Annotated in this window: 162 protein-coding genes, 2 tRNA genes and 2 pseudogenes; 71 read left to right on the top strand and 95 right to left on the bottom strand. The window is 62.8% G+C overall.

Translation table 11 applies throughout. The annotated features are described in order from the left end of the window. Positions 1-342: 342 nt before the first annotated feature. Positions 343-1,230, top strand: a complete 888-nt coding sequence (gene rhtA / locus HWV67_RS00830; protein ID WP_175649526.1) for a threonine/homoserine exporter RhtA — start codon at positions 343-345, stop codon at positions 1,228-1,230. A gap of 179 nt (positions 1,231-1,409) precedes the next feature. Next, the gene (locus HWV67_RS00825) at positions 1,410-1,691 is read left to right on the top strand and encodes a hypothetical protein (RefSeq protein ID WP_110972607.1); all 282 of its coding nucleotides are present in this window, start codon (positions 1,410-1,412) and stop codon (positions 1,689-1,691) included. A gap of 52 nt (positions 1,692-1,743) precedes the next feature. Here HWV67_RS00825 and HWV67_RS00820 read toward each other — a convergent pair whose 3' ends face one another. Further along, complete coding sequence (locus tag HWV67_RS00820) at positions 1,744-3,558, bottom strand: aminopeptidase P family protein (protein ID WP_175649525.1); 1,815 nt, start codon at positions 3,556-3,558, stop codon at positions 1,744-1,746. 57 nt (positions 3,559-3,615) lie between these two features. Then, on the bottom strand, positions 3,616-4,776 hold the full coding sequence (locus HWV67_RS00815) for a cysteine desulfurase family protein (RefSeq protein WP_175649524.1): 1,161 nt from the start codon (positions 4,774-4,776) through the stop codon (positions 3,616-3,618). A gap of 204 nt (positions 4,777-4,980) precedes the next feature. Here HWV67_RS00815 and HWV67_RS00810 point away from each other — a divergent pair, with 204 nt between their 5' ends. Both HWV67_RS00810 and HWV67_RS00805 read left to right on the top strand, forming a co-directional pair. Continuing rightward, the gene (locus tag HWV67_RS00810) at positions 4,981-6,084 is read left to right on the top strand and encodes a DUF3182 family protein (RefSeq protein WP_175649523.1); all 1,104 of its coding nucleotides are present in this window, start codon (positions 4,981-4,983) and stop codon (positions 6,082-6,084) included. Further along, on the top strand, positions 6,071-6,841 hold the full coding sequence (locus HWV67_RS00805; RefSeq protein WP_110972611.1) for an alpha/beta hydrolase family protein: 771 nt from the start codon (positions 6,071-6,073) through the stop codon (positions 6,839-6,841). Before HWV67_RS00810 ends, HWV67_RS00805 begins: the two co-directional genes overlap by 14 nt. On the opposite strand, the gene HWV67_RS00800 is transcribed toward HWV67_RS00805, so the two are convergent. Further along, positions 6,836-7,207 (bottom strand): antibiotic biosynthesis monooxygenase, encoded by a 372-nt coding sequence (locus HWV67_RS00800; protein WP_110972612.1) that lies wholly within the window; start codon positions 7,205-7,207, stop codon positions 6,836-6,838. The two genes, HWV67_RS00805 and HWV67_RS00800, sit on opposite strands and share 6 nt — an antisense overlap. 148 nt (positions 7,208-7,355) lie before the next feature. On the opposite strand from HWV67_RS00800, the gene soxR reads away from it, so the two are divergent. Then, positions 7,356-7,805 (top strand): redox-sensitive transcriptional activator SoxR, encoded by a 450-nt coding sequence (gene soxR / locus HWV67_RS00795; protein ID WP_175649522.1) that lies wholly within the window; start codon positions 7,356-7,358, stop codon positions 7,803-7,805. A 2-nt stretch (positions 7,806-7,807) separates the two neighbouring features. On the opposite strand, the gene HWV67_RS00790 is transcribed toward soxR, so the two are convergent. After that, positions 7,808-8,779 (bottom strand): GlxA family transcriptional regulator, encoded by a 972-nt coding sequence (locus HWV67_RS00790; RefSeq protein ID WP_175649521.1) that lies wholly within the window; start codon positions 8,777-8,779, stop codon positions 7,808-7,810. Between the two features lie 103 nt (positions 8,780-8,882). Here HWV67_RS00790 and HWV67_RS00785 point away from each other — a divergent pair, with 103 nt between their 5' ends. Then, positions 8,883-9,431, top strand: a complete 549-nt coding sequence (locus HWV67_RS00785) for a cysteine hydrolase family protein (protein ID WP_175649520.1) — start codon at positions 8,883-8,885, stop codon at positions 9,429-9,431. Between the two features lies 1 nt (position 9,432). Here the strand turns inward: HWV67_RS00785 and HWV67_RS00780 are convergent, their stop codons facing one another. Then, positions 9,433-9,996: a helix-turn-helix domain-containing protein gene (locus HWV67_RS00780; RefSeq protein WP_175649519.1), complete on the bottom strand. Its 564-nt coding sequence runs from the start codon at positions 9,994-9,996 to the stop codon at positions 9,433-9,435. Positions 9,997-10,083: 87 nt separating this feature from the next. On the opposite strand from HWV67_RS00780, the gene HWV67_RS00775 reads away from it, so the two are divergent. From HWV67_RS00775 to HWV67_RS00745, 7 genes are all read left to right on the top strand, one after another. Next, positions 10,084-11,028, top strand: a complete 945-nt coding sequence (locus HWV67_RS00775; RefSeq protein ID WP_175649518.1) for a DMT family transporter — start codon at positions 10,084-10,086, stop codon at positions 11,026-11,028. 145 nt (positions 11,029-11,173) lie between these two features. After that, a complete protein-coding gene (locus HWV67_RS00770; protein WP_175649517.1) occupies positions 11,174-14,089 on the top strand; it encodes a monovalent cation/H+ antiporter subunit A in 2,916 nt (971 codons plus the stop codon). Continuing rightward, the gene (locus HWV67_RS00765) at positions 14,089-14,433 is read left to right on the top strand and encodes a Na+/H+ antiporter subunit C (protein WP_009394682.1); all 345 of its coding nucleotides are present in this window, start codon (positions 14,089-14,091) and stop codon (positions 14,431-14,433) included. The genes HWV67_RS00770 and HWV67_RS00765 overlap by 1 nt, the downstream gene beginning before the upstream one ends. Then, a complete protein-coding gene (locus HWV67_RS00760) occupies positions 14,430-16,115 on the top strand; it encodes a monovalent cation/H+ antiporter subunit D (protein WP_175649516.1) in 1,686 nt (561 codons plus the stop codon). The genes HWV67_RS00765 and HWV67_RS00760 overlap by 4 nt, the downstream gene beginning before the upstream one ends. Then, the gene (locus HWV67_RS00755) at positions 16,112-16,600 is read left to right on the top strand and encodes a Na+/H+ antiporter subunit E (protein WP_175649515.1); all 489 of its coding nucleotides are present in this window, start codon (positions 16,112-16,114) and stop codon (positions 16,598-16,600) included. The genes HWV67_RS00760 and HWV67_RS00755 overlap by 4 nt, the downstream gene beginning before the upstream one ends. Beyond that, entirely contained in the window at positions 16,597-16,875 is a 279-nt protein-coding gene (locus HWV67_RS00750; RefSeq protein WP_095157587.1) for a K+/H+ antiporter subunit F, read from the top strand. The genes HWV67_RS00755 and HWV67_RS00750 overlap by 4 nt, the downstream gene beginning before the upstream one ends. Next, positions 16,872-17,234: a Na+/H+ antiporter subunit G gene (locus tag HWV67_RS00745; RefSeq protein ID WP_095157589.1), complete on the top strand. Its 363-nt coding sequence runs from the start codon at positions 16,872-16,874 to the stop codon at positions 17,232-17,234. Before HWV67_RS00750 ends, HWV67_RS00745 begins: the two co-directional genes overlap by 4 nt. Here the strand turns inward: HWV67_RS00745 and HWV67_RS00740 are convergent. The 19 genes from HWV67_RS00740 to HWV67_RS00650 form a co-directional block, all read right to left on the bottom strand. Next, complete coding sequence (locus HWV67_RS00740) at positions 17,228-17,428, bottom strand: hypothetical protein (protein WP_175649514.1); 201 nt, start codon at positions 17,426-17,428, stop codon at positions 17,228-17,230. The two genes, HWV67_RS00745 and HWV67_RS00740, sit on opposite strands and share 7 nt — an antisense overlap. Then, positions 17,425-17,892, bottom strand: coding sequence for a hypothetical protein (locus HWV67_RS00735; RefSeq protein WP_095157593.1), 468 nt, complete (start codon positions 17,890-17,892; stop codon positions 17,425-17,427). Before HWV67_RS00735 ends, HWV67_RS00740 begins: the two co-directional genes overlap by 4 nt. Positions 17,893-18,286: 394 nt before the next feature. Then, positions 18,287-19,510, bottom strand: coding sequence for a methyl-accepting chemotaxis protein (locus tag HWV67_RS00730; RefSeq protein ID WP_444851801.1), 1,224 nt, complete (start codon positions 19,508-19,510; stop codon positions 18,287-18,289). Positions 19,511-20,728: 1,218 nt separating this feature from the next. Continuing rightward, positions 20,729-21,133: a TraR/DksA family transcriptional regulator gene (locus HWV67_RS00725; protein WP_110972625.1), complete on the bottom strand. Its 405-nt coding sequence runs from the start codon at positions 21,131-21,133 to the stop codon at positions 20,729-20,731. Positions 21,134-21,387: 254 nt separating this feature from the next. Continuing rightward, positions 21,388-23,055 carry a PAS domain-containing hybrid sensor histidine kinase/response regulator gene (locus tag HWV67_RS00720; protein ID WP_175649512.1) on the bottom strand — a complete coding sequence of 556 codons (1,668 nt, stop codon included), beginning with the start codon at positions 23,053-23,055 and terminating at the stop codon, positions 21,388-21,390. Then, positions 23,039-24,202 carry an alcohol dehydrogenase-like regulatory protein ErcA gene (ercA, locus tag HWV67_RS00715; RefSeq protein WP_175649511.1) on the bottom strand — a complete coding sequence of 388 codons (1,164 nt, stop codon included), beginning with the start codon at positions 24,200-24,202 and terminating at the stop codon, positions 23,039-23,041. The genes HWV67_RS00720 and ercA overlap by 17 nt, the downstream gene beginning before the upstream one ends. A gap of 117 nt (positions 24,203-24,319) precedes the next feature. Next, positions 24,320-24,391 carry a pyrroloquinoline quinone precursor peptide PqqA gene (gene pqqA / locus HWV67_RS00710; RefSeq protein ID WP_009394664.1) on the bottom strand — a complete coding sequence of 24 codons (72 nt, stop codon included), beginning with the start codon at positions 24,389-24,391 and terminating at the stop codon, positions 24,320-24,322. 111 nt (positions 24,392-24,502) lie between these two features. Continuing rightward, positions 24,503-26,023, bottom strand: coding sequence for an acetaldehyde dehydrogenase ExaC (exaC, locus tag HWV67_RS00705; RefSeq protein WP_175649510.1), 1,521 nt, complete (start codon positions 26,021-26,023; stop codon positions 24,503-24,505). A 168-nt stretch (positions 26,024-26,191) separates the two neighbouring features. Then, positions 26,192-29,074, bottom strand: a complete 2,883-nt coding sequence (locus HWV67_RS00700) for a hypothetical protein (protein ID WP_175649509.1) — start codon at positions 29,072-29,074, stop codon at positions 26,192-26,194. Continuing rightward, positions 28,995-30,701, bottom strand: coding sequence for a hypothetical protein (locus HWV67_RS00695; protein WP_175649508.1), 1,707 nt, complete (start codon positions 30,699-30,701; stop codon positions 28,995-28,997). Before HWV67_RS00695 ends, HWV67_RS00700 begins: the two co-directional genes overlap by 80 nt. A gap of 105 nt (positions 30,702-30,806) precedes the next feature. Continuing rightward, positions 30,807-35,384 (bottom strand): dermonecrotic toxin domain-containing protein, encoded by a 4,578-nt coding sequence (locus HWV67_RS00690; protein ID WP_175649507.1) that lies wholly within the window; start codon positions 35,382-35,384, stop codon positions 30,807-30,809. A gap of 78 nt (positions 35,385-35,462) precedes the next feature. Then, positions 35,463-36,236, bottom strand: a complete 774-nt coding sequence (locus HWV67_RS00685; RefSeq protein ID WP_110972630.1) for an enoyl-CoA hydratase — start codon at positions 36,234-36,236, stop codon at positions 35,463-35,465. A gap of 14 nt (positions 36,237-36,250) precedes the next feature. Further along, complete coding sequence (locus HWV67_RS00680) at positions 36,251-37,378, bottom strand: acyl-CoA dehydrogenase (protein ID WP_175649506.1); 1,128 nt, start codon at positions 37,376-37,378, stop codon at positions 36,251-36,253. Between the two features lie 8 nt (positions 37,379-37,386). Further along, positions 37,387-38,580 (bottom strand): acetyl-CoA C-acyltransferase, encoded by a 1,194-nt coding sequence (locus HWV67_RS00675; RefSeq protein WP_175649505.1) that lies wholly within the window; start codon positions 38,578-38,580, stop codon positions 37,387-37,389. 15 nt (positions 38,581-38,595) lie between these two features. After that, on the bottom strand, positions 38,596-39,363 hold the full coding sequence (locus tag HWV67_RS00670; protein ID WP_175649504.1) for an SDR family NAD(P)-dependent oxidoreductase: 768 nt from the start codon (positions 39,361-39,363) through the stop codon (positions 38,596-38,598). 10 nt (positions 39,364-39,373) lie between these two features. Then, positions 39,374-41,026, bottom strand: coding sequence for an AMP-binding protein (locus HWV67_RS00665; protein ID WP_175649503.1), 1,653 nt, complete (start codon positions 41,024-41,026; stop codon positions 39,374-39,376). 597 nt (positions 41,027-41,623) lie between these two features. Then, positions 41,624-46,168: an NEL-type E3 ubiquitin ligase domain-containing protein gene (locus HWV67_RS00660; RefSeq protein WP_175649502.1), complete on the bottom strand. Its 4,545-nt coding sequence runs from the start codon at positions 46,166-46,168 to the stop codon at positions 41,624-41,626. Between the two features lie 105 nt (positions 46,169-46,273). Next, entirely contained in the window at positions 46,274-47,263 is a 990-nt protein-coding gene (locus HWV67_RS00655) for an AraC family transcriptional regulator (protein WP_175650940.1), read from the bottom strand. A 91-nt stretch (positions 47,264-47,354) separates the two neighbouring features. Then, positions 47,355-48,218: a LysR substrate-binding domain-containing protein gene (locus HWV67_RS00650; RefSeq protein WP_175649501.1), complete on the bottom strand. Its 864-nt coding sequence runs from the start codon at positions 48,216-48,218 to the stop codon at positions 47,355-47,357. 109 nt (positions 48,219-48,327) lie between these two features. Between HWV67_RS00650 and HWV67_RS00645 the strand changes: the two genes are divergently transcribed. Then, the gene (locus tag HWV67_RS00645) at positions 48,328-49,434 is read left to right on the top strand and encodes a 2-aminoethylphosphonate--pyruvate transaminase (RefSeq protein WP_175649500.1); all 1,107 of its coding nucleotides are present in this window, start codon (positions 48,328-48,330) and stop codon (positions 49,432-49,434) included. Between the two features lie 49 nt (positions 49,435-49,483). After that, a complete protein-coding gene (gene phnX, locus HWV67_RS00640) occupies positions 49,484-50,311 on the top strand; it encodes a phosphonoacetaldehyde hydrolase (protein WP_175649499.1) in 828 nt (275 codons plus the stop codon). Positions 50,312-50,348: 37 nt separating this feature from the next. Here phnX and HWV67_RS00635 read toward each other — a convergent pair whose 3' ends face one another. Next, complete coding sequence (locus HWV67_RS00635) at positions 50,349-50,903, bottom strand: NADPH-dependent FMN reductase (protein ID WP_110972640.1); 555 nt, start codon at positions 50,901-50,903, stop codon at positions 50,349-50,351. Positions 50,904-51,053: 150 nt separating this feature from the next. On the opposite strand from HWV67_RS00635, the gene HWV67_RS00630 reads away from it, so the two are divergent. Beyond that, positions 51,054-51,272, top strand: coding sequence for a hypothetical protein (locus tag HWV67_RS00630; protein ID WP_110972641.1), 219 nt, complete (start codon positions 51,054-51,056; stop codon positions 51,270-51,272). Between the two features lie 134 nt (positions 51,273-51,406). Here HWV67_RS00630 and HWV67_RS00625 read toward each other — a convergent pair. Continuing rightward, positions 51,407-51,483 (bottom strand) — tRNA-Val (locus tag HWV67_RS00625). A 386-nt stretch (positions 51,484-51,869) separates the two neighbouring features. Here HWV67_RS00625 and HWV67_RS00620 point away from each other — a divergent pair. The 4 genes and pseudogenes from HWV67_RS00620 to HWV67_RS00605 all read left to right on the top strand — a co-directional run bounded on the left by HWV67_RS00620 (position 51,870) and on the right by HWV67_RS00605 (position 54,122). Beyond that, complete coding sequence (locus HWV67_RS00620) at positions 51,870-52,187, top strand: DUF4258 domain-containing protein (RefSeq protein WP_175649498.1); 318 nt, start codon at positions 51,870-51,872, stop codon at positions 52,185-52,187. Position 52,188: 1 nt separating this feature from the next. Beyond that, positions 52,189-52,617: a helix-turn-helix domain-containing protein gene (locus HWV67_RS00615; protein WP_175649497.1), complete on the top strand. Its 429-nt coding sequence runs from the start codon at positions 52,189-52,191 to the stop codon at positions 52,615-52,617. Between the two features lie 504 nt (positions 52,618-53,121). Next, positions 53,122-53,439: a hypothetical protein gene (locus HWV67_RS00610; protein WP_175649496.1), complete on the top strand. Its 318-nt coding sequence runs from the start codon at positions 53,122-53,124 to the stop codon at positions 53,437-53,439. Between the two features lie 17 nt (positions 53,440-53,456). Further along, positions 53,457-54,122, top strand: a pseudogene (locus HWV67_RS00605) (SOS response-associated peptidase). Here HWV67_RS00605 and HWV67_RS00600 read toward each other — a convergent pair. The 31 genes from HWV67_RS00600 to HWV67_RS00450 all read right to left on the bottom strand — a co-directional run bounded on the left by HWV67_RS00600 (position 54,116) and on the right by HWV67_RS00450 (position 78,040). Beyond that, the gene (locus HWV67_RS00600; RefSeq protein WP_175649495.1) at positions 54,116-54,322 is read right to left on the bottom strand and encodes a hypothetical protein; all 207 of its coding nucleotides are present in this window, start codon (positions 54,320-54,322) and stop codon (positions 54,116-54,118) included. The pseudogene HWV67_RS00605 and the gene HWV67_RS00600 overlap by 7 nt on opposite strands. A 17-nt stretch (positions 54,323-54,339) precedes the next feature. After that, on the bottom strand, positions 54,340-54,810 hold the full coding sequence (locus tag HWV67_RS00595; protein ID WP_175650939.1) for a DUF2514 domain-containing protein: 471 nt from the start codon (positions 54,808-54,810) through the stop codon (positions 54,340-54,342). Positions 54,811-54,839: 29 nt separating this feature from the next. Beyond that, on the bottom strand, positions 54,840-55,334 hold the full coding sequence (locus tag HWV67_RS00590; protein ID WP_175649494.1) for a glycoside hydrolase family 24 protein: 495 nt from the start codon (positions 55,332-55,334) through the stop codon (positions 54,840-54,842). Positions 55,335-55,391: 57 nt separating this feature from the next. Further along, on the bottom strand, positions 55,392-55,943 hold the full coding sequence (locus HWV67_RS00585; RefSeq protein WP_175649493.1) for a tail fiber assembly protein: 552 nt from the start codon (positions 55,941-55,943) through the stop codon (positions 55,392-55,394). A gap of 2 nt (positions 55,944-55,945) precedes the next feature. Further along, complete coding sequence (locus tag HWV67_RS00580) at positions 55,946-56,707, bottom strand: hypothetical protein (RefSeq protein ID WP_175649492.1); 762 nt, start codon at positions 56,705-56,707, stop codon at positions 55,946-55,948. Between the two features lie 72 nt (positions 56,708-56,779). After that, positions 56,780-57,826 carry a hypothetical protein gene (locus HWV67_RS00575; protein WP_175649491.1) on the bottom strand — a complete coding sequence of 349 codons (1,047 nt, stop codon included), beginning with the start codon at positions 57,824-57,826 and terminating at the stop codon, positions 56,780-56,782. Then, positions 57,826-61,827 carry a TipJ family phage tail tip protein gene (gene gpJ, locus HWV67_RS00570; RefSeq protein WP_175649490.1) on the bottom strand — a complete coding sequence of 1,334 codons (4,002 nt, stop codon included), beginning with the start codon at positions 61,825-61,827 and terminating at the stop codon, positions 57,826-57,828. Before gpJ ends, HWV67_RS00575 begins: the two co-directional genes overlap by 1 nt. 54 nt (positions 61,828-61,881) lie before the next feature. After that, positions 61,882-62,472 carry a tail assembly protein gene (locus HWV67_RS00565; protein WP_175649489.1) on the bottom strand — a complete coding sequence of 197 codons (591 nt, stop codon included), beginning with the start codon at positions 62,470-62,472 and terminating at the stop codon, positions 61,882-61,884. Next, positions 62,469-63,251: a C40 family peptidase gene (locus HWV67_RS00560; protein ID WP_175649488.1), complete on the bottom strand. Its 783-nt coding sequence runs from the start codon at positions 63,249-63,251 to the stop codon at positions 62,469-62,471. The genes HWV67_RS00565 and HWV67_RS00560 overlap by 4 nt, the downstream gene beginning before the upstream one ends. A gap of 3 nt (positions 63,252-63,254) precedes the next feature. Further along, positions 63,255-63,956 (bottom strand): phage minor tail protein L, encoded by a 702-nt coding sequence (locus HWV67_RS00555; RefSeq protein WP_175649487.1) that lies wholly within the window; start codon positions 63,954-63,956, stop codon positions 63,255-63,257. Between the two features lie 36 nt (positions 63,957-63,992). Then, entirely contained in the window at positions 63,993-64,340 is a 348-nt protein-coding gene (locus HWV67_RS00550) for a phage tail protein (protein WP_175649486.1), read from the bottom strand. Further along, on the bottom strand, positions 64,340-67,753 hold the full coding sequence (locus tag HWV67_RS00545) for a phage tail tape measure protein (RefSeq protein ID WP_175649485.1): 3,414 nt from the start codon (positions 67,751-67,753) through the stop codon (positions 64,340-64,342). Before HWV67_RS00545 ends, HWV67_RS00550 begins: the two co-directional genes overlap by 1 nt. Before the next feature lie 53 nt (positions 67,754-67,806). After that, on the bottom strand, positions 67,807-68,133 hold the full coding sequence (locus HWV67_RS00540; RefSeq protein ID WP_175649484.1) for a zinc ribbon domain-containing protein: 327 nt from the start codon (positions 68,131-68,133) through the stop codon (positions 67,807-67,809). 35 nt (positions 68,134-68,168) lie between these two features. Next, positions 68,169-68,423, bottom strand: coding sequence for a phage tail assembly protein T (locus HWV67_RS00535; protein WP_175649483.1), 255 nt, complete (start codon positions 68,421-68,423; stop codon positions 68,169-68,171). A gap of 29 nt (positions 68,424-68,452) precedes the next feature. Then, positions 68,453-68,791 carry a phage tail assembly chaperone family protein, TAC gene (locus HWV67_RS00530; RefSeq protein WP_175649482.1) on the bottom strand — a complete coding sequence of 113 codons (339 nt, stop codon included), beginning with the start codon at positions 68,789-68,791 and terminating at the stop codon, positions 68,453-68,455. Next, complete coding sequence (locus tag HWV67_RS00525; protein ID WP_175649481.1) at positions 68,788-69,288, bottom strand: phage tail tube protein; 501 nt, start codon at positions 69,286-69,288, stop codon at positions 68,788-68,790. Before HWV67_RS00525 ends, HWV67_RS00530 begins: the two co-directional genes overlap by 4 nt. A 58-nt stretch (positions 69,289-69,346) precedes the next feature. Continuing rightward, positions 69,347-69,715 (bottom strand): DUF3168 domain-containing protein, encoded by a 369-nt coding sequence (locus tag HWV67_RS00520; protein ID WP_175649480.1) that lies wholly within the window; start codon positions 69,713-69,715, stop codon positions 69,347-69,349. Continuing rightward, a complete protein-coding gene (locus tag HWV67_RS00515) occupies positions 69,715-70,188 on the bottom strand; it encodes an HK97-gp10 family putative phage morphogenesis protein (protein ID WP_175649479.1) in 474 nt (157 codons plus the stop codon). Before HWV67_RS00515 ends, HWV67_RS00520 begins: the two co-directional genes overlap by 1 nt. Then, positions 70,181-70,519, bottom strand: coding sequence for a phage head closure protein (locus HWV67_RS00510; RefSeq protein ID WP_175649478.1), 339 nt, complete (start codon positions 70,517-70,519; stop codon positions 70,181-70,183). Before HWV67_RS00510 ends, HWV67_RS00515 begins: the two co-directional genes overlap by 8 nt. After that, the gene (locus tag HWV67_RS00505; RefSeq protein ID WP_175649477.1) at positions 70,516-70,845 is read right to left on the bottom strand and encodes a head-tail connector protein; all 330 of its coding nucleotides are present in this window, start codon (positions 70,843-70,845) and stop codon (positions 70,516-70,518) included. The genes HWV67_RS00510 and HWV67_RS00505 overlap by 4 nt, the downstream gene beginning before the upstream one ends. Further along, positions 70,842-71,132, bottom strand: coding sequence for a hypothetical protein (locus HWV67_RS00500; protein ID WP_175649476.1), 291 nt, complete (start codon positions 71,130-71,132; stop codon positions 70,842-70,844). The genes HWV67_RS00505 and HWV67_RS00500 overlap by 4 nt, the downstream gene beginning before the upstream one ends. 41 nt (positions 71,133-71,173) lie before the next feature. Next, positions 71,174-72,337, bottom strand: coding sequence for a phage major capsid protein (locus HWV67_RS00495; RefSeq protein ID WP_256679984.1), 1,164 nt, complete (start codon positions 72,335-72,337; stop codon positions 71,174-71,176). Then, a complete protein-coding gene (locus HWV67_RS00490; RefSeq protein WP_175649475.1) occupies positions 72,337-73,011 on the bottom strand; it encodes an HK97 family phage prohead protease in 675 nt (224 codons plus the stop codon). The genes HWV67_RS00495 and HWV67_RS00490 overlap by 1 nt, the downstream gene beginning before the upstream one ends. An 18-nt stretch (positions 73,012-73,029) precedes the next feature. Beyond that, positions 73,030-74,301 carry a phage portal protein gene (locus tag HWV67_RS00485; RefSeq protein ID WP_175649474.1) on the bottom strand — a complete coding sequence of 424 codons (1,272 nt, stop codon included), beginning with the start codon at positions 74,299-74,301 and terminating at the stop codon, positions 73,030-73,032. Continuing rightward, entirely contained in the window at positions 74,301-76,022 is a 1,722-nt protein-coding gene (locus HWV67_RS00480; RefSeq protein ID WP_175649473.1) for a terminase large subunit, read from the bottom strand. Before HWV67_RS00480 ends, HWV67_RS00485 begins: the two co-directional genes overlap by 1 nt. Continuing rightward, positions 76,022-76,501 (bottom strand): phage terminase small subunit P27 family, encoded by a 480-nt coding sequence (locus tag HWV67_RS00475; protein WP_175649472.1) that lies wholly within the window; start codon positions 76,499-76,501, stop codon positions 76,022-76,024. The genes HWV67_RS00480 and HWV67_RS00475 overlap by 1 nt, the downstream gene beginning before the upstream one ends. Positions 76,502-76,648: 147 nt before the next feature. Beyond that, positions 76,649-77,029, bottom strand: coding sequence for an HNH endonuclease signature motif containing protein (locus tag HWV67_RS00470; RefSeq protein ID WP_175649471.1), 381 nt, complete (start codon positions 77,027-77,029; stop codon positions 76,649-76,651). Next, positions 77,020-77,199, bottom strand: coding sequence for a hypothetical protein (locus HWV67_RS00465; RefSeq protein ID WP_175649470.1), 180 nt, complete (start codon positions 77,197-77,199; stop codon positions 77,020-77,022). Before HWV67_RS00465 ends, HWV67_RS00470 begins: the two co-directional genes overlap by 10 nt. A 60-nt stretch (positions 77,200-77,259) precedes the next feature. After that, positions 77,260-77,454 (bottom strand): hypothetical protein, encoded by a 195-nt coding sequence (locus HWV67_RS00460; protein WP_175649469.1) that lies wholly within the window; start codon positions 77,452-77,454, stop codon positions 77,260-77,262. Between the two features lie 4 nt (positions 77,455-77,458). After that, positions 77,459-77,782, bottom strand: coding sequence for a phage holin, lambda family (locus HWV67_RS00455; RefSeq protein ID WP_175649468.1), 324 nt, complete (start codon positions 77,780-77,782; stop codon positions 77,459-77,461). 69 nt (positions 77,783-77,851) lie between these two features. Beyond that, the gene (locus HWV67_RS00450) at positions 77,852-78,040 is read right to left on the bottom strand and encodes a hypothetical protein (RefSeq protein ID WP_175649467.1); all 189 of its coding nucleotides are present in this window, start codon (positions 78,038-78,040) and stop codon (positions 77,852-77,854) included. On the opposite strand from HWV67_RS00450, the gene HWV67_RS00445 reads away from it, so the two are divergent. After that, entirely contained in the window at positions 78,039-78,299 is a 261-nt protein-coding gene (locus HWV67_RS00445) for a hypothetical protein (RefSeq protein ID WP_175649466.1), read from the top strand. The genes HWV67_RS00450 and HWV67_RS00445 overlap by 2 nt on opposite strands. A gap of 30 nt (positions 78,300-78,329) precedes the next feature. On the opposite strand, the gene HWV67_RS00440 is transcribed toward HWV67_RS00445, so the two are convergent. From HWV67_RS00440 to HWV67_RS00405, 8 genes are all read right to left on the bottom strand, one after another. Beyond that, positions 78,330-78,671 carry an antiterminator Q family protein gene (locus HWV67_RS00440; protein ID WP_175649465.1) on the bottom strand — a complete coding sequence of 114 codons (342 nt, stop codon included), beginning with the start codon at positions 78,669-78,671 and terminating at the stop codon, positions 78,330-78,332. Positions 78,672-78,681: 10 nt separating this feature from the next. Continuing rightward, positions 78,682-78,999, bottom strand: a complete 318-nt coding sequence (locus HWV67_RS00435) for a hypothetical protein (protein WP_175650937.1) — start codon at positions 78,997-78,999, stop codon at positions 78,682-78,684. A gap of 244 nt (positions 79,000-79,243) precedes the next feature. Next, positions 79,244-80,545 carry a tyrosine-type recombinase/integrase gene (locus HWV67_RS00430; RefSeq protein WP_175649464.1) on the bottom strand — a complete coding sequence of 434 codons (1,302 nt, stop codon included), beginning with the start codon at positions 80,543-80,545 and terminating at the stop codon, positions 79,244-79,246. Beyond that, a complete protein-coding gene (locus tag HWV67_RS00425; RefSeq protein WP_175649463.1) occupies positions 80,542-80,967 on the bottom strand; it encodes a VRR-NUC domain-containing protein in 426 nt (141 codons plus the stop codon). The genes HWV67_RS00430 and HWV67_RS00425 overlap by 4 nt, the downstream gene beginning before the upstream one ends. Next, positions 80,964-81,260, bottom strand: a complete 297-nt coding sequence (locus HWV67_RS00420) for a DUF1364 domain-containing protein (RefSeq protein ID WP_175649462.1) — start codon at positions 81,258-81,260, stop codon at positions 80,964-80,966. Before HWV67_RS00420 ends, HWV67_RS00425 begins: the two co-directional genes overlap by 4 nt. Further along, positions 81,242-81,442: a hypothetical protein gene (locus HWV67_RS00415; protein ID WP_175649461.1), complete on the bottom strand. Its 201-nt coding sequence runs from the start codon at positions 81,440-81,442 to the stop codon at positions 81,242-81,244. Before HWV67_RS00415 ends, HWV67_RS00420 begins: the two co-directional genes overlap by 19 nt. Further along, on the bottom strand, positions 81,429-82,121 hold the full coding sequence (locus tag HWV67_RS00410) for a replication protein P (RefSeq protein WP_175649460.1): 693 nt from the start codon (positions 82,119-82,121) through the stop codon (positions 81,429-81,431). The genes HWV67_RS00415 and HWV67_RS00410 overlap by 14 nt, the downstream gene beginning before the upstream one ends. Further along, on the bottom strand, positions 82,118-82,879 hold the full coding sequence (locus tag HWV67_RS00405) for a DnaT-like ssDNA-binding domain-containing protein (protein ID WP_175649459.1): 762 nt from the start codon (positions 82,877-82,879) through the stop codon (positions 82,118-82,120). Before HWV67_RS00405 ends, HWV67_RS00410 begins: the two co-directional genes overlap by 4 nt. Positions 82,880-83,129: 250 nt before the next feature. Here HWV67_RS00405 and HWV67_RS00400 point away from each other — a divergent pair, with 250 nt between their 5' ends. After that, positions 83,130-83,549: a hypothetical protein gene (locus HWV67_RS00400; protein WP_175649458.1), complete on the top strand. Its 420-nt coding sequence runs from the start codon at positions 83,130-83,132 to the stop codon at positions 83,547-83,549. 330 nt (positions 83,550-83,879) lie between these two features. Here the strand turns inward: HWV67_RS00400 and HWV67_RS00395 are convergent, their stop codons facing one another. Continuing rightward, a complete protein-coding gene (locus tag HWV67_RS00395) occupies positions 83,880-84,113 on the bottom strand; it encodes a transcriptional regulator (RefSeq protein ID WP_175649457.1) in 234 nt (77 codons plus the stop codon). 28 nt (positions 84,114-84,141) lie between these two features. Between HWV67_RS00395 and HWV67_RS00390 the strand changes: the two genes are divergently transcribed. Continuing rightward, complete coding sequence (locus HWV67_RS00390) at positions 84,142-84,873, top strand: LexA family protein (RefSeq protein ID WP_175649456.1); 732 nt, start codon at positions 84,142-84,144, stop codon at positions 84,871-84,873. Positions 84,874-84,999: 126 nt separating this feature from the next. Next, positions 85,000-85,251, top strand: coding sequence for a DUF1654 domain-containing protein (locus HWV67_RS00385; protein ID WP_175649455.1), 252 nt, complete (start codon positions 85,000-85,002; stop codon positions 85,249-85,251). A 300-nt stretch (positions 85,252-85,551) separates the two neighbouring features. Here HWV67_RS00385 and HWV67_RS00380 read toward each other — a convergent pair whose 3' ends face one another. Next, on the bottom strand, positions 85,552-85,812 hold the full coding sequence (locus tag HWV67_RS00380; RefSeq protein WP_175649454.1) for a hypothetical protein: 261 nt from the start codon (positions 85,810-85,812) through the stop codon (positions 85,552-85,554). A gap of 292 nt (positions 85,813-86,104) precedes the next feature. Between HWV67_RS00380 and HWV67_RS00375 the strand changes: the two genes are divergently transcribed. From HWV67_RS00375 to HWV67_RS00290, 18 genes and pseudogenes are all read left to right on the top strand, one after another. After that, complete coding sequence (locus HWV67_RS00375) at positions 86,105-86,491, top strand: response regulator transcription factor (RefSeq protein ID WP_175649453.1); 387 nt, start codon at positions 86,105-86,107, stop codon at positions 86,489-86,491. Positions 86,492-86,510: 19 nt separating this feature from the next. Next, positions 86,511-86,822 (top strand): hypothetical protein, encoded by a 312-nt coding sequence (locus HWV67_RS00370; protein WP_175649452.1) that lies wholly within the window; start codon positions 86,511-86,513, stop codon positions 86,820-86,822. An 81-nt stretch (positions 86,823-86,903) separates the two neighbouring features. Beyond that, entirely contained in the window at positions 86,904-87,152 is a 249-nt protein-coding gene (locus HWV67_RS00365; protein WP_175649451.1) for a hypothetical protein, read from the top strand. A 74-nt stretch (positions 87,153-87,226) separates the two neighbouring features. Then, the gene (locus HWV67_RS00360) at positions 87,227-87,706 is read left to right on the top strand and encodes a hypothetical protein (protein ID WP_175649450.1); all 480 of its coding nucleotides are present in this window, start codon (positions 87,227-87,229) and stop codon (positions 87,704-87,706) included. A 120-nt stretch (positions 87,707-87,826) separates the two neighbouring features. After that, positions 87,827-88,414: a DUF1566 domain-containing protein gene (locus HWV67_RS00355; protein ID WP_175649449.1), complete on the top strand. Its 588-nt coding sequence runs from the start codon at positions 87,827-87,829 to the stop codon at positions 88,412-88,414. 57 nt (positions 88,415-88,471) lie between these two features. After that, positions 88,472-88,825 carry a four helix bundle protein gene (locus HWV67_RS00350; RefSeq protein WP_175649448.1) on the top strand — a complete coding sequence of 118 codons (354 nt, stop codon included), beginning with the start codon at positions 88,472-88,474 and terminating at the stop codon, positions 88,823-88,825. A gap of 198 nt (positions 88,826-89,023) precedes the next feature. Then, entirely contained in the window at positions 89,024-90,181 is a 1,158-nt protein-coding gene (locus tag HWV67_RS00345) for an RNA-directed DNA polymerase (protein WP_175649447.1), read from the top strand. Between the two features lie 13 nt (positions 90,182-90,194). Then, on the top strand, positions 90,195-91,118 hold the full coding sequence (locus HWV67_RS00340) for a DNA cytosine methyltransferase (RefSeq protein WP_175649446.1): 924 nt from the start codon (positions 90,195-90,197) through the stop codon (positions 91,116-91,118). An 87-nt stretch (positions 91,119-91,205) separates the two neighbouring features. Next, positions 91,206-91,535, top strand: coding sequence for a hypothetical protein (locus HWV67_RS00335; RefSeq protein WP_175649445.1), 330 nt, complete (start codon positions 91,206-91,208; stop codon positions 91,533-91,535). Next, entirely contained in the window at positions 91,532-92,149 is a 618-nt protein-coding gene (locus HWV67_RS00330) for a hypothetical protein (protein WP_175649444.1), read from the top strand. The genes HWV67_RS00335 and HWV67_RS00330 overlap by 4 nt, the downstream gene beginning before the upstream one ends. Then, positions 92,146-92,400 (top strand): hypothetical protein, encoded by a 255-nt coding sequence (locus HWV67_RS00325; protein WP_175649443.1) that lies wholly within the window; start codon positions 92,146-92,148, stop codon positions 92,398-92,400. The genes HWV67_RS00330 and HWV67_RS00325 overlap by 4 nt, the downstream gene beginning before the upstream one ends. Further along, a complete protein-coding gene (locus tag HWV67_RS00320; protein WP_175649442.1) occupies positions 92,397-92,720 on the top strand; it encodes a hypothetical protein in 324 nt (107 codons plus the stop codon). The genes HWV67_RS00325 and HWV67_RS00320 overlap by 4 nt, the downstream gene beginning before the upstream one ends. After that, entirely contained in the window at positions 92,717-93,094 is a 378-nt protein-coding gene (locus HWV67_RS00315; protein ID WP_175649441.1) for a phage protein NinX family protein, read from the top strand. The genes HWV67_RS00320 and HWV67_RS00315 overlap by 4 nt, the downstream gene beginning before the upstream one ends. 43 nt (positions 93,095-93,137) lie before the next feature. Then, positions 93,138-93,467, top strand: coding sequence for a hypothetical protein (locus HWV67_RS00310; protein WP_175649440.1), 330 nt, complete (start codon positions 93,138-93,140; stop codon positions 93,465-93,467). A 54-nt stretch (positions 93,468-93,521) separates the two neighbouring features. Further along, positions 93,522-93,704, top strand: a pseudogene (csrA, locus tag HWV67_RS31570) (carbon storage regulator CsrA); the annotation flags it as partial. Positions 93,705-93,792: 88 nt separating this feature from the next. Further along, positions 93,793-93,984 (top strand): hypothetical protein, encoded by a 192-nt coding sequence (locus HWV67_RS00300; RefSeq protein ID WP_175649438.1) that lies wholly within the window; start codon positions 93,793-93,795, stop codon positions 93,982-93,984. Positions 93,985-94,011: 27 nt separating this feature from the next. Continuing rightward, positions 94,012-94,242, top strand: coding sequence for a hypothetical protein (locus HWV67_RS00295; protein WP_175649437.1), 231 nt, complete (start codon positions 94,012-94,014; stop codon positions 94,240-94,242). Position 94,243: 1 nt separating this feature from the next. Next, the gene (locus HWV67_RS00290) at positions 94,244-95,380 is read left to right on the top strand and encodes a tyrosine-type recombinase/integrase (RefSeq protein ID WP_175649436.1); all 1,137 of its coding nucleotides are present in this window, start codon (positions 94,244-94,246) and stop codon (positions 95,378-95,380) included. Positions 95,381-95,512: 132 nt separating this feature from the next. On the opposite strand, the gene HWV67_RS00285 is transcribed toward HWV67_RS00290, so the two are convergent. Further along, positions 95,513-95,589 (bottom strand) — tRNA-Val (locus HWV67_RS00285). A 214-nt stretch (positions 95,590-95,803) separates the two neighbouring features. Between HWV67_RS00285 and HWV67_RS00280 the strand changes: the two genes are divergently transcribed. Continuing rightward, a complete protein-coding gene (locus HWV67_RS00280; RefSeq protein WP_095157642.1) occupies positions 95,804-97,087 on the top strand; it encodes an NAD(P)/FAD-dependent oxidoreductase in 1,284 nt (427 codons plus the stop codon). Positions 97,088-97,099: 12 nt separating this feature from the next. Here HWV67_RS00280 and HWV67_RS00275 read toward each other — a convergent pair whose 3' ends face one another. Next, positions 97,100-97,828 carry a peptidase C39 family protein gene (locus HWV67_RS00275; RefSeq protein WP_175649435.1) on the bottom strand — a complete coding sequence of 243 codons (729 nt, stop codon included), beginning with the start codon at positions 97,826-97,828 and terminating at the stop codon, positions 97,100-97,102. Positions 97,829-97,983: 155 nt separating this feature from the next. Here HWV67_RS00275 and HWV67_RS00270 point away from each other — a divergent pair, with 155 nt between their 5' ends. Continuing rightward, complete coding sequence (locus HWV67_RS00270; RefSeq protein WP_175649434.1) at positions 97,984-98,163, top strand: hypothetical protein; 180 nt, start codon at positions 97,984-97,986, stop codon at positions 98,161-98,163. 807 nt (positions 98,164-98,970) lie between these two features. Here HWV67_RS00270 and HWV67_RS00265 read toward each other — a convergent pair. Beyond that, positions 98,971-99,720, bottom strand: a complete 750-nt coding sequence (locus HWV67_RS00265) for a TerC family protein (RefSeq protein WP_095157652.1) — start codon at positions 99,718-99,720, stop codon at positions 98,971-98,973. Positions 99,721-99,756: 36 nt separating this feature from the next. Next, positions 99,757-99,993: a hypothetical protein gene (locus HWV67_RS00260; RefSeq protein WP_175649433.1), complete on the bottom strand. Its 237-nt coding sequence runs from the start codon at positions 99,991-99,993 to the stop codon at positions 99,757-99,759. Positions 99,994-100,127: 134 nt separating this feature from the next. Here HWV67_RS00260 and nhaR point away from each other — a divergent pair, with 134 nt between their 5' ends. Then, the gene (nhaR, locus tag HWV67_RS00255; RefSeq protein WP_110973161.1) at positions 100,128-101,033 is read left to right on the top strand and encodes a transcriptional activator NhaR; all 906 of its coding nucleotides are present in this window, start codon (positions 100,128-100,130) and stop codon (positions 101,031-101,033) included. Here nhaR and HWV67_RS00250 read toward each other — a convergent pair. Continuing rightward, the gene (locus tag HWV67_RS00250) at positions 101,014-102,162 is read right to left on the bottom strand and encodes an MFS transporter (protein ID WP_175649432.1); all 1,149 of its coding nucleotides are present in this window, start codon (positions 102,160-102,162) and stop codon (positions 101,014-101,016) included. The two genes, nhaR and HWV67_RS00250, sit on opposite strands and share 20 nt — an antisense overlap. A gap of 212 nt (positions 102,163-102,374) precedes the next feature. On the opposite strand from HWV67_RS00250, the gene sstT reads away from it, so the two are divergent. Next, positions 102,375-103,583 (top strand): serine/threonine transporter SstT, encoded by a 1,209-nt coding sequence (sstT, locus tag HWV67_RS00245; RefSeq protein ID WP_175649431.1) that lies wholly within the window; start codon positions 102,375-102,377, stop codon positions 103,581-103,583. Positions 103,584-103,677: 94 nt separating this feature from the next. Further along, a complete protein-coding gene (locus HWV67_RS00240) occupies positions 103,678-104,322 on the top strand; it encodes a YceH family protein (RefSeq protein WP_175649430.1) in 645 nt (214 codons plus the stop codon). Positions 104,323-104,397: 75 nt separating this feature from the next. Here HWV67_RS00240 and HWV67_RS00235 read toward each other — a convergent pair whose 3' ends face one another. Further along, positions 104,398-105,210 carry a shikimate 5-dehydrogenase gene (locus HWV67_RS00235; protein WP_175649429.1) on the bottom strand — a complete coding sequence of 271 codons (813 nt, stop codon included), beginning with the start codon at positions 105,208-105,210 and terminating at the stop codon, positions 104,398-104,400. A gap of 174 nt (positions 105,211-105,384) precedes the next feature. Here HWV67_RS00235 and HWV67_RS00230 point away from each other — a divergent pair, with 174 nt between their 5' ends. The 3 genes from HWV67_RS00230 to HWV67_RS00220 all read left to right on the top strand — a co-directional run bounded on the left by HWV67_RS00230 (position 105,385) and on the right by HWV67_RS00220 (position 106,465). After that, positions 105,385-105,738, top strand: coding sequence for a hypothetical protein (locus tag HWV67_RS00230; RefSeq protein WP_095157665.1), 354 nt, complete (start codon positions 105,385-105,387; stop codon positions 105,736-105,738). A 95-nt stretch (positions 105,739-105,833) separates the two neighbouring features. After that, entirely contained in the window at positions 105,834-106,016 is a 183-nt protein-coding gene (locus HWV67_RS00225) for a hypothetical protein (protein WP_175649428.1), read from the top strand. A gap of 119 nt (positions 106,017-106,135) precedes the next feature. Continuing rightward, positions 106,136-106,465 carry a hypothetical protein gene (locus HWV67_RS00220; protein ID WP_175649427.1) on the top strand — a complete coding sequence of 110 codons (330 nt, stop codon included), beginning with the start codon at positions 106,136-106,138 and terminating at the stop codon, positions 106,463-106,465. 144 nt (positions 106,466-106,609) lie between these two features. On the opposite strand, the gene HWV67_RS00215 is transcribed toward HWV67_RS00220, so the two are convergent. Beyond that, positions 106,610-107,563, bottom strand: coding sequence for a methyltransferase (locus HWV67_RS00215; protein WP_175649426.1), 954 nt, complete (start codon positions 107,561-107,563; stop codon positions 106,610-106,612). After that, the gene (locus HWV67_RS00210) at positions 107,547-108,878 is read right to left on the bottom strand and encodes an iron-containing redox enzyme family protein (RefSeq protein WP_175649425.1); all 1,332 of its coding nucleotides are present in this window, start codon (positions 108,876-108,878) and stop codon (positions 107,547-107,549) included. Before HWV67_RS00210 ends, HWV67_RS00215 begins: the two co-directional genes overlap by 17 nt. Positions 108,879-109,145: 267 nt before the next feature. On the opposite strand from HWV67_RS00210, the gene pbpG reads away from it, so the two are divergent. Then, entirely contained in the window at positions 109,146-110,072 is a 927-nt protein-coding gene (gene pbpG, locus HWV67_RS00205) for a D-alanyl-D-alanine endopeptidase (protein WP_175649424.1), read from the top strand. Positions 110,073-110,155: 83 nt separating this feature from the next. On the opposite strand, the gene HWV67_RS00200 is transcribed toward pbpG, so the two are convergent. Beyond that, positions 110,156-110,596, bottom strand: a complete 441-nt coding sequence (locus HWV67_RS00200; RefSeq protein ID WP_175649423.1) for a hypothetical protein — start codon at positions 110,594-110,596, stop codon at positions 110,156-110,158. Positions 110,597-110,766: 170 nt separating this feature from the next. Between HWV67_RS00200 and pvdM the strand changes: the two genes are divergently transcribed. The 11 genes from pvdM (at position 110,767) to HWV67_RS00145 (ending at position 120,690) form a co-directional block, all read left to right on the top strand. Next, positions 110,767-112,119, top strand: coding sequence for a pyoverdine-tailoring dipeptidase-like protein PvdM (gene pvdM, locus HWV67_RS00195; protein WP_175649422.1), 1,353 nt, complete (start codon positions 110,767-110,769; stop codon positions 112,117-112,119). 17 nt (positions 112,120-112,136) lie between these two features. Beyond that, a complete protein-coding gene (pvdN, locus tag HWV67_RS00190) occupies positions 112,137-113,435 on the top strand; it encodes a pyoverdine-tailoring periplasmic protein PvdN (RefSeq protein WP_175649421.1) in 1,299 nt (432 codons plus the stop codon). Positions 113,436-113,449: 14 nt separating this feature from the next. After that, on the top strand, positions 113,450-114,310 hold the full coding sequence (gene pvdO, locus HWV67_RS00185; RefSeq protein WP_175649420.1) for a dihydropyoverdine dehydrogenase: 861 nt from the start codon (positions 113,450-113,452) through the stop codon (positions 114,308-114,310). A gap of 259 nt (positions 114,311-114,569) precedes the next feature. Next, on the top strand, positions 114,570-115,769 hold the full coding sequence (locus tag HWV67_RS00180; protein ID WP_175649419.1) for a PepSY-associated TM helix domain-containing protein: 1,200 nt from the start codon (positions 114,570-114,572) through the stop codon (positions 115,767-115,769). Then, on the top strand, positions 115,766-116,308 hold the full coding sequence (locus HWV67_RS00175) for a thiamine pyrophosphate-binding protein (RefSeq protein ID WP_175649418.1): 543 nt from the start codon (positions 115,766-115,768) through the stop codon (positions 116,306-116,308). Before HWV67_RS00180 ends, HWV67_RS00175 begins: the two co-directional genes overlap by 4 nt. Then, positions 116,308-116,631, top strand: coding sequence for a hypothetical protein (locus HWV67_RS00170; protein ID WP_175650936.1), 324 nt, complete (start codon positions 116,308-116,310; stop codon positions 116,629-116,631). The genes HWV67_RS00175 and HWV67_RS00170 overlap by 1 nt, the downstream gene beginning before the upstream one ends. Then, positions 116,628-117,197 carry a DUF6162 family protein gene (locus tag HWV67_RS00165; RefSeq protein ID WP_175649417.1) on the top strand — a complete coding sequence of 190 codons (570 nt, stop codon included), beginning with the start codon at positions 116,628-116,630 and terminating at the stop codon, positions 117,195-117,197. The genes HWV67_RS00170 and HWV67_RS00165 overlap by 4 nt, the downstream gene beginning before the upstream one ends. 16 nt (positions 117,198-117,213) lie before the next feature. After that, complete coding sequence (locus tag HWV67_RS00160) at positions 117,214-118,128, top strand: metal ABC transporter solute-binding protein, Zn/Mn family (RefSeq protein WP_110973142.1); 915 nt, start codon at positions 117,214-117,216, stop codon at positions 118,126-118,128. After that, positions 118,125-118,874 (top strand): metal ABC transporter ATP-binding protein, encoded by a 750-nt coding sequence (locus tag HWV67_RS00155; RefSeq protein WP_175649416.1) that lies wholly within the window; start codon positions 118,125-118,127, stop codon positions 118,872-118,874. The genes HWV67_RS00160 and HWV67_RS00155 overlap by 4 nt, the downstream gene beginning before the upstream one ends. After that, a complete protein-coding gene (locus HWV67_RS00150; RefSeq protein ID WP_110973140.1) occupies positions 118,874-119,773 on the top strand; it encodes a metal ABC transporter permease in 900 nt (299 codons plus the stop codon). Before HWV67_RS00155 ends, HWV67_RS00150 begins: the two co-directional genes overlap by 1 nt. Continuing rightward, entirely contained in the window at positions 119,770-120,690 is a 921-nt protein-coding gene (locus HWV67_RS00145; RefSeq protein ID WP_175649415.1) for a metal ABC transporter solute-binding protein, Zn/Mn family, read from the top strand. Before HWV67_RS00150 ends, HWV67_RS00145 begins: the two co-directional genes overlap by 4 nt. A 67-nt stretch (positions 120,691-120,757) precedes the next feature. Here HWV67_RS00145 and HWV67_RS00140 read toward each other — a convergent pair whose 3' ends face one another. The 7 genes from HWV67_RS00140 to HWV67_RS00110 all read right to left on the bottom strand — a co-directional run bounded on the left by HWV67_RS00140 (position 120,758) and on the right by HWV67_RS00110 (position 126,595). Continuing rightward, positions 120,758-121,810 carry a DUF1615 domain-containing protein gene (locus tag HWV67_RS00140; RefSeq protein ID WP_175650935.1) on the bottom strand — a complete coding sequence of 351 codons (1,053 nt, stop codon included), beginning with the start codon at positions 121,808-121,810 and terminating at the stop codon, positions 120,758-120,760. A gap of 100 nt (positions 121,811-121,910) precedes the next feature. After that, positions 121,911-122,579: a hypothetical protein gene (locus HWV67_RS00135; RefSeq protein WP_175649414.1), complete on the bottom strand. Its 669-nt coding sequence runs from the start codon at positions 122,577-122,579 to the stop codon at positions 121,911-121,913. 69 nt (positions 122,580-122,648) lie between these two features. Further along, positions 122,649-123,200 (bottom strand): hydrolase, encoded by a 552-nt coding sequence (locus HWV67_RS00130; RefSeq protein WP_175649413.1) that lies wholly within the window; start codon positions 123,198-123,200, stop codon positions 122,649-122,651. Between the two features lie 85 nt (positions 123,201-123,285). Next, positions 123,286-124,005, bottom strand: a complete 720-nt coding sequence (locus tag HWV67_RS00125) for a thioesterase II family protein (protein ID WP_175649412.1) — start codon at positions 124,003-124,005, stop codon at positions 123,286-123,288. A 10-nt stretch (positions 124,006-124,015) separates the two neighbouring features. Then, a complete protein-coding gene (locus HWV67_RS00120; protein WP_175649411.1) occupies positions 124,016-124,240 on the bottom strand; it encodes an MbtH family protein in 225 nt (74 codons plus the stop codon). Between the two features lie 135 nt (positions 124,241-124,375). Next, a complete protein-coding gene (locus HWV67_RS00115; RefSeq protein ID WP_175649410.1) occupies positions 124,376-125,707 on the bottom strand; it encodes an endonuclease/exonuclease/phosphatase family protein in 1,332 nt (443 codons plus the stop codon). A gap of 9 nt (positions 125,708-125,716) precedes the next feature. Next, positions 125,717-126,595 carry a hypothetical protein gene (locus HWV67_RS00110; RefSeq protein ID WP_175649409.1) on the bottom strand — a complete coding sequence of 293 codons (879 nt, stop codon included), beginning with the start codon at positions 126,593-126,595 and terminating at the stop codon, positions 125,717-125,719. 237 nt (positions 126,596-126,832) lie between these two features. Here HWV67_RS00110 and HWV67_RS00105 point away from each other — a divergent pair, with 237 nt between their 5' ends. After that, positions 126,833-127,843: an ABC transporter substrate-binding protein gene (locus tag HWV67_RS00105; protein WP_175650934.1), complete on the top strand. Its 1,011-nt coding sequence runs from the start codon at positions 126,833-126,835 to the stop codon at positions 127,841-127,843. Between the two features lie 73 nt (positions 127,844-127,916). Here the strand turns inward: HWV67_RS00105 and HWV67_RS00100 are convergent, their stop codons facing one another. The 4 genes from HWV67_RS00100 to HWV67_RS00085 form a co-directional block, all read right to left on the bottom strand. Then, positions 127,917-133,559 (bottom strand): NEL-type E3 ubiquitin ligase domain-containing protein, encoded by a 5,643-nt coding sequence (locus HWV67_RS00100; protein ID WP_175649408.1) that lies wholly within the window; start codon positions 133,557-133,559, stop codon positions 127,917-127,919. 123 nt (positions 133,560-133,682) lie between these two features. Further along, complete coding sequence (locus tag HWV67_RS00095; RefSeq protein ID WP_175649407.1) at positions 133,683-139,277, bottom strand: NEL-type E3 ubiquitin ligase domain-containing protein; 5,595 nt, start codon at positions 139,275-139,277, stop codon at positions 133,683-133,685. A gap of 160 nt (positions 139,278-139,437) precedes the next feature. Continuing rightward, entirely contained in the window at positions 139,438-144,999 is a 5,562-nt protein-coding gene (locus HWV67_RS00090) for an NEL-type E3 ubiquitin ligase domain-containing protein (protein WP_175649406.1), read from the bottom strand. Between the two features lie 265 nt (positions 145,000-145,264). After that, on the bottom strand, positions 145,265-150,823 hold the full coding sequence (locus HWV67_RS00085; RefSeq protein WP_175649405.1) for an NEL-type E3 ubiquitin ligase domain-containing protein: 5,559 nt from the start codon (positions 150,821-150,823) through the stop codon (positions 145,265-145,267). Positions 150,824-150,986: 163 nt separating this feature from the next. On the opposite strand from HWV67_RS00085, the gene HWV67_RS00080 reads away from it, so the two are divergent. The 3 genes from HWV67_RS00080 to HWV67_RS00070 all read left to right on the top strand — a co-directional run bounded on the left by HWV67_RS00080 (position 150,987) and on the right by HWV67_RS00070 (position 154,209). After that, on the top strand, positions 150,987-152,006 hold the full coding sequence (locus HWV67_RS00080) for a branched-chain amino acid aminotransferase (protein ID WP_175649404.1): 1,020 nt from the start codon (positions 150,987-150,989) through the stop codon (positions 152,004-152,006). A gap of 162 nt (positions 152,007-152,168) precedes the next feature. Next, a complete protein-coding gene (locus tag HWV67_RS00075) occupies positions 152,169-152,849 on the top strand; it encodes a response regulator transcription factor (RefSeq protein WP_110972108.1) in 681 nt (226 codons plus the stop codon). Next, positions 152,827-154,209, top strand: a complete 1,383-nt coding sequence (locus tag HWV67_RS00070; RefSeq protein WP_175649403.1) for a sensor histidine kinase — start codon at positions 152,827-152,829, stop codon at positions 154,207-154,209. The genes HWV67_RS00075 and HWV67_RS00070 overlap by 23 nt, the downstream gene beginning before the upstream one ends. 417 nt (positions 154,210-154,626) lie before the next feature. Here the strand turns inward: HWV67_RS00070 and cysS are convergent, their stop codons facing one another. Together cysS and HWV67_RS00060 are read right to left on the bottom strand one after the other, a co-directional pair. Then, complete coding sequence (gene cysS, locus HWV67_RS00065; protein WP_175649402.1) at positions 154,627-156,009, bottom strand: cysteine--tRNA ligase; 1,383 nt, start codon at positions 156,007-156,009, stop codon at positions 154,627-154,629. A 9-nt stretch (positions 156,010-156,018) separates the two neighbouring features. After that, positions 156,019-157,719: a glutamine--tRNA ligase/YqeY domain fusion protein gene (locus HWV67_RS00060; RefSeq protein WP_175649401.1), complete on the bottom strand. Its 1,701-nt coding sequence runs from the start codon at positions 157,717-157,719 to the stop codon at positions 156,019-156,021. 237 nt (positions 157,720-157,956) lie between these two features. On the opposite strand from HWV67_RS00060, the gene HWV67_RS00055 reads away from it, so the two are divergent. The 3 genes from HWV67_RS00055 (at position 157,957) to HWV67_RS00045 (ending at position 159,750) form a co-directional block, all read left to right on the top strand. Beyond that, positions 157,957-158,457 carry a peptidylprolyl isomerase gene (locus HWV67_RS00055; RefSeq protein ID WP_175649400.1) on the top strand — a complete coding sequence of 167 codons (501 nt, stop codon included), beginning with the start codon at positions 157,957-157,959 and terminating at the stop codon, positions 158,455-158,457. Then, the gene (locus tag HWV67_RS00050; RefSeq protein ID WP_175649399.1) at positions 158,454-159,179 is read left to right on the top strand and encodes a UDP-2,3-diacylglucosamine diphosphatase; all 726 of its coding nucleotides are present in this window, start codon (positions 158,454-158,456) and stop codon (positions 159,177-159,179) included. The genes HWV67_RS00055 and HWV67_RS00050 overlap by 4 nt, the downstream gene beginning before the upstream one ends. A gap of 292 nt (positions 159,180-159,471) precedes the next feature. Beyond that, a complete protein-coding gene (locus HWV67_RS00045) occupies positions 159,472-159,750 on the top strand; it encodes a hypothetical protein (RefSeq protein WP_110972102.1) in 279 nt (92 codons plus the stop codon). Between the two features lie 52 nt (positions 159,751-159,802). Here HWV67_RS00045 and HWV67_RS00040 read toward each other — a convergent pair whose 3' ends face one another. The 5 genes from HWV67_RS00040 to HWV67_RS00020 all read right to left on the bottom strand — a co-directional run bounded on the left by HWV67_RS00040 (position 159,803) and on the right by HWV67_RS00020 (position 165,272). Then, a complete protein-coding gene (locus tag HWV67_RS00040) occupies positions 159,803-161,332 on the bottom strand; it encodes a DHA2 family efflux MFS transporter permease subunit (protein WP_175649398.1) in 1,530 nt (509 codons plus the stop codon). After that, entirely contained in the window at positions 161,329-162,525 is a 1,197-nt protein-coding gene (locus HWV67_RS00035) for an HlyD family secretion protein (RefSeq protein ID WP_175649397.1), read from the bottom strand. The genes HWV67_RS00040 and HWV67_RS00035 overlap by 4 nt, the downstream gene beginning before the upstream one ends. A gap of 18 nt (positions 162,526-162,543) precedes the next feature. Continuing rightward, on the bottom strand, positions 162,544-164,025 hold the full coding sequence (locus HWV67_RS00030) for an efflux transporter outer membrane subunit (protein ID WP_175649396.1): 1,482 nt from the start codon (positions 164,023-164,025) through the stop codon (positions 162,544-162,546). Continuing rightward, positions 164,022-164,495 (bottom strand): MarR family winged helix-turn-helix transcriptional regulator, encoded by a 474-nt coding sequence (locus HWV67_RS00025; RefSeq protein ID WP_110972098.1) that lies wholly within the window; start codon positions 164,493-164,495, stop codon positions 164,022-164,024. Before HWV67_RS00025 ends, HWV67_RS00030 begins: the two co-directional genes overlap by 4 nt. A 171-nt stretch (positions 164,496-164,666) precedes the next feature. Next, on the bottom strand, positions 164,667-165,272 hold the full coding sequence (locus tag HWV67_RS00020) for a tRNA-(ms[2]io[6]A)-hydroxylase (protein ID WP_110972097.1): 606 nt from the start codon (positions 165,270-165,272) through the stop codon (positions 164,667-164,669). A gap of 154 nt (positions 165,273-165,426) precedes the next feature. Here HWV67_RS00020 and HWV67_RS00015 point away from each other — a divergent pair, with 154 nt between their 5' ends. After that, positions 165,427-166,290, top strand: coding sequence for a universal stress protein (locus HWV67_RS00015; RefSeq protein ID WP_175649395.1), 864 nt, complete (start codon positions 165,427-165,429; stop codon positions 166,288-166,290). Between the two features lie 55 nt (positions 166,291-166,345). On the opposite strand, the gene HWV67_RS00010 is transcribed toward HWV67_RS00015, so the two are convergent. Beyond that, positions 166,346-166,813, bottom strand: a complete 468-nt coding sequence (locus HWV67_RS00010; RefSeq protein ID WP_175649394.1) for a DUF1289 domain-containing protein — start codon at positions 166,811-166,813, stop codon at positions 166,346-166,348. Positions 166,814-167,218: 405 nt separating this feature from the next. On the opposite strand from HWV67_RS00010, the gene acnB reads away from it, so the two are divergent. Further along, entirely contained in the window at positions 167,219-169,819 is a 2,601-nt protein-coding gene (gene acnB / locus HWV67_RS00005) for a bifunctional aconitate hydratase 2/2-methylisocitrate dehydratase (RefSeq protein ID WP_175650933.1), read from the top strand. Positions 169,820-170,000 lie beyond the last annotated feature (181 nt).

Below are 170,000 nucleotides of genomic sequence, written 5' to 3'. Positions count from 1 at the left end.
ACACTTGACTCGCTGCGATCTCTCGTCAGCGGGAGGCGAATTCTACAGCGTTACAACCTGCTGTCAACTGCCTTTTTTCACCGCTTTCGGTGGAGACCGAAACACTTCCTACGCTACCTGAAACTTCTAACTCGTTGAATCTCAAGGAGTTTTCCGTTTCGACTGCGCCGGAAGTGGGGCGAATTATAGACAGATTGAACGGGGCGTCAAGGGTTTATTTGAAATACGGGTCAACAAAGAAATATGCGCACTATATTGCTCATTTACCCCGCAGTTGAGCATCATAGGCCCATCGGCGTAACTACCGCCCTGCCCTCCTATATAAAGGAACACCCAACCGCGATGAACACCCAAACCCGCAGCCTGGCCGCCACGCTGTTTCCTGTCGGCGTGCTGCTGATTGCAATGGCGTCGATTCAGTCTGGAGCGTCGCTCGCCAAAAGCCTGTTCCCGCTGGTTGGCCCGGAGGGCACCACGACGCTGCGCTTGCTGATCGCGAGCGTGATCATGTTGCTTCTGCTGCGCCCCTGGCGTGCACGGCTTACCGCCAGCACGCTGAAGACTGTGGTGGTTTACGGCGCCGCTTTGGGTGGCATGAATCTTCTCTTCTATATGTCGCTGCAAACTGTTCCGCTGGGCATCGCGGTGGCGCTGGAGTTCACCGGCCCGTTGGCAGTCGCGCTGTATGCGTCGCGCCGTCCGGTAGACTTTCTCTGGATCGGCATGGCCATCGCCGGCCTGCTGTTGCTGGTCCCTATCGGTGCGACCAGCTCGGGAATCGATCCGAAGGGTGCCTGCTACGCTCTGGCCGCCGGCGTTTGCTGGGCGCTTTATATCCTTTATGGGCAAAAAGCCGGCGCCGAGAACGGCATCCAGACCGCTGCCCTCGGGGTGGTCATTGCTGCAGTAGTCGTTGCCCCGATCGGCATCGTTCACGCCGGCACTGCATTGTTGAACCCTGCACTGATCCCGGTAGCCCTCAGCGTCGCGATTCTTTCCACCGCCCTGCCCTATAGCCTGGAAATGGTGGCCCTCACGCGCCTGCCGGCACGCACGTTCGGCACGCTGATGAGTATCGAACCCGCGTTTGGCGCTCTTTCCGGGTTACTGTTCCTTAATGAAGTGCTGAGCCTCACTCAATGGCTGGCGATCGCCGCCATCATTACAGCCTCGGTCGGCGCTACGCTGTCCATGCGCAAGGACACTCCACCGCTGGTGGCTGCCGACTGATTGAGAAATATTTTCATTTAAAAGTGATATGAATGATTGTGTCGGCCCGGCAACCCTGTTTAAGCTGTGAACGGCGTCTTAGTTTGAACCTTTCAAATCGGAGCAGGGACGAATAAGCATCAGGACGATGCCAAGCACACAAACACGGGCACAGACCCGCGAATGCGTTAAGGACAGGAATGAAACGAATTTTGCTCATCCTCGCCATTCTGGCCGTTGCCGGTTGTGCCGCAACCGCCAAGGACGAAGTCAAGCGTGGCAAGAAAGGGCTGCACATCAACTGCTCTGGCCTGTCCTCCTCCTGGAACAAGTGCTACAGCAAAGCTGAAAGCTCTTGCGGCACCAAAGGCTACAAGGTCATCGCAAAATCCGGCGACGGCGATGAAGAGCCCGGCGACTATCCGTTCGGCATCAATCCAGCGGGCTACACCAGCCGCAGCATGATCGTCATCTGCAAGTAAGAAAGGGCAACCCGTGGGTTGCCCTTCTTTATTAATGCAGCATTTTGCCGACCTAAGCGCTGATTGCCGCCGTTCTCTCCTGCAGCCACGCAAGCGCTGCACCGCTCAGCAATGGTTCGAGCCGACGCCGTACCTGCGCGTGATAGCCGTTCAGCCACTCGACATCCTCGCTTCCGAGCCTTTCGATCAGCAAGCAACGCGTATCAATCGGGCACAGGGTCAAGGTTTCGAACTCAAGGAAGTCGCCGAACGCACTCTTTGCCGACTCGCGATTGAACACCAGATTTTCGATCCGAACGCCCCACTGCCCCGGACGATAAGTGCCCGGCTCGATGGAGGTGATCATCCCCGCCTGCATGGCCGTCTGTGGCGCGGCGGCGGCCTGATAGGCAATCACCTGCGGCCCTTCATGAACATTCATGAAGTAGCCCACGCCGTGACCGGTGCCGTGGCCGTAATCGACATGCTCTGCCCACAGTGGCGCCCGGGCGATGGCATCGAGTAGCGGCGACAGAATGCCCCGTGGAAACTTCACTCGCGACAACGCGATCATGCCCTTGAGCACCCGCGTGCAATCTTCTTTCTGTGCCTGACTAGGCGTCCCAATCGGCACCATACGGGTGATATCGGTGGTCCCGCCCAGATATTGCCCGCCAGAATCGATCAGCAGCAGGCCATCGCCTTCGATCCGCGCGTGAGAGGCTTCCGTGGCCCGATAGTGCGGCATCGCACCGTTGGCATTGAAGGCGGCGATGGTCGCGAAGCTGAGTGAAACGAAACCGGGGCGCCGCGCCCTCTCGGCGCTCAGGCGCTCATCGACGGTTACTTCGGTAACCGTCTCGCGGGTCTGGGCGACCTCGAACCAAGAGAAGAACTCACACAGCGCCGCACCATCCTGCTCCATGACCTGGCGGATGTGCGCAAGGTCCGCCTCGCTCTTGCGCGACTTGGCCAGGGTGGTCGGGTTGATCCCCTCCACCAGTCGCACGCCTTCATTAAGGTTCGCCAACAGGCCACTGGTGACCTTGGCCGGATCGACCAACAGGCTGCTGCCCGCCAGAATCGCGGCGAGACTGGCGGAAATCGCCGGGTAATCCCGCACCTCTACGCCATCGGCAGCCAGAACCTTGCGCAGTTGAGCATCGACCTTGCCTTCACCGACAAACAGCAGCGCCGTATCGCGGCTGACCAGCGCAAAGGAGACAAAGACCGGGTTGTAGGAAACATCACTGCCACGCAGGTTGAACAACCAGGCGATGTCATCGACGGTGGCAATGAAATGCCAGTCCGCACCACGCTCCGCGAGGCTCTGACGCAGGGTGTTCAACTTGTCGACGCGGCTGACCGTTGCCTGCGGTGGCAAATGCTCATAGACCGGGTTGGTGGGCAGCGCCGGGCGATCGTCCCAGACGCCCGTGAGCAGGTCCTTGTGCATCATCAGTCGGACATTGCGCGCCTTCAGTCGATCGCCCAATTGCCGGGCCGAGGCCAGGGCCATGACTGCGCCGTCCACCGCCACAGTGCCATCGGCGGGCGCATTATCGGCCAGCCAGTCCAACGGACCCGGGCGACCCGGCTGCAGCTTGACCAGCTCGATCCCGCTACCGGCCAATTCCCGCTCGGCCTGCTCCCAATAACGACTGTCGGCCCAGAGGCCGGCAAAGTCCACGGTCAGCACCAAGGTGCCGACCGAGCCGTGGAAGCCCGAGAGCCACCGGCGCGCCTGCCAGTAGCCCGGCAGGTATTCGGAAAGATGGGGGTCGGCGGAAGGCACGAACAACGCATCGACCCCTTCGTTGCGCATCACCTGACGCAGGCGCGCCACTCGTGTACTGATCGCATCCTGCGCTGTCGGCTGACTGTTCATGCTTACTCCTGTCACTACCACGGCCATTCATTCTGGCCGCTGATAATGGAGCAGGCATCAGCCTCGGGCAACTCCCCAGAACGGCGCCGGACGCAGCGCAGCCCTTATCGCGCGGGCCGCCTGGTCGATATCCGCCTCGTGGGTGAAACGTCCGAGGCTCAGGCGGATGGTCTGACTCGCCAGGTATTCGTCATGCCCCAGCGCCAGCAACACGTGGGAAGGCGCGCTGCTACCGGAGTTACAGGCCGAGGTGGAGGAAAATGCCAGTGTTGCGCCGAGTGCGGAGAGGTCCAGCGAATCGCCGCTGAAAGTCAGGCTGAGGGTGTGGGGGATGGCGTGTTGAGCGTTACCGTTGAGCTGCAATCCGGAAATATCACGCAACTGTTCCAGCAGGCGATCACGCAAACATCGGATGCGTGCCACCTCCTCGTCCTGCACCTCGCCGGCCAGGGCGAACGCCGCACCCATCGCAGCGATCTGGTGCGTTGCGAGGGTGCCGGAGCGCAAGCCGCCTTCGTGACCGCCGCCGTGGATCTGCGCCTGCAATAGGGGTCGGGCGCGTTCGCCAACATACAGTGCACCGATACCCTTGGGTCCGTAGACCTTGTGCGCAGAGAACGACACCACATCCAGCGGCCACTCGCTCAGGTCGATTGCCACTTTGCCGGCCGCCTGCGCGGCATCTACATGCAACAGCGCGCCATGGCGCCGAACGATTTCACCGATGGCGCGAACATCATTCAGCGTGCCCAGCTCATTGTTCACCAGCATCAGCGAGACCAGGAACGTGTCCGGCCGCAAGGCCGCCAATACGGCGCGCGGGGTAATCTGCCCGTTCGTATCCGGGGTGAGGTAAGTCACCTCGAAGCCGGCGTCCTGCAACTGCCGGGCGGTGTCGAGCACGGCTTTGTGTTCGACCCGGCTGGTGATGATGTGCCCGCCGCTGCGGCCCTGGGCCAGGCCCTTCAGCGCGAGGTTGTTCGACTCGGTGGCGCCGGAGGTCCAGACCAGTTGATCGGCACGCGCGCCCACCAATGACGCGACCTGTTGCCGGGCCAGTTCAACGGCTTGCCGCGCCTGCTGGCCATAGCGGTGCGAACTGGACGCCGGGTTGCCGAAATTGCCGGCTGCGCCCAGGCACTTGACCATCACGTCAATGACTCGCTCGTCGACGGGCGTCGTGGCGGCATAGTCGAAATACAGCGGTAGATTTTCCATGGTTCAAGGCTCTCTGGCAGTTGTCGCCCAGGAACGCAGCGCGCTTCCCGAATCCTGATGCCATAGTGCCTCAAGCCAACATAGAACTAATAATTATCAATTTTCATATTTATATAACTTTTAGTAGAAAAGCCCGATTAGCGCTGAACTTCCGCTTGGTCGCGCGCTTCAGAACAGATATCCCTTGCTGCTGGAGCGCCTACCATGCCCCGCCGGACCGACCGCAAGCACGGCGTGTTGTTGCTCGATACCCGCGAGAGCACGCCCGACCACGAACGCGCCGTCCACCGCAAGCTGGCCGAACACCTCGCGGCGCTGCTGCATACCGAGGTGGTGGACACCGAGGCCGATGACAGCGGAGACCTCTACTACCTCCCCACCTCGACGCTGATCGAACCTGCGCGCTATCGGGAACTGGGCATCACCTCGATCGCCGATTTCTTCGGCGGCATGGTCACTCATCCCTACATGGCGACCAAAGCCATCTCTCACCCCTTGCCCGCCAGCGCCACCTTTCCGCTCGGCTGGACCGACGACTTCGCCCGCCGCGCCAGTGATGCCCTGCTCAAGGGCTACACGGTGTTCAGCATCGATGATGCCCGGCGCGCCGCAGCGCTTTTGCTCCAGGACGGGCCGCTGCGGCTGAAGCCGGTGCGGGCCACCGCCGGTCGCGGCCAAACGGTGATCGAGAACCTGAACGCCCTGGAAGCCGAGCTGCGGCAAATGGACGAAGACGAATTGGCCCTCTGGGGCCTGGTGCTGGAGGAGAACCTTGAGCAGGTTGAAACATTCAGTGTCGGCCAGGCGCTGGTAGCCGGTATCACCTGCAGCTACTACGGCGTGCAGAGCCTGACCACCGATCATCAGGGCGTGTCGGTGTACGGCGGTTCGGACCTGGTGCTGGTGCGCGGCGGCTACGACGAGCTGCTGCAACTGGAGCTGGAAGATCCGTTGCGTCTGGCAATCACCCAGGCCCGAACCTACGAGCAGGCGGCGATGCAGGCTTTTCCCGGCTTTCTCGCGTCCCGGCGCAATTACGACGTAGCCCGCGGCTTGACGCCCCACGGCAGCGTGCGCAGCGGCGTATTGGAGCAATCCTGGCGCATCGGCGGCGCCAGCAGCGCGGAGTTGCTGGCGCTGCGGGCATTTTCCGAGGACCCGGCCCTGCAACGCATCCGCGCCTCGACCCACGAGGTGTTCGACGAGGTGCAATTGCCCGCGGACGCGACGCTTTTCTACCAAGGGGACGACTGTGAAGTCGGACGCATCTGTAAATACGCGAGGATCCGCGCCTATGACCATCCATAGCGAAACCCTCGACATCCTTGTCGACGGCGAAAACATCGCCGGAACGCTGCTCAGCCCCAGTGCGAAAGTTCCGGGGATTCTGTTCGTCCACGGTTGGGGCGGCAGCCAGCAACGCGACCTGGCCCGGGCCAAGCACATCACCGGGCTAGGTTGCGTGTGCATGACCTTCGACCTGCGCGGCCATGAGAAAACCGAAAGCCAGCGCCGCAGCGTCACCCGCGAGCAGAATTTCGCCGACGTGCTGGCGGCCTACGACAAGCTGGTCGGCCACCCGGCGGTGGATACCAGTTCCATCGCCGTGATCGGTAGCAGTTACGGCGGCTACCTGGCCACATTGCTGACGCGCCAGCGCCCGGTGAAATGGCTGGCGCTGCGGGTGCCGGCGTTGTACTGGGATGACGAATGGAGCGCGCCCAAGCAGGGCCTCGACCGCCAACGCCTGTCGCAATACCGACTGATGACCCTTGGCCCCGGCGACAACCGCGCACTGGCGGCGTGCGCCGAATTTTCCGGTGACGTCCTGCTGGTGGAGTCGGAGCAGGACGACTATGTGCCCCACAGCACCTTGATGAGCTACCGCTCGGCCTTTGGTTGCGCCCATTCGCTGACCCACCGGATCGTCGACGGCGCCGACCACGCGCTGTCCAGCGACCGCAGCCAGAAAGCCTACAGCGCCCTGCTCACCGCCTGGATCAGCGAGATGGTGATCGGCGCCCGGCTTGATCGTTATCCGCACCATTCACCCTGGTACTCATAGCGCCTGGTGCGGCGCAACCTGGCAATGCAGCCCGCCCTCGGCGGTGCGCGCGAGGCTGCTGAGGGTCTGGAAGGCGGAGAAATTCACGCCCCGGGCCAGGTGCTCGCGCAGCAGATCGAGAAACGGTTCCTGGTCGAAGCTGGCGATGGCGGCCTCCCAGGCGGAGCGCGACTGCCATTGCAAGTATTGCAGCACCCGACTGCCGTCGTCACTGGCCTGCACGCTGATCCCCAGCAGCCCGGCGTGCTCGAACGCCAGCCGCTCGCTGCGTGCCGCCAGAGCATGGGCCAGTGCCTGCTGGCGTAACGGGGCCACTTCGAATTCGATCAGTTGGGTGAAACAGAGACTGTTTGCTACCGCCATCATGAAAAATCTCTCCGTTGTCGGGTAGGCAAGGTCAGCGAGTAAACGCGTTGGGCTTCGGCGCGAAAGGCTGCGCGGCAAGCCTGCACTTGTGGTGCATGGCCCGGCACGGTAAAACCTCCAGTTAACTCAAGGTCAAGAGATTCTTTGCATGGACGACAAAAGCCTGAGCGTCGGCCAACTGGCCACGCGCAGCGGCGTCGCGGTCACCGCGCTGCACTTCTACGAGAGTAAGGGGCTGATCTTCAGCACCCGCAATGCTGGCAACCAGCGGCGTTTTCCTCGGGAAACCCTGCGCCGGGTGGCGGTGATCAAGATGGCGCAGCGCCTCGGCCTGCCGCTGTCGAGCATTCACGCCGCGTTACAGAGCCTGCCCAGCCATCGCGCGCCCAACGCCGCGGACTGGCGCCGCCTGTCAGCTCAATGGCGTGCTGACCTGACCGAGCGAATCGACAAGTTGATGTTGCTGCGCGACCAGCTCGACGGCTGTATCGGCTGTGGCTGCATGTCGATGCAGAGCTGCCCCCTGCGCAACCACCATGACCAGTTGGCCGAGCAGGGCCCCGGGCCGCACTTGCCCGCGCTCGCCGAGGAACACTGAAATCAGGCCTGACCAGTCACCTGTTTGCGGTACTCGCCGGGGGCCAGACCGGTGACTTTGTGGAAGACCTTGCGGAACGCGCCGGGGTCCTGATAGCCGACACCCCAGGCGATCTGATCGATGCTGCGGCGGGTGAATTCGAGCATCCGGCAGGCCCGTCCGACCCGCACTTGCTGGCAGTACTCGGTGGGTTTGAGCCCGGTGGCGCCCCGAAAACGCCGGAGAAAGGTGCGCTCTTCAAGGCCCGCGCATTCGGCCATGACCGCGACGCTGACGTCCCGCGCGCCAGTGCTCTGCAACCAGTGCTGAACCTTCAACACCGCTTCGTCGCCGTGATCCAGACGCGGACTGAAGGTGCTGCCCGCAGGCTTGAGCTGGACCGGCTGCACCGCGAGAAAACGCGCGGTTTCGCTCGCCAGGGTGTGACCCAGGAAGCGCTCCACCAGGTTCAGGCCGACTTCGGTCCAGGCCATCAGTCCGGCGCTGGTGATCACATCACCGTCGTCCAGCAGCGGCAGGTTGGCCTCGACTTTGACCTGGGGAAAACGCTCGGCCAGCGACTGGGCGAAGGTCCAGTGGGTAGACGCCGAACGGCCATCGAGCACACCGCTGGCGGCGATGAAAAATACCCCGACGCAGACCGACGCCAGCAATGCGCCGTCGGCGTGCCATTCGCGCAACTGCCCGCGATAGCGCTCCAGCACTTCGCTGGACAACTCCGAGCCCAGGCTCGGCGGCACGATCATCACCCGCGGCTGGTGGCGTGGCTGTGGCTGGCTGTCGAAGGTCACTCTCAGCGCGCCGTCCACGTCCTGCCAGTGGCAAACCCGCAGCGGTGCCTGCTGGCGCACACCGAGGTCGGCGGCCAGGCGATTGGCCACGCTGAACAGGTCGGTCATGCCATACACCGCGGCCATCTGCGCCCCCGGGTACATCAGGATGCCGATCTCGGTTGCGTCGCCCACACAGGTCATTGTCAGTTTTTCCCGTCAAATTGTCGGTCGCGCCAATCTTCAACAGCGCCGCGCAAGCCTATAACTATCCGCCACACCATCACCATCCTCCTGAGGAAGCAGCATGAGCAAGCACGCCCTGATCATCATCGACATCCAGAACGATTATTTCCCCGGCGGTAAATGGACCCTGGCCGGCGCCGACGCGGCCGCCGACAACGCCGCCAAGGCGCTGGCCGCGGCCCGTGAGCGCGGCGACTTCGTGGTTCATGTCCGGCATGAATTCGAATCCGCCGATGCGCCATTCTTCACGCCCGGTTCGGAAGGTGCGCGGATCCATTCGAAAGTGGCCGCCCGCGACGGCGAGGCCGTGGTGCTCAAACACAAGGTCAACGCCTTCCTCGACACGCCGCTGCTGCGTCTGCTGGAAGAACAGCGGATCACCGACCTGACGGTGGTCGGCAGCATGAGCCATGTCTGTATCGATGCCGCGACCCGTGCCGCCGCGGACCTTGGCTACAGCGTCAGCGTGCTGCACGACGCCTGCGCCACCCTCGATGTCGAATTCAACGGAGTGAAGGTCCCGGCCGCCCAGGTGCATGCGGCGTACATGGCTGCGCTGGCGTTCGGCTACGCCAAGGTGATTTCTACCGAAGAATGGCTCGCGGCCTGAGTCAGATCACCACGTTGCGCACGAAGCGAGTCGCCACCTCGCCATCGTTGCGGTAGCAGTGGTTACGGTTGCTGGCGTAGCTGAGAAACTCGCCGGCAACCAGTTGGTGCTGCTGGTTGTCGATCAGCAGCGTCAGACAGCCTTCGAAGACGAAGACCTGCTCGCTGAAGCCTTCGGGGTCGGCGCTGGTGGTGTAGAGCTCGCCCGGTTCCAGGCGCCATTCCCACAGTTCCACCTCGCGGCGGGCGGGGGTGCTGGCCAGTAGCACCGCCTTGCTGGCGGGGTGCTCGCCGGCCCAGGCCAGTTCGTTGATGCGGCTGGAGTCGCGGTTGTCCGCAGCCTTGATCAGGTCACTGAAGGCCACGCCCAGCGCTTCGGCGATCAGGTCGAGGGTCGACAGGCTGACGTTTTTCTCTCCCGCCTCGATGGCCACCAGCATGCGTCGGCTGACACCGGAGTTCTGCGCCAGGGCGCTCTGGCTCAGGCCCGCGTCGTGACGCAGGCGGCGCACGTTCTGACTGACGTGCTGCAAGACCGAAGCGCGTGAATTGGAATCTTTGTCCACGTGGGTGCTCACTCGAAAGGGTTTGCGCAGTATACTGCCCAACTTTGCCGCGCATTGTGCGTCGCCCCCTCTTCTGTGTGCAAGGTCATGACTACCAATACCCCCTCGCGTGCGTCCTTCACTTTCCGCCTGAGCAAGGCGGAACTGGTGCTGGTGTTCATCACCATGCTCTGGGGCGGCACCTTCCTCATCGTGCACAACGTCATGACTGTCAGCGGTCCGATGTTCTTCGTCGGCCTGCGCTTCGCCGCCGCCGCATTGTTCGTCGGCGCCTTCTGCGCCCGCTCGCTGCCTGGCCTCACCCTGCTGGAACTGAAAGCCGGGGTGCTGATCGGCGTGTCGATCATGCTCGGCTATGGCCTGCAGACCGTCGGCCTGCAAACCATCAGCAGCAGCCAGTCGGCCTTCATCACCGCGCTCTACGTGCCCTTCGTACCGCTGTTGCAGTGGCTGGTGCTGGGGCGCCGTCCCGGTTTGATGCCGAGCCTGGGCATCGGCCTGGCGTTTGCCGGCCTGATGCTGCTGGCCGGCCCCAGCGGCGGCGCGGTGCAGTTCAGCCCCGGTGAAATCGCCACCCTGGTCAGCGCCGTGGCCATCGCCGCAGAGATCATTCTGATCAGCAACTATGCCGGCAAGGTGGATGTGCGCCGGGTCACCGTGGTGCAACTGGCCACTGCCTCGGCGCTGGCATTCATGATGGTGGTGCCGACCCAGGAACGCCTGCCGGACTTCTCCTGGCTGCTGCTGACCAGCGCCATCGGCCTCGGCGCCATGAGCGCGGTGATCCAGGTGGCAATGAACTGGGCGCAGAAGTCGGTTTCGCCAACCCGCGCTACGCTGATCTACGCAGGTGAACCGGTCTGGGCCGGGATTGTCGGACGTATTGCCGGTGATCGCCTGCCAGGCCTGGCCCTGGTCGGCGGATTGCTGATCGTGATCGCCGTGGTGGTGAGCGAACTGAAGATCAAACGCCGGGAAGAAAAGCCGGCTGTATGCGCCGCGGATGAGAAGGAAGCCGACCCGGGTCTCTAGCCAACCGGGTGCTTGTCCTGCGGAAACTGTTATAAGAAAAAAGATTTTTCTTACAATTCTTGTAAGGTTCTGCGACAGCTTCATGGTTGGTGATCCCATGGCTGTTCCGTATGATCCCTTACAAATTTCCGCAGATTAGATATCTATGTCCTTGATAGTTCTGCTGCTTCTGCCATTTGTTGGGAGCTGTCTGGCAGGTGTCCTGCCGCACAACGCGCGTAACGCCGAATCCGTGCTCGCCGGCATCGTTGCCCTGGTGGGCACGGTGCAAGTGGCCATGCTCTATCCGCAGATCGCCGATGGCGGGGTGATCCGCGAAGAAATGCTCTGGCTGCCGAGCATGGGCCTGAACGTGGTCCTGCGCATGGACGGCTTCGCCTGGCTGTTCTCCCTGCTGGTGCTGGGCATCGGCACCCTGGTGTCGCTGTACGCGCGTTACTACATGTCACCGCAAGACCCGGTGCCACGCTTCTTCGCCTTCTTCCTGGCCTTCATGGGCGCCATGCTCGGCCTGGTGATGTCGGGCAACCTGATCCAGATCGTGTTCTTCTGGGAACTGACCAGCCTGTTTTCCTTCCTGCTGATCGGCTACTGGCACCACCGTGCCGACGCCCGCCGCGGCGCCTATATGGCGCTGATGGTCACCGGGGCCGGAGGTTTATGCCTGCTGGCGGGGGTGATCCTGCTCGGCCATGTCGTCGGCAGCTATGACCTGGACAGGGTGCTGGCGTCCGGTGACGCCATCCGCAACCACGCCCTGTACCCGGTCCTGCTGCCCCTGATCCTGCTCGGCGCACTGACCAAGAGTGCGCAATTCCCCTTCCATTTCTGGCTGCCCCACGCAATGGCGGCGCCCACCCCGGTTTCGGCTTATCTGCACTCCGCGACCATGGTCAAGGCCGGGGTCTTCCTGCTCGCGCGGCTGTGGCCGGTGCTGTCCGGTACCGATGAATGGTTCTGGATCGTCGGCGGCGCCGGCGCCTGCACCCTGTTGCTGGGCGCCTATGCGGCGATGTTCCAGAACGACCTCAAGGGCCTGCTGGCCTATTCCACCATCAGCCACCTCGGCCTGATCACTTTGCTGCTGGGCCTCAACAGCCCGCTGGCGGCAGTGGCGGCGGTGTTCCATATCCTCAACCACGCCACCTTCAAGGCGTCGCTGTTCATGGCGGCAGGCATCATCGACCACGAAAGTGGCACCCGCGACATCCGCAAGCTCAGCGGGCTGTTCCGGTTGATCCCGTTCACCGCCACCCTGGCCATGGTGGCCAGCGCGTCCATGGCCGGCGTGCCGTTGATGAACGGCTTCCTCTCCAAGGAAATGTTCTTCGCCGAAACCGTGTTCATCACGTCCACCGCCTGGGTCGAGATGGCCCTGCCGGTGATCGCCACCCTGGCCGGGACGTTCAGCGTCGCCTATGCCCTGCGCTTCACCGTTGACGTGTTCTTCGGCCCGACCGCCACCGACCTGCCGCACACCCCGCACGAACCGCCACGCTGGATGCGTGCGCCGGTAGAGCTGCTGGTGCTGACCTGCCTGGTGGTGGGCATCTTCCCTGCGCAGTCGGTCGGCCCGCTGCTGGCCGCCGCCGCCTTGCCGGTGGTCGGCGGCACCCTGCCCGAGTACAGCCTGGCGGTCTGGCACGGCTGGAACGCGCCGCTGATCATGAGCCTGGTCGCCATGTGCGGCGGCATCCTGCTGTACCTGGCGCTGCGGACCCAGTTCCAGCACGGGCGCTTCCGCCATCCACCGTTTATCGAGCGTTTCAACGGCAAGCGCCTGTTCGAAAAAAGCCAGGTGTTGCTGATGCGCGTCGCCCGTTGGGGCGAGCGCGTGCTCACCACCCGGCGCCTGCAGAAACAACTGTTCATGCTGGTAACCGCCGCGCTGCTGGCCGGCATGCTGCCGCTGCTGCACCACGGCCTGAGCTGGGGCCACCGGCCGAAGATCCCGGGTTCCGGGGTGTTCGTGATGCTCTGGCTGATCGCAATCGCCTGCGCCATCGGCGCCGCCTGGCAAGCCAAGTACCACCGTCTGGCGGCATTGATCATGGTCAGCGTCTGCGGCCTGATGACCTGCATCACCTTCGTCTGGTTCTCCGCGCCGGACCTGGCGCTGACCCAACTGGTGGTGGAAGTGGTCACCACCGTGCTGATCCTGCTGGGCCTGCGCTGGCTGCCGCGACGGATCGAAGGCGTATCGCCTGCAGCCGGCTCGCAGGAACGGGCGCGCTGGCGCCGTCTGCGCGACCTGGTGCTGGCGGTGCTGGTGGGCGGCGGCATGGCGCTGCTGTCCTACGCCATGCTGACCCGTCCGACGCCGAACTTCATCTCGTCCTTCTACCTCAGCCGCGCCCTGCCGGAAGGCGGCGGGACCAACGTGGTCAACGTCATGCTGGTGGACTTCCGTGGTTTCGATACCCTCGGCGAGATCACCGTGCTGGTGGCCGTGGCGCTGGCGGTGTTCGCCCTGCTGCGGCGCTTCCGTCCGCCGCGCGAAAGCATCCAGTTGCCCGCCCAGCAGCGCTCGCTGGCGCCGGACGTGGTCACCGATCTGGTCAACCCGCGTAACGCTACCGATACCGCGCTGGGCTTCATGATGGTTCCGGCGGTGCTGGTGCGCCTGCTGCTGCCGATGGCGTTGCTGGTGTCGATGTACCTGTTCATGCGCGGCCACAACCAGCCGGGCGGCGGATTTGTCGCCGGCCTGGTGATGTCGGTGGCGTTCATTCTCCAGTACATGGTGGCCGGCACCCAGTGGGTCGAGGCGCAGATGAGCCTGCGGCCGCTGCGCTGGATGGGCACCGGGTTGCTCTGCGCGACCCTCACCGGAGTCGGCGCGCTGCTGTTCGGCTACCCGTTCCTGACCACGCACACCGCGCACCTGCACCTGCCGGTGCTGGGTGACCTGCACGTGGCCAGCGCGCTGTTCTTCGATATCGGGGTGTTCACCGTGGTGGTCGGCTCGACGCTGCTGATCCTCACGGCCCTCGCCCACCAGTCGGTTCGTGCCCACCGCCCGACCCAGCCCAAACCCACCACTCAAGGAGCCGCCGCCTGATGGAAGAAGTCATCGCTATAGCCATCGGTGTGCTCGCCGCCTCGGGCGTCTGGCTGATCCTGCGGCCACGGACCTATCAGGTCATCATGGGCCTGTGCCTGCTGTCCTACGGCGTCAACCTGTTCATCTTCAGCATGGGCAGCCTGTTTATCGGCAAAGAGCCGATCATCAAGGACGGCGTCCCGCAAGACCTGCTCAACTACACCGACCCCCTACCCCAGGCGCTGGTGCTGACGGCGATCGTCATCAGCTTCGCCATGACTGCACTGTTCCTCGTGGTGTTGCTGGCGTCCCGCGGCTTTACCGGCACTGACCATGTCGATGGACGGGAGCCCAAGGAATGAGTGGGATGCAACAACTGATCGTCACCCCGATCCTGCTACCGCTGCTGACTGCGGCGCTGATGCTGCTGCTCGGCGAAAAACGCCGGCCGCTCAAGGCCCGGATCAACCTGCTGTCCACCCTCACCGGGCTGTGCATCGCCATCGCCCTTCTGTTGTGGGTGCGTGACCAGGGCCAGGCGACGTCCATCGGCGTCTACCTGCCGGGCAACTGGGCCGCGCCCTTCGGCATCGTGCTGGTGCTCGACCGCCTCTCCGCGCTGATGCTGGTGCTGACCGGCATAGTCGGCATCAGCGCCCTGCTCTTCGCCCTGGCCCGCTGGGACCGGGCCGGCGCCAGCTTCCACGCACTGTTCCAGATCCAGTTGATGGGCCTGTACGGCGCCTTCCTGACCGGCGATCTGTTCAACCTGTTCGTGTTCTTCGAGGTGCTGCTGGCCGCGTCCTACGGTTTGCTGCTGCATGGCTCGGGGCGCTCGCGGGTCAAGGCCGGTCTGCATTACATCGCCATCAACCTGTTCGCTTCATCGCTGTTCCTGATCGGCGCGGCGATGCTCTACGGCGTGACCGGCACCCTGAACATGGCCGACCTGGCGCTGAAAATCCCGCTGGTGCCGGAGGCCGATCGCGGCCTGCTGCACGCTGGCGCAGCGATCCTGGCAATCGCCTTCCTGGCCAAGGCCGGAATCTGGCCGCTGAATTTCTGGCTGGTGCCGGCCTACTCCTCAGCCAGCGCCCCGGTGGCCGCGCTGTTCGCGATCATGACCAAGGTCGGCATCTACACCCTGCTGCGCCTGTGGACCCTGCTGTTCTCCGGGCAAGCCGGGGCCTCGGCCTACTTCGGTGGCGAATGGCTGGTGTACGGCGGCCTGGCGACCCTGGCCTGCGCCGCGCTGTCGATCCTCGCCGCGCAGCGCCTGGAGCGCCTCGCCAGCCTGAGCATTCTGGTGTCGGCCGGCACCCTGGTGGCGGCCATCGGCTTCGGCCAGACCGCGGTGACCTCCGCCGCGCTGTTCTACCTGGTCAGCTCGACCCTGGCGCTGTGCGCGCTGTTCCTCCTGGCGGAGCTGATCGAGCGCTCGCGCTCGGCCAACGAAATCCCCGAGGACGAGGAAGAAGACGCCATGCCCTCGCCGCTGGAATCGCTGCAACCGCCCAAGGGCATCAACCTGGACGACGAGCAGAAAGCCGTGGTCGGCCAGGTGATCCCGTGGACCATGGCGTTCCTCGGTTTCAGCTTTATCGCCTGCGCCCTGCTGGTGATCGGCATGCCGCCGCTGTCGGGGTTCGTTGGCAAGTTCAGCCTGATCACCGCACTGTTCAACCCACTGGGCCTGGGTGTCGAACCGGACCAGCCGGTGCCGATCACCGGTTGGGTGCTGGTGGCGTTGCTGGTGCTGTCCGGGATGGCTTCGCTGATTGCCCTGGTGCGGGTCGGCATCCAGCGCTTCTGGACGCCGCAGGAGCGCCCTTCGCCGCTGCTGCGCCTGTATGAATGCGTGCCCATCGTCGCCTTGCTGAGCCTGTGCGTGGTGCTCAGCCTGTGGGCCGAGCCGCTGATGCGCTACGCCCAGGACACCGCCGCCAGCCTGAGGGACCCCGGCGTCTACATCGAAGCCGTGCTGGGCACTCAGCCGATCCCCGGCCCGACCACCCTGAACAGCGTCGGGCAGGTGCAACCATGAAAAAACTCTTCCCCGCGCCGCTGCTGTCGCTGTCGCTGGCCGTGCTCTGGCTGGTGCTCAACCTCTCGGTAAGCCCCGGCAACCTGCTGCTGGCGATCCTGCTCGGCATCGTCGCGCCGCAACTGATGGCGCCGCTGCGCCCGCTACAAGCACGCATCCGCCATCCGGGCACCATCCTGCGCCTGATCCTGCGGGTCGGCGCGGATGTGCTGGTGTCCAACCTGCTGGTGTTTCGCAGTGTCTGGCAGGCCGGACGCCGGCCGCCGCGTTCGCAGTTCGTGCATATTCCGCTGGACCTGCGCGACGCCCACGGCCTGGCCGCGCTGGCAATGATCACCACAGTGGTTCCCGGCACGGTATGGTCGGAGCTGGCGCTGAACCGCAGCATCCTGCTGCTGCACGTTTTCGATCTGGACGATGAAGCGAGCTTCATCGAACACTTCAAGACCACGTATGAACGTCCGCTGATGGAGATTTTCGAATGACTGGCCTGCTTGCCAACGCCATCATCGCCAGCCTGTTCATCTTCGCCATTGCCATGGCGCTGACTTTGGTCCGCGTGTTCCGCGGCCCTTCGGCCCAGGACCGGGTATTGGCGCTGGACTACCTGTACATGCTGGGGATGCTGACGATGCTGGTGCTGGGTATCCGCTACGGCAGTGATACCTACTTCGAGGGCGCGCTGCTGATTGCCCTGTTCGGCTTTGTCGGCTCGTTCGCCCTGGCCAAATTCCTGTTGCGTGGCGAGGTGATCGAATGACCGCTCCGGTATTGCCGTTCTGGCTGGAAGTAGTGACCGCCGCGCTGATCCTGACCAGCGCCCTGTTCGCCCTGACCGGTGCCATCGGGCTGTTGCGCCTGAAGGACTTTTTCCAGCGCATGCATCCGCCGGCGCTGGCCTCGACCCTGGGCGCCTGGTGCGTGTCGCTGGCGTCGATCCTGTATTTCTCGGGGCTCAAGGAAACGCCAGTGCTGCATGCCTGGCTGATCCCGATCCTGCTGTCGATCACCGTGCCGGTGACCACCTTGCTGCTGGCCCGTACTGCGCTGTTTCGCAAGCGCATGGCCGGCGAGGACGTGCCCGATGAAGTCAGCGGCAGTCCCGAAAAGGATTATTGAAGCGACTGCTCGCTCAGGCGTTGCAGCTCGCGCCTGACCATGGCCGCGTACTCCGCAGGCTCAAGCTGGTAAAGCTGGCCGGCGACCCAGCTCAGCCACTGCCCTTTCAACTCGTCGCGGCGCGCCAGCAACTGGCGTGCCTGCGCTTCGGCGCGTGGTTGATGGCTGGCGTGGAATTCGCGCCGTCCGCTCACTCGCTGGCCTTGAAGGTCAGCTCGCCCTTGCGCCACTTGGCGGCCTTGGCGGTGGCGGCCTTGAGCACCTTCGACAGACCTTCTTCAATGCGCTCGTTAGCGGCGAACACCATCACCACGCCCTTGCCCTCGCGAAAGACGATGCCGTTGCCTTCCGGCACGCTGACAAAGGCGTACTCGCCCAGGCCATAGATGGTCAGCTTGATTTCACGGAAACGGATTTCGAACTTGCCGCCCTCACGGCTCGGCAGCACGGCAGCGCGGAAGTGGTCGCCGACTTTCAGCTCCAGGCGCTGCTTGTCGTCCACCACCAGCGACTCTTCGGTGTCGATCTCGGCCATGTAAAGGCCTTCGGGGCTCTGCTCGGTGACATAGACGTAACGCGACTGGAACAGCTTGACCAGTTTGCCGCGAAGGTCGCCCAGCACGAACAGGGCATGCATATCGAGATTGCTGACTGCCAATGAAAACTCCTCAAAAACCGCTATCACACAGGCGCACGGGCAAAAAACTCCCACGGGCACGCCGTTCTTCAATTCGAAGTCCAAAAGACTAGTGATTTGGAACTAAAAAGTAGCGGCTCTTTGGCGTTTCGCACTGCGGGAAAACGCACTATTCCATGCCAGCTATTGCCCGACGACGAACTAACCAGGGTTTTTTCCACTGGGCCGGGGCACACTTTCTGACAGCCCCACAGGAAAAAAATGCAGTGACTGCAAGATCAGGGAAGGGAATATGCCCGAAAACACGGAAATCCGTCGAGACTTTTTGAGCAACAAGCACCAAGCGGCAAGCCGCAAGAAAAGCATCCAACCGCGATGCTTTCGCTTCCAGCTTGCCGCTTGAGGTTTGCCGCTGCTAGGGCATCTTCTCCGGCCGGTATCCCAGCCGCAATCCGCCCCAATGCCGGCCATCGACCTTGATCGGCACCGACAGGTCATGCATCAGCTCGCCGGTATCGCGGGTGTAGGTCTGCAACAACACCCGCTGTTGATGGCTGCCGCAGCGAATGCCCGTGCGGTCATCAAACTTGCGCTTGCTGCGGTTGTGCGCGGTGTCGGTGGCTTCATCGCCGGTCAGCGGCTGATTGAAAGCGTTGTTGTGGGTCGGCACATAGCCCTGCTGGGTGCAGGCGATGGCATAGACCAAACCTTCGTGCTCACGTAGCAACGGTTCCTGGATGCCTGGCAGCATCTGGTCAGTGTAATGGTCGAAGCGGGTGCGGAAACGCGCCGGACGGGTGCCGGGCAGCATCTGGTACTGGCGGTCGAACAGGTCGTCGTGGGTGATGCGGCCTTCGCGGATATCTGCCTCGAAGCGCTCGCCAATCTGCTGCGCGCCGCGCAGTGCGAGGTCGAACACCCGCTGGTGGTACTCGTCCAGACCCACCTCGGCCAGGCGCTCGCTGATGCTTTCGGCCTGCCCTTCCATCTGCACTGCGGCCTGGGCCAGGCGCTGGGTTTGCTGATCGCTGGCGGCCAGGTCGCTGCGCATCTGCTCGACGGCCTGGAACAGGCTGTCCAGCTGAGTGCGGGTCGATTCGGTGCCGCCGGCGATCTCGGTGATCTGATCTTCGACGCCCGCCGCCAGCCCGGCGATGGTGTCCAACTGCTCGCCGGTGTGCTCGACCTGACCGACGCCGTTGTGCAGGTCGTCGGAGAGCTGGCGAATCTGCTCCACCACCTGGGCGGTGCGTTGCTGGATCTCGGCGACCATCTGGCCGACTTCCTCGGTGGCCGTGGCAGTGCGGCCGGCGAGGCCGCGGACTTCGTCGGCGACCACGGCGAAACCGCGGCCATGCTCACCGGCACGGGCAGCTTCGATCGCGGCATTGAGCGCCAGCAGGTTGGTCTGGCTGGCGATGGCCTGGATCACCAAGGTGACGCGGGCGATGTCTTCGCTGCGCTGGTGCAGCGCCTCGATCAACTCACGGCTCTGGTTGGCCCGGGCGCTGAGTTGGTGCATCAACTGGATCGACTCGGCCAGCACGGTACGGCCGGCGGCGCTGCTCTCGTGAGCCTGTTGCGCGGCGACCAGCGCCTCGCGGCTGAGCTTGGAGGTGACTTTCTCGGTCCCGATCATGACTTCGGCACTGCTGACGATGCGCGCCGCCGAGGCCAATTGCGATTGCAGTTTCTCGGCCAGCTGCTTGACCGAATAGGCCACGCCAGCGGCGGACAGGGCGTTGTGGCTGGTGCTCTGGGCGAGGTCGCGGGTCAGGTCGGCAAGCGGATCGCTCACCGCGAACGGCGCCGGGCGCGGACGGCTGCGCAGGTGTGGCAGCCACAGGGCCAACAAGGCCAACGGCAGGCAGAACCAGAATGAAATACCGGCAAAGGCCATGGCCGCCAGCACCACCACCAATACCAGGCTTTGCAGCAACGTGCCGGACCAGCCGCGCGCAACCTTCGTTGACGGGTCTGGTTGTGCCAGGCTGGCTGGCAGAGATCCTTCTCGCATCATGACTCTGGCTCCGCTTGTTATTGTGGGGTCATTAAACGCCACTACAACGCCATTAGCCATGCTTCCTTGGGCGTAAGCCCACCCGGACTTGATGCAGGACAATTTACGGTCTTGGGCTTCTGAGTGTTGGCTTTGTGGGCTTATCCATTCGATGTGGGGAGGCTGCCGGCCCCTTCCGCCTTTACGGCGGCCGACTTTTGTCTTGGCAAAAGTAGGCAAAACCGCTCGCTCCCGCATCCGGCCCTACGCTGCGCTCCGGGTCCCCTCCCTCCGGTGCCTTCCGGGGCCACGCGGCCTACGACTCGCTTCGCGAGTCTACATCTCGCGTCTTCGGCTACGCCGAAGGTGCTGCGCACTGCCCCTACAGACACCTCCGCTCGGCCTCCTGAAGTCGCGAAGTTACGGGCGGCGTCTGTGATGACGGATCTTCGAAATCAGAATCTAACTAACAGGCGTACCCCAAGGCGCTCTTGATCTTCGTGCGCGAAAGTTCAGACGACACAAATTGCGACGTCAGGAGGCCGAGTGGAGGTGTCTGAAGGGGCAGGTGCGCAGCACCCTTCGGCGCAGCCGAAGACGCGAGATGTAGACTTGCGCAGCAAGTCGTAGGCCGCGTGGCCCCGCAAGACACCGGAGGGAGGGGACCCGAAGCGCAGCGTAGGGCCGGATGCAGGAGCGAGCGGTTTTCGTCTATTTTGCCAAGACAAAAGGACCCGCCGTAAAGGCGGAAGGGGCCGGCAGCCTCACCACATCCAATGGATAAGCTCGCAACACAGCCCCAAAAAAACAAAACCCCGGACACATGGCCCGGGGTTTCAACTAACAAAAACGCAGGAATCAGACCTGACGCTGATGCTTGTCCAGTTGCTCGTGACGCTCCTGCGCCTCGATGCAGTACTTGGTCGTAGGGCTGATCAACAGGCGCTTGAGGCCAATCGCCTCACCGCTGTCATCGCACCAGCCGAAGCTGTCGTCAGCGATACGGCCCAGGGCCATTTCCAGTTGTGGCAGCAGACGCTGATCACGCTCGATGGCGTTGACCAGCCAGTGGCGCTCTTCTTCGACCGAGGCGGCGTCGGCAGGATCGGCAGGCGAGTCCAGGCTTTCGATGGTTACACGGCTTTGCTCGATGCGCTCGTGGGTCTCGACCTTCATCGTCTGCAGCAGCTCGGTGAAGAACGCCTGTTGCTCGGCGTTCATGTAGTCATCGGCCGGCATGGCCAGCAACTTTTCCTTTGTCATTGATTTCTCTAATAAAAAATTACGTGCATTTAGACGAATCGGGTGCCGTGGTGGCCGTGCCACCGCAGCGGAATTCTTCAAGCACCAATTGGTACTCAATTTACAGGGGGCGGCAGTCTAAGGCCGAGCCTCGTGACGGGCAACAGAAATGACTGTGGTTTTGTCCGAAAAGCCCCTGCCCCGGACAACTCTGGCGCCGGGGGCAGCGTTTATAGCAAATAACCCGTCGCCGCGTGAAGCACGGCAGTGCCCGCTTATCCGAGCAATTGGCTTAAAACCGCACGCAACTTGCCGGGTTTCACCGGTTTATTGAGCAAAGGCGCGCCCAGCCGCTGCATCGCCCGACGGCTCTGATCACTGCGATCAGCGGTAATCATCACCGCCGGAATCGCCGTGCCGAAGTGTTTGCGCAGGTCACGAACGACTTCACATCCGGTTACACCATGATCGAGGTGGAAGTCTGCCAACACCAGCTCTGGCGCCCTGCCCTCCAGCACCTGCAAGGCCGCTTCGCGGTCGGTGGCGGTCAGCACTTCGCAGCCCCATTGGCCGAGCAACGCGGCCATGCTTTGCAGGATGCTGGTCTCGTTGTCCAGCACCAGCAGGCGCCGACCCGGCAGCGGATCGCCGAGGGCCGGCAGCGGCGCGCTGGGTGCGACCACCGGACGCGGGGCTTCGCTGGACAGCGGCACGTCGATGCTGAACACCGAACCGCGCCCCGGCCAGGAACGGACCCGCACCTGGCATTCGAGGATCCGCGCAATGCGGTCGACGATCGCCAGCCCCAGGCCGACGCCTTTGCGGTCGGCGGCGCGGCCGACATCCAGTTGATTGAATTCGAGGAAGATCGAGTCCAGGCGATCGGCGGCGATGCCGCGCCCGGTGTCCCAGACTTCAAGGCGCAGCACCTGCCCGCGCCGCCGCGCGCCAAGGAGGATGCGACCCTGCCCGGTGTAGCGGCAGGCATTGCTGACGAAGTTGCGCAGGATCCGCGTCAGCAGACGGATGTCGGTGCGGATCAACCAGCCGCCGCTACGCACCCGCAGGCTCAGCCCGGCAGCTTCCGCCGCTGGCTGGAACTCCGAAGCCAATGGCACCAGCAGTTCGTCCAGGTGGTAGAGGTCGAGGTCCGGTTTGATCGCCGCCTGGTCGAGGCGGGAAATGTCCAGCAGGTCGGTGAGCAGGTCTTCGGCGCCTTCCAGGGCCTGATGCGCGCGCTCCACCAGCAGTTGCTCGGCATCCGGCAAGCGGCGCTCGCGCAAGGTCGAGATCAGCAGCCGCGCGGCATTCAGCGGTTGCAGTAGGTCGTGGCTGGCGGCGGCGAGGTACTTGTCCTTGCTGCGGTTGGCGGCCTGGGCGGCGTCGCGGGCTTCCATCAACTGGTTGGTGCGCTCGGCGACGCGCTGTTCCAGTTCGTCGTTGAGCTGCTGCAAACGGGCATGGTGCTGCTTGCGCTCGGTGATGTCGGCGACGAAGCCTTCGACCACGCCCTCCTCGTCCGGCCGCAACAACAGGTTCATCAGCACGTCGATACTGCTGCCGTCCTTGCGCTGCAACTGGGTTTCGTAACCCAGCAGCGCCCGCTCGCGTTGCAACTCCTGGGCGATGGCCATCAGTTCTTCCTGGCCGCCGACGAACAGGTGCCCGGCGAGGTCGGTGCGCGCCAGCAGCAATTGCTGCGGGTCGGTGTAGCCGAGCATCCGCGCCATCGCCGGGTTGGCGGCGCGCAGGCCATCTTCGAGGCTGGCCTGGAAGATCCCGTGCACGGCGTGTTCGAACAGCCAGGTGTAGCGGTTGCGCTCGGTCTCCAGCTCGTCGAGGCGAGCGGCCAGTTCCGGGTAGTGACTCTTGCGAACGGTGTGGTTGCTCAGCCCCAGCAGCCCGGCGAGGGCCTCGTCGCGAGGGTCAGAGGGCCTCGCCATAGACCACCTCGACATCACGCTGGCTTGAGGTTCGGGGGTTGGTGAGGATGCACGGGTCGTCCATCGCATGCTGGGACAGGAACGGAATATCGCTGCCGTTGACCCCGTGCAAACCGAGGGTTTCATGGAAGCCCACGGCGTGCTTGAAGGCGATCAGGTGCTCGACCAGGCGCGTGCGCACCTGGTTGTGGTTGAGCCCACGGCAGTCGATGCCCAGGGTCTCGGCGATCAGCTTGAAACGGTCCGGCGCGGCGCTGTAGTTGAACGCCACCACGTGCTCCACCAGCACCGCGTTGCACAGCCCGTGCGGCAGGTCGAGGAAGCCGCCGAGGCTGTGGGACATGGCGTGCACCGCGCCGAGGATCGCGTTGGAGAACGCCAGCCCGGCCTGCATGCTGCCGAGCATGATCGACTCGCGCAGTTTGATGTCGCTGGGGGTAGCGATCATCTGCACCAGGTTGCCGTTGATCAGGCGCATGGCTTCCAGCGCATGGGTGTCGGTCAGCGGTCCGTGGCCGGTGGAAACGAAAGCTTCGATGGCGTGCACCAGCGCGTCGATGCCGGTACAGGCCGAGAGGAACGGGTCCATACTCAGGGTGGTTTCCGGGTCGATCAGCGACACGTCCGGCACCACCGCCTTGCTGACGATGGAGAACTTCATGCGTTCCTGCTGGTTGGAAATGATCACGAACTGCGAGACATCCGCAGAGGTGCCAGCGGTGGTCGGGATCAGGATCAGTGGCGGGCTCGGCACGCGGATGGTGTCGACCCCTTCGAATTCGAGAATGTGCCGGCCGTGGGCGACCACGATGCCGATGCCTTTGGCGCAGTCCATCGGGCTGCCGCCGCCGACGGCGACGATCACGTCGCACTGTTCGCTGCGGTAGCGCTCGGCGCCGTTCATCACTTCTTCGATACGCGGGTTGGGCGAGACGTCGCTGTAGAGGGTGTAGTCGATGCCCTGGCCCTGGAGGCTGGCTTCGATGTCGGCGACCCAGCCGGCTTTGATCACGCCAGGGTCGCTGACCAGCAGGACCTTGCGTGCACCGAAGGTGCGGGCGTAGTTGGCGACGTGGTGGCGGCAGCCGGCGCCAAAGATGATTTCGGGGGAGACGAACTTACGCAACTGGCTCAGGTTCGGGCTCATGCAACGCCTTCTTGTTCTTTTTGGGATTGCGCCAGCCTAAAGCAAAGATGGGGGAATGCAATGCGATCATCGGAGCAGCTGCGTCGGCCGCTGGAGTACCGGCCGACGCAAGAGGGATCAACGGTTGGCGAAGTACATGGTCACTTCGAAACCGATACGCAGATCAGTGAACGCTGGCTTTTTCCACATAGGTCCATCCTCTTCTGGCACCACGGGCTCGTGGTGCACTTAGTGATACACCGTTTCCGGTGCGTGTCGAATGCTACTTTGGAAGCGTTTTTGCCACAGCTATCCGGGCGATCAGAAGAAGCCCAGCGGGTTGATGTCGTAGCTGATCAGCAGGTTCTTGGTCTGCTGGTAGTGGTCGAGCATCATTTTGTGGGTCTCGCGACCGACACCGGATTTCTTGTAGCCACCGAACGCGGCGTGGGCCGGGTACAGGTGGTAGCAGTTGGTCCACACACGACCGGCCTTGATCCCGCGGCCCATGCGGTAGGCACGGTTGATGTCGCGGGTCCAGACGCCGGCACCGAGACCGAATTCGGTGTCGTTGGCGATCGCCAGGGCTTCAGCTTCGTCCTTGAAGGTGGTGACACCGACTACAGGGCCGAAGATCTCTTCCTGGAACACGCGCATGCCGTTGTGGCCCTTGAGCAGGGTCGGCTGGATGTAGTAACCGGTCGACAGATCACCGGCCAGTTGCTCGCTGGCACCGCCGGCGAGGATCTCGGCGCCTTCGTCGCGGGCGATCTGCAGGTAGGACAGGATCTTGTCATATTGCTGCTCGGACGCCTGGGCGCCGACCATGGTTTCGGTGTCCAGCGGGTCGCCGCGCTTGATCAGCTTGATCTTCTTCAGCACCTCTTCCATGAACTGCGGGTAGATGGACTCCTGGACCAGCGCACGGGACGGGCAGGTGCACACTTCGCCCTGGTTGAAGAACGCCAGCACCAGGCCTTCAGCGGCCTTCTCGATGAAGGACGGCTCGGCCTGCATGATGTCTTCGAAGAAGATGTTCGGCGACTTGCCGCCCAGCTCGACGGTGGACGGAATGATGTTCTCGGCGGCGCACTTCATGATGTGCGAACCGACCGGGGTGGAGCCGGTGAAGGCGATCTTGGCGATGCGCTTGCTGGTGGCCAGGGCTTCACCGGCTTCGCGGCCAAAGCCCTGGACGATGTTCAGCACGCCTGGCGGCAGCAGGTCGCCGACCAGTTCGATGAATACGGTGATGGACAGCGGGGTTTGCTCGGCGGGCTTGAGCACGATGCAGTTACCGGCGGCCAGGGCCGGGGCGAGTTTCCAGGCGGCCATCAGCAGCGGGAAGTTCCACGGGATGATCTGCCCGACCACGCCCAGCGGCTCGTGGAAGTGATAGGCGGCGGTGGTGTCGTTGATTTCCGCGGCGCTGCCTTCCTGGGCACGGATGCAGCCAGCGAAGTAGCGGAAGTGGTCGGCGGCCAGCGGCACGTCGGCGTTCAGGGTTTCGCGGATGGCCTTGCCGTTGTCCCAGGTCTCGGCCAGGGCCAGTACTTCCAGGTTCTGTTCGATGCGGTCGGCGATTTTCAGCAGGATGTTCGAGCGATCCTGCACCGAGGTGCGGCCCCAGGCATCGGCGGCGGCGTGGGCGGCGTCCAGGGCTTTTTCGATGTCCTGGGCGTTGGAGCGGGGGAATTCGGCGATCTGCTGGCCGTTGACCGGCGAGGTGTTGCTGAAGTACTGGCCACTCAGCGGCTGGACGAATTCACCGCCGATGTAGTTGCCGTAGCGCGGTTTGAACGTGACGATGGCATCGGGTGTGCCAGGAGCTGCGTAGATCATGGTGTAGGGCCTCTGCTGAGCGGCGCCTGTCGCTGATGACAGGCAGTGACTCGATCTTAGTCAGCCAGGCGGACATGACGAATCGGCCCTTGGCAGGGATCGGCTACTCATTTGGTACTACTGCACGGGCCGGAGCAGGCCGGTCGCCCGCCTGCTCCGGCTCGCCCGCTAAACCCCCAAAAACAGCTTTGCAGCCGCCGGCCTGTCGATCTGGCTGCGATAGATCTGGATCACCTTCTGGCTGCTTTGCTCCATCTTCAACCGGCACTGCCCGCTGTCGAAGCGCTGCTCGCGGGTTTTCAGATGGCCCACAAGAAAATCAGCCGGCAACGCTTCCAGGCTCGCGTAGTGGAAGTGCGCGTACCACAACGGCTCCCCGGCCTTGTTGCTGATCACGTATTCCTGCAGGTAATCCCGGTCCTGGCCTTTGCGCCGGGCCGTCGGTTCGCGGCCCTTGGGCCGGGTGATGGCGATCTCGTTCTGCGCCTTCAGGTACGCCACGCGGCTGATGGTCGGCGGCTGCGTCTTGATGATCGAGATGCGCAGTTGCCGGCCCTCCTCGCGCATCGCCGCAGCCTTGTCGTTCAAGGCCTTGGCCTGCAACGCCGGGTTGCGCCCGCCAGACGGGTTGTCCGCGCCGTTGTCGGCCGTCAGCAGGCTTTCGATCTGCTGCGCCAGTTGTTCCAGCGGATGCGCCTGGTTCACCAGGATTTCCTCCATCTCGATGGCGATGGTGGCGGTACGCGCCTGCACCCTGGCCTTCTGTATCTGTCGGTCAGACTCTGACAACAGGCGGTTACTGCGCTTGAGCAAGCTGGCGAGGCTCACCGTGGGTTGCGGGCGCTCCGGCGAGGTGGGCGGCGTCGGCGAGGGCTCGACCCTTTGCCAGATGCCCGGCTCGGCAGTTTCTTCAAAGCGCGCCAGTTCATTGTTTTCCAGTGGCTCGACCACCACCGTTTCCGTCTTTCCGGCCTTGGTCTTGCGCTGCCGCGCCACCACCAGACCGCGACTCCGGGTGTTGATCACGACCTGCTTGCGGTCGGCCGGCGCCGCATGCTCCTCACTGTCACCGGCCTGCGCCCGGATCAGCCCCGCCAGTTCTTCTTCGGCCTCCTGCCGAAGCAATTGCAGCGACTGGCCAAGCCCCGCGAGCCAGCGCTTTGACTGTTGTTCAACGAGGAGCCCGGCCACCGTGCGCATTTGTTCCTGTGCCATCGCGTAACTGCGCACGCTGCCGTCAAGCACCGCAATGTGCTCGCCTTCGGTAAACACACCTGCGTTGCTCAGCTCCAACTGCATCTGCAAGGCAAACCGTATCAGGTCGACCATCTCGTAGACCTCGCTGCCACTCTGTCGCTCCGCCCCGAGAATCAGCACGGCGGTAATGCTGAACTCGGCGGAGCGCCAGGACAGCAGCGAGGATTCAGCCCCCGGGACTCGACGATAATCGGCGACCAGCCCCGGCCCCATCGGCAGGACCTTGCCCAGTTGCAGGCAAAGCTCGCGGGTCTCGTCGAAGGTAGCAATCGCCTCGTCGATAATCGCCTTGGCCTTCTCGCACTCGGCCATCAGCGCCTCATAGCTCTGGTTCCGCGCTTCCATACTGCCTTGCGGGTCGGCAATCCGCCCCTGCAACACATGGGCAGCGGCCTTGCTCTCGATCAGTTGCGACTGCAGGACCTGAACCAGTTGCGCACGGTTGGTCACCCGCTCGAACAAGTAACGGGAATGCTCCTGATTGAAATTGTTCTGGCTCTCCAACTGGTTCAAGGCGACGTAGTTTTCATCGACCTGCTTCATCAATTGACTATGGACCCGCAGATGATCGCCATAGCGGCTGAGCAAGGGTGCGGGCGGCGGTTTCCTGCCGCCGATGTCATCCAGGTCCCGTTCAATCACCAGGCTCAATGCGAGGCGCTCGCTGAGGAATTCGACCTGCCGGTTCTGCAGTTCGGTAATCCGCTGGCGCTTGGCCGCGCGCATCTGTTCGATACGCCCCTTCAGCGGCATGCCGCCGCGCAGGCGCACGCCCGCGTCGATTTGCCAGTCCCCGGCAGCATCCCGGTCCAACCAGGGCCCCGGCTTGCCCGACGTATCAACCACCCGGACCTCATCACCGACCTGCACCTGGTACACCTGGTCTTCGAGACGTGCCCACCAGCGCTGGTCGTGGAAAAACAATCCTGCCCACGGCCCCTCGGTCACTGCCGCCCCAAGTTGCTCGGGCGTCAGGTGTGCCTGATAGTGCACCAGCGCGTCACGCTGGGCCTTGCTCAGGCGCTGGTCTGCAGTTGCCCAACTGAAGTCGAGTTGGGACAAGGCGACACCCGACGGTGAGCTGACCGGTTCTCGCACCAGTTGCGGAAACACCGGCGCCCCCGTATTGCCCTCCGGCATGCCCGACGGGAGCTCCAGGGCGCGGTGCGCATTGGGCAGAGTGATCAACAACAGGGAGAAGTTGAACAGGTGAATGGCAAGTTGGCTCTCTGGCGGCTGCTTCTGTCGCAGGTCGTTCTGCAGGTCGGCGAAGACTTGCAGCATCCAGGTCGACAGGGCCACAGAACCGTTGAGCAGCGGCAGCAAGGCGTTGAACATCAACCAGCCCAGTTCCTGATAACCGATCCAGCGGTTCTCGCTGTTGGACACCGACTGGGCTTCGGCGCGGCTGAGCAATTCTTGTGCGCACGAGCGGTAAAGCTGCTCCAGCACCTTGCCACTCAGCGCCTGCTCCCCGATGCGTGCCGGTTCCGGGGTTTCGAACACCGCAAACTCGGCGCCGGCGGTGTAACGCACGGTATGCGGCTGGGCGAACCCGCCTTTGGCGTAGATCGGCATGGCGCCGTCCTCCAGTTGCGCCAGCACGTCTTCCTGCAACGCCGGCTCCTCGGTCAACGCGCGGAAGAACGCTGCGCGGGTGGCGAACTCGCGAAGCGGCTGACGGTGCAACGGGCGGTACAGCACGCTGGGTCCGCTATGGATATCGAAGCGTTCGATCAGGTAGGTGTTGAGCGCGATATCCGGCGTGGCGCCCTGCTGGCGGATAAAAGACAACGGCCGCAGACGTGAGGCCGTCCTGCCCGCGCAGCTTTTTCTCCAGCGCCAGCAACGGCAGTTGCAGGCGAACCTGCTCGATGAATAACGCCTGACGCCGCGCCAACGCCTCCGGCTCATCAAACAGCGCACGTCGCAGCAGTTCGGGATAGGCCTTGCCCAGATCCAGCCGGGTCACCAGCGCTTTCGCGTAGTCCAGGGTCAGCCAATCCGGCGCTGCGCGGCCATCGCGCAGGTGCACGGTTACCGTTCCGGCACGCAGGGCCGTCAGGTTCTCCAGAGCAAATTGCGCCAGGCTGAAGCGCACGGTCTCGCGCCCGCCGGTGGCGACAAAATCCCCCCCGATGGCGACACCGCTGGCGATCACCCGCTGATTGACCACCTCGACGGCTTCGACGTCGAGATCGGTCGCCTGCGGATGATCGACCAGGATCGCCGCCCGCACCTGATCCCGGGCGTACTCGAGGATCGACGGGACAGCGTCGAGAAACGACTGGCCGCCATTGCTGCGTTGCAGGAAAGCCAGTTCAAGCAGGGCCTCACCATAGGCTCTGCGCTCCTCGACACTCGCCGCCTTCAACCAGGCCGGCAGCAGGCTGAAATACAGTTGCCAGCTCTGTTGCTGGCTGTGTTCGCAGATTTGCAGCAGCGAGGTGGCTTCATCCAGGCGACGGGTCAGGTCAGCGACCGGGTCTTCGTCCGCTGCCGTAATCGACGCGGCGATCGTATCGATCAGCATCAGTTGCTGTTCGAGCAGCAACCGCGCCTGGCTGCGAAAGACCGATTCGCTGGAGGTGAACAGGTGCAGGTTGAACGGCGCCACGCCCCAGCGCCCGCCGCCATAGGCCAGCATGCGCGCCAGTGCCTGACGCGACGCGAAGCGATACCAGCGGCCGGACAAGGTATAGAGCAGCACCAGCGTGCGTTTTTTCTCGGGTATGAAACGCTCTACCAACAGCGCGCTGGCAAGGTCGGCATCCAGCCATTGCTGGGGATTGACGTCCAGGCTCAATAGCCAGGCATGGGTGTTGTCGAGGTTCTCGAACTCGGCCCGCTGACTGGCCTCCGGGCGCAGCGCCAGCATCAATGCGGTAGCTGCTTCCAGCGAGTCGAGCGCACCGCTGCTGCGTTCGAGTTCGACAACTCTCCTGCACTGCTCCTGCTGGTAACCCGCCAGCCAGTTCCACGGGCTGGGCTGCCCTCCGCGACCCCGCACCCAGTAGGCGACGATCTGGCGCTTGTATTCCTCCAGCAAGAACGGCCCGCACTCGTTGAGCAGGGTCGCCACGCTCTGCACATCCGTCGCAATCGCCTGAGGAAACTCCGCGCCGTGCTGGAGGCTGAGGAAATCCTGGCCACTGACCAGCCTGAGGGCGTCTGGCCGGCAACAGCGCTCGATCAGCACATCGGCCAGTGGATCAGCGCGGTAACCATCGTTGTCGAGCCAGCGGTAGAGCCTCAGTTGCGCAGGGTCCGGGCCAGCAATCCGGCGCTGCTGCCACTGTTGTTCGATGATCTGGAGTGCCACCTCGCGAAAGGAGGGGCGCCAGGCGAAGTAGCGGGCAATCGGGCCGCAAAGCGTTGCGTTCAGGGCCAGTTGCCCGTAGGGCGAAAGGGTCGAGGTCATGCTCAGGCGTCCTTGTTCCGGATGAAAGCCGCATTTCAACCCCGACCCCGCCCTCCCTGGCGGTACATCTTGCTTAAGCCCTCTGCGGTGCAGTTCTGCCGGGCACTAGAGATTCAGGAACAACTCGGCGGCGGCGGTCTTGTCGATCATGCCGCGGTAGATCTGTATGACCTTGCGGCTGTTTTTCTCCAGCTTCACCCGGTACTGCCCTCTGTCGAAGCGCTGCTCGCGGGTTTTCAGATGGCCGACGATGAAGTCGGCGGGCGCCGCGTCCAGGCTGGCGTAGTGGAAGTGGGCGTACCACAACGGCTGCCCCGCCAGGTCGCTGATTACATATTCCTGCAAATAGTCCCGATCCTGACCTTTGCGCCCTGCGGTGGGTTCACGGCCCTTGGGCCGGGTGATTCTGATCTCGTTCTGCGACTTCATGTACGCAACGCGAGCGACCGTCGGCGGCTGTGTCTTGATGATCGAAATACGCAGTAGCCGACCTTCTTCGCGCATCGCCGCCGCCTTCTTGTACAAGGCGTTGGACTGCAGTACCGCGTCATGCCTGCCCGCCTGATCGTCCACCGCGTTGGAAACGGTCAGGGCGCTTTCGATCTGCCGGGCCAGTTGCTCCAGCGGGTGCGCCTGGTTGATCAGGATTTCCTCCATTTCTACGGCAATAGTGGCGGTACGTGCCTGCATCCGGGCCTTCTGCATTTTTCGGTCAGCCTCTGACAGCACCTTGGCGCTGCGTTTGAGCAAGCTGGCGAGGACGCCTTTCTGCTGCGGGCTTTCTGGTGAGTTGCGCGGCGGCGTGCCGGAGTCGATGATTTTCCATACCCCCGGCTCAGCGGTTTCTTCAAAGCGGGCCAGTTCAGCGTTTACCAGCGGCTCGTGCACCACCGCTTCCGCTTTGCCGGCCTTGGTCTTGCGCTTGCGCGCCACCACCACACCCCGGCTGCGGGTCTTGATCACCACCAACTGACGATCAGCCGGTGGCACAGCCTCCTCGCTGTTCCCCGCCTGCGCACGAATCAGCGCCGCCAGCTCTTCTTCAACCCCCTGCTCAAGCGAACGCAAGGAATCGACAATACCCACGAGCCAGCGTCTGGCCTGCTCGCTGGCAAAATCACCGCCCAGAGGCTCCATGCTCTCCCGCGCCATCACGTAGTTGCGCGTGCAGCTATCAAGGACCGCGATCCGTTCCTTGGCAGTAAACACAGTTTCGCTTTCCAGTTCGTGCTGCATCTGCAGGGCGAGCCGTACCCGTTTGATCGACTCGAAGAGCTCAAGGTCATTGCGCCTTTCCGTGCCGATAATCAACGCGGCGGTGATGCTGAACTCGCTGGCCTTCCAGGCCCAGAGCGAGGACTCGGTACCCCTGAGCCGTTGATAGCCGGCGACCCACTCCGGTCCCATTGGCAGGATCTTGCCCAGTTGCAGGCAAATCTGACGAGTCTCGCCGAACGTGAAAATCGCCTCGCCGACGATCGCCTTGGCTTTCTCGCACTCCGCCATCAGCGCGTCATAGTGCTGGTCGCGCAGCGCCACACTGGCATGGGCGTCGGCACTGCGCACCTGCAAGACACGGGAAACGTCCATGCTGTCGACCAGTTGCCGGCGCAACACCTGGACCAGTTGCGCAAGGCTGGTCACCCGCTCAAACAAGTAACGGCCATGCTCCTGGTTGAAATCGACCTGGGCCTCCAATGCGTTCAATTCGACGTAGCTTTCATCGAGCCGCCTCATCAATTCACCGTGGGTGCGCAGATGATCGCCATAGGCCCTGAGTGACTGCGCAGAGGGCGGATTACTGTCTCCGACAAGCTTCGCGTCATGTTCGATGGTCAGGTTCAATGCCAGACGCTCGCTCAGCAGCTCGACATGCCGGTCCTCAAGCCCGGGAATGCGCTGCCGATTGGCGGCGCGCATCTGCTCGATGCGTTGATTGAGCGGCATGCCGCCGCGCAGCCGCACACGCGCATCAATGCGCCAGTCCCCGACGGCATCCCGGTACAACCACGGGCCCGGCCGGCCCAACGCGTCAATCACCTGGACCTCATCGCTGTTGACCTGCACCTCATACACCTGGCCCTCAAGACGTATCCACCAGCGTGCGTCGTAGTAAAACAACCCCGTCCAGGGGCCTTCAGATACTGCCGTTCCCAGTTGGCCGGGCGTCAGACCGACCTGGAAATGCACCAGAGACTCTTGCTGGGCATTGCTCAGCCGCTGGGTTGCGTTCGCCCAACTGAAGTCGAGCTGGGACAACGCGACACCCGACGGGGGACTGGTTGGCTCATGCTCCAGTTGCGCGATGACCGGCAACACCACATCGGCCACCGGAATACCGGAAGCCGGCGCCAGAACGCTGTGCCCTTGCGGAAGGCTGATCAACAGCGAAGCGAAATTGAACAGATGCAGAACCCGTTGCGCCTCCTGCGACTGGGGTTGTCGCAGGTCATTCTGCAGGTCGGCAAACACTTGCAGCATCCAGGTGGAGACGGCAACAGGGCCGTTGAGCAGCGGCAGCAAGGTGTTCAACATCAGCCAGCCCAGTTCCTCGTAGCCAATCCAGCGGTTCTCGCTATTGGACACCGACTGCGCTTCGGCGCGGCTGAGCAACTCTTGTGCGCAAGCACCGTAAAGGGACTCCAGCACCTCGCCGCTTAACGCCTCCCGCCCAATCTCGGCAGGTGGCGGCTGCTCGAATACGCCAAACTCGGCGCCAGCGGTGTAGCGCACGATGTGCGGCTGCTGGAACCCGCCGTTGGCGTAGATCACGCTGGCGTGCTCGTTCAGACGCGCCAGCAGGTCTTCCTGCAACTCGGGCTCCTCGCACACCGCGTGGAAAAACGCTTCACGGGTGGCGAACTCGCGCAGCGGCTGACGGTGCAGCGGACGGTACAGCACAGTGGGCCCGCTACGGATATCGAAGCGCTCGATCAAATAGGCGTTGAGCGCGATATCCGCGAGAGCGCCCTTGCGCCGGATAAACGACAAGGGCCGCAAACGCGCCACATCAGGCTCGCCGCGAACCGGGCGGAATACCCCGTTGATCAGGCGCACGCCCGCAGCCGTGAGCCCGTCCTGCCCGCGCAATTTCTTCTCCAGCGCCAACAGCGGCAATTGCAGACGAACCTGATCGATGAACAACGCCTGACGCCGCGACAGCGCTTGCGGGTCATCCATCAGTTCACGACGCAGCAGGTCGGGATAAGCCTTGCCCAGGTCCAGCCGGGTCACCAGCGCTTTCGCGTAGTCCAGGGTCAGCCAGCCCGGCACCGCGCTGCCATCGCGCATGCTCAGGGTCACCGTTCCGGCGCGCAGTGCCGACAGGTTCTCCAGCGCGAACTGCGGCAAGGTCAATCGCACGGTTTCCAGTTCGCCGCTGGCGACAAAATCTCCACCGACGGCGATGCCGCTGGCGATCACCCGCCGATTGACCACCTCGACCGCCTCGACGTCGAGTGCGGTCGCCTGCGGATGATCGAGCAGAAGCGCCGCCCGCACCTGATCCCTGGCGTACTCCAGGATCGGCGGGATGGCGTAAAGAAACGATTGGCCGCCACTGCTTTGTTGCAAGAGGGTCAGCTCTAGCAGGCCATCGCCATAGGTTTTCTGATCCTCGACACTGCCACCCTTCAACCAGGCCGGGAGCACGCTGAAATACAGGAGCCAGCTCTGGTACTGGCTGTGCTCGCAGATCTGCAGCAGCGAGGTGGCTTCATCCAGGCGACGGACCAGCACCCTGACCGGATCTTCCTCGGCGTCGGCAATCGAATTGGCGATGGTATCGATCAGCGTCAGTTGCTGTTCGAGCAGCAGCCGCACCTGGCTCAGGAACACCGATTCGCGGGTGGTGTACAAGTGCAGGCTGAACGGCACAAAACCGCCGCGCTCGCCGCCATACGCCAGCATGCGCGCCAATGCCTGGCGCGACTCGAAGCGATACCAGCGGCCTGACAAGGTGTAGAGCATCAACAGCGTGCGTTTCTGCTCGGGTATCACACGCTCGACCAACAGCGCACTGGCGAGGTCGGCATCCAGCCAGCGCCGGGGATTGACGTCCAGACTCAACAGCCAGACCTGGGTGTTATTGAGGTTATCGAAGCCAACACGTTGGCTGGGCTCCGGATACAGGGCCAGCAGCATCGCGGTAGCCGCTTCCTGCGGGTCGAGCACACCGTTGTTGCGCTCGAAGCCGACTGCGGTTTTGCACTGTTCCTGCAGGTAGCTCGCCAGCCAGTTCCACGGGCTCGGCTCCCCTTCTACGCCCCGCACCCAGTAGGCCACCAACTGACGTTTGTATTCCTCCAGCAGGAACGGCCCGCACTCGTTGAGCAGCACCTGCACCGCCTGCAAGTCTGTTCGGGTCGCTTGGGGAAACTCGGCGCCGGGGTAGCGGCTGAGAAAATCCTGGCCCTCGACAAGCCAGATGGGCTCGGCCTTGTAGAAGCGCTCGATCAGCGCATCGGCCAGGGTATCGACGTAGTAACCGTAGCCTTCCACCCAGCGATAGAGCCTGAGCAGCGCAGGGCCCGGCCCGGCAATCCGGCGCTGGCGCCATTGTTGCTCGACGATCTGGTTGGCCACCGCGCGAAAGGAAGGACGCGAGGCGAAGCGTCGGGCAATCGGGCCGCAGAGCGTTGCGTTAAGGGCCAGTTGCCCGTAGGGCGACAGGGTCGGGGTCATGCTCGAGCTTCCTTGTGCTGATTGGAAGCGGCATTTCAACCCCGGCCCTGAGGGCCCTGGCGGTATATCTTGCTGGGATCAGCGATCCTTGAACTGCGCCTCGCGCTTGGCGATGAACGCCGCCATGCCTTCCTTTTGGTCTTCGGTGGCGAAGGCCGCGTGGAACACCCGACGCTCGAAGCGCACGCCTTCGGACAGGGTCACTTCGAAGGCGCGGTTGACCGATTCCTTGACCATCATCGAAATCGGGATCGACTTGCTGGCGATCACCGCCGCCACTTTCAGCGCTTCATCGAGCAGTTCGGCCTGCGGCACGATGCGCGCCACCACGCCGGCGCGCTCGGCTTCCTCGGCGCCCATCAGGCGGCCGGTCAGGCACAGTTCCATGGCCTTGGCCTTGCCCACCGCGCGGGTCAGGCGCTGGGTGCCGCCCATGCCCGGCAGCACGCCGAGGTTGATTTCCGGCTGGCCGAACTTGGCGTTGTCGGCGGCGAGGATGAAGTCGCACATCAGCGCCAGTTCACAGCCGCCACCAAGGGCGAAGCCGGACACCGCGGCGATGATCGGCTTGCGCCGGTTGGCGACGCGGTCGCAGTCGCTGAACAGGTCATCGACGTAGATCTGCGGGTACGTCAGCTCGGCCATTTCCTTGATGTCGGCGCCGGCGGCGAACGCCTTGGCCGAGCCGGTGAGAACGATGCAACCGATGTTGGCGTCGGCTTCGAGGCTGTCCAGCGCCTGGTTCAGCTCGCCGATGATCTGGCGGTTCAGGGCGTTGAGCGCCTGGGGCCGGTTGAGCGTGATCAGACCGACCTTGCCACGGATTTCCAACAGAATGGTTTCGAACGTCATGCAAGCTGCTCCCTTCAAAGATTGCGCGCAATGACCATGCGCTGAATGTCGCTGGTGCCTTCGTAGATCTGGCAGACCCGTACGTCGCGGTAGATCCGCTCCAGCGGGAAGTCGCTCAGATAGCCATAACCGCCCAGGGTCTGCAAGGCATCCGAACAGACCTTTTCGGCCATTTCCGAGGCGAAAAGCTTGGCCATCGAGGCTTCCACCAGCGCCGCCCGCCCGGCGTCACGCAGGGCCGCGGCATGATGCACCATCTGCCGGGCCACGGCGATGCGCGTGGCCATGTCGGCAAGGCGGAACGCCACGGCCTGATGCTCGATCAGCGGCTTGCCGAAGCTCTCGCGCTCGCGGGCGTAGTCACGGGCCACTTCGAACGCGGCGCGGGCCATGCCCACCGATTGCGCGGCGATACCGATGCGGCCGCCTTCGAGGTTGGCCAAGGCGATCTTGTAGCCCTCGCCCTCCTCGCCCAGGCGGTTGGCCACCGGCACGCGCACGTCGTCGAAGACGATCTGGCAGGTATCGGAGGCGTGCTGGCCGAGTTTGTCCTCGACCCGTGCCACCTGATAACCGGGGCTGTCGGTGGGCACGATAAAGGCGCTGATACCGCGCTTGCCCGCCGCAGGATCAGTCACGGCAAACACGATCACCAGCCCGGCATTGCGGCCGGAGGTGATGAACTGCTTGCAGCCGTTGATCACGTAGTGATCGCCGTCGCGGCGGGCGCGGGTCTTCAGGCTGCTGGCGTCGGAGCCGGCTTGCGGCTCGGTCAGGGCGAAGGCGCCGAGCATGGCGCCGCTGGCCAGCGGAACCAGGAACTGCTGCTTCTGCGCCTCGTTGCCGAACTTGAGGATCGGCACGCAACCCACCGAGTTATGCACGCTCATGATGGTGGAGCAGGCGCCGTCGCCGGCGGCGACTTCTTCCAGGGCCATGGCGTACGCCAGATAGCCAGTGTCGCAACCGCCCCACTGCTCCGGCACCAGCATGCCGAAGAAGCCCATGTCGGCCATTTCCGCCATCGCCTCTTTCGGGAAGCGGTGCTCGCGGCTCCACGCCTCGGCGAACGGCCGCAGGCGTTCCTGGGCGAACTGCCGCGCTGCGTCGGCGATCTGTTGTTGCTCGTCGTTAACCAGCATGGTGCACCTCAGTTCAGGATCTCGACGGCCATGGCCGTGGCTTCGCCGCCGCCAATGCAGATTGCCGCAACGCCACGGCGCAGGCCTTTCTGGCGCAGGGCCGACAGCAGCGTGACCAGAATGCGCGCGCCGGACGCACCAATCGGATGGCCCAAGGCGCAAGCGCCGCCGTGGATGTTGACCTTGTCGTGGGACAGGTCCAGCGACTGCATCGCCGCCAGGGTGACCACGGCAAAGGCTTCGTTGATCTCGAACAGATCGACTTCGGCCAGGCTCCAGCCGGTACGCTGCATGAGTTTTTCGATGGCGCCGATCGGTGCGGTGGGGAACAGCGCCGGCGCGTCGGCGAACGCCGAGTGGCCATGGATCACCGCCAGTGACTTGAGCCCCAGGCGGTCGGCGCGAGAGCGGCGCATCAGCACCAGCGCCGCGGCGCCGTCGGAAATCGAACTGGAGTTGGCCGCAGTCACCGTGCCGCCGTCGCGGAAGGCCGGCTTGAGTTGCGGGATCTTGTCCAGGCGAGCCTTCGGCGGTTGCTCGTCATCGCTGATCAGCACCTTCTCCTTGCCCACGGTGACTTCCACCGGAACGATCTCGGCGGCGAAGCTGCCGTCCTTGATCGCCTGCTGCGCGCGGGTCAGCGAGGCAATGGCGAAATCGTCCTGGGCCTGGCGGCTGAAGCCATTGGCCTCGGCGCAGTCTTCGGCGAAGGTGCCCATCAGGCGGCCTTTGTCGTAGGCGTCTTCAAGGCCGTCGAAGAACATGTGGTCGATGATCTTGCCGTGGCCCATGCGGTAACCGCTGCGGGCCTTGTCCAGCAGGTACGGGGCGTTGGACATGCTTTCCATGCCACCGGCCACCACCACCTCGGCGCTGCCGGCCAGCAGCAGGTCATGGGCCATGATCGCGGCTTGCATGCCGGAACCGCACATCTTGTTCAGGGTGGTGCAGGTGGTGCCTTTGTCCAGGCCGGCACCCAGTGCCGCCTGGCGGGCCGGCGCCTGGCCGAGGCCGGCGGGCAGCACACAACCGAACAGCACTTGCTCGACGCTGTCGGCGGCAATGCCGGCGCGCTCCACCGCACCGCGAATGGCGGCGGCGCCCAGTTGCGGCGCGGTCAGGCTCTTGAGGTCGCCCTGCAGGCCACCCATGGGGGTGCGCACGGCGCTGACGATTACGATCGGGTCATTGGCGAGGGTCATGGTCTTCTCCTGCGATTACTTGGCAGCCATGCGCAAGGCGCCGTCGAGACGGATCACCTCGCCATTGAGCATGCTGTTTTCAATGATGTGGCGAGCCAGCGCGGCATATTCCACCGGGCGGCCCAGGCGTGGCGGGAACGGCACCCCGGCGGCCAGCGAATCACGTACTTCCTGGGTCATGCCGGCCATCATCGGGGTTTCGAAAATACCGGGGGCGATGGTCATCACGCGGATGCCGAAGCGCGCCAGTTCGCGGGCGGTGGGCAGGGTCAGGCTGGCGATGGCGCCCTTGGAGGCGGCATAGGCGGCCTGGCCGATCTGGCCGTCATAGGCGGCGATGGAGGCGGTATTGATGATCACCCCGCGTTCGCCATCGGCATCGGCCTCGCCTTCGGCCATGGCCGCGGCCACCAGGCGCAGCATGTTGAAGCTGCCGATCAGGTTGACGTTGATCACCCGGCTGAAGCTGTCCAGGCCGTGCGGGCCATGTCTGCCGAGGACTTTCTCGGCGCCGACGATACCGGCGCAGTTGACCAGCCCGTGCAGGCTGCCAAACGCTTCTACTGCGGCATCCACCGCAGCCTGGGCGGCGGCTTCCTGGCTGATGTCGGCGACGGCATGGCGGGCGTTCTCGCCCAGCGCTTGCGCCTTGGCGGCGACAGCCTCGGCATTGAGGTCCACCAGCATCACCCGGGCGCCGGCCTGGATTAGCATTTCTGCAGTGGCGGCGCCGAGGCCCGAGGCCGCGCCGCTGACGATGAAGTTCTTGTTGGCTATTTGCATGGTGCTGTCCTCAGGCGCTGGCCTTGTGGGCTTGCGCTGCTTGTTGAAGGGCGATTTCCTGATTGCGCAGGATGAAACGCTGCAGCTTGCCGCTCGGGGTCTTGGGCAGCTCGCTGACGAATTCGATTTCACGGGGATAGGCGTGGGCGTACAGGCGCTGGCGCACGTGCTGGCGCAGGGTCTCGGCCAGCTCGTCGTTGGCCGCGTGGCCATTGCCAAGCACGACGAAGGCCTTGATCAGCTCGGTGCGTTCCGGGTCGGGCTTGCCGATCACCGCCGCCTCGATCACCGCCGGGTGCTCGATCAGCGCGCTCTCCACATCGAACGGGCCGACGCGGTAGCCGGAGGTGGTGATCACGTCGTCGCTGCGTCCGACAAAGCTGATGCTGCCGTCCGGGTTCAGCTCGACGGTGTCGCCGCTGAGGTAGTACTTGCCGACGAAGGCTTTGGTCGGCAGACCGTGGTAACCGCCGAACCAGCACAACGGCGACTGCTCGCGGTCGACGGCGAGGATGCCCGGCTGTCCGGCCGGCAGTTCCTGGTGTTGCTCATCGAGCACGACGATGCGGTGACCGGGAATCGCGTAGCCGGCGGAGCCCAGGTGGACCGGGTGCTCCAGGCCGTGATGGTTGCACAGCACCATGCCCAGTTCGGTCTGGCCGTAGTGGTCGTGGATGGTCACGTCCAGTTGGTCGCGGAACCAGCGGATCACTTCCGGGTTGAGCGGCTCGCCGGCGCTGCTCACCACCCGCAGGCGGCCTTTGATCGGCGCGGAAAACCCGTCGCCGGCAGCGATCAGCATGCGGTAGGCGGTTGGCGAGCCGGCCAGATTGGTGATGGCGTATTTGTCGATGACCCGGCAGGTGCTTTCGACGCTGAACGGACCGTCGAAAAAGGTCGTCGCGTGGCCCAGGGACAACGGCCCGGTGACCGCGTAGTAAAGACCGTAGGCCCAGCCCGGATCGGCCAGGTTCCAGAAATTGTCGTCGGGACGCAGGTCGATGGCGTCACGCATATAGCCCTGGAAGGCGACGATGGCGCGCAACGGGACTTCCAGCGGTTTGGCCGGGCCGGTGGTGCCGGAGGTGAACATCAGCAGGAACGGCGCCTCGCCCGACAGCAGCACCGGCTCGCAGTGCGGGTCGGCGGCATCGATTTCAGTCTGGAAATCCAGATCGCCACGGCTGGCGTCCGCCTTGACGCAGATGATCGTCGGGCAGTCTTCGACATCGTCGAGCTTGCCGCGGTTGTTCGGGTCAGTGACCACTACCTTGGCACCCGAGGTGTGCAGCCGGTGCTCGATGGCTTTCGGCCCGAACGCGGTGAACAGTGGTTGATAGACCGCGCCAAGACGCCAGGTGGCCAGGACCGTCACCAGCAACTCGACGGTGCGCGGCAGCAGGCCGGCGACCCGGTCACCGGGGGCGACGCCCTGGGCCTTGAGCACATTGGCAAAGCGCGCGGCGCGGGCCTGCAGGTCGCTGAAACGGTAGCTGGCGCCTTGCCCGTCGCGGCCTTCCCAGTGCAGGGCTATACCGTCGCCTGCGGCATGTCGGTCACAGCATTCGACACAGGCGTTGAGCGCCTCGAGACTGCCGGCCAGCGCCGCACGGGACGCTTGCGGGTAATTGAAGGTACGTGCCGCCGCGCTGTAATCACGCATCGCCGAACTCCTCGTTTTTTATTGTTGGAATAACGAAAGGTCCGCAGATAGTCGCGCCGGGGGCGCGCTGGGGCAATGGTCAAAGCTGTCAATCTGGATGACTGGTTTGGCCATGGGTGGCATGGGTATCTACACATCTTTCGGGGATGTGGTGGCTGGAGGGCGTTTGTCGAAAGACCGAGTAATGGCCAACAGGCGCATGCCGGGAGTTTTCTAGCGCTCTCAAGATCGAGCGCCGCCCGCGCGGCGCATCGCGAGCAAGCTCGCTCCTACACTTGTTGCAACGTGCCATGGCCTGACGGAGAGGTGTTGCCCGCCCTTGGCGTTTGGCGATGAATCGCGGGGAGGCTGTTGAGGCCGACTCGATACCGCGTCATACCATCAAGGCGGTCACCGATGGCCTGACTGGCACAGGTACGTTGCAACCACTGTAGGAGCGAGCTCGCTCGCGATGCGCCGCGCGGGCGGCGCTCGATCGTGAGAGCGCCGAAAAACCATTGGCTAGCGCCTGATCGCCGCTACCCGGTCTCATGACTGGCGCCTCTCGGCCTTCCAGCCGTGAGAGGTGTCGATGCCCATGCCCCCCCGCAGGGAACCTCAAACCAGCGTGTCCTGCCTCATCGCCTCCGTCGTCAAGCGCAACGCCAGATCCTCGAACGCCTCACGACGCTCGGTGGCGAGGCTATTCATCCGCGTAAGGTATTCACCCTCGGGAAGACTACTCTGCAGCGCACCGAGCTCATCCAGACGATGCCAGAACCGGTCCTCAAGCTCAGCGAACGCAGCCTGATGCTGCTCACGCAGGTGTTCCACCCAGTAATCGCGGCTGGCAATAAACCGCGCCAGCTCATCGCTCTGCTCGTCGGCACGCACGACGCGCACCGCCTCACGCAGGTCTTGCTGCGTCACCCCGGCAATCTGGCTGAAATCCATATGGCTCGGCTGCCCCGGCAACTCCAGCTCCCGCGCCAGCCCGGTGCGATAGGCCAGACTCACCTCCACCTCATCCACACCAAGCCCCTGGCCGTAACGTTCCTCGATCACCTGACGAGCGTGCAGTTCGAGCCGCTCCAGGCGAAACAACCGCCGGCAAAACCGCAGCAACACGCTGTGCGGCAGCCCCCAGTTGGTCTGGATGCGAGCCTGGTGAAGCAGGAATCGAACCTCCAGCACACTGAAGTTCGACTCGACACTGTCGGCGCACGTCGTCGGCCCCGCCGCCAGACTGAACAAGGTTTCCCGCAGCTCGGTACTCTCCACGCAGCCATTCAACATGCGCCACACCCGCACCCGCAGATCGACCCCCGCCAGGCGAAACTCGGCCGTTGTCAGCAAACGCCCCAGTAGCGTAAAGAAGTCGCCGGACCGGGGCTCGGCCTGCAGGCGATCCCAACGCTCACTGCGCTCAACCAGTACCTCGCCGTGAGCATCGTCGAGCCAGCGTTCGCGCAGTAACTCGCCCGACAGCGGTATCTCCTCGGTCATATCCCAGAGCCGCGCGCGTATCGCCGGCGACAGCGGATTGCCCTGCAACAGCAAGGCACTGCGCACATGCTGTGGCGACTCGAAATAGCCAATCGGCAACGACTCCAGCTCGTTGCCCCGCAGGTCGACGAACTCCACGAACGGCAGACTCAGCACCCCCGGCGGCAGGCTGCGCAAACGCGTCTGACGCAGACCCAGACGCTGCAGGCGAGGCAAGCGGCGCACGTCCGGTGCCACGTCCAGCGGGTTATGGTCGAGCGTGAGCGCCTCCAGATGGCTCAACGACGAGAGGATGTTCTGACCCAGGCTGCTGATGCGGATCAGGTTGCTCTCCAGGATCAGGTGACGCAGCTCCAGCATGTTGCCCACAGCCTGGGGAATATCGGTGAGGGCGTTACCGCTCAAATCGAGCCAGCGCAGGCGGGTGAAGCTTTGCAAGAACCCGCTGATGCGCTGCGACTGCTGCGCGTCAGGCAGGGTCAACTCGACCACATGGGAAAAATCGATGTCCGCCGACAACTCCGGGAAATCACCTGTCGCCACATAACCGAGGTTCAGGCGATAACCCAGCAGCGTGCCGTCATTGCCGTGTATCGGCGCAGTCTGGCGACTCCAGCAACGGCGTATTTCCTCGACCACCCGGCGACGGCCGTTGGCCTGCGCGGTGGTGGCCTGTAGTTGCCAGCGGTACAGGGTTTCCTCGAGGTGCTGGAAGGATCGCTGGTAACGCAACAATTCGCTCATCGGGTCATCGTGCTCCGCGCCGATGCCCTCGAGAAAGCTGGCCACCTCGTCCTCATCGAAACCTGGAAACAATGAGCGGACCATGCTGGTCAAGGTGGTCCGGCCCAACGCCCCGCGGCCACTCAGCGGATAGCCCAGTCGACCATCGGCCGTGCGGCGCAGGGGATTGAACGTGCCTGGACGGCTGGCCATACCGATCAGCACGGGCAAACGCTGACGGTCGGCGATCGCGCGATCGAGCAGCAATTGCCGCAGCCGCTCATCGGCCTGCTCCCCTTCCAGATCGAGAGTTTTACGGTTGGCCGGGCCAAGCCCCTCCAGGATGGCGTGAAACAGATTGCCCGGTTCCGCCTGGTAGCCAACCGGGTCCAGTTCGCCGACCACGTCGAACTGCGCCCCGGCACGCAGCAGGATTCGCACCTGCCGGGTGCCGGACAGTGGCAACAGTCGTTCAATCACCCGGCCGTGCGCCGAGCCGTCGCGCAACTCGAAACTGAAGCCCTCAGGCCAGCCGGGCAGATTACGCAACAAGCCGAAGGCCAGGCGCACACTGAGGTCGGGGCAGACGTTGCGCAGACACAAGCCCTGCAGCGCATGGCTGATGCGTACCTCGCTCAACGCCAGACGCGCCTGCTCGGCCATGGCCAGGGGAATTCGCCCGTGCTCGTCGATGGACCGTAGTGCACTTGCCGGCGCCTCGCCGATCAAGGCGCGGATATGCGCGATGGGCAGTCCGGGGAAATCGCGCTGCAGCAACGCGCCTCGGCTATCGAGCCGCGACGACTGCCGGGCACTGGTGTTATCGAACAGCAGCGCCCGCAACGACGACGAACCCGATTGCAAGGCAGCGCGCTCCTCCGCCGGCAACGCCAGCGGACGGTTCAGCAGTGCCCGCGCAAAACCATACAGCTCAGGGTCCAGGGACGCCGTCGACTGCCCCTGTTGCAGTTGCGCAAAGAAACGATCGACCCGCGCATCCAGGGCAAACTGCTCAAGCGTGTGCCGCAAGGTCGCTGGCACCGGGCGCCGCTCCACCAGCAGGCCACGCAGCATCGCCTCATCGCCCCCGGCCACGGCGACCGCCCGCTCACACGCGGTATCGCTCAAGCCTTCGCTGTCCGGAACCAGACGCCGCAGCAGGTTGGCCGTGCCCTGCCATTGCAGAGGATGTTCGCCAGGCAACCACCAGGCACCGTGGCCGTTGCCGCTCAATGTGGGTGTGTAACCTTCCGCCCGGGTCGGATGCAGGATCAGCCAGCGACCGCTGCGCGGGTCCTGGCTGACTTCGAATACCCGGTCGCCCTGCCGCCACCACTGACGGCCTTGCTTGCGGATCAGGCCATCGGCTTGGGGCAGGTGCGGGAGCGGCAGCGACAGCAGCGGCAGGGCGTATGCGGACAGGTCCGCGAGCCACAGGCGCAGCGAGCCGTCGGCGCGCAGCACAGGTAACAGCCGCTCAATGAATTCACTGCGCTGCAAGGTCCGCACTACCGTGATCGCGGCCACCGAGCCGACCGTCGTCAGCACCAGATTACGGACCACCCCCAGCAAGTGATCGAGCGCTTCTTCGTGCTGTCCCCGATGCCACTCCTGCACCCCCTCATACACGGTGTCGAGCATGTCCCAGACCAGGCTCACCATCATCAGCTCGCCAACCACCGGCAGGAACGACGCCGCCAGCATGAGCACCGACAGGCCCGCCGACTCCAGCGCTTTCAGGCGTTGATGGTAGACCTCCAGGTCAGCCGCAGCGGTCGGTACCACCAAGGCGGCGGCATCGGCTTTGAGCAGGCTGATCCGGCGCTGCACCAGGCTGGAGAACACCACGTCCTGAGCCGCCAACCCGACCACCTCCAGTTGTGGCTGAGGGGTTTTCAACCGCGACGACAGCTTGATGATGAAACCCAGCCGATCATCCTGCGGCAGCAGGTGGGTGAAACGGTCGCGGTAGCTGCTGTTCTTGAGGTCGTTGCCCAGGTCAGCAGCCAGTGCACTCCACGACGGGTATTGGCGCAGCGGCTGGCGCGGATCATTGGGCCAATAAAACACCACCTGACCTTTCGACGCGCCGGCCTGTTCACCCACGGCGCCCGGCAGGCACTGCTCACGGGCCTCGAAGATCAGGATGCCTGGCACGGTAACGCCCAGCACCTCCAGGAAGCGGCAGCGCACGGGCACCTGCCCGGGGTCTTCACTGGCATCGGCAGAGGTCAGTTTCAGCAACCCCAGCATGACCTGCTCATCGATCTGGCCCCTGAGGCTGGCGCTGTGGACCTGCGCGGCCAAGGTGCAGCGCATGTCTTCAGTCAGCAGGTGCGACACCTGACGCAGCGCCTGGTTGTCAGCCGGCTGCAGCAGGGTGTTGAGATGCTGCTGGTACTGGCTGCCCAGGTCCAGGCGGCGACAGAGTGCGGCCAGTCGCTCCGGGGCCAGGTCCAGCATCTTGCCCCCCTGGACGATACCCGCGCCCGGGTAGTAGCTGCTGGCCTGGGTCTGGGCGCCGGTAAAGTTCTGCAGCACGCGATGGAGCAGGCTGCTGTCCCGGGAATAGAGCCTGAACGTGGGCAGGTCGACGTCGGTCACCGGAAACTGCGGGTGCGTGACCCGCAAGCCGACATCGCGCCACAGCGCCTGACGAAAATCCACGGCAACACCGACCTCACGGGCCAGCGCGCTCTGCAGCAAGGGGATGACGAAATCCTCGACGGGCTGTATCGACTCCAGCAACTGCGCCACCCGCCCTTGCAGGACCTGATGGGCAGCAAGGCTGGCATGCAACTGATCGAGCCTGTCCACAGAAGCAGACTTGAGCCACTGCGGGGCCTGGGCGGCGATGAAGCGGTCAATCGCCGAGTTGTCGTCCAGCGCCTTTGGGGCAACCGGATCGGCGGAAAGCGGGGATGAAGGTGACATGGGTCCGGCTCCTCAAATGAGAGCCGGCAGCCTATGAATCCGTTCCGCCCGCCATCAGCGGGAAACAGCACCCGGCGGTGCAACGCGTCCTCCTAGGCAAACGCCTCAGCCGCTGGCCAACACCAGACTGCGGTAGTGGCCCGGATTGCTTCCCGACCATTTGCGAAAGGCCTTGTAGAACGAACTGGTGTCGGCAAAACCCAGGCGCTCGGCGATCTCGGCGAAGCTGATGTCGGCCTGCGCCAGCCAGCCGATCGCCAGCTCCTTGCGCACGCTGTCCTTCAGCGCCTGGTAGGTCTGGCCTTCGTCTGCCAGGCGCCGGCGCAGGGTCGAGGCGGAGATGCACAGGCGCTGGGCCAGGGCTTCGGTTTCCGGCCAGTCGGCGGCGGGCAGCCGACGCAGATCGTCCTTGATCCGCCGCGCCAGGCTCGCCGGGTCGCGGTACTTGACCAGGATATTGCCCGGCGCCTCGGCCAGAAAACGCTGCAGTTCCTCGGCGCTGCGGCGCACCGGCAGGTCCAGGCAATCGGCGGCGAAGATCATCCGCGTACGCGGGCGATCGAATTGCAGGTTCTGGGAAAACATCACCCGGTAGTCATCGCAGAAATCCGGCTCGGCGCAGCGCAATTCGATGGCCAGAATCGGAATGCGCCGTCCGGCCAGCCAGCACGCCACGCCGTGAACAATCATCCAGAACGTGAAGTAGGTGAAGGGGCGGCGCGGGTCCTGGTGCGGCTCGCCGATGACGATCTCGGCAACGCTCTGCTGGCGCACCAGCACCGGGTGCAGGTGTTCGAACATCAGCGTGAGGAATTCCAGCGCCGAGGCCAGCGCCGCGCCCACCGTGGGCTGGGCCATGCATGAGCGGCAGAGAAAGGCCATGCTGCCGCTGCGCAGACCGCGCGGGTCCATGCAGAAGAACTCGTCGTTGCAACGCCGCGCCAGCAAGCGCCAGAGCTGCGCATAGGCGCTGGCCGGAACGCGGGCGTCGGCCAGCGCGAGGTGGGTCGGGTCGATACCGACACGGCCCAGCACCTCGGCGGTGGCCGCGCCGGGGGGGCAACTCTGCAACAGTGCTTCGCGCACCAGTTGCATGGAGATGGTGTCTTTCTCCGTTTTCAACGCTGTTTCGCCTTGAGTCTTGTTTGACCGGCATCTTAGGCCGGCACGCGGAAAAAACCAGTGTTCAGTCCTGGCCGGCCAGTTCGAGAAACGCGCGGATCAGACGCAACTCCCGACGCCGCTCCAGGCAGCCGAGCATGTGCTGGTTGACCAGCCCGGCGCCCTCGATCGGCCGCGCCACCACCCGTGGGTCATGGCTCAACTCCGCCGAGGAGACGATGCCGATCCCCAGGTGCGCCGCCACCGCCTCAGTCACCGCCTCGCGACTGTCCAGTTCCAGCAGCACGCGCGGCTGCACACCGGCTTCGGCGCAAGCCTGGTCGAAGGTGCGCCGGGTGATCGAACTGGGCTCGCGCAGGACCATGATCTGCCGGTCCAGCTCGGCCAGCGGCAGCTCATGTTGGCTGTCGGCCCAGGGATGTGCGGCCGGCAGCAAGGCGCAGATCCGCGACGCCGACAGGCTTTGCAGGTGCACGCCCTTGCGCGGCTCGACCTCGGTCAGCACCGCCACGTCGGCGTGTTCCGAAAGCAGCGCGGCGAGGGTTTCCTGGGCATTGCCCAGACGCAGGTTGACGGTGATGCCCGGGTAACGCTCGCGCAGCAGCGCCAGCATCGGCATGACCCGGTGCGGCCCGTCGGCGGCGACTTCCAGGCGCCCGGTGAGCAACTGCCGGTTGGCTTCGAGCATGGCCTGGGCTTCTTCGGCGAGGCTGAACAGGGCGCGGGTGATGGCCGCCAGACGAATGCCCTCCTCGGTCAGTTCGACCCGCCGCGCGGTGCGGCGCAACAGGGTGATCTGGTAGTGCTCTTCCAGCGCCTTGACGTGGCCGGTGACCGCCGGCTGGCTGATGAACAGGCGGCTGGCGGCGCGGGTGAAGCTGCCTTCGCGGGCGACGGCATCGAAGGCACGGAGCTGGAACAGGTTCATATCTATCGGCCTGACTTATGGCTGGCATAACGACAAACAATTTGATTGATGACGCGCCGGATTGCAACGTAGCGCCCATAGATTCTGCCCACCGCCAGCGAGAACCCACATGTCCGACGCCCCTGTCCTGCTGACCCCCGGCCCCCTGACCACCTCGGCGCGCACCCGCCAGGCCATGATGATGGACTGGGGTTCCTGGGACCGCGATTTCAACCAGTTGACCGCCAGCCTCTGCGAGCAGTTGCTGACCATCCTCAACGGCCACGCCAGCCACCACTGTGTGCCGCTGCAAGGCTCCGGCACCTTCGCCGTGGAAGCGGCGATCGGCACCCTGGTGCCCCGCGACGGCAAGGTGCTGGTGCTGATCAACGGCGCTTACGGCCAGCGCCTCGCTAAGATCTGCAAAGTGCTGGGCCGCGCGTACAGCACCTTCCAGACCGCCGAGGACGAGCCGACCACCGCCGCCGACGTCGACCGCCTGCTACGCGAAGACCCCAGCATCAGCCATGTCGCGCTGATCCACTGCGAAACCAGCACCGGCATCCTCAACCCGCTGGCGGAGATCGCCCAGGTCGTCGCCCGCCACGGCAAGCAGTTGATCATCGACGCCATGAGTTCTTTCGGTGCGCTGCCGATCGACGCCGCGCAGGTGCCGTTCACCGCCCTGATCGCCGCCTCGGGCAAATGCCTGGAAGGCGTGCCGGGCATGGGCTTCGTCTTCGCCGAGAAAACCGCCCTCGCCGCCGCCGAAGGCAACAGCCCTTCCCTGGCGATGGACCTGCACGACCAGCACGCCTACCTGAGCAAGACCGGCCAATGGCGCTTCACCCCGCCGACCCATGTGGTCGCCGCGTTGCACGAAGCGCTGCTGCAATACAACGAGGAAGGCGGCCTGCCCGCGCGTCACCAGCGCTACGCCGACAATTGCGCCGCATTGCTCGACGGCATGGCGAAACTGGGCCTGCGCAGCTTCCTGCCGCCAGCGATCCAGGCGCCGATCATCGTCACTTTCCACGCACCGCGCGACAGCCGCTACCAGTTCAAGGACTTCTACGAACGGGTCAAGGCCAAGGGTTTCATCCTCTACCCCGGCAAGCTGACCGAGGTCGAGACCTTCCGCGTCGGCTGCATCGGCTGCGTTGGGCCGGACGGCATGCGCGCCGCCGTGGACGCCGTGGCTGAAGTGCTGCGGGAAATGGAAGTCATGGACATCTGATTCATCACCCTTACCGAATTTGCCGCTTGAACGATCAAGGAATCCCGCAATGAACTACAGCAACCCGAAACGCCTGCAAGCAGCGATCCTCGACTGGGCCGGCACCGTGGTGGACTTCGGCTCCTTCGCGCCGACGCAGATCTTCGTCGAGGCCTTTGCCGAATTCGACGTCGAGGTGTCCATCGAAGAAGCCCGCGGGCCAATGGGCATGGGCAAGTGGGACCACATCCGCACCCTGTGCGACCAACCGCAGATCGCCGAGCGTTACCGCAAGGTGTTCGGCCGCGTGCCGAGCGACGACGATGTGACTGCCCTCTACAACCGTTTCATGCCGCTGCAAATTGAAAAGATCGGCGTGCACTCGGCGCTGATCCCCGGCGCTCTGGACACCATCGGCCAATTGCGTGCGGACGGGCTGAAGATCGGCTCCTGCTCGGGCTACCCGAAAGTGGTGATGGACAAGGTGGTGGAGCTTGCGGCGCAGAATGGTTACGTCGCCGACCACGTGGTGGCTACCGACGAAACGCCCAATGGCCGCCCGTGGCCGGCCCAGGCGTTGGCCAACGTGATCGCGCTGGGCATCGATGATGTCGCGGCATGCGTGAAGGTGGACGACACCGTGCCGGGCATCCTCGAAGGTCGCCGTGCCGGGATGTGGACAGTGGCGCTGGTGTGTTCGGGCAACGCCCTGGGCCTGACCTATGAGGGTTACAAGGCGCTGGACGCGGAAACGCTGGCCAGCGAGCGCCAGCGGATCAATGCACTGTTCGAGGGCTCACGCCCGCACTACCTGATCGACACCCTCAACGAGTTGCCGGCGGTGGTGGCGGATATCAACCGCCGGCTGGCGGCGGGGGAAATGCCGCAGTCGGTTTAAGCCAATGCAATTCGGGGCTGCGTTGCGGCCCCTGACATCAACCCTGATGCCGTGCCACCCACTTGGCGAAACTGTCGATAAAGCCCTGCAAAAACGGCCGCGCCTTCTCCGACAACTTGCCCTGCTCATCGAACAGGGTCGCCGCGCCGCCGATATACGCCTCTGGCTGCTGCATGCACGGCACATCGAGGAACACCAGCGACTGGCGCAAGTGATGGTTGGCGCCAAAGCCCCCCACCGCCCCCGGCGAAACACTCACCACCGCGCCCGGCTTGCCGCTGAAGGCGCTCTGTCCGTAAGGACGCGACCCCACGTCAATGGCATTTTTCAGCGCACCCGGTACCGAACGGTTGTACTCCGGGGTGACGAACAGCAGCGCATTGCTGCTCTTGATCTGCTCGCGGAACGCCTTGTAGGCTGCGGGTGGATCGGTGTCGATGTCTTCGTTGTAGAGCGGCAGGTCGCCGATTTCGACGATTCTCAACGTAAGGTTCGACGGCGCCAGTTCACCAAGCGCCTGGGCGACCTTGCGATTCAGAGACGCCTTGCGCAGACTGCCAACCAGCACAGCAACCGTATAAACCTGGCTCATGACCACTTCCACCTGTACGAATAAAGGGAATTGGTAGTTATAGATGATGAGCTCTGCCTGTGAGGTTTTTTTCCTGGCGCACAAAACTTCCCCCTGCGCGCCATGGTCTATGGCCCACAGATATTATTTTTTTCAGAGGTCGCAAGCAAAATGACAGCAGTACTGGTCGGGCAATTCCATGCGCGGGACGCTGAAGGGCGCATCTATCCCGTGCATGAGTTTCAGGAAGCTACCCTCCAGGCCGATGGAAGTGCCGCCTCATTGCCGGTGACCACCTACCGCCTCGCCATCGGCGACCGGGTCAATCATCTGGGTGATGACCGTTTCGAGCTGGTGCAGAGCGGCGTGGAGATTATCCGGATTCCCTGACATAACCCGATACGGCCTGGGAATCCGGGCCGTTGCGGGATTAAGTAAGGTGCGGCTTTTGTCGGGCACAAACGAAAAGGGCGACCCTTGCGGATCGCCCTTTTCGTTTAACCGCCAACAGGAGCGGTAAAGTTTGGTAGGCACAATTGGACTCGAACCAACGACCCCCACCATGTCAAGGTGGTGCTCTAACCAACTGAGCTATGTGCCTGCTGTGGGGCGGCATTCTACGCAATCGGCTGAATGTGTCAACACCGAGTTACGGGAAATCTGCAAAAAAAATCAGCGACTTTCAAATCCGTCGAATCAAACTTTGAAACCAAAAAAAGAACGCCGCCTCGGGAGGAGTCGAGTTTACTGAGGCCGTCGTCGCCACGGCGAACAACCGTGGGAATGAGAAGGTACGCGTTGCTGGGCTTGAGGAAAGGCCGCACCGCGTTGCTTTTTCGACCCGAGGGTTCGGGAGGGCCGCCTGTCTGGTGGCGACGGGCTGAGAGCGGCGGTTTTTGTAGAAACCGCTGACTTTCATTCAACGGTCAGTTGACTGGACAAGGTTGCGCATTAAGATGACGCGACCTATAAAATTTATAGGTTTATATGAAGAGCAGTCAGGCTTTATGGACGAAGCAGCAGCTCGAGGAACTTGTCCATGTGTTGGCCAAGGATTCATCCAGGGTCATTTTCACCGAGCACTGCCTGCAGCGAATGGGGCAACGCGGAGTCTCGACGATTGAGGTTTTACGGTGCCTGCAGCGTGGAAGCATCGTCCGCGGGCCGAGCTATAGCGCAGAGCACAAGAGCTTTGAGTTCCGCATGAGCGAGCCCGCACCTCGGAATGTCGTGTGTATTGTTGCGGCCGTGGAGCCCGTCGTCGCTCCGGGTCAGCTCTTTGCCATCACCGTATGGGAGATATGAAATGTACGAATACACAGGTTGCGGCCTGGATGGCATCTACCTGAAAAATGGCTACAAATCCGTGAGCAACGCTTATGGAGACGGTGTAGTCATCGAGAATCTGGAAGGGTTGCATCGCGCAATCGCCGGAGACATTCTTTGCCAGAAAACCCCTATGTCGGGTCACCAACTCCGCTTCTTGAGGAAAGAGCAGGACCTGGTCCAGGAAGAGCTTGCCGCACTTCTTCGCGTCGATGTCCAGACGGTTGCCAACTGGGAAAAGAAAGGCGTTGAGGCTGTTCCAGGCCCAGCGGACATCGCGGTTCGGGCCTACTACTGCGCCTACGCGCACGCTCAGTTCGGCAGAATCATTGTTGAGCCGAATACCAAGGCAGATGAGTCGGCCGTGTTTGAGTTCAGGAATCATGAATGGACCGAGATGGCCGCATAAAAAGGGCGCCCTTGTAGGAGCGAGCTTGTCGGGGCGCCGAACCGTCGCGAAGGGCCTCAAGAGGTTTAACTGACTGGCTAGCAGCGCTTTACAATTTTCCCAAAAACAAAAAAGGCGACCCTTTCGGATCGCCTTTTCTGATTTACCGCCAACAGGAGCGGTGATGTTTGGTAGGCACAATTGGACTCGAACCAACGACCCCCACCATGTCAAGGTGGGCGGTACATGCACCATAACCAACTGATTCAAAAAGACATTTACCACTGATCCGACAACAAAAAAACGACCTTATCCGCCTATAAGAATCAATAAGTTACGGTGCGGTTTTGCAAATTCAAAGTGGATCAGTGCCGCCCCCACAAGGGTGCTTCAGTACCCTTTCTCCCCTCCTCCGGCGTTCTGCCGACCAGAAATCCAATCACAATCGCTACACCTCGTCGCCTCACGCTGGCTCAGATCACTTGCTCGAAATACTGTATGCATATACAGATATCGAGCAGCACAATGAACGACGAATACGACATCGACACTACCGGCTTCGAGCTGGGCATACCGACCCATATTGAAATGCTCGAGCAGCAATGCTTGCTCATGCAGTCCGAATATGAACTGGTCGCCGACCTACTGGCCAAGGCCCAGGCCGACATCAGGCGCTTGGTGCGCATACTCGATGAGGCTGAGCGGCGCCGTGACCTCGCAATCAAAGTTCGCGACCAAGCCGAGTATGTGCTGACTGACTTCCGCGCTGAGAACGCGCGCCTTGAAAAAAGGATCGAGGAGCAGCAGCGGGAGATTAGGAGCTTGAAGCGCAAGCTATGCTGATTCCGGAGGTGTTCATCATGTGCGGAAGACTTACGCAGTATCGAGGCATACACGATTTCGTGGATGCTCTCAGCATGCCCGGCGCCTGGCAGAACAACGCGGGCGAGCAAGCGCTTGAGCGGTACAACGTCGCGCCAACGACCAACGTGGCGGTACTTCGCATGGATGATGATGGGCTGCGGGCGGACCTGGTCCGCTGGGGATGGCGCCCGCACTGGGCCACAGATCGAGCAGCGCCTATCAATGCCAGGGTCGAGAAGGTGGCACACGGGGCGTTCTTCCGTGCGATTTGGCCGCATCGAGCAGTGACACCGATCGATGGGTGGTATGAGTGGGTCGATGAGGGTGGACCGAAGAAGCAGCCCTACTACATTCGCAGGAGGGATGGGCAGCCATCGCTCTGCGCAAGTATCGGCCAGTTCGCCAGCGGCGAGCACGACGGCTTCGTAATCATCACGGCAGATGCTGCAGGTGGGATGGTCGACGTGCACGACCGCCGGCCGGTAGTGCTATCTCCGGAGCTTGCCCAGGAATGGATTTCACCAAGCACATCGAAAGAAGGTGCCGAGCAGTTGGCCCTCAGCCTCGGAGAACAGCCGGAAGTGTTCTAGTGGTACCGGGTTGGCCTGGCGGTCGGGAATGTCCGCAATCAAGGGTCAGGCCTAATTCTGCCGATTCAATGAGTGATTGAACCGATCTTGCCGATCACTCCGACCTGGAAGTCCCTAAGCTCCCTCATCAGCGCCTCGGCAATCGCTCGAAGGCGATCGACCTCGTCATCTGTCAAAGACGAGTCGCGAGCCTCGTGGTACCGGCGAACAGCATCCATCGCCTGCCTCATCAGAGGCTCGCCCTCTTTCAGCATCTCAGCCAGTCCGACCATGACACCCAACTCCCAGATCAATCCATCAGGGCAGTATAGGCAGCTTCGCAGGCTTGTCCGGCTATTCGGGCTGCGTCATAAGCTTTCGCCAGCTCTCCCGCTCTCGCGTCAGCCCGGCTGAGCAGGTCGGAGAGCACCATTGCGGCGCGGGTTGCTGCCGCGCTTCTGGCGCCAGCGGCGGGATCCGGGGCGGGGCAACTGAAGGCTGCGGCGAACCGGCCGGCGTCGTCGTGCAGCCGCTGGCCAGCAGCATCAGCGCCAGCAGCATCGGCATCAGCAACCCTCTGTTCTTTCTGTGCATCTTCCCTCACCTTCTGTTGTGCCGCCTGGCGGCGTTGTTCTTCTTCCCGTGCTTCGGCTTGGGCGACGCCCACGGCTTCGCTGTCAGCCCGATCACGCTCGGCCCAGCGCACTTCCCAGCCAAATCGCTCGACGCTGCGGCCGTGCTGATAGACGGCCCAATACGAACCCAGCACCAGCAGCAACATCACTGCAGCGCCGGCCGTGCGGCCGGAGATCACGCCAACCTCCCGCCGGCGGCAATGTAGTGCGCCAGCAGATCATCGAGTTTGTGCTCCCGCTGCCCGTAGCCGGCACCCGGCAAGCTCGCCCAGATGTTCGCGCATTTGGTGATGGCTGCCGCGATACGGCCGGCATGCACGTCTGCCGAGGCCCCTCGCTCCTTGATGAGCTGCAGCGCCAGCTTGTCCTGGCTGACGGGCCCGAAGTCGGGCAGCTTCAGCAGGTCGCGGTAATGTGGCCAGAAGCGCTGCAACTGCTGGTACCGGCCTGCTGCAGTGGACTTCAACCCTTTGGAGTTGACGGTGATCAGGATTGCGGGATGAGTGCCGTAACTCTTGAACGTGTTCGGGCTGTTTATCCCGCCAACGATCACGTCGTAGCCATCGTCACGGGTGTGCTTGCTGATCGACGTCCCCTCCGACCAGGCAAGCATGTCGAGAAAGGCGAGCGCATTCTTGCTGCCCGCCAGCGAATCAGAAATTCGAGCCATGGGTTTTCTCCAGGCAAAAAAATACCGCCTCATGGGCGGTTGGTGATTTGGTGCGGATCAGGCCGGCGGCGCGGGCCAGTCGATTTCATTCGGATAGCCGGGCTGATCGGGCAGCCGGTTCAGTGCCACGCGGTACCGCTTCCACTCTTTCAGCAACGCTGTCTCGGCATCCGTGGCTTCATCGATGTCCACGGCATCCTGAAGCGGCGCGATCGCAGCATCAGCGAGTGCGCGACGCCGGGCGGTCTCGGCCAAGGCTTCCGCGAGCGGATCGACCGGAGTCGGCTCAGGTGGCGGCGGCGCCTCGGTCGGCGGCAAGTCTTCGACCGAGACGTGCAGGGTGATGCTGTGGAGCAGGTCCGCCGGCTCACCTTCCTTCACCACGCTGACCGCCAGCACACCATCGTAGAACGATGTGGCCACCGCCGCGCCGACATCGAGCTGGTTGATGACGTAGCCCCACCCTTCCGGCGGCGGCGCCATGCCGAGAGTGCCGTGCACCAGGTACTGACCAGGGCCAGGGTGATCGACGGTGATATCGGACTTGCCGAGCGACGTGATGTCGATAATCGAGCCGTCGCCCAAGATGTTGATTGCTGCTCGCGTCATGATCAGATCGCCTTGAGGGTGCCGTCTGCGGCACGGGTGGTATTGCCGGTGGTATAGAACTTGTTCCATGTCGATGGCGACCCTCCGCTATCAAACTGCCGGACAGCCACCGTCGGGGCAGTGAAGCTGTCGGCGACGATCACGAACTCCGAGAACAGGTTTCCGCCCACGTTCTGAGTAATCTTCACGCCGCCGGCCGATGAAACAGGTGAAGCGCTCGCAGGGAACGTGCTGAACCCGGTTCGACCTGTGAACGATGCGGCCGGAGCTGAGACTGAACCAAGCCCGTACGCTCCTCGCTCAAGCAATTCGCCATCGCCCGTTCCGACTGTGCGCGTTGCTGCAGAGCCGAGGCCCAGCCCTGTTCTTGCGTCTGCCGGGGTCTTACCGCCGGTTCCGCCTTGTGCGACCGTGAGTGCCGTAGTCAGCCCGGCAATCGAAGTGATGTCCGAGTTCGCGCCACTCTTCGCCGCACCGATGTTCGTGCGCAGCGTCGGCAGATCGGTTGCATTACCGAGCAGCGCCAGCGTGCCGCCCCACTGCTCAACCACCGCACGCACACGATCAGCCAGTTCCTTTGGATAACCATTCAGCGGTACAAGGCCATAGCCGGCGCCGGAAACAGTGGGGCCTTGGTAGGCTGGCAGTATCGAGATCACCGCCGCGCTCGCGATGTTCGTCACTTCATACCAGTGGCCGTCGGGACCGAGAAACCCATCCCCAACCCTGCCGCTGCCCACGAAATCAGTGTTGACGCCAGTCACTGCTGTTTGGCCGGCGGTAACTGTCACTGTGCCCTGTCTAGCCCATGCCATATGTGTTCCTTTTTCGGTTGATTACAGGGAGCGCATCGGGCGCGCAGCGAAGAGCGTGCGGCCGTTTGCAGTTAATGGGTTGATGCCTGAGCCGTTCTCGCAGTACATCTGGAGAATGCTGCGATTGCCGGGCCACCAGCCGCCAAAATTCGCGCGGATGGGCTGGTTGGTCTGGACAACGTTCGTGCACGAGAACAGCGCGTTAGCCAGCACGTAGTCGTCGTAGCTGCCAGTCCATGGCATTTGCTGGCTCGGCGCGTTGGCACCGCCAGCGCCCGGCAGCGACGTGCCGGCTTGCACGAACGAGTTGCTGGCCGGCTGACCGCTCAGGCTGGTGATGTTCATCGTTGTCGCGAACAGCAGAACGCCGTTGGCGTCACGCACCCGTGCGCCGTATGCGCCAGTTTCAACAGCGCCAGCCTGGTAGCTCGAGCAGAACCACCGGATCGTCATGAAGCTTGTCCACGCCGAACCGTGTTGCGGATACGGGTATGCTCGCAGCCTGAACCCTGTCCAGTTGCCTGGACTGCCCTTCACCGAGAAATTGCCGACCATCATGTAGTCCGCAGCATTCAAGAACACCAGCGGCCGTTCATAAGTCGTGATCGGCGCCGGGAAGTTGATGTCCGCCCACAGATTGATTGTTCCGCTCTGCTGCCCAATCTGGAACTGACCGTTGTAGCGAATCGTCAGCGCACGATTGACAGCGTCGATCTGCGTCAAGATGTTGTTGTTCCGCGCCCGGATGCCATACGTTCCAGCGGTGCCGGGGGCATCGGCGCCGCTGGACAGAATCAGCACTTGCCAGGTTGATGTCAGTGGCTGCCGAAGCTGCAGGCTGCCAGCCGAGTACCACGCCGCCGGCGAGTATGTGAACTCGCCGCGGTCTTCCAGGGTATCGACAACCACGAACGATGAGGCCTGTATCTCCGGAATTGAAAAGTACTGGTCGAATTCTCCGTTGCCAGTCACGGTCATCATCTTGAGCGACCGGATCGGCGTGACCGTCGTATCGAGCGTGACGACTCCGGATGCATCGCGCGTCCGGAGCCCATACTGAACTGCCATCAGGTCATCCTCCCCACAGCCGTGCGCTCAACCCCGTTGGCGTCGTAGACGTACAGCCCGCCGTTGTTCAGCAGCGTCGAGCCATTCGCGTCCTGCCCGCGGAGAGTGAACGTGCCGGCGGCGAAGTTAATCTCCAGCAGCGGCAACCCCTGCGAGTTCAGCGCAGCGGACCGAATCGTCATCGCCGCAACGATCTGCTGAATGAATGCCGTGTTGATGATCGCGGTATTCATGAAGACCTGGCCGCCCTGGACAACGAACGGCAGGATCATCTGGCCGCTGGACTCATCGACGATCGCGAAGCGCTGAGCGAATGCCAGAATTTCCGACGTGTCGCCGTCGACCCCGACCGACAGTCCAGCCATGACTTTTCTGCCGCCGACAATCGACTGAGCCTTGATCGTGGTCTGCGCCTTGACTCGACCATCGATCCCGACAACGGTCTCACTGACCTGCTGTACCGCTGCGCGAGTGTCACCAATCGAGGCCTCTAGCGTTTCCGTTTTCCTCGCCGAGGCTTCGCTCGCGCTCGCCTGGACGCGCACTTCCGATGCAAAGGCGGCAGCGGATTGCCACGACTCAAGCGCGCCCAACAGATCGCCCTCCCCGGTATCGTCCCTGGTCTGCGAATGCACGGCCTGGATTGTTGAGCGTAGCGAGCCGATGGCCTGCTCTGCGTCGGCCTGGGCCTCCTCGACACTCTGGATCTTCACTGCGTTATCGCCGATGGCGACTTCGTTCGTGTTGATCCGCTGCGTCAGCGCGTGGTCAGCATCGGCGAGCGCATTCAGCTCCGTGCCGATGGCCGCAGTGCTGCTGTCGAACTCGGCCTTGATCTGGTCCAGGCGCGACGCGGTCGTCTGCTGGTTGGTGGCCACTACGGCTTCGAGCGTGCTGATACCTGCCTTGTTACCGGCGACATCGGCGTCGAGTGTCGTCAGTCTGGTGGCCGTCGCTTCGTTCTCGCTCGCGCGCACCCGCACTTCCTGCGCGAATTTCGCGGCACTGTCCCAGCCTTTCAGAGCATCGGCCAGGTCGCCCTCGCCGTCATCCTCGCGCCACGCGGCCTGGAGCGCATTGAGCTGGCTTGCCGAGGCCGTGACCTTGCCGTCCAGCTCCTCGATCGCTGTTGTGTGCTGCTGAACCTGCATGGCCAGCGCATCGACGGCCTCGGCGATGGTGCCGACGTCGGCCCAGAACAGCGGGTCGGGCGGTGCAGCGCCAGCCGGTACCGAGGCGCGGGCCTGGAACAAGCGCTGCCCCACACGCACGACATCACCCATCACGTACGCTTTGGATTCGTCGTACGCCAGCGCGTCAGTCAGTTCGTCGATTCGCTCGTACAGCTCCTGCTTGGCCTCCTCGATCCGGCCGTTGACCGACTCCGGGCCATCGCCCGAGATCTTCTTGATCTCTTCGCGCAGCTCCTGGTACAAGGCGCTCGCACCGATCTTGTCGCGGAAGTACTCGTCGTACAGCGACTGATCCGCACTCACCTGGCCGTTGACGCCCACGCCGTTGGGGTAGAACGGTCCGATGTTGCCGGAGCGATCCACCAGGCGCGCCCAGTAGAAGAAGGAAGCCCCGGGTACCAAGCCGTGAAGCTCATGCTCCGCTTGCGGGTATGCGTAGTCGCCCAACCTGGTCGCGTCGTCGCGGCTCGTCGTCGGGCTCTGCCAGATCTCTGTGCGCTGCGTGTCTTCGGCGCCAGCCGGGAAACCCCATTTGAGGCGGGTGCCGTAGACCAGAGGCGTAGCCAGCAGGTGCGTGACCGCAGGCGGCAGGCCCGTCTTGCCGGCGATGTCGGTGAGCATTGAAGTGGTCGGCATGGACGAAACATCCATCGCGCTCACGGCGCGGACGCGCGCCAGGTACTGCCCCGCATACACGCCGCGCACATCAGCCGCAAGCTCGCCAGTCCTTGGCAGCTTGATCCAGTCCCGCGACCCCCAACGCCACTCGACATCATAGGCAACAGCGCCGGGCGCAGCGCTCCAGCCGATGGTCATCGTGCTGACGGCAATGCCTTGGTCCACGGCTACATGGCTGGTGATCAGCACTTGGGCCGGGGCATCCTGCACTCCCCGCGGCAAGACGCTGATCGGACGGTCATCGATCACGGTCCCGTAATCGATCGCGTCGAACTTGCTCGGCTCGTGCTGGATCACTTCGAACTGGAACTGGTGCCATTCGGGCCGCGTGATGTTGCGGACGTAGAACTGCATAAGCTTCAGGTCGTCGAAATCCAGTGCCCAGCCGGCCTCCGGCTGCGGCGGCTCGCTGAAATCGGCCATGACCGTTACCTGTCGACCGGCAACGGACCTCACCTGGCGCGCCTGGGTCTTGCCGCTCGGCAAGTTGATGAGCAAGCGCGCTCCGGTCGGCACGTCGATATCGCGGTCGAGTGTAATGATCCTGCCAGCAGCCGCTGCGACGCGCCCGCCATTAGCGCGCCCGGCAAACATGGGGTCAGCCAGCGCGATCACTTGCCCTGGGCGGGGAATGTGGCCATCGAGGCCGACACGGAAAGTCGCCCCACGGGTCTGCAACTGTTCGGTGGTCAATGCCCAGGCGCCGGCGCGTTGCGCTTGGCCGTGCACGGTACAGCCAACGGCCTCGACCGATAGCTCGCGCACACCCAGCTCAGCGATCGCCTCATCATCGAACACCGGCTCCTTGTCCGTGTCGTAGCCCTGATCGGGGTTGTCCCACGACACCATAGCCAGACTGTGGCGGTCGCGCGCCTTGCTGCCGGTGTACTTGATCGCACCGTCGCCGAGGATCTGCGACAGGGTGTAGGTGTACACCGGATCCTGCGGCATGTCGGCGTTGACGACGATCTGGCTACCATCCCAGAAGGCCAAACCATGGAAGATCGCCGCCAGGTCCTGAAGGACTGCCCACGCCTCGGCCTGCTTCTGCAGGTAGAGGTTGCAGGTGAACCGCGGCTGAAGACCGCCCTTCCCGTCCGGCACCATCTGGTCGCAGAACTGGGCAATGCGGTACAGGGACCAGTGGTCGATCATCGACAGGTCGATGCGATCGCCGAGGCCGTAGTACGGGTGCAGCGCCAGATCGCGGAAGATCCACGGCGGGCAGTCGGTCCAGGCTTCTTTCCATGTACCGTCCCAGATGCCATTGCTCGTACCAGGCCCGGCAGTGGCGTAGTTGCGCGTAGCGGGGTCGTAATTCGCCGGCACCTGCACAATTCGGCCACGCATGAGCACAGCGATCTTGGCGATATCACCACCGAACTGCTGGGCGTCGTACTCGACACAGCTCACCGCGGTGAGCGGATATTCCTGGTCGCTGTCGACGACCTCGCCGATGGCTTCCACCAGCATCCCATCCGACACCAACGAACTGTTGGCCTCTGGCGTGATGCGGCGAACGCGAAGCGTCCAGCGGCCACCGATAGGAAGCTCGATGCGGTGGGAGCGCTCGTACTTCGTGATGTTCTTCCGATCAACCTCGGATACCAGGGTCTCCAGATACGGCCCGTTGTCGGTGGAAACATCGATTGCGTACTGGATGAGAACCCCGTTGATGTTGCCGGAGCTGTCCTGCGCCTGGAGCTGGGGCCAAGCCAGACGCACGCGCACGGCGTCGACCATGGAGTTGCTGACGGTGTAGAGGTATGGCGCGGTGCTGACCAGTTCGTGCTGGACGTCGATCTCGTTGCTCGACTCCGACACGCCCTCCAGGCGCTCCTGGTTCAGCTCGCCGGAGCGAAACTGCCACTTCACCCCGGGATAATTCAGGGTGCCGTCGGCAGCCATAACCGGGGTGCCATCGAGCTTGATGGATCGAAGGCCGTCGACTGGGCCGACGATAGGCCCCCAGCTCCACAGGTAGACCATCCGCGCAGTCGCAATCGACGGCGTGCTGTTGGAAGCGATGCTGGGTTGCTTCTGCTTCTTCTCGCCGCCCTTATGGCCCACCACTTGCCGGCGCCGACCGGCCTGAACGCGCCGCGGCTTGCGCTTCACTGCTGCGCCCATCACCCCTCCAGAAACGAAAAATCCCGCCGGAGCGGGAACGTGAATTGCCAGCTGTCAGAGCTGGTCTTGCGTGTAGATACCGCCCGACTCGACAGCGCCGCCGATCTCGCGCTCGCCGTACAGAACGGGGTAGGGATTGCCTTGGGCGATAGTGGTCACCGCCGAGCCAAATCCGTAGCTTGGGTTGTTGCCGTCCTCGTTGCGGTCGAGGCTGCCGGTGCGTGCCGTGGGCGAGAGCAGTTGCACCACCCCTGACAGGCCCAGCGCCGCACCGCCAGCAATGAGCGACAGGCCGACCGTGGAGGTCGTGCCTGACCAGTCGTACATCACGCCGACTACGACCAGCACGGCGCCGAGAATCGTCTGGAACAGGCCGGCCTGCTTGCTACCTCGGATGATCGGGACGATGCGGATGTCCTCGGCCCGCTCCGATTTGAGATCGAGATCCTCGTTCGCCAGGTTGCGAGCCCCGGAGAACACAGCGAACGTCAGGCCGCGTTCCTCGCCTTCTCGGAGGAACTTCTCGAAGCCCTGGACCATCACGCACAGGGCGCGGATACCGTCGCGCTCGTTGCGAACCTCCAACGTGTACTCTCGACCGAAGTGCTTGCGCAGCACGCCGTAGAGTTTGATCGTGCGCTTCATGGCTGATAGTCCTTGTGTCGCAGAATCAGTCGGCAGCGGTTGGCCATCGACCATCCGTAGATCTCGCGGGCGGCGCTACGGCCCGCCATGTGGTGGTAGATGAACGGGCCGACGCCGCCAAGCGCTGGCGCGTCCTCGCTGACCAGCGCCGGCTCGTCGCCCAGGTAGATCGCAGCGTGGTTAGGGTGAAAGCAAGGCCGGCCTGGAGACGGGACCATGAACACCAGCATGTCGCCGCGGCGTGGCTCGCTGACCTGATAGAAGCCGGTCGCCGCGAAATTGTCCTCGTAGAGGCTCGGGCCGTCGGCCTCCTCCCACCACAAATCCTTGCGCTCGAAGTTCGGCAATTGCAGGCCGGCTTCCCGGGCGTACCAGTCGCGGCACGCGCCCCAGCAGTCGAGCAGACCATGCGCGAACTCGCGGCCGAGCAGCGGGGCGCTGTAACCAGACGGCTTGAACCACTCCATTTCGCCGCCAGGCCAGGCCACGATGCCCCACGGAACCTCATGCAGTTCGCAGCTGACGCGATCCGCCATGCTCGGGCGCGGCGCGGCGTCGGGGTGGCTGTGGATGATCGCCAGCAGGTCGCCACGGTCTTCTGCCTGGGCGAGGTCTTCGTGGTGGATTGCGAACTGGTCACGCGGCGTGCGGGCAAGGTTGCGGCACGGCACATACTCCCGGCCCAGCTCGGTCTTGATCAGCACGCCACACGCTTCCGTCGGGTGCTCGCGTGCTGCATGCTCGCGGATCGCGGCCTGCAACTGTTGATTGATGCGCATGGGTTACCTCGAACTGGCGATCAGGCTTGCGCCCATGGATCCGCCGAAACGGCGGGTGTTGCCTCGGGCCTTGCAGCTCTTCCAGCGGCCGCCGCAGCGATCCTCTGCTGGGTTGTCGGTGGGCTCGTCCTTCTTGTTGAACATGGCCGCGCCGGTGTAGGCGCAAGCCTCGCCGCGGTACCCGCCCCGGCACGCCCACCGACAGAGCTTGGTGATCTGCTGGCTGGGCAGCATGACGCCGTTGAGGTCCAGCGGACTGGATAGTGAGAACGTCACCTGGTCGCGGGTTTCCTCGGTCTTCTGCTCGATGTACCAGCGGTTGACCTTTGCCTCGTTGGCAGCCGTCGGGTTGCCTTCGGGGAAGTTGGCCGCGTCCAAGAAATGCCGGAAGGTCTCGATCACAGCCACCTTCGCACCGGCCAGGTCCTTCAGTTGCAGGCACAGCGCCGACACCGCACCGCGAACGCCGCCGATTTCGTTTGCCAGTTGCAGGGTCGGAGTTGCCGGCCTGCCGTCGCCACGGATGTCGAAGCCCTTGGCTTCGATCTGCAGCGCCTCGTAGAGCTGGCCCTGCCAGATGATGTCGCCCTCTTGAGCGTGACCGTGGAAGCGCATCAAGTTGCCGCCCAGGCGGGTAGCGTCGACCTCGTAGAGTCTGATCAGGTTGCCCGGCTCGAGCTTCTGGACATCGGATTCGAAAGTCATAGGGCCTCAGAAAGAAGAAACCCCGCAGCGGCGGGGTCAGTAAGGGGTGAATGCTTGCTTCATCGTGAAGCTGATCTTGAATAGCCCTGCCCCTTGGGGGTCGAGTTTGTAGCCGTTGACCTTCCAGCGGCCGGACATGCCGCTGGGGGATGTCCAGAGAAACGACTTGTAGCCCTCATGGCGATCAAGGAAGTCACGGATCTGGCGCAGCTCATGCCCAGCGCCAAGACTGCCGGCCGCCTGATGCGCCCACTCCTCCGACTTGCCGTTGATTCCGGTACCGCCAGACTGCTCGTAGCCATCACCGAAGTCGTTCCCCCAGGTCCGCTGCTTGACCTCGCCGGCAGCGCCGACCCGGGTGCAGAACCCGAATGTTTCCGCCATCACCGCCTCCACATGCTGCCGCCTTGGCCGAATTCCTCGGCAACTACCTCGCGGCACATTTGCCGGAAGCCCTCTTCCATCGCCGCGCCCTGCCGGCGCGCCGCCTCATCGCTCATGCCAGGCTGGGCCTTCACCGTGATTGGCGCATTGATTGTGATGCCGCCGGAGCGACCCGCGCCTGAACCGCCGTCGCCGGCATTGCGCAGGTACTGGGTCAGGTCGCGGTTCTGATTCGGGTTCAGCACCCGCTCCCCGCCGTCGAGCAGCCAGGTGCCCTCTCGCGGAATGTTGTCCATGCCGTCGTGCGCCATACCCATCAGGGCGCTGGACGCAACGCCGGCCACCATTGGCGCGGTGGCCAACGCGGCGGCGGCAGCAGCGGCTGGCGCTGCTGCTGGCCCAACAATCGGGATGGCCGCGGTCGCGGCGTATGCCGCGAGTTGAGCCTGGAATGCTGTGGCCTGTGCGTTGGCGACCAAGCCCATGCCCGCCATTGATTGAGTGCTCTTACCCACCAGAAGCTGAACGGCCTGATACACCAGCCACTGGGCTGCCATATCTGCGAGTGCGCCGATCATCGACTTGGCGAATCCGGTCACCATGTCCATCAAGGCATCACCAGCATCCTTGGAGCCTGTAGCGACATCAGACATGAACGTGCTGAGCTCACTCCTGGCGCTACCCAGAACTGACGTGGTCGCATCGGCGGCGAGGGCCGAGTAGTTCTGCGCGACATCAGCGAAGTTCTGCCAAGCGTCACTGACACCGTCCATCCAGTTGGACTGGGCCTCGTCGAGACTGCTGTAGTAGTCGCCCTGCAGCTCAAGGCGCGCAGCGAGCGCATCGCTGAGCAACTGGGTTTCACTGTCGAAAAGGTCTTGGCTGATATCACCACTGTTACGCTGGAGGACAAGCTCGCGCTGCTGGCGGTTGAAGTCTTCCTCCATCGCCAGCCGCTCCTTCAGCCGCTCGCGGTACTTGTCGCCCTGACCAGCGCCCGCGAGCTCCTGGTCGAAGCCATTCTTGGCCGTGAGGTAGTCCTCGTTGACACTGGAGCGGAAGGAAGCAAGTTTCTTGGCATCTTCCTCGGCCTGTTTCAGCTTCTTCAATGCGTCGAGTTCAGCCGCCAGACCTTCGAGGCGTTTGCGCTGCTGGGCATTGACACCTTCCAACTTGCCGGTGGAGACCTCGAAGGCTATCTTCTCCACTTCGGTGGCATTCTTGCGCTTGTCGGTTGAGGTGTTGATCAGCTCGATCTGCCGCTGGTACCCCTCCTCCATTTCCTCGAAGCGCCGACTCAGAGCTTTGCTGTCCTTGTCTCCGGCCTTCGACTCCTTCAGCGCCTTATTCGCCTTGTCGATCGCGGCGGCGGCGTTCAGCGCCTTTTTCTCGTCATCCGGTGAAAACTTGAGCAGCCCAGCGGCGATCTGCGCACGTAGTTTCTCAACTTCCGTCAGCTTGCCCGCGACAACAGCCTGCTTCTCCAGATTCTTGAGGTAGCTATTACCATCCTTGTCCGAGGCGAGCCGGGAACTGTTGAGCTCCTTCTGCACCGACTGGATTGCGAGCCTCAGCGCGTCAGCTCGCTCCTTGGCATCACCCAGGGAGCGATCAAAGGGAATGTCGCTTTTGTCGTCGACCCCTTTCTGGAACAACTCCTGCAGCTTTTCGGTTTCCTTAAGCTCCGCTTGAAGTCCTTTCAACCGCTCCTGCAACTGATCGTAAGTCTGAGTGTTCAGGCTTTCGGGCAGCATGGATCGAGACGCCTGGCGAATACGTGTCGATGCATCCTCAAAAGAGTTTGCAGCTTTGCCCGCCCCCTCCTCGGCCTTGTCGCCGAAGTCGAGGAAAGAGTAAGCAAGCACACCCATAGTGATGATGAGGCCAGGCCAGCCAGCAGCCATCCGCAACAATGCAGAGCCAGCGGTACGCAAACTTGCAATCCCTGCCCCAAGGACACTGGTTACCGGAATCCACGTTGCCAGGGCGGAAGCTGTAGCTGTATTTGCAGCGATCTGTGCCCCGGCAAGGCTGCCGTTCGCAACCGCGAGCGCCTCAGTCATGGTTGTTCGATGTGCAAGAGCCGCACTCATCTGGGCGGATCCAGCTACTGTAGTCGCTGCCAACTGAGCTTCTGCAGCGGTTAGCTGTTTGGTGATAGCAACTTCTGCAAGCCTGAGCTCCACCATCCGAGCTACCGACTGTTGTCGGCCGATATCTGTGATCTGCGACTGAAGCCTTTGCGATTCAAGTATTTTTTCGGCTGCAATGGCCGCTTGAACGGTCTGAATGCGTGAAATTTCAGCCGCCACGATCTGCCTGCTGGCAGAAACTTTAGCGGCCGCCCCAGAGACCGCGGACCTTGCAGCAGCCAAATCCGACACAGATGCGGCCTGGGCCGCTTCGGCACGCCTAAGCTCACCAGCAGCAGCAACTGAACTTGCAAATGCCTGCTCTGACGCCGCTGCTCGGGCAGCTTTCCATGCGAGTAGTGAGTTAACCAGCCCCCCGGCCACCCGCCCCAACGCTACATACAAGCCAGTTTCGAGCACATTCACCAGGTCTTTAATGCTCGCGGAGTCGGCAGCTGCTGACAAGTCCAGCATCGCCTGAGCAGCAGACTTGGTCATGCCGTAGGCCTCATCCAAAGACCCAACAATCTTCGCGGCGCTGTTTTGTATTACGGTCCAACCCGCTGAAAGGGTGGTTTGCGAACGAGCAAAAGCGTCATCAATGGCCTGAGTTTGGCTAAGGATCGCCAGGAATACCTCTTTAGAGGTTAGCTTTCCCTGCTCACCTAGAGATCGCAGAGATTCCCTGGAAACCCCCAGCCCATCAGCAATTGCCTGAGCTAGGCCTGGCGCTTGCTCAAGCACTGAGTTCAACTCTTGGCCCCGAAGAACACCAGAAGCAAAGGCTTGGCCAAGCTGCACCAGCGCCCCCTGAGCCGCTTCAGCAGATACGCCGCTGGCGGACATTGCCTTACTGATGTTCTGCGTTACCTGGGCTACCTTTTCCTGCGTAGTTCCGAGCTGACCAGATGAAGCAGCGATTCGCTGATAAAGCTCCGCCGTTGCATCCAGTCCGGATTGGGAGTTCTGTGCAATCTGGAATACAGCCTGAGACTGCGCTGCGAACTGATTGTAAGTTTCCGAAACCTGCTTAATTCGATTTTGGACGCCGATCCATGTCTGCGAATAATCTATGACTTGCCTGGCACTGAGGTAGGTAGCCGCAGCGCCCGCAATCCCCTTGAACGCCGACATGACCGATTGAGATGTCTGTTGAGCCTGCCGCTCAACCTGCGACATGGATCGCTGAGCGGAGCGTGCAGCTTGGTCCATGCCCTGCTCGAACCCACCAATCCGAGCAATCAGGTCCAGGGTGAGCGTGCCTAGAGATCTGCTCGCCATACTTTCCTCCAGGCGAAAAAAAACCCACCGAAGTGGGTATTAGGAATTGAAATTCAATCTGTCGGCACTGGGTCAACGATGGATTGGCAATACCTGCACTTCACGGCCTCTTTTCTAATGGCCTCAGCGCAAAATGGGCATTTTCGATGCGATGATGACTCCCCAAGATCCACAGCTGCTCGGCGACTATCTTCATCGATCTTTTTAAACGGGTGAGGCAGCAAATAGACAAGGACGATCCCAATAATGGGCAAGGTGAACCCTATCAGGAACCAAACAAGCACACTGCGAGACTTTCCTGCGGCGATATAGGCGGCAATCGCGCCGCACCATATCCAAAAAAAGAGAACCACATAGATGTTTTCATGAAATTGCTGCATGGAATCCCTCCCTATAAAGGGTGAACTCTAACAGATCAAATCCACTCACTCATCGCTTGCTCAAGAGACACTCCCGGCTGCGCATGATGTGGCAAAAAGTCGTAGAGATCTGCTTTTCCGCCGCCACTGCGATTTACCTGCAACGCAATCAAACCCGCAGCAAGCTCGACGCGGCGAACCAGATTGAGCGAGCCATGCTTATCTCTGTAAGCCACCCAGGCCAGAACTTCCGCGTAGGAGAGCGTGGCCTTGGCCTCGGCGATGGTGGTCCCGCCGATCCCGCTCAGCACCAGCTCATGCCACAACTCGTCGGCCGGGGTCAGCTCTTTGCAGGGGGATTGTTCACCTCATTGACGGCGCTGAGCAGGGCGATGCCCAAGGTCGAGTCGAGGTTCACTGCATCATCGAACGGGAGCTCTTCGGTACCGTCCTTGCCCAACATGATCGAAGCAGACAGGTAGCGGGCGTTCTTGAAGCGCTCGGCCTCGCCACCGGCGAACATGGCCTCCATGACGCCGAAGGCGTGCCGGCGGACGTGTACGGTGAACTTGTCGGTGATGGGCTTTCCATTCTTGTCGGAGTGTTTCCATTCGACTTCCTTCGGCACCAGGGCATCGGCGATGACGCCGCCTTTCTTCTTTAGTTGCTCCAGGTTCATGGCGCGGTCCCTTTGACGATCCAGTTCAGCTTGCCGGAGCGCTGAATGGTGGCTGCGGTGCTGACCGAAGCGTTGCTTGCGAAGTCGAACGGGAAGTCCGCAACGTAGCCAGCGAACAGGCACCAGGTGCGAGTATTCGGCAGTTCGAAATCGTCGCCCTCAGTGTTGACGGTTGGCTTGATGTCCTTGCCATCGGACCACCCGAGCGCCCAGAGGATGTCCTCGTCGCCGTCGTCCTGCGAGATCTGGAACATCCGCACGTGACTGGCGTTCCGAGGATCGGCCAGGATCGTGGCAGTGGCTTGCCCCGGCGTGCGGGGGCCTTTTTTGTACTTTCGATCGGTGTCGGCCAGGCAAGTGTCATCGATCTGGTCCGCAGGCGATCCGCCAGGGTTGAAGGCGGTGAGGCACTCGACCTCCATCACGGTCATGGGGCCGGCACCGTTCGCGGGCGGCAACAAAGCGTAGAGCTGCGCGCCCTGGGCGTTCATCGACATGGCTTTTCTCCTAAATGAAAAAGCCCGCACTGGGCGGGCATCGGTTGCGTGGGGTTAATCAGCGCTCTACACGCCAATCCACATCAAAACTTCGGTGATAGTCCTTGGTTTTCGGGTCGCGGTCGGTGGCTCCCCAGCGGACGACATAGGCGCGCGGTTCAATCGCTGCACACAGCGCCTTGGTGACGGCCAGCACCGGCCCGCCAGTCGCGGCATACACGTCCACTTGCAAGGTGAAGCTGTCTACATCCGGGCGGCCAGCCAGGTAGTTCTCGGGGCTGCCGCTGATCAGGCTCCAGACCACATAGGGCTTTACGGGGTTATCCGGCGCCTCGCCGAACGAGTACAACCGGCAGTCAATGCCCGCCCCAATAAGCGCGGACACACCCGGATCTGCCGAGCAAACGGCGAAAATGGGCGCTTCCATCAGTTGCCTCGCAATGCGGCGTCGATCTCCTGCCCGAACACCTGCACGAAGCGGTCGGTCACAGCATTGACGTTGGTTGAGAACGCAGGGCGCATGAACGGCGCCGGCGGCGTGTGCTGCGTGCCGAATTCGAGATAGCGCCAGTGTCGGGTGTCGCCGCCAGGGTTGCCGCTGGCGTCTTTGCTGTGCTGGTTGGAGCTCGCTCCGCCGCGCACGCCGACGCGCATCACTACCCCGCCCTCCCGCCTGCCCTGCCTCACCGACTCCTGCGTGATGATGTTTTTCCAGATCTTTTCGGCCGTCACCGGATCGTCCAGCGCCTTGCCGCGGGCCCTGGCATCATCGCGCACGATATTCATTGCCTGCCGCGCAGCCTTGCGAAGGCCCTTGCGGCGCAGCTTTGGCGCAAGGCCGAGCATCTTCTGCGTCAATGGCGCCAATCCTTGAAGACGAGCGCTGATTTCGTCAGCCATCTTTCACCCCCTTCGATACCAGAATCGTCAGGTACTCCCGGCCTGACTTGGCATCCTCCAGGGGCGGCCCTTCAATGCTATAGATCTCGCCGCGATGAACAATGCGCATTGTCGGCAAAATCCCCACTCGATAACGAATGACGATGCGCGCCGTGGCCTCGGACTGAGCCGCCTGGGCGGCGATCAGATCGCGGGCTGATAGCGGCTCAACGCCAGCCCATGCGCTGGCGAATGGTCGCCAGGATGGCTCGCCAAAATCGCCCGACACCGGGTCGCGAACGGAAACTGTATGCTGAATTTCAATCGGGTGTCGTAGATCACCAGCTTTCATGGAGACGCCTCGTCTGGCGGCCCCCTCCAATCACGGGAGGACCACAGCAATGAGTCGACAGCCATCGGCAGCTCCGTTGCGGTGGCGCCGGTAACGATGGCCTCTCGGTTCGCGTATGAGTGCCCAATCAGCAGCAGCAACGCAGCCTTGAAGCTGGCCGGAAAATCAGCCGCCTCGATCAGCTTGGGGTTGTCGCAGTACCACAGAGCCCAGGCCAGAGCGGACTCCGCGTACAGTTCGATTAACACGTCTTCAGCTGAATGATCGACACGCAGGTGCTGCTTGATCGTTTCGATCGGCAGTAGCTCCAGCGCGGTGACTGTCATTTTTTCTTGCCCGCTTTTGGCTCTGGCTCTGGCTCTGGCTCTGGCTCTGGCTCTGGCTCTGGCTCTGGCTCTGGCTCTGGCTCTGGCTCTGGCTCTGGCTCTGGCTCTGGCTCTGGCTCTGGCTCTGGCTCTGGCTCTGGCAAATGCTCGGGGGCGAGCACTTCCTCAGCAAGCCCCATACCGATCAAAGCCTCGGCGTATTCATCCAGCACAGTGCGTGTTTCATACTGGTCGAAGTTACCAGCATGGTAGTGCGAGAACTGACGCAGGGCGCGAATCTTGGTCATGGTCAACGCGGGGCAGTTACCTGCCCCGGCCTCGGTCTCAATTAAGGGGCAGGCGCCGGGAAGGTGCCCTTGATGATGGCGGTCGGGCGGTAGTGCGCCAGTGCCAGGCGCTCTTCGCAAAGGATGGTCAACATGTTCTTGACGAAGTTGTCGCGGTCTTCGCGGCTGATCTCTACGGTCGCGTCCATGCGATCCCAGACTTGGGATGCCAGATCGAAGCCGCCAACGGTGAAGCTGCCCAGCGTCTGCGCCTTAGTGGCTACAACCGGCAGGCCCCACATAACCTTCGCAGCAAACGCCGCGGGGCCACCGAAGATGTAGCGACCATCCGCATCCTTCAGCAGAGCGATGGCATGCCAGTCGCGCGGGTTCAGGATGATCCCCGAGGCTTCGAACTCCGACTCGCTGGTCTGGAAAATGGCATGAGCAATGAGGTCTGCGCGGGTATCGCCAGTAACGCTCAGGCTGGTGTCGTAGGCAGTGGCCACCTTGTTGAGGCCGGTGAGGTTGTCACCAGTACCGTCGCCGTTGAGCAACTGGCCTTCTTCCACCAGCGCAAGGCCGAACAGCAGGCGGTTGTTCACGTATGACTCGAGCATCGGTGCATCGTCCATAACCTGCCGCGAAGCCTGGATCCAGTGGGCGATGGTTTTGACGTTCGCTGTTTCCTTGGTGAAGGTCAGGTTCGACTCAGGCTTGAGGTTGCCCTCGGCCACCGGTGCGGCGCTGTTGGTGAAGACGTTCTCGCGGACGTACTCCAGCGAATTGGAGCTGATGCGCCCCTGGGCCAGCAGATCACGGATGGTCAGGCGGCGCAGACCTGGCATCAGGATGCCCGGATTTGCTTGCGGCTGGATCAGCGCGCCGGCGGAGGCTGCTCCACTGCCGAGCTGCTTGTCGAAGCTTTTCACGTCGACCTTGCCCGAGGACTTGCCGTCCCAGGACTTCTTCAGGTCCTCGGCAGTCTGGGCGGCGAAGCTCTTCTGCTTCGTCGGGTCATCGGGGTTCGCGCCGGCAAGCTTCTGCTCCAGGTCGAACAGGCGGGTGCCGGCGGTTTTCAGCTCCTCCTGAACGGTAGTCAGGTCAGCCTGCAATTTTTTGCTGACCTCACCGGTATCGGTGATTTCCTTTTTCTGCGCGTCGAACAGCTCGGTCATCCGAGTCTGTGCGGTCTCAATCGCTTTTTGAATTTGTGCCAAGTCCATTATTTCGTCTCCAGCGATGGGAAGTTTTTCAAGCGCTCCAGGAGCGCGGCGATTTCAGTGGGGTCGCCGCCTTCGGAGTCGCTCCGAACCGCGGACTTGATGCGGGCGATGAACGCCTGCGCTTCGGACTTGGAGAGACCGGCGGATTCCCTCAGCCAGCTCTCTGCGTCACGGATGCTTTCGATGGATTCCATGCTCTTGAGCGTGGAAACGGTGGCCGCCTCGTTGGCCGGGAAGGTGCACACGCTGATCTCGCTCAGGCGAGTCACGTTGCGGAACGAATAGCCGGTGGCAATCGAAGTAATGTCACTCTTCGCTGCACTGAAGCCGACAGACATACCGCCAACCGTGCCGTGAATCATCGCCGCCTTGAGCGCTTCGGACTGTGGGTTTCCGGGCGTTAGCTCTCCCCGAACATGCAAGCCTTTGCTGTCCTCTGCCAGCTCGAGCCACTTGCCCACCGGGATCTCGTTACGGCGGTGGTTGAAGAACATGGCCACAGCGCGGGACTGGGTCTTCAAAGCCTCAGCGAAGGCGCCGGGCTCAATGATGTCACCATCGCTATCGACCACGCCGAAGACGCTGGCATAGCCCTCGAACACGCCTTGGGCGCCACCGTTGGCGAACTTGATCGCGGCCTGGTCAAAGGCCAGGGTTTTACAAATGCTAGGCATTTACAGCCTCCAGAAAAACTAAACCCCGCTGGGTGCGGGGTTCGTTTGTCCAAGTTGGGTAAGCGGCACGTTCTGCGACTGCCGTGTTGCGACATCGCCGCCCGGGAGTGGTGGCCTGTTGTCGAGTCGCCTGCCTTCGTTGACAGTCAGCAGGCCGGCGTCCACGCTGGTCTTCAGGTAGTTGGCCCGAGCCGTCGAGTCGCCACGCAGCAGGCCTTCAAGGTTGTGCTCTGCGTGAAAGCGACCGACTTCACCCGGCTTCAACAGCCAGCGTTCGATCGCATACTCCCAACGGTTGAGGTATGGCGAGAGGGTGTACTGAAGGAAGCCGAGATTTTGTTGCTCGATGCCTGTACCCCAGCTGGTGGACTTCTCCACGTCGCCGACCAGGTGCGGCGGCACGCCGAAGAATCGCGCCAGCTCGCTGACCTGAAATTTGCGGGCCGCCATGGTTTCCGCGTCCTGAGGACTGACGCCGATGGCTTGGGTCGTGAATCCGCCCTCCAAAATCCATAGCCGCTTCTTGACGGGGCCGCCGGAAATTTCCTTGAAGTTCTCCTCGACCTGGGCGCGCTGGTCCTTGTTGAGCACTTTTCCATCGCCGGTCATCAGCAACTGAGGAGACTTGGCGCCGTTGGCATAGAAGTCTCGCTGCTGGTCTTCCATTGCCACTGCGACCCCAGCCGTCTTCGCCGCGAAAGCGATTGGCGACAGCCCGACCAGGCCATTGAAGCCGAAGCCTTTGAGGTGAAAGATCTCGTTGGGTTTGAAATCGGCGTACCTGTCGTCGCGGCGGTAGCGATACACAACGCGCTTGTTCTCGAGCCGCACATCCATGTTCACCGACATGAGCGGCATGAGGCTGATCACATCACCAACACTGTTACGCTCAATCAGCGCGTAGGCGTTGCCGTAGTAGCAGAGCTGCATGGTCATCGCTTCGCGAAATTCCACCGCAGTCATGTACTGGTTTGGGCTGTAGCGCAGTAGCCGGGCCAGCGGGTTGTTCATGTCGACCTTCGTGCGATCGCCATCTTTGGTCTCGAACACGTCCAGCGGCAGCCCGGCGGTCACCGTCGAAATTAGGCGAACACAGGCGAAGACGGTTGATATTTGAAGCGAGCGCTCATCGCTCACAACTGAGTCGCCAACCACCCCTGATGCTGAGACCGGCCCGTTCTGAGAGCCCTTTTCCGGCGACACCAAGCGGCCGCCGACAAAGAAGCTGGCCATGCGCGCCCAGAATGGACTGCGCGTGCGCAGGTCAATGCTGTAGTCGGTGTCTGCCATTACATGCTCATCGGTCTGGAAAGGAAGTCGTCGACAGAACCTTGGGTATCCGCGTTCGCGAGCACCCGGCCTATCGTCATAATCAGCGCCACGGCGCCATCGATCTTGTTGTCGTCGCCCTGCTTGATCGGGCGCACCACGTCATCGTTACCTGGTAGGTACTTGCCGATGACGTTGCCAATGCACCAGGTCATGATCGGGTTGCCGTCATGGTGGAAGCGGCCCGCCTCAATGGCGGCCTCCAGTTCCTTCATGCCGTCGGACATGTTGGTGTAGTTCTGGGTGATGGTGACCGGATTGAACCCCTCATCATCCAAGTCATGGCTCAGGCCTGTCGCACCGTGAGGGTCGATTGGGCTCCAACGAATCGGTGCGAGCTTGTTGGCCTCCTTTGTGTCCTCGAGGATTTCTCGATAGTCGACCTCGGCACCTGGCGTGGTGACCAAGTGGCCGGTGTTCACCCAGGCCTGAAAGCGCTCGGCCATGCGCTTGTTGTCCACATCGTTGGCCGTGTCCTCCGGAACCCAGAACGACGGGGCAACGCTGTAGTAGTGGACCTTGCCGTCGATCTCCCGCCAGAACAGCCTGGCCCTTGAGTTCATGTCCAGCTTGCGCGCCAGGTCGAACCCGGCAATCCACTCCTGCCCTTCGAACTGCTCAAGTGTGAGTGTCTTGTCCTCGCAGGCCTTCCAGCTTTCCATGTTGAAGAAGCCGGACTTGGCGCTCACCCACAGATTCAAATGCTTGGTCTTGAACGTGTTGGTGAAGCGTGCCGAGCGGATCGCCCTGGCAAGCTGGCTCTCCAGGTACTCCTGGAACACTGACACGCCCATGCAGGGGTTGGCCTTGGCCAGGTTCTTCGGGTCGGTCCAGTCGTCGCCCTCGTCGAGCGTCCAGATGTAGCCGAACAGCTCGTCGTCCGGGACGGTGCCGTTGAGCATCTCGATTACTTGGCGGCGCTTGTCGTAGCACGGGCCTTCGATGTTCGCCCCGGCCGTCGTGATGATGAACATCAACGGCTGCCGGCGGGCGCCCATGCCGGTCAGCATCGTGTCGTAGAGCGCGGAACTGTCGTGCTCGTGGTATTCGTCGATGATTGCGCATGAGGGCGAAGCCCCGTCACCAGGGTTGCCGATCAGCGGCTCAAAACGACTGCCATTGGACTGGATGTTGAGGTTTGAGGCATTCACCTCAATTCCGGCAGCCTCAATCAACATCGGCGACCGGCTGACCATAAGCCTCGCAGGACGGAAAACCTCCCACGCTTGCTTCTCGGTTGTCGCGCCGGCGTACACCTCAGCACCGAACTCATTGTCGGCGGTGAACATGCTGATACCGACGCCGGCGGCGATGACCGACTTGCCGTTCTTGCGCGGCACCTCCCAGTAGCTTTCGCGAAAGCGCCGGTACCCGCCCTTCTTCCGTACCCAGCCAAACGTGCACGCCAGGCCGAACAGTTGCCAGGGCTCAAGCGTGATGAGCTGCCGCTTGAATGCCCATTCGCCTTTCGTGTGCGGCAGCAACTGCATGAGCCGCAGCTTCTTTTCGGCCTTGGCCGGGTCGAACTTGTATGGGTAGCTCTTCGAGCGACTGGCCGCCACATCATCGAAGTGCCGCTCAATCGTCTGATGGATGTAGCGGCAGGCTGGAAACTTTCCTTTCAGGACAGACCTTGCCCACACCATTGCCTTGTCGACATTGGTGTACTTGGCTCTGGCCATCAGCTACTCAGTAGGGCTGCAAATTCGTTGGTGGTTTTCTGCTTGTTGCCGCCAAGGATTCGGCTGCGGCTCGCTGGGTCCAGTCCGAGCATGGAGCCGAAGGTCACCATCTGGCGCATTGCCTCATTCGCGGCGGTCAAGGCCGGGTTCTTCACAGGCCCTCCCGTCGCACCCGCAACCACGATCCCGTGTTCACGCACCGAATCCTGAGCCATGCGCCAGTTGCCGTACGCAGTGCAAAACGCTTCGATGTTGTGCAGGTCGGTCAGCGCCAGGACCTTGGCCCGGAGTAATTCCGGGACCAGCATTTCCCAGACCCTGGTCGCGTGATCACACAACCATTCGGGCGGGTCGATGTTGGTAACCAGGGCGAAATCTGGCTCGTCCTTGTTCAGCTTCCGCTTACCGGGATTACCGGCCAGCGCCTTCTGGGCCGTGGGTTTTGGGCGACGGCCGGAGCGCCCGGCAACCCCCGCCATCGGCGCCTCCTTTAAACTTTATATTTCGCGGGTGCAAAAAAACGATTGAGGGCGCGGTCTAGAAGCGCGAAAGCCTGAACTTTTTACCCTCCCCCTCCATGCAATCGAGAATCAATATCAATTGGGTCATTTCTGATCGTTTTTTGATCATTTTCGTCGAGTATTCCCGAAGCCGCCGTCCTCCGAGGCCGTCTTGGTCGAATGGCACGGGCCGCACAGCGCCTGCCAGTTCGAGCGCTCCCAGAACAGCACCATGTCACCCTTGTGGGGCTTGATGTGGTCGACATCGGTGGCTACCACTACGAGTCCGCGGGCCTGGCACTTGATGCACAGCGGATGCTTGGCCAGATAACCAGCGCGAGCCTGCTGCCACTTGTACCCGTAGCCGCGCGCGGTCGAGCTTTCGCGGGGCGTCTCGCGGGTGTAGCTCTTGACCTGGTCAGCGTGAGCATCGCAGTAGCCGGAGGCGTTGCGGTGCAGCGATCGACACCCAGACCCACGGCATGGGCGCTGGGGCCTCAGAGGCATGGCGAGCCATCCAGATAGGTCAGCGACAGCTCATCAGGGTCGGCGCCCTGCTCGTCAGCCAGCGCCTCGATCAGTGCCTGGTTCTGGGTTGCGATCTGCTCCAGCAGGCCGGTCTGCTTCTGCTGCTGATCCAGGATCTGCTGGAGTAAAGAGATTGCTTGCTCGTTCACGGGCCACCTTCATCCACTTGTTGATCCACTCGCGCCGGGCGGCGCATCCACTGCAGGCCATCAGGCCTTGGCCTCGTTGATCTGGCGCACCACATCATCAGCGCGCTGCCTCACCTCCAGCACCTGGCCGTCGAACATGCGAACGATGGCGCAGATGCCGTGCCATTGGCTGCTGGCGCAGGCCTCGTCTACACGGGCGATGGCGTCAGGAGCCAGGTAGCGCTTGAGGCCGTTGTTGTCGGTCAATGTGATCATCGGGTCACCCTTGCGCTTTGCGCGACATGAACATGTCGGAGTAGCCGCGAAGCTTCTCCACTCCCATGAAGCCGACCATACCGCCGGCGAAGGTGGCCATACCCTGAGGCAGGCCCATCCATTCGAGCAGCGGTACCAAGGCCAGAGTGATGAGGCCGCACAGCGCGCCCTCCAACATCATCTGACGCCGAGTGCCGCCCCCGTAAACCACGCGCAACGCGGCGATCAAAACAGACAGACCGGCGGCGTAGAGCTGGGGTTGATGGGCAAGCACCCAGGCAATGAGGGCGGCCCACAGGCCGGGATCCTTTTCGGGCATGTTGGGCATCTCGATTCCTCCCGTTGCGGGGAGCGCAAATAGAAAGCCCCAGCGAATGCCGGGGCTGTGTGAGTAGGGTCAGCGATTCGCATGGCTGGCGCCCTTGGCTCGGCGCTTGTACCTGAAGAGCTTGAGCAGATACTTGTTGCGGACAACTCGGATTTTGGCGCCTTCGAATGGCTCCGCCTTACAGAGCTGGTAGTGCAGCTCATCGATCAAGCTCAGGCGATATTCGTTGCGGCGCCGATACTCACGGAAAGCGCTCATGCGGCACCCCGACAATGAAAAAGCCCGGCGTATGCCGGGCCTCGAATTGAGCAACGATCAGCGTCACGCCTTGAAGGTGATTGCGCCGGTAACGAAGTTGATGACCAGCTTTCCGTTTGCCGACTTCAGGATCGGCGGCCATGCAGTAGTGCTCATGCGGTGCTCCAAGAATGAAAAAGCCCAGCACGATGGCTGGGCTCAAGAAAGCAAAAAGCCCGCTATCATAACGGGCTTTGCACGCGGAAAAACCGCAAAGTAACGTGAAAGCTACAGATCGCCACCGGGGCTGTCAAGCGGCCTCTCTACGAACATCCAGCGCGCCGTCCACCCATGCCACGCCAGCCTTCCAGAGCTGCCGCGTCTTCTCCATGCCGAAGCCCAGTTTCTTGCCGACCTGCTCCAGTGAGGTGTCTCGGGATGTGTAGTAGCGCATGATCACCCGGCCACACTCCGGGTAGCGCTTGAGCAATCGCCCGACCAAGCGATCGATCATCAGCGCCTCGTCATCAGTGATCATTGGGTCAAGCACCGTGTTCTCGCGAGATGCGCAGCACGACACGCCCGAGCCCAGCACGACCCAGCGGCCCCAGTGTTCCAGCAGATCCTCAGCCGTCCTTTCAACCTTGCTCATGCCCTTCCCCTTAATCGCCCGTGTAGTTGGTGCCGCCGGCGCCGAGCCGGTTGCCTTCCTGATATGTCGCCTCCGGCCCCGTGGCCCGAGAGCTTCGCAATTCGTTGATCTGCCGCTGAGCGGCCTGCAGCTTGAAATTGAGCTGGGTGACCAGCTCGTCCAGGGGCAGCGCATTCCCGGTCAGGGCCTCAACCCAACCGGAGGCGTTGCACCGGACGCAGGCCATTTCGTGGAACACACCCTTAATGACCGCCTTACCGCGACAGGCCGGGCACTGGGCGAGGTCGATCCGCTCTTTCCTCAGTGATGGCCCGTGGCTCTTTTTCATCATTGCCCCGTCTTCACCCAGCGGCGGATTCGAAGCTCGCAACCACTGATGAGCGTGACGCCGTTCGCACAACCGTAGTGTGTCGCCCGACGCTTGCAGCCGCAGTGACACCGACGCCGAGCCTTGGAGGGCTTCGGCTCCATGTAGCGGATATGCCGGCTGCTGCTGCCGACTTGCCCCCATCCATCGACTCCGCCACGCATCGCGGCCGAGCGGGCTGCTGGCGACAAGCTGTTCAAATCGGTCATTTGGAATCCTCGCCTTTTACGGTTTCCTGAATAGCCTTGAAACCCGCGCCGTCTGCCGCCTCGGCAGCGTTTTGCGAATTTCCGTTTCTTCCATCTATCAACCCATGAATCGCGCCGAACCCAGCCGCATCTAACCGCTCATGCCACTTATCCAGGGCTTCGCGCTTCAACTGTTCGGCATGGGTGTGGATGTAGGTCTGCACGTTCCGGGTGAGCGTGTGGTTCACCAGCATCTCGCCGATGAGGTAGTCCACACCCAGATCGGTCCAGGCGGTGCGGGCAAGCTTGCGCAGGTCGTGGCTGGTCCATTCGCCTCGACCCAGGCGGGTGAACACGGCACATGCCTGGCCTTCGCTCATCGGCTTGCCGCTCTTGGCGGGGAACAGGTACACGCCCTTGTAGCCGGTACCGGCCTGCCATTCCCGATACCGCTTCAGCAGCGCAACGACTTGTGGAGTCAGTGGCAGGCGATGCTCGCAGCGGGTCTTCGTGTTCTCGGCCGGGATGAACCACTCACCCATGTCTGCCAGCGTGAAGTGCGGCCAAGTACTCTGACGGCTCTCGCCGACCCTGGTGCCGTGGCACAGCATCAGGGTGGCCAGCATCACCCCGGCGGGATCAGCGTCGAACTGGTCAGCCAGCAAACCCACCAGCGGTTCAAGCTGCACACCACGGAGCCGGGCCGCCTTGGGCTGGACGCGGGCCTTGGTGAAGTCGGTGAACTTGAAGCCCGCAATCGGATTGCCGGCGATCAGCTTCAGCCGCTCAGCCTGGCGGAACGCGACCACCAACACACCCCACAGCAGCCGGACATAGGACAGAGACAGCTCCTCCTGCAGCGGCCACATAACACGGTCGTCGAGCGCGGATCGCGTAGCCTCTGGCACAGGCAGGTCATCCAGGCGCGGCTTCAGATGGCACTTGATCGCGGAGCTTGCTGTTGCACGGCGCTTGCGGGACAAGCTGCGGTCACGCGACTGCCGATCCGAGTACCAGGCCAGTAGCTGCCCGACCGTTGCCAGCTCGCCGCCTGATGCCGAGGCTCCTGGGTCGGCCGCCAGGCGCGCACGGATTTGCGGCAGTACTCCGACAAGGCTCTTGAACGGCAGCGCCGGGTAGCCGCCGATCTTGCTCCACTTCTTGCAGCTAACCAGATACCAGGTGGCTCGTTCGCGATCCTTGGCGAACCGCAGGTACAGGCCTGGGTACCGAGGATCGCGCAGATCGCGAACGGTCGACCCCGCAGCCTGCCGGCGAATTTCTGCATCCGAGAGCGCCACCGCGCAACAGCCGCTCATGCCGCCACCGTCACGGGCAACGCCAGGTAAGCCCGAAGGCATTCCATCGCATCGAAATGGCCTCGACACACAACAGCCAGGTAGCCCTGCTCATTCAGGCGGCCGATGCACGCATGCTGGCTCAGCGAGACGGGCGCCGGCTCGATGGTGGCTTTGAACTCGATGAACAGCCCGAAATACCCGCCGCGGGCCATCGTGAGCTGAAGATCAGGGATGCCCGCCTTGACGCCCTGCTTCTTGAGGCGAGAGGCCTCGGCCTTGCCCCGGAGGCCGCCGTTTGGGGTGTGGTGCAGATGCACGAACACCTCCGGGTAGCGCAGCTCGATCTCTTTCATCAGCGCGGCCTGCTCCTGGCCTTCGCGGTCATTGCGCCTGGTCCGCTTCGGCTTGGCGCAAAAGGCCTTCATGATTGGTTTGGTCATGCCTTCACCAGCCCTTCCCGAACCAGTTCGGCCTGGGTGCGCATGACGCCTTCAGCGTGGAGCTGCCGGGCCTCGTCGCGAGTGACAGCGCGGCTGCGGCCGTCGATTGCGTCGTGGCAGGTGCTGCACGCCCAGGCCCCCTGCAAATCATTCGGTTTGGAGCCAACACCGCAGGTACCGGAGAGCCGGTAGTGCGCGAGCACGGTGGTGTCGGGGTTGCCATTGCAAACGCCCGGGATGCGCACCTGGCACTCCCGGCCGCGGGCGGCTTTGGTCAGTTTCGTTTGCCGCATGGGTCTTCTCCATGGAGATCGATGACGCGATAAGCGCTCGGCCACATGCGGTGACCGTGGGCATTTGCCAGCCCCTCGTCGCGGTAGACCGCTATCGGTGGCTGTGGTTTTTCGGACAGGCCGACCAGATCGGAGCGGCAGTAAAGGGCGTAGCGATATTCGGCGAGGTCAGGCTTGAGCATGGCGAGGCCTCCCAGCGCGCAAGGCGGCCAATGCAGCGCGCCCAACTTCCGGAGTGGACCGGGCCGCAACCTTCGCCGGCAGCGCGAGAGGCATCTTTTGCAGCGGCTGTCCGGCAACCAGTCGGCGAACCGCGATTACATAGTTCCGCTCGAACAGCTTGGCGGCGAGGTCAGTCGCAAGCCTGTTCAAGCTCTCAAACCCGCACTCCTTCGCCGCGTGCCATACCGCGTCATGACTCCACTCGGCACGGCCAGCCATGGCTGGATGGGCATTGCGGCAGGCTTCTCGGAAGGCGGCGGCCATTGGCGGCAGGCCCAGCATCTCCGGGGAGGGCTGGCACCATTCGATGAACGTACCAGGCGATGGGATGAACGGGCTGCCCAGTTGCCGGGCGCGCATCAGGCCGAACTGCAACTGCTCCGGCCGATTGATGCCAGCCTCGAAGAACGCCAAGAGCCACTGCTGCTTGGACGCCTTGTACGCAGCCACATCCGGCCACGCCTGCCGCCAGCCGGAGCAGATGACTCGCAGATCGCGGAACAGGTGGTTGATCGCCTTGGCAGTCTGGCGATCAATGTCGGCGCGAACATCCTCCGACAGGGTCTCGCCGGCAGCGATGTATTGACCGGACTGGACCTTGGCCCAAAGGCCATGGGCGATAACGACGGCCTGGGTCATGAGGCGCCCCCCTGAAGCCAGGACGTATCTTCATCGTCGAATGCTCCAGGAGCATCGCCAGCCCTCAAGCGAACAACCTTCGCCCCCTTCACGGCATCCCGCTTGACCCAACCAACCAGCGCGGCCACCCACTGAGCTTCGGTTTGAGCAAGCCCCTTGGCGTCGTGATGCATTACGAATCCAGATATGGCCTCGGGCGTGAATTGCTCGACGGCCATGCCAGAGAACCTCGCATAGGCCTCAAGCTGGACCTGGTCAGGCACCCACTCCAACGTCATTTCGAACGGCTCGCGCGGGGAGTGTGTACTTCCTTTCCCTTCCCCTTCCTTTCCGGGGGTGAGGACTCGATCATCGCTAGACGAGCCTTCGTCGAGTCCTCGTCGATCACTCGGCGATCCGTCACCGCTTGGTGGCTGAGCACCTTGTGAGCGCTCGACGAATACGGGATGCTTGTAGGTAGGCCGGTCAATCTTCTGGTGGTGCCATCCGTTCACGTGCAGGTACTGCTTCGACGAATGCTCGTAGAGCGAGATCAGTCCGTTCGACTGGAGCTCGCCGAGCATTCCCTCAACCTGCGCCGAGGTGATGTCGTCGCCCGGAAACACCAGAGCCTTGAGGGTCTTTGCCGACATCGGGTGATTGCCCGCGTCGTCGCAGAAGTTCCAGATGCCGATGAACAGGAGGCGAGCCAGGGCCGAGCACTCCATGACCTGCTCGCTGGTCCAGAACTCTGGCTTGATGGTGCGGATGCGGGCCATTACCGGGTACCTCCGCCAGGCACGAACTGACGCGACAGGTTCGGCGCATAACCAAAACCTGACGCGACAGCGGTATTGCTTGCGTCGTTGTGGATGTGCATAATCGACCTCGAAATGATGTTGAAGAGACCGCCCTGCCAGGCGGTTTTTTTTCGCCTGCAATTCAGGCTCGGTGTTGCTAATGGGTGCCGAGCGCAGTCGTGGTATCGTTTTGATCCCACTCGCTACAAAGGCCACGGAGGCCCGGCAAATGCGTGAAGAAATTGATCACTATCAGGAATGGAGCAGCGCCCTCGACTTCGCCGAGAAGTACTTGAAGGAGCACACCGAGATTCGGGAAATCCGTGATCCGCAGGGCCAAGAGGTGCGGATGGCGCTTGGCCTGTATAAGCTTCGCTGCTTCGCAATCCGGGTGCGCACAGACTCGCGCTCGACGTGGGTCAGGTGGTCCAACATGGAAGCACTTCGCCTTTACTTGATTAACAAGCACCACTGGACCTTGGCAGAAACGATCGCCGCCACAAAAACCGAACTCGACTTCGTTTACCTGTTTCACGATGAGCTTCTCGATCTCAAGCTGAACGAGGAAGAGGCGTATCCGCCGAAACAGTGGACTCACCGCTTTGGCCGGAAATCTGATCTTTATCAGCACTTCGAGGAGCAGGACTGACACCTTCGCCGCGAATGACCGCAGACTCCCGCCAGTAGGCGGCTTCGCCCTCATGCCAGGCAGCCCGCTCTTCCCTGCTGAGCCCTTCAGGCCAAACAAGGATCGGCGGGTGTTTGCCGTCGAGTACTTCGATAGCGGCCAGAACTTGCTTAGCTGCCTCAAGCGGCAGGCCAGAAGCCTTCCCAGCAACTGCCGCGATTACGACCTCGCGTTCGCGCGCCGTCAGCTGAACCCTCAAATCCTTTTCAGTCATCAACCTTCTCCCACTGTTCAAATTCACAGGTGTGTTGTTCATCTACTGGCGAGGTGCCAGTTAACGGATAATTGCTTCTACCGGGCAGAAGCGGCTTCTTCTTCGGGGTAAAGGTCTGGTCGTAGCTGGTGGCGAGTCACCAGTCCGTCGACGGCTTTTTCGAAGGGGATAACGAGGTCAGCCGGGACGCGCTGATTTCGATGTACGCACTGCCAAATCCTTGGCTGGCTCGTATTGCAGCGACGGGCAAGCTCTGCCTGGCCACCAGCCAGGCGGACAACCGTCTCTATAGGTCTCTCTTTCGCTGGCATGTCTGTGCCTCACTGGATCGTGCTCACGATGATAACTCAAGTTATTAAAGACGCAAACACATGTTATTTGAAGGGCAATAACGCGTGTTTTACCCTTAGCGGCATGAATGAAGACAGCGGAACCCTGAAAGACCGTATCTACGCTCGCCGCGTGGAGCTTGGTCTGAGCCAGCAACAGCTGGCCGATAAAGCCGGCGTGAGCCAGGTTACGATCCAGCACCTGGAGAGCGGGCGTAACGCGACCTCCAAAAGATTGGTGGAAATTGCTCGGGCGCTTAATGTCTCCGCTGAGTGGCTTGACTCAGGCAAGGCAACCACTTCAGAGCCATCAAACGTGGCACCTGCAGATCAACCCAATATGTCCTACCGATACCCGGTGATCAGCTGGGTGGCTGCCGGGGCGTGGGCGGAGGCCGTGGAGCCATTCCCGCCAGGGTTTTCCGATCGGTACGAGATCTCGGATTACAACTCGAAAGGCTCGGCGTTCTGGCTTGAGGTGCGCGGCGACTCCATGACGGCGCCGGCCGGTACAAGCATCCCGGAGGGTATGATGATCCTCGTTGATACCGAGGCCGAAGCAGCATCTGGCAAGCTCGTGGTTGCTAAGCTGGCAAATAGCGGCGAGGCCACCTTCAAGAAGCTCGTCGAAGATGGTGGAAGGCGTTACCTAAAGCCCCTAAACCCGGAATACAAAATGGTTGAGTGCGGGGAGGACTGCCGAATAATCGGAGTGGCCGTTCGTGTAATGGGAAAACTGTAACAACCACCCACACCATAAAGCCCGGCCCAGTGCCGGGCTTTTTCGTTTCGCCGGGATGGACTGATCTTGCCAAAGGCGCGAACCTCAAATACTGTACATTCATACAGCACTCAAGGAGGTATCTACATGGGGCAAGGCATTCCCGACACATCATCTCTCCCATCTTCTTACGAGCTTCTCGGTAGCCGCGTTAGGCGCCTAGTTGTCTCTCCGCACGTGCAGAAACTCCAGGCGGTCGTCGTGACCCCTGCTCCAGATGAGTTGGAGGAGGATTGGGAGCGACTGCTGGATGAACTCGGGAACACCGACGGCATTCGAATTGACCGCCTCGACTGCGGCGCCTACCGAATTGGGTGGCGCGAGTACATCGACTGCTGAGCAAAGCCAGCCACGGACGAGATCCCTTCACGAAAAATAACCTAGGTTATTGACATGCTGAAAACTCAAGTTATTATTCAACCCATAACTCAGGTTATAGGAATGCCGGATCAATACCGGCCAGCAGTGAAGGTAGCGATGGACAGACCTCAACAGTCCAGACGGTTGGCAACTGGCCCGGGCGCGCAGCGTAAAGCGCCAAGAACAGTTATCCAGCGGGCTATAGCCGCGGCTGGAAGAACAATGAATCAAGAGCTCAGGCCGTCGCCAGTAGCGGGCCTGAATGTAGGACAGAAGAAATCAGCCAGATCTCTTGCCACTACCGTAGCTCCCAGAAACCTGGTAGTGGCGGATCTGACTGTACTTCGAGAGTGCGTGAATCTTCTCAACGCGAAGCTGCTCTTGAAGCTCTCGTATCTGCCTGGTGTAGCTGCCCTTCTGGCGCTCGGATCCCTCTGGCATCAGCGCCTCTAGCTCCGCAATTCTTTTTTCTAGTTTCGCGATGCGTTCCCTTGTGGTTGGGGCGCGCTTCTTAACTTTCTTCTTTGACTTATTGGTCATCACTCATCCCATCTGCGGATCACCGGCCGCAAGTCCATTTCAACAGGTCGCAACGATGTCCTATCTCGAGCACATTACAGAAGAAGCCAACCAATTCGAAGACCGAAAAGTGTTCCATCTTGCCTGGTCCGAACGCAATTGGCGCCACCTAATGAAGCTCTATCGGTACATCAACCGGTCCCGCGGCATTCAATCAAATCAGCGCCACGACAGCCGCTGCTGCTTCGTTCCAACAATGCGGAAGCGGAGGCGACTACAGCAGTAGCCAATGCAGCCACCCCCGAGGATCATCATGGAAACGATAACGACAGGCTCATGGATGGGTCACCTCGGCCGCGGGCTCGCACCGCGCGAGCTCGAAGCACTGCTGTGTGTCGCCCAGGGCATGACCACCAAGGAAATCGCGCGCCACATGAGCATTGCGCCGGGCACCGCGGCGAACCGCATCGACACGGTGCTGTTCAAGCTCGACGCCCGGCGCCGCGCCGACGCAATCGCCAAGGCAATCAAGGGCCAGATCATCACCCCGCTCTGCATTGCCCTCGCCAGCCTCATCGCAATGCACTCAATCATCGACGAGGGCGACCCGATGCGGCGCGACCGTCGAGCACCAGCCGAGCGCCGCGAGTTCTCCATTCGAATCGTCCGCAAGGCCGAGGCGTTCGAACACCACGCTTAACCCCTTCGAGGACCACCCAATGCAAATCGGAGCACCTATTCCAGACCCGCGCCTGCAGGTGATGGCCGAGCTGAATGCGGCCATCGACCAGTTCTTTGCCGCAGGCAAGCAGGTGAACGAAATCCCAGCCGGCCTCAGTGGCGAGGGCGAGCCGAACAACCCGCACCAGCGCAAGCAGCGCGCCGCCCGTGAGTCCGACGCGCCGATGGTGCGCGATCTGGTCGCCCAAGGCATGAGCGCCTATCAGATCGCCGAGGCGATGAAGACCAGCCATACCCGCGTGCGACTGATCGCCCGCGAGAACGGAATCCTCCTGAGCAGGGCATCGTGATTCGCCAAATTTCAAACCGCGTTCGGCATGGCCGGCGCCAGCAATTCATCACCCTGCCGCCCAGCGGGCTGGAGGTTTTTCATGGCGAAGACGCCGGCCCAGCGCAAGCAAGAACAGCGCGAGCGGGACAAGCTGACAGAGGAGGAGCGCAAAGCTCGGCTGCTGTCACGCCGCATTGTCACGGACCTCTATCACAACACGGACAGTGCACTTAAGCGTGTGATGGTCCGCGCAGAGATTGGCGAAGAGCAAGACCTGATATCCCGCCTCATTCACGGCGCCGACCGACTCACCGACCAGCAGCTCGAAGCGCTACTCATCATTGCGTGACGCGGTGCTGTGACATGCCCCTTTTACTCGACCGCATCCAGCCATGGAGGGCGGCGATCACCCTGGAGAAACCCATGACCCAAGCAAATCAGCAAGTCATCGCCGCCACCGACCTGCCAGCCCTCGGCCAGCCCCTGCTCGGCGGCATCTTCGCCGCCCGCTACTGGCTCAACGGCCAAGAGCGCGCCCTGATCCTGCCTACCGATGAGTTCGAAGGCGCCTGGGGCGAGCGCGGCGCCGAGATCCCCGGTGCGAACAGTTACAGCGATGGCTACGCAAACACAGTCGCCATGGCCGAGGCCGGCAGCGAGATCGCGAAGAAAGCCTTGGCGCTGGACCTGCACATCCCGTCCTGCCTCGAAGGACAGCTGCTGATGGCAGCCAAAGCTGAGGGCCTGGTGACCCTGCGCCATGATCGCTTCCACTGGCTGAGCACGCAGTACTCAGCCAACCTCGCCTACACCATGGGCTTTGAGGGTGGCTGGCTCTACAACGGCACCGGCAAGAGCCTCAAGCGTCTCGTGCGCCCCGTCCGCAGCCGAATCATCCAGTAATTCACCCCTTCATTACTTTCGCTCGCAGGTGATTCCGGGTTCGTCAGGACGACGATCAGACCAGAAGCACGCCGGGAAGCGCCGGCCGCCTGCACCCTATTCCGCTCACAGGAGCACCCCATGCAAGCGAATCAACTGACCACGTATACCCGTGGCGACTTGACGATCAGCAGCCCAGATCATGAGGCGGTGCTGAAGCTGGCCAGCCTCGCCATTGTTGCTCCGCCAGCAGCCTCCGCAAGTTGCATTCCGGCTATCGGCGAGTACTGGCCCGGCGAAGGCGGAATCAACGGCGGCTTGTTCCAGGGCAGTGACAGGCCCTATTACTTGATCGTCCCGACCGGCGCCGACGCCGAAGGAAAGTTCGAGTTCGGCAGTTGCGGCGAAGAGCTCGACGGCGCAATGAGTCCTCACGACGGGATGACGAACACCGCCGACCTGGTCGAGACCGACAACGACTATCCGGCTGCCCGGTTCTGCGCGAAGTTCGAGCGTGACGGGCACAAGGATTACTACCTCATGGCGCGTCGCGAGGCTTCGTTCCTTGAAGGCACCGTTCCGCAGTCCTTCTCTCAGGCGCGACACTGGACCAGTTCGCAGTACTCAGCCCACTACGCCTACGACATGGACTTTGAGACTGGCTGGCTCTACTGCAACGACAAGACCAGCAAGCGTCTCGTGCGCCCCGTCCGCAGAAAATACTTCTGATACTTCAATTCTTCATTCATGGGCGCCTCGGCGCCCTCGCTCTTCGAGGAGGCCAGGATGGCCCTACATACGGATCTGGAAATCCACAAGGTTGCTGAGGAATTGCTCGGGCTTGCGCTCGATCTGGTCAGGAACATCCCGCGGGACCTGAAGCAGGTCGTCGGCTCGAAGATCCGCGACGAGTGCCTGCAAGTGCTCGTACTGATCGGCCGGGCGAACATGAACCGGGATCGACTCAACCACCTCAATCAACTGCTCGAAAGCGTCTGGATACTGAACTACCTGCTGCGCGCCCTCACCAACAAGGGCTTCATCAGCAAAGGTCAGCACTCCATGGCAATGAAGCTCACGGCCTCCGTTGGCCGCCAGGCAAACGCCTGGAAGAAATCCGCAACCGCGCCCGCTGCTTGAGGGTCAAGGCCCTTCTGCCTGTGCGCTAAATCTGGTCGTGCCGCTGATCTGTGATCACCGCCATGCGCACCACGGAAACCGCCGGTGAATGCCGGCAGGTCCGGCGCAGTTACCGGGCTGAGCAATCGTCCCGGCGACGTAGATAGCACGACAGGTCGCAGTACTCAGCCAACAACGCCTACAACATGGACTTTGAGAATGGCTGGCTCAACAACAACGACAAGAACAACAAGCGTCTCGTGCGCCCCGTCCGCAGATTTACCCGTTGCGAGCTTCACCTTCGAGGAGCTGGCCCTTGCCTACTACGACTGCCGGCGCCACAAGCGGAACACCGCGAGTGCCCGGCGTTTCGAGCAGGACATGGAAGCCAACCTCCTCGACCTATTCGACGAGCTTCAGGGCGGGACGTATCGCCCTGGCCGCTCAATCTGTTTCGTGGTCACACGGCCCAAGGCCCGCGAGGTGTGGGCCGCCGACTTCCGCGACCGCATCGTGCACCACCTGCTCTACAGCCGCATCGGTCCACGGATCGAAAGCAGCTTCATAGCGGATTCCTGCGCCTGTATCCCCGGCCGTGGCACGCTGTACGCCGGTCAGCGGCTTGAGGCGAAGATTCGCAGCCAGACGCAGAACTGGTCTCGACCAGGCTTCTACCTGAAATGCGATCTCGCGAACTTCTTCGTGTCGATCGACAAGCGTGTGCTCGCCGGTCAGCTTGAGCGGCGAATCGCTGACCCGTGGTTTCGCGCCCTGGCCCTACAGGTGCTCTGGCACGACCCGCGCGAAGACTACGAGATCCGCAGTCCTCGACACCTGTTCAACCGCGTGCCGCAGCACAAGCGGCTCACCGCGCAGCCCGCCCACCTTGGCCTGCCGATCGGCAACCTGTCGTCGCAGTTCTTCGCGAACGTCTACCTCGACGCGCTCGACCAGTTCTGCAAGCACACGCTGAAGGTTCGGCACTACATCCGCTACGTCGACGACTTCGTGTTGCTGCATGACTCGCCACAGCAGCTCAATGAGTGGCTGTGGCAGATCGAACAGTTCCTTCCCGGACTTGGCGCGAAGCTCAACCCGACAAAGACGATCCTCCAGCTCATCGACCGCGGCGTGGACTTCGTCGGGCATGTCATCAAGCCCTGGCGCCGGACAACTCGCAAGAAATCAGTCGCCCAGGCACTCAAGCGCACAGCGGCGGTGCCGGCGGAGAACCTGCGCGAGACGGCAAACAGCTACTTCGGCCTGCTCGGTCAGGCCAGTCACAGCCAGCGGCATCGCGCTGCGCTGGCAAACCTCGTTCTTCGTCGCGGACATGTCGTCAACGGCGATCTCTCCAAGACCTATCCGAAACGCTGACTCGGAGCATTCAATGACCACAGCAATCGACATGTTCGCCGGAATGGGCGGATTTAGCACCGGCGCGCGCGCCGCCGGCGTCCAAGTTCTCTGGGCGGCAAATCACTGGCCAGAGGCCGTGAAGTGGCACGCGGCCAATCACCCGCACACCGAGCACGCCTGCCAAGACCTGCACCAGGCTCGCTGGGAGCAGGTGCCGGCGCACGACCTTCTGCTTGCCTCGCCCTGCTGCCAAGGGCACAGCCCTGCACGTGGCAAAGCCAATGGCAACCCGCAACATGATGCGTCGCGCTCGACGGCCTGGGCCGTTGTCTCGGCGTTGGAGTATCACAAGCCACAGGCAGCAGTCGTCGAGAACGTGGAAGAGTTCACCAACTGGGCGCTTTACCCGGCCTGGGTATCAGCAGTCCAAGCCCTCGGTTACCAGGTCGCCCCTCACGTCGTCGACTGCGCCGACCTTGGCGTACCGCAACATCGTGTTCGCCTGTTCATTGTGCTGACTCGGAGCAAGGCTCCGCTGATGCTGCAGTTGCCGCAGGAGCGACATGTGCCAGCGGCCAGCTTCCTCGACTTCGACGCCGGGCGCTGGTCGCCAATCGAGAAACCAGGCCGGGCCCAGGCCACGCTCGACCGAGTACGCAACGGGCGCCAACGCTTCGGCGACCGCTTCATCATGCCCTACTACGGAAAAGGCTCCGGCACCACCGGCCGCGACATCAATCGGCCAATCGGCACCATCACTACCCTAGACCGCTGGGCCCTGGTCGATGGCGACCACATGCGCATGCTCAGCGCCAGCGAGGCCTTGGCCGCGATGTCGTTTTCGGCTAACACCCTGCGCCCTGACAACCACCGACTGACTATGCACATGGCCGGCAACGCGGTGCCGCCGCTGGCTGGGCAGCGAGTGATTGAAGCCGTGCTCAAAGCGGCCTGACCTCGACAGGAGTACATCCGTACTCTTTCTGCTTTAACCCCTCTCCCCTCTATTCAACTGCCGCGCGTGAGCGGCCAAGGAATCGTCATGCCTGAAGAAATCAAACTGATCCAGATTGTGCCGGTCGTGCGCGACGAGGACGGCATGTTCTATCACCCCGACATGCCCGACTTCGACGAGGGAGACGGCGAGAAGTGCAAGGCATGGATCGCTGAGCAGGGCCTGCAAGTGGCAATGGTCGAGCTCGAATACCACAGCGAGGAAGCGATCTCTGAACGCTACTTCGAAGCTGGCGAGGCGGACTGCAGCTATTGGGAACCGGACCGTCCGGATGGTGATGGCTGGTTCTGCCTGTCGATTCACGATACGGACAACGGCCCGGTGTGCTGGTGGGCTCGCCGGGTGGTGACGCCATGATCCAGACTAAGGAACGCCCGATCCTGTTCAGCGGGCCGATGGTCCGCGCCATTCTGGATGGCGATAAGGCCGTCACCCGGCGAGCGGTGAAGATGACTGACCTGCTCCAAGTGTGCCTAGAGCCGCAAGAAGGTGAGCTGAAGCTGAAAGCCGCGAACAAACTTTGCCCGCTGGGCCGACCCGGCGACCGTCTGTGGGTGCGCGAGACCTGGTACTGCGATCACTTCGAAGTCCAGCGCGGGCCATACCTGAAGCCAGCCGATCTCGATATCGCGGAAGCCCGCGAGGACGGAACCCTGGTCTATGCCGCTGACGGCCTTACTCCGTACGAGCAAGAGCAGCCGGTTTGGAAGCCGTGCATCCACATGCCTCGCTGGGTCAGCCGCATCCTGCTGGAGATCACCGACGTTCGTGTCGAGCGACTGCAGGACATCAGCGAGCAGCAAGCGCTGGCCGAGGGCGTGATGAGCGCGGAGCGAGACATTGACCCGGATGGCAACGGCTACTCCCCTATAGAGCTGTTCGGCGGGCTCTGGGTAAAGCTCAACGGCATGGATTCATGGAGCGCCAACCCGTGGGTCTGGGTCGTCGAGTTCAAGAGGGTCGAGCCATGACCCGCCTCGCCCTCCTCCTCGCGATGCTGGCCACCGGCGCCAGCGCAACCGAGAACGTTATCGACGTGCAGCACGACAGCCGCCGCGGGGTTACCTGCTGGATCTTGAATGGCGTCGGGATCAGTTGCGTTCCCGATAGCCAACTGCAGGCCGGGCGTGAGCGCCAGCTCTCCCCGCACGAACAGCAGGACAACGGACCAACACCAGCCCAAGCGCCAGCGCGCTGGAATGAAGAGAGGTATTCGCTGTGAGCAAGAAGAAGACCCACTTCACCATCATCTCCAGTGTCGAGCTGGAGGGGTTGCGCCGGGACCGTGAGCGATTGAATGCCCTTGAATCGTGCTGCTGGGATGTCCGCTTCGAAAGTCACTCCAACGGCATGGACGGCGACTACAGCATCGGAATCGAGATCGTCGGACACTACGAGGGCAAGCCATACCAGCGGGTTCTCGGGGAGAACTACAACGAGAACCTGCGCGCTGCAATTGACCAGGCGCTGACTGCCGAAGCTTATCCGCCGGAGCGCCCCGAGTACGACATGTACGGTAAGCCCGAACGGAGGTCCGCATGACCGACATGATCGAAGTGAAGACAGTCAGCCTGGAGTTCGGGGCATTGGACTGGTGCATTGCACAGGTCGAAGGCATCAAGGTCGAGCTGACCCCACCAAATTATGGGAGCGGCACCAGCCTTGTGTTCATCACCGGCACGGAACCGCTCTACAGGCCGTCAACCAACTGGGAGGACGGCGGCTGGCTCATTGGAAAACACCAAGTCAACCTGCATAGCCCGCAGACGAGAGATGACTGCTGGGCGGCCTGGGTGACCCTACAAGGAAAAGACTTTTGCCGGGGCGCACGGCAGCCATTGGTTGCCGCATGCCGCGCCATCGTTTACGCCAAGCTCGGCGATACCGTCCAGGTGCCGAAGGAGCTGATGCCATGATCGCCCTCGCCTACATGGCCTACCTGATATACAGGGGGCCGCGATGATTGAACCACCGCTGATCAGCAGCCAGCGCTACTTGGACCGCCAGGCGGTGGCCCGGAAGGCAGCGACGTTCAAGGTGTTCGTGGTCCGCACTGTAGACCTCGACATGCGCGGTCAACGCTACCGGATCATCATCGATGGCCATCACAACCTAGCGGCCGCCCGCCTTGTCGGTGAAGAGCCAGTCTGGAGGGGGCCGCCGCCCAAGTTCGAACGGATCATGAAGCGAATGGGGCTCCCCGCATTTTCCGACTTCATGATCAACAACCTGACGGACAGCGACTGGTATTTCCACGATACCGGCCAGGTAGTCGAAGCCCTGCTGTAACCCTTCCCCCTACAACTCAAGCCCGCCAATGCTCGGGCATGGAGAGCTATTGCCATGTTGATCCTCACGCGCCGCATCGGCGAATCAATCCGCATCGGCGACGACATCACCATCGTCGTGCTGGACGTAAAAGGCAGCCAGGTCAGGCTGGGCGTCGAGGCGGCGCAGGGCGTGGCCATCGATCGCCAGGAGATTCGCCTGCGCAAAGAAGCCGGCCTGCACCCGGCGCCCGCGAAGTCGCTGGATGAACCGCTGTACGCCAACCGCACCGAAGCAGAATGGCGCCAGCTTCTGGCTGATGAACAAAGGGAGCAGGAGCGCAGCGATGACGCAGCCTAATCAATCTCGAAGCGAGTTCGAGGACCTGGGCGATCGACTGGTACGGTTCGGCCAGGCCCTGCAAGACCAAACCACCAGCGTCGGAAAGCTGAACCAACTGGCCAAGGCTTGCGGTATCACGCTTCGACTCCGCGCAGTGGCCGACACGGAGGACGGCAACCATGACCGCCCTCACTGAAACCACAGTGACCAACGAGGTTCTGCCATGGCAAAAGTCATAGCCCAGATCACGGCGACCCTGCCAAGGCTTATGGAGGCCGCCGAGTACCGCAAGCTGCGCTACGCCGGCGGCAAGCCGAGCTTGCAGCAGCTCAAGAAATGGATTGATGACGGAGAGTTGGCGGGCGAGGTCCGCGGCGGCATGTACTTCGTCGACCTGCAGGCCGCCGTGATCGGATCCACGGATCCGCTCCTGGCACAGATGCTGGGAATTTGAAATGGCACCACGACCGCGCACCCCAAAGAACAAGACGCTCCCGCCCAACCTGTACGCCAACGGGAAGTATTGGCGGTACAAGAACCCGATCACCGGGAAGATGACCAGCATCAGCAAGCCGTATGACGAGGCGGTGCGCCTGGCCAAAGCCGCGAACGCCAAGCTGGCGTTCCTGATGACCGACAACGGCGAAATGCTGGCGACAATCACCGGGGATCGCCTGCCCACTATCGCAGCGCTGGTTGATCGCTTCGAGACCGAGTGGCTGCCCGACCGGGGCTATGCACGGTCGTCGCTGGACGAGATCGGCTACAAGCTCAAGCGGTACCGGACGGACATCGGCCACATGCTTGTGGGGCAGTTCGACGTGATGGCCGCAGCCGAGTACCTGGACCAGTTCAGCAACAACGCCTACACGAAGCACCGGACCCTGCTGGTCAGCCTGCTGACCTTCGCAATCGCAAAGGGCATGGTTGAGCGCAACGCCGCCGACATGACCCTGCTGAAGAAAGAAGCCAAGAAGAAGCGCCAGCGGCACACAATGGAGGGCGTGCAAAAGATCCTCGACGCCGACACCACCCCGGGGTGGCTGAAGCGCGCCATTCGGCTAGGACTGACCAGCCTGCAGCGACGCGAAGATATCGTGACCTGGAAGAAATCGGCGGTGGACCTGATAAAGAACACGATCAAGGTATCTCCGGGCAAGACCGACAACTACGACACCCCGATCCACCTGCAGATCGTGATGGGCAAGGCCTTTCGCGAGACAGTGAACGAGTGCATTCGGTCGCCCGTGGTATCGCCCTTCCTTATCCACTACCGCCCGAAGGCGCGGCGTAAAGCCCAGATCGAGGCGAAAGAGCACTGGACGGCAGTGACCCCCGACTATCTATCGAAGAGCTTCAGGAAAGCGAGGGATGCCGCGAAGGCATATGACCACATGGACCTTGAAGAGCGACCGACCTTCCACGAGATTCGCGCCCTAGGCGCATGGCTCTATGAGCAGCAGAAGTTCTCGACGGATTACGTCCAGTTGCTGATGGGGCACGCCACTGCCGAGATGACAGAGCGGTATCAAGACGGGCACGCACCGAAGGAAATCCAGTACGTCGAAGTGAAGGCTGACCTGGCCATCTGACGAACGGTAAGCGCCAGCAAAGACCAGATAGCGGTGGGTGGTTTTGCAAAAGTTTTGCAAAAGTTTTGCAAAAACAAAAAGGGCGACCCTCTCGGATCGCCCTTCAAGTGCCCGGAAACCGGGGCTTTTGTTTGGTAGGCACAATTGGACTCGAACCAACGACCCCCACCATGTCAAGGTGGTGCTCTAACCAACTGAGCTATGTGCCTGCTGTGAGGCGGCATTCTACGCACTCGGCAAAGTGTGTCAACAGCTTTTTTCAGCTAAACCACTGAATAATAAAATTATTTATGCATAAACCGGGTTTTTGATGTTTTCGACCGTCCGGCTGGCGGGTGTTTATTATTATTGATAGTATCCGTGCATTCGTAAAAAATACGAAACACACAAATACAAAGTCACGCAGATTCGAGGTCCCGCCCCATGGCCGCCACTCCTTATCCACAGTCCTATTACGCAGCTTCGGCCAACCCAGTGCCGCAGCGCCCTGCCCTGCAGGAAGAAGTCGAGACCGATGTCTGCGTGATCGGCGCCGGTTACACCGGTCTGTCCAGCGCCCTGTTCCTGCTGGAAAACGGTTTCAAAGTCACCGTGCTGGAAGCCGCCAAAGTCGGTTTCGGCGCGTCGGGCCGTAACGGCGGCCAGATCGTCAACAGCTACAGCCGCGACATCGATGTCATCGAGCGCACCGTCGGCCCACGCCAGGCACAACTGCTCGGGCAAATGGCCTTCGAAGGCGGCCGCATCATTCGTGAGCGCGTGGCCAAGTACAACATCCAGTGCGACCTGAAAGACGGTGGCGTGTTTGCCGCCGTGACCAACAAGCAGATGGGCCACCTGGAATCGCAGAAGCGCCTCTGGGAGCGCTTCGGCCACACCCAGCTGGAACTGATGGACAAGAACCGCCTGCGTGAAGTGGTCGCCTGCGACAGCTATGTTGGCGGCATGCTCGACATGAGCGGCGGTCATATCCACCCGCTGAACCTGGCACTGGGCGAAGCCGCTGCCGTGGAATCCCTGGGTGGCAAGATTTACGAACAGTCCCCGGCCATCCGTATCGACCGTGGCGCCAACCCGGTAGTGCACACCCCGAACGGCCGCGTTCGCGCCAAGTTCATCATCGTTGCCGGTAACGCCTACCTCGGCGGCCTGGTGCCGGAACTGCAAGCCAAGTCGATGCCGTGCGGCACCCAGGTGATCACCACCGAGCCGCTGAGCGATGAGCTGGCCCGTACCCTGCTGCCGCAAGACTATTGCGTCGAAGACTGCAACTACCTGCTCGACTACTACCGTCTGACCAGCGACAAGCGCCTGATCTTCGGCGGCGGCGTGGTCTACGGCGCCCGCGATCCAGCGAACATCGAGGCGATCATCCGTCCGAAGATGCTCAAGGCGTTCCCGCAACTGAAAGACGTGAAGATCGACTACGCCTGGACCGGCAACTTCCTGCTGACCCTGTCGCGCCTGCCGCAAGTGGGTCGCCTGGGCGACAACATCTACTACTCCCAGGGCTGCAGCGGTCACGGCGTGACTTACACCCACCTCGCCGGCAAAGTGCTGGCCGAGGCGCTGCGCGGTCAGGCCGAGCGTTTCGACGCCTTTGCCGAACTGCCGCACTACCCGTTCCCGGGTGGTCACCTGATGCGCGTACCGTTCAGCGCCATCGGCGCCTGGTACTACACCCTGCGCGACCGCCTGGGCGTGTAATTCCGGCGGCCTTCAGCGTCCGAGGGCGTTGACGGCCTGCCGCGCGGCCTGTTCCTGGCCTGCCTGGGCCAGGTCATTCGCCGCCTTGAGCCAGCGCTGCCGGTCCACCTGGGCCGGCAGTTGCTTGGGTTGCTGCACCAGCACCGCCCAGCCCCCTTCCTTCTTCCACGCCGACTCGAACGAACCGAAGTCCATCAGCATGCGCCGGCTGTTCCCAGCCCGCAGCAGCACGCGTTCCTTGTAGCGGTCGTAGCCGACCAGCAGGGCGTAACGCGGCTCGCTCCAGAATGCCGAACCTTCCTGATAGCGCAACAACACCGGATTGCCCGCCGCCACTTGCGTGAGCAGCGCCGGCAGTCTGCTGTCCAGCGGATAAACCACCATGCCGTATTGCTGGGCGACGGTTTGCATCGACGTCTGCAGGCGTTCCTGCTCCTGAGGCAGTTTCAGCGCACTTTCCAGCAGCCCTGGCGTGATGCGTACGCCTTGCTGCGAGAGAATCGCCGCCAACGCCATCGGCGCGCTCTGGTTGGCGTTGCCGCGGAAGAACGGCACCGTGCCGAGTTCGACCCGTTGCGGCAGTTGCTTGAGTTCGGAAGATTGCTGGCTGGCGCAGCCGGCCAGGGTCGCGGCCAGCAGGCAGGCGGCAAAAAGACGGCGTGGCGTTGTGGAAAGGATCGGCATGGGTCCTCGCTTGAGCGGATGCCAGGCAGGCAACGCCCGGGTTTGAGCGGCGATCATAGGCCGACAGGCGGCATCGGTATAGCCCGCGCCCGCCTTAGAACAAAGCGGCCCAAGGCCTCAGACCATCGGTCAATAGCCTGAAATAAGTGAGCGTCTAGACTAATGAGGTGTCTGAGTTACAGGTCCTGCCTGTACTGAAGAAGGAGGCACCCATGAGCCTGACCATGGCTATTTTCATGTTGATCGCAGCCTGGCTGAGTGTGGCGGCTGCCATGTTGTGGGGCGTGTTGCGGATCGCCCGTCGTCATCATCTGCACCATCAGCAGCCTGATCCTCACGTGAATGCGCCGGAACCTCGGCGCGCGCACCGCCGTCCTGCCAACGCCCACTGATCTGTTGCTCGCGGCCATGGATTTGGGATTTGGGCTTGGGTGATGTGAGCTTATCCATTCAATTTGGCGAGGCTGCCGGCCCCTTCCGCCTTTACGGCGGCCGACTTTTTTCTTGGAAAAAGTAGGCAAAACCGCTCGCTCCCGCATCCGGCCCTACGCTGCGCTCCGGGTCCCCTCGCTACGGTGCCTTCCGGGGCCACGCGGCCTACGACTCGCTTCGCGAGTCTACATCTCGCGTCTTCGGCTACGCCGAAGGGTGCTGCGCACCTGCCCCTACAGGCACCTCCGCTCGGCCTCCTGAAGTCACGAAGTTACGGGCGGCGCCTGTGATGACGCATCTTCGAAATTACAGCTTGGTGAAACCACCGATTTGCTCTTTTTCGCTCTTGATCTTGCTTCTGCTCTTCATGCACGAAAGCCCAGACGACACAAAGTGCGACGTCAGAAGGCCGAGTGGAGGTGTCTGAAGGGGCAGATGCGCAGCATCCTTCGGCGCAGCCGAAGACGCGAGATGTAGACTTGCGAAGCAAGTCGTAGGCCGCGTGGCCCCGCAAGACACCGGAGGGAGGGGACCCGAAGCGCAGCGTAGGGCCGGATGCAGGAGCCAGCGGTTTTCGTCCATTTTGCCAAGACAAAAGGACCCGCCGTAAAGGCGGAAGGGGCCGGCAGCCTCGCCACATCGAATGGATAAGCTCACGGCCCCCAAGCCCAAATCCCAAATCCCAAAAATCATCACCCCCACCAGAACCATAAAAAAGGGGCCCCTAAAAAGGAGCCCCAACTACAGCACGCAACAGATTCCTTGAATCAGCCCTCGCTGGCCTCACGCCGCTGGCGAGCCTTGCGCGAGAGAATGTTCAGCACCTCGATCGCGGTAGAGAACGCCATCGCCGCATACACGTAGCCTTTCGGAACGTGGGCGCCGAAGCCTTCGGCGATCAGGGTCATGCCGATCATGATGAGGAAGCCCAGGGCCAACATCACCACGGTCGGGTTGTCATTGATGAACTTGGCCAGTGGATCGGCCGCTACCAACATCACGATCACGGCGCTGACCACGGCGATGATCATGATCGGCAAGTGCTCGGTCATACCCACGGCGGTGATGATGCTGTCGACGGAGAAGACGATGTCCAGCACCAGGATCTGGCCAATGGCCGCTGCAAAACCCAGGGTAATGGTAGACGACGCCTTGGATTCTTCCTGGGCCCGTGGATCCACGCTTTCGTGGATTTCCTTGGTGGCTTTCCAGAGCAGGAACAGACCACCGGCGATCAGGATCATGTCCTTCCACGAGAAGCTCTTGCCGAGGATGTCGATGACCGGCTCGGTCAACTGGACGATCCAGGCCACGGTACTGAGCAGCGCCAGGCGCATCACCAACGCCATGCTGATCCCGATACGCCGCGCCTTGGAGCGGAATTCCTCGGGCAGCTTGTTGGTCAGGATCGAGATGAAAATCAGGTTGTCGATGCCAAGGACGATCTCCATGGCCACCAAAGTGGCCAGGGCGACCCAGGCGGTCGGGCTTGCGGCGAGTTCCAGCAGATATTCCATTGATCAGATCCTGAATCATTGTTGAGAAAAGGTAGATCAGATTTCCTGACCGTCAGTGTCCTTGGTGTCTTCTTTCTTTTCCGGCTGTTTGCCGGTGGCCTCGTTGAGCGCCTGCTGGGCGGCCTTGTTGGTGTCGTCAATGGCCTCCTTCGCCGACTCGGCAGCCTTGTTGAGCATCTGCTGGGCAGACTTTTCGGCCTGCTCGCAGCCGGTCATGGCGAAGAGGGCCATCACAAGGACTAGCGGTGTACCGATGGATTTGAGGTCAAGCATGGGTCTTCTCCGAAGTGTTTTCGCTGCCACAACAGATGGCACCGCAATGGCAGAGGATTCTAAATATCTTGATACATCAGAAAAATTCGTATTTTCAGCGGTTATACTTCGGTTTTTCCGAATCGGGGATTGCCATGCTCAATTACCGGCAACTGCATTACTTCTGGGTCGTGGCCAAGACCGGCAGCATCGTGCGCGCCTGCGAGCAATTGAACCTGACTCCGCAGACCATCAGCGGCCAGATCAGCCTGCTGGAACAGACCTACGGCATCGAGTTGTTCCGCCGGGTCGGGCGCCAGTTGGAGTTGACCGAAACCGGTCGCCAGGCGCTGTCCTACGCCGAGCCGATGTTCCAGATCGGCGGCGAGCTGGAAGCCATGTTGCGGGCACAGCCCAACGAGCAGCAGGTGCTGTTTCGGGTTGGCGTGGCGGATGTGGTGCCCAAGTCGATCGTCTACCGGCTGATCGCGCCGACCATGGAGCTGGCCGAGCCGCTGCGCATCAGTTGCCGCGAAGACAAACTGGAGCGGCTGCTGGCCGACCTGGCGATCCAGCGCCTGGACCTGGTGATCTCCGACAGCCCGATGCCCAGCCATCTGGATATCAAGGGCTACAGCCAGAAGCTCGGCGAGTGCGGCATCAGTTTCCTCGCCACGCCGGAGCTGGCAGCGCGCCAGCCGCTGCCCTTCCCTGCCTGCCTGCAACACGCGCCGTTGTTGATCCCCGGCCAGGAAACCATGGTGCGCAACCGCCTGCTGCGCTGGTTCGCCGAGCAGCAGCTGCAGCCGCGGATCGTCGGCGAGTTCGACGACAGCGCGCTGATGCAGGCCTTCGGCAAGTCTGGTAGCGGGATTTTCATTGCCCCCAGCGTGATCGCCGAGGAGGTCTGCCGGCAGTACGACGTCGAACTGATCGGCCAGACCGACGCAGTCACCGAGTCGTTCTATGCCATTTCGGTGGAGCGCAAGGTCAAGCACCCCGGCATCGTCGCCATCACCGAGGGTGCGCGCCGCGAGCTGTTCAACTGGCCACTGGCTTGAAGCGCGTCAGCCACAGGGCCAGGGCCAACGCGAGAGCAATCAGTATCGCGGCGACATAGCCAACATCCGCCAGGCCCAGACGGTCGATCACCGCGCCGCCGATCAGCGCCCCCAGGCCAATGCCCAGGTTGCCTCCGGCGATATTCAGCGAGGCGCCGAAGGCCGGTGCTTCGGGCGCGGCCTTGATCACCCGCACATGGCTGACCAGGAACAGCGCCGCCTGGGCCAGGCCCCAGACCGCCAGGGCCAGCACCAGCCCGATGCTGGACTGGATCGCCGGCACCACCGTCAGCAACCCCACCACCAGCAATCCGCAGAAACCGGCCGAGGCCAGCAGTGGATGACGGTCCACCGCGCGTCCGCCCAGGCTGTTGCCGATCAAACCCACCGCGCCGAAGCCCATCAAGTACCAGCCGACCCGGTCGCCATCAAAACCGGCCAGCCGTTCCAGCAAGTCCGCAAGGTAGGTGTAGGCCGTGAACATGCCGCTGAACACCAGCACCGACAACAGCACGTGACCCTGCAACAGCGGGCTGCGCAGCACACGGAACTGTCCGCGCAGCGAGGTGGTTTCGCTCTGCCGCGGGGTGTGCGGCAGGTAGCGCCAAAGCAACAGCGCCTTGGCCAGCGACAACAGCGCCAGCGCGGCGAAGGCCACCCGCCAGCCCAGCGCATCGCCGAGCAAGGTGCCAAGGGGAATACCGAACACCGTGGCGCAGACCACGCCAAAGCTGATCTTGCTGATCGCCCGTCCGGCGTAGGCCGGGCCGACGATGTCCACCGCCGTTTCGCTGGCCAGCGCCCAGAACACCGGCAGGCCCAGCGCCGGCACCAGTCGCGCCACGGCCATCACGTAATAGTTGGTGGCCAGCGCCGCCAGCGCGTTGGAGGCGGCGAACAGCAACAGCACGCCGACGAACAACCGCTTGCGCTCGAAACGCGCGCACCAGGCGGTGAGAAACGGCCCGAAGCAGGCCACGGTGAACGCGAACAGGGTCACCAGCAGGCCGGCCTGGGGGACGCTGACCTGCAAATCCCGGGCGATCCCCGGCAGCAGGCCGATGATGAGGAATTCAGTGGTCAACACGGTGAAGCCGGCCGCGGCCAGCAACAGAATGGGCAGGAACATCCAGACTCCAGCGATGAGCGCGTCGGCTCGAAAAGGCCGCGCATGGTAACAGCCACCGGCATGACGACCTACCGCCGGACCGGGGCATTGGGTGAGGCCGCGAGCGCTGTGATAGAGTTCCGCCCTTTTTTCGACCGGTGCCACCCGCCGCGTCGAGGCATTCCGTACCCGGGCGATCCCCGGGCCCTGAACACGATCGAGTCAGATTCGTTATGTTGCCTGTTCTCAACTTGCTCAACCGCACCAGCCTGGTGCTGCAAATCCTTATCGGCCTGGTGGCCGGCATCGCCCTGGCGCTGCTCGCGCCGCAGATGGCGGGTAATCTCGCCTTTATCGGCAAAGTGTTCGTCAGCGCGCTGAAGGCCGTGGCGCCGATTCTGGTGTTCATCCTGGTCATGGCGTCCATCGCCAACCACAAGCACGGCCAGCAGACCCATATCCGGCCAATTCTGGTGCTGTACCTGTTCGGCACCTTCGCCGCGGCGGTGGTCGCGGTGGCGGCGAGCATGCTGTTCCCGTCCACGCTGGTGCTGAGCACCGAAGGCGCGCAGATGAGCGCGCCGGGCGGTATCACCGAAGTGCTTCAGGGCCTGCTGCTGAGCGCCGTGGACAACCCGGTGAACGCGCTGGTCACCGGTAACTTCATCGGCATTTTGGCCTGGGCCATCGGCCTCGGCATTGCCGTGCGACACGCCGGGCCGACCACCCGCACCGTGCTCGACGACCTGTCCAACGGCGTGACCCTGATCGTCCGCGTGGTGATCCGCTTCGCCCCGCTGGGCATCTTCGGCCTGGTCGCCTCGACCCTGGCCCAGTCCGGCCTCGGCACCCTGGTCGGCTACCTGCACCTGCTGGCGGTGCTGATCGGCTGCATGCTGTTCGTTGCTCTGGTGATGAACCCGCTGATCGTGTTCTGGAAGATCCGCCGCAACCCGTTCCCGCTGACCCTGCTGTGCCTGCGCGAAAGCGGCATCACCGCCTTCTTCACCCGCAGCTCGGCGGCGAACATTCCGGTCAACCTGGCCCTGAGCGAGAAGCTCGGCCTGCACGAAGATACCTACTCGGTGTCGATCCCGCTGGGCGCGACCATCAACATGGCCGGCGCGGCAATCACCATCACCGTGCTGACCCTGGCGGCGGTAAATACCTTGGGCATCGCCGTCGATCTGCCGACTGCCGTGCTGCTCAGCGTGGTCGCGGCGGTCTGCGCCTGCGGCGCCTCGGGCGTGGCCGGCGGCTCGCTGCTGCTGATCCCGCTGGCCTGCAGCCTGTTCGGCATCCCCAGCGAGATCGCCATGCAGGTGGTGGCGGTGGGCTTCATCATCGGCGTGCTGCAGGACTCGGCGGAAACCGCGCTCAACTCCTCCACCGACGTCCTGTTCACTGCGGCCGCCTGCGAAGCGGAAGCTCGCCGCGGCTGATGCCATCACGACCGGTGGCATCGTGCCGCCGGTCGCTTGTGTTAACCCTGTCACAGCCCTAGGCTAGGGGCTTTCCATGCACAGAGACAGGGTCATGTCCGAAGAGCAAGAATCCCCCGCCACTGCCCGCTTCAACGCCACTGAAATCCGCATCCTGGGCTCGCTTATCGAAAAGCAGGCGAGCAACCCGGAAACCTATCCCCTGACCCTCAACGCGCTGATGCTGGCCTGCAACCAGAAAACCAGCCGCGAACCCGTGATGAACCTCGCCCAGGGCCAGATCGGCCAAAGCCTGCGTGCCCTTGAAGGCCAGGGCCTGGTCCGCCTGCAGATGGGCAGCCGCGCCGACCGCTGGGAACAGCGCGTGGACAAGGCGCTGGAACTGGTGCCGGCGCAGTTGATCCTGATGGGCCTGATGTTCCTGCGCGGGCCGCAGACCATCAATGAACTGCTGACCCGCAGCCAGCGCATGCATGACTTCGATGACAACGACCAGGTGCTGCATCAGCTCGACCGCCTGATCGCCCGCGGCTATGCCCTGCACCTGCCGCGTCAGGCGGGCCAGCGGGAAGACCGCTACACCCACGCGCTGGGCGACCCGGCGGAAATCGAGGCGATTCTCGCCGCGCGCCAGCAAGGGCCGGGGGAACGCGGGGTCAGTGGTGTGTCGGCGGAGCGGATCGAGGCGCTGGAGGCGCGGATTGCGGCGCTGGAAGAGCGTTTGGCGCTGCTCGAATAAGCCAGCGCTTTCAAGGGCCTCATCGCTGCGGTTCGGCGCCCAGGCACGCCAGCGATGAGGCCGACAGGCACAACATCAACCCCGAGCGAACGCCACCGCTTTCGCCACCTGCTCCGCCGTCGGCCGCACCCCGGTATAGAGCACGAACTGCTCCAGCGCCTGCAAGGCAATCACTTCCAGCCCGGTAATCACTGCTTTGCCGCGCGTCTCGGCCGCAGCAATCAGCGGCGTGCGCGCCGGCATCGCCACCACGTCGAACACCGTCTGCGCCGCATCGATGGCCGTCAGGTCGAACGACAACTCATCCGCCTCCGCGCCGCCGGCCATGCCGATGGGCGTCACGTTGACCAGCAGCGTTGGCCGCAACTCACCCAGTTCCGCCTGCCATTCATAACCGCAGTTCTGCGCCAGACTCCGGCCCGCCGCTTCGTTGCGGGCAATCACGGTGCCGCGCGTAAAGCCGGCATCACGAAATGCACTGGCCACCGCCTTGGCCATGCCGCCACTGCCACGCAGGGCAAACGGCTGCGCCGGGTCGAGCCGGTGCTGTTCGATCAACTGGCGCACCGCCAGGTAGTCGGTGTTGTAGGCCTTGAGGTGGCCGTTGCTGTTGACGAGGGTGTTGATGGAGTCGATGGCCGCGGCGGATGGGTCCAGTTCGTCCACCAGGGCAATACAGGCTTCCTTGAACGGCATCGACACGCCGCAGCCGCGGATGCCCAGGGCGCGGATGCCACCGATGGCGGCCGGCAGATCAGCGGTGGTCATGGCCTTGTAGTAGTAATCCAGCCCCAGTTGCTCGTACAGGTGATTGTGGAAGCGCACACCAAAGGTGCCGGGGCGGCCGGCCAGGGAAATACAGAGGACGGTGTCTTTGCTGGGGGTCATCAACGGACTCCTGGAAACGGCGAAAGCCACAGTATGCCCAACCTTGCCGCCGACCGTTGATCGGCCCTTACACAACCTTTACTCAGCTCCCTCGCAACTCCGCCCCTGACTGCGGTCATAGTGATATCCCCGGCCCGTCTTTCCGGTCGGGGTAACGCCCTGCGAGGAATCAACATGAACCGTCATATCCCCGGTATCGCCCTGCTGATCGGCGCCCTGGCCCTGTCCGGACAAGCCTCCGCCCATGGCGGCGGTGGCTGGCAAGGTGCGGGCCCCATACTCGGCGCGGCCGTAGTGGGTGCCGTGGTCGGCGCCGCCGTTTCCGGTGGTCACGACCGTACTGTGGTCGTCGAACGTGCCCCGGCGTATTACCCGCCGCAGCCCGTGTATTACCAACCGCCGCCGCCACCGCCGGTGTATTACCAGCCCTATCCGGTCGTGGAACGCTATGTGCCGGTGCCGCCGCCGTATTACCGCGAACGCTACTACGGCCCGCCGCCCGTCTATTACGGCCACCCGCGCTGGTAGTGGGTTTTATCAATGAACACTATTGAGAACACTGATTTCTCGCTGGCCGGATCCACACGTAAGGTACGAGCCATGACCCAAAGGGAGCACTCACCATGGCCAGTATCAGCATCATGTCCGTTATCGGTAGCGCGGTTCCGCCGGCGCTGAGGGAATTGGGGCTGCTGGCCTGCTGGTACCTGATGCGTGACGGCGAGAAGATCGGCGGCCCGATCACCTCGCTCACCGATGCCGAGGCGCTTGCTCAAAGTATCGCCGGCGAAGGCTTCAAAGCCTGAGGTCAACCTTCTTTCCCTTGTGCGTTTGCTCCGCACACCTCCCCTTGCCCCGCCTTCTTGGCGGGGCTTTTTATTTGCGGCAGGATAGCGGCTCGCTTTCAGGATGAAGGAATTTCGGCGTGGAGATCGCCAGCAATCTGCTATTTACCGCTGTATTCATTGGCGCCGTCGGCGTCACCGGCTATTTCCGCGCCCGCCGGATACGCGAGCGCCAGCGCAATGTCGTAGACGAATTCGCCGCCGCACTGAAGCGCCAGGGCGTCGTTGACCACGAAATCCTCCAGGAACAGATCACCCCCGCCAGCTTGATGGAACTGCTGCAAGTGCGACGTATCCTGCGCGACAGCCAGGGCAATCACTATCTCTACATCCACATCAGCGACAGCCCCGGCGTGCTTCGGCCACTGACCCGGGAGCGGGCAATGCTGGCCATGGGTAAAGCGCCCTAGGCTCTGTATGAAAGCCTTGAGACGAAGGTCAGGCAAGGCGAAAACAGCCGAGGAAGCGGAGTTTACGGGTTGTAAATGAGCATTCCGAGGCTGTTTTCAACGCAGCATCACCGAGTATCAAGGTTTTTCATACAGAGCCTAGCTTCAACCGCGGCGGGTCACCGTCAAAGCCACCGCAGCAATACGCTCGACCCGCTCATAGCCGGGCTCCAGCAGTTGCTCGCCAAACACGTCCGGGTCGATTTCCTCGTAGAACCAGGCCCATTGCGGTGCGTCGAGGGTGTCGCGCAGCGCCGCCAGGAACGGGTCGCTGCCGTCGACCATGGCCACGCCGGTATACAACACCAGGCTGCCGCCCGGACTGAGGCGCTCAAGCGACTCGCGCACCATGCGCACCGACAACCCCTCGCCAAACGTCCCGCCACCATGGCGGTACGTGCGCTTGCGGGCATCGAGCATGTACGGCGGGTTGGCGACGATCAGGTCGAAGCTGCCATTGACGCCCTCCAGCACATCGCTGTAATCCACCACCACATTGCCCAGCTCGGCCAACGCCACGTTGATCGCGGCGTAGCGCAGCGCCAGCGGGTTGATGTCCAGCGCGCTGACCTGAGCATGCCGCCGCGCCCGGGCGATCAGCAGCGCGCCGATGCCCGTGCCGCAGCCGATTTCCACCGCGTGCTCGATCGGCGCGCAACTGTCGCGCAGGTGCGCCTCTACCACGCGGGCAAAGCGGTAACTGTCCGGGCCGAAGAACACGGCGTCGGCGGTGTCGGTGGGAAAGCCCGAATGCACCAGCAGCAAGCCATCGACGGTCGACCAGCGCACCTGGCTACGCAGCGTCTGGTCGCTGGTGCTGATGATTCCGGCCTGGCGCATGTGCTCCAGTTCATCCGGCGACAGCAGCGAGGCCTCGAACGGCCGGTTCCAGCCGAACACTTCGCGCATCGTCCGGGCCGGCAGTTGCTCGACGCGCTCGCTGTAGCGCTGGTGGGTCAGTGGCGTGGCGCAGATGAAACGATAGCCATCGGCGTGCAGACGACGCCCCAGGTGCAGCAGGGCTTCGTCGGTCTGGCGTTGCTCATCGGTCAGTTGCATGGCTGTGGCCTCCTTTCAGCCCGGAGAGTTGCACGTAGCGCTGGGTTGCCGCCAGCCCGCGTGGGCTGGCATGACGGTCCTCGCCCATGGCGTCGATGAGTTGCGTCACCGACAGCCCGTCAGGCAAGGCCGGCAACAGCGGCTCGGCGAGGGCGACCGGCCGGTGCCGGCGCTTCGGCGGCTGCCAGTCGCCGGCAATCCAGTCGTGCAGCAGTTGCTTTTCGTAGGGGCTGAACACGCCGAACATCACCGCCTTCGGGCCCTCGATCAATTGCCAGAAACGGCTTTCAGCCGGGTCGCGATCGCGCAGGATCCAGCCTTTGTCCTGCAACACCTGGAGAAACGCCGGGAAACTGCCCGGCACGGACAGCCACTGATTGACCGTGCGCCCGTCCAGGCGGCAGTGGTCCGAATGCAGGTGCTGGCCGAAGATCCGCTTGCGCTCAAGCGCCGCGAGCAATTCGCTTTCCAGGTCGAACCCGGCGGCGATGTCCATGGAACCGGCGCTCAAGTCATTGAGCCGGTAACCGCGGGCGACGCGCCGATAGAACGCCTCGCCGTCCTGTTCCGACCAAAGTTGGCGCAGGGCCTCCAGGGCCTTGCGCGCATGGCCGGTGCTGGCGTTGTCGATGGTCACGTGAAGGCGGAAGTACTGCGCGTCGATGCCCAGTTCTTCCAGCTCGAAGGTGCTGATCAGCAAGTGCAGGGGGAGCTGTTCGTAGCCGAGGTTGTAGCCCAGCACTTCGGGCAGGAAACGCTCGCTCTCCTGGCCGAGCGCCAGTTGCAGCGCGCCTTGCAGGTAGCGTTCGTCAGCCAACGGTAGCTGCTCGTGACAGCCCAGGCCGGCGAGCAGGCGGCGGAAAATCACCACGTGGTTGCAGGCCGGTTGGCCATCGCCAAGTTCTTCCAGATAAATGCGGATCAGCCCGTGGTAACGCGGGTCGTCCCAGTGATGCAGGGCGCCCTGCAGCCAGGCGCCGTCGACGCACTTGGTCGGCGTGACCTGCTGGAGAAAATACAGCGCATGTGCGCGGCTGCCGAACATGCGCCGGGGCGCGCCGCCACGACGTTCGGCAAGGTATTCGGCGTACTGCCGGGCAACCTGCAACGCATGCTCCTGGCTCCAGGCTTCCAGTTGCTCGGGAGACGCCGGCAAGTCATCGGCCAGCGCATCGGCGCGACGCAACTGGCCGTTCAACCATGCGGCGGTGTCAGGGCAGTCGCCGCGCAACAAGGCGCGATAGCGGGTCTCTAGGCTTTCGGCCTGTGCCGCAGGAGTGGCAATGACACCCGCCAGATCTGACATTTGATTCATGACCGCCCCTCTTCCACGCGCTGACCTTGCTTATCAAAGGGAGGCGCTGCGCGTGGGGGAAGTTCAGAACGATTGCGCCACGTCAGGATGGGCGGGAGGCGGCTTACCTTAGGCTTGCCAGTGCGGGATCGATTAAAGATTATTCATATTTGAGCTAAGGGCTGGAGAGCAATCGACAGGCTCTGAGCCATACTCCAGAATGTCACGATTAGAAAAATAAAAACTCTTGCACAGCCAACGACATACCTTCTTTTAGTGAGCACTTACGTGAAAACCTCCCTTTCGATTCTCAGTCTGCTGCTGTTGCTCACCGGCACCGCCAGCGTCACGTCGAATGCTGTTGCCCAGCCTGCCACTGCCCAGGCGCAACGAGATCCTTCCACCCTGCACCTGGCCTCCGGCAGCGCCATGCTGGTGGATCTGCAAACCAACCAAGTGCTCTATTCCAGCCACCCCGACCTGGTGCGACCGATCGCGTCGGTGACCAAGCTGATGACCGCCATGGTCGTGCTGGACGCCAAGCAGTCCATGGATGAAATGCTCACCATGACCATTGCCCAGACCAAGGAAATGAAAGGCATCTATTCGCGGGTGCGCCTGGGCAGCGAGCTGAATCGCCGGGAAACCCTGCTGATTACCCTGATGTCGTCGGAGAACCGCGCCGCAGCGACCCTCGCCCACCACTATCCGGGCGGCTATGGCGCGTTCATCAAGGCGATGAACGCCAAGGCCAAGGCCCTGGGCATGAGCAATACCCGCTATGTGGAACCGACCGGCCTGTCGCCGAACAACGTCTCCACCGCCCGCGACCTGACCAAGCTGCTGATGGCCGCGCGCAATTACCCGCTGCTCAGCGAGCTGAGCACCACCCGCGAGAAGACCGTCGCCTTCCGCAAGCCCAACTACACCCTGGGTTTCCGTAACACCGACCACCTGGTGAACAAGGCCAACTGGGACATCAAGCTGACCAAGACCGGCTTCACCAACGATGCCGGGCATTGCCTGGTGCTGCTGACCAAGATGGACAACCGTCCGGTGGCGATGGTGATCCTCGATGCCTTCGGCAAATACACCCACTTCGCCGATGCCAGCCGCATGCGCCAATGGCTGGAGACTGGCAACGCCAAGCCGGCGCCGGCGGTGGCGATTCGTTACAAGGCGGATCGCAGCCAGAATCGGCCGCAGGCGGATTGATCGGACGCTTTATCGCGACGGTTCGGCGCGATGCGCACCCCAATGAAAAAAGGCCCGGTCATCTGACCGGGCCTTTTTCATTATCAAGCGGTGGTATTCACCGAACTTCCCGCCGAGCTACCACCCGACTCGGTCAGCGCCTGCAGCAACGCCCCGGTCGCCTGCAGCAATTGCCCGGTGGTGGTCGCCACCGCCGCCTGGGCGGCCGCTACCTTGACCGACTTGGTGCGATCGTCTTCCTTGCTGGCCATGGCTTCCTGCAGTTGCTTCTGCTGCTCGGCCAGTTGCTTCTGCAACTGCTTGACCTGCTCGCGCAGCTGCTTGACCTCCTGCGACTCGTTCGAATCCGCGGTCTCGGACTGGGTCGCCGCGGCCTTGCCTTCGCTGCGCACAGCAGACAGGTCGGCCTTCACAGTGCCTTCGACCGGGGTCGCCTGACCGTCAACGTTGGTTTTCGCAGTCACATTGCTACGCACACCTGCAATCGAAAGGTTCGACGCCAGGGACTGGATAAGATCGGCCATGAGAGAAAACGTCCTGAAATTAAGGTCTGTCATGACATCGGCCGTTACAAACAAAACTTTAGGCCGCCCGTCCCCCATAAATTTCCCGCCCGGTTCTTCGTCCTTCCCCTGATACCGATCTCTGTCCGCGCACCGGCGGGATCGCCCTCCTGAACCGGACCGAGATGGCAATGACCAGACCCCGTTCCCGCAAAGCCCTGTACATCGGCCTGCCGCTCGCCCTGGCGGTGAGCCTCGGCGCAGCCGCCGCCGGCTGGCTGTACTGGAAAGACGACACCGGCTACCCGCGCAAGATCGTCGAGCAGGCCAATGCCCTGCATGAGCACATGATCTCGTTCGACAGCCACATCACCGTCCCGCTGGAATTCGGCAGCGCCGGCCGCGAAGCCGACAAGGACGGTCCGGGCCAGTTCGACCTGGTCAAGGCCGGGCGCGGGCGGCTTTCCGGCGCCGCGCTGACCATCTTCGGCTGGCCGGAACTGTGGAACGGCCCCAACGCCCCGCACCGCCCCACACCCGGCTTCGTCGACGAGGCGCGGCACCAGCAGGAGGTGCGTTACCAGATCATCAGCGGCATGGTTCGCGACTTCCCCAACCAGGTCGGCATCGCCTACACCCCCGACGACTTCCGCCGCCTGCACGGCGAAGGCAAGTTCGCCATCTTCATCAGCATGCTCAACGCCTACCCGCTGGGCACCGACCTGTCGCAACTGGACCTGTGGACCGCGCGCGGCATGCGCATGTTCGGCTTCAGCTACGTCGGCAACAACGCCTGGGCCGACTCCTCGCGCCCGCTGCCGTTCTTCAACGACACCGCCGACGCCCTTGGAGGGCTGTCGCCGCTGGGCCAGCAGGCCGTGGCGCGGCTCAACGACCTGGGGGTGATCATCGATGTCTCGCAGATGTCGACCCAGGCCCTGGAACAGGTCGCGCACCTGAGCCGCGCGCCGCTGGTGGCCTCGCACTCGGCGCCGCGGGCGCTGGTGGATATCCCGCGTAACCTCAGCGACAAGGAAATGCAACTGATCAAGGACAGCGGCGGCGTGATCCAGATCGTCGGCTTCCCCACCTACCTCAAGCCGCTGAGCAAACCGACCCTGGACAAGCTCGAAGCGCTGCGCGCCAAGTTCGACCTGCAACCGCTGCAAGGCCTGGCCAATGCCCTGATGCCGGGTGACGCGGTGATCGCCATCTGGCCGGAATCACGCTTCGGCGAATACGCCAGCAACCTCTACGGCATTGTCGAGGCGGAGCCCAAGGCCGGCCTCAAGGCGTTCGGCGACGCCATCGACTACGCAGTGAAGAAAGTCGGCATCGATCACGTCGGCATCGCCTCCGACTTCAACGATGGCGGCGGCCTGGCCGGCTGGAAGGATGTCAGCGAGATTCGCAACATCACCGCCGAGCTGTTGACCCGCGGCTACAGCGAGGCCGATATCGCCAAGCTCTGGGGCGGCAACTTCCTGCGGGCCTGGGAGCAGGTGCAGAAAGCCGCCCGCCCCGTCGCCTCCCTCACGCCTTGAACCGGAACGCCCGCGCCATGACCGACCGCCGTACCTTTCTCAAACAGGCCGCCGTACTGAGCGCCGGCCTGCCACTGGCCAGCACCCTGGCCAGCGCCGCCGAACCGATAGCGCAAACCGCCCGCCCCGCTGCGCCCCTGAGCGGCCCGGACAAATGGCGCAACCTGCGCGATCTGTTCCCGCTGGACCGCGAGACCGCGCACTTCGCCAACTTCCTGGTCACCGCCCACCCGCGCCCGGTGCAGGACGCCATCGACTACTACCGCCGCGAAATCGACCGCAACCCCGCCGCCTTGATGGACTGGGAAAGCCAGTACGAGTGGAACCGCGAAGGCGAAGTCCGCGAATGGGCCGCGCGCTACCTTGAAGTGCGTCCACGGCAGATCGCCCTGACCGGCAGCACCACCGAGGGCCTGGGCATGATCTACGGCGGCCTGAACGTGGCCGCCGACCAGGAAATCCTCACCACCGAACACGAGCACTATTCGACCCACAAATCCCTGGCCTTCCGCACCCAGCGCCAGGGCACCAAGGTGCGCAAGCTGCGCCTGTTCGATAACCCGTGGGAGATCTCCAAAGATCAGGTGCTGAGCACCATCGACAAGAACATTCGCCCGGAAACCCGCGTAGTCGGCATGACCTGGGTGCACTCCGGCAGCGGCGTGAAACTGCCCGCCGGCGAGATCGGCGAACTGATCCGCCAGCACAACCGCAACCGCGATGAGTCGCGGCGGATCATCTACGTGGTGGACGGCGTGCATGGCTTCGGCGTCGACAACGTGCGCTTCGCCGACTTCAACTGCGACTACTTCATCTCCGGCACCCACAAGTGGATGTTCGGCCCGCGCGGCACCGGGATCATCTGCGCCGCGTCGGAGAAGATGCAGCACCTGACGCCGACCTTCGCCACCTTCTCCCAGGAAGAAGACTTCGCCACCATCATGACCCCCGGCGGCTACCACGCCTTCGAGCACCGCTGGGCGGTGGGCAAGGCCTTCGAATTGCACCTGCAACTGGGCAAGGCCGACGTGCAGGAGCGTATTCACCAGCTCAACGACCAGCTCAAGGCGCGCCTGCTGGAGCACAAGCAGATCCAGTTGGTCACGCCGAAAAGCCGCGAATTTTCCGCCGGTTTCACCTTCTTCCGCATCAAGGACCGCGACCCGGACGCCGTCGCCGCCTTCCTCTGCGACAACAAGGTGATGGTGGACGCCGTGTACCGCGACGTCGGCCCGGTGATCCGCTTCGCGCCGAGCCTGCTCAACAACGAGCAGGAAATCGACCGGGCCATGGCCCTGCTGACCCAGAAACTCTGAAATAAGGCCTCTTCATGACCTCCACCTTCTCCCGCCTGACCCTGGCCGCGTTGCTCGGCGCCGCCAGCCTGCCCGCCCTGGCCGCCGATGCCACGCCCGGCGCCGTGCTGCGTGACTGCAAGGCAGCCTGCCCGGACATGGTCGTGCTGCCGGCCGGCAGCTACATGATGGGCACCCCGGACGACGAAGTCGGTCGCCAGCCCGACGAAGGGCCGCTGCACCAAGTGACTTTCGCCAAGCCGTTCGCCATCAGCCGCTACCAGGTCACTGCGGGTGAGTGGGACGCCTACGTGCGCGAGTCCGGGGCGAAGATCGCCGACGGCGACACCCGCCCGGGCCGCGAATGCAAGGCCAGCAAGCCGCGTTACAAGCAGGGGCCGAAGCAGCCGGCGGTGTGCATGAGCTACCACGACGTCGAGAACTATGTGGCGTGGCTGTCGAAGAAAACCGGCAAGCACTACCGCATGGTCAGCGAGGCAGAACGCGAATACGCCGCCCGCGCCGGCAGCAGCGGGCCGTTCCCGTTCCCGCTGGACCCGGACGCCGAGTACGAAATCAGCCGCAACGCCAACGTCTACGGCCCCAAGGACGGCTACAGCTTTACCTCGCCGGTGGGCAGCTACGCGCCGAATGACTTCGGTGTGTACGACATGCACGGCAACGTCTACGAGTGGGTCGCCGATTGTTATCACGACAGTTATGTCGGGGCGCCGGCCGATGGCAGTGCCTGGGCCACAGCGGGCTGCGACATCGTCAATATTCGCGGCAACGACTGGGGCGAAGCGCCGATCTTTTCCCGCTCGGGCAATCGCAACAATGCCCATGCCACCGCTCGCGGCGACTGGATCGGATTCCGGGTGGCGCGGGAGCTCTGACGAACGGCAGTAAATTTTTTGCGGGTGGGTTCGTTCATGCGCAGAAGGGCTCTGTGGATGAGGCCCCAGAGACCCGCACAAGGAGCAGTGAGCAATCACACCATCCTGCAAAAAACTCGAAAATTGGCCAGAAAACCCGTCGCCGAAGCATTTACTTACATTTCCACTGACGGGTTTACGATTCTCGTTCGTCCTTATAAGTGCAGCCCTCAGGTTGAGCGTCGGCTCGACCCCACTTTTTACGAACAAGACAGAAGCAATGGCCCAACAATCGAAAAAGTCCAAATCCAGGTTGTGGTTCCTCGTCCACAGCTGGCTCGCTCTGCCGATCTGGTTCTTCGTGCTGATCGTCTGTGTCACCGGCACCCTGGCGGTGGTCAGCCAGGAGATCGTCTGGCTGGCGAACCCCGACGTGCGCGCCAGCAAACCGGACGGTGATGCCGAACGCCTGAGTTTCCAGCAGGTCCTCGATGCGCTGAACAAGGCCGAGCCTGACATGGCCGTGCGCTTCATCAGCCAGCCGGACGGTTCACACTTCGCCCTCAACGCAGCAGTGACCTTCCCCGACGGCACCGCGCCGACGCTCTACGTCAACCCGTACACCGGGGCGATCCAGGGCAAAAGCCCGGACTTCAACTTCGAAGCCTTCACCCGCGCCCTGCATGGCTGGTGGCTGGTGCCGTTCACCAACGGCTACAGCTGGGGCTGGTACCTGGTGTCGCTGTTGGGCCTGCCGATGCTGGCCTCGCTGGTCACCGGGCTGGTGGTCTACAAGAAATTCTGGAAGGGCTTTTTCAAACCGGTGCGTTTCAACCACGGAGCGCGGATTTTCTGGGGCGATTTCCACCGCCTGAGCGGCCTCTGGTCGATCTGGTTCATCGCGGTGATTTCCATCACCGGCACCTGGTTCCTGATCCAGGCGATCCTCGGCGACAACCACATCACCATCTCCACCGAGCCAATCACCCCGGTGATCGCCCGCGAGGACGTACCGCTTTCGGACAACTCCCAGCCGGTGCCGCGCATCGACCTGGACGAAGCCACCCGCATCGCCACCACGCAGATTCCCGGCCTCGACGTGACCTTCGCGCAACTGCCGTCGAACGCCTACGGGCACATCTACCTGGGCGGCCGCGGCTGGTATCCGCTGATGTTCCAGACCGCCAACGTCAACCCCTACACCCGCAATGTCGACGCCTCGTTCCTGGTCTCGGACCGCTCGGCGCTGGAGTTCGTCACCGAGTCGATGCGCCCGCTGCACACCGGTGACTTCGGTGGCCTGGCCATCAAGTTGATCTGGGCCTTCTTCGGTCTGGTGCTGTCGATGATGGTGCTCAGCGGCCTGCTGATCTGGACCAAGCGCACCGCCCAGGCCACCGCCGCCGCGCTCAAGCGCAGCGAAAAGAAACCGCGATCGCGCCAGGTCGCCCAGGAAACCGCCACGCAGGTGCAACCATGAGCCAGACCCTGAATGCCGCCGTCAAGCCGAGCCCACTGAAGCAGGCGTGGCTGAAGTGGCGTTTCCACCTGAACATCCTGTTGTTGCTGATTCCGCTGGGTTTCATGCCCAAGTACTTCGCCGACGCCGCGCTGTTTCGCGGTGACAGCGGCCTGGGCGCGACACCGATCGACGATATCCAGGTCGGCCCCTGGAGCCTGACCCTCGCCGAGCTGCGCGACGAAGCCCCACGCCAGGACGGCCCGGCCGGCTACTTCAAGTCGTTCAACGCGGCGCTGTGCAAGACCTGCATCGGCGAGGTCAAGGCCGCCTACCTGCGCATCGGCAAGCCGCGCAGCCTGCGCGCCGCCGGCACGATTTTCTTCGGCACACCGTACCGCATGGGCACCAGCCTGCCGGTGCCGGAGCGCACCCGCGCCGACGCCGAACTGTGGATCACCCTCGAAGGCTGGGACGGCAGCATGCACCAGGCCTCGGTCCCCCTGGCCAAGGCTTCGCCTGCCACCATCGCCTGGCTGAACAAACAAGGAGGCAAATGATGAAACTCAAGGCCGGCAGGCTCGCCCTGCCCCTGTTCCTGCTGGCGCTCGCGGGCCCCGCCCTGGCGCACAACCCGATGTGCCAGTGCGAGCCGATCGACGGCGAGCAGATCAAGTGCACCGGCGGTTTCTCCGACGGCAGCGGCGCACCGGGGGTGACCCTGGACGTGATCGGCTACGACGAGAGCGTGCTGGTCCCCGGCAAGCTCGGCGACGATTCGAGCCTGACCTTCAAGCGTCCGGCCGGCGAGTTCTACGTGCTGTTCGACGCGGGCCCCGGCCACGTGGTGGAAATCGACTACGCCGACATCGGTGAGCCATGAGCCGGGTCCAGGTCGTGCGCCCGGCCGGCGCCGGGCATGAAACCCTCTATGTGCTGCTGGTCGCCCTGCTGATCCTGGCACTAGCCGCCACGGTGGTGACGCTACGCGGCGAGCGCGAGGACGAAACCCGGGTCGAGGCCCATCAACTGGATGCCCGCCGCGACCTCAACCCCGCCGAGCAAGGCATCTACACCGACCTGCGGGTGGCCTTCGACGAGATCCAGGCGCGCCGCGAGGATGAACCGGGGCTGGCGAGCGTCGAACTGCTGGTCGAGGAAGGTTTCGCGCCCTTCGTCGCCGATGCCAGCAGCGTCACCCGTGGCGAACACCAGTGGCGCCAGGTGCCGGGCAATGCCTACCTCGGCCTGAGCCCGCGCCCGGAAACCGCCGGCAGCTTCCTGCTGCTGGTGCCCGAGGCGCACGACGGCAACGCCGATGTCTGGCTCAACCGCACCGCCCAGCCCGCCTTGCCCGCCGAACTGTCGGCCAGCGCCCTGCAAGACGCCGGCTGGAAACAGATCGCCGCCCACTATGACGCCGGTGTCACCCGCCAGCATCAGCACTGACCGCCAAGGAATGCCCATGCTCCGCTCCGCCCTCGTCCGCGTTCTCAGCCTGTTCGTCGCCCTTGCCCTGCCCGCCCTGGCCCTCGCCGAAAACGGCAAGCCGCTGCGCATCGGCATCACCCTGCACCCGTACTACAGTTACGTCAGCAACATCGTCGGCGACCGCGCCGAGGTGGTGCCGCTGATTCCCGCAGGCTTCAACCCGCATGCCTACGAGCCGCGCGCCGAAGACATCAAGCGCATCGGCACCCTGGACGTGGTAGTGCTCAACGGCGTGGGCCATGATGACTTCGCCGACCGCATGATCGCCGCCAGCGAAAAACCCGGCATCGCCACCATCGAATCCAACGCCAACGTGCCGCTGCTCGCCGCCACCGGCATCGCCGCCCGTGGCGCCGGCAAGGTGGTCAACCCGCACACCTTCCTGTCGATCAGCGCCAGCATCGCCCAGATCAACAACATCGCCCGCGAACTGGGCAAGCTCGACCCGGACAACGCCAAGTACTACAGCAAGAACGCCCGTGAGTACGCCAAGCGCCTGCGCAAGCTGCGCGCCGACGCCCTGGCGCAATTGACCGAAGCGCCGAACCCGTCCTTCCGCGTCGCCACCATCCACGCCGCCTACGACTATCTGGTGCGCGAGTTCGGCCTGGAAGTCACCGCGGTGGTGGAGCCGGCCCACGGCATCGAGCCGAGCCCGGCGCAACTGAAAAAGACCATCGACCAACTGCATGCGCTGGACGTGAAAGTAATCTTCTCCGAGATGGATTTCCCGTCGGCCTACGTCGAGACCATCCAGCGCGAAGCCGGGGTCAAGCTCTACCCGCTCACCCACATCTCCTACGGCGAGTACACCAAGGAGAAGTATGAGGTGGAGATGAAGCGCAACCTCGACACCGTGGTCCGGGCGATCAAGGAGAACCAGGCATGACCGTTGCCGAAAACGTCGTCGCCGCGCCACGCGGGCCGTCCATCGAGTTCAGCGGCATCGACCTGACCCTGGGCCGCACGCGGATTCTCGACCAGGTCAGCTTCAAGGTCGCGGCCGGCAGCGTGCACGCCATCGTCGGCCCCAACGGCGGCGGCAAGAGTTCGCTGATCAAGACCCTGCTCGGGCAAATGCCACACCAGGGCCGCCTGGCCTTGAGCTGGCCGGACGACGGCCAGGTCATCGGCTATGTGCCGCAGGCCCTGGAATTCGACCGCGGCCTGCCGATGACCGTGGACGATTTCATGGCCGCCATGTGCCAGCGCACGCCGGCCTTCCTCGGCCTGTCACGACGGGTGACGCCGGCGATCGACGCCGCCCTGGAGCGGGTCGGCATGCTCGACAAACGCAAGCGGCGCATGGGCGCGCTGTCTGGCGGCGAGCGCCAGCGCGTGCTGCTGGCCCAGGGCCTGATCCCGGCGCCGCAACTGCTGGTGCTGGATGAACCGATGTCGGCGCTGGACGAAGCCGGTGCCCAGGTGTTCGAACGCCTGCTGCAGGAATGGCGCCAGGCCGGGACCACCGTAATGTGGATCGAACACGACCTGGAAGCCGTGGCACGCCTGGCCGACCGGGTCACCGGGCTGAGCCGGCGGGTGCTGTTCGACGCGTCGCCGAAAGAAGCGCTGACCCCTGAGCGGCTGCTCGGGCTGTTTTCCATTCACCCGCGCAGCGAGACCACCGCCTAATGAACTACGAAGAATTCCGCCTGCTGATCCAGGGCTGGGCGTCGTCCGGTTACCTGCCCGAAGCCCTGGCCTACGGCTTTGTGGTCAACGCCCTGCTCGCCGGCCTGATGATCGGTCCGGTGCTGGGCGGCCTCGGCACGCTGGTGGTGGTCAAGCGCTTCGCCTTCTTCTCCGAGGCGGTGGGGCACGCGGCGCTGACCGGCGTGGCCATCGGCATCCTGCTCGGCGAACCCTATACCGGCCCTTACGGCAGCCTGTTCGGCTACTGCCTGCTGTTCGGCATCCTGCTCAACTTCCTGCGCAACCGCACCGGCCTGTCGCCGGACACCCTGATCGGCGTGTTCCTTTCGGTGTCGCTGGCGCTGGGCGCGAGCCTGCTGCTGATGCTGGCCGGCAAGATCAACGTGCACATCCTCGAAAACGTCCTGTTCGGCTCGGTACTCACTGTCAGCGGCCAGGACCTGGTAGTGCTCGGCGTCGTCGGCGGCCTGGTGCTGGCACTGGCGTTGCCGCTGTACAACCGCATCATGCTGGCCAGCTTCAACCCGCAACTGGCGGCGGTGCGCGGGGTTGCGGTGAAGAGTCTGGACTACCTGTTCGTGGTGCTGGTGACCCTGGTCACGGTGGCAGCGGTGAAAGTGATCGGCGCAATCCTGGTCGGTGCGCTGCTGGTGATTCCGGCGGCGGCGGCGCGGCTGGTCAGCCAGTCGCTGAAAGGCTTCTTCTGGGCCTCGGTGCTGATCGCGACCTTCAGCACCCTGATCGGCATCCTGCTGCCCATCGTCTTCGACCTGCCGGTGCCTTCGGGCGCAGCGATCATCCTGGTTGCCGGCAGCTTCTTCGCCCTCGCCGCGCTGGCGCGCGGCCTGGTTCCACGCCTGCAAGGAAACCCGGCATGACTCCAACCCTCAAGCACCTGAGCCTGGCCCTGCTGCTGGCCGGCCTGCCCCTCGCCAGCCATGCCCAGAGCCCGGCGAAACCCGCCGCGCAACAGGCCGCGGGCGTCACCGTGCTGGCCTCGCTGCCGGTGACCTACGGCCTGGGCAGCCTGCTGCTGGACGGCACCTCGGTCAAACTGCAACGAGCGGCGCCGGCGAACATTCCCGCCAGCCGCCAGCCGTCCTACTTCAGCGGTCGCGGCCTGGCGAGCCTGCAAAAGTCTGCGGGCAAGGCTGACGCGGTGATCGGTCTGCGTTCGATCTGGAATGACGACCCGCTGTACCCGGTAGCGCGCCGGAGCAATATCCGCATCGTCGAAATCGACGCCGCGCGGCCGGTGGACGGTGCCCTGCCGGGTATCGCCGTACAGGGCAACAACGTGTTCTCCGGTTACCCGTGGCTGAACCCGACCAACCTCGGGCGCATGGCCGACGTATTGGCCAGCGACCTCGGGCGGCTATCGCCTGCGGACCAGCCGAAGATCCAGAGCAACCTTGCCGCCATCAAACGCCAGTTGCTCGACCTCAGCGCCAGCAGCGAAGCGAAGCTTGCCGAAGCCGACAACCTCAGCGTGGTCAACCTGTCGGATCGCCTGGGCTACCTGATCGGCGGGCTGAACCTGGACCTGATCGATCACCCGCAGGTGGCCGACGACCAATGGACGGCCGAACAGCTCAAACACCTTGGGGACGAGTTGAAAGGGCAGGATGTTGCCGTGGTGCTGCACCATAAACAGCCGGTTCAGGCGGTGGCGGAGGTGATTGCTGCGTCCGGGGCGAAGCTGGTGGTGGTGGATACCGACAGTGATGACACCCTGGGCGGGTTGAAGGCCGGGGTGGAGCAGGTGGTGGGGGCGTTGGCGGGGAGTCAGGGCTGAAGCCGCTCCTACAACGGCCCTGTAGGAGCGAGCTTGCTCGCGAAGGGCCGCACGGCGGCCCCGCCCTTTACTGCTTCATACACCGCTGATACCGCTCATCCACCCGCTTGGCAAACCACGCCGTGGTCAATTGCCGGGTGATCTTCGGGCTCTTCAGCTCGATCCCCGGCAACACCGCCCGCGGCACCCGCTTGCCGGCCGCCTTGTCGGCCAGGGCAAAGACCTGTTGGTACAAACGGGTTTCCTCGAACTCATAACGGTCGCCCTTCTCCAACTGACTACGCAGCGTCGGGTTACGCATGCCGAACTGCTCGCCCAGCCGCCGCGCCGCCTTTTCGGTACTCCCCGGCAGAATCGAACCCGGCGCGATCAGGTCGCCATCCAAAGCCAGCTCCACGCCCGTAACCCGGCTCAGCGCGCTCTGAAACGCCGCATTGCGGCTGGCGTACCAGCCCGCATTGAAATCGGCGAAGCGATACAACGGCTGGTCATAGTTGGCCGGATACCCCAACAGATGGGCGATGCCGAAATACATGCCGCCGCGCCGACTGAACACCTCGTTCCGCAAACTGCCGTCATGCGCGTACGGATAGCCAGCGGCATGGGCCTCGGCGAAATCGATGCTGACCTGCATCGGCCCGCCGGGGCGCACCGGGTTCAGGCCACCGAGCAAGCTCTTGCCCAATGGCAGCGAGCTGATCAGTTCGTCGTAGAGCTGACTCAGCTCCCGCTCACTGCGCACCGCCGCCAGACGCTGGCTCCAGGTCTTGCCATTGGTCGAGCGGGTATCGAGGCCAGCATTGACCAGCGCTTTCGGGACATACACGCGGGCGGCGCGGCGGTCGATTTCTTCGCGGGCGATACGCCCGAGGTTGGGGACTTTGGGATCGGCGCTGAAGGTGGATTCCTGCTCGGTCACCGCCAGCACCGCGCAGATATTCGACTGACTGGGATCGAGCTTCTGAGTGGTGAACGCCGTCTCGATGTCGCGGGCCCAGCCCTCACGATCATTGACCTTGGCCGGCAGCAGCGCGGCGATCCGCGCCCGGGCCTGCTCCGGTGTCACCTGCTGTTTCGCCTGCTGGCCAGCGCAACCGGCCAGCAGCAACAGCACCAGCATCAACCCCGTCAATCGGCTCACTGGCTTCACTCCCCTGCCCGGACAATGCGGACACGGTAGCGGCAGCTCGCGACTCAGCGCAAGGCGCTGGTCACCTGGGTTAGCAGCCCGGTTTGCTCAGTTCGGTACCGATGGTCACCGCCGTTACCTTCACCGCCTTGAAACTCTGGTTGGCGACCTCATCGAAGTCGCGCTCGCAGTTGAAGCGGGTGTCGATGACGAAATCCTGGCCCTTGGTTTTTTCCATGGCCTCGCTCCACTGGTTCGAGGCGTTGATGGCGGCATCGTCGACCAGCACAGCCTCCAGCAGAACCTCGGTGAAATTGACCGCGTGCGGTCCCTGCCAAAGCGCATACACCGAGGGGTCAGCGGCGTTGCCGCACAGGTGCAGGCAGTCGGCATAGAACTCCAGCTGGCCGCCGCTGGATTCACTCATCGCGCCGAAGGTCAGCGGCTTGTTGGCGGGCGGTGCGAAGGTGCCGATAAAGCTGGAAAGATCGGCCTTGCACGACGGCGAAAGCTGCAGGCGCAGTTCACTGACGGTACCGCCCGCAGCGTTGGCGGAGATTTCGCAGCCCTGCACGCGGTAGCTGTGGACATCGCCGGACGAGGTCCGGGCTATCCCGGCGATGGATTCGAAATAGCGCAGGTTGGTGCCAAGCATCTCGCCATTGAAGACCTGGGCCACCGTGGCCTGGGCCTGAGCCAGTGCTGGCAGGCAAGCGAGCGTGAGGGTCGAACAAAGGAAGGTCAGTGCGCGGGGGATCATCGAAACATCCTGTCAGTCTGGAAATCCAGCGCGCACTTTAAAACAGGCCATGGCTAATAGCCATTTCCGTTACGGCTGCTCTCCCACCAGGAAGGTCTTGCTGATCGTGCGGAATTTCTCGTGGCCGGCGCTGCGCATCAGTTCGAACAGCACCATTTCGCGGGTGACGATCTGCGCGCCGGCGTCGCGCATGCGTTCAAGCCCGGTGGTTTTGCTGAGCACCGTGCGGCTGTCGCAGGCATCGGCCACCACGAACACCTGCTTGCCCAGCGCCAGCAGTTCGAGCACCGTCTGCAGCACGCAGACATGGGTTTCCATGCCGCACACGATCACCTGCTCGCGGGCCAGCAGTGAAGCGGGCAGGCACTCGCCGGCCACGCAGGAAAAGTGCTGTTTTTCCACCACCGTCGCGGCGCCGGCGACCTCCAGCAGGCTGGCCACGGTGTGGCCAAGGCCCTTGGGGTATTGCTCGGAAATCACCGTCGGCAGCCCGAGTTCCGCCGTGGCGGCGAGCAGCCAGCGGGTGCGCGCCAGGGTGCCAGCGGGGTCGCTGACCGCGCCGATGAGTTTTTCCTGAACGTCGATGACCAGCAGCGTGGCCTGGGAGGAATCGATCAGCATTGTGTCGTGGCTCCTTGCAGTCGGGGGTGCCCGACTATGCAAGCCCGGGGGTGCCGATGGCAACCGCCGGGCCTGGATCATCCACCTATGCCGTCAAACGCAGAGGCTCCAGCGCAGCGCTGAGCACGCCAAGCACTCGGTCTTCATGCTCGTGGATAAAGAAGTGCCCGCCCGGGAACACCTCCAGGGAGAAATCGCCCTGGGTTTCCGCGCGCCAGGCCAGCAATTGCTCCTCGCTGGCGCGGTCGTCTTCGCCGCCGAAGACGTGCAGCGGACAGCACAGCGCCGGGCGCTGGCGATAGGCGTAGTGCCCGCAGAGCAGGAAGTCGGCGCGCAGGATCGGCAGCATCAGGCTCATCAGCTCTTCGTTGGCCAGCACTTCCTCGGGCGTGCCCTGCAAGGTGCGCAACTCGTCCATCAGCTCGGCATCGCTTTTCGCCTCGCGCAAGCGGGCGCCGTCGTACTCCTCGCGGCGACTCGGCGCGGCGGTGCCGCAGGCGAACAACGCCACGGGCGGGCGGCAGCCCAGCGCCTGCAGTTCATGCACCAGCTCAAAGGCCAGCAAGGCGCCGAGGCTGTGGCCCAGCACGGCGTAGGGCTGGTTGGCGGTCAGGCGCTGTTCGGCCGCCAGTTGCCGGGCCAGCGCGGCCAGGTCGGTGTGCAGCGGTTCGGCCAACCGGGCGCCACGGCCCGGCAGTTCGACCGGACGCACGTTCAACCAGGCCGGCAACTTGCGCCGCCAACGGCTGTAGACCATGGCGCTGGCGCCCGAGTACGGCAGGCACAACAGGGTCAGTGACGACACGCCAGGCCCCTCAGGATGCCGCGGCTGCGGCGGCCATCTTCTGGCGCAGGCTCAGCGGGCGCATGTCGGTCCAGACCTCGTCGATCCAGGCCAGGCACTCCTTCTTCAGGCCGCTTTTGCCGGCGGTGCGCCAGCCTTCGGGGATCGCTTTGTAGTCGGGCCAGATCGAATACTGCTCTTCGTGGTTGACCACAACCTGGAACACGATGTCGTCGCGATCGAAAACGGAAGTCATTGCTTGTCTCCTTCATTGAATGACCGCACAGCGCCAGGGCGTGCGTCGATGATCAATGAACGAGTGAGGCCGGCAGGAAATTAGCCCGCCCGCGCCAGCAGCGGCGCGGCGCTCGCTGGCGAGGTGGGCGTGGGGCTAGAAGCTGAAGTGGTAACTCACGTCCGAGTGGTTCGACGGGCCTGGCAGCCCGACGATGCCAGGTGCGCTCGGCGTTGCCGTGCCGTTGGACACCGCGTAATCGAGCATGGCCTGCGGCTGCTCGGCGGGATGGGTCGGGCCGTTGGCCAACTCGAGCCGGGCGATGTCCGGTGGCGATATCCAGTTGCCCGCGTTGGGGCGGGAGCTGGCGGGCCGCGGGTCGCGGTTGAAGTCGCCGAGCATCACGAACGGCGTCTCGGTATGCCAGCTCACTTCACGCAGCACCCGCGATGAATTGACCCCGCCCCCCGAGATAGCGTGAAAGTTGAACACGGTCACATGCTCGTGGTGCAACGCCGACCAGTTCCTCACCCGGATGCCCATTGCAGGGCGGTAAGTGGGGGCGGCAACGCTGACGCCATCGGAGACGACCACCATGTCATGAATGTCCAGATCACTTGCGCCCCGCACCACGATCGCCAGATTGACCCGCAAGCGCTGCACATCGAAGAAGAACACGTGATAGGCCTCGGGACGCGCGGCCGTCCCGAGGTTCCACAGGTAATGATCGATCTGGTGGGCAACACCAAACTGGTCATAAACCCGCAACTGAGCGCTGAGCATCGCCGACGCCGGCACACTGCCCGCCTCCTGCAGAACCACGATGTCATTGACCCGCGCCAGTTGCCGCACCCGGGTGCGCCACTTCGACTCGGTGGATGCCGAAGCCCCCTGCATATTCCAGGTGGCAATCCCGAACCGGCGCGCCGGGCCGCTCTCTGCGGGCCGGCCGATTTCAATCTGCGGCGAGCCGTTATGGACCATGACGCGCGCACGGAAGTAGTCACGAATACTGCCTTGCAGACGGATATGGGCATGCCAGGGACCGCACGCCGCCCCCACGATATGTTGCAACCGCCGCAGGGCATCGCTGGCATCGAGGAAAAACGGGCCGGCGTGGCTTCTCAGGCCATTCATGATCAGCGCATGGTGCAGGTGGTAGAAGCTCAACAACGTCAAATACAGCTGCGCGCGCGGCACCGCATGGAGGACGCGTATGAGCGTGTTGTCGTTGTAGAGCCTGGCGAATGACTCGGACAGTGCTCTGGCAAAGTAAGCCTGCTCCGTTTCATTGCGGCTGCGCATGTACTGGAACGACACGACATACGACAGGTAGGCGGCCGTGTGCTGCGCGGTTTCAGGGGCCGTCGGCAATAACAGGACGATATCCCGGGCGATGATTTCAAACTGGGTCTGCAACGCCGTATCGGCGAGGCCGGGGGTCAAGTGGGCATCAATATAGTCAGCGATGGATTTATCAACAGGCATGACGCTACCTCAAGGTGCACCGCGATACAGCGCATACAGGCGGCCAGCCAATACGCCCAGCCCCACGCGTTCAGTGGCCATGAGATTCGAACTGACGGTCGGCGGGCTGGTGGCGTTGCCGTCGTAGCCATACTGGAAAAGATCACGCCTGTTTGGCGCCGATGCCGGGCCATTGAACACGACCTTGAGCAAACCGTTGTGAACAACGGCACTTGGCGGGTGGGTGTATTTCTCCGCGATAAACAAGCGCGGCCTCGTCCAGTTAGTGCCACCGTCGAACTTCAATAACTGGTGATTGCCGTTGGTATCGGTGGCGAATACATGAATCAGACCCTGATACCAGATAACCGTGGGCGGGTTTTCGCAGAGCAGCAGATTGGCACCTTCTTCATAGATCCACTGTTCATCGGACCATGTCGTGAAATCTCTGGTTTTGCGCCAGGCGATGATCTTGTTGGGCCGGCTGTAAAACATGTAGAGCATGCCGTCCATTTCCACGAATGACGGCGGTCGGGTGATGTTCGTGAGGTTCGGCAACGGCCCCATCATGAATGCGCCGGTGGCATCGTCGTAGGTAAAGCGCCAACAGGCCGAACTTCCGTCCGCGCCCTTCACCACCACGAAGACATACAGGTTTTTACCCACCGTGAAGATGGCTGGCGCCTGGCTCGCGTAGATACGCGGGCCAAGGTCCACGGGTGCAGTCCAGGCGCCCTGCTCTGTTTTGGTAATGACCTTCACTTGCCCCCAGATATCGAACTCATCGATATAGACGCAAAACAGTGTTCCGCCATGAACTGCCACCCCGCAGCCACCTCGGGTCGACGCGGGGGTTTGCAAAGAATGGTTCAGGATTCCGTGAGCGCTGGAGGTATAGAAAATATGCATGCCGGTAGCCGCGCGACTGAATGAAGCGCCAGTACAACAGCAACAACCCGGCTGTTCAGCCAGATACGAACGCTTGTTCCCGTAAGAAAATCCACTGTCCGACCAGAGCAACTTCTGTGTTGCGAAAGGTCATTGGAATAATGATCGCGGCATGCCCTGGAACATTGTCCGCTGACCCTAAAGACCTCTACTACACTGCCTCACTTACCGAACAGACGCCTGCACAAGCGAGACATGATGAACCGGCTCACTTCCCTGATCTGCGGCATGCTGCTTTCCCTGGCCATGGTGTTCCCCGCCAGCGCGGCGGCGCCGAACGCGCCCATCTACTTCGGTGACATCACCTGGGAAAGCGGCAGCTTTACCACCGAGTTGCTGCGGTTCATCGTCGAGCACGGCTATGGCTACCCCACCGATACCCTGCCGGGCAGCACCGTAAGCATGGAAGTGGCGTTGGCGCGCAACGATATCCAGGTGATCGGCGAAGAGTGGGCTGGTCGCAGCCCGGCCTGGGTCAAGGCCGAGCAGGCCGGTGAAGTGTTCGCGATCGGCGATACCGTGAAGAACGCCGACGAAGGCTGGTGGGTGCCGGAGTTCGTGATCAAGGGCGATGCGCAACGCGGCATCAAGCCACTGGCCCCGGAGCTGCGCTCGGTCTCTGACCTCAAGCGCTACGTTGCGGTGTTTCAGGACCCCGAGGCGCCGGACAAGGGGCGTTTCCTCAATAGCCCCAGCGGCTGGACCTCCGAAACGGTCAACAGCCAGAAGCTCAAGGCCTATGGCCTGGACAAGTTGTACGTCAACTTTCGCAGCGGCTCGGGCGCGGCACTGGATGCCGAAATCATCTCATCGATCCGGCGCGGCAAGCCGGTGCTGTTCTACTACTGGTCGCCCACTCCGCTGATGGGGCGTTTCCCCCTAGTGCGCCTGGAAGAGCCACCCTTCGACGCGGCTGCCTGGGCCACCCTGACCGACGCCAGAAACGCCGCGCCCAAGGGCAGTCGCTCGCTGCCGGCCAAACTGTCGATTGGCGTTTCAGCGCCGTTTCGTCAGCAGCACCCGGAGCTGGTGGCGTTCTTCGCCAAGGTCGACCTGCCGATTGAAACCCTCAACAAGACCCTGGCGCAGATGAGTCAGAAACGCCAGGAACCGGCAGCGGCGGCGCGGGAGTTTCTCAAAGCCAATCCGCAGATCTGGCGACAATGGGTGCCGGCGGATGTGGCCGACAAGGTGCAGGGGCAGCTGTGAGTTTTGTGGTTTTGTGGGGTGCCTGAAGGGGCCGGCAACCTCACCACACCGCCCCCAAAGCCCAGACACAGCACTAATCGTGAGCATGCCCCTGAAGAATGGTCAGCTCATCGACAAGGCTCCGCTCATCGTGCCGAAGCTGCGCCTCCAACTCGCGGATACGCTCGCTTGAGCGCTCCGGCATATCGTCCGGATACAGGTCTATCAACTCCAGCACCCGCGCCTGGAACATGTTGTTGACCACATTGAAACGTTCGGCATAGACCTCACGCAGATACGCCACCCAAAAATCCTGCTGCGCCGCGTAGCTCAAAAACGGCTGCCCGCCCTCGCCCTGCCGGACCTTCTCCAACGCCCGGTCCAGCTCTGCCGGCCGCACATCGGCAACCGTGCGGTACAGCATCCGGCTCGGTGGCAGCGGCAGGTCAAGCTCTTCAGCCCAGTGCAGGCGATAGACCAGCCGCACCTCCGCTTCATCGCGGGTGTCGGCTGCCTCGCGGGCGATCGTATCCAGCTCATGCAAGCGGTACAGGCGCCGCACCAGCCGATACAGCGCCGACCCGCGCTCCTGCTCCGGCACCGCTTGCAACGACTGGATGGTGAAGACCTGGACTTCCATCTGGTTGAACTCCAGACGGATTCCGTCGGGGCACGTGTCGTAGTTTCTGAGCTGGCGCAGTGGTTCCTGCGCCATGCCGTTGAGGGTCTGGCGCAGCTCGATGTTCTGCACCGCCACGTCGAGTACCCGCCACACCCGGGCGATCAGCTCGGGCCGGCTGACGGCGTTGCGATAGTCGGCGGTGTAGCGTAGCCGCCCGACCATCCGCAACAGGTCCGCCGCATCGAAACCTTCAAGCTGCTCCCAGATACCACGGCGCATTTCATTTTCCGCCACGCTACCGGTCAGCCAGAAGTCGACCGGCGTGTCGTCCTCATCGAGGCTCATGCTGCCGCCATGGGAATGCGTCAGGCTCACGACAGACTCGTCCGAATCCGAAAGGTGCGCCTCGCCCTGGAGTTGCTGGATATCGTCCGGCAAGGTGATTTCGAATATAAAGGGCCGATTGTCCGCGACCGAAATATAGGCACGGCGCATGGTCTCGTAGGTCAAGGGATTATCGAGCAGTGAAATTTCGGTCAGACCCGCGGGATTGCGATGGTTTGCCAGCAAGTATTCCGGCAACTCGGTGAGCAGGTTGTTCTCCAGGCTCAGCACCTCCACCCCCTGTGGAATCAGCTCTTCGAGCCAGGCCGGCCAGGTGTCGATGCCCATTTCGTTCAGGCTCAGCAGCTCAAAGTGACGGGCCGCCAGCCCCGACACGTTGGTGATCGTGCCCAGCGTATTGCCATCGAGTTCCAGCGACGAAAGCGCCGGCAGCTCGGCGAGCAAGTCCACCGCCGCCTGGTCGATACGAACCCCTTGGTAATTCAACGCCAGGCTTCTCAGTGCCGGCATTCCCCGCAGTGCACTGGGTAACGCGGTGGCGGGAGGCGTGCGGCCACTGATGGCCAGCTCTTCCATTTGCGAAAAACCCTCAAGAAAGAGGTTGAGCGCCTCGCTGGTTCCGACGGGCATCAGCAGTTCCATACGCCTTACTCGCTGATAGAAAAAGTCCGGCAAGCGCCGCGGAAAGTCATCGAGGGCGAGGGAGTCCAGTTGCAGCAGAGGGGAGGCATTGCCCTGCGCCTTCTCTTGCCAGAACGCCAGAATGCTATCGGCCACTCGACGGCGTGCGGCGATCTGCTGATCGCCCAATGGCCGCGTCGAGCTGGAAGTCTCTCGCCACATTTCAAGGGACTCGATCAGTTGCGCACACTCGCGCTGATGCAGGTCCAGATCGGCCTGGAGCACATCGGGAATATCCATGTCGAAGCTGAAGCGGCGGCCAGAGCCCTCGCTCAACCGGGTATTGAGAATCGCCTGGCGGGACAGCACATTGCCTTGCAACGCGACCCGGGTGTGCTGCGTCGCGTTGGCTTCGTTCTGCAGGATATGCGTTGGCAATTCGAGGAGGCGATTGCCCACCAGTGAGAGCTCGCTGATCCGGCTGAGTGCCTGGCTATCAAGCCAGTTGGGCCAGCGCGTCATGCCAACGCGATTCAACGACAGGGAGGTCAGGTTGTTCCCCAAAGCACGCAGGTGCAGCCCCTGGGAGGGCAGATGCAGTCCCACGAAATGGATGCTCGGCGCATCCACCAGGAAGTTGCCGCTGAGGTCCAGGTGCTGCAACTCGGTCAAGCCTGCCAGCGGCTCCAGCGCCAGCCACTCCAGATTCAGTTGCAGGTTGTTCAGATGCAAGCGCCGCAGGTGCGGGCAACTCATGGCCACCACCCGAGGCAGGTCCCTGACCGGCCAGCCGATGCTGTGATGGATTTCCAGGGTGCGGGCCTGGGGAAAACGCTGCAGAAACGGCGGTAGCGCTCCTTCATAGTGGAGGACACCATCCGCGCCAAACACCGATGCCGGCATCCCTACGACAAAGTCCCGCAGCACCAGGCCGTGCACGCGGTCGTAGACGAACGCCGGCAACTGCTCGGGAAAGTCCGAGACAAAAATGGACTCCAGCCGCAACGGCTGGTCGGTACGACCAATCTCCGGCAGGTTGTTGGCTCGCCAGTGCTCCCACAACCCCAGGGCAATGCGATCTTGGCCAATCATGTGGGCTTCGCTCGGTTCGACAATCAGGGACATGACCCGCCGCCAGCGAGTGAGGCTCCTCAATAGCAGCCCTTGCTCTTCGAGCAACTCGTCCAGACGCACGCTGATGGCCGCCCGGCTCAGGCCGACGCTGTACAGCGCCTGGAGGATGGCTTCGGCAAAGATGTCGGGAAACTCAAGCTGGCGGATCTTGTCCAGCAGCGTCTCTTCGCTGATATAGGTTGCCAGGGCGCCCCGACCGCTCAGCGGATAGCCGAGCCGACCGTCGGCAAGGCGCATTGGCGAGCGGGCGACGGGCTGTTCAGGCTGCATCTGCAACGCCTGTCGTGCCTGCGGCCGAGGCAGCAACGGTTGTTCATGCAGGAACAGGCGCAGCGCCGCTTTCCCGCCCGGTACCACGCCCAGTGCTTTCTGCTGCTCCAGGGGCAGCGCTTCGAGCACCGCCGCATACAGATCATCAGGGGGCATTGCGGCGAGAGGATGGTCAAAGCCGGCGACCTGATAACCTTCGGCGCCCTTGAGCAGCACCTTGTGAATCGGCGCATCAGCGGCGCCCACACTGTCGATCAACGGCCCATCGAGGGAGCGCTCGCGAACCTCCAGACGCACCTGCGGCGACCACCCCGGCAGGGTTTCAAGGCTGTGCAGGACAAGAATGTCGCTGTCGGCGTTGTCCACATGCTGCAGATAAAACCCCTCGTAGGCCCGCGCCAGGCGCACACTCTGCAGAAAAACCCGGGCCTCTTCGGCAAGCCGCAAGGGCACCTTGTGCTCATCCCGCAATTGCGCCAGTTCGGCCGCATCGGCCTGCGCCAACAGCTCGTCGGCCACTGCCACCGGCAAGCCGCTGAACGCACCCGTCAGCAGCCGCACCTCAGCAGACGCCTGCGCCTGCTGCGCGTCATAGCGAGTAGCGAACAACGCCGCCCGCGCCGAACGACTCAAGCCCTCACTGGCGGCGCCTATCTCCTTGTCCAGTCGCATGCGCTCAAGCGTATCAACCAGCAGAGCGGGTGGCCGCGCACTGTCGGCCAAGGCGCGACGAAGTTGCGCCGGGTAGGTATTGCTGACCTGAAGAAGACGACGGGCGGCCTGGTCCGACAGACCGTGCGCCAACGGCCCCAGTCGTTGCAAAAGGGTCAGCCCTTCCCACTCCAGCGGCTGGTCCAGCTCATGCAGCCAACCGCCGGCGCCGTTACTGCGCAACACGGGCTGGTAGGCGTCGGCACGCTCCGGATGCCTCAGGTAATGCGCTGCACCCTGGGTATCTGACTGGACGCAAAAGACGCGTTCTTCCAGGGGCAGCCAGCGTTTGCCCTGGAAGCTGTAGAGCCCGAGGGCGTCGGGCTTGAGCCCCGCCGGCAGAACGATGTCATGGGCGAAGGGACGCAGGTCGGGTTGCCACAAGCGGTGACTACCATCTTCCAGGCGAACTGTTCGCATCTGTGCCACCGCCGCCGGCACCTCAAGCGCCGGCACCCCGCGCCCCGCACCCCAGACTGCGCCGGACGCAGCGATCTGGGCGAGGTTCTCGACCACATCCATGAGGTAATCCCACGCCTGATCGCGATCACCCTGGCTCAGGCTGTGAAAACCTTCATAGACTTCATAGCCCAGTTGCGCGGCCGTAATAGCCAGCATCACCATACCCAGGCCAGGCATCACAAAGGCGGCGAGGTTGAGCGCATCGAAGGCCAGACCGGCAAAGTAGCGCAACCGGGCGTCATGGGTCTTCTGATCTTCGTCCGCCGTCGGCACCGCATGGAACAAGGCATCATCCCTGAGCACGGCGATTTTCTGCCTGACGATATCGGTGAGCACGGCGCCAGAATGTATCTGTATCCCCACCACCAGCTCGGCATTGCTGTCCTTGCCCTCTTCATACCAGCCGCCGCTGTTCCACACCTTGGGGTAGAGCGCTTTGCGGATCTTGCCAAACACTTCACTACGATGGCGCGCCGGCACGAAACGCTCGAAGAACTTCAGGTACTGCGGCCGGAACAACTTGTCGCGCAAGGCCTCCTGAAACTGCTGGAACGAGGCGTACTCCTTGAGCGGGTTGAACGGGTCGTCCGGTATGTAGACGATGACCGCGCCTTTGCTGCGATCACGCACCCACTGCGGCGGGCCAATGCCAACGTTGGCCAGCATGTATTCGCTGGCGACCACAATGCCCGTCAGCTCGATATCCCACAGTGTCAGAAAACTGCAGCGCAGCGAGGTGAGCGTCCGGGCGGGTTCAGCGCGGGTCAGACGCTTGATCAGCGTGTTGTACAGGGGCTGGCTGATGTCGTTTTTCAAGTACGCCATATGCGCCTGGTACACCAGCGCCGCGCCCTCGAAGCGCAAGAACGCAAGTTGATTCTTTCCGGCGGCCGCTACGGGAGCATTCAGAACGGAATCAATCAGCGTCTGATATTGCCCACCCAGGTCCAGGGTGCGACAAAGGGCGGCGAATGCTTCAGGCTCGATATCAACCGGCGTACTGCGCTGTGTCGCTTCATCCTCGATATAGATGCTCGACTTCAGCCTGGCGTGCTGCATGCCGCCGGGCTCGGCTTCCCAGGCTTCGAAGTTTTGCAGGGCCGCACGCAGTAGTGTCTGCGTCGCGACGCGTATCGACCTGGAGCTCTCGACAAGCGGGTCTCGGGAGAGGGCAAGGAACGAGTCATCGGCCTGCACACGCCCGGCATGAAACAGCCAGGTCGTGCGGACATTGAGACTCAGATTGAAGCGTTTCTGGATCGCGGCATTGAGTAGCGGTTCGGCAAACACTTCAAGGTCGGGAATCCGCGCCAACAAGGCCTGGACCCTGCTCTCCAGACGGCGATGTACCCCATAGGCCGGTTTCAACAAACGGGCCAGGCCCGGGCGTTCCCTCATGGCGTTAACGAACCAGGGAGCGGTATTCGGCCCCATTGCCCGCAGTGTTCGGTGCAGGTCGCCGGGGGCCTTGATCAGCCACTGCGGAATCTTGTTTCCAACCGTCTCGTACTGCGAATTTTCCACCGCCGTTTTTTCGCCTGACGGTATGACAGCGTCGATCGAATCCGACATGGGACTGCCTCGGGTAATCAATGGGAGTCCCAGCGTAGCGACAACAATCGGGCGAGATTAACTACAAGAATATTTTCACAACCCGCTGTTTTATCGGACGCCGGGCTCCCTCCCCGTCCCTGTTTATACGAGTTCCAGGCCCTCGTGATTGGTCAGTTCATGGATCAGGTTCAGCTCGTCGCTCTGCAATTGCATCTCCAATGTCCGGACCCGTTCACTGGCCCGTGCTGGTTCATCGTCAGGGTACAAATCCAGCAACTCCAGCACCCGCGCCTGGAACATCTCCCTGAGTGCGCTGAAACGCTCTGCGTAGGTCTCGCGAAGGTACGCCACCCAGAAGTCGCGCTGCGCCGCGTAATCGCGAAACGCTTGGCCGCCCTCACCCTGCTGAACCCTCACCAGGGCTCGCTGCAATTCCCCCGGCTGCAGATCGGCCACCGGGCGAAACAGCATGTGCCCCGGCGGCAGCGGCAGGTCCAGCTCCCCGGCCCAGTGCAGGCGGTACGCCAGGCGCACTTCGGCTTCGTCGCGCGTCCCTGCCTGTTCACGGGCAATCGTGTCCAGTTCCTGCAGGCGGTACAGGCGACGTACCAACCGATACAGCGCAGGCCCGCGCTGCTGCGGGGGCACATCGCGCAGCGACTGCTGGGTAAAGACCTGGACTTCCATCTGATTGAACTCAAGGCGGATGCCGTCCGGGCAGGTGTCATAGTTTCGGAGCAGTTGCAGCGGCTCCTGCGCCATGCCGTTGAGCGCCACGCGCAATTGCCCGTCCTGGGCACACGCCTCCAGCACGCGCCAGACACGCCCAACCAATTCAGGGCGGGCCGCAGCGGTGCGGTAGTCGGCCGTGAACCGCAATTGCCCGATCAGTCTGAGCAAATCCGGGGCATCCTCCGCGCGCTCCAATTGCTGCCAGATGCCAATGCGCGCCTCGTTTTCATCGGTATTCTCGGTCAACCAGGGGGCGAAACTGTTGTAGTCCCCCTCAGAACTGTCACTGGTGCTGGGGCTATGCTCGCCAGGGCCGGCAAACTGGTCCGAGTCCGAGGAGTGCGGCGCGACTGGCAAGCGCCGGATCGCCTCGGGAATGTCCATTCGGAATACAAAGGGCCGATGCCCCGACTCGGAAATGAACGCCCGGAGCAGGGTGTCGTAGCTCAGCGGGTTGTTTAACAGCGATATCTCGGAAGACTCATCCAGGTTGCGCCGGTTTTGCAGGAGGTACTCCGGCAACTGGGTCAGTAGATTGTTGTCCAGGCTCAGCACCTGAACTTGGCGCGGAACCAACGCGCTCAGCCAGTCTGGCCAGGTCTGCATGCCCACCCCGGCCAGGCTCAACATGTTCAGGTAGCGCATGCTCAACCCCGACACATCGGTGATGGTGCCCAGGGTGTTTCCATCCAGCTCCAGCGACCACAGTTCCGGCAAGCCGCTGATGAAGTCGATCACACTCTGGTCAATGACCAGTTGCTGGTTGGTCAGGGCAAGGGTTCTGAGTTCCCGGAGTTGCAACAGCGCCTGCGGCAGCGCGGTCATCGGCACGGCCTGCGAACTGATGCTCAGCTCTTCCAGCTGAGGGAAGCGCAACAGCAACCGGTCGAGTTCCTCCGCTGTCCCGCTGGGCCGCAACAGATCCAGGCGGCGCACGTGCTCATAGAAAAAGTCTGGCAACTGCAGCGGGACGTCGGCGAAGGCAACCCCGTCCAGTCGCAACAATGGTGTGTAGAAGCTCTGAATGCATTCATTCCAGAAATCCAGAATGGCCTCGCTGATTCGCCAGCGATCCCGCGCCTGTTGCTCATCCTGGGGCTGCGCCGATCCGGACGTTTCCCGCCACTGCCCCATGGCCTCGTTCAACAACCGGGTCTGCGCCAGGCACACGTCCAGTTCGGCCTGCAGCGCGGCGGGAACATCGAGGTCGAAACTGAACCGTCGGCCCACGCCCTCACTCAGCCGGACACTGAAAATGGTTTGCCGGGAAAGCACATTGCCGCGCAAAAACACCTGGGTGTGAACCACAGAATTGCCCTGATTGTGCAGCATGGGTTCCGGCAGTTCGGTGAGGTGATTGTCGGCCAGGGACAGTTCACTGATGTTTTCCAGGGCCTGACTGTCGAGCCAAGTCGGCCAACGGGTCAGGCCCATGTTATCCAGGCCCAGAAAGTCCAGTTGCGGCTCGTTGAGTCGCATGACCGCCTGAACATCAAGTGGATTGCCACTGAGATCAAGCCGACGTAGCCCTCTCATTGCGCGGAAATCGTCGAATACGCCCTGGTTCACCGTCAGTTGCTGGTTGGCCAGGCGCAGGTTCCTCAACCACGGGAAACTCTGCATCACGATCTGCGGTAATTCATTGGCCGGCCATCCTGTGCCGCGGTCGAGACTCAGGGACCTCACCACAGGAAATCGCTGCAAAAAGACCGACAACTGCTGCTCCTGCTGCACGATGCCATTGGCCTCGACCGATACCCGCAGGGCCGGTGCTGTCAGGTCCTCCAGCTCGAGCGCCCGCACCCGCTCGTAGACAAAGGCCGGCAGGTGCTCGGGAAAATCATCCACAGAAATCGAGCGCAACTGCAAAGGCCGGCGGTTGCGACCGATCTCCGGCAAGGCGTTGCTTCGCCAGTGCGCCCACAACGCCTCGCCGATCCGCTCGCGGCTGGCGAGCCGTTCAGCATCCGGGCTGGCGCTCGCCCACTCGGCCAGGCTGGCGCTCAGTTCGCGATGCTCCTCGACCAGCACGTCAAGCCGCTCGCTGATGGCTGCACGGTTGAGGTTCACACTGTAGAGATCGCGCAAGATGTCTTCGGCGTGAGCATCCTCGAGTTCGAGCAGGCGGATTTTGTCGAGCAGCGTGTCTTCGCTGATGTAGCCGGGCAGGACGCCGCGGCCACTCAGGGGATAACCCGGCCGGCCATCGGCCAGGCGCATCGGCGAGCGCGCGGCGGGACGCAACGGTTGCATCTTCAACAGGCTGCGCAGCTCCTGCCGCGACAGCAATGGTTGCGCCTGCACCTTGAGTTTCAGCGCGAGCGCCGGGTCTTCTCCGAGCAGCGCCAAGGCTTCGCGCTGAGGTGCGGGCAGCGCCGCCAGCACCCCGCCATACAGATCGACCGCCGCCGGCGCTGGCGGCGCGCCGTGTACGCGAAAGCCCTCGGCATTCTCGATCAGCACCCGGCAAACAGGTGCATCGGCCGGGCCAATGCTGTCTAGCAATTCGCCGTCGAACGCCATCGCCCGGACTTCAAGACGCACTGCCGGCGACCAGCCCGGCAGCCGCGCAAGGCTGTGCAGGATCAGCCTGTCGCTGTCGGGGTTATCGGCATAGCGCAAGAACAGCCCTTCATACGCCCGCGCCAGCCGCACCTTTTGCAGATACGCGCGCGCTTCCCCGGCAAGACGCAGCGGGATCTTCTGTTCGTCGCGGACGATTTCGAGTTCCGCAGCGTTCGCATGCGCCAGTAGTTCCTCGATCACTTTGCCGGGCAGGCTGGCAAAGCTGCGCTTGAATACGTGCGCTTCCTCCGAGGCCACAGGATTGAGCCGCTCATATGCGCCGCTGAGCAACTGCGCCCGGTGCGCCCGACTGATACCTTCGCCTACCGTGCCCAGCAATTGATCGAGACGGAAGCGCTCAACCGTGTCGGAGAGCAGCGCCGGCGGCCGCTGCCCTTCCACCAAGGCACGACGCAGCTGCGCCTCATGGGTATCGCTGACATACAGGGCACGCCGGGCGGCCTCGTCGGACAACTCGTCGCCCTCCGCGCCCAAACGTCGGAACAGGGTCAGCCCTTCCCACTCCAGCGGCTGGTCCAGCTCGTGCAGCCAGGCCCCCGCCGTGTTGTGGCGCACGGCAGGGCGATATGCATCGGCCCGCTGCGGGTGCTCCAGGTAGCTGCCGCTTTCGCCGTTCTTGACCGAGTACAACCGCCCTTCCAGCGGCAGCCACTGTTTGCCTTGAAAGTGGTAGAGCCCCTGCGCATCAGGCGTGAGCCCCGCCGGCAAGACGGTATCGTGGGCGAAGGGTGCCAGGTCCGGTGTCCACAGCCGGGTCGTGCCATCGGGCAGGCGCACCGGGCGCATCCGCCCGACGGCCGACGGTACTTCCAGCGCCGGGATCCCCGCCCCTGACGAAGCACCGCCCAACGCGGCCATCAAGGCCAGGTTCTCGACCACGTCCATCAAGTACTCCCAGGCCTGCTCGCGCTCGCCCGCAACCAGACTGTCGATGCCTTCGAACACTTCGTAGCTCAACTGCACGGCCGCCACCGCCATCATCACCGCGCCTAGCCCCGGCACCACAAAGCCCGCGACGTTGAGTACCGCAAAGGCGACGTCGCCGAAGTAGCGCAGTTTTTCCATCAGCGATTTGTGGTCCTCATCAGCTGTCGGCACCGCGTGAAACAGGGCGTCGTCCTTCAGGGCCGCGATCTTCTGCTGCACCAGCCGGGAAAACACATTGCCACCAAAGGGAAGATCGACCAGCTTCAGGAGAGCGTCGTCGTCCTGGCCCTGTTCATACCAGCCGCCACTGTTCCAGACCTTGGGATGAAACGTGCGCTGCAATATCCCGAACAGTTCCGCGCTGTGGCGCGCAGGCACAAATCGCTGAAAGAACTTCAGATAGTCCGGCTCCCGCAAGCGGTCCCGCAGCGCCTCGACGAACTGGGCGAACGAGGCAAATTCCTTGAACGGACCGAACGGGTCGTCGGGGATGTAAACGACCAGGGGCTCGTCATGATTCAGGCCCTCCCAGCGTGGGTAACTGGTCGGCAGCGAACCCGGCGAATAATTGCCAATGACCACGATGCTTTTCAGTTCTACATCCCATGCGCCAAGAAAGCCGCTGACCAGCGAGGCGTCCGCGGATGCCTGCCCGTCGCTGAAGGACCGTACCGCGTCATACAGCCGTTCGCTGATATCGCCTTTCAGGTAAGCGAGATGAAGCTGCAGTAAAAACGCCGAGCGCTCGAAGTTCTCCAACAGGCGGTGAGGCGTTTCACCGGTTGGCGCTTGCGCTGCACTGTCCGTGGATGACCCGGCGAGTACCGAGTCGATCAACGCCTGGTATTGCCCGCCCAGGTCGAGGGTGCGGCAGAGTGCGGCAAACTGCTCCGGCACAATGGCAACGGCGTCGCCTTGCAAGGTCTCGGTGGCGCTCGACGCGGCATAGATCATCGAGTCATGGGCAGGACTGGCCATGCCGGACGCTGCGGTTTCCCACGCTTCGAAGTTCTGCAGCGCGGCATGCAGCAATGACTGGGTCGCCAGCCTCATCGCGTTGTAGTTCGCCACCACCGGGTCCCGGGAGGCGGCCGCGAAGGAATCATCGAGATGCACGCGGCCGGCATGAAACAGGTAGGTGCTGCGCACATCGAGGTCCAGGCCAAACCGCCGGCTGATCCCGGCCTTGAGCAACGGCTCGGCAAAGGCCTCGATGGAAGGAAGCCGCGCCAGCAGCGCATTGACCTGCGCCTCATGATGATGGTGCTGCGCGTACGCCTCTCGCACCCGCGCACTGACCTGAGCCTTGTCGCGCAGGGCCGTGTCGATCCAGGGGGAGACGTTGCGCCCGGCGGAGCGCAACGTCTGCCGTGTCGCTTGCGGTGCGTTGAGCAGCCAGTCCGGAACGTTGCGTCCAATCGATTCAAGCCAGACATCGTGCCGGGCTGAGGGTGGTGGTGTGCGCGTCGCAGAAGCGTGTGAATCGTCCATGAACATACCTGCTGGCGTGGGTTGGGTTGGCGGAGGGTATAAGCCCGCCACCTCGCCAAACAACGTCAATCCGCCCGTGGAAAACCCCGCACTTCCATCAGCAATTCAGGTACTTCAAGACCATAAATAACACCTCATCGGACGCGCACTTCCCGGCCAGTTACCGCGCGTTGCCCCCCTCGCCTTCGCGGCGGGTCAGCTCCTCGATCAGGTGCCGCTCATCTTTACCGAACTGTTCTTCCAGCACCTTGATCCGCGCACTCAGCTCGTCCGTTGTATCCCCCGGATACAGGTCGGTCAGTTCCAGCACGCGGGCCTCGAAGGCATCCTTGAGGTCTTTGAAACGATCGCTGTTGGTCTCCCGCAGGTACTCCACCCAGAAGCTTCGCTGGCTCGCATAATCCAGGAACCCCTGGCCCTGCTCGGCCTGGTAGACCTGCATCAAGGCGCTATCGAGTTCGCCCGGGCGGATATGCGCGGCAAACTGATAGAGCATTTTCCCGGGAGGGACAGGCAGATCGAGTTCGCTCGCCCAGTGCAGGCGGTAGGCCAGGCGCACTTCGGCCTCGTCCCGGCCGCTTGATTCGCGCCGCGCAATATCGTCCAGCGCCTGCGAGCGGAACAGGCGTCGAGTCAATTGATAAAGGGTTTGCCCGCGCGCGTGCTCGGGCACATCGTGCAGCGACTGACGAATGTACAACTGCAGTTCCATCTGGTTGAACTCCAGCCGGATGCCGTCCGGGCAGGTGTCGTGGTTGCGCACCTGGCGCAGTGGCTCCTCGGCCATGCCATTGAGCGTCAGGCGAAAGTCGGTGTCTTGCGCCGCGGCCACAAGCACCTGCCATACCCGCTCAACCAGCTCGGGACGGCTCCCCGCGCCGCGGTAATCAGCGGTGTAGCGCAAGCGTCCGACCAGCCCCAGCAAGTCTCTGGCGTCATTGCCAGCGTCAAGCTGCTGCCAGATACCGCGACGCACTTCGCTGCGGTCCTCCTCGCCCGCCAGCCAGGGCTCGACGGCTGACGCCCTCGCCCCGGGCTCTCCATTGCTGTGCGACTGCTCGAAAGCCTCAGCGTCCGAACTGGTGAATTCCGAATCCGAATCGTGGCGATCGGGCACAAGCCGCTGGATCTCCTCGGGCACTTCCATATGGAAGGTGTAAGGGCGGTTCCACGCCTGCGAGACATACGCCTGGCGGACCATGTCGTTGGTCAGCGGGTTGCCGGTGAGGGCAATATCGACATGGATATTGGGGTTGGAATTGCGCCGGTTTTCCAGCAGGTAGCGCGGCAGCTCGCTGATCGCGTTGTATTCCAGGCCGAGCATTTCCACCAGTTCCGGGAGCAACTCATCGAGCCAGGCCGGCCAGGCCTGCAACCCGACGTTGTTCAGGCTCAACAGCGTCCAATAGCGGTCCAGCAACGGCGTGCAGTCGAGGATGCTGCCCATGGTGTTGCCATCCAGGCCCAGATAAGAGAGCTCGGGGATACTGCACAAGAACTCGATGACCGTCTGATCGATCGTCAGGCCCTGGTCGTTCAACGCCAGGGCGGTGAGTTCCGGCAACTCCAGCAGTGCCGCAGGCAGCACCGTCAACGGCGTGACATGGCCCGTGAGCTTCAGGCCCCTCAGCCGGGAAAAGCGCCGTAGGAACCGATTGAATTGTTCGATGTTCGCCGCCGGCCGGATCAGCTCCATTTGCTCCACTGCCGCGTAAAAGAATGGCGGCAATGTCTGCGGGAAATCGTCCAGGGCAAGCGCCTCCAGTTGCAGGCGCGGTACGGTCAATGCGCTCCTTTCGCGCCAGAACGCCAGCAACGTGTCGCGCACGCGGCTGCGCGCGAGTACTTGCTGCGCGCTCGGCACCGCGGTTGATGTGGACGCCTCGACCCACTGGTCGAGTGCCTCGCTCAAAATCGCGTGCTCGACCTTCAACTGGTCAAAGCCGCTGCGGATCTGAAGGGGGTCCAGGTCGAAGCTGAACCGGCGATCGGCGCCCTCGCAAAACCGCAGGTGCCTGATGGTGCGAACCGTCAGGCGATTGCGCAACAGTGACAGGCGGGTCCCGGACGCAGCCCCGATAACCTCGTTGTGCAGCAGCCACGCCGGCACCAGGGTTATCGCGTTGTCCGCCAGGGAGACTTCGCCAAGCTGGGCCAGTGCGCTGCTGTCGAGCCATTCAGGCCAGTTCGAAAGGTCCATGCGCTCCAAGCCGAGGTAGCGCAGCTTCAGGTTCATCGCCGTCACGCCCGCCTCGGCACTGAACCTGTTTCCGCTCAGGTCGAGTCGCTCCAGATGCGCCAGCTCGCGCAGGTGGTCGAGCGTCTGTTGAGTCACCTCCAGCGCGACATCGGTCAGCGCCAGGCTGCGAACCTGCGGCGCCCCGTCGCGCACCAGGGTGATCAGCTCGCGGCTGTTCAGGCCGTCGCCACCGCGCACGACCAGCGATGTGGCGAGAGGAAAGCGTCGAAAAAAGTCCCCGAGCGCGGGCAGCGTACCGCCGTCCGAACGTATCAGTTCCAGGCTGTGCACCCGGTCAGCGACAAAGGCCGGCAACTGCTCGGGAAAATCGCTCAGGCTCACGTTCTCCAGCCGCAAGGCAGCGAAACGCCCGGTCTCCGGCACGCTGTTGGCTTCCCAGTGGTGCCAGAGCGCTTCGCCAATCCGCGTCCGGCTGATGGCGCGAAGCTCGCTCGGGTCGGCCAAGGATGCCGACTGGTCGAGGCAGTGACGCAGCGCCCGTTGCTCTTCCAGCAGCTGATTGAGGCGGGTATCGATGGCCGCCCGGCTCAAGCCGACGCGATAAAGCACGCGCAGGATCTCGTCGGGATGAGCGTCCTGGAATTCGAGCAGGCGGATCTTGTCCAGCAGGTTGTCTTCGGTGATAAATCCGGGCAGCGCCCCCCTGCCGCTCAGGGGATAACCGCGCCGGCCATCGGCAAGGCGCATCGGTGAGCGGGCCGAGGGCTTGAGCGGCTGCATGCGCAACACCTCGCGCAACAGCGGGCGCGGCAACAGGGGCAGGCGTTGCACGGCTAGCTTGAGGTCCGCGCCCTGCCCCACATGGGGGAAACCCAACTCACCGCGCTGCCGGTCGGGCAAGGCGTGCAGCAGGGACGCGTAAAAATCTGCGCGGCCGTGCAACGGCTGGCCGTCCGCGTCATACGCCTGATACCCGCCTTCCTGCCGAACCAGCACCTTGCGAATCGGCGCATCGGCCGGGCCGACGCGGTCGATCAAGGCCCCGTGAAACCGCGCCTCACGCAGCTCGATACGCATTTGAGGCGACCAACCGGGCAGCCGGGCGACGCTGTGCAGCCGCAGTCGTTCGCTGTCGACGGTGTCGACCGAGCCCAGGTAGAGCCCTTCACAGGCGCGGGCCAGGCGTACGTTTTGCAGGTAGGCGCGGGCCTCTTCGGCGATGCGCATCGGCAATTGCCGGGTTGCCGCCATCCGTTGCAGCTCGGCCGGGCTGGCGTGGTACAGCAACTCGTCCACGACCGGCAAAGGCAAGCCTGGAAAGCTGCGGCGAATCACCTCCTGATCGGGCCTTGAGACGTAGAGGGCTTCATAACGGCGGTTGAACCGTTCGGCTATTCGAGCACGCGCATTGCCGGCCTCCCTTTCTTCGATGAAACGCCCCACTTCGCGATCCAGTTGCAACCGCTGCGCAGTGTCTTCCAGCAACGCCGGCGCCCGTTGCGCCTCCGCCAGCGTATGGCGCAAGACCGAGTCGGGGATGTCGCTGATCCGCAGGATGCGCAGCGCTTCTTCATCGGAGAAGCGCGCCGCGCTGTAGCCCAGCCGACGAAACAGGTACAGCCCTTGCCAATTTCCTGGCTGATCCAGTTCGTGCAGCCACGCGCCCGCGCCGTTGTCACGCAAGCGCGGCGCGTAGGCATCGCTTCGCACAGGGTGTTCCAGCCGATAGGGTTCGGTGGCCGAGGGCGGCTTGACCGCATAAGTCCGCCCGTCCAGCGGCCACCACTGCTTGCGTTGGTACTCGAGAAAACCCGCCGAGTTCGGCGTGAGCCCCGCCGGCAAAACGGTGTCATGGGCGAACGGCGTCAGGTCTGGTTTCCAGAGTCGGGTACTGCCATCCGGCACGCGCACGCTGCGCATCTGACCGACCGCGCGCGGTACCGCCAATGCCGGAGTACCCCGGCCACTCGACCCGAGCGCCCCCAACGCCGCGACCATCGCGACGTTCTCCACCACGTCCATGAAATAGCCCCAGGCCTGGTCCCGCTCGCCCCGGGTCAGGCTCTCGATGCCCTCGAAGGTTTCATAGCTCAACTGGACGGCCATCACCCCCAACATGACCTCGCCGAGCCCCGGCACCACGAACGCGGCGATGTTCAGCGCCTGAAAGCTCTTCTCGAAGAAGTACTGCAGTGCCGCATCGAAAGACTTCCGGTCTTCAACCGCTGTCGGCACCGCATGAAACAGCCCATCGTCTTTCAGCACCGCCACTTTTTGTCGGTAGAGGTCCGAGAAAAAGCTTCCAGCGAACGGCTGTTCCTCCACACGCAGCCGCGCCTTGCGGTCGAGTTTCACCTCATACCAGCCGCCGCTGTTCATGACCTTGGGGTAGAACGCCTGGTGAATTTTCCCGAACACCAGGGCGCGATCGCGGGCGGGCACAAAGCGCTCGAAAAACGTCAGGTAGCCCGGCTGAAGCATGCTGTCGCGCAGCACTTCGATGAACTGCTGGGACGACGCGTAGGTCTGCAACGGGTGAAACGGGTCGTCGGGGATATACACCAGCACGGGCTCGATATCGGTGCTGGACTCGCGGTCCGGACTGATGACCACGAGCCCGGTGAGGGTGACGTCCCACAGCCGCAGAAATTTGCAGGCAAGCGGTTTTCCGTTCAACGTGGCCGGCTTGTTTTTCGCGAGTTGCCGGAGGGCTTCACAAGTCTCTCGATCGATATGCTTGCGCATGAAGGCCAACTGCACCTGAAGCAGGAAGGCCGACTGCTCGAAACTTTTGAATACGCCACGCAAGTTGAAAGCTGCGGCGTCCGGCGCATCGCCCGAAGAGGAAACAGGGTTCAATACTGAAGTTATCAACGCTTGATACTTGCCGCCCAAGTCCAGGGTTCGACACATCGCCGCAAACTTTTCCGGCGCAATATCAATGACTGCTCCTTCAATTGTTATTCCCTCGATACGTGCATTTGCAACCACCACCGACCGGGTACTACCACTGTCCATCGCGCCGGGTGAAGTTTCCCAGGCTTCGAAGTTCTGCAAGGCCGACTTGAGCAACGGTTGTACCGCCGCCGCCATCGCGCCCGACGGTAACAGGGGTGGATACGGAGGGAAGCTCACCCCCGCATCTGCGGCGCGCCGGGCATGGAAAAGATGGGTGGTGCGAACATCGACAGTCAGGCCGAACGTTTCGTGTATCGCGGCCTTGAGCAGCGGTTCGGCGAAGACTTCCGCTGCGGGCAGACCGGCCAGGGCCGCATTGACTTGTTGCTCGTAAAATCGGTGATCGGCGTACAGGCTGGCCAGGTAACGGGCAGCGTCCGGATCGGTGGACCGCACTTGCTCGAACCAGGGTAAGGGCTTCGACCCCGCCTGACGAATCGCCCGATGGGTATCGGACGATGCATTTATCAGCCAATCGGGCAGTTTGGTTTTTACCGTTTCGTAGTGTTCGCTGATGGCGTCATCGCCATCGGTTGAGGCGGCGAGGGAAGTGATTTCCGGCATGAGAACGACCTTCAACGTTATTGACGGGTCGCCCAGAATAGCGAGCGAAAGTGTGCTGAACGGTTCAAATAACTTATAGAAAACCCACCACCAACATCATCATTTCAAACGCGTTCAAACGATATATAACACCCCGCCTCAACAGTCCTTCCGGTTGGTCTGCGGGCCATAAAAAACAGGCGCGAACACCGAGAAGATCAACCCTCGTAAATGTCCTCGCCTGTTTTTGTTTCGCGGGCTCGCGGGACCACTGTCCACACAAACGTTATGCGTACTTCAGCCCTTCGCGGTTGGTCAGCTCTTCGATCAGTTTGCGTTCATCCTTGGCCAGTTGCTCCTCCAGCACCTTGATCTTCGCAACGAACTGGTTGGGAGGATCGCCTGGGGAAAGATCGGTCAAATCCAGCACCCGGCTTTCAAAGTTGTCCCTCAGCGCCCGGAAGCGATCAGCGTGGACCTCACGCAGGTACTCCACCCAGAAATCGCGCTGGGCAGCGTAGTCCATGAACCCTTGGCCCGTTTCGCCCCGATGCGCCTGGACCAGGACGTCATCGAACTCACCGGGCCGGATAGCGGCATGGGACTGATACAGCATCTTGCTCGGCGGCACCGGCAAATCGAGGCTTTCGGCCCAATGCAGACGGTAGGCAAGACGGACCTCGGCTTCATCGCGGCTACCGGATTGCCGGCGCGCGATGTCATCGAGAACCTGCAGGCGGTACAGGCGTCGGGTCAGTCGATAGAGGGTGGCCCCGCGTTGCGCCTCGGAGACATCGCGCAGCGACTGGCGGATGTACACCTGAACCTCCATCTGATTGAACTCCAGCCGGATGCCATCAGGACAGGTGTCGAAGTTCTCCAGTTGCCGTAGCGGCTCTTCGGCCATGCCATTGAGGATCAGGCACAACTCGGGGTCTTGCGCCGCCGCATCCAGCACACGCCATACCCGCTCGACCAGTTCCGGGCGGGTTATCACTCGCCGGTAATCGGCGGTATTGCGCAGTTGCGTCACCATCCCCAGCAGGTCTCGCGCACTGTCGCCCCGCTCAAGTTGCTGCCAGGTTCCACGGCGTGACGCCTCATCGTCACCTCCGTAGATCAGCCACGGATCGACGGAGCTCACCATCACATCCGGCTGACCACCACCGTGGGAGTGCTCGAAAACCTCGGTGTCGGAATCCTCCCCGGCCGAAGATGAGTCCGAAGCGTGACGATCAGGCGCAAGCCTGCGGATCTCCTCCGGCAGATCCATGTTGAAGGAGTAAGGCCGGTTGTACGACTCGGAGGTATGGGCGCGACGCATCACTTCATGGGACAGCGGGTTACCCCTGAGGACAATATCGGTATGCCCCACGTCGCTGCGATGGTTGTCCAGCAGGAAGTCCGGCAGCTCGCTGATCTGGTTGCCTTCCAGGTACAGCACGTCTATCGATCCGGGCAGCAAGGTATCGATCCACGCGGGCCAGGCCTGCAGGCCGACATTGTTCAGGCTCAGGGTCAGAAACGGGATGCGACTGGCCAGTGAGCTGACATCCGTAATGACGCCCATCGTGTTGCCATCAAGGTCCAGGTGAGTCAGTTTCAGGATACGCCCGAAAAACTCCATGGCAGCCTGGTCAACGATCAAGCCCTGGGATTGCAAGGACAATGACCTCAGCTCAGGCAGTTCGACCAGCACGGCGGGGAGCTCCGCCAGAGGCGTGACATGATCGATCAGCGCCATGGCATCGAGGTTCGGGAAATAGCGCAAGAACTCATTGAGCTGCGGCAGGGTCAAGGTCGGTCGAACCAGCTCCAGCCGATAAACGACCTCATAGAAAAAGCTCGGCAGTCGCGGGGGAAATTCGCCAAGGTCGATCGCATTGAGCCGCAGGACCTTGTGATTCAAGGCGCTAGGCTCGCCTCTCCAGAACGCCAGAACGTGGTCGCGTATTCGCCGGCGCATGATCGACTGCTCGGCACTCAACGGAGCAGTTGACGAGGACGCCTCCGCCCACTGCTCAAGGACATCGGACAATGCCGCGCGCTCTTGCCCCAACCGGTTCAGTTCTTGTGCCAGGTACCCGGGAACCTCCAGGTCGAAGCGAAAGCGCCGATCGGCACCCTCGCTCAATCGCAGTGAGCGGATCATCCTCACCGAGAGCGGATTGTCCTGGAGCGAGATGCGGGTGCGCGCCTCCGCCGGCTGATTGTCCACAATGGCGTCGGGGATCATGGCGATCTCATTCCCCCTCAGGGACAGCTCGGAGATAGAGCTCAGCGTGTCGACGCTGAGCCAGCTCGGCCACTCGCCCAGATGCATGCGGTTCAACCCCAGGTAGTCCAGGTCGAGGTCGACGCGTTCGATAGCGTGCAGATAACTCATCTGGTTGCCGCTCAGGTCCAGTCGCCGCAGATTCAGTCGGCTGAAGAAGTCGAGCTGCTCCTGGGCAATGAAGGTGCCCATGTCAGTCAGCTCAAGACTGCTCAACTGCGGTAGCCGGTATTCCAGAGCCTGCTGCACAAGGTAGACATCGCGGATGGTTCCCTGGCGCACGGCCAGGGACGTCAACCGGGGGAAACGGCGGAGAAACAGCGCCAGAGGCAACTCGCCTTCCTGCCAGATCATGCCCAGGGCACAGCCATTCAATTCCAGGCCCTGAACACGCTCATGGAAAAAGTCTGGCAAATGCGCGGGGAAGTCGGCCAGATCAACGCCATTCAGGAGCAACGGCGCAGCGAGTCCGCGCTCGGGCAGACAGTTGACTTCCCAGTGATGCCAGATCGCCTCGCCAATACCCTGGCGACTGGCGAACTGCGCGGGGTTCGGATCGGCAATCGAGGCCGAGGCCAGCTCCCACCCGGCGAGGCTGCCACTTAGCGTGCGCTCCTCACCCAGCAACTGGTTCAAGCGGATATCGATGGCGGCGCGGTCCAGGCCAGCGGCATGCAGCGCCGCCAGCACCTCGTCGGGATAGGCGCTGCGAAATTCCAGCAGACGGATCTTGTCCAGCAACGTGTCTTCGGTGATGAAGCCCGGAAACGTGGCTCTTCCGCTCAACGGGTAACCCAGGCGGCCATCGGCCAGACGCATGGGCGATTTGCCGGACGGTTTGAGCGCCTGAATGTTCAACGCCTTGCGCAGCACTTGCCTCGGCAACAGCGGCTGCGCCTGCACCGCCCGCTTGAGTTCCGCGCCCTGGCCGACATGAGGGAAACCCAGTTGCGCACGTTGCAGGTCCGGCAGGGCATGCAGCAGCGCGGCGTAGAAATCATCGCTGCCGTGCAGATGGCGGCCCTCGGCGTCACGGGCCAGGTAGCTCTCACCCTGCTTGACCAGCACCTTGCGGATCGGCGCATCAACGGGACCGACGCTGTCGAGCAGTGGCCCATGAAACGCGCCCTCGCGGACCTCCAGGCGAACCTCGGGCGACCAGCCGGGCATGGCTTCGACGGTATGCAGCAGCAGCGTGTCGCTGTCGGGGTTGGACACCGACTCCAGATACAAGCCTTCGTAGGCCCGGGCCAGGCGGGTGTTCTGCAGATAGGCGCGGGCCTCTTCGGCCATTCGCAGGGGCACGCGTTGTTCGCTGCGCAGGCGCTCCAGCTCTGCGGGGTCGGCATGTTGCAGCAGCTCCTCGGCCACCGGGACGGGCAAGCCGGGGAACGCGCGGCGAATCACTTGCGCCGAGTCGCTCGCGCGAAGGGCCTGGTAGCGCGTGCTGAACCACGCCCGTCTCGCGTCGATGATTTCTTGTGAATCGGCGCCGCTTTCACCGATGGCGGTCACTGACTCACGGTCGAGTTTCAAGCGCAGCGCCGTGTCCATCAGCAAGGCCGGCGGACGCTGGTTTTCGACCAGGGCGTGGCGTAACTGCGACTCGGAACTGCCGCTGATACGCAAGATGCGAAGGGCTTGCTCATCGGAAAACTCCGCGCCGGTAACGCCCAGCCGGCGCAACAACCTGACCCCCTCCCACTCCAGCGGCCGGTCCGCCTCATGCTGCCAGGCACCCGCCTGGTTGTGGCGCAAGACCGGCTCATACGCGTCAGGTCGGGTGGGGTGTTGCAGCCGGTACGGTTCCGGTTTGACGGCATAGGTCTGCCCGTCCAGTGCCAGCCACTGCTTGCCTTGGTGCGCATACAGCCCCAGCGCATCGGCCTTCAGGTCCGCGGGCAGGACGATATCGTGGGCATAGGGCCGCACATCCGGCTTCCACAAGCGGGTGCTGCCGTCAGCCAGGCGCACCGGCTGCATCGGTTTGACCGCCTCGGGCACTGCGGGGCCATGTGCACCACTGGCAGAAACGGCACCCAACGCAACGGCGAGCGCCACATTGTCCACCACATCCATGAGGTAGCCCCACGCCTGGTCCTTTTCGCCCTGGGCCAGGCTTTCAATGCCTTCGTAGACTTCGTAGCTCAGTTGCGCGGCCATCGCGCCCAGCATCACCTCGCCCAGGCCCGGCACCACAAACGCGGCGACATTGAGCACATCGAAGGCTTTTTCGAAGAAGTACGTCAGCTTGTCCATCAGCGACTTGTGGTCTTGTTCCGCCGTCGGTACCGCATGAAACAGCCCGTCGTCCCGGAGCACGGCCGCTTTTTGCTCGCACAGCCGGGGAATCAACGCTGCGGAAAAGGCTTCATCTCTCAGGTGCAGCCGCGCCTCGCGGTCCAGCGAGGGCTCGTACCAGCCAAACTGGCTGTTCCAGACCTTGGGGTGAAACGCCTGATCCAGCTTGCCGAACACCCGACTGCGGTGGCGCGCCGGTACGAAACGCTGGAAGAACGCCAGATAGCCGGGTTGCAACAGGCTCTCGCGCAACACATGAAGAAACTGCACGGACGAGTCATATTCGCGCAGCGGGTTGTGCGGGTCATCGGGCAGATAGACCACGATGCTTTCCACGCCCGCCTCCGTTTCCCGGCCCAGGCGAAACACCACCACGCCGGTCAACGTCACGTCCCAGAGTTGCAAAAAGCTACAACGCGGGCGTTCACCCGAAGTGTTCTGCGCCAGCGCCAACAGTGCCAACCGGGTTTCCTGGCTGATGGCTTTCTTCAAGTAAGCGATCTGCACTTGAAGTTCGAAGGCTGATTGTTCGAACCGCTGGAATACGTCCGGCAGGTTTTTCCAGACGTTATTCGCGACGTCTTCAGCATTAAGTGTCGTCTGTATCAGCGCTTGGTATTGGCCACCCAGATCGAGGGTTCGGCACAAGGCCGCGAACCGTTCAGGGGCGATATCGATCAGCGGGCCATCAATCGCCACGCCAACCACCGGGTACGCGGAGAACAGCGCCGCCCTGGCGATACGCCCGTTGTCCATGGCGCCCGCAACCGTTTCCCACGCCTCGAAATTCTGCAACGCCGACGCGAGCAGCGACTGGGTGGCCGCCTTCAGCAAGCCCTGCGCCAGCACGACCGGGTCTTGCGCGGGGCCTTCAAGGGGCACGTCAAGGGCGGACCGTTTGGCATGGAACAGATAACTGGTGCGAACATCGAGGTCGAGCCCAAACGCCTGCTTGATTGCAGCCTTGAGCAGCGGTTCGGCAAACACGTCGGGGCTCGGCAAACGTGCCAGCAACTGATCGACCTGCTGTTCGTCACGCAGATGACCGGCGTACGTTTCCTGCAACTGACGGACGATTTCAGGGTGATCGCGCCGTGCCTGTTCGAACCAGGGCGGCGCGGTGGCGTTCGATTCGCGCAGTGCGCGGCGGGTTTGCGAAGAGGCCTGCTTCAGCCAGTCGGGAATCTTGCCTTCGACCATCGCGAAGTGCTCGGTTGTCGCCGGCTCGTCATTGACCAACGCCGTTGCAGCACCCATAACTTCAGACATTAGAGTGGCCTTCATTACATTGACAGGCACTCCAGCGTATCGACCCTCACGGCGGGAATCTGCCCGGAGGCGTTTCCGATCCGCACGGGATGTATTATCGTGGCTGCTTGCGCAAGATGCGTGGCCTGACCATTCAGGCATTTGCCAACCGATCGAGGGTGCCATGAGCAACGAAAGCATTAACTGGGACAAGCTGGGCTTCGACTACATCAAGACCGACAAGCGCTACCTTTCCTACTTCCGTAATGGCGAGTGGGACCAAGGCACCCTGACTGAAGACAACGTCCTGCACATCAGCGAAGGTTCCACCGCGCTGCATTACGGCCAACAGTGCTTCGAAGGCATGAAGGCCTACCGCTGCAAGGACGGCTCGATCAACCTGTTCCGCCCTGACCAGAACGCCCTGCGCATGCAGCGCAGCTGCGCCCGCCTGCTGATGCCGCAAGTGCCGACCGACGTCTTCATCGAAGCCTGCAAACAGGTGGTCAAGGCCAACGAACGTTTCATTCCGCCACACGGCAAGGGCGCCCTGTACCTGCGTCCATTCGTTATCGGCGTCGGCGACAACGTCGGCGTGCGCACCGCACCTGAGTTCATCTTCTCGATCTTCGCCATCCCGGTCGGCTCGTACTTCAAGGGCGGCATGACCCCGCACAACTTCGTGATCTCTGGCTACGACCGCGCCGCCCCACAAGGCACCGGTGCGGCCAAGGTCGGCGGCAACTACGCCGCCAGCCTGATGCCGGGCGCGGAAGCCAAGAAAGCCGGCTTCGCCGATGCTATCTACCTGGACCCGATGACCCACAGCAAGATCGAGGAAGTCGGTTCGGCCAACTTCTTCGGCATCACCGGCGACAACGAATTCATCACCCCGAAATCGGCGTCCGTGCTGCCAGGCATCACCCGCCTGTCGCTGATGGAACTGGCCGCCTCGCGCCTGGGCCTGAAAGTGATCGAAGGCGACGTGCTGATCGACGAAATCGCCAAGTTCAAGGAAGCCGGCGCCTGCGGTACCGCTGCGGTCATCACCCCGATCGGCGGCATCCAGTACAACGACAAGCTGCACGTGTTCCACAGCGAAACCGAAGTCGGTCCGGTCACCCAGAAGCTCTACAACGAGCTGACCGGTATCCAGAGCGGTGACGTCGAAGCGCCAGCGGGCTGGATCGTCAAGGTCGCCTGACGCTCGTCCCCTGCTACACAGAAAGCCGCTGAGCGGCGATCAGGCTGGTTTGCACACAGCCCGGTCGCCGCTCAGCGGCTTTTCTACATGAATTTTTCTTTAGGACGGGCGCTGTCTATTCTTTGGCACAATCGAATCTCAACTCGCCGCCCAGGTAAAAGCATGCCCCGCGTACTGACTATCGAAGACGACGCCGTCACTGGCCAGGAAATCGTCGCCGAACTTTCCAGCCACGGCCTGGAGGTCGATTGGGTCGACAACGGCCGCGAAGGCCTGTCCCGTGCAATCGCCGGTGGCTATGACCTGATCACCGTCGACCGGATGCTCCCCGAGGTCGATGGCCTGACGATTGTCACCACCCTGCGCAACCTGAAGATCGCCACGCCGATCCTGATGATCAGCGCCCTCTCCGATGTCGATGAGCGGGTTCGCGGCCTGCGTGCCGGCGGTGACGACTACCTGACCAAACCTTTCGCCTCCGACGAGATGGCTGCCCGCGTCGAGGTGCTGCTGCGCCGCAACAGCGTGCCGATGACCGAGACCCGCCTGCAGGTCGCCGACCTGCAACTGGACCTGATCAGCCATGAAGCCCGGCGCGGCGAGCAGTCGCTCAACCTGCTGCCCACCGAGTACAAGCTGCTGGAATTCCTCATGCGCCATGCCGGCCAGGTCATCACCCGGATGATGATTTTCGAGGAAGTCTGGGGCTATCACTTCGACCCCGGCACCAACCTGATCGACGTGCATATCGGCCGCCTGCGCAAGAAAATCGATGCCCCCGGCCAGACGCCGCTGATTCGCACCGTGCGAGGCTCCGGCTATGCCATTGCCGAACCCGTCTAAGGGCTGGAGTTCGTCAACCAGCCGACTGCTTGCGCTGTACAGTTTTCTGTTCGTGGCCTGGAGCAGCATCCTCATGGGGGTGCTGTACTTCGAAGTGTCCAGCTACCTGAACAAGCTCACCCGTCATTCGCTGATGCAACGCCAGCACCTGTTTGCCCACATGAGCGGCAAGCAACTGGATGACGCGCTGATCGCAAGCCAGGCCTTCGAAGAACGCAGCTTCGACGCCTATGGCCTGTTCGACCCGCAGTTCAACCCGCTGGGCGGGCAGATCCGCCAGATGCCCGCCGAACTGGGCCTGGACGGCCGCATCCATGAAATCAGCCGCTGCCTCGACGCCGACGACCCACGCCTGCCGCGGGACAGTTGCGATGCGGTGGCGCTCAAGGTTCAGGATGGTCGCTGGCTGGTGCTGGTGCGGGACAACGGTTCGCTGTTCGTGGTCACCCGGATCATCCTCCACGCCCTGCTCTGGGGCCTGTCGCTGACCATCATTCCCGGCATCGCCGGCTGGTACTGGCTGCGCCGCCGACCGCTGAAGCGGATCCGCGCGATCCAGGCCACCGCCGAACAGATCGTCGCCGGCGACCTGACCCGGCGCCTGCCGCTGTCGCCACGCCGCGACGAGCTGGACATGCTCGCAGCCATCGTCAACGCCATGCTTGACCGCATCGAACACCTGATGCACGAGGTCAAAGGCGTCTGCGACAACATTGCCCACGACCTGCGCACCCCGCTGACCCGTCTGCGTGCCCAGCTCTACCGTATCCGCCAGCAGGCCGGCGATGACGCGCCGCAGGCCGAGGCGATGGAACAGGCGATCGCCGAGACCGACACCCTGATGGCGCGTTTCCGCGGGCTGCTGCGCATCAGCGAACTGGAAGACCGTCAGCGCCGTGCCGGCTTCGTCGAACTGCAGGCCCAGGCGTTGCTGGTGGAGCTCCACGACTTCTACCTGCCGCTGGCCGAGGACGGCGAGATTGCCCTTGAACTGCGGGTTGCCGAGTCGTTGCCGACGCTGTTCGGCGACCATGAACTGCTGTTCGAGGCCCTGGCCAACCTGGTGGGCAATGCCATCAAGTTCACCCCGACCGGCGGACGGGTGCGCATCAGCGCCGAGCGTGATGACGCGGGCATGCATATCGCGGTGGAGGACAGCGGTCCGGGGATTCCCGAGGAAGAACGCGAGACGGTATTGAAGCGCTTCTACCGCAGCGAAGAAGGCCACCGCCATGCCGGCTTCGGCCTGGGGTTATCGATCGTCTCGGCGATCGTCGACCTGCACGGGTATCAGTTGGAGGTGGGGGAAAGCGAGTGGGGTGGTGCGCGGTTGGTGGTGCATTGCCGGGGGCAGGTTTGAAAGGCTGATGGCCTTATCGCCGCATGGATATCTACACATCTCGCAGGGCATCGCAAAGCGTCGGTCACCTGCAATCCTGTGGGAGCGGATTCATCCGCGAAGGGCCGCAAAGCGGCCCTAAATCCATCCAGCACCTTGTTTCTGGCTGGTCTGGATCTCGCATTCAGGCGTCCTGAGGTCGAAAGAAATACCGAACATAGACAGCCACCTCGTGCGGGATGGTTTTGGGGCCGCTTTGCGGCCCTTCGCGGATGAATCCGCTCCCACAGTTCGCGGTGGCCTGACGTCCTGTGCTTACCTGCGAGATGTGTAGATACCCATGCTCATCGCCGGCAAGCCAGCTCCCACAAGGTCCTGTGCATGCAGAACCTGTGGGAGCTGGCTTGCCGGCGATGAGGCCATCACTGCCTCAAACAATCAGTCAGCCAGACGCCAGGTGGTCTCGCCCTTCTTGTCTTCCAGCACCACACCCATGGCCGCCAACTGATCACGAATCCGGTCGGATTCGCCCCAGTTCTTGTCGGCCCGCGCCTGCAGGCGCGCCTGGATCAGGGCTTCGACTTCTGCCGCATCTACCTTGCCTTCGGCACCGGCACGCAGGAAGTCATCGGCATCCAGTTGCAGCACACCCAGCAAACCACCCAGCTCACGCAGGCGTCCGGCCAGGCCCGCAGCGGTCTGTGGCTCGCTCTCGCGCAGACGGTTGATCTCGCGCACCAGATCGAACAACACGGCGCAGGCTTCCGGCGTACCGAAGTCGTCGTTCATCGCCGCAGCGAAGCGCTCGACGTACTCGTCGCCGCCTTGCGGCGCCACGATCGGCAAGCCGCGCAGGGCGTGATAGAAGCGCTCCAGCGCACCTTTCGAGTCGCGCAGGCTGTCTTCGGAGTAGTTGATCGCGCTGCGGTAGTGGCTCGACACCAGCAGGTAGCGCACCACTTCCGGGTGATACTTTTCCAGCACGTCGCGGATGGTGAAGAAGTTGTTCAACGACTTGGACATCTTCTCGCCGTTGATGCGGATCATCCCGCAGTGCATCCACGAATTGGCGTACTGCTTGCCGGTCGCGGCCTCGCTCTGGGCGATTTCGTTCTCGTGGTGCGGGAACTCCAGGTCGCTGCCGCCACCGTGGATGTCGAAGCTCTCGCCCAGGCAGCAGGTGGACATCACCGAGCATTCGATGTGCCAGCCCGGACGGCCCGCGCCCCATGGTGACTCCCAGCTCGGCTCGCCCGGCTTGACGCCCTTCCACAGCACGAAGTCCAGCGGATCCTGCTTGGCCTCGTCGACTTCGATCCGCGCGCCGATGCGCAGGTCTTCGATCTTCTTGCGCGACAGCTTGCCGTAGCCGACGAACTTGCCAACGCGGTAGTACACGTCGCCGTTGCCCGGCGCGTAAGCGTAGCCCTTGTCGATCAGGGTCTGGATCATCGCGTGCATGCCGGGGATATGGTCGGTGGCACGCGGTTCCAGGTCTGGCGGCAGGATGTTCAGGCGGCGCTCGTCTTCGTGCATCGCATCGATCATGCGCGCGGTCAGGGCGTCGAACGACTCGCCGTTCTCGTTGGCACGGTTGATGATCTTGTCATCGATGTCGGTGATGTTGCGCACGTAGGTCAGGTCGTAGCCGCTGTAACGCAGCCAGCGAGTGGCCAGGTCGAAGGCGACCATGCTGCGGCCGTGGCCCAGGTGGCAGAAGTCGTACACGGTCATGCCGCAGACGTACATCCGCACCTTGTTGCCGTCCAGCGGTTTGAAAACTTCCTTGGTCTTGCTCAGGGTGTTGTAGATGTTAAGCACGAAAATTCCTCAGCTGCCCCAGGAGTCACGCAGGGACACGGTGCGGTTGAATACCGGACGGCCTGGACGGGAGTCTTTCAGGTCGGCGCAGAAGTAACCTTCGCGCTCGAACTGGAAGCGGTCTTCAGGCTGGGCATTGCCCAGCGAGGGCTCGGCACGACAACCACTGAGCACCTGCAGCGAGTCTGGGTTGATGTTGTCGAGGAAGGTGCCGCCCTCTTCCGCTTTCTCCGGGTTCGCCGCGCGGAACAGGCGGTCGTACAGACGCACTTCGCACTCGACGCTGGCAGCGGCCGGAACCCAGTGGATCACGCCCTTGACCTTGCGGCCCTCGGGGTTCTTGCCCAGGGTGTCGGGGTCATAGGAGCAGAGCAGTTCGACGATGTTGCCGTCGGCATCCTTGATCGCCTCGTCGGCACGGATCACGTAGCTGCCGCGCAGGCGCACTTCACCGGCGGGTTCCAGGCGCTTGTAGCCCTTCGGCGGCTCTTCCATGAAGTCGTCGCGGTCGATGTACAGCTCGCGGGCGAACGGCAGGGCGCGCACGCCCATGTCTTCCTTCGGATGGCGTGGCAGTTCGAGGTTCTCGACCTGGCCTTCCGGGTAGTTGGTGATGGTCACTTTCAGCGGACGCAGCACGCACATGGCGCGCGGCGCAGTGCGGTCGAGGTCGTCACGGATGCTGAATTCCAGCATCGACATGTCGACCACGCCGTCGGAACGGTTGGTGCCGATCATTTCGCAGAAGTTGCGGATCGACGCCGGGGTGTAGCCGCGGCGGCGGAAACCGGACAGGGTCGACATGCGCGGGTCATCCCAGCCTTCGACGTGCTTCTCGTCGACCAGTTGCTTGAGCTTGCGCTTGCTGGTGATGGTGTAGTTCAGGTTCAGGCGGCTGAACTCGTACTGGCGCGGTTTGGCCGGCACCGGCAGGTTGTCCAGGAACCACTCGTAGAGCGGACGATGGCCTTCGAACTCCAGGGTGCAGATGGAGTGCGTGATGCCTTCGATGGCATCGGACTGGCCATGGGTGAAGTCGTAGTTCGGGTAGATGCACCACGTGTCACCGGTCTGGTGGTGGTGGGCATGACGGATACGGTAGAGGATCGGGTCGCGCAGGTTCATGTTCGGCGAGGCCATGTCGATCTTTGCCCGCAGCACGCGCTCGCCGTCCTTGAACTCGCCGGCTTTCATGCGGGCGAACAGGTCCAGGTTTTCCTCGAAGCTGCGCTCGCGGAACGGGCTGTTCTTGCCAGGCTCGGTCAGGTTGCCGCGGTATTCCTTGGCTTGCTCAGGAGTCAGGTCGCAGACATAGGCGTTGCCCGACTTGATCAGATCCACGGCCCAGTCGTGCAGTTGATCGAAGTACTGCGAGGCGTAGCGCACCGGACCGGTCCATTCGAAGCCCAGCCACTTGACGTCTTCCTGGATGGCGTCGATGTACTCCTGGTCCTCTTTGGCCGGGTTGGTGTCATCGAAACGCAGGTGGCAGGCACCGCCGAATTCCTTGGCCAGGCCGAAGTTCACGCAGATCGACTTGGCATGGCCGATGTGCAGATAACCATTGGGCTCAGGCGGGAAACGGGTAACGATGCTGCTGTGCTTGCCCGATTCCAGATCGGCCTGCACGATCGGGCGCAGGAAATTGACGGGAACGGCGGGCGCGCCTTTGGCGGCATTGGGAGCGGTGTCAGCAGTGGGCTTGCTCATAGGATCCTTGGAATTCTGGTCTTCGGCCCGGGTAGGCCGCGTGAAACAAAGCGCTTATCATAGCCGAAGCGGTCGCGCTGCCGACAGCACCGCGCCGACAAACCGGCGCTAATATGGGCAGGCACCGCAAAAAAATCAGCACAATGAACGTATCGCCGACGCCAGAGCGGGCGTCAGGGTCAAATACGCAGTTTTACACCCCTCCTTCCCACATGCCTTGAGAGAGCGAATTTCAGCATGGCAAAAGTCAAACTGAGCACCAACCACGGCGACATCATCCTGCAGCTGGATGCCGAAAAAGCCCCGAAAACCGTGGAAAACTTCGTCCAGTACGTTAAAGAAGGCCACTTCGACAACACCGTGTTCCACCGTGTCATCAAGGGCTTCATGATCCAGGGCGGCGGCTTCGAGCCTGGCATGACCCAGAAGAAAACCCGCGCCACCATCCAGAACGAAGCGGATAACGGCCTGAAGAACACCAAGTACAGCATCGCCATGGCCCGCACCATGGAGCCGCATTCGGCGTCTGCGCAGTTCTTCATCAACGCTTCCAACAACGACTTCCTCAACCACAGCGGCAAGAACGTGCAAGGCTGGGGCTACGCGGTATTCGGTGAAGTGACCGAAGGCCAGGAAATCGTCGACGCCATCGAAGGCGTGGCTACCGGCTCCAAGTCCGGCCACCAGGACGTGCCGAAAGAAGACGTGATCATCGAGAAAGCCGAGATCATTGAGTGATACTGCTGATCTCCGATCTGCATCTGCAAGAAGAACGCCCGGACATTACCCGGGCGTTTCTTGATCTGCTGGCAACCCGCGCCCGCGATGCACAAGCGTTGTACATCCTGGGCGACTTTTTCGAGGCCTGGATCGGCGACGACGGCATGACGCCGTTCCAGACTTCAATCTGCGAGGCCCTGCGTACGCTGAGCGACAGCGGCACCCAGGTGTTCCTGATGCACGGCAACCGCGACTTCCTGATCGGCAAGGCCTTCTGCAAGGCCGCGGGCGTCACTCTGCTGCGCGACCCCAGCGTGGTCGAAATGGGCGGCGAGCCGGTGCTGCTGATGCACGGCGACAGCCTGTGCACCCGCGACGAAGCCTATATGAAGCTGCGCCGCACCCTGCGCAACCCGCTGAGCCTGTGGATTCTGCGTCATCTGCCGCTGAGCACCCGGCGCAAGCTGGCGCGCAAGCTGCGCAGCGAAAGCAAGACGCAGACCCGCATGAAAGCCACCGACATCATCGACGTGACCACCGAGGAAGTGCCGCGAATCATGCAGCAGCATGGCGTGCGCACCCTGGTCCACGGCCATACCCATCGGCCGGCGATCCACAAGCTCACCCTTGATGATGGCAGTGCCGGCCGGCGCATCGTCCTGGGTGACTGGGACCGCCAAGGCTGGGCCCTGCAAGTAGATGAACAGGGCTTTCAACTGGCTCCGTTCGCGTTCGCCTGAACACCCGCTTCGCGGCACCGTCCGCGAAGCCTCCCCCCCCTGCCCGAACCCTCCGAAAGCCTCCCGCACTACTTTGCGCACGCAGCTTCAAATACGTATCTGTCGTGGGCAATCGCTTACATTTCGCGGAGCCAATGACCGACAGACGCCATCTTTGCCAGTGATATCGTAGAGCCATTATGTGAACTGGATCACAGCCAAACACCGCGAACATGGATGCCGGAAACCATCGAATAAACGGGGCGATATCCGAAAAGCCAGACGAGTAGGAATTTATAGGGAGATAAACCGCATGACCGCTCAAGCACAAATTGTTGGTGGCTGGACTCCACTGCACGCTCTGGATTCCAACGAACAGGCCATCTTCGACAAAGTCACCTCGCAGTTGATCGGCGCAACCTACAAGGCACTGGAAGTCCGTTCCCAAGTGGTCAACGGCATCAAGTACCAGTACGTGGCCAACCAGTCCATCCCAGGCTACGAAGGCACCAGCCGTGTAGCCGTGGAAGTCTATGCACCGGCCGGCGGCAACCCAAGCATCATCTCGATCACCCCACTGCTGCTGGGTTGATTGCACAACCCCCGGGCGCATGGATTAGGCGTCCGGGGGTTACCGCCTTCTTTCAATGCCCGCCCGCAGCAGGCCCCGCCTTCGCCGCAAACGGCGGCTTCGCCAGCCACACCAGCAAGATCAACCCCGCGAACACCCAGCCCATCAGCGTGAAGTAATCCACGGTCGACATCATGTACGCCTGGCTGCTGAGCATCTGCTCCAGTTGCCGGTATGACGCGCCCCCTGCCCCGCCCATCTGGTTCAGCGCCTCGCGAGTCGCCGGTTCATAGGTGCTGATGCTTTCGCTTAGATAAGCATGGTGCTGATCGGCGCGGCGGATCCAGATCCAGGTGGTCAGCGACGCGGCAAAACTGCCGCCCAAGGTCCGCAGGAAAGTCGCCAGACCCGAGCCATCGGCGATCTGCTGTGGCGGCAGGTCCGAGAGCAGGATGCTCAGGGTCGGCATGAAGAACAGCGCCACGCCAATCCCCATGAACAACTGCACCATGGCCACGTGCTGGAAGTCCACTTCATGGGTGAACCCCGCCCGCATGAAGCAACTCGCGCCAATCGCCAGGAACGCCAGCCCGGCCAGTAGGCGCAGGTCGAAGCGGTGCGCGTACTTGCCGACGAAAGGCGACAGCAGCACCGGCAGCAGGCCAATCGGCGCCACCGCCAGCCCGGCCCAGGTAGCGGTGTAACCCATCTGCGTCTGCAGCCATTGCGGCAGGATCAGGTTGATACCGAAGAAGCCGGCATAGCCGAGCACCAGGACGATGGTGCCGATGCGGAAGTTGCGGTGGGCAAACAGACGCAGGTTCACCACCGGGTGCTTGTCGGTCAGTTCCCAGATGATGAACACCGCGATGAACACCACGGAAATCAGGCTGCCAATGACAATGAAGTTCGACTCGAACCAGTCCAGGTCATTGCCCTTGTCCAGCACGATCTGCAAGGCGCCGACCCCGATGATCAGGCTCAGCAGGCCGATATAGTCCATCGGCTGGCGGCTGGTCTGCACAGGCCGCGTGCGCATCTGCTGGCGAACCACGGCAGCGGCGAACAGGCCGATGGGGATATTGATGAAGAAGATCCACGGCCAGCTATAGCTGTCGGTGATCCAGCCACCGAGAATCGGCCCCGCGATCGGCGCCACCACCGTGACCATCGCCAATAGCGCCAGGGCCATCCCGCGCTTCGCCGGGGGATAGACGGCAATCAGCAGGGTCTGGGTCATCGGGTACAACGGCCCGGCGACCACGCCCTGGAGAATGCGGAACCCCACCAGTTCCGGCATCGACTGCGAGATCCCGCAGAGGAACGACGCCAGCACGAACAACAGGGTCGCCCAGATGAACAACTTGACCTCGCCGAAGCGCCGGCTTAGCCAGCCGGTCAACGGCAGGGCGATGGCGTTGCTCACTGCAAACGAGGTGATGACCCAGGTGCCCTGCTCCGAACTGACGCCGAGGTTGCCGGAAATAGTCGGCAACGCCACGTTGGCGATCGTGGTGTCGAGCACCTGCATGAAGGTCGCGAGCGACAGGCCGATGGTGGTCAGCAGCAGGCTCGGCGGGGTGAACGAAGCCTGGTTGCTCATCGCTGGGCAGTCTTGTCGCTGGCGCTGTTGTCGTGGATCAACCGGGCGATCAGGGTGTCGGCCTCGGCCAGTTGACGGTCATATACCTGGGTGGCGAAGGTCGCCTTCTGCGGCGCCTGTTGGGCCAGCACCGGACCGCTCTGGTCGTGCAGATCGACATCGACCGTGGTCGACAGACCGATGCGCAGCGGATGCTGGTTCAGTTGCTCGGCATTGATGTGCACCCGCACCGGGACGCGCTGGACGATCTTGATCCAGTTGCCGGTGGCGTTCTGCGCGGGCAGCAGGGCGAACGCGCTGCCGGTGCCGGCGCCGAGGCTGTCGATGGTGCCGCTGTATTTGACGTCGCTGCCGTACAGGTCGGTGCTGATATCCACCGGCTGGCCGATGCGCATGTTGCGCAGTTGGGTTTCCTTGAAGTTGGCGTCGATCCACAACTGATCCAGCGGGATCACCGCCATGGTCGCGGTGCCCGGCTCCAGGCGCTGGCCCAATTGCACGGTGCGCTTGGCGACATAACCGGTGACCGGCGCCACCAGGGTGGTGCGGGCATTGCTCAGGTACGCCTGACGCAAGTCGGCGGCGGCTGCCTGAACCTCGGGGTGAGACGACACCACGGTGTCATCCACCAGCGCGGTGGTGGTGTTCAGTTGCTGTTTGGCATTGCTCAGCGCGCTCTGCGCCGACGACAGGTCGTCACGGGCGTGGGACAGTTCTTCCTGGGAAATCGCCCCGCCAGCGGCAAGGGTCTTGCGCCGGTTGTAGTTTTCCTGGGCCTTTTGCAGCTCGGCCTGACGCGCCGCGACCTGGGCCTTCATGCCGTCGACGTTGCTGTACAGCCCGCGCACCTGACGTACCGCCCGGGCCAGCTTGGCCTCGGCGGCCTGCAGGCCGACCTCGGCGTCGCTCGGGTCGAAGCGGATCAGTTCCTGGCCGGCGTGCACCAGGTCGCCGTCGTCGGCGCCGATGCTGACCACGGTGCCGCTGATCAGCGGCGTGATCTCGACCACGTTGCCGTTGACGTAGGCGTCGTCGGTGCTTTCAGTCCAGCGCCCGTACAACTCATGCCAGGCCCAGGTGCCGGCGCCGATGGCGAGCACCACGAGCAGCAGCCCGAGCAGCCAGGTCTTGCGCTTGCGCTGATTGTTAACGTCCTGCTCGTTGACGGCAGTGTCCGAAGTTGGGGTAGCCATTGACGAATACCTTGACGGTTAAGGGTGACGGGAGGCCGGCGATGCTGCCGCGGCCTGCTGTTGTTGGGATGCCGCATCAGGCTGGAAACCACCGCCGAGCGCCTGCATCAGCAGGATCGAACGGTCGATGCGCTCGGCATTGAGCTCGGCCAGTTGGCGCTGGGCCTGCAGCAGTTGCTGCTCGATGCTCAGCACATCGAGGAAATTGCCGATGCCGGAGCCGTAGCGCTGCATGACGGTGTCGTAGGACTGCTGGGCGATGTCGGTGGCACGCTGTTTGGTCGCCACCTGCTCGCCGAGGGCGTGCAACTGGTCGATGTTGTCGCTGACTTCGCCGAGGGCGTTGACCAGGCTCTTGTTGTACTGGGCAACGGCCAGGTCGTAGTCGGCGTCGCGGGCATCGAGGTCGGCGCGCAGGCGGCCACCATCGAAGATCGGCAACGAGATGGTCGGGGCAATATTGAAGAAGCGGCTCGGCGCACCGAAGATCGCATCGCCCAGCAACGCCTGGGTACCCGCCGCAACGCTCAGATTGAGGTTGGGGTAGAAGCGGGTCTTGCTCGCATCGATCGACTTGCTCGCCGCCTCGACTCGCCAGCGTGCCGCCACCAGGTCAGGACGCCGGCCGAGCAACTCGGCGGGCAGCACCGATGGCAACGCTACCGCGCCCGGTTTGAGCACTGCGGGCCGGGCAATCTGCTGGGCGCGGTCCGGCCCTTTGCCGAGCAATACCGCGAGGGCGATCTGCGCGCTGCGCAGTTGTTTCTGGGCATTGATCGCCTGCTCTTCGGAGCTGGCGGCCAGGCTTTCGGTCTGCTGGAGCTGGTACTCGCTGTCGATCCCGGCGGACAGACGGCGCTGGCCCAGGTCGAGCATCTGCCGGGTGCGCTTGAGATCATCCTGGGTCAGGTCGTAGACGATATAGGCCTGGCCCAACTGGCTGTAGGCCCGGGCCACGTCGGCGGCGAGGGTCAGACTCGCGGCCTGGCGATCGACCTCGGCGGCGCGGGCCTGGCCCAACGCGGCTTCCCAGGCGGCACGCTGGCCGCCCCAGAGGTCGAAGGTGTAATTGAAGTCGAGGCTCAGGCTGCGCAGCGTCGAATAGCGACCGCCCTGCCCGGCCGGATCCTGATCCCGCGCCAGCCGCGAGCGGCTGACACTGGCGTTGGCGTCCAGGCTCGGCATGCGATCGGCATCGGCGGCATAGGCTGCGGCGCTGGCTTGATGGGCGCGGGCGCTGGCGATCTGCATGTCCGGGCTGTCGCGCAGGGCTTCGCCAATCAGGCCGTCCAGTTGCGGATCACCGAGGCTGCGCCACCAGTCACTTTTCGGCCAGGCGGCCGGCGACAGGGTGACGCCCTTGAGGGTCTGTTCGGCCTTGAGATCGCTGGCCGCCAGGCGCTCGCCTTCCGGCGCGAGGCCGCGGTAGCTGGCGCAACCGGCCAGGGTCAGGGCGATAACCAGCAGGCTCAGGCTGCTGCGCAAGGTGGTTGTGTTCATTTGTCACTCACCCGCAGCGCCGTCAGCGAATCGCCGGCGTTGAGCAGGACCTTGGTGAGAATCGCGGTGAGCGTGGCCAATTCGTCAGGCGCCAGCACGCCGACCAGCTCGTTCATCGCCTCGGCGCCGATATGCGGCAGGCGGTCGGCGAGCTTCTGTCCTTCTTCGGTCAATTCGACGCGCACTTGCCGGCGGTCCTCGGGGCAGCGACTGCGGGCGATCAGATCTTTCTGTTCGAGGCGGTCGAGCATGCGGGTCATGGAACCGCTGTCCAGGCCGAGGTAACGGCACAGCTCGGCGGGGGTATCGACGCCGTACTGGGCGACGATGATCAGCACCTTGAACTGCGCGGCGGTGACGCCGTAGTCCTGCAGATGGCTGTCGAGAATGCGGTCCTTGACCAGCGCAGCACGCCCGAGGAGCAGGCCGATGGTGCAGGTCTGGAAGTTTTCCGGAGTGAAATGGGACATGAAGGGAGAAACCTGCTTAGGCAGTGATGTAAGCAGATATTACTGCCCAGACATTAATTGTCCAGGCATTTATTAGCTTGCTTCCTATTTTGACGACGAAAGGCCGAGTGGATCAGTCGGGATTCAGGCAGGGAAACATCGGCGCGCAGAGAACCCGCGCGCCGTGGGGACTCAGGCTGGAACGCCGCTGTGGAAGCGGAATTCCTCGTCCGGCGAAACGACCAGTTCGGCCTCGGCTTCACGGACTTTGACGATGGTGCGTTCGATATCTGCCGCGTCGCCGTATTGGTAGGCCAGCTTCAGGTAGCCCTGATAATGCCGCGCCTCGCTTTTCAGCAGGCCGTGATAGAACTTGCCGAGTTCTTCGTCGAGATGCGGCACCAGTGTGGCGAACCGCTCGCAACTGCGAGCTTCGATAAAGGCACCGACCACCAGGGTGTCGACCAGCTTGACCGGCTCGTGGGAACGCACCAACCGGCGCAGGCTCGAGGCATAACGGCCGGCATTGATCGGACGCAGCGGCACCTTGCGCCGCTTCATCAGACGCAACACCTGTTCGTGGTGCACCAGCTCCTCGCGGGCGAGGCGCGACATCATGTGGATCAGGTCGATGTGGGTGTTGTACTTGGCGATCAGGCTCAGCGCCGTACTGGCGGCCTTGAACTCGCAATTCTTGTGGTCGATCAGCATTGTTTCCTGATCGGCCAGCGCCGCTTGCACCCAGGCATCTGGCGTGCGGCAGCCGAGGAAGGCTTCGATTTCGGGGATGAGTTCCATGATTCACAACAGGCATGAGGCGGCAGGGCCGGCGATTATACCGGCGCGGGCGGCTATCACCAGTGACTATGCTTTGATATGTATCAAGCCGCGCCGCATCGAGCGCCGACTATAGTCAGGCATTGGTCGCCATTTCCCAAGGGAGTTCTCGTTCATGCAAGCCGTCCGCAGCATCCTGGTGGTACTCGATCCCGAGCACGCCCACAGCCGGGCCTTGACCCGGGCCAAACTCATCGGCAAAGCGACCGGCGCACGCCTGCACCTGTTGATGTGCGACAAAAAACACGACCACAGCGCCCTGCTCAGCCTGCTTTCCAGCCAGTTGCACGACGATGGCTACGACAACGTCACCTTCGAGCAGGCGTGGCACGACACCCTTCACGAATCGATCATCGATGTGCAGCAAGCCGAAGGCTGCGAGCTGGTGATCAAGGAACACCGCCCGGACAACCCGCTGAGAAAGGCCCTGCTCACCCCTTCCGACTGGAAACTGCTGCGCCTGTGTCCGGCAGCGGTACTGATGGTCAAGACCGAGCGCCCCTGGACCGGCGGCGTGATCCTCGCCGCCGTCGACGTGGGCAACAACGACCAGGACCACCGTGTGCTGCACGGCGATATCGTCGACCACGGCTACGCCATCGCCGACCTGGCCAAGGGCAATCTGCACGTGATCAGCGCCCATCCGTCGCCCATGCTTTCAGCGGCGGACCCGGTCTATCAGCTCAAGGAAACCATCGAACAGCGCTACCGCGAAGCCTGCGCCGCGTTCCAGGCGGAGTTCGATATCAGCGATGAGCGCCTGCATGTCGCCGAAGGCCCTGCGGATGTGCTGATTCCGTACACCGCCAGCAAACTCGACGCCGTGGTGACGGTAATCGGCACTGTGGCCCGCACCGGGATCACTGGCGCGCTGATCGGTAATACGTCGGAAGTGGTGCTGGACTCGCTGGAATGCGATGTGCTGGTACTGAAGACAGCCGAAGTGGCGGCGCAACTGAATGAACTGGCCCAAGGCTGATTTCTGAAGAAACCTTCAGGGCCTCATCGCTGACACGCGATGAGGCCCTGACGAATCAGCCCAAGGCGTCCTTGAGGAACCCGGGCGCGATATACCGCTGGTAATGGGCTTCGGAAAGCAGGAAGAACTCGGTATCGATGGCATCCCGCAGTTCCGGCAATTCCCAATCGCGAAACTCCGGCAACAGCACCAACCCGTAGGCTTCCAGCTCGCGGATCACCCGCGCACCACGGGCGATCAACTGGTAGGCCCAGCAATATTCCGACTGATGCGGTACGTAGCGAATCTTGCGCTGCTCCAGTTGCAGGCGCAGCCGTTCGGCGTCGAAAACCTCCAGCTTGGCGGTCATCACCTGGACCAGAAGCTGTTCCAGGCGCAACCACACCGCGCGTTTTTCATCCTCGCTGTAGCCGTTCCAGTGGATCACTTCATGGTGGAATCGCTTGCAGCCGCGGCACACCAGATCCCCGTAAACCGTGGAGCAGAGGCCGACGCAAGGCGTCTTGATGGACTGATTGGACATGGGCAGATCGACAGCATGGCAACGAAACAGATGGCCATGTTAGCCCTTTGTCTAACGAGGGTCACTCGCTAAAGTCTTCGTCGTCGCCTTACCTTTATTTTGAATTTACCGTAGAATCACCCGGCCTTTTAAGGCGCCAAATGTCCGTTAGAAGCTGTTTTCAAAGCGTCACGAGCACAGTTATCCGGTAGAACGGCGTTGGCATGGGAAATTCACCCGTGAATGTCCCGTGCCAGCCCTCATCAGCTCCCCGTTCTGCAGGCGTAAAACTTTGAAAGCAGCTTCTGTAAGGATTTCCTGCAACTCTGGCTACGCGGCTCAAAAAGCCGTATTTGCGCATGAGTGCGGATTTTCTGGATGAGCGTCCCGGACACCCATTTGGGACCACTGATGAGGGTAATAACTGTGCTTGAAGCCTACCGCAAACATATCGAAGAGCGTGCAGCCCTGGGTATCGTTCCCCAGCCGCTCAACGCCGAACAAACTGCAGGCCTGGTCGAGCTGCTGAAAAACCCGCCGGCCGGCGAAGAAGCCTTCCTCGTTGAACTGATCACCGACCGCGTTCCACCGGGAGTCGACGAAGCCGCCTACGTCAAGGCCGCTTTCCTCTCCGCCATCGTCAAAGGCGACGCCAAATCCCCGCTGATCGACCGCAAGCGCGCCACCGAGCTGCTGGGCACCATGCAGGGCGGCTACAACATCGCCACCCTGGTCGAGCTGCTGGATGACGCCGAGCTGGGCGCCGTCGCGGCCGAACAGCTCAAGCACACCCTGCTGATGTTCGATGCCTTCCACGACGTGGCCGAAAAAGCCAAGGCCGGCAACGCGCACGCCCAGGCTGTACTGGACTCCTGGGCTGCCGGCGAGTGGTTCACCACCCGTCCTGCCATCGCCGAGAAATACACCCTGACCGTGTTCAAGGTGCCTGGCGAAACCAACACCGACGACCTGTCGCCTGCTCCAGACGCCTGGTCGCGCCCTGATATCCCGCTGCACGCCCTGGCCATGCTGAAAATGGCCCGTGACGGCATCGAGCCAGAGCAACCAGGTTCGGTCGGTCCGCTGAAGCAGATCGAAGCGGTCAAGGCCAAGGGCTTCCCGGTCGCCTACGTCGGTGACGTGGTCGGTACCGGTTCCTCGCGCAAATCCGCAACCAACTCCGTGCTGTGGTTCTTCGGCGACGACATCCCGTACGTGCCGAACAAGCGCGCCGGTGGTTTCTGCTTCGGTACCAAGATCGCTCCGATCTTCTACAACACCATGGAAGACGCCGGCGCCCTGCCGATCGAATTCGACTGCACCAACCTGGCCATGGGCGACGTCATCGACGTCTACCCGTTCAAAGGTGAAGTACGCCGTCACGGTAGCGACGAGCTGGTCACCAACTTCGAACTGAAAACCGAAGTGCTGCTGGACGAAGTCCGCGCTGGCGGCCGTATCCCGCTGATCGTCGGCCGCGGCCTGACCGAGAAAGCCCGTACCGAACTGGGCCTGGGCGCTTCCGACCTGTTCAAGAAGCCAGAGCAGCCTGTCGACACCGGCAAAGGCTACACCCTGGCGCAGAAAATGGTCGGCAAGGCTTGCGGCGTGACCGGCGTTCGTCCGGGCACCTACTGCGAACCGAAGATGACCACCGTCGGCTCCCAGGACACCACTGGCCCGATGACCCGCGACGAGCTGAAAGACCTGGCGTGCCTGGGCTTCTCCGCTGACCTGGTCATGCAGTCGTTCTGCCACACCGCGGCCTATCCGAAGCCGATCGACGTCACCACCCACCACACCCTGCCGGACTTCATCCGCACCCGTGGCGGCGTGTCCCTGCGTCCTGGCGACGGCATCATCCACAGCTGGCTGAACCGCATGCTGATGCCTGACACCGTCGGCACCGGCGGCGACTCGCACACCCGCTTCCCGATCGGCATCTCGTTCCCGGCCGGTTCTGGCCTGGTCGCCTTCGCCGCTGCCACCGGCGTCATGCCGCTGGACATGCCGGAATCGATCCTGGTTCGCTTCAAGGGCAAGCTGCAACCTGGTATCACCCTGCGTGACCTGGTTCATGCCATCCCTTACTACGGCATCAAGCAAGGCCTGCTGACCGTCGAGAAGAAGGGCAAGATCAACGCCTTCTCCGGCCGCATCCTGGAAATCGAAGGTCTCAACGAGCTGACCGTCGAACAAGCCTTCGAGCTGTCCGACGCCTCGGCCGAGCGTTCCGCTGCTGGTTGCACCATCAAGCTGCCGGAAAAAGCCATCGCCGAGTACCTGACCTCCAACATCACCCTGCTGCGCTGGATGATCGGCGAAGGCTACGGCGACCCACGCACCCTGGAGCGCCGCGCGCAAGCCATGGAAGCCTGGCTGGCCAACCCTGAGCTGCTGGCTGCCGATGCTGACGCCGAATACGCCGAAATCATCGAAATCGACCTGGCCGACGTCAAAGAGCCTGTGCTCTGCGCGCCGAACGACCCGGACGACGCTCGCCTGCTGTCGAGCGTTCAGGGCGAGAAGATCGACGAAGTGTTCATCGGTTCGTGCATGACCAACATCGGTCACTTCCGCGCTGCCGGCAAGTTGCTGGAGAAGGTCAAGGGTGGCATCCCTACCCGTCTGTGGCTGGCTCCACCAACCAAGATGGACGCTCACCAGCTGACCGAAGAAGGCTACTACGGCATCTACGGCAAAGCTGGCGCACGTATGGAAATGCCAGGCTGCTCGCTGTGCATGGGTAACCAGGCTCGCGTTCAGACCGGCTCGACCGTGGTGTCCACTTCGACCCGTAACTTCCCGAACCGCCTGGGCGACGCGACCAACGTGTACCTGGCCTCGGCTGAACTGGCCGCGGTCGCTTCGATCCTCGGCAAGCTGCCGACCGTCGAGGAGTACATGGAGTACGCGAAGAACATCGACAGCATGGCTGCCGACGTTTACCGCTACCTGAGCTTCGACCAGATCGCCGAGTTCCGCGAAGTGGCTGCGAACGCCAAGATCGCCGCTGTTCAGATCTAAGCAGAACCTGCGTTGAAAAAGCCCCGCTGAGATAGCGGGGCTTTTTTTATGCCTGTGACCCGTCCTGAATAAGGTTTACACCTTCTGACCTTATTTCAGGAGGGAGCAATGGATTCGGGGAAAAGGCGCAGCCAGCGCGATTACACGCAGGCTTTTAAATTGTCAGTGGTCGACCAGGTCG

The organism is Pseudomonas sp. Marseille-P9899 (assembly GCF_903166565.1).
GTDB lineage: Bacteria > Pseudomonadota > Gammaproteobacteria > Pseudomonadales > Pseudomonadaceae > Aquipseudomonas > Aquipseudomonas huaxiensis.
This window is presented reverse-complemented; position numbering and strand designations above follow the sequence as displayed.

What these genes read in the sequence shown, in the direction of transcription:
- rhtA (WP_175649526.1), top strand. Translation starts at nt 343, where the DNA reads ATGAACACCCAAACCCGCAGCCTGGCCGCCACGCTGTTTCCTGTCGGC.
- HWV67_RS00825 (WP_110972607.1), top strand. Translation starts at nt 1,410, where the DNA reads ATGAAACGAATTTTGCTCATCCTCGCCATTCTGGCCGTTGCCGGTTGT.
- HWV67_RS00820 (WP_175649525.1), bottom strand. Translation starts at nt 3,558, where the DNA reads ATGAACAGTCAGCCGACAGCGCAGGATGCGATCAGTACACGAGTGGCG.
- HWV67_RS00815 (WP_175649524.1), bottom strand. Translation starts at nt 4,776, where the DNA reads ATGGAAAATCTACCGCTGTATTTCGACTATGCCGCCACGACGCCCGTC.
- HWV67_RS00810 (WP_175649523.1), top strand. Translation starts at nt 4,981, where the DNA reads ATGCCCCGCCGGACCGACCGCAAGCACGGCGTGTTGTTGCTCGATACC.
- HWV67_RS00805 (WP_110972611.1), top strand. Translation starts at nt 6,071, where the DNA reads ATGACCATCCATAGCGAAACCCTCGACATCCTTGTCGACGGCGAAAAC.
- HWV67_RS00800 (WP_110972612.1), bottom strand. Translation starts at nt 7,207, where the DNA reads ATGATGGCGGTAGCAAACAGTCTCTGTTTCACCCAACTGATCGAATTC.
- soxR (WP_175649522.1), top strand. Translation starts at nt 7,356, where the DNA reads ATGGACGACAAAAGCCTGAGCGTCGGCCAACTGGCCACGCGCAGCGGC.
- HWV67_RS00790 (WP_175649521.1), bottom strand. Translation starts at nt 8,779, where the DNA reads ATGACCTGTGTGGGCGACGCAACCGAGATCGGCATCCTGATGTACCCG.
- HWV67_RS00785 (WP_175649520.1), top strand. Translation starts at nt 8,883, where the DNA reads ATGAGCAAGCACGCCCTGATCATCATCGACATCCAGAACGATTATTTC.
- HWV67_RS00775 (WP_175649518.1), top strand. Translation starts at nt 10,084, where the DNA reads ATGACTACCAATACCCCCTCGCGTGCGTCCTTCACTTTCCGCCTGAGC.
- HWV67_RS00770 (WP_175649517.1), top strand. Translation starts at nt 11,174, where the DNA reads ATGTCCTTGATAGTTCTGCTGCTTCTGCCATTTGTTGGGAGCTGTCTG.
- HWV67_RS00765 (WP_009394682.1), top strand. Translation starts at nt 14,089, where the DNA reads ATGGAAGAAGTCATCGCTATAGCCATCGGTGTGCTCGCCGCCTCGGGC.
- HWV67_RS00760 (WP_175649516.1), top strand. Translation starts at nt 14,430, where the DNA reads ATGAGTGGGATGCAACAACTGATCGTCACCCCGATCCTGCTACCGCTG.
- HWV67_RS00755 (WP_175649515.1), top strand. Translation starts at nt 16,112, where the DNA reads ATGAAAAAACTCTTCCCCGCGCCGCTGCTGTCGCTGTCGCTGGCCGTG.
- HWV67_RS00750 (WP_095157587.1), top strand. Translation starts at nt 16,597, where the DNA reads ATGACTGGCCTGCTTGCCAACGCCATCATCGCCAGCCTGTTCATCTTC.
- HWV67_RS00745 (WP_095157589.1), top strand. Translation starts at nt 16,872, where the DNA reads ATGACCGCTCCGGTATTGCCGTTCTGGCTGGAAGTAGTGACCGCCGCG.
- HWV67_RS00730 (WP_444851801.1), bottom strand. Translation starts at nt 19,510, where the DNA reads ATGATCGGGACCGAGAAAGTCACCTCCAAGCTCAGCCGCGAGGCGCTG.
- HWV67_RS00725 (WP_110972625.1), bottom strand. Translation starts at nt 21,133, where the DNA reads ATGACAAAGGAAAAGTTGCTGGCCATGCCGGCCGATGACTACATGAAC.
- HWV67_RS00720 (WP_175649512.1), bottom strand. Translation starts at nt 23,055, where the DNA reads ATGGCGAGGCCCTCTGACCCTCGCGACGAGGCCCTCGCCGGGCTGCTG.
- ercA (WP_175649511.1), bottom strand. Translation starts at nt 24,202, where the DNA reads ATGAGCCCGAACCTGAGCCAGTTGCGTAAGTTCGTCTCCCCCGAAATC.
- exaC (WP_175649510.1), bottom strand. Translation starts at nt 26,023, where the DNA reads ATGATCTACGCAGCTCCTGGCACACCCGATGCCATCGTCACGTTCAAA.
- HWV67_RS00695 (WP_175649508.1), bottom strand. Translation starts at nt 30,701, where the DNA reads ATGACCTCGACCCTTTCGCCCTACGGGCAACTGGCCCTGAACGCAACG.
- HWV67_RS00690 (WP_175649507.1), bottom strand. Translation starts at nt 35,384, where the DNA reads ATGACCCCGACCCTGTCGCCCTACGGGCAACTGGCCCTTAACGCAACG.
- HWV67_RS00685 (WP_110972630.1), bottom strand. Translation starts at nt 36,236, where the DNA reads ATGACGTTCGAAACCATTCTGTTGGAAATCCGTGGCAAGGTCGGTCTG.
- HWV67_RS00680 (WP_175649506.1), bottom strand. Translation starts at nt 37,378, where the DNA reads ATGCTGGTTAACGACGAGCAACAACAGATCGCCGACGCAGCGCGGCAG.
- HWV67_RS00675 (WP_175649505.1), bottom strand. Translation starts at nt 38,580, where the DNA reads ATGACCCTCGCCAATGACCCGATCGTAATCGTCAGCGCCGTGCGCACC.
- HWV67_RS00670 (WP_175649504.1), bottom strand. Translation starts at nt 39,363, where the DNA reads ATGCAAATAGCCAACAAGAACTTCATCGTCAGCGGCGCGGCCTCGGGC.
- HWV67_RS00665 (WP_175649503.1), bottom strand. Translation starts at nt 41,026, where the DNA reads ATGCGTGATTACAGCGCGGCGGCACGTACCTTCAATTACCCGCAAGCG.
- HWV67_RS00660 (WP_175649502.1), bottom strand. Translation starts at nt 46,168, where the DNA reads ATGTCACCTTCATCCCCGCTTTCCGCCGATCCGGTTGCCCCAAAGGCG.
- HWV67_RS00655 (WP_175650940.1), bottom strand. Translation starts at nt 47,263, where the DNA reads ATGCAACTGGTGCGCGAAGCACTGTTGCAGAGTTGCCCCCCCGGCGCG.
- HWV67_RS00650 (WP_175649501.1), bottom strand. Translation starts at nt 48,218, where the DNA reads ATGAACCTGTTCCAGCTCCGTGCCTTCGATGCCGTCGCCCGCGAAGGC.
- HWV67_RS00645 (WP_175649500.1), top strand. Translation starts at nt 48,328, where the DNA reads ATGTCCGACGCCCCTGTCCTGCTGACCCCCGGCCCCCTGACCACCTCG.
- phnX (WP_175649499.1), top strand. Translation starts at nt 49,484, where the DNA reads ATGAACTACAGCAACCCGAAACGCCTGCAAGCAGCGATCCTCGACTGG.
- HWV67_RS00635 (WP_110972640.1), bottom strand. Translation starts at nt 50,903, where the DNA reads ATGAGCCAGGTTTATACGGTTGCTGTGCTGGTTGGCAGTCTGCGCAAG.
- HWV67_RS00630 (WP_110972641.1), top strand. Translation starts at nt 51,054, where the DNA reads ATGACAGCAGTACTGGTCGGGCAATTCCATGCGCGGGACGCTGAAGGG.
- HWV67_RS00620 (WP_175649498.1), top strand. Translation starts at nt 51,870, where the DNA reads ATGAAGAGCAGTCAGGCTTTATGGACGAAGCAGCAGCTCGAGGAACTT.
- HWV67_RS00615 (WP_175649497.1), top strand. Translation starts at nt 52,189, where the DNA reads ATGTACGAATACACAGGTTGCGGCCTGGATGGCATCTACCTGAAAAAT.
- HWV67_RS00610 (WP_175649496.1), top strand. Translation starts at nt 53,122, where the DNA reads ATGAACGACGAATACGACATCGACACTACCGGCTTCGAGCTGGGCATA.
- HWV67_RS00600 (WP_175649495.1), bottom strand. Translation starts at nt 54,322, where the DNA reads ATGGTCGGACTGGCTGAGATGCTGAAAGAGGGCGAGCCTCTGATGAGG.
- HWV67_RS00595 (WP_175650939.1), bottom strand. Translation starts at nt 54,810, where the DNA reads ATGTTGCTGCTGGTGCTGGGTTCGTATTGGGCCGTCTATCAGCACGGC.
- HWV67_RS00590 (WP_175649494.1), bottom strand. Translation starts at nt 55,334, where the DNA reads ATGGCTCGAATTTCTGATTCGCTGGCGGGCAGCAAGAATGCGCTCGCC.
- HWV67_RS00585 (WP_175649493.1), bottom strand. Translation starts at nt 55,943, where the DNA reads ATGACGCGAGCAGCAATCAACATCTTGGGCGACGGCTCGATTATCGAC.
- HWV67_RS00575 (WP_175649491.1), bottom strand. Translation starts at nt 57,826, where the DNA reads ATGGCAGTTCAGTATGGGCTCCGGACGCGCGATGCATCCGGAGTCGTC.
- gpJ (WP_175649490.1), bottom strand. Translation starts at nt 61,827, where the DNA reads ATGGGCGCAGCAGTGAAGCGCAAGCCGCGGCGCGTTCAGGCCGGTCGG.
- HWV67_RS00565 (WP_175649489.1), bottom strand. Translation starts at nt 62,472, where the DNA reads ATGAAGCGCACGATCAAACTCTACGGCGTGCTGCGCAAGCACTTCGGT.
- HWV67_RS00560 (WP_175649488.1), bottom strand. Translation starts at nt 63,251, where the DNA reads ATGCGCATCAATCAACAGTTGCAGGCCGCGATCCGCGAGCATGCAGCA.
- HWV67_RS00555 (WP_175649487.1), bottom strand. Translation starts at nt 63,956, where the DNA reads ATGACTTTCGAATCCGATGTCCAGAAGCTCGAGCCGGGCAACCTGATC.
- HWV67_RS00550 (WP_175649486.1), bottom strand. Translation starts at nt 64,340, where the DNA reads ATGGCGGAAACATTCGGGTTCTGCACCCGGGTCGGCGCTGCCGGCGAG.
- HWV67_RS00545 (WP_175649485.1), bottom strand. Translation starts at nt 67,753, where the DNA reads ATGGCGAGCAGATCTCTAGGCACGCTCACCCTGGACCTGATTGCTCGG.
- HWV67_RS00540 (WP_175649484.1), bottom strand. Translation starts at nt 68,133, where the DNA reads ATGCAGCAATTTCATGAAAACATCTATGTGGTTCTCTTTTTTTGGATA.
- HWV67_RS00530 (WP_175649482.1), bottom strand. Translation starts at nt 68,791, where the DNA reads ATGAACCTGGAGCAACTAAAGAAGAAAGGCGGCGTCATCGCCGATGCC.
- HWV67_RS00525 (WP_175649481.1), bottom strand. Translation starts at nt 69,288, where the DNA reads ATGTCGATGAACGCCCAGGGCGCGCAGCTCTACGCTTTGTTGCCGCCC.
- HWV67_RS00520 (WP_175649480.1), bottom strand. Translation starts at nt 69,715, where the DNA reads ATGGAAGCGCCCATTTTCGCCGTTTGCTCGGCAGATCCGGGTGTGTCC.
- HWV67_RS00515 (WP_175649479.1), bottom strand. Translation starts at nt 70,188, where the DNA reads ATGGCTGACGAAATCAGCGCTCGTCTTCAAGGATTGGCGCCATTGACG.
- HWV67_RS00510 (WP_175649478.1), bottom strand. Translation starts at nt 70,519, where the DNA reads ATGAAAGCTGGTGATCTACGACACCCGATTGAAATTCAGCATACAGTT.
- HWV67_RS00505 (WP_175649477.1), bottom strand. Translation starts at nt 70,845, where the DNA reads ATGACAGTCACCGCGCTGGAGCTACTGCCGATCGAAACGATCAAGCAG.
- HWV67_RS00500 (WP_175649476.1), bottom strand. Translation starts at nt 71,132, where the DNA reads ATGACCAAGATTCGCGCCCTGCGTCAGTTCTCGCACTACCATGCTGGT.
- HWV67_RS00495 (WP_256679984.1), bottom strand. Translation starts at nt 72,337, where the DNA reads ATGGACTTGGCACAAATTCAAAAAGCGATTGAGACCGCACAGACTCGG.
- HWV67_RS00490 (WP_175649475.1), bottom strand. Translation starts at nt 73,011, where the DNA reads ATGCCTAGCATTTGTAAAACCCTGGCCTTTGACCAGGCCGCGATCAAG.
- HWV67_RS00485 (WP_175649474.1), bottom strand. Translation starts at nt 74,301, where the DNA reads ATGGCAGACACCGACTACAGCATTGACCTGCGCACGCGCAGTCCATTC.
- HWV67_RS00480 (WP_175649473.1), bottom strand. Translation starts at nt 76,022, where the DNA reads ATGGCCAGAGCCAAGTACACCAATGTCGACAAGGCAATGGTGTGGGCA.
- HWV67_RS00475 (WP_175649472.1), bottom strand. Translation starts at nt 76,501, where the DNA reads ATGGCGGGGGTTGCCGGGCGCTCCGGCCGTCGCCCAAAACCCACGGCC.
- HWV67_RS00470 (WP_175649471.1), bottom strand. Translation starts at nt 77,029, where the DNA reads ATGCCTCTGAGGCCCCAGCGCCCATGCCGTGGGTCTGGGTGTCGATCG.
- HWV67_RS00460 (WP_175649469.1), bottom strand. Translation starts at nt 77,454, where the DNA reads ATGATCACATTGACCGACAACAACGGCCTCAAGCGCTACCTGGCTCCT.
- HWV67_RS00455 (WP_175649468.1), bottom strand. Translation starts at nt 77,782, where the DNA reads ATGCCCAACATGCCCGAAAAGGATCCCGGCCTGTGGGCCGCCCTCATT.
- HWV67_RS00445 (WP_175649466.1), top strand. Translation starts at nt 78,039, where the DNA reads ATGCGGCACCCCGACAATGAAAAAGCCCGGCGTATGCCGGGCCTCGAA.
- HWV67_RS00450 (WP_175649467.1), bottom strand. Translation starts at nt 78,040, where the DNA reads ATGAGCGCTTTCCGTGAGTATCGGCGCCGCAACGAATATCGCCTGAGC.
- HWV67_RS00440 (WP_175649465.1), bottom strand. Translation starts at nt 78,671, where the DNA reads ATGAGCAAGGTTGAAAGGACGGCTGAGGATCTGCTGGAACACTGGGGC.
- HWV67_RS00435 (WP_175650937.1), bottom strand. Translation starts at nt 78,999, where the DNA reads ATGAAAAAGAGCCACGGGCCATCACTGAGGAAAGAGCGGATCGACCTC.
- HWV67_RS00430 (WP_175649464.1), bottom strand. Translation starts at nt 80,545, where the DNA reads ATGAGCGGCTGTTGCGCGGTGGCGCTCTCGGATGCAGAAATTCGCCGG.
- HWV67_RS00425 (WP_175649463.1), bottom strand. Translation starts at nt 80,967, where the DNA reads ATGACCAAACCAATCATGAAGGCCTTTTGCGCCAAGCCGAAGCGGACC.
- HWV67_RS00420 (WP_175649462.1), bottom strand. Translation starts at nt 81,260, where the DNA reads ATGCGGCAAACGAAACTGACCAAAGCCGCCCGCGGCCGGGAGTGCCAG.
- HWV67_RS00415 (WP_175649461.1), bottom strand. Translation starts at nt 81,442, where the DNA reads ATGCTCAAGCCTGACCTCGCCGAATATCGCTACGCCCTTTACTGCCGC.
- HWV67_RS00410 (WP_175649460.1), bottom strand. Translation starts at nt 82,121, where the DNA reads ATGACCCAGGCCGTCGTTATCGCCCATGGCCTTTGGGCCAAGGTCCAG.
- HWV67_RS00405 (WP_175649459.1), bottom strand. Translation starts at nt 82,879, where the DNA reads ATGGCCCGCATCCGCACCATCAAGCCAGAGTTCTGGACCAGCGAGCAG.
- HWV67_RS00400 (WP_175649458.1), top strand. Translation starts at nt 83,130, where the DNA reads ATGCGTGAAGAAATTGATCACTATCAGGAATGGAGCAGCGCCCTCGAC.
- HWV67_RS00395 (WP_175649457.1), bottom strand. Translation starts at nt 84,113, where the DNA reads ATGCCAGCGAAAGAGAGACCTATAGAGACGGTTGTCCGCCTGGCTGGT.
- HWV67_RS00390 (WP_175649456.1), top strand. Translation starts at nt 84,142, where the DNA reads ATGATAACTCAAGTTATTAAAGACGCAAACACATGTTATTTGAAGGGC.
- HWV67_RS00385 (WP_175649455.1), top strand. Translation starts at nt 85,000, where the DNA reads ATGGGGCAAGGCATTCCCGACACATCATCTCTCCCATCTTCTTACGAG.
- HWV67_RS00380 (WP_175649454.1), bottom strand. Translation starts at nt 85,812, where the DNA reads ATGACCAATAAGTCAAAGAAGAAAGTTAAGAAGCGCGCCCCAACCACA.
- HWV67_RS00375 (WP_175649453.1), top strand. Translation starts at nt 86,105, where the DNA reads ATGGAAACGATAACGACAGGCTCATGGATGGGTCACCTCGGCCGCGGG.
- HWV67_RS00370 (WP_175649452.1), top strand. Translation starts at nt 86,511, where the DNA reads ATGCAAATCGGAGCACCTATTCCAGACCCGCGCCTGCAGGTGATGGCC.
- HWV67_RS00365 (WP_175649451.1), top strand. Translation starts at nt 86,904, where the DNA reads ATGGCGAAGACGCCGGCCCAGCGCAAGCAAGAACAGCGCGAGCGGGAC.
- HWV67_RS00360 (WP_175649450.1), top strand. Translation starts at nt 87,227, where the DNA reads ATGACCCAAGCAAATCAGCAAGTCATCGCCGCCACCGACCTGCCAGCC.
- HWV67_RS00355 (WP_175649449.1), top strand. Translation starts at nt 87,827, where the DNA reads ATGCAAGCGAATCAACTGACCACGTATACCCGTGGCGACTTGACGATC.
- HWV67_RS00350 (WP_175649448.1), top strand. Translation starts at nt 88,472, where the DNA reads ATGGCCCTACATACGGATCTGGAAATCCACAAGGTTGCTGAGGAATTG.
- HWV67_RS00345 (WP_175649447.1), top strand. Translation starts at nt 89,024, where the DNA reads ATGGCTGGCTCAACAACAACGACAAGAACAACAAGCGTCTCGTGCGCC.
- HWV67_RS00340 (WP_175649446.1), top strand. Translation starts at nt 90,195, where the DNA reads ATGACCACAGCAATCGACATGTTCGCCGGAATGGGCGGATTTAGCACC.
- HWV67_RS00335 (WP_175649445.1), top strand. Translation starts at nt 91,206, where the DNA reads ATGCCTGAAGAAATCAAACTGATCCAGATTGTGCCGGTCGTGCGCGAC.
- HWV67_RS00330 (WP_175649444.1), top strand. Translation starts at nt 91,532, where the DNA reads ATGATCCAGACTAAGGAACGCCCGATCCTGTTCAGCGGGCCGATGGTC.
- HWV67_RS00325 (WP_175649443.1), top strand. Translation starts at nt 92,146, where the DNA reads ATGACCCGCCTCGCCCTCCTCCTCGCGATGCTGGCCACCGGCGCCAGC.
- HWV67_RS00315 (WP_175649441.1), top strand. Translation starts at nt 92,717, where the DNA reads ATGACCGACATGATCGAAGTGAAGACAGTCAGCCTGGAGTTCGGGGCA.
- HWV67_RS00310 (WP_175649440.1), top strand. Translation starts at nt 93,138, where the DNA reads ATGATTGAACCACCGCTGATCAGCAGCCAGCGCTACTTGGACCGCCAG.
- HWV67_RS00300 (WP_175649438.1), top strand. Translation starts at nt 93,793, where the DNA reads ATGACGCAGCCTAATCAATCTCGAAGCGAGTTCGAGGACCTGGGCGAT.
- HWV67_RS00295 (WP_175649437.1), top strand. Translation starts at nt 94,012, where the DNA reads ATGGCAAAAGTCATAGCCCAGATCACGGCGACCCTGCCAAGGCTTATG.
- HWV67_RS00290 (WP_175649436.1), top strand. Translation starts at nt 94,244, where the DNA reads ATGGCACCACGACCGCGCACCCCAAAGAACAAGACGCTCCCGCCCAAC.
- HWV67_RS00280 (WP_095157642.1), top strand. Translation starts at nt 95,804, where the DNA reads ATGGCCGCCACTCCTTATCCACAGTCCTATTACGCAGCTTCGGCCAAC.
- HWV67_RS00275 (WP_175649435.1), bottom strand. Translation starts at nt 97,828, where the DNA reads ATGATCGCCGCTCAAACCCGGGCGTTGCCTGCCTGGCATCCGCTCAAG.
- HWV67_RS00270 (WP_175649434.1), top strand. Translation starts at nt 97,984, where the DNA reads ATGAGCCTGACCATGGCTATTTTCATGTTGATCGCAGCCTGGCTGAGT.
- HWV67_RS00265 (WP_095157652.1), bottom strand. Translation starts at nt 99,720, where the DNA reads ATGGAATATCTGCTGGAACTCGCCGCAAGCCCGACCGCCTGGGTCGCC.
- HWV67_RS00260 (WP_175649433.1), bottom strand. Translation starts at nt 99,993, where the DNA reads ATGCTTGACCTCAAATCCATCGGTACACCGCTAGTCCTTGTGATGGCC.
- nhaR (WP_110973161.1), top strand. Translation starts at nt 100,128, where the DNA reads ATGCTCAATTACCGGCAACTGCATTACTTCTGGGTCGTGGCCAAGACC.
- HWV67_RS00250 (WP_175649432.1), bottom strand. Translation starts at nt 102,162, where the DNA reads ATGTTCCTGCCCATTCTGTTGCTGGCCGCGGCCGGCTTCACCGTGTTG.
- sstT (WP_175649431.1), top strand. Translation starts at nt 102,375, where the DNA reads ATGTTGCCTGTTCTCAACTTGCTCAACCGCACCAGCCTGGTGCTGCAA.
- HWV67_RS00240 (WP_175649430.1), top strand. Translation starts at nt 103,678, where the DNA reads ATGTCCGAAGAGCAAGAATCCCCCGCCACTGCCCGCTTCAACGCCACT.
- HWV67_RS00235 (WP_175649429.1), bottom strand. Translation starts at nt 105,210, where the DNA reads ATGACCCCCAGCAAAGACACCGTCCTCTGTATTTCCCTGGCCGGCCGC.
- HWV67_RS00230 (WP_095157665.1), top strand. Translation starts at nt 105,385, where the DNA reads ATGAACCGTCATATCCCCGGTATCGCCCTGCTGATCGGCGCCCTGGCC.
- HWV67_RS00225 (WP_175649428.1), top strand. Translation starts at nt 105,834, where the DNA reads ATGGCCAGTATCAGCATCATGTCCGTTATCGGTAGCGCGGTTCCGCCG.
- HWV67_RS00215 (WP_175649426.1), bottom strand. Translation starts at nt 107,563, where the DNA reads ATGCAACTGACCGATGAGCAACGCCAGACCGACGAAGCCCTGCTGCAC.
- HWV67_RS00210 (WP_175649425.1), bottom strand. Translation starts at nt 108,878, where the DNA reads ATGAATCAAATGTCAGATCTGGCGGGTGTCATTGCCACTCCTGCGGCA.
- HWV67_RS00200 (WP_175649423.1), bottom strand. Translation starts at nt 110,596, where the DNA reads ATGGCCGATCTTATCCAGTCCCTGGCGTCGAACCTTTCGATTGCAGGT.
- pvdM (WP_175649422.1), top strand. Translation starts at nt 110,767, where the DNA reads ATGACCAGACCCCGTTCCCGCAAAGCCCTGTACATCGGCCTGCCGCTC.
- pvdN (WP_175649421.1), top strand. Translation starts at nt 112,137, where the DNA reads ATGACCGACCGCCGTACCTTTCTCAAACAGGCCGCCGTACTGAGCGCC.
- pvdO (WP_175649420.1), top strand. Translation starts at nt 113,450, where the DNA reads ATGACCTCCACCTTCTCCCGCCTGACCCTGGCCGCGTTGCTCGGCGCC.
- HWV67_RS00180 (WP_175649419.1), top strand. Translation starts at nt 114,570, where the DNA reads ATGGCCCAACAATCGAAAAAGTCCAAATCCAGGTTGTGGTTCCTCGTC.
- HWV67_RS00175 (WP_175649418.1), top strand. Translation starts at nt 115,766, where the DNA reads ATGAGCCAGACCCTGAATGCCGCCGTCAAGCCGAGCCCACTGAAGCAG.
- HWV67_RS00170 (WP_175650936.1), top strand. Translation starts at nt 116,308, where the DNA reads ATGAAACTCAAGGCCGGCAGGCTCGCCCTGCCCCTGTTCCTGCTGGCG.
- HWV67_RS00165 (WP_175649417.1), top strand. Translation starts at nt 116,628, where the DNA reads ATGAGCCGGGTCCAGGTCGTGCGCCCGGCCGGCGCCGGGCATGAAACC.
- HWV67_RS00160 (WP_110973142.1), top strand. Translation starts at nt 117,214, where the DNA reads ATGCTCCGCTCCGCCCTCGTCCGCGTTCTCAGCCTGTTCGTCGCCCTT.
- HWV67_RS00155 (WP_175649416.1), top strand. Translation starts at nt 118,125, where the DNA reads ATGACCGTTGCCGAAAACGTCGTCGCCGCGCCACGCGGGCCGTCCATC.
- HWV67_RS00150 (WP_110973140.1), top strand. Translation starts at nt 118,874, where the DNA reads ATGAACTACGAAGAATTCCGCCTGCTGATCCAGGGCTGGGCGTCGTCC.
- HWV67_RS00145 (WP_175649415.1), top strand. Translation starts at nt 119,770, where the DNA reads ATGACTCCAACCCTCAAGCACCTGAGCCTGGCCCTGCTGCTGGCCGGC.
- HWV67_RS00140 (WP_175650935.1), bottom strand. Translation starts at nt 121,810, where the DNA reads ATGCTGGTGCTGTTGCTGCTGGCCGGTTGCGCTGGCCAGCAGGCGAAA.
- HWV67_RS00135 (WP_175649414.1), bottom strand. Translation starts at nt 122,579, where the DNA reads ATGATCCCCCGCGCACTGACCTTCCTTTGTTCGACCCTCACGCTCGCT.
- HWV67_RS00130 (WP_175649413.1), bottom strand. Translation starts at nt 123,200, where the DNA reads ATGCTGATCGATTCCTCCCAGGCCACGCTGCTGGTCATCGACGTTCAG.
- HWV67_RS00120 (WP_175649411.1), bottom strand. Translation starts at nt 124,240, where the DNA reads ATGACTTCCGTTTTCGATCGCGACGACATCGTGTTCCAGGTTGTGGTC.
- HWV67_RS00115 (WP_175649410.1), bottom strand. Translation starts at nt 125,707, where the DNA reads ATGCCTGTTGATAAATCCATCGCTGACTATATTGATGCCCACTTGACC.
- HWV67_RS00110 (WP_175649409.1), bottom strand. Translation starts at nt 126,595, where the DNA reads ATGCATATTTTCTATACCTCCAGCGCTCACGGAATCCTGAACCATTCT.
- HWV67_RS00105 (WP_175650934.1), top strand. Translation starts at nt 126,833, where the DNA reads ATGAACCGGCTCACTTCCCTGATCTGCGGCATGCTGCTTTCCCTGGCC.
- HWV67_RS00100 (WP_175649408.1), bottom strand. Translation starts at nt 133,559, where the DNA reads ATGTCGGATTCGATCGACGCTGTCATACCGTCAGGCGAAAAAACGGCG.
- HWV67_RS00095 (WP_175649407.1), bottom strand. Translation starts at nt 139,277, where the DNA reads ATGGACGATTCACACGCTTCTGCGACGCGCACACCACCACCCTCAGCC.
- HWV67_RS00090 (WP_175649406.1), bottom strand. Translation starts at nt 144,999, where the DNA reads ATGCCGGAAATCACTTCCCTCGCCGCCTCAACCGATGGCGATGACGCC.
- HWV67_RS00085 (WP_175649405.1), bottom strand. Translation starts at nt 150,823, where the DNA reads ATGTCTGAAGTTATGGGTGCTGCAACGGCGTTGGTCAATGACGAGCCG.
- HWV67_RS00080 (WP_175649404.1), top strand. Translation starts at nt 150,987, where the DNA reads ATGAGCAACGAAAGCATTAACTGGGACAAGCTGGGCTTCGACTACATC.
- HWV67_RS00075 (WP_110972108.1), top strand. Translation starts at nt 152,169, where the DNA reads ATGCCCCGCGTACTGACTATCGAAGACGACGCCGTCACTGGCCAGGAA.
- HWV67_RS00070 (WP_175649403.1), top strand. Translation starts at nt 152,827, where the DNA reads ATGCCATTGCCGAACCCGTCTAAGGGCTGGAGTTCGTCAACCAGCCGA.
- HWV67_RS00060 (WP_175649401.1), bottom strand. Translation starts at nt 157,719, where the DNA reads ATGAGCAAGCCCACTGCTGACACCGCTCCCAATGCCGCCAAAGGCGCG.
- HWV67_RS00055 (WP_175649400.1), top strand. Translation starts at nt 157,957, where the DNA reads ATGGCAAAAGTCAAACTGAGCACCAACCACGGCGACATCATCCTGCAG.
- HWV67_RS00045 (WP_110972102.1), top strand. Translation starts at nt 159,472, where the DNA reads ATGACCGCTCAAGCACAAATTGTTGGTGGCTGGACTCCACTGCACGCT.
- HWV67_RS00040 (WP_175649398.1), bottom strand. Translation starts at nt 161,332, where the DNA reads ATGAGCAACCAGGCTTCGTTCACCCCGCCGAGCCTGCTGCTGACCACC.
- HWV67_RS00035 (WP_175649397.1), bottom strand. Translation starts at nt 162,525, where the DNA reads ATGGCTACCCCAACTTCGGACACTGCCGTCAACGAGCAGGACGTTAAC.
- HWV67_RS00030 (WP_175649396.1), bottom strand. Translation starts at nt 164,025, where the DNA reads ATGAACACAACCACCTTGCGCAGCAGCCTGAGCCTGCTGGTTATCGCC.
- HWV67_RS00025 (WP_110972098.1), bottom strand. Translation starts at nt 164,495, where the DNA reads ATGTCCCATTTCACTCCGGAAAACTTCCAGACCTGCACCATCGGCCTG.
- HWV67_RS00020 (WP_110972097.1), bottom strand. Translation starts at nt 165,272, where the DNA reads ATGGAACTCATCCCCGAAATCGAAGCCTTCCTCGGCTGCCGCACGCCA.
- HWV67_RS00015 (WP_175649395.1), top strand. Translation starts at nt 165,427, where the DNA reads ATGCAAGCCGTCCGCAGCATCCTGGTGGTACTCGATCCCGAGCACGCC.
- HWV67_RS00010 (WP_175649394.1), bottom strand. Translation starts at nt 166,813, where the DNA reads ATGTCCAATCAGTCCATCAAGACGCCTTGCGTCGGCCTCTGCTCCACG.